This is a genomic window from Nonomuraea sp. NPDC048882 (assembly GCF_040649755.1).
Lineage (GTDB): Bacteria > Actinomycetota > Actinomycetes > Streptosporangiales > Streptosporangiaceae > Nonomuraea > Nonomuraea maheshkhaliensis.
This window is the reverse complement of the sequence record NZ_JBEZGB010000012.1, coordinates 111,901-341,082: the sequence shown is the minus strand read 5'-3', so window position 1 is coordinate 341,082 and position 229,182 is coordinate 111,901. Positions and strand designations below refer to the sequence as shown.

The following is a 229,182-nucleotide window of genomic DNA, read 5'->3' as shown; positions in this document are numbered from 1 at the left end:
GGCTGGCAGGGGTGGCTGAAGGACGACACGATCGTGTGCCGGTGCGAGGAGGTGCCGCTGGCGCGCGTACGCGAGGCGCAGCGGCTCGGCGCCACCGACGCGCGTGCGATCAAGCTCCTGGCCCGCCCCGGCATGGGCTGGTGCCAGGGCCGCGTCTGCGGCTACGCCGTCTCCTGCCTGGCCGGAGAGCGGTCCCAACAGCCGCCCCGCCGCCCCATAGCCCAGCCCGTCACCCTCGGCGCGCTCGCCACCATCGAAGCCCCCGGCCCCGACGACAACGGCGCCGAAGATCATCCCGCTCACTGAACCCCCCGCGACATGGAGGACTTCCCGATGGACAACCGCAGCAAGCCCTGGCACGGCGTCATGGTGGCCACCGCGCTGCCCCTGCGTGAGGACCTGTCGGTCGACTACGACGCCTACGCCGAGCACTGCCGCTGGCTGGTCGCCAACGGCTGTGACGGTGTCGTGCCGAACGGGTCGCTCGGCGAGTACCAGACGCTCACCCCGCAGGAGCGCGCCAAGGTGATCGAGACCGCCGTCGAAGCCGTCGGCGGGCCCGCCGTGATGGCCGGGGCGGGCGCGTACGGCGCCGCCGAGTCGCGCCGCTGGGCCGAGCAGGCGGGCGAGGCCGGGTGCGGCTCGGTGCTGCTGCTGCCCCCGAACGCCTACCGCGCCGACGAGCGCTCGGTCGTCGAGCACTACCGGGAGGTCGCCAAGGCGGGTGTGCCGGTCGTGGCCTACAACAACCCCCATGACACCAAGGTGGACCTCACCCCGGCGCTGCTGGCCAGGCTGCACGAGGAGGGGCTGATCGTGGCGGTCAAGGAGTTCACCGGGGACGTACGCCGCGCGTACGAGATCGCCGAGCTGGCCCCCGGGCTCGACCTGCTGATCGGCTCCGACGACGTGCTGCTCGAACTGGCCCTGGCCGGGGCGGTGGGCTGGATCGCCGGCTACCCCAACGCGCTGCCCGCCTCCAGCGACGCCCTCTACCGCGCCGCCGTCGCCGGCGACCTGGAGACGGCGCTGCCGCTCTACCGGGCCCTGCACCCGCTGCTGCGCTGGGACTCCAAGACCGAGTTCGTCCAGGCCATCAAGCTGTCGATGGACGTCGCCGGCCGGCACGGCGGCCCGTGCAGGCAGCCCCGGCAGCCGCTGACCGGCGAGCAGGAGGCTATCGTGCGGGCGGCGACCGAGAAGGCACTGGCAGAAGGGCTGCGATGAGGACCAAGCGCGTTTTCCACGCCGTCGACTCCCACACCGAGGGCATGCCGACCCGCGTCATCACCGGCGGCATCGGCGTGATCCCCGGCGGGAGCATGGCCGAGCGGCGCGTGTACTTCGGCGACCACCTCGATCACATCCGCACCCTGCTGATGACCGAGCCGCGCGGCCACTCGGCCATGAGCGGCGCCATCCTGCAGCCGCCGACCAGGCCGGACGCGGACTACGGCGTGCTGTTCATCGAGGTGTCGGGGCTGCTGCCGATGTGCGGCCACGGCACCATCGGCGTGGCGACCGTGCTGGTGGAGACCGGCATGGTGGAGGTCGTCGAGCCGGTCACGACCGTGCGCCTGGAGGTGCCCGCCGGGCTCGTCGAGGTGGACGTCGAGGTCGAGGACGGCATGGCCATGTCCGTGACGCTGCGCAACGTGCCCTCCTACTGCGACCGGCTGGACGCCTCGGTGAGCGTGCCGGGGTTCGGGGAGATCCCGTACGACCTCGCGTACGGCGGCAACTTCTACGCCGTCGTCGACCTGGACCGCTACGGCCTGCCGTTCGACCGCAAGGCCAAGAACGAGATCATCGCGGCCGGCCTGGCCACCATGGAGGCGATCAACGCCGCCGACGAGCCCGTCCACCGCGAGGACGACCGCATCCGCGGCTGCCACCACGTCTACTTCACCGCCCCCGGCTCCGACGCGCATCACTCGCGGCACGCCATGGCCATCCACCCCGGCTGGTTCGACCGCTCGCCCTGCGGCACCGGCACCAGCGCCCGCATGGCGCAGTTGCACGCCCGCGGCGAACTGCCGCTCGGCCGCGACTTCGTCAACGAGTCGTTCATCGGCACCCGGTTCATCGGCCGGCTGCTGGAGGAGACCGAGGTGGGCGGGCAGCCCGCCGTCCTGCCGTCGATCACCGGGCGGGCCTGGATCACCGGCACCGCCCAGTACTTCCTCGACCCGCGCGACCCGTTCCCCGCCGGGTTCGAGCTGTGAGGGGCCGGTCTTGATCACTACGGTCGACTACCACACGGCCGGTGAGCCGTTCAGGATCGTGACCGGCGGGGTGCCCGAGATCGCCGGCTCCGACGTGCTCGCGCGCCGGAGCACGGCGATGGCCGAGCTCGACGACGTGCGGCGGCTGCTGTGTCACGAGCCGCGCGGGCACGCCGACATGTACGGCTGCTTCCTGGTCCCGCCTGACGATCCGGGAGCCAGGTTCGGCGCGCTGTTCTGGCACAAGGACGGCTTCTCCACCGCCTGCGGGCACGGGACGATCGCGCTCGGCGCGTACGCCGTGCAGGAGGGCCTGGTCGAGGCCGACCCCGACGGCGTGACCGAGGTGGTCGTCGACGTGCCGTCGGGCCGGGTCAAGGCCCGGGTGCGTACGTCGGGCGGCCGGGTCACGTCCGTGACCTTCGTCAACGTGCCCTCGTACGTCATCGCCCGCGACGTGCCCGTGGCCGGGACGACCGTGGACGTCGCGTACGGCGGCGCCATCTACGCCTCGCTGCCCGCCTCGGCCGTCGGGCTGTCGGTCGAGCCCCGCCACGTGGACGCCCTCATCGGCCACGCCCGCCGGATCAAGGCGGAGCTCTCCGATCATCCGGCCGCCAGGCATCCGGACGAGCGGCTGTCCGGCGTGTACGGGGTGATCTTCCACGATGAGCTGCCCGACACGCTGCCTGACGAGCCGCCCGGCGACCTCTCCGGCGAGCCTCCCAGCAACGGTGGCGGTGGCGGCCCCGGTGGCGGCGGGGTCATACGGCAGCGGAACGTCACCGTGTTCGCCGACGGCGAGGTGGACCGGTCGCCCTGCGGCTCGGGGACCGCGGCCAGGATGGCGCTGCTGCACGACGAGGGCAGAACAGGCGAACTCCTCCATCTGAGCGTCGTGGGCAGCGTCTTCACCGCGCGCGTGGCGGAGGAGACCGATCGGGGAGTGGTCGTGGAGATCGACGGCATGGCGTACCGGACCGGGCGGCACACCTTCGAGCTCGACCCCGCCGACCCGTTCCCCACCGGGTTCACGCTGCGATGAGCGGGCTCCCGTACCTGGACGCGGCCACCCTGGAGCGGCTGGTGCCGATGGGGCGGGCCGTCACGGTCCTGGAGGAGGCGCTGCGCGCCGGCCTCGACCCCGAGGCCACGCCGCAGCGGCCGGTCGTTGACGTGCCGGCCGGGCAACTGCTGCTCATGCCCGCCGCCACCCGCCGGTACGCCGGCGTCAAGGCGGTCAGCATCGCCCCCGCGAACCCGGAGCGCGGGCTGCCCCGGATCCAGGGGACGTACCTGCTGTTCGACGGTGAGACCCTGGCGCCCCTGGCGGCCATGGACGGGATCGCGCTCACCTCGCTGCGCACGCCCGCCGTCTCCGCCCTGGCCGTCCGGCACCTGGCGGAGCCGGGGGCGCGGCGGCTGGTGGTGTTCGGCAGCGGGCCGCAGGCGTACGGGCACGTGCTGGCGCTGCGGGAGGTGCGGCCGGTCGAGGACGTCACCGTGGTCGGGCGCGACGCGGGACGCGCGGAGACGCTGGCCACCCGCTGCCGCGCCCTGGGCCTGACCGCCCGCGCCCTCACCGACGAAGGCGGCGGGCCGGACGGGCAGGTGGCGCGGGCGCTGGCGGAGGCGGATCTCGTCGCCTGCTGCACCACCGCCAGGGAACCGCTGTTCCCCGGTAAGCTCACCCGCGACGGCGCCACCGTCGTCGCGGTCGGCTCGCACGAGCCCGACGCCCGCGAGCTCGACGGCGACCTCGTCGCGCGGGCCACCGTGGTCGTCGAGGCCAGGGCGGCCGCCCTGGAGGAGGCCGGAGACGTCATCATCCCGATGCGCCGGGGTACGATCTCCTCCCGCCATCTTGCCGGAAACCTCGCCGAGCTGATCGCCGGGCAGGTGATCACCGGCCCGGGGCCGCGCGTGTTCAAGAGCACGGGCATGGCGTGGGAGGACCTCGTGGTCGCGGCTGCCGCTTACGAGGCGTGGACGTAGACGCTTTCGAAGCGTGAACAGAGAGAGGATGGGCGGATGGCTGCCGAGGACCGGCTCGACCTGCCGATGGTGGGGGAGCGGCAGAGCCTGCGTGAGCAGGTCGCGCACGCGCTGCGGGCGGCGCTGATCACGGGGGAGATGCGGCCGGGGGTCGTCTACTCGGCGCCGGTGCTGGCCGCCCAGTTCGGCGTCTCGGCGACGCCCGTCCGTGAGGCCATGCTCGACCTGGCCAAGGAGGGCCTGGTCGAGGCGGTGCGCAACAAGGGCTTCCGGGTCACCGAGCTGTCCGACCGCGACCTCGACGAGCTCACCGAGATCCGCCAGCTCATCGAGGTGCCCACGGTGGCCAGGCTGGCCGATAGCTCGCGGGCGGAGGAGTTCGAGCGGCTGCGGCCCATCGCCGAGGAGATCGTCTCGGCCAGCGAGCGCGGTGACCTGCTCGCGTACGTGGACGCCGACCTGCGCTTCCACGTCGAGCTGCTGTCGCTGTGCGGCAACGCGCACCTGGTGTCGGTGGTACGCGACCTGCGCAACAGGGCCAGGCTCTACGGCCTGTCACAGCTGTCGGAACGCGGCACGCTGGGCGGCTCGGCCAGAGAGCACCTGGAACTGCTCGACGCGCTCAGCCGCGGCGACAGCGAGGCCGTCGGCACCCTCATGGCCGAGCACATCGGCCATGTCAGGGGCATCTGGGCCGAACACTGACCACCGAGCCCGAGTGCTGACCTGGTGAGCCCGGCAGCCGGGCCGGGCGCTGACGGCCCGAGTCCGGCAGGTGAGCCGAGCACTGAGCGCCCGCGTTCGGCAACCGGGCCGAGTGCTAACCCGGTGAGTTCCGACATTCGGGGATCAGACGCTCCCCGTTGGCGGTAATCTCATTTGCGGGCCGACCGGGCAAACGCCTCAGTGCGATCGCCGTCGGTCTCGCCATCTCGTCCCCGTCGGACCGGCCACCGTGCCGCTCCGACGGTGGCACCTGCCTGGTCAAGCGGACACCCGCACTCCGCTGACCTTCGCGGGCTCGGCACACCCCGCCCACCGAGGCCGAGCCCTCCGCCGCGCGCCCGGGACCCCATCCAACGGGCGCGCGGCGGCCGGCCGCCTCCGGCGGCGACTTCCCACACCGGCCGCTTCCGGTCGCTTCCCTTCCCGCGCCGGCCGCTTCCCGCGCCGACGGCTACTTCGCGCGCCGGGCCGCCCGCGTCGAGCCGAGGCTGGCGGCCACGATGCAGATGATCGCCGCCCACTGCTGCGCGTGCAGCAGCTCGCTCAGCAGCAGCACCCCGATCAGCGCCGCCACGGCCGGTTCGAGGCTCATCAGGATGCCGAACACGTGCTTGGGCATCCGCCGCAGCGCCTGCAGCTCCAGCGAGTAGGGGATCACCGACGACAGCAGCCCCACGCCGAGCCCGATCAGCAGCAGCTCGGGCCGCAGCAGCTCGGCCCCGCCGGTCGTGGCCCCGACCGGGGCGATCACCACGGCCGAGACGATCATCGCGAACGAGAGCCCGCTCGTGCCGGGGAAGCGCCGCCCGGCGGCGGCCGACAGCAGGATGTAGGCGGCCCAGCCCAGGGCGGCCAGCATGGCGAACCCGATGCCGGCCCACTGCACCATGGCCGACTCGCCCCACGGCGCCAGCAGCGCGACCCCGGCCGCCGCCAGGCCGACCCACACCAGGTCGACCCGCCGCCGCGACGCCGCGACCGCCACGCCCAGCGGCCCGAGGAACTCGATGGCCACCGCGATCCCCATGGGCAGCCGCGACAGGGCCTCGTAGAAGGACAGGTTCATCAGAGCGAGGGTCAGGCCGAAGCCGAGCCCCACCGCCCAGTCACGCCACGACAGCCCCTTCAGCCTCGGCCTCGCGAACGCCCCCATGATGAGCGCCCCCGCCGTGATGCGCAGGAACACCACCGCGCTCGGCGGCAGCGCCGCGAACAGCTCCTTGGCGAACCCGGCGCCCAGCTGCACGGAGAAGATCGCCAGCACCACCAGCCCCGAGGGCGGGATGGAGTCGGCCGCGCTGCGCAGCAGGCTGCCCGGCCTGGGCAGGCCGGAGCCGCGGTCGTACGGGTCGTCGAGGGCGAAGGCGGTCACAGGACTCCTCTGGCGGATGCGAGGGGGACAACCGTCAGAGCTTACTCGGGCCCGGCGACATTCCCGTTTTGTGGCTGTACTACTGTTGATCGGGTCATTCTTCCAGGCCAACGAACCGCGGAGCACATGACGACCCCCGCTCCTCCCGTCAGTCTCGTCCGCCCGCCGCTGCCCTTGTCGGTGGCCTCGTTCATCAGCAGCTTCGACCGCTTCGCGGTGAGCCCCATGCTCGTGCTCATCGCCGACGATCTCGGCGTCTCCCTGTCGGCCGCGGTGGCCGCCGCCAGCGGCTACTACCTCGCGTACGGGCTGACCCAGCCGCTGTGGGGGCTGCTGTCGGACCGGCTCGGGCGGGTGCGGGTCATGCGCTGGGCGCTGTTCGGCGCCGCGGTGGCGGGCGCGGTCTCGGCGCTGATGCCCGTCCTGGGGACGCTCGTGCTGGCCAGGGTCGTGACCGGCGCCTGCTTCGGCGCGGTGATCCCGACGAGCCTGACGTACGTGGGCGACACCGTGCGTGCCGAGGTGCGCCAGCGCGCGCTCACCGATCTCATGGCCGCGGCCGCGCTCGGCACCGCCCTGGCCACGGGGCTCGGCGGGGTCGTCGCGGGTCTGGTGGACTGGCGGGTGGCCTTCACCGTGCCCGCCGTCTTCGCGCTGATCTGCGCGGTCGCGCTGCGCGTGCTGCCCGAGCCGCCCCGCCACGAGGGCGACGGCGGGGGCGTCGGCGGTTATCTGGGGGCGGTGCTGCGGCAGCGGTGGGCGCTGCTGGTGTTCGCGCTCGCCTTCACCGAAGGGGCGATCATGCTCGGCGCCATGCCCTTCCTGGCCCCCGCGCTGCAGCACACCGGGCTGGCCGCCGCCGTGGCAGGCCTGGCCATCACCGCGTACGGGCTGGGCCTGTGGGTCTTCGCCAAACTGGTCAAGCACCTGTCAGGGCGCTGGCCCGTACCGCTGCTGATGCTCGTGGGCGGCGCGCAGCTCTGCGTCGGGTTCGCGATCGTCACGGTGAACGTCAGCGTGCCGTCCGTGGCCGTCACCGCGCTGCTGCTCGGCGGCGGCTGGTCGTTCCTGCACTCCTCGCTGCAGACCTGGGCCACCTCGGTCGTGCCCGAGGCCAGGGGGACGACCATCGCGTTCTTCGCCTGTTCGCTCTTCGTGGGCAGCGCGGTCGCCTCGTGGGCGGCCGGGCCGCTGGCCGAGGACGGGCGCTACGGGCTGCTGTTCGGCCTGGCCGCGGTCGCGGCGGTGCCGCTGACCGCCGTGGCCGCGCTCAGCCGCCGCCGCTACGGCGCCCTGCGCGCCGCCCGCCCGGATCCCCAGCCGGAGTAACCGCCGCCTGCGCCACTCCCACGCGCTACTCCCAGCGGAAGGTACGGGAGACCAGCGCCAGGGACAGCACCGCCCACCCGGCCAGCACGGCCACCGAGGCCGGCGGCAGCGCCGCGCCCTGGGAGAGCACGGCACGCAGCCCGCCGGTCAGCGCGGAGATGGGCAGCGCCTCCAGGAACGGCCGCAGGCCTTCGGGGAACTTCGTCAGCGGGAACATCACCCCGCCCGCCCCCAGCAGCACCAGGTAGACCAGGTTGGCGCCGGCCAGCGTGGCCTCGGCACGCAGGGTGCCCGCCATGAGCAGCCCCAGCCCGCTGAAGGCCGCGGTGCCGAGCACGACGAGCAGCGCCGCACCCAGGAACGAGCCCTGCGGCCGCCAGCCCAGCGCCAGCCCGACGGCCACGATGACCACCGCCTGAACCACCTCGACGCCGGCGACCGCCGCCGTCTTGGCCAGCATGAGCCCGCTCCTGGACAGCGGAGTGGCGCCCAGCCGCTTGAGCACGCCGTAGCGGCGCTCGAACCCGGTCGCGATGGCCTGCCCCGTGAAGGCGGTGGACATGACCGCCAGCGCCAGCACGCCGGGGACCAGGAAGTCGACCCGCCGCCCGCCGCCGACGTCGATCAGCGGCGCCAGCGAGAAGCCGGTCAGCAGCAGCACGGGGATGACCAGGGTCAGCAGGAGCTGCTCGCCGTTGCGCAGCATCGCGCGGATCTCCGCGCCCGCCTGCGCCAGCACCATGCGCCCGAACGGCGCCGCGCCGGGCGCGGGGGTGAGATCGAGCGTGGTCATCGCAGCTCCCTGCCGGTCAGTTCGAGGAAGACGTCTTCGAGGGTGCGCCGCTCGATGCGCAGGTCGTCGGCGGTGACGCCCTCGGCCGCGCACCAGGCCGTCACCGTGGCCAGCAGCTCGGGCCCCACCTGACCCTCGATGATGTAGTGACCGGAGGGCGACTCCTTGGCCGCGCTGCCCGCGGGGAGCGCGTTGAGCAGCTCTTCCAGGCCCAGCCCCGGCCTGGCCCTGAACCGGAGCTGGCGCTCGGCCCCGGTCAGCGAGGCGGGGCTGCCCTCGGCCACCACGCGGCCCTTGTCGATGATCACCACGTGGTCGGCCAGGCGCTCGGCCTCGTCCATGTGGTGCGTGGTCAGCACCACCGACACGCCCGCCTGGCGCAGCTCGGCCACCAGCTCCCAGCAGGCGTGCCTGGCCTGCGGGTCGAGGCCCGCCGTCGGCTCGTCGAGGAAGACCAGCTCGGGCCGGCCGACGACGGCCGCGGCCAGCGAGAGCCGCTGCTGCTGTCCGCCGGACAGCCGCCGGTAGGGGGTGCGGGCGTGGTCGGTGAGGCCCAGCCGGGCCAGCAGCGCGCCGGGGTCGAGCGGGCCGGCGTAGAAGCGGGAGACCAGCCGCAGCCACTCGCCGCAGCGCATCGCCGGGGGCACGCCGCCCGCCTGCAGCATGACGCCCACCCGCGCGCGCAGCTCGGGCCGGGCAGGGGACAGGCCGAGCACCTTGACCGTGCCCGCGTCGGCCGCGCGGAAGCCCTCGCAGATCTCCACCGTGGACGTCTTGCCCGCGCCGTTGGGGCCGAGCACCGCGGTGACCGCTCCGCGCTCGGCCCGCAGCGTGAGGCCGTCGACGGCGGTGTTGCCGCCGTAGCGTTTGACCAGGTCGACGATCTCGACGGCTGGGGAGTCCATGTCACGAGTTTAGGGACTCCACCGGGCGGTCCCGGCCTCAGGTGAGCATGACCGCATGGGCGGGGCTCTCCCGCCGGGCGCGGCTTCTCCGGAAATATCTGATAACCGGGAATTAGGAGGACCGGAACGTGGTTGGATCCCTCGGCCCTCGGGGGCCACAGGTCCGCGAGGGAAAAGGGGTTCACGCATGTCCGTGGCAGAAGCCACGCCCGCAGTCATGTCCGCCGTCGTCCAGCAGGAGCACAAGCGCCGCCGCGGCCTTCTGCTGCTGATCCTCGGAGCGCTGTCGGCGATCGGGCCGCTCTCCATCGACATGTACCTCCCCGCTCTGCCGGCCATCACCTCCGAGATGCTCAGCGCGCCGGCGCAGGTGCAGCTGACGCTCACCGCGTGCCTCATCGGCGTCTCCGTGGGGCAGATCATCGCCGGCCCGCTCAGCGACGTGCGCGGGCGGCGGGTGCCGCTCATGGTGGGCGTGGCCGGGTTCATGGTCGCCTCGCTGCTGTGCGCGTTCGCGCCCTCGGTGCCGATGCTCATCGCCTTCCGCCTGCTGCAGGGCATGCTGGGCGGCGCCGCGCTGGTCATCGTGCGGGCCGTCGTGCGCGACCTGTACGACGGGGCCGCCATCGCCCGCATCTTCGCCACGCTGATGCTCGTCAGCGGCCTGGCGCCGATTCTGGCCCCGATCGCCGGGGCGCAGCTGCTGGCGTTCACCTCGTGGCGGGGCGTCTTCGTCGCGCTCAGCGTCGCGGGGATCGTGCTGCTGCTGGCCGTGCTGTCGGGCGTACGCGAGACGCTGCCCCCGGCCGCGCGGGAGAGCGGCGGGCTCAAGCACACCGCGCGCACGTTCTGGCAACTGCTGCGCGACCGCACGTTCATGGGCTACGCCCTCACCGGCGGGCTGGCGTTCGGGGCCATGTTCGGCTACATCTCGGGCTCGCCGTTCGTGCTCCAGGAGGTGTACGGCGCCACGCCCCAGCAGTACTCGCTCATCTTCGGCCTCAACGCCCTGGCCCTGACCGGCACCGCCCAGCTCGGCGGCCGCCTGTCCGGACGGGTGCCGCCCGTCCTGCTGGTCCGCGTCGGGCTCGGCATCGGCCTGACCGGCGCGGCCCTGCTGATGGCCGCCGCGCTGGCGGGCCTCGGCCTGTGGGGCATCGTGGCCGGGTTGTTCGTCATCATGCTCGGCCAGGGCCTGACCCTGCCCGGCACCGGCGCGCTGGCACTGGGCTCGCAGCCGGCGCACGTCGCGGGCAGCGCCTCGGCCCTGACGGGGGTGCTGCAGTTCGCGCTGGGCGCCGCCGCGGCCCCGCTGGTCGGACTCGCCGGATCCGGCACCGCCGTGCCCATGGCGTGTGTCATGCTCGGACTCATCCTGTGCTCGGTGCTCTCGTTCACGTTCCTGAGCCAGGCGAAGGTTAGGTAAGGCTACCCTGCGTGACAAATTCCATTCCCGCCCCTGCTCGGATCCGTTTGGAAAGCGGGAAGGAATTACGGCACACTGATGTTGTGAAAAACATGCCCACGATGGAGCCAGGCAACGAGCGCGGTACCCGTGCCCGCGTCGCCCGGCTGATTCTTGAGCATGGTCCCGTCGCGGCCGCGGCTCTCGGCGAGCGGCTCGGGCTCACGCCCGCCGCCGTCCGGCGTCACCTCGACGCGCTGCTGGCCGACGGGATGATCGAGCCTCGTACGGTACGCCCCCGCGGGCAACGCGGGCGCGGACGGCCCGCCAAGCTGTTCGCGATCACCGACGCGGGGCGGAGTGCTTTCGAGCACGCCTATGACGACCTGGCCGGGAGCGCGCTGCGTTTCCTGGCCGAGCGCATGGGAGAGCAAGCCGTGGCCGACTTCGCCCGCGAGCAGGTGTCGAGCCTGCTGGAGCGGCTGGAGCCGGTCATGCGGGCGGTGCCGGCGGATCAGCGCGTGCAGGTGCTGGCGCAGGCGCTGTCGGCGGAGGGGTATGCCGCCTCGGCCAGCAAGGCCAAGTCGGGTGGCGACCAGCTCTGCCAGCACCACTGCCCGGTGGCGCACGCGGCCGCGGAGTTCCCGCAGCTGTGTGAGGCCGAGACGGAGGCGTTCGCGCAGCTGCTCGGCACGCCGGTGCAGCGCCTGGCCACGATCGCCCACGGCGACGGGGTGTGCACGACGCACGTGTCGCCGCAGTCGTTGAGCGATTCCGCACATAGAGACAAGAGCAAGGAGACCGGAAGGTGACTGTCACCGACCGCCCGGAGCTGGAAGGCCTCGGGAATTACAAGTTCGGCTGGGCCGACCCGGATGCCGCGGGCGCGGCGGCCAAGCGAGGCCTGTCCGAGGAGGTCGTCCGCAACATCTCCGGACTCAAGAACGAGCCGGAATGGATGCTCGACCTTCGCCTGAAGGGGCTCCGCCTGTTCGACAGGAAGCCGCTGCCGACCTGGGGCTCCGACCTCACCGGCATCGACTTCGACAACATCAAGTACTTCGTGCGCTCCACTGAGAAGCAGGCCGCTTCCTGGGACGAGCTGCCCGCCGACATCAAGAACACCTACGACAAGCTCGGCATCCCCGAGGCGGAGAAGCAGCGCCTCATCGCCGGCGTCGCCGCCCAGTACGAGTCCGAGGTCGTCTACCACAAGATCCGTGAGGACCTTGAGGAGAAGGGCGTCATCTTCGTCGACACCGACACGGGCCTGAAGGAGCACGAGGAGCTCTTCAAGGAGTACTTCGGCTCGGTGATCCCGGTGGGCGACAACAAGTTCGCCGCGCTCAACACCTCCGTGTGGTCCGGTGGCTCGTTCATCTACGTGCCGCCGAACGTCGAGGTCGAGATCCCGCTGCAGGCCTACTTCCGGATCAACACCGAGAACATGGGCCAGTTCGAGCGGACTCTGATCATCGTCGACGAGAACAGCTACGTCCATTACGTCGAGGGCTGCACCGCGCCGATCTACTCCTCCGACTCGCTGCACAGCGCGGTCGTCGAGATCATCGTGAAGAAGAACGCCCGCTGCCGTTACACGACCATCCAGAACTGGTCCAACAACGTCTACAACCTGGTCACCAAGCGCGCCGTCGCCTACGAGGGCGCGACCATGGAGTGGATCGACGGCAACATCGGCTCCAAGGTCACGATGAAGTACCCGGCCGTCTACCTCATGGGCGAGCACGCCAAGGGCGAGACGCTGAGCGTCGCGTTCGCCGGCGAGGGCCAGCACCAGGACGCCGGCTCCAAGATGGTGCACCTGGCGCCCAACACCAGCTCCACCGTCATCTCCAAGTCGGTGGCGCGCGGCGGCGGCCGCACCTCCTACCGCGGTCTCGTGCAGATCGAGGAGGGCGCCCACGGCAGCGCCAGCACCGTCAAGTGCGACGCGCTGCTGGTCGACCAGATCAGCCGCTCCGACACCTACCCCTACGTCGACGTCCGCGAGGACGACGTCTCGATGGGCCACGAGGCCACGGTCTCCAAGGTCAGCGAGGACCAGCTCTTCTACCTCATGAGCCGCGGTCTCGGCGAGGACGAGGCGATGGCGATGATCGTGCGCGGCTTCGTCGAGCCGATCGCGCGCGAGCTGCCCATGGAATACGCGCTTGAGCTCAACCGGCTGATCGAGCTGCAGATGGAAGGAGCCGTCGGCTGATGGGCCTGAACGAGAAGCCCCTGTCGACCCTGCACGAGAAGGCGTCCTACGACCTGGCCGACTTCGACGTCCCGACCGGGCGCGAGGAGGCGTGGCGCTTCACGCCGCTCGCCCGCCTGAAGGGCCTGCACAACGGCAAGGCCGAGGCCGCCGGTCACGTCAGGGTCGACGTCGAGGCCGCGCCCGAGGTCACCGTGGAGACGGTCGGCCGCGACGACGCCCGCGTGGGCAAGTCGTTCATGCCGGGCGACCGGGTGAGCGCCCAGGCCTGGAACAGCTTCGAGAAGGCCACCGTGATCACGGTGCCGCGCGAGGCCGTCACCTCCAAGCCCACCGTGCTCACGCTGACCGGCTCCGGCGACGGCGCCGCCTACGGCCACATCGTGGTCAGGGTCGAGCCGATGGCCGAGGCCGTGCTCGTGCTCGACCACAAGGGCAGCGCCGTCTACGCCGACAACATCGAGTTCGTCGTCGGCGACGGCGCCAGCCTCAAGGTCGTCAGCCTGCAGGACTGGGACGACGACGCCGTCCACGTCTCCTCCCACCACGCCCAGCTGGCCAAGGACGCGACGTTCCGCAGCTTCGTGGTGACCTTCGGCGGCGACCTCGTCCGCCTGTCGCCCAGCGTCACCTACAGCGCCCCCGGCGGCGACGCCGACATGTCCGGCGTCTACTTCGTCGACGCGGGCCAGCACCTGGAGCACCGCCTCCTGGTCGACCACTCGCAGCCCAACTGCAAGAGCAACGTCGACTACCGCGGCGCCCTCCAGGGCGACCGGGCGCACGCCGTCTGGATCGGCGACGTGATCATCAGGGTCGAGGCCGAGGGCACCGACACCTACGAGCTCAACCGCAACCTCATCCTCACCGACGGCGCCCGCGCCGACTCGGTGCCCAACCTGGAGATCCTCACCGGCGAGGTCGCAGGAGCGGGGCACGCCTCCGCCTCCGGCCGGCTCGACGACGAGCACATCTTCTACCTCCAGGCCCGCGGCATCCCCTATGACGAGGCCCGCCGCCTGGTCGTGCGGGGCTTCCTCGGCCAGCTCATCGAGAAGATCGAGATCGCCGAGATCCGCGAGCGCGTCCTGAACGCCCTGGAGGCCGAGCTCAGCACCTCCGAGTCCGCCGCCGTATCCCATGCGGCCGAGTCCGCCGCTGTATCGAACGCGGCCGAGTCCGCCGCGGAGCCCGTTCGATGAGCTTCGAGAAGGTGTGCAAGGTCGAGGACATCCCCGAAGGGGGCGTCCTCGGCGTCGAGGTCGGCGCGGACGAGACGCCGGTGGCGCTGGTCCGCAAGGGCGAAGAGGTCTTCGCCCTGCACGACGTCTGCTCCCACGCCGAGGTCAAGCTCAGCGAGGGAGAGGTCTACGACGGCACCCTGGAGTGCTGGCTGCACGGCTCGTGCTTCGACATCCACACCGGCAAGCCCACAGGGCCGCCCGCGACCCAGCCCGTGACCGTCTACACAGTCAAGATCGACGGCGATGACGTGCTCGTCTCGCTCTCGAAGGAGTCCTAAGCACATGTCCACCCTAGAGATTCGTGACCTGCAGGTCGCCGTCGAGGACAAGGAAATCCTGCGCGGCGTCAACCTGACCGTTCAGGCCGGGCAGACCCACGCCATCATGGGCCCCAACGGCTCGGGCAAGTCGACGCTCGCCTACGCCATCGCCGGCCATCCGAAGTACACCGTCACCGGCGGCCAGGTGCTGCTCGACGGCGTCGACCTGCTGGAGCTGTCCGTCGACGAGCGGGCCCGCGCCGGCCTGTTCCTGGCCATGCAGTACCCCGTCGAGGTCCCCGGCGTGTCCGTGTCGAACTTCCTGCGCTCGGCCGTCACCGCCGTCCGCGGCGAGGCGCCCAAGCTGCGCGAGTTCGCCAAGGACCTCAAGGGCGGCATGGACGCCCTGTCCATCGACCCCGCCTTCGCCCAGCGCAACCTCAACGAGGGCTTCTCCGGCGGCGAGAAGAAGCGCCACGAGATCCTCCAGATGGAGCTGCTCAAGCCGAAGATCGCGGTGCTCGACGAGACCGACTCCGGCCTCGACGTCGACGCGCTGCGCGTGGTCTCCGAGGGCATCAACCGCTTCCGCGCCTCCGGTGACACCGGCGTGCTGCTGATCACCCACTACACCCGCATCCTGCGCTACGTGAAGCCCGACTTCGTCCACGTCTTCGCGGCCGGCCGGATCGTCGAGCAGGGCGGGCCCGAACTTGCCGACAAGCTCGAGGCCGAAGGCTACGAGCAGTACACGAAGGCGTCTGCATGACTTCACACAGCTTCGATGTGGAGAAGATCAGGGAAGACTTCCCGATCTTCTCCCGCGAGCTGCCCGACGGGCGTCCGCTCGTCTATCTCGACTCGGGCAACTCCTCACAGAAGCCCAACCAGGTCATCGAGACCATGCGGGAGCACCTGGCGCTGCACTACAGCAACGTCGGGCGCGCCATGCACGTGCTCGGCGCCGAGTCGACCGACGCCTTCGAGAACGCCCGCGACAAGGTCGCGGGCTTCGTCGGGGCGCCGTCGCGCGACGAGGTGATCTTCACCAAGAACGCCTCAGAGGCGCTCAACCTGCTCGCCTACTCCTTCGGCAACCCCGTCAACACCGACCCGCGCTTCACCCTCGGCCCCGGTGACGAGATCGTCATCTCCGAGATGGAGCACCACTCCAACATCGTGCCGTGGCAGCTGCTCGCGCAGCGCACCGGCGCGACGCTGAAGTGGTTCGGCGTCACCGACGACGGGCGGCTCGACTACACGCCCGAGCTCATCACCGAGCGGACGAAGATCGTCTCGATCGCCCACCAGTCCAACGTGCTGGGCACCGTCAACCCGGTGACCGAGGTGGCCGCGCGGGCCCGCGAGGTAGGCGCGCTGGTCGCGCTCGACGCCTCCCAGTCCGTGCCGCACCACCCGGTCGACGTGACCGCGCTGGGCGCCGACTTCGTGGCCTTCACCGGCCACAAGATGGTCGGCCCCTCCGGCATCGGCGTGCTGTGGGGGCGCACCGAGCTGCTGGAGGCCATGCCGCCGTTCCTGGGCGGAGGCGAGATGATCGAGGCGGTCTGGATGGACCGCTCGACGTACGCGCCGATCCCGCACAAGTTCGAGGCGGGCACGCCGCCGATCGTCGAGGCCATCGGGCTCGGCGCGGCGGTCGACTACCTCACCGAGGTCGGCATGGAGGCCGTCGAGGCGCACGAGCGCACGCTGACGGCCTACGCGCTCGACGCCCTGCGCGAGGTGCCCACCCTGCGCGTCATCGGCCCCGAGACGCTCGAAGGGCGTGGGGGCACGGTGTCGTTCACGCTGGAGGGCATCCACCCGCACGACGTCGGGCAGATCCTGGACGACCAGTTCGGGGTCGCCGTACGCGTCGGGCACCACTGCGCGCGCCCGCTGCACCTGCGTTTCGGAATACCCGCGACCACGCGGGCGTCGTTCTACCTGTACAACACCACGGGCGAGATCGACGCCCTGGTGCGCGGCCTCCATCACGTTCAGAAGGTGTTCGCATAGCCATGATCGGCGAGTCGATGTACCAGGAGCTGATCCTGGAGCACTACAAGCACCCGCAGGGGCGCGGGCTTCGTGAGCCGTACGACGCCGAGGTTCACCACGTGAACCCGACGTGCGGCGACGAGATCACGCTCAGGGTCAAGGTGGGCGACGCGGGCAAGATTCTGGACGTCTCCTACGAAGGTCAGGGCTGCTCGATCAGCCAGGCCGCCGCCTCCGTGCTGCACGAGCTGACCACCGGATCCACGGTCGACGAGACGCTCTCCGTGGTCGACGAGTTCACCCGGCTCATGCAGGGCAGGGGAAAAGTCGAGGCCGACGAGGAAGTCCTCGGTGACGCCGTCGCGTTCGCGGGCGTGGCCAAGTTCCCGGCGCGCGTTAAATGTGCGTTGCTTTCATGGATGGCGTACAAAGACGCCGTTGTGAGGAGTGCTGCCGAATGAGTAAGCCTGTGGAGACTCCGACCGGCTACGACGGTGACGCGACCGCCGAAGAGGTCATGGAGGCGCTCAAGGACGTCGTCGACCCCGAGCTCGGCATCAACGTCGTCGACCTGGGCCTGATCTACGGGCTCAACCTCGACCCGTCCGACGGCGGGCAGCCCGTGGCCACCATCGACATGACGCTGACCAGCGCGGCCTGCCCGCTGACCGACGTCATCGAGGACCAGGCCCATTCGGCGCTCGACGGCATGGTCTCCGACGTGAAGATCAACTGGGTCTGGCTGCCGCCGTGGGGCCCTGACAAGATCACCGACGAGGGGCGCGAGCAACTGCGTATGCTAGGCTTCAACGTCTGATCTTTTCCGCTGTCACGGCTGGCGTAAATCGTCAGCCGTTTCAGCGTGCCATAGCGGGTTCCGGAAAGTCCGTGCCCCCGGCCGGGGAATATCCGATAATATCCCCGGCGTTGGAAAACAGGTACACCTGACGTCTCATCGCGCGTCACGCATCGCCTGCGGCCGGTGCTCCGGTGTCCCCCCTCATTTTCATCCCGCCCTCATGGCGGGCGCCCTTGAACGTGTGCGGCCACAGGCCGCACGTCCCGGCTCGTCCTTTCGCAGAAGTGACGCGCCACTTCGACGGAAAGGCACGAATTTCGTGACCATGCTTGACGCTGTCATGCCCACGCTCGGCGAAACCTCCCCTGAGACGAACGCCGAGACCAACGCTGGGCAGCCGGGCCCGTCCGAGTTCGAGCTGCTTGGCCTGCCCAAGCCGCTCGTCAACGGACTGGCCAAGCTGGGCTTCGACAGCCCGTTCCCCATCCAGAGCGCGACGATCCCCGACGTGCTCGCCGGCCACGACGTCCTCGGGCGCGGCCAGACCGGCTCGGGCAAGACCCTCGCCTTCGGCCTGCCCACCATGGCGCGCATCGCCGGTGTGCGACCCGCCCCCGGGCGGCCGCACGCGATGATCCTCGTGCCCACCCGCGAGCTCGCCCTCCAGGTGCACGACGCCCTCGAACCCCTCGGGCGCGGCCTCGGCCTGCGCATGAAGGTCATCGTCGGCGGCATGTCCATGGGCAAGCAGATCGAGGCGCTGCGCCGCGGCGTCGACATCGTGATCGCCACCCCCGGCCGCCTGGGTGACCTCATCCGCCAGGGTGAGTGCTCGCTGGGCGACGTCGAGGTCAGTGTCCTCGACGAGGCCGACCACATGTGCGACCTCGGCTTCTTCCCCGTCGTCACCGAACTGCTCGCGCAGACCCCGGCCGACGGCCAGCGGCTGCTGTTCTCGGCCACGCTCGACGGCGACGTCGACAAGCTGGTGCACCGCTTCCTCAAGGACCCGATCACCCACTCCGTGGCTCCGGCGACCTCGCCGGTCGACACCATGGAGCACCACGTGATGCAGGTGTCGCGCGACGACAAGTTCGACGTCACGGCCGAGATCGCCAACCGCGAGGGCCGTACGATCATCTTCGTCCGCACCCAGCACGGCGTGGACCGGCTGTGCAAGCAGCTGGCCAGGGTCGGCGTCAAGGCGGGCGGCCTGCACGGCGGCAAGCGCCAGAACCAGCGCACCCGCATCCTCGCCGAGTTCCGTGAGGGCTCCGTCAACGTGCTCGTCTGCACCGACGTCGCGGCGCGCGGCATCCACGTGGACAACATCAGCCTGGTGCTGCACGTGGACCCCCCGCAGGACCACAAGAGCTACCTGCACCGGGGCGGCCGCACGGCCCGCGCCGGCGAGAAGGGCACGGTCGTCACGCTGGTGCTGCCCAACGAGCGCCGCTCGACCGACGCCCTCACCCGCCGCGCCGGGATCCACCCGTTCCGGCTCAAGGCCACGCCTGGTCACCCCCGGCTCGCCGAGGTGACCGGGGCCCGCACGCCGAGCGGCGAGGCCGTTCCCGTGTGGGAGCCCGACGTCCGCAAGCCGCTGCGCCCGCGCCGCGAGGGCGGCTCGTCCGAGCGCAGGGGCCGGGGGCGGGGCCGCCGGGATTTCGACGGTGAGCGCCGCCCGCGCCGGCACGACGACGGCGAGCGCTCGTTCGGCCCCGGCGACGACCGCCGCCCGCGGCGGCACGAGGACGGCGACCGTCCTTTCACCTCCGGTGACGACCGGCGTCCGCGCCGGCACGACGACGGTGAGCGTCCCTTCACCTCCGGCGACGACCGGCGTCCGCGCCGGCACGACACGGGTGATCGGCCGTTCGGGCGTACGCAGGAGCAGCGCCCGGTCGGCGACGACCGCCGCCGTGACAGCCGGCCCGCTCGGGGCGGCTACCGCTCCGACGACCGCCCGCTCCGGCAGGACGACCGCGGGCAGCGCGCCGGCGGCTACCGTTCCGACGACCGGGGCGGCCGTTTCGCCGCCGACCGTGGCCGGCCGTTCTCGGCCGACCGCGAGCGCGGGGTGCGCTCCGACGAGCGTGCGCCGCGTGACGGCTACCGCTCCGGCGGTGGCGGCGGGCGTCCGGACGACCGCGGCGGTAACGGTGGTTTCCGCCGCAACTCGGGGCGCCGCTTCGAGCGCTGACCACGCCTGACGCCGCGACATACGGCGACATATCACGACGCTGCCCGCCGTGCCTTCCGAGGCGCGGCGGGCAGCGCCGTCTCCGGGCGGGTGTGCGTACGCGTCGGCCCCGTCGGCCCGCGAACGTCCGGCCGCGTCGTTTCACGTCGTTGCACGTCGGCTCACGTCGGCTCACCGTCGGCTCACGTCGGGTCGCGCTGTCTTGCGTCGTCTCGCGTGGCGGACGCGGGGCGGCGCCACCCCATGACGCAGACTAGGCTTATCAGGCACGCAGCCGACCGACGAGAGAGATCATGAAGACCTTCGAAGAGCTGTTCGCCGAGCTGTCAGAGAAGGCCCGGACCCGGCCCGTGGGCTCGGGCACCGTGGCCGCGCTCGACGCCGGCGTCCATGCCATCGGCAAGAAGGTCGTCGAGGAGGCCGCCGAGAGCTGGATGGCGGCCGAGCACGAGTCAGACGACAGGGCCGCCGAGGAGATCTCGCAACTCCTCTACCACGTTCAGGTGCTCATGATCGCCAAGGGCATCGGCCTCGACCAGGTCTACAAGCATCTCTAGGGCGCCCAGGCGCCCGGCACCCGGAGATGACGGAAGCGAGACACACGTAAGGACCTGACATGCTGCGTCTGGCAGTACCCAACAAGGGCTCGCTCAGCGAGGCCGCCCAGAGCATGCTGAAAGAGGCGGGCTACCGCTCGCGCCGCGACAGCAAGGAGCTCGTCGTGGTCGACGAGGCCAACGGCTGCGAGCTGTTCTTCCTGCGCCCGCGCGACATCGCCGTCTACGTCGGCGAAGGCACCCTCGACGTGGGCATCACCGGCCGCGACATGCTGATCGACTCCGGCGCCCCGGTCGAGGAGATCATGCCGCTCGGTTTCGGCGACTCCACGTTTCGGCTGGCCACCACGGCCGGCGCGATGGCCTCGGCGGCCGACCTCAACGGCCGGCGCATCGCCACCTCCTACGCGGGACTGCTCGAGAAATACCTCTCCGACCAGGGCGTCGACGCCCGCGTCATCAAGCTTGACGGAGCCGTCGAGACCGCGATCCGGCTCGGCGTGGCTGACGCCGTGGCCGACGTGGTCGAGACCGGCACCACGCTGCGCAACGTCGGCCTGGAGGTCTTCGGCGAGCCGATCATGCGCTCGGAGGCGGTGCTGATCAAGCGGCAGGCCGTGCCCGACACCCAGGGCGTCGAGCAGCTCGTCCGCCGTTTCCAGGGCGTCGTGCACGCCCGCGACTACGTGATGATGGACTACGACATCCGGGCCGAGCGCATCGAGGAGGCCATCGCGCTCACTCCCGGCATGGAGGGGCCCACCGTCTCCCCGCTGCACCGCGAGGGCTGGGTCGCCGTGCGCGCCATGGTCCGGCGCAAGGGCCACCAGCAGGTGATGGACAAGCTCTGGGACATCGGCGCGCGCGCCATCCTGGTCACCGACATCTACGCCTGCCGCCTCTGACGCCGCTGCGGCGGGGCGGGCGTGATCCGGACCCGACGACCGGGCCGCCGGGGGCGGGTGATCTGACAAATGTCACCGTCAACGGCGGAGGGATCACACTGATGCAGGGCGCCCGCCCCGCCCTAGCGTTCGAGGTATGCGATCCTCCTCCAACGCGGTCGAGTTCGACCACGTCAGCAAGCACTACGGGGCCGTGCTCGCCGTCGACGACCTCTCGCTCACCATCGAGCCCGGCACGACGGTGGCCCTGCTGGGGCCCAACGGCGCCGGCAAGTCGACCTCCATCAACCTGCTGCTCGGCCTGCTGCTGCCCTCGTCGGGCGCGGTCCGCGTACACGGCCGTACCCCGGCCGAGGCGGTCAGGGCCGGTCAGATGGGGGCCATGCTCCAGAACGGCGCGCTCATCCCCGAGCTGACCGTCAGGGAGCTCATCGACCTCGTCCGCCGGCTCTACCCGCACCCGCTCGCCCTCGACGAGCTGCTCGGCCTCGCCGACCTGACCGAGCTGGCCGGGCGGCGGGCCGGCAAGCTGTCCGGCGGGCAGGCCCAGCGGGTCAGGTTCGCCCTGGCCGTCGCGGGCGCGCCCAGGATCCTGCTGCTCGACGAGCCCACCGCGGCCATGGACGTGGAGTCCAGGCTGCGGTTCTGGGCGAGCATGCACGACTACGCGGCCGGCGGCAGGACCGTGCTGTTCGCCACCCACCAGATGGAGGAGGCCGACGAGCACTCCGACCGGGTGATCGTCATCGCCAAGGGGCGGCTGGCCGCCGACGGCACCGCCGCCCAGATCAAAGCCGACGCGGGCGGCCACGCCGTCAGCTTCGCCCTCGGCGAGCAGCCCGCCGCCGGGCTGGACCGGCTGCCCGGCGTCACCGCCGTGGAGATCGTCGCCGGCACGGCCACGCTGCACACCTCCGACACCGACGCCACCCTCGACGGGCTCTACCGGGGCACCGCGCTCGACGTACGCGGCCTCACCCTCACCGGCGCCGACCTCGAAGCCGCCTTCCTCCAGCTCACCCGGGAGTCCCGATGATCCACTTCGCCAGGGCCGACATCGTGCGCCTGCTGCGCAACCGGCGCTACCTCATCTTCGTGATCGCCTTCCCCGTCGCGCTGTACCTGATCAACGCCAACATCTACGGCGATCAGACCGACGGCTCCGGGCTCGGCTACAACGTGATCCTCATGGTGTCGATGGCCGCCTACGGCGCGCTGGCCTCGTCCATGATGAGCTCGGCCGTGCCGCTGGCCACCGAGCGGCAGTCCGGCTGGCTGCGCCAGCTCCAGATCACCCCGCTGCCGTCCTGGGCCGTCATCGTGACCAAGCTCGGCACCGCGCTGGCGCTCGTCCTGCCCTCGCTGCTGCTGGTGAGCGTGGCGGCGGTGGTGCAGCAGGGCGTGTCGCTGCCGCCCGGCCGGTGGGCGGCGCTGCTGCTCGCCATGTGGCTGGGCACGGTTCCGTTCATCGCGCTGGGGCTCGCGCTCGGCTCGGTGCTGTCCGCCGACGTGGCCCAGCCGGCCTCGATGGTGTGCATGTTCGCCCTGGCCATCACCGGGGGCCTGTGGTTCCCGCCGGAGATCTTCGGCGCCACGATGAAGACCGTCGCGGAGCTCACGCCCTCCTTCCACTACGCGAGCCTCGGATGGAGCCTGGCCGGCGGGCACGGGGTGAACGCGGTGGACGTGCTGGTCGTGGCCGGGTGGGCGGTCGTCCTGGGCGGGGCGGCGGCCTACCTCTACCGGCGCGCTACCGTACGAGGATGAGCTTCGCCGACAGGATCACCTTCGGGCGGGCCGACGGGGGCGCCTCGCGCGGGAGGCGGCTGCTGGGCACGTCCGCCGGGATGGTCTACCTGGTCTTCCCCATCGCGGAGATCGTCACCGGCGGGCTCACCGGAGCCCGGGCCGTCTGGGCGGGCCTGCTGCTCGCCGCGTTCGTCGCCTCGTTCCTGGCCACGGTGCTCAGCTCCAAGAGCTTCCTGGAACGCAGCCGCTGGACCTACCCGCTGCTCGCGCTCACCACCGTGCTCGGGATGACCGGCGCGCTCGTCTTCGCCGGCTCCTGGCTGAGCCTGCCGGTCTACGCCGTCGTGCTGTACGGGTTCTCGCTGCCGGCCCTGTGGGCGCTCGGGGGCATGGCGCTGAGCCTGGTGACCATCCTGGTCGGGGGCCTGCTCAACGGCGGCACCGCCGAGACCCTCATCGTCCTCGGCATGCAGGTGGTGACCCTCGGCGTGCTGTTCATCAGCGTCCGCAACACCAGGACGCTGACCGTCGAGCTGCACCGGGCCCAGGACGAGGTGGCCCGGCTGGCCGCCGCCGAGGAGCGGCTGCGCATCGCCCGCGACCTGCACGACCTGCTCGGCCACAGCCTGTCGCTGATCGTGCTCAAGAGCGAGCTGGCCGGGCGGCTGGCCGAACGTTCGCCGCGGGTGCGTCAGGAGATCGGGGACATCGAGTCGGTGGCCAGGAAGGCGCTGGTGGAGGTACGCGAGGCCGTCACCGGCTACCGGCAGCGCAGCCTGGCAGAAGAGCTCGACAACGCCAGGACGGTGCTGGCGGCGGCCGGCGTACGCGCGGAGGTCCGCACCACGGGCCGGGGGATGGGCGCGTCCCCCGAACCGCTCGACGGGCTGCTCGGCTGGATCGTCCGCGAGGGCACCACCAACGTCGTCCGGCACGCGCGGGCCACCCGGTGCGAGATCAAGCTCACGTACGGTGGGGCGCACGCGACGCTGGAGATCGTGGACGACGGCAAGGACGGCAGCGGCCCCTACACGCCGGGCAGCGGCCTGAGCGGGTTGTCCGAACGGGTGACGAGCGCGGGCGGCACGGTCACAGCCGGCCCCGAACCGGCCGGCGGTCATGCGCTGCGCGTGCGGATCCCGGCCGGGGCGGGCGCGTGATCCGGGTACAGAGCCAGGCTGGGACGAGGGCGAGTACATGATCCGGGCACAGAGCCCGGCCGACGCGAAGGCGGGCGCATGATCCGGGTGCTGCTGGCCGAGGACCAGGGCATGATTCGCGGCGCGCTGGCCTCGCTCCTGGGCCTGGAGCCCGACATCGAGGTCGTCGGCGAGGCCGCGGACGGTGACGAGGCGCTGGCCGTCGCGGTCGAGGTGCGGCCCGACGTCGCGCTGCTCGACATCGAGATGCCCGGCACCGACGGGCTCACCGCCTGCGCGAAGATCACCGAACGGGTGCCGGAGTGCCGGGTGATGATCCTGACCACCTTCGGGCGGCCCGGCTACCTGCGCACCGCCATGGAGGCCGGGGCGGTGGCGTTCCTGGTCAAGGACAGCCCGGCCAGGGAGCTGGCGGCGGCCATCCGGCGGGTGCACGCGGGGGAGCGGGTGATCGATCCCGGGCTGGCCGCGGCCGCGCTCAGCGCCGGACCCAACCCGCTGTCGGGCCGCGAACGCGACGTGCTGGCCGCGGCGGCCGACGGCTCGACGATCGTCGACATCGCGGGGCGGCTGCACCTGTCGGAGGGCACGGTCCGCAACTACCTGTCGTCGGCGATCCAGAAGACCCGTGCCCGCAACCGCATCGAAGCCGTTCAACGCGCCAGAACCCAGGGCTGGCTCTGACCCGCACGATTGCCCCCTCGCTGCTCGCACGGTGCCGGCGCGGTTGGTGGTGGCTGTGGTCAGTAGCGGAGTTCGGCGAGGATGGCGTAGTGGTCGGAGCCTGGGTCCGGGCCGGCGCCCACGACCTCGCAGCGCACCGGATGCCCCGCGCCGCCGGCTCGCGGCCAGGCGCTGAGGACGTAGTCGAAGCGGCGCGGTGGATACAGGCCGGGCCGCGCAAACGGGTTGGCGTCGCACCACGTGTGTCCTGGGCCGCCGTCGCCGGCCACCTCCCACGCGTCGTAGAACACCACGCCGGGCGTCGCCGGCACGGTGCGGCCGGTCAGCATCCTGATCTCGTCGCTGTCCGGCCCGGCGTTGAAGTCACCGCACACCAGCGCGGGACGCCGCCGCGAGGCCACCTCGCCGACGAACGCGGTCAGCGCCTGTACCTGCTCCTGCCGCGCCCCCGACTCGTCCAGCCGGAACGCGCCGATGATGACGCTGAACACCTGTAACGGGCCGCGCGGCCCGGCCAGCTCGCAGAACAGGGCACTGCCGGGGTTCGCACCGCCCGGCAGGGGGCGCTCCTCTCGCCGCGCGACCGGCCAGCGGGACAGCACCGCGCACGCGGCCCCGTCAGCGGACCCAGCGCCCTCGCCGTTCCCGCCGCTCCCGCTGCCCTGCCCGCTTCCGCTGCTTCCGCCGTTCCTGCCGCCCCCGCCGTACGACGCGACGTGCTCGTAGCCCAGTGACTGGCCCGCCCACTCCTGCAGCGCGACCACGTCGAGGTCGTGCTCGCGCACCACCTTCTCGATCACCTTCGCCCGCCGCGCGTACGGGCCGGACTCGCCCCACACGTTCCAGGTCAGCACGCGTACGCGGGTGCCGATCAGCGGCCCGTACGGCTCGGCCTCGTTCACACCAGCTCCTCGACCGCCTTGATCGCCAGATCGACCTGCTCGGGCGTCGTCACGATGCTCGTGCCGAAGCGCAGCAGCGAGTGGCTGTACGGGGTCACGCTGGTGAGCACCTTCTTCGCGCGCAGCCGTTCCACCGCCTGGAGCGCCGGCATGCCGGTGATCGCGCAGCAGACCAGCCCCGCCGACAGCTCCGGCGCCTGCGGCGTGGCCAGGGTGACGTGGGAGATGCCGGCCAGCCCCGCCTTCAGCCTGGTGGCCAGCTCCTGCGTGCGCTGCTGGACGCGGTCCTTGCCGATCGAGGTCATGAACGCGAACGCCTGCGGCATCGCCCACCGGTGTTCGAACGCCTTGTAGCCGCCGGGCGTGACCAGATCCGCCGTGCTGCCCGTCGGCTCGCCGCCCATCTGCCAGGCGTTGAACGCCGCCGCGCTGAAACTGGGCACGATGGGGGCCACCGGCTCCCAGTCGCGGCCCCACACGATGCCCGTGCCGCGCGGCCCGAACAGCCACTTGTGCGTGCCGCTGGCCAGGAAGTCGCAGCCCAGGTCCGCCACACCGTCGGCCATGGCGCCGAAGCCGTGCACCCCGTCCACGCACAGCAGCACCCTGTCGTGCTCGTCGCGGCCCCGGTTCGCCTCGGCCAGCATGTCGGCGACGGCCCGTACCGGCACGCGTACGCCCGTGCTCGAATGCACCCAGGTGATCGCCACCACGCGGGTGCGGGGGCCCAGCCCCTCCTTGATCGCCGACACCATGCGGTCGGCCGAGGCGCGGGCGGGGTCGTCGTACAGCTTGACCTTGCGGATCTTCGCGCCCGTGCGCGCGGCCATCAGCCGCAGGCCCTCGTGGGTGGCCAGGAAGTCGTGCTCGGTGGTCAGCACGTCCTGGCCCTGGCGCAGGCCGAGACCGGTGTAGAGCAGGCCGAGGCCCATCGTGGTGCTGTCGGTCAGCGCGATCCCGCCCGGCTCGGCGCCCAGGTAGCGGGCGGCGGCCTCGCGCACGGTCGTGTCGGGGAATTCGCCGCCGGGCGGGGTGTACTCGGGGTCGGCGTCCAGGGCGTCGCGGTGCGTCGCGATCGCCCGCCTGACCGGGGCCGGGGCGGGGGCGAGCACGAACGCGGCGAAGTGCGCGGCGGCCGGGTCGAGGGCGAACTGGGCTCTGACGGAAGCCCAGTCGGCCGGGTCGAAGGCCGTGGCGGCCGGTTTCGGCTTGGGGGAGTCCGCCGTGCACGCCGCGACCCCGGACAACACCCCGGCGCCGAGCAGGGTCCGTCTGTTCAGCATGATTACTTCCTATCCCGGCCGCCCCGCGCTTGTCAGCCGCGGATCGCGCTCGGTCGCCCGGACCTGTCAGGTGCGGATCGCGCTCACCTGTCTGATCAGGTCCGAGACGCGGACGATGCCGAGGCAGCGGTTCAGCTCGTCGGTGACCACCAGGTCGTCGTAGACGCGGGCCGCGTCCCGGCCGGCCGCCTGCATGGCCGCGATCGCCGGGGTGGTGCGCGGCACCGTACGCGGTGGGTCGGCCAGGCGCTGAGCGGGCTTCGAGCCGTGCAGGGCGTGACCGTACCGGGCCGCGAACGACAGCAGGAACCGGCTGCGGTCCAGGCTGCCCTTGGGCCGCTGGAACTCGTCCACCAGGATCACGCTGGTGATCGTCGGCTCGTGCCCGAAGGCCGCCACCGCCTCCTCCGCCTTCGCCTCTGCCGGCAGGGTCACGGCCGGCAGCAGCATCTCCTGCACCCGGGGGCCGAGCATGATCGCCGCGGGCGACTCGTCCGCGACCGGCAGCGGCACCCGTACCTTGCCGTCGGGGCCGGGCGCGAGCAGGGGGCCGTGCGCGAGCCGTACGCCGAGGCCGCGGAGCACCGCCACCTGCGCCTCGCGGTGCACGCCGCCCGCCATCACGTGCGCGCCGACGTCGCGCGCCAGCGACGTCACCGCCCGCACCACCGCCGTCGCCCGGTGATCCGCCGGGACGCGCGCCACCACGTCGGGATCGAGGGCTAGCACGTACGGCGCCGCCTCCGCGACCAGGTCGAGCGCCGGGCCGCCCGAGCCCACGCTGGCGAAGCCGAGCAGGTAGCCGATCGTGCGCAGCCCGTCGAGCCCCACCTTGAGCAGCGGCCTGTCCTGGTCCTGGCACGTTCCGGTGAGCAGGAGGATGGCCTCGCGCGGATGCCGGCCCGCCCTCCGCAGCGCCTCGTGCAGGGGCGCCAGCGTGCCCGCGCCCGGCAGCACCGTCCGTACCGGCAGCTCGATGATCATCGGGAGGGGCGCCGCCCTGAGTGAGCCGGTGGCGTCCACGGTGGCGGGGTGCGCGATGACGGCACCGGTATCGAGGTCCACCATGGGACTGGTGAGCAGGGAGGACACGTACAGATGGTGCTCCCGTCACCGGCGCCCCAGAAGCCCCACGAGACAGAATTTACCGACATTTCGGTTAGGGTTCCCCGCTCCGCACCGGCGCCCCGGGCGTCTTCCGAAGGCGTTGGCTAATCTTCGGGGATGAGCGCGCGTCCGGCGAGGGGTGGCGGCCGGTGGGTCACGGTGCCGCCGGAGCGGTTGCATCCGTGGATCGACGGGTTCGCCGGGCGTCACGGGCCCTTCTCCGCGACCGGTGACGAGCGGGCGGTGCGGCTGGTGGCCGCCGACGGCGCGGTGGCCGAGCTGCACGTGCCGTTCCCGCCCATGACGCCGCCCGGCCCGCCGCACGTCACCCGCCTCGTCGCGCACGCCCGCGCCGAGCGGCGGGTCGGGGTGTTCCTGGTACGGCTCGGCGGCTACGCGGCGGGGGTCTTCCAGGGCGGCGCGCTGGTGGCCTCCAAGGTCGGCTCGCGACTGGTGCAGGGACGCACGGCGGCGGGCGGGTGGTCGCAGCAGCGCTTCGCCAGGCGGCGGCGCAACCAGGCCGCTCAGGCGTACGACGACGCGGTGGAGACGGCGGTACGGGTGCTGACCCCGCACCTGGGGCTGCTGGACGGGGTGATGCTCGGCGGCGACCGCAGGGCGGTGGACGCGCTGAGGCCGGATCGGCGGCTGGCGCCGCTGCTGGCGCTGGAGCGGGAGCCGTTCCTGGTGGTGCCCGATCCGCGGCTGGCGGTCCTGCGCGACACGCCCGCCCTGTTCCGCGCGGTACGCATCCACGTCGTCGACCCCGTGTGACCCAGTCGGCCTCGTGCGCGAGGTCAGGAGAAGGCGGCGGCGTGGTCGGCGAGGAAATCGGCCAGGGTGCGAGGGGGTCGCCCGGTCACGTCCCGGACCTCCGTCGTGACCGGCGCCCAGCTCCCGTCACCCGTCTGCGCCTGGAGCTCGGCCAGGTCCAGTGCGAGCTGTTGCGGAAGGCCATGACGCTCCAGACGGGCGGCCAGCTCAGGGACGGGCAGGTCTACGTACCGTGCAGAACGGCCCAGAACCCGGCCGATCTCGGCGGCGATCTCCTCGTGCGACAGGGCCTCGGGGCCGGTCAGCACGTATGCGCGGCCAGGGCCGACGGGGGAGGTCATCAGGGTGGCGGCCACGTCGGCGATGTCGCGGGCGTCGATGTAGCTGATCCGGCCGGGACCGTACGAGCCGTACATGGTGCCGCCCTCGAAGTCGCCCGGCAGGTTCTGCATGAAGCCGCTCGGCCGGAGGGCGGCCCACGGCACGCCGGACTCCCTGAGGTGGGCGTCGATCAGGCCGTGCATGCCCAGGCCGAGCCTGCCACCGGGGGCGGCGTCGCGTACCGACACCGTGACGATCTGCGCGACGCCCGCCTTGGCGGCCAGGTCGATGACGGCGCGGTGGGCGTCCACGACGCCGGGCCAGAGTGAGCTGTTGAGGAAGAGCCGGTCGCCGGGCGAGAGCAGCGCGCCGATCGTCGCGGGCTCGGCGAGGTCGGCGAGCGCGTACGGGCTGCCGAGGTCATCGACCGGACGGCGGACGGCCGCCAGCACCTCGTGGCCGCTCAGCCGCGTGACGAGCGCGCGGCCGATGGAGCCGGTCGCGCCGGTGATCACGATCATCAGGAAACCTCCCGCATAAGTGGAATCTCAGATTCCGGTTAGCTGGACGCTACACTAAGCGGAATTTGATCGTCCACTTGGAGGTCGTACGTGCGCGCGGACGCCAGGCGGAACCTGGGCAAGATCGTCGAGGCGGCGGCCGAAGTCGTGGCCGAACGCGGCGTCGGCGCGCCCATGGAGGCCATCGCCAAGCGCGCCGGTGTCGGCGTCGGCACGCTCTACCGCCGCTTCCCCGACCGCGACGCCCTGATCGCGGCGGTCGGCGACCACTACATCCACACGATGGCGGACGCCCTCGACGCCGCCGACCGCGGCTCGGCCGACGCCTGGAGCGCGATCTGGGACTTCGTCTCCTGGGTCGCCGAGCCAGGCCGCGCCGCGCTGTCCACCGCGCTGGCCGACCTGCCGGACGAGGTGATCGCGCACCGTACCGAGTTCATCCGGGCGCGGGCGCGGTGGGAGGAGCGGTTCGACGAGCTCGTACGCCGGGCGCAGGCCGAGGGGACGATGCGTGGGGACGTCGGCGTACAGGACCTCATCCACCTGCTGAACGTCTTCACCTGCCACCCCGAGGACCTGCCCGCGCCGGTGGCCGCCGACCCGGGCCGCTACCTGCGGCTGATGCTCGACGGGATGAAGGCGGGAGCGGCCACCCCCGCATCGAGTCGTTGAGACGATTCAAAAAAATCTTGAATGCCGCTATGATGAGCCGGAGTCTTGGCGGACCGCCTTCTGCGGTACGCCGCATCCAGCGTGTCTCGCCCCCTTCCGGCGCTCCTCCCGGCGTCCCGGGCGGCGGATCCCGCACTTTCAGCAGCACGGCCTCGTGAGGATCGATGGCGACCAGGAACATCAAGGAGGTCGCGCAGCTGGCGCGCGTCTCAGTGGGCACGGTGAGCAATGTGCTCAACCGCCCGGAGATCGTGTCCCCGGCCACGCGGGAACGCGTCTTCGAAGCGATCAAGAAACTCGGGTTCGTCCGCAACGAGGTGGCTCGCCACCTGCGGGTGGGCCGCAGCAGGACCGTCGGGCTCGTCGTGCTCGACGTGTCCAACCCGTTCTTCGTGGACGTGGCCCAGGGCGCCGAAGCGGTGGCCGACGACCACGACACCATGGTGGTGCTCTGCAACAGCGCCGGCGACCCCGGCCGCGAACGACGCCACCTCGACCAGCTCGAACAGCAGCGGGTGATGGGCATACTGATCACCCCGGTCGAGATGGAGACCCCCTGGCTGGAGGAGCTGATCGCCCGCGGCACCCCCGTGGTGCTGGTCGACAGCCCCGCGACTGGGCTCCAGTGCTCGGTGGCCGTGGACGACCGGCTCGGCGGGCAGATCGCCGGCGCGCACCTCATCGAACGCGGGCATCGGCGCATCATGTTCGTGGGCGGGCCGCCGTCCATCAAACAGGTGGCCGACCGGCACGCGGGCGTGATCAGCGCCGTCGCCGCCGCTGACGGCGCCGTCGAACTGCTCACCTCCACGGCGCCGGCCCTCACCGTGGCCGAGGGCCGCGCGATCGGCGAACGCGTCGCCGCCCTGCCCGCCGACGAACGGCCGACCGCCGCCTTCTGCGCCAACGACATGATGGCGCTCGGCTTCTTACAGGCGATGGCCTCCCACGGGCTGCGCGTGCCCGAGGATCTGGCCATCATCGGGTACGACGACATCGACTTCGCCGCCGCGGCCGCCGTGCCGCTGTCGTCGGTGCGCCAGCCCCGGGAACTGCTCGGGCGTACGGCCATCGACCTGCTGCTGGAGGAGGTGGCCGAGCCTGAACAGCACCGGCACCGGCAGGTCATCTTCCAGCCCGACCTGGTGATCCGAGAATCCAGCGCCTTTCGCCGCTGAGCCCGGTCGCCGTACGGGCTGGGGCGTGGACTGACCTGCGTCCAGCCGGGTCGCGCTGGGTTGCACGTTCACCCAGGCGAACGGGCGTGCCGACCGCCGTGCGCGTTGCGCCGGGCCCCTTCGTAGGCTTTCTCGCCGTCGCGGCGCGCCAGGGGCGTGCAGGAGGGTGGGCCTGCTGAGGGGGTGCCGGGAGGCGTGAAGCTGGGTGTGTTGCCCGTTCTCGGCACGTCCACCCTTTCCGTGTCTCTGGCACGTCGGCCTGTCCGGCGCGCGCACTCCCGGCACCCCCTCAGCGCACCTTGGCGCGCCGCGTCGGTGAGGAGGTGTGCGGAGGGGCCCGGCGCAACGCGTGCGGCGAGACCAGCATGCCCGTTCACCTGGGAAAACAGGCCACCCAGGCCAGTCGGACGCGAAGGATGGCCAGCCCTCCATCCGCTGCCCCAGCACGCCTTCCGTGAGAGCACAGCGAGGGCGGGTGTACTACGTTCGGCGGCAAAGTTGAACAGGAGGAGTTGACTTGGGCGAGATTTACCGTAACCCCCTGGCCACCCCCGACGACCTGGCCGGGTTCCGGATGGAGGGGGACGGTGCGATGTCGTTCCCGCAGGGCCGGATGCGGCTGGAGAGCCGGCGGGCCCCCGTCGAAGGGCAGGCGGCGAATCTGGTGTTGTGGTGTCCTGAGGAGTTTCCCGACGGCGTCCGGATCGAGTGGGAGTTCTGGCCGGTCAGGGAGCCGGGGCTGGCGATCATGTTCTTCCACGCCAGGGGCAGGAACGGCGAGGACCTGTTCGACCCGGCCCTGAGCACCCGTGACGGCCCGTACGAGCAGTACCACCACGGCGACATCGATGCCTACCACGTGTCCTATTTCCGCCGCATGTGGGCCTCCGAGCGCGCCCTGCACACCTGCAACCTGCGCAAGAGCCACGGGTTCCACCTGGTCGCCCAGGGGCCGGATCCGCTGCCGGGGGTGCTGGACGCCGACGGGCCTTACGCCGTGCGGCTGGAGGTCAAGGGGGGAGTGGTGAGCTTCGCAATCAACGATTTGGTCTCGTTCCGGTGGCGGGACGACGGCTCGATCGGCGGTTCCTCCCTGGCAGGAGGCAAGATCGGGTTCCGGCAGATGGCGCCGCTGATCGGAGAGTACGCAAATCTCCGCGTGTCCCGTCATTGACTTTGAGTCGATTCAACACTAATTTCGCACCAACCGCCGTTCACTCGCTTGTAACTGGGCAGGAACCACGGTGCAATACTCCACCCCCGTATCCGTGCACATGCCACGAGAAGGTGGTGCCGGATGAACCATCCCGCCATGTCGATCAGGTTTCAAGCTGCCTGCTCAGAGCTCATCTGGGCGGTCCGGCTGAACCTCGCCTGGCTTGCCTTCACGCTCGCGGGAGGCGTGGTTCTGGGGGTCGGGCCCGCCACTGTGGCCGGCTACACGCTGGCCCGGCGGCATGCTCGTAATGAAACGTTTCAGGTTTGGCGCGAATTCTGGACCGTCTACCGGCGGGAGTTCGCCCGGGCCTCGTTGCTGGTCCTGCCGGGGGCGCTGGCCGCCGTCGTGCTGATCGGCAACTACCTCTACTTCTCCGCCCTCGGGCCCAGCATGGGGGTGCCGAGGATCGCGACCTTCGTGGCCCTCATCGCGCTGGCCGGTGTGGGGGCGTACGTGGGGCCGCTCTACGCGCACTACGACCTGCCGCTGCGGGCCTACTGGCCCAAGGCGGCGCAGCTAGCGCTGATGCGTCCGGCTTCGTCCGTGCTGTTGCTGCTAGCGCTCTCAGCCATCGCCTTCGCGACCTCGGTGGCGCCGATCCTGGCGCCGATGATCAGCTTCGGCGCGTGGATCTATCTCAACACGTGGCTCTGCCTGCGCTTCTTCGAGGAGAACGAGGCGCGCCTGCATTCGAAAGGGAACTCATGAGCGCATCCCGTCGCCGTCGGCTTCTTGCCGGTGTGTTAACGCTAACGGCCGCTCTCACCGCCTCGGCCTGCTCGGGCGGTGGCGACGCGCCTCAATCCGATCCGAACACGATCACGTTCATGTCGAAGCTGTTCGGCACGGCCCCCGAACCGACCGGCGAGCTGCAGCAGGCCATCGAGAAGTTCATCGGCAAGAAGATCAAGGTCACCTGGGTCCCCAACGCCGAGTACACCGAGAAGCTCAACGTCACCCTGGCCTCGGACAACATCCCGCAGGTCGTGGTGGTCGACCCGCACCTGCCGGCGTTCGTCAAGTCGGCGCAGGCAGGCGCGTTCTGGGACCTGACCGACAAGCTGGACAAGTACCCGAACCTGAAGCCGGCCGACGCGCGCACGGCGCTCAACTCCTCCATCAACGGCAAGATCTACGGCCTCTACCGGATGCGACCCCTGCTGCGCTCGGCGATCGTCATCCGCAAGGACTGGCTGAAGAAGGTCGGCCTCGAGGAGCCGAAGACGATCGACGACTTCTACCAGATCGCCAAGGCGTTCACGGAGAAGGACCCCGACGGCAACGGCAAGAAGGACACCTACGGCCTCATCATCCCGAAGTGGCCGGGCAATTACGCCAGCGCCAGCCCGTACGACGTGATCGAGACCTGGTTCGGCGCCCCCAACGGCTACGGCGAGCGTGACGGCAAGGTCGTGCCCGGGTTCGACACGCCGGAGTTCATCGAGGCCAACAAGTGGCTGAAGAAGATGGTCGACGAGGGCCTGGTCAACCCCGACTTCGCCACCCTCGACTCGGCCAAGTGGAACGAGCCGTTCCACCAGGGCAAGGGCGGCATGATCATCGACGTCAACATCCGCTCCCGCCAGGTCCTCGACCTGTTCAGGGAGGAGGGTGACAAGAACTACGGCGACAAGGTCGCCATGGTCGGCAACCTGGCCAAGGCCGACGGCCAGAAGTTCTCCTACCCGTTCACCGGCTACGCCGACTCGCTGGCGATCTCCAAGCAGAGCGTGCGGACCGAGGCCGAGCTGGACAACGTGCTGAAGACGCTGGACAAGCTGGCCACCAAGGAGGGCCAGGTCCTGCTGCAGAACGGCATCGAGGGCCGCAACTTCAAGGTCGACAACGGCGACACCGCCACACTGATCAACGTGGACGACCCCGCGGTGAAGACTGTCCAGGACAACGTGGACGACGCCTTCATCCAGCTCGGCACCAAGGGCTCGGTCGACACAGGCGGCATCGCTTACCAGCGGGTTCCGCCGGAGGAGCCGTACCGGAACATGGTCGCGCTGCAGCAGAAGCTGATGGCGGAGGACCTCAAGACGGCCGTGCACAACGTGGCGCTGCCCGTGGTCGCCCCCACGCAGGTCCAGCGGGGCCCGCAGATCGACACGATCGTCTCCGACGCCCGGGTGAAGTTCCTGTCGGGCGCCATCACGGAGGAGCAGCTCAAGGGCGAGATCAAGCGCTGGTACGACGGCGGCGGCACCCAGATCGTGGCCGAGATCAACGACCTGCTCAGCAAACTGCCCAAGTAGTCACCGACCGCTCGCCTGAGGGGCCCGGGCACCCGCCGGGCCCCTCATACGAAAGGAGGCCGCTGTGGCCACCGACCTGGCGACGCCTCCCTCGAAGGCGGCGCCCAAGGCGAAGAAGCGCCGGGCCGACAAGGTCCCGCTGCGCACGGCGGTGCTGCGCTACCGCTGGCTCTACCTGATGCTCGTGCCGGGCCTGGCGTACTTCGTCGTCTTCAAGTACCTGCCGATGTACGGCGTGACCATCGCCTTCCAGGACTTCCTGCCGTTCCTCGGCTACTCGGGCAGCCCCTGGGTCGGCCTGAAGCACTTCGAAGAGCTGTTCTCCGGTCCCGACTTCGGGCGGCTGATGTTCAACACGCTCTTCCTGGCGCTGCTGCACATCCTCATCGTCTTCCCCGCGCCGATCATCGTTGCGCTGCTGCTGAACGAGCTGCGTCTCAACATCCTCAAGCGCTCGATCCAGTCGCTCATCTACATCCCGCACTTCCTGTCCTGGACGATCGTCGCGTCGCTGACGTACGTGCTGTTCGCGGCCGACTTCGGCGTGCTGTCCGGCTGGATGCGCGACATCCTGGGCGACACCGCGAAGATCGACTACATGGCGCAGGAGGAGTGGTTCCGGCCCCTGATCATCCTGCAGCAGCTGTGGAAGATGACCGGCTGGGGCACGATCATCTACCTGGCCGCGCTGGCCGGGGTCGACCCCAACCTGTACGAGGCCGCCCGCATGGACGGCGCGGGCCGCTTCCGCCAGCTCTGGCACGTGACGCTGCCCGCGATCCGCCCGACGGTCGTGGTCATGGCGATCCTGGCCTCGGGCAACCTGCTGGACACCGGCTTCGAGCAGATCTGGCTGATGACCACGTCGCTGAACCGCTCGGTGGCCGACGTGTTCGACACCTACGTCTACTACGCCGGCATCCAGAACGGCGCGATCAGCTACTCCACCGCCGTCGGCCTGTTCAAGGGCGTCGCCGGCGTCATCCTGATCTTCGGCTCCAACTGGCTGGCCAAGCGTCTCGGCCAGCGGGGACTGTTCTGAGGAGGCCGGACATGTCCACCATGACCGAGACCAAGAAGCCGGCCAAGCTCAAGGTCGACAACAACAGCTCGCTCGGCAGCCGCGTGTTCGACGCGCTCAACGTCATCGTGCTCGTCGGGCTGGCGCTGATCACGGTGCTGCCCCTGCTGTACGTGCTGGCCGGCTCGCTCGCCAACGAGGCCGAGATCTCCACCAGGCCGTTCTTCCTGTGGCCGCACAAGATCGTCACGGAGGCGTACGAGTACATCTTCGCCACCCCCACCTTCGTCCGCGCCCTGCTCACGACCGTGGTCGTGACGGCGGTCGGCATGGTGGTGCAGGTGCTGCTGACCTTCACCATGGCCTACCCCCTGGCCAAGCGGTACCTGCCGGGCCGCACGCTGGTGCTCAACCTCGTCATCTTCACGATGGTCTTCACCGGCGGCATGATCCCCACCTACCTGGTGGTGCGCGACCTCGGGCTGCTCGACAGCTACTGGGCGCTGATCCTGCCGCTGGCGATCAACCCGTTCTACCTGATCATCGTCAAGAGCTTCTTCCAGGAGCTGCCGCAGGCGCTGGAGGAGGCGGCGCGGATCGACGGCTGCAACGAGATGGGCGTCTTCTTCAAGATCGTGCTGCCGCTGTCGAAGCCGATCATCGCGACGTTCTCGCTGTTCTACGCGGTGGCGATCTGGAACGACTACATGTCACCGCTGCTCTACATCAGCGACCCGAACAAGTGGACGCTGCAGATCCTCGTCCGCCAGCTCACCAACACCGACGCCGCGGCGGCGCTGTCCCAGATGGACCGGACCTGGGTGCCGCCCGAGCAGGGCCTGAAGTTCGCGGTCGTCGTCATCGCGACGCTGCCGATCCTGTTCTTCTACCCGTTCCTGCAGAAGCACTTCGCCAAGGGCGTGCTGATCGGAGGCGTCAAGGAGTGACCGTGCTGCTGGCCGGGGACTCGACGGTCGCGTCCTGCCCGGCGCACGAGGCGCCGATGTCCGGGTGGGGCGCGCAGCTGGGAGCGTACGCCGGCGTTCCCGTGCGCAACTTCGCCAAGGGCGGCGCCACCACGGCCGGCCACCGGGCGGAGGGGCTCTGGGCGGCGCTCGTACGCGAGATCGTCCCCGGCGACGTCGTCGTGCTCCAGTTCGGGCACAACGACCAGAAGGAGCCGGAGCTGCCCTACCGCGACAACCTGCGCGCCTTCGTCGCGGAGGCGCGCGCGGCGGGCGCGCTCCCCGTCCTGTGCACGCCGGTGCAGCGGCGCAGGTTCGACGGCGCGCGGCTGGTCCCGACGCACGGCGGCTACCCCGATCAGGTGCGCGAGCTGGCCGTCGCCGAGAACGTGCCGCTGATCGACCTGACCGCCGCCACCACCGAGCTGTACGAACGGCTCGGCCCCGAGGGCTCGAAGGCCCTGTTCACCCACTTCCCGCCCGGGGCACACCCGCTCTACCCCGAGGGCGTGGCCGACGACACCCATTTCTGCTTCCGCGGCGCCGACGAGGTGGCCGCGATCGTCGCCGAAGGATTGAAGGAGATCGCATGACCGAGCTGCGCTGGCTGGACCGTCCCGGAGACCAAGGAGTGACCTGGGGCGTCCCGTGGCCGCGCGGCGCGGTCGAGCGGGGCACGCCGTTCGCGCTGTCGGACGCCGACGGGCGTCGGGTGCCCGTGCAGAGCTGGGTCACCGCCACCTGGCCCGACGGCTCGGTCAAGTGGTCCGCCCACGCCGCCGGCGCGGGAACGCGCTCCGAGCACTACCGGCTGGAGCCCGCAGCAGCGCCCGTTTCTGGGGCAGCCGCCCCGGAAGCCGGCGCCGTCACCGTGACCAGGCAGGGCGACGACCTGATCGTCGGCACCGGCGTCGTCACCTGGACGATCGGCGGCGGCACGGTCGCCCGCTCGATCTCGCGCGGGAGCCGCGAGATCGCCAGGAACGTCCGCCTGGTCAGCCTGCGCCAGAGCGAGCCCACCCCCGAGGAGGACGGCCACGCCGCCAGACAGCGGGCCGCGGGCGTCGTCGAGAGCGTCACCGTCGAGCAGGACGGCCCCCTGCGCGCCGTGGTCCGGCTGGAGGGCCGGCACGGCGACTGGCTGCCCTTCACCGTGCGGCTCTACTTCTACGCCGGCGCCGAGCAGGTGCGGATCCTGCACACCTTCGTCTGGGACGGCGACCCCGAACGCGACTTCCTGGCCGGGCTCGGCCTGAGCGCGGACGTCGTCATGCGCGACGAACCGCACGATCGGCACGTGCGCCTGGCCGGGAGCGACGGCTTCCTGACCGAGGCCGTACGCGGGCTGACCGGCCTGCGCCGCGACCCGGGCGAGGCCGCGCGCCGCGCCCAGGTGGAGGGCCGCCCGGCCGGAGAGCTGGACCCCGAGGTGGCCCGGCGGCTGCACCTCATCCCCACGTGGGGCGACTACACCCTCGACCAGAGCTCCGCCGACGGCTACACGCTGCGCAAGCGCACCAAGGAGGGCCACGGCTGGGTGACGATCCCGGCCGGCACCCGCTCGGCCGGTTACGGCTACGTCGGCGGCGTCAGCGGCGGTCTCGGCTTCGGGCTGCGCGACTTCTGGCGGCTGCACCCCACCCGCCTGGACGTCAGGAACGCCGCCGCCGACGTGGCCACCGCGACGATCTGGCTCTGGTCGCCGTCCGCCCCGGCCATGGACCTGCGCTTCTACCACGACGGCATGGGCCAGGACACCTTCGAGGAGCAGCTCGAAGGGCTGGAGATCACGTACGAGGACTACGAGCCGGGGTTCGGCGATCCGAAGGGCATCGCGCGTACGCACGAGCTGAGCCTGCGCGCCCACGACGCCACGCCCGCGGCCGACGAGCTCGCCGCGCACGCCGCCGCGATGAACGCCCCCGTGCTGCTCGCCGCGAGCCCCGAGCGGGTGCGTGAGGCGGACGTGTTCGGCGTGTGGGGCCTGCCCGACCGCTCCACGCCCGCGCACGCCGAGATCGAGGACCGGCTGGACTTCCTGTTCGACCTGTACGAACGCGAACGCGAGCAGCGCCGCTGGTACGGGTTCTGGGACTACGGCGACGTCATGCACACCTACGACCCCGACCGGCACACCTGGCGCTACGACATCGGCGGCTACGCCTGGGACAACTCGGAGCTGTCACCCGATCTGTGGCTGTGGCTGCAGTATCTGCGCACGGGACGGGCCGACGTCTTCCGCTTCGCCGAGGCCATGTGCCGTCACACCGGCGAGGTGGACGTCTATCACCTCGGCAGGTGGAAGGGCCTGGGCAGCCGGCACAACGTGCAGCACTGGGGCTGCAGCTGCAAGCAGCTGCGCATCTCCAACGCCGCCTACCGGCGCTTCTACTACTACCTGACGGCCGACGAGCGCACCGGCGACCTCATGGACGAGCTCAGCGTCCCCGAGGAGACGTTCCTGGTGATCGACCCGCAGCGCAAGGTGCGCGAGGACGTCTACACCCCGGACCGCTCGGCGCTGTCGGTCGGGCTCGGCACCGACTGGGGCTCGCTGGCGGCGGCCTGGCTGACCCGCTGGGAGCGGCACGGGGACGAGCGCGCCAGGGACCGGCTGCTCGGCACGATGGCCGACATCGGCGCGATGCCGCGCCGCTTCCTCACCGGCGAGGGGCGGATGGATCTGGACACCGGCCGGTTCGACACGAGCCGTGACCAGATCTCGATCTCGCATCTGTCGTCGCTGTTCGGGCTGCCGGAGATGTGCGCGGAGCTGATCGCGCTCGACCTGGACGTGCCCGGCTTCGAACGGGCCTGGCTGGAGTACTGCCGCCTCTACCTGGCCCCGCCGGAGCAGCAGGAGGCGGAGACGGGGCAGCGGCTCAGCGGGATCTCGCTGATCCAGGCGCACAGCAGGCTGACGGCGTACGCGGCGGCGCGTACCGAGGACGCCGAGCTGGCCGCCTGGGCGTGGCGCAAGTTCCGCCTGGGGGAGGGAGACCAGCTCAACCGCAACCCGTTGCAACATCAGGAGAACTGGGAGCTGACCCTGGTGGACGGCCCGCGGGTGCCGCACCCGGTGCACGAGGCGGCGTTCGTCAGCACCAACAGCGCCGCGCAGTACGGGCTGGCCGCCATTCACAACCTGGTGCTGATCGGCAAGCACCTCACGGCACGTTAAGGAGAGGTGGGGCCCCTTCCGGGGGCCCTACACTGATCGGTATGCATGCTCCCGATTGACCGGCGTCGCACGCCCAATCCTCGTTTCCTACCTCGGGAGTGTACCGGTCACCATGATCATTGCGAATGATATCGAACTGCGCGCGGGCGCGCGCCTGCTCATCGAGAAGGCCACCTTCCGGGTCAACCCCGGTGACAAGATCGGGCTCGTCGGCCGCAACGGCGCGGGCAAGACGACGCTCACCAAGGTGCTGGCGGGCGAGGGCCTGCCCGCCGCGGGCAGCGTCACCACCACCGGCAGCGTCGGCTACCTGCCCCAGGACCCGCGCACCGGCGACCTCCAGGTGCTGGCCCGCGACCGCATCCTGTCCGCGCGCGGGCTCGACGAGGTCATCCGCAAGCTGCGCGAGGCGGAGCTGGGCATGTCGTCCGCCGACGACCGCACCAGGGAGAAGGCCGTGCGGCGCTACGGCCGGCTCGAAGATCAGATGCACGTGCTCGGCGGCTACGCGGCCGAGTCGGAGGCGGCCTCCATCGCCTCCAGTCTCGGCCTGCCCGACCGGGTCCTCGGGCAGCCCTTGCAAACGCTTTCCGGCGGTCAGCGCAGGCGCGTGGAATTGGCGCGAATTCTTTTCAGCGGAGCGGAAACTCTCCTTCTCGACGAGCCGACAAACCACCTAGATGCGGACTCAATCGGGTGGCTTCGCGATTTTTTGCGCAGTCATCAGGGTGGCTTGGTGATCATCAGCCACGACGTCGACCTTCTTGAAGCCACGGTCAACAAGGTGCTCCACCTGGACGCCAACCGGTCGGTGATCGATCACTACAACGTCGGCTGGAACGCCTACCTCGCCCAGCGCGAGACCGACGAGAAGCGCAGGAAGCGCGAGCGCGCCAACGCCGAGAAGCAGGCGGGGGCGCTGCTGGCGCAGGCCGACAAGATGCGGGCCAAGGCGACCAAGGCCAAGGCCGCCCAGGACATGATGCGGCGCGCGCACCGGCTGCTGTCCGGCACCGAGGAGGAGCGCAAGGCCGACAAGGTGGCGCGGCTGCGCTTCCCCGACCCCCAGCCCTGCGGGCGCACCCCGCTCATGGCCGAAGGGCTGTCCAAGACCTACGGGTCGCTGGAGGTCTTCACCGACGTCGACGTGGCCATCGACCGAGGTCACAGGGTCGTCATCCTCGGGCTCAACGGCGCCGGCAAGACCACGCTGCTGCGCCTGCTGGGCGGGATCGAGCAGCCCGACACGGGAGAGCTGCGCCCCGGCCACGGCCTCAAGATCGGCTACTACGCCCAGGAGCACGAGACCCTCGACCCGGGCCGCACCCTGCTGGAGAACATGCGCTCGGCAGGCGGCGGGTTCACCGACACCGAACTGCGCAAGGTGCTCGGCTCGTTCCTGTTCACCGGCGACGACGTCGACAAGCCCGCGGGGGTGCTGTCCGGCGGCGAGAAGACCCGGCTGGCGCTGGCCATGCTGGTGCTCTCCAGCGCCAATGTGCTGCTGCTCGACGAGCCCACGAACAACCTCGACCCGGTCAGCAGGGAGCAGGTACTCAACGCTCTGAGGTCGTATTCAGGAGCAATCGTCCTAGTCACCCACGACGAGGGTGCCGTTGACGCCCTGTCACCGGATAGGGTGATCTTGCTACCTGACGGAACTGAAGACGCATGGAGCGCCGAATTTTCCGATCTTGTGGCACTTGCCTGATCTTAATTTGAGTGGGTACGGATCTTTTCCCGTGGAGTAGGTAGCCGATCCCGCTGAAATGACTGATCATGGCGGAGTAACGCTGCGGAAGTCCGGCACTACAGGAGGTACTCGTGGCCGAGACACTGAAGAAGGGCACCCGGGTCACCGGGGCCGACCGGGAAAAACTGGCCGGCGATCTCAAGAAGCGCTACGCCGCGGGCGAAAGCATCCGCGCCCTGGCCGCTTCGACCGGTCGGTCTTACGGGTTCATCCACCGCATCCTCAGCGAGTCCGGTGTGACTCTGCGCGGACGCGGCGGGGCGACCCGAGGCAAGTCCAAGCGCTGACGGCCGCCTCGGAACGTGCGACCGCAGCCGCCCGTCCCTAGTCAGCCGCCGTCGCGCCCGGGCCAGAATCATATTCTGTAAGCTCGGGCGCGACGGTCAGCACTCCGGACAAGGGAGCGGGCGATGGCGGAAGCGCAGGCGCGACAGCGCGGGGGGAAGAACGCGGACGACGGCTCTGCCTCGGCGCAGAACGGGGTCCGCTACGAGGTGGACGGTGAGATAGCGACGATCACGCTGGATCGGCCGGAAAAGCGCAACGCACAGACGTTCGCGACATGGTCGGAACTGGCTCGCATCGGCGAGAACCTGCCCGAGCAGGTACGCGTCGTCGTCGTGAAAGGTGAGGGACCGTCCTTCTCGGCAGGTATAGACCTGCGAACGTTCACTTCTGAGGGGGTGCCCGGACAGGGCTCGTTCAGTTCGGTGGCCGCAGACGGAGACACCGGCTTCGAGCAGCGCATCAGACAGGCCCAAGCGGGGTTCCTGTGGCTGCGCCGCCCGGAGATCGTTTCCATCGCCGCAGTGCAGGGGCACGCGATCGGTGCGGGATTCCAGCTCGCGCTCGCCTGTGACCTGCGGATCGTGGCCGAAGACGTCTCGTTCTGCATGAAAGAGCCCGCACTGGGCCTGGTGCCCGACCTGACGGGGACCAAGCCCCTGGTCGAGCTGGTGGGCCTGGCCAAGGCGATCGACATCTGCCTGACCGCCAGGACCGTGCACGCCGAAGAGGCCATGCGCATCGGCCTCGCGGAGAGAGTGGTCGCCGGGGGCGACCTGGATCAAGCGGTGAAGGACAAGGCCGCGCAGCTGCTGTCGACGAACCGGGACGCGGCTGTGGCGACCAAGCGGCTCCTCCAGGGGGCGCAGGCACGCACCCTGGAGGAGCAGAGTGTGGCCGAGGGGATCGAACAGGCGGCCCGCATCAAGGCACTCTTCGGCCGATCCGGCTGACAAGACTGACACGACCGATCGCGCTGATCCGCGGCTCAGCGCTCTTGGGCCGGGTCGGGGCTGATTCGCGGCTTTGAGGCTGGTTCGGTGCTTCTGGGCCGGTCGGGCTGATTCGTCACTCAGGCGCCGGCGCTGCCGGCCGGTCGTGCGGGGCTGTGACGCCCCTGGGCCGCCGGGCGGGCTCGTCGGCGGGTACGACTGACGGCGGGGCCGGAAAACGGCTCAGCGTGCCGCAGAGCGCCGCGCGGAGAAGGGAGGCTTTCCGGCGGCCGGTTTCCCGGTGGTTTCGGCGTGGGTTCCGCCCTGGGTTCCGCCTGGGTTCCGCCGGGGTTTCGCTGCGGGTTTCGCGGTGAGCTGAGCCGGGAATCCCGGGCGTCCCGGCGGCGCTGTCCGTGCGGAGGAAAGGGGGGATCTCCCGCATGGCGATGATGGGTGGGGGCTTCGGCCCGAGCGCGATGGCATCCCTGCGACGCGACGGCTCGGTCACCAAACAGCGGCTGCGGCCGGGCACGGTCCGGCGCATCGCGGGCTACGCGCGCCCGTACACGAAGCAGATAGCCGCGTTCCTCGCGCTCGTCGTGGCCGGCGCGGTGATCGTGGTCGCCAACCCGCTGCTGATGAAGGCGATCATCGACGACGGCATCCTGCCCAAGCGGCCCACCGTGATCGTCTGGCTGGCCGTGGCCATCGCCGCGCTCGCGCTGGTCGACGCCGGGCTGACGCTGGCGCAGCGCTGGTTCTCCGCCCGCATCGGTGAGGGCCTCATCTACGACCTGCGCACCGAGGTCTTCGACCACGTGCAGCGCATGCCGGTGGCCTTCTTCATGCGCGCCCAGACCGGCGCGCTGGTCAGCCGGCTCAACACCGACGTCATCGGCGCCCAGCGCGCCCTGACCAGCACGCTGTCCTCGGTCGTCGCCAACGTGGTCAGCCTGGTCCTGGTGCTCGGCGCGATGCTGGCGCTGTCGTGGCAGGTCACGCTGGTCGCGCTGGTGCTGCTGCCGATCTTCATCGTGCCCGCGAAATACGTCGGCCGCCGCATGTCGGCGCTGACCCGCGAGCAGATGCAGCTCGACGCCGAGATGAGCTCGGTCACCACCGAGCGCTTCAACGTGGCGGGCGCGACCGTCGCCAAGCTCTACGGCAGGCCCGAGGACGACGCCGCGGTCTTCGGTGCCCGCGCCGCCCGGGTGCGCGACGTGGGCGTGACCGTCGGCATGTACGGCACCGTCTTCCGCGTCGCGCTCGGCCTGATCGCGGCGCTGGCCACCGCCCTCGTCTACGGCATCGGTGGTGTCCTGTCCGTCTCCGGCGCCTTCGAGCTCGGCACCCTGGTGGCGCTGGCCGCCCTGCTCATGCGCCTCTACGGCCCGCTCACCTCGCTGTCCAACGTGCACGTGGACGTGATGACCGCGCTCGTGAGCTTCGACCGCGTCTTCGAGATCCTCGACCTCAAGCCCATGGTCGCCGAGCGGCCCGGCGCGGTGCAGGTGCCCGAGGGGCCGGTCACGATCGACTTCGACGACGTGCGCTTCCGCTACCCGGCGGCCGAGGAGGTCTCGCTGGCCTCGCTGGAGTCGGTGGCCAGACAGGACACGGGACCGTCCCATCCGGTGCTGGAGGGCGCGTCCTTCACGGCGCGGCCGGGGCAGCTCATCGCGCTGGTCGGCCACAGCGGCGCGGGCAAGACCACGATCACCTCGCTGGTGTCGCGGCTCTACGACGTCAACGAGGGCGCGGTCAGGATCAACGGGCTCGACGTGCGCGACGCCACGCTCGGCTCGCTGCGCGACACCGTCGGCGTGGTCATGCAGGACGCCCACCTCTACCACGACACGATCGCCGCCAACCTGCGCTACGCCAGGCCGGAGGCGAGCGACGAGGAGATCTGGCAGGCGCTCGACGCGGCGCAGATCGGCCCGCTCATCGCCGGCCTGCCCGACGGTCTCGAGACCGTGGTGGGCGACCGCGGCTACCGGCTGTCCGGCGGCGAGAAGCAGCGGCTGGCACTGGCCAGGCTGCTGCTGAAGGCGCCCAGGGTGGTCGTGCTCGACGAGGCCACCGCCCACCTCGACTCGGAGTCCGAGGCCGCGGTGCAGGTGGCGCTGAAGACGGCGCTGGAGGGCCGCACGTCGCTGGTCATCGCGCACCGGCTCTCGACGATCAGGGAGGCCGACGAGATCCTCGTCGTCCACGACGGCCGGATCGCCGAGCGCGGCCGGCACGAGGAACTGCTGGCGCGCGGCGGGCTCTACGCCGAGCTCTACCGCACCCAGTTCAGTTCTTCCGATAGCCCAGCCGCGTGAGCTCCTCCCTGGCCACCTTCTCCACCAGCTCCAGGTCCTCGCGGCGCAGCCGGGTGCGCCAGGCGCCGACCTTGGGCACGGCGGTGTCGTACATGACGACCTTCGACACCCGCGTCTCCAGGAACTCCGCCAGCGTCGCCACCGTGCGCGGCGGCGTGCCGACCAGGTCCTCGTAGCGCACGGTCAGCAGTTGCGGCCCGGGCAGCGTGCGGCGCAGCTCGGCGCTCATCCGCACGGCGCTGCGCCAGCGCAGCGCGCTCTTGCCCGCCGCCGGCATCGTCTTCCAGCGCTGCAGGTGCTCGTCCTTGTTGACGCCGAGGAACGCGTTGGGGAACTCGGTCTGCTCCGACAACATGGCCGGCTTGAACCAGGCCAGGCACGCCGGATCGGCCAGCATGTCGGCCACCACGTCCCTGCCGTCGCGGATGAGCTGGATGAACCGGGCGTCGGGGAAGGCCTGGAGCAGCACGGGCACGCTGTAGAGCAGGTCGGGGCTGCCGTCGGCGAAGCGGGTGACCTCGCTCGTGGCCACGCACGGGCCCGTGCCCGTGACGCCGCCCGCGTCCCGGCACGACTCGGCGCACTCGCCGCACGAGCGGGGCAGCACCTGCCACGACTCGGACAGCGCGTCGCGCATGACGCGCACGGCGCCGGACGTCCGGGCGATGGACGGCTTGCGGGCGAAGGCGTACAGCACGTGCGCCACGCTCGCGCGGCCCATCGTCACGTGGAAACCCGGAGAGCGTTTCAGGGCACGGGCCAGCAGGTCCGCGCCGGAGTGCGGCGCTCCGATCAGAAAGACCGGGCGGCGGACCTTGATGCCGTTGACCACGAGGATGTGGGGCGGAAGTCGCATACGACAGGTAAGTGTGACACCGTTTGCCAGGTGAACGAGCCAAGGACGGTGTCGGTCCTCACCGGGGCGGGCGTCTCCACCGACTCAGGGATCCCCGACTTCCGCGGCCCTCAAGGCGTGTGGACCAAGAACCCGCAGGCCGAGGCCGACGCGAGCATCGACCGCTACCTCGCCGACCCGGAGGTCAGGCGCGCCTCGTGGCGGGCCAGACTCGATCACGCCGCCTGGGACGCCAGGCCGAACGCCGCCCACCTGGCGCTGGTCGAGCTGGAGCGCGCGGGGCTGCTGCGGGCCCTCGTCACCCAGAACATCGACGAGCTGCACCAGCGCGCCGGGTCCTCGCCGGAGAAGGTCATCGAGATCCACGGCACCATGCGCCGCGCCGAGTGCCTGTCCTGCGAGCTGATCACGCCCATGGAGGACGTGCTCGCCCGGGTGCGGGCCGGCGAGGACGATCCGCCCTGCCTGAGCTGCGGCGGCATCCAGAAGGCCAACACGATCTCGTTCGGGCAGTCGCTCAGGCCCGAGGTGATGCGGGCCGCGCAGCGCGCCGCCCGCACGTGCCACGTGTTCCTGGCCGTGGGCACCTCGCTGACCGTGCATCCCGCCGCCGGGCTGTGCGGCGAGGCGCTGGACGCCGGCGCCACCCTGGTGATCGTCAACGCCCAGCCCACCCCCTACGACCCCTTCGCCGACCGGGTGATCAACGAGCCGATCGGCCAGGCACTACCCACGCTCGTCAAGGAGTTGATCGATGCGGCAAGGTGACACCGTAGCCATCGTCGCCCCCTCGGGGCCGCCCAACGCCGTCCTGCTCAGGCGGGGCGTCCGGCATCTGGAGGAGCTGGGCCTGAAGGTGGTCGTGGGCGCGCACGTCCTCGACCGTCAGGGCCTCGACTACCTCGCGGGCGACGACGCCCACCGGGCCGCCGACCTGCAGTCCGCCTGGTGCGACCCGGCCGTGACCGGGGTCTTCTGCTGCCGGGGCGGCTACGGCGCGGCGCGGCTGCTCGACCTGCTCGACTGGGACGCCATGCGCGCGGCCGGGCCCAAGGTGCTGCTCGGGTCGAGCGACATCACGGCGCTGCACAACGCGTTCGCGATCGAGCTGGGCGTGGCGACGCTGCACGGGCCGATGGCCGCCTGCGACGTCATCGCCGGCGACGAGGAGGGGCCAGAGCCGCTCACCTGGGAGAGCATGCGGCAGGCGCTCTTCGAGGCCGCGCCGCTCGTGCGGGGTGACCGGGTACTTGCTCCGGGACGCGCCGAGGGAGTGCTCCGCGGCGGTAACCTGTCGCTGCTCGCCTCGATGTGCGGCACGCGGTGGCAGCCGTCGTTCGCCGGCGGGATCGCTTTCCTCGAAGACGTGGGGGAGGAGCCGTACCGGATCGATCGCATGCTCACCCAGCTGCTGCAGGCCGGGGTCTTCGACGGTGTGCGCGGGATCGCGCTCGGGTCGTGGGTCGGCTGCGGCGACCCTTACCCGGTGCTGGAAGACCGGCTGGCCCCGCTGGGGGTGCCGGTGGTGGCCGGGTTGCCGGTGGGGCACGGGTCGCCACAGATGAGCGTGTGGCTGAATGCACTTGGTGTTATCGATACCGAATCGTGCTCGCTGACCGGTTCGATCCGGAATGGGGAGCAGGCAAGGTAGGAGGGACGAATCAGACAGAAGGGGACATGGCGCGTGAACTTGTTCAGGCGTGAGCCCTCGCGACGGCCCGTCGAAGACGTCGATCTCGACTCGTTGCTCGCACTGGTCGCGGAGTCCCTCGGATATTCCTTCGCGTTCGCCCAGGACGGCTCCTCCGTGACCTTGACGGGCGCGCGCGACGGGACACACGGCGGGACACTCGACGGGGCAGGCGGAGGGGCGGGCGGCGGCGAGATGGTCGTCCGGCTGACCGGGCTGCGGCGCGAGGCCGGGCGCAGGGCCAGGGAAGACTGGCCCATGCTGGTCTCCGAGCACCTCGGCCACGCCGTGGCCACCGCCGGCGACCGGCTCGACGTGTGCGACCTGAAGCAGGCCGGGCCCCTGCTGCGCATCCGCGTGGAGGCCGTGGACGAGGTGCCCGACCTGACGCGCGTCGTCGGCCGCCACCTCAACGCCGACGTGGTCGAGCTGCTCACCGTGGGCACGCGGGCCGTACGGCCCGAGGAGGCCGGCTGCTGGCCCGTGCCGACCGGCCGGGCGATCGAGCTGGCCGTGGCCAACGTCCGCGAGCGGGAGCGGCTGACCAGCGAGAACATCGGGCTGACGGGCACACCGGTGACCCGGCTGACCGCGCCGAGCCCGTCGGCCGCCACGCATCTGCGCTGGCTGGGCGACTACCTGCCGGTGCCGGCCGACGGGACGCTGGTGGTGCTGCCCGACCCGTACACGCTGCTGCTGCACCCCGTGGACGGGATCGGGGTCGTGCGCGCCATCGAGCGGCTGCGGGTGCACGCCGCGCGCACGGACGGGCTCAGCCCGCAGGTGTACTGGTGGCACGGGGAGCGGCTGACGCTCATCAGGGCCGACATCGTCGCCCAGGGCGGCCAGACCCGGCTGGTCGTGGCGCCCCCGCCCGACTTCGCCCGGGTGCTGGCCCGCCTGGCCGTCTGAGCGTGGATCAGCTCCTGTTGACGTAGTCGCGCAGGTGGATGGCCGTCAGCGAGGTGCCGTCGGCGATCAGCTCGGCCGGGGTTCCGGTGAAGACGACCTGGCCGCCGTCGTGACCCGCGCCGGGCCCGAGGTCCACGATCCAGTCGGCGTGGGCCATGACGGCCTGGTGGTGCTCGATCACGATGACCGAGTTGCCGTCCTCGACCAGGCGGTCGAGCAGGGACAGGAGCTGGTCGACGTCCGCCAGGTGCAGGCCCGTGGTGGGCTCGTCCAGCACGTACGTGGTGCCGTTCCTGGCCATGTTGACGGCCAGCTTGAGCCGCTGCCGCTCGCCGCCCGACAGCGTGGTGAGCGGCTGCCCGAGCCCCAGGTAACCGAGGCCGACCGCGACGAGCCGGTCGAGGATGACCCCGGCCTGGCCGGTGCGGAAGAAGTCGCGCGCCTCGGAGATCGGCATCTCCAGGATCTCGCTGATGTTCTTGCCCCGCAGCTCGTACGTCAGCACCTCAGGCGTGAACCGCTTGCCCTCGCACTGCTCGCACACCGAGGACACCCCGGCCATCATCACCAGGTCGGTGTAGATGAGCCCGATGCCCTTGCACCCCGGGCAGGCCCCTTCCGAGTTGGCGCTGAACAGGCCCGGCTTGACCCCGTTGGCTTTGGCGAAGGCCGCCCGGATCGGGTCGAGCACGCCGGTGTAGGTGGCCGGGTTGCTCCTGCGCGAGCCGCGGATCGGCGACTGGTCGGCCACCACCACGCCGTCCCGCCCGGCGACGTGCCCGTGGATCAGCGAGCTCTTGCCCGACCCCGCCACCCCGGTGACCACGGTCAGCACGCCGAGCGGCAGGTCCACGCTCACGTCACGCAGGTTGTGCAGACTCGCGTTCCTGATCGGCAGCCGGCCGGACGGGGTGCGGACCCGCTCGCGCAGCCGTACGCGGTGGTCGAGGTAGCGGCCGGTCAGCGTCTCCGAGCGGCGCAGGCCGTGCAGGTTGCCGGAGTAGCAGATCTCGCCGCCGGCCGTGCCCGCGCCGGGGCCGAGGTCCACCACGTGGTCGGCGATGGCGATGGTCTCCGGCTTGTGCTCGACCACGAGCACGGTGTTGCCCGTGTCGCACAGCGCCAGCAGCAGGCGGTTCATCCGCTGGATGTCGTGCGGGTGCAGGCCGGCCGTGGGCTCGTCGAAGACGTACGTGACGTCGGTGAGGCTGGAGTTGAGATGGCGCACCATCTTCACCCGTTGCGCCTCGCCGCCCGACAGCGTGGCGGACTCCCGGTTGAGGCTGAGGTAGCCCAGCCCGATCTCGACCAGCGAGTCGAGCGTCGAGCGCAGCCCCTCCAGCACGGGGCCGACGCTCGGGTGGTCGATGCCGCGGACGAAGTCGGCCAGGTCGTTGATCTGCATGGCCGAGCAGTCGGCGATGGTGTGGCCCTGGATCCTGGCCGACAGGGCGGCCTCGTTGAGCCGCGCGCCGCCGCAGGAGGAGCAGGTGGCCTGCGTGATGGCCCGCTCGGCGAACGCCCGCGCCGCCGACTGCATCGACTCCCTGTCCTTGCCCAGGTAGGAGCGCTTGACGCGGGGGATCAGGCCCTCGTAGGTGAAGTTGCTGTTGCCGTACTTGAGCTTGGTGGCGGGCTTGTACAGCAGGTCGTCCCACTGCTGGGCGGTGAAGTCCTTCAGCTTGACGGCCGGGTCGAACAGGCCCGAGCCGGCCACGACCTGCCATTGCCAGGTGTCGACGGCGAACCCGGGGAGCGTGATCGCGCCCTCGTTGAGCGACAGTTCCCTGTCGACGACCGCGTCCACGTCCACCTCGGACGTCTTGCCCAGCCCCTCGCAGGCGGGGCACATGCCCTCGGCCGTGTTGAAGCTGAAGGCGGAGGCGGTGCCGACGTACGGCTCGGCGGCGCGGCTGAAGATGATGCGCAGCATGGTGTGCGCGTCGGTCGCGGTGCCCACCGTGGAGCGGGCGTTGGCGCCCATGCGCTCCTGGTCCACGATGATCGCCGCGCTCAGGTTGTGCAGCGCGTCGACGTCGGGGCGCGACAGGCTCGGCATGAAGCCCTGGACGAACGCGGTGTACGTCTCGTCGATCAGCCGTCTGGACTCGGCGGCGATCGTGTCGAAGACGAGTGAGGACTTGCCGGAGCCGGACACTCCGGTGAAGACGGTGAGCCGTCGCTTCGGGATGTCGAGGGAGACGCCCTTGAGATTGTTCTCCCGGGCGCCGCGGACCTGGATGTGGTCATGGCTGTCCGCGGCGGTGTGATCGCGGGGCTGGACGGTGCTTGCCTGCTGGCTGGAGAGCACGGAACCCTTCCATCGTCGGCCGACTTTTGTGGCGTGACTGTTTATGGCGTAAGGAAATAGCCGGGACAGCTTACACCGACATCGGGCGACAAAGTGGGGTGTGGTGCGGGCGGGGGGTCCAGCCTTCCCCCGCCCGTGGTTCACGCCGAGAGCGGATTGACCGCCCGGTGGTGCACCCCGATCACGGGGATCTCGTGCAGGCTGCCCGAGTACAGGAACTGCGTCATGCCGATCAGCAGCCGCCGTACGTCGTCCTGGGGGCGTACGACCAGGCGCAGGAACTGGCTGGTGGTGCCCAGCTTGTTGCCGCACTCGCGGACGTACACGCCGTGCTCGGTCAGCAGGTGGTCGCGCAGCGGCACCCCGTCGTGCCCCGGCGGCAGCTTGACCAGCAGGAAGTTGCCCTGCGAGGCGTAGACCGACAGCCCCGGCATGGTGCTGAGCTGCTGGAACATCGCCCGCCTGTCGGCGTTGAGCCGCTTGAGGCTCTCGTCGTACTCGCCCATGAACTGGCGCATCATGAACACGACGACCTCGGCGAAGGAGTTGAGGTTCCACTTCGGCAGCGCGTCGCGTACGCGGCCGGCCAGTGCGGGGTTGGCCACCATGTAGCCGAAGCGGATGCCGTGCAGGCCGAAGTTCTTGCCGAGGCTGCGCAGCACGATCACGTTCGGCCGCACCGCCGCCTCCGCGGCCACACCCGGATAGGGCTCGGCGTCCACGAAGTCGCCGAACGACTCGTCCACGATCACCAGGTCGAGGTCGATCAGCTGGTCGAGCAGGTACAGGACCTCGTGCTTGGGCAGGTAGCCTCCGTCGGGGTTGTTCGGGTTGCAGATCACCGCCACGCGCGAGCCGCGCATGCGGACGAACGACACGAAGTCATCCACGTCGAGCGCGAAGTTGCGGCTCTCCATCAGCGGATACATGTCCACCCGCTTGCCCGTCTCCAGCGGCTGGTCGGTCCAGCGGCCGAACGTGGGGATCGGCACCGCCAGGCTCTCGCGCACCAGCAGGTGGTCGATCCAGGTGATCAGCTCCGTCGAGCCGTTGCCCATCGCGACGGTCTTGGGATGGAGCCCGAGCGTGGAGCAGAGCTCCTCGGTGATCGTGCCCGCGTCGCTGGGATAGAACTTGAGGATCGTCTCCAGATTTCTCCCGAGGTGCTCGAAGATCTCCGGTGTGGGGAAATACGGGTTGCAAGGGATGCAGAAGTCCACCGGGGCGCGCTCTCCCGTCGAGCTGCGCATAAGTGAGAAGTACGACGGGCTGTGCGCTTGTGCCCGCAAGAGACTGAGCTCCACGACACCTCCATGGACCACGTGTCCGATGTGTGTAGGTACGCGCGGGTGCACGGGTCGGTTCAGGGGGCCCTCCGGCGCTACCCGGGAGGCGGCTCCGGCCTGCGGAGCGTGAGGATGGCGATGTCGTCGCGCGGCGCGGTCCTGGTGAAATGCCGCAGATCGGCTCCGAGCACGGCCGCGAGCGCGGCGGGCGGGGACGGGGCCCACTCGCGCAGCCGCTCCTCCAGCGGGTAGAAGGCGCCGCGCGGGTCACGGGCCTCGGTGACGCCGTCGGTGCACAGCAGCATCGTCGCGCCCCTGGGGAAGGCGAACCGGGTGATGCTGCGCGGCTCGTCCGTCAGCGCCGCCACGCCGAGCGGCACGTCGGGCTCGCCCAGGTCGGCCTGCCAGACGTCGCCGTGCTGGATGACGTACGGGGCGATGTGGCCGCAGTTGACCGCCTCGACCGCCGGATCGCCGGCCTCGTGCGGGATGTCGATCACCAGCGCGGTGACCAGCCGCTCGGGCTCGCCGGTGTGGGAGGCGAAGAAGTTCTGCCTGATCACGGAGTTCTCCATGGCGGCCACGACGCCGGTGAGGGTCTCCTCGCGGTAGGCCGCCTCCCTGAACGAGCCGAGCACCGCCAGCGCCGTGCCGATCGCGGGCAGGCCCTTGCCCTGGACGTCCGCGATCAGCACCCGGGTGCCGTTCCTCGAGGGGGCGACCTCGTACATGTCGCCGCCCACCATCGTGTCCTCCTCCACCGGCTGGTAGAGGCCGTCCACCAGGACGTCCGCGGTGCGCAGCGGCAGCGGGCGGACGATCTGCCGCTGCAGCGCGGCGGCGGCGGAGCGCAGCCGGTGCACCTCCTCCTCGCGCCGTACGCGAAAGCCGCACCCGATCACGCTCACCACGCCGAACAGCGCGGTGAACCCGGCCGCGAGCGCGATGTCGTCCCACGCGCCGCGCAGGTAGGCGCCGGCGGCGACCTCCACGACGACCACCCAGACCGAGGCGACGACCGTCTGCCACACCGCGCCGAGACCCGAGACGATCGCCGGCAGGAAGATCAGCAGCGGGAACAGCCGGACCGCCGTGCCCGAGGTCAGGTCGAGCGCGACGATCACCACGGTGACGAGGATCAGCCCGATGTAGAACACCGGTGCGCGCAGGCGCCGCCCCTCCCCGCCCCGCCGCTCCGTGCGCAGCGCGTCTTCCGTCACCGGTCCCCTTCACCTCCCCGTCTCTCGTGCCGCCTCTCGCGCTCGTGTCACCTTCTATCAGCCTGTTTCGCCGTTCCTGCGCCCTGGCACGCGCGTTTGACCCCACCTTGCCCCGGCGTGAATGAGAACGCGCCGGTGCCATTTCGCATGGGGGTGCGAATAAATACCCTGCGGCCGTCACGGGAATTACGCATATTCGCCGGCGCTGAATTCATTCCGTGGTTATCCCGGTGTCCTCCTCGTGTTGATCTAGACGGATGATAGCTCTCCGTACTGCAAGGATCCGGCTCTTGGCTACAGAAGGTGAGCGGCGCTGTCCTTTATGGCGAGTCTTGTGGGGATTGAAGGTGAATTTTCTCCCGGGCTGGTGGGCTCTCATTTTCTTCTCATCGGGAAACTCATTGACAGGGAATAACGATCTTGTAAATATCTGAGTTACGGCGGGGTGCGGGAATTCGGGCCACGAAAGGGAGTTGTCTCATATGGACATCGAACACGACTGGACCCTGCTGCCGGCCGTGGTCGTCCGCAGCGCCGGGTTCCCGTGGGAGCTCGTCTCGTCCCTCGCTCATCCGAGGGCGGCGGGGGCGGCCGCGGCGGTCGTACGGCTGGAGCGCAGGGCACTCGGCCTGCTCGCCGACGCGCCCGGCGCGCGGGCCGGCGGCCACCAGGAGAGGGGCGGGCGGCTGCCGGGCGGCCTGCGCGCCCTGCGCCCGCTGCCGGCCGGCACGCCGGCGCCCGACGGCTGGGTGGCGGCGTGGAACGAGGTGACCGGCCTGCTGGAGGAGGCCAGGCACACCCTCGCCGGCCTCGCAGCGGCGGACGCGACGCTGGCCAGGACGGCCATGGCCGGGCTCATCGGCGACGAACGGTTCCTCGACGCGCTGGTGTGCGACGAGCCGGCCCTCTACCGCGACCTGCGGCGCGGGGCCAAGGGCGGCAGGACGCGCCGGCAGCTCGCCGCCCGCCTCCAGCGGCTGGCGGCCTCGTGCGAGACGATCGGCTGCTACGGGCCGATCGGCTACGGCACCGTCGAGCCCGGCGCCGCCGGCTCTTACACCTGGAAGGGGCCTCGGGAGCTCGCCCGGCGGGTGGCCTTTCCGGCCGCGCGGGTGGGCGAGGCGCTGCAGCAGCGCCTCCTGGCCGATCCCGGGCTCGTGGCCGGGCTGGTGCCACGGCGTACGACCTGGACGGGGGAGGCGCACGACGGGGCCGCCTTCGCCGGCCACTGCGACGGGCGCCGCACGCTGGCCGAGATCGCCGAGGAGACGGGCACGGGCATGGAACGGGCCTCGGCGGCGCTGGCCGTGGCGGTCCGGCGCGGCCTGCTCACCCACGACCTCTGCCCGCCCGCCACGGTCTGCGATCCCCTGGGCTGGCTACGCGACCGCCTGGCCGCCAAGGGACTGCGGCCCGACCCTGCACCCGGGCGTGGTCTGACGGTGAAGGGCGTCCGGCGCACCCTCGCCGAGGGCGCGGACGTGTGCGAATGCGGCCTGGCGGCCGGCCCGACTCCCGACCCCCGGGGTGCCACAGGGCCTGCGGGCGGCTCGGCTCCCGGCGTCCGAGGTCTCGCAGGCGGGCGGGGGGCCAACGGCGGTGACACCACGAGGTCCGCGGACGGTCCGATTTCCGGTGTCCGTGGTGCCGAGTGGCCTGGCGGCGGACGGGGGTCCGACGCTGGTGATCCGGCGGGGCCCGTGGGCGGGGTGGGGGCCGATGCTGGTGGTGCGCTCGGAGCCGGAGGTGGGGTGGCGGGGGAGGCGGGGGCTGCTCGATGTGGGCATGGGGCGGGGGAGGTGGCTGACGTGCCGCCCAATGTGACGCCGGGTGTGGTGCCGGATGTGACGGGGTCTGCGGGGGGTCGTGGCGGGGAGGGTACCGGGGCGCGGGGGGTGCGTGGGTGGGGGCGTGCAGGCGGGCCGGGTCAGGGCGGGCGGGGGTTCGTGGCGCCTGCGGGCGTACCCGTGCAGCGGGAACGGGTTCTCATCGGTGGCCGGTCAGGGAGTGAACCGCCGCTGGCGCGGCGCGTCGAGGAGATCAGCGAGCTGCTCGGGCAGTACCCGGCGGCCTCGCCGGATGTGAAGCTGGCCGTGCAGCGCCGGATCGAGGCGCTGACCGGTACCGCGCGGCGCGACGAACGGGTGATCGTGCACGAGGCCGCCGCCGGCACGCTGCGGGTCACCGCCGGCGGCGGGCTGGCGGCCGACCTGCGCGGACGGGTGCCCCGAGTGCTCGACCTGCTCGCCGAGGAGGCCGAGCTGACCAGGACGCGCACGAACCGGCTGGTTGCCGGGCGGCTCGGCGCGGGCACGTTCGAGCTGGCCGAGGCGCTGCGGGCGACCGGCGACCTGCGGATCGACCACAGCGACAGGCTCGCCCAGCGCATCGCCGCCCTCGTGCGCGACGAGCCGGCCGGGTCCCGCTCGCTCGACCTCGCCGGTCTGCTCGACGAGCCCGTCCCGCCCGCCGCCCCCGTGCTCTGCTCGGCCGACGTCATGGTCGCCGCCGCCTCGCTGGAGGCCTACGAGGAAGGGGTGACCCCGCTGGTCCTCGACCGGCTGCACGACGCGGTCCTGCTCACGCCATGGGAGACGCAGTTCCGCGAGGACGGCGCGGCCTGCCTCGCCGGGCGCGACGCGGAGATCAGGCGGGCGCTGTCCGGCTTCACCGTGCTGAACGTCATCACCCACCGCTCCGACGGCGCGCCGCCGCCGGAGCTGCCCGGCCCCGTACTGGAGCTCGGCGGGGCGACGGCCGGCCCGGGGCGGCGGCGGATCGGGCTCGACGAGCTGTACGTCCACAGCGACGGCCGGCGCGCGCTCCTGTACGCCAAGGGCACGAAGGAGCCGCTGCTGCTGCACAACGGCCAGCACGACACCGCGCTGCACACGGCCCTCGCCCTGCCCAGGATCCGGCTGCCCCGGCTCGGTGACCTGCCCCGAGTGCCCCGGCTGACCTGGGACAACGTCGTCATCTCGCGCCGGCGCTGGCAGGTGGGGCGGGCCTCGTTCGACGCGCTCGGACAGGCCGACGACGACCGCGGGCTGCTGGTGGCGGCGGCCCGGCTGCGACAGGTCCACGACCTGCCTGCCGCCTTCTACGCCCGCTCGGGCCGCGAACGCGAGCCCTTCTACGTCGACACGCGCTCGCCCGCCCTGCTCGAAGGGCTGGCCCGGCTGGCGGCGGCGGCCGACCGCGTCACGATGACGGAGGTGCTGCCGGGACCGGACGAGTGCTGGCTGCGTGACGGGGACCACCGGTTCGCGGCCGAACTGCGCTGCGTGTACCTGCGCCCGGCCGGCGACCCCGGGAATCGGCCGGTGGAGCGCATCACCGACATCTCCGCTGTGCCGGACGGGCGCGCCCCGCAGGCGGCCGGCAGCGCCAGGTCGCGGCCGGCGCACCCCTACCCGTGGCCGGGCGCGGGCGGCTGACGGACCTGCCCGTTGTTCCCCGGCGGGAAAATCGGTTGCCGGGGTCGGGAGGGGGCTGGTGTAATCCCGGGCTGAAGCAGTTCACGACCCCACAGGAGGCCCGCGATGCGGGAAGCGTTCATGTTCCCCCAGCTCAGCGAATCCTCCTATGCAAAGGGCATGACGCTTCTTGAGACCGTCCGACTCCAGGACCTCATCCTCTGACACCTCACTCCTCCGCCTGCTGCGCCCCGGACGGCGGCCCGCCGCCGCGCTGGCCGGCGCCGTGGCCGCGGCGACCGCGCTGCCGCTGGCCGCGCCGCAGATCACCCGGCGCTTCGTCGACGACGCCATCGCCGGCGCGAGCATCCGGCACCTGACGCTGATCGCGCTCGGCTACCTCGGGCTGGCCGCCGGAGGCCAGGCGGCCCGCATGCTGACCGCGTGGCTGGCCAGCCGGCTCGCCTGGGACGGCAGCAACCGCCTGCGTGAGCGGCTCACCGAGCACACGCTCGGCCTCGACCTGGCCTTCCACGGCCGGCACACCCCCGGCGAGCTGATCGAACGGGTGGACGGCGACGTCGTCGCGGTGGCCGACTTCGTCGTGGCGTTCCTGCTCGACGTCGTGGCCGGCGTGCTGCTGCTGGCCGGCGTGGTCGCCGTCGTGTTCACCGTCGACTGGCGCATCGGGGCCGTGCTGCTGGCGTACTGCCTGCTCATCGGATACGGCATGGTCAGGGCGCAGCGCCTGGCCGTCCCCCCGGCGGCCGGTTCGCGCGCCGCGAACGCCACGCTGATGGGCGTGCTCGAAGAGCGCCTCGCGGGCGCCGAGGACCTCAGGGCCAACGGCGCGGGCGAGCACACCGTACGCCGGTTCCACCAGACGAGCGCCGCGGTCCTGCGCGCCGAGTGGCACGACGCCCGCGTCGGCACCACCCTGCTGGCGGGCACCTCGGTGGCCTTCGCCGCCGGGACGGCGATCATGCTGGGGCTGGCGGCCTGGACCATGGAGACCGGGGCGCTCACGGTCGGCACCGCCGTGCTGCTCTTCCAGTACACGCTCATGGTACGGGCGCCGTTCGAACGGCTGATCGACCAGATCAGGCAGTACCAGGCGGCCCTGGCCGGGCTGTCCCGCATCGCGGGCCTGCTGGCCGAGCGCCCGTCGCTGATCCCCGGCACCCGCCCGCTGCCCGCCACCGGGCCGCTCGGCCTGCGGCTCGACGGCGTCGGGTTCTCCTACCCCGGCGACGACGAGCGGGTGCTGTCCGGGATCGACCTCACACTCGCGCCCGGGGAGACGCTCGGCCTGGTCGGGCGGACCGGCAGCGGCAAGACCACGCTGGGCCGGCTCGTCCTGCGCCTGCACGACCCGGACGAGGGCTCCGTGCTGGTGGGCGGCGTGGACCTGCGCGCGGCGGACCCGTACTCGCTGCGGGCCAGGATCGGCGTGGTCACCCAGGACGTGCAGCTCTTCGCGGCCAGCGTCAGGGACAACCTCACCCTGTTCCGGCCCTCACCAGGGGACGAACGGCTGCGCGCGGCGCTCGGCGCGGCCGGACTCGCGGAGTGGGCGGACGAGCTGCCCGACGGGCTCGACACCGAGCTGCGTACGGTGTCCGCCGGGCAGGCGCAGCTCCTCGCGTTCGCCCGCGCCTTCCTCGCCGACCCCGGGCTCGTCGTGCTGGACGAGGCGTCGAGCCGGCTCGACCCCGCCACCGAGCGCCGCATCGAGGACGGCGTCGCCCGCCTGCTGCACGGCAGGACCGGCGTGATCATCGCGCACCGCCTGTCATCCCTGGCGAAGGTGGACAAGATCGCGGTGCTCGACCACGGCAAGATCGTCGAGTACGGCCGCCGCGCCGACCTCGCCGCCGACCCGCGCAGCCGCTTCGGCCGGCTGCTGGACCTGGCGGGGGTGAGCCGATGAGGCCGGTGATGCGGGTGGCCACCCGGCTGGCCACGTTCGACCTGCGCCGGTACGTGATCGGGGCGCTGCTGTGGCTGCCGGTCCACGTGATCCCGCTGGCCGGCGGGCTCGTCCTGCGGGAGGTCTTCGACGGGATCAGCGGCCACCGGCCGGCCGCGCTGGAGGCGACGCTGTGGTGGTGCGCGGCGTTCGTGGGCGTCGAGGTCGTGCGCGGGGTGGTGATCATCGTCGCGTGGACGTACGGCGTCTACTGGTGGAACGCCGCCGCGACGCTGCTGCGCGGCAACGTCCTGCGCTCCGTCCTGACCGCGCGCGGCCCCGCCGCCGCCCGGCTGCCGCACTCCTCCGGCGAGTCCGTGGCACGTATGCGCGACGACGTGGCCGACGCGGTGGACTTCACCGACGAGAGCGTCAGCCTGGCGGGCACCACGCTGTTCGCCCTGGCCGCCGTGCCGATCATGGCCGCGGTCGATCCCGTCGTCACCTTCGTGCTGGTGCTGCCGATGATCGCGGTCGGCGTGCTGAGCCGGACGATGCGGCGCACGATCGCGCGGCTGCACCGGCGGGCCCGGCTGCTCGGCGCGGCCGTGACCGCGTACGTGGGGGAGGTCTTCGGCGGCGTACTGGCGATCAAGACCGCCGGGGCCGAGGACGCGGCGCTGGAGCGGCTGCGCGAGCACAACCGGCGGCGGCGCGACGCCGCCGTCAGGGACCGGATGGCGACCGACCTGCTCGACGCGGCGACCACCACGACCGTCGAGCTCAGCATCGGGCTCGTCCTGCTGCTCGCCGCGCCCGCCATGCGCGGCGGCGAGTTCACCGTGGGCGACCTCGCGCTGTTCACCAGCTACATCGGCTGGCTCACCGCGCTGCCCCGGTCGATCGGCACTCTGCTCTACCGGCTGCCGCAGGCCGCGGTCGCGACCGAGCGGCTCGGCGGGATGATGGCGCCGCACGAGGACGCGGACGACCTGGTCAAGGGCACCGAGGTGTGGCTGCGCCGCGACCCGCCGCCCGCCGCGACCCCGCCGCCGCACGCCGACCGGCTGCGCGTGTTCGAGGCGCGCGGGCTGAGCGTGCGCGGGGTGCTGCACGACGTCGGGCTGCGCGTCGAGCGGGGCTCGTTCACAGTCGTGACCGGGGCCGTGGGAGCGGGCAAGACCACTCTGGTACGCGCCCTGCTCGGCCTGCTGCCGCTGGACGCGGGCACGATCTCGTGGAACGGCGTGCCGATCGAGGACCCGGGCACGTTCCTCGTCCCCGGGCGGACGGCGTACGCGGGCCAGGTCCCCCGGCTCTTCTCCACCGGGCTCGGCGAGAACCTGCTGCTCGGGCGGGCCGGGGATGCCCGGCGGGCGCTGGAGCTGGCCGTGTTCGAGCAGGACCTGGCCGAGATGCCCGCCGGGCTGGACACACTCGTCGGGCCGCGCGGGATGCGGCTGTCCGGCGGGCAGGCCCAGCGCGTCAGCGCCGCCCGCGCCCTCGTACGGGAGCCGGACCTGCTGGTCGTGGACGATCTGTCGTCGGCGCTGGACGTCGAGACCGAGCGACTGCTGTGGCAGCGGATCGCCGGGAACGGCCCGGAGACCGTGCTGGTCGTCTCCCACCGGCAGGCCGCGCTCGAACGCGCCGACCAGGTGATCGTCCTGGACCGGGGGCGGGTCGCCGGGCGGGGACGGCTGACCGAGCTGCTGGAGACATGCCCGGAGATGCGGCGGCTCTGGCACGCGGAGCTGATCGCGGAGGCGGAGGAACGGACGGGCGACTGAACGAGCGGGGCCGCCGGGTGAGCGGGCGGCCTCGGCGGGCGCCCAACCCGGCCGGCCCGCGGCGCGGCCTGGCGGTGCGGCGGTGTGAGGCGGGCCGGTGAGGGGTGGTGGCCGAGGTTGTCGGTGGGAGGGGGCACCATGGATCTGTGACATCAAGCATCACGCCGAGCATGACCGGGGTCGCGGAGCTGGTCGAGCTGGTCTCCAGGGGCCGGGTGGCCGTGCTCAGCGGGGCCGGGCTGTCGACCGAGTCGGGCATTCCCGACTACCGGGGGCCGACGGGGCGGGCCAGGCGGGCCGAGCCGATGACCTACCAGCGTTTCGTGGGCAGCGCGGAGGCGCGGCGGCGCTACTGGGCGCGCAGCCACGTCGGCTGGCGGCAGATCGGCCTGGCCCGGCCCAACGACGGTCACCGGGCCGTGGCCGAGCTGGAGCGCCGCGGGCTGCTGGCCGGCATCGTCACCCAGAATGTGGACGGCCTGCACCAGGCGGCCGGCGCCCGCCGGGTGATCGAGCTGCACGGCGGGCTCGACCGCGTCGTCTGCCTGTCCTGCCGCGAGCGCACGCCGCGCGCCGAGCTGGAGCGGCGCCTGCGCGCGGCCAACCCGGAGTGGGAGGCGGCGGCCGGTCAGATCAACCCCGACGGCGACGCCGTGCTCACCGACGCCCAGGTGGCCACGTTCCGCGTGGTCGACTGCACGGGCTGCGGCGGGCTGCTCAAGCCGGACGTGGTCTTCTTCGGCGAAAACGTGCCGGGGCCGCGCGTCGACGAGTGCTTCGCGGTCGTGGGCGGGGCGCGGGCGCTGCTGGTGCTCGGGTCGTCGCTGGCGATCAGGTCGGGGCTGCGGTTCGTGAGCAGGGCGGCGGCGCTCGGCATCCCCATCGCGATCGTCAACCAGGGCCCGACCGGCGCCGACGCCGACGCCGCACTCACCGTTGACGCCCCGCTCGGCCCGACCCTGACCCACCTCACGGCCCACCTCACGACCTCTACCTGACCCACCTCACGGCCCAGCTCGCGACCTCCACCTGACCGGCCTCCCGGCACGGCTCCACTGCGGAGTTGCGGCGCGGGGGCCGGACACTTTGAGGCCGGCGGCCGGCGGCCGGCGGCACCGCTGGAGCCGGGGTGCGGTGGGGTGCTGTGGGGTGTCGGGGGCGGGGGAGAATGGGGGCATGGCTTCTCATACGTGTCCCTGCGGCCTGCCCGGCACCTACCAGGACTGCTGCGGCAGGCTGCACCGTGGTGACTCGGCCGCCGCCACCGCCGAGCAGCTCATGCGGTCGCGGTTCAGCGCGTTCGCGGTCGGGGACGAGGCCTACCTGCTGCGCACCTGGCTGCCCTCCGCCCGCCCGGCGGGTTCCGTCCTGGACCGGCGGGTGAAGTGGACGCGGCTGGAGGTGCTGGAGAGCAGCGGGGGCAGCGTCGTGCACACCGAGGGCACCGTGCGCTTCCGCGCCCACTACCTCGACCGCGGCCGGCCGGGGGAGATGGAGGAGCACAGCAGGTTCGTCCGGTACGAGGGCCGCTGGGTCTACGCGGGCGCCCTGTAACACGTCACGGCTTGCGGCCGACGGCCCCCACGAAGGTGTGGTAGGTGATGCCGGGTGCCGCGCGGTCCTCGGTGCCGGGACGCCATTCGGGCAACGGCACGAGGCCGGGCTCCACCAGCTCCAGCCCGTCGAAGTAGGCCAGGATCTCCTCGCTCGTCCGCCACCGGCCCGTGCCGAGCGTCTCGTTGAAGATCTTCTCGGCCGCGTACGCCTGCTTGGACACCTCGGGATGGGCCAGGCCGGGATTGTGGAAGCAGGAGACGGCCAGATGGCTGCCCGGCGCCAGGCGCGCCATCATGGCGCGGGTGATCCCGGCCGGATCGTCGTCGTCGGCCAGATGGTGCAGGATCGCGAACATCAGCAGCCCCACCGGCTGCTCGAAGTCGATCACCCGCCGGATCTTCGGATGGTCCAGGATCCGCTCCGCCTCGCGCACGTCGGCCTCGACGACCGTGGTGGAGTCGTTCACGGCGAGCAGGGCGCGGGCGTGGACCAGGACGGTCGGGTCGTGGTCGACGTAGACGACCCGGGTGCCCTCGGCGGCCGACTGGGCGATCTCGTGCACGTTGCCCTGTGTGGGCAGGCCGGAGCCGAGATCGACGAACTGGCGGATGCCGGCCTCGGCGGCCAGGTAGCGGACCACGCGCCCGAGGAACTCGCGGTTGGCGCGCCCGGACTCGCGGGCGTCGGGGGCGATCTCGAGCGCCTTCTGCGCCATCAGGCGGTCGGCCTCGTAGTTGTCCTTGCCGCCGAGCATGTAGTCGTAGACGCGGGAGACGTTGGGCTTGGTGGTGTCGATGCCCGCCGGGCCCCGCTCCCGTTCGTTGTCGGCCACCGTGGGCTCCTTCGGGGGACGTCAGCTCGCATGATCATAATGCCGAAAAGTGCGGAAATTTCGGGAAGTGAGCGTGGCACATTAGAGCACGAAAGTGAGGGCGCGGAAAAGGATCGCGATCACGGCGGGGAGAGATCGCGACCGCCGCTGTGGGAGGGGACCGCGATCACGGTGCGGGAGCCATCGCGATCACGGCGCGGGAAGAGAGCGCGGCCTCGGCGCGCGGGCGGTCAGGCGGACTCGCGGATCACCAGTTCGGTCGGCAGGATCACCGGCTCGACGTGCTCGGCCCCGTCGATGAGCGCCAGCAGCAGCCGCATCGTCGCCTGCGCCATCTCGGCCAGCGGCTGGCGGATCGTGGTCAGCGGCGGATGCGTCGAGACCGCCACCGAGGAGTCGTCGAAGCCGCCCACCGCCACGTCGTCCGGCACCCGCCGCCCGGCCGCGCGCAGCGCCGCCAGCGCCCCGGCGGCCATCAGGTCGGAGGCCACGAAGACGGCGTCGATGTCGGGCGTGCGCTCCAGCAGCTCCGTCATCGCCCGCTCGCCGCTGGCCTGAGTCCAGTCGCCGTGGGCGATCAGCTTCGAGGTGGCCCGGCGGCCGAGCACGTCGGTGAAGCCCTCCAGGCGCTGGATGCCGCCGGGTGTGTCCATCGGGCCGGTGATCATGGCGATGCGCCGGCGGCCGAGCCCGACGAAGTATTCGGTCATCTGGCGGGCGCCGAGGCGGTCGTCGGCGGTGGCGTACGGGATGACGGTCTCGCGGCCGATGACGGCGCCGCAGGAGACGGCGGGCGGGCCGCTCTGCAGTGCGTCGAGCAGCGGGTCGCCCGCGTGCGTGGAGACGAGCAGCACCCCGTCGGCGTGGCCGCCGCGCACGTAGCGCACCACGCGCTCGCGGTCGGCCTCGTCGCCCGCCATCATCATCACCAGCGACAGATCGTGCTCGGCCAGCATCCTGATCGCCACCCGGATCAGCGTGCTGTAGTTGGGGTCCTCGAAGAGCTTCTCGTGCGGCTCCGACATGACCATGACGACCGAGCCCGTGCGCTGGGTGACCAGGCTGCGGGCGGCGCGGTTGACCGTGTAACCGGTCTCGGAGATGGCCCGCTCGATGGCCACCCGCGCCTTCGGGCTGACGTATTTGTCGCCGTTGAGCAGGCGGGACACCGTGCCGCGGGACACGCCCGCGGCGGCGGCGACATCGTGGATGGTAGGGCGCTTCACTTGACGGCTCCGGAGGACAGATCGGTCTTCCAGTATCGCTGCATCGTGAGGAAGAGCGCGATCAACGGCACGATCGACAGGAAGGCGCCCGTCAGGATCAGGTTGTAGAGCGTGGGCTGGTTCGCCCCCGCCGCCAGCAGCGTGTAGAGGCCCACCGTGAGCGGGAACTTGCCGTCGTCGCCGAGCATGATGAACGGCAGCAGGAAGTTGTTCCAGATGGCCACGAACTGGAACAGGAAGATCGTCACCATGCCCGGCACCATGAGCGGCATGGCCACCCGCCGCAGCAGGTGCCACTCGCCGGCCCCGTCGATGCGGCCCGCCTCCAGCAGCGAGTCGGGGATCGCCGCGGCGGCGTAGATGCGGGCCAGGTAGATGCTGTACGGGTGCAGGATCTGCGGCAGCAGCACGGCCCAGTGGCTGTCGGCCAGGCCGATCTTGGAGAAGAGCAGGTACTGCGGGATCGCGAGCACGACCGCGGGCACCAGGATGCCGCCGATGAGCAGGTTGAAGATGACGTCGCGGCCGGGGAAGCGGTATTTGGCCAGCGTGTATCCGGAGACCGCCGAGACCGCGGTCGACAGCAGCGCGCCGCCGCCCGCGTAGAGCAGGGTGTTGCCGGCCCAGAGCCAGAACACCCCGTCGCGGTAGGCGAACAGCTCCCCGACGTTGTCGAAGAAGCCGGTGCCGAAGGCGAGCGTCGAGGTGCTGAACAGCTCGGCGGGCGACTTGGTCGCCGCGATCAGCACCCAGGCCACGGGGAACAGGCAGTAGAGCGCCCCGATCAGCAGCAGCGCGGTCGGCACCAGCCCGGCCGGCCCCCTGGAGCCGGAGCGGGCGCGGCGGCGTTGTGCGGTGGCGGCGGTGACCGTGGCCATCAACCCTCCCCGAAGGCGCGGTTGCGGACCACGCGCAGGAACCCGAAGGACAGGACGAGCGAGATCGCCGCGATGACGATCGAGGTGGCGGCGGCCGAGTACAGGTCGCCGGTGACGAAGGCGTCGCGGTAGACCTTCATGAGCGGGCTCCACGTGGAGCTGATCGTGTTGGTCAGCGGGCGCAGGGTGGTGGGCTCGGTGAACACCTGGATGGTCGCGATGATCGAGAACACGGTGGTCAGGATGATCGCCGGGGTCAGGATCGGGATCTTGACGCGGACGGCGATCTGGAACTCGGAGGCGCCGTCGAGGCGGGCGGCCTCGTACAGGTCGCGGGGGATCGCGCGCAGCGTGGTGTAGAGCACGAGCATGTTGAAGCCGACCCCGCCCCACACCGCCACGTTCGCCATGGAGTACGTGACGGTGGTGGCGCCCAGCAGGTCCACGTCCAGGACCTGCCGGATCGGGCTGAGCGAGGGCAGGTAGAGGAAGCCCCACAGCAGGGTGGCCGCCACGCCCGGCACCGCGTACGGCAGGAAGATCGCGATCCGCGAGAAGCGGGCCAGCCGCACCCGGGCCGAGTCCAGCAGCAGCGCGAACAGCAGCGCCAGCCCCAGCATCACGGCCAGCACCAGCGCGCCGTAGCCGAGCACCCGCAGCCAGCCCTGCCACAACTCGGCGTCGGCCAGGGCGGCGGCGAAGTTGTCGAACCCGACGAACACCTCCCTGCGCGCCCCTCTGCCCAGCCCCAGCCCGGACACCTTGGTCCTGCGCATCGCCAGGTAGACGGTGTAGCCGATCGGCACCGCGAGGAACAACGTGAACAGCACGATCGCGGGGGTCAGGAAGAGGTACGGCCAGAGCCTCCTCTGCGAGCGCTTCATGACGCGAGCTGGAAGCCGGCCTTGCGCATGTCCGCGACCGTGGCGTCCTGCATCGACTGGATGGCGGCGGAGAACGGCGTGCCGGCCTGCAGCGCCTTGTCGAAGCCGTCCTTGAAGGCGTTGTACGTCACGCCGACGTTCGGCCCGAAGGTGAACCCGCGGGCGCCTTCCGAGACGGTGGCGGCCTGCTGCCAGAAGTCGGGCTGGTTGGCGAAGTAGTCGGGGGCCGCGCCGAGCGCCGACTGGGCCTTGGTCGCGGCCGGGTAGATCGCGGCCTCCTTGACCAGCAGGTCGATGGCGGCGGAGTCGGTGTTGAGCCAGGTGGCGAACTGGGTGGCGGCGGCCTTGTTGGGCGTCTTGGCCGACACGGCCGTGGACGAGCCGCCCCAGAAGCCGCTGAAGCTCTCGCCGGCGTTCCACTGCGGCAGCGGCGCGACGGCCCACTTGCCCTTGCCCTTGGGCGCGTTGCTGGACAGCACGCCCGGCGCCCAGACGGCGGACGGCCAGGTCAGCAGCTTGCCGTCGTTGAGCGCCTTGTTCCACTCGGGGGTGAAGAACGGCATGTCGTCGATGACGCCCTCCTTCACCAGGCCGCCCCAGTAGTCGGCGACCTTCCTGGTGGGCTCGTCGGCGATGTCGACCTTCCACGACTCGCCGTTGATCGACCACCACTGCGCCCCGGCCTGCTGGGCCAGCCCTGTGAACGCTCCCGGATCCTTGCTGGAGAACGTGCCGAGATAGGCCTTCGGATCCTTCTTCCGCAGCTGCCTGGCCGCCTCGCCGTACTCCTGCCAGGTCGCCGGCACCTTGAGGCCGTGCTTGTCGAACAGGTCCTTGCGGTAGAAGAGCATCATCGGGCCGCTGTCCTGCGGGATGCCGTAGACGGCGTCGGTGCCCAGCGTCACCAGCTTCCACAGTCCCTCGGTGAACTCGCCCTTGATCGCGCCGGTCTCGGCCTTGATGTCGGCGACCGCGTCGGCGGCGATGAAGGAGGGAAGGTGCTGGTACTCGGCCTGCACCAGGTCGGGGGGATTGCCCGCCTTGGCGGCGGTGAGGTACTTGGCCGCAGCGTCGTCGCCGCCGGCCTGCTTGCTGACCGTGACCTGGATGTCCGGGTGGTCCTTGTTCCAGACGGCGGCGATCTTGTCCATGTTCGGGGCCCATGCCCAGTACGTGAGCTTCACCGGCCCCTGCGGGGCGGCCGCGGGGCTCTGCGCCGCCTCGGGGCTCTCGGCGGCGGGCTCGCCCGACCCGCAGCCGGCGAGGGCGGCCGTGAGGACGACGGCCAGGGCTGCTCCAAGGCGGTTGGCGCGCATTGCGTACCTCCAGATGGTTCTGTGAACGTGCACAGAGTGGAACAGCCCGGAAACGCCCGTCAAGGGGTTGTTACGTTCTCGTTAATGTCCTGAAGGATCGCCCTATCGCGAGTAATTTCCGCCCGCCGGTTCCCAATGCGGACGGGTGAGCCATACTGTGCACGTTCACAGAAGTTTTCCAAGGGGGATGGATGTATCCGGAGCGTCCTGCCGGAATCGCCTATGGCGGCGACTACAACCCGGAGCAGTGGCCGCGCGAGGTCCTGGAAGAGGACGTGTCCCTGATGCGCGAGGCCGGGGTCAACCTGGTCAGCCTCGGCATGTTCTCGTGGGCGCTGATGGAGCCGGAGCCGGGCCGCTTCGCGTTCGGCTGGCTGGACGAGGTCATCGACCGGCTGCACCGCGCCGGCGTGGCCGTCGACCTGGCCACCCCGACCGCGGCCCCGCCCGCCTGGCTGGTGGCCGAGCACCCCGACGTGCTGCCGGTGACCAGGGAGGGGCTGCGGATCGGGTTCGGCGGCAGGCAGAGCGCGTGCTCCAGCGCCCCCGCCTTCCTGGAGGCGACCGGGCGGTTGGTGCGGGCGCTGGGCGAGCACTACCGGGGCCATCCCGCCGTGGTCATGTGGCATGTGCACAACGAGTACGGGGCGCCGCTCGGCGAGTGCTACTGCGAGCACAGCGTGGCCGCCTGGCGCCGGTGGCTCGAAGCCGCGTACCGCGACGTCTCCGCGCTGAACGAGGCGTGGGGCGGCACGTTCTGGGGCCAGACCTACACCGACTGGTCCCAGATCGACGCGCCCCGCGCCAACCACACGACCGTCAACCCGGCCCAGCGCCTCGACTACGCCCGCTTCAGCGACGGCCAGCACCGCGCGCACTACGCGCTCCAGCGCGACATCCTGCGCGAGGTGGCCCCCGGCGTCCCGGTGACCACGAACTTCGCCGGCACCGTCAACTGCAAGTCCACCGACCTGTGGCAGTGGGCCCGCGAGCTGGACGTGATCGCCAACGACCACTACCTCCAGGCCGAGCGGCCCGACAACCACATCGACCTGGCCATGTCCGCCGACCTCGCCAGGTCGGTGGCGGGCGGCGAGCCGTGGATGCTGATGGAGCACTCGGCCGGCGCGGTCAACTGGCAGCCGCGCAACCTCGCCAAGCGGCCGGGCGAGATGCGCCGCAACAGCCTCGCGCACGTGGCGCGCGGCTCGGACAGCGTGCTGTTCTTCCAGTTCAGGGCCTCGCGGTTCGGGGCGGAGAAGTTCCACTCCGGGATGGTGCCGCACGCGGGGGCGGACTCCGAGCAGTGGCGCGAGGTGGTCCGGCTGGGCGCCGACCTGCGGCGGCTGGCCGGGGTGCGGGGGAGCCGGGTGCGGGCCGAGGTCGCGATCGTCTGGGACTGGGAGTCGTACTGGGCGCTGGAGCTGGAGTGGCGGCCGTCGGTTGACCTGAGGTTCAGGGAGCGGGTGGACGCCTTCTACGAGGCGTTGTGGCGGGAGCACGTCACGGTGGACTTCGTCCACCCTTCCGCTGATATTTCGGGGTATCGGGTGGTGGTCGCGCCCAGCTCGTACCTGCTGACCGAGGCGTCCGCCAAGAACCTGCGCCAGTACGTGGAAGCGGGCGGCAACCTGCTCGTGTCGTACTTCTCCGGCATCGTGGACGAGCACGACGCCATCCACCCCGGCGCCCACCCGGGCGCGCTGCGCGAACTGCTCGGTCTGTCGATCGAGGAGTTCCACCCTCTGCGCGCCTACGAAACGGTGCAGCTTACTGGGCAGCTCATTGGTCAGTTGACGGGGGACCTGACCGGGGAGCCGGACGATGGCGGCGCCGCCCGGATCTGGTCGGAACGGGTCCGGCCCGCGGGCGCGACGACGCTGCGCGGCTTCGCCTCGGGACCCGACGCGGGACACCCCGCCTTCACCCGCCACGACCTGGGCGCGGGCGCCGCCTGGTACCTCGCCACCGCCCCGCTCACCGGCCTGCGCGACCTGCTCGCCCAGGTGCTCGCCCACGCGGGCGTCTCCCGCCCGCACGGTCTCCCCGACACCCTCGAACTGGTGCGCAGGGGCGACCACGTCTTCCTGATCAACCACGGCGACCAGGCCGTCACGGTCGAGGGGGTGAGCGGCGTGAGCGTGTTCGACGGCGTACGGCACGACGGGCCGGTCACCGTCGCCGCCGGGGACGTCGTGGTCGTCGTGCCATCCCCCCACCCCTAGGGAGACCCGATGAAACGCATCCTGATCACCCTGCTGTTACTCATCGCCCTGGCCGTCTTCCCGGCGGCGCCCGCCTCCGCCCAGGCCGGGCACGGCCGGCTCCCGATCAGGGGCGCCGACGTCTCCAGCCTGGCCAAGTCGGAGGCGTACGGCGGCGTCTACCGCGACGCCCGCGGGCGCAGGGGCGACGCGCTGGCCATCCTGTCCAGGGCCGGGCTCACCTACCTGCGGCTCAAGGTCTGGGTGAACCCCGCCGACGGCTACAACACCAAGACCAGGGTGCTGGCCATGGCCAGGCGGATCAAGGCGCAGGGCATGCGGCTGCTCGTCGACTTCCACTACTCCGACACCTGGGCCGACCCGGGCAAGCAGTTCAAGCCCGCCGCCTGGGAGTCGCTGCCCTTCGACGGGCTCAGGCAGGCCCTGTACGACCACACCTTCGACGTGCTCGACGCGCTGCGCCGCCAGGGCACCACGGCCGACATGGTGCAGATCGGCAACGAGATCAACGGCGGCCTGCTCTGGCCCGACGGCTCCAACGCCGACTGGCCCAAGACGGCCGCCCTGCTCAACGCCGGCTACGACGCCGCCAAGCGGGTGTCCCGCTCCACCAAGGTCGTGCTGCACCTGGCCGACGGCGGCGACAACGGGCTCTACCGGTGGTGGTTCGACAACGCGCGGGCCCACGGCATCCGCCACGACGTGATCGGCATGTCCTACTACTCCTTCTGGCACGGCACGCCGGAGAGCTTCCAGGCCAACATCAACGACGTGGCCCTCCGGTACGGCAAGCCCGTGGTCGTGGTCGAGACCGCCTACCCCTTCACCACGGAGGACGACGACGGCTGGCCGAACATCATCACCGCCGCCGAGCCGTACCCCGGCCACCCGGCGACCCCGCAGGGGCAGGCGGCGATGCTGGCCAAGGTGGCCGACATCGTCCGCGCCGTGCCGAACGGCCTCGGCCTCGGCCTGTTCACCTGGGAGGCCACGTGGACCGGCGTCCAGGGCAACGGCTGGGACCCGGCCGACCCGGCGTCGGGCAACGGCTGGGAGAACCAGGCCCTGTTCGGCTACGACGACCGGGCGCTCCCCGCGATGGCGGTGCTCGGCCGCCGCTGAGCCGGGCGCGGGCGCGGCCGGTGACGGCGGCGCCCGCTACGCCAGGCGCCGAGCTGGGCATGATGAGCGCATGACGATCTCAGCAGACGAGCTGCTCACCACGACCAGAAGTGTCCGCAAGCGCCTCGACCTCACCCGCCCGGTCCCGCTGGAGCTGGTCAGGGAGTGCCTGGAGATCGCCCTCCAGGCGCCCACCGGAGGCAACTCGCAGGGCTGGCACTGGGTAGTGGTCACCGACGCGGACAAGCGCAAGGCCATCGGCGACTACTACCAGCGCTCGTGGCGCCACTACTACGAGTCGGGCACCTCGGCCCGGCGGCTGTTCGCGGACGACCCGGAACGGGTGGCGACCCAGCAGCGCGTCTCCGACAGCGCCGGCCACCTCGCCGAGCACATGGGCGAGGTGCCGGTGCTGGTGATCGGCTGCATCCGCGTGCCCGGCGGCCTGCCGCCGGGCAACCAGGCCGGGCTGTGGGGCTCGCTGCACCCGGCCGCCTGGAGCTACATGCTGGCCGCCCGCTCCCGCGGCCTGGGCACCGCGTGGACGTCGCTGCACCTGGCGTACGAGAGCGAGATCGCCGAGCTGCTCGGCATCCCCGGCGACGTCCGGCAGGGCGTGCTCATCCCCACCGCGTACTACACCGGCGAGACCTTCAGCCCCGCCAAGCGTCAGCCGCTGGAGGAGGTCCTTCACGTGGATCGCTGGTAACGGATCACCGGTAGCGGATCACTGGTAACGGCCGCGCGGGGCGGGCAGAGTAGGGGGCCTGAACCAACTGTGACGGAGGGCCCCCTGTGAATGACCCTGTGAACGCCTTGCCGCTGCTGCCGACGTCCCTGGTCGGAAGCTACGCCCAGCCCGAATGGCTGATCGACCGCGCCCGGCTGGCCGGCCGGTTCCCGCCGCGCGTGCGGGCCGCGGAGCTGTGGCGGATCCCGCCCGACCGGCTCGCCCAGGCCCAGGACGACGCCACCGAGCTGGCGATCAGGGCCCAGGAGCGGGCCGGTCTGGACATCGTCACCGACGGCGAGATCCGGCGCGAGAGCTACTCCAACCACTTCGCCACCGCCCTTGAGGGGCTCGACCTCGACAACCCGGGCACGGCGCTCGACCGCAGCGGGCATCCCAACCCCGTGCCGCGCATCGCCGGGCCGATCCGCAGGCCCCGCCCGGTCGAGGTCGACGACCTGCGGTTCCTGCGCGCCCACACCGACCACGTGGTGAAGATGACGGTGCCGGGGCCGTTCACGATGAGCCAGCAGGCGCAGAACGACCACTACCCCGACGCCGAGGCGGCCGCGATGGACTACGCGGCGGCGGTCAACGCCGAGATCCGCGACCTGTTCGCGGCCGGGGCCGACATCGTGCAGATCGACGAGCCGTACATGCAGGCCAGGCCGGAGGCGGCGCGGGCCTACGGCCTGGCGGCGCTGAACGCGGCGCTCGACGGGATCACCGGCATGACGGCGGTGCACATCTGCTTCGGCTACGCGGCGATCATCCACGAGCGGCCCGAGGCGTACTCGTTCCTGCCGGAGCTGGCCGGCTGCCCGGTGAAGCAGGTGTCGATCGAGACCGCGCAGTCGGGGCTGGACCTCGGCGTGCTGTCCGACCTGAAGGACAAGACGGTCATCCTCGGCGTGATCGACCTGTCCACGCCCGACGTGGAGCCGGTGGAGGTGGTGGCGGGACGCGTGCGCAAGGCGTTCTCGTGGACGGCTCCCGAGCGGATCGTCATCGCCACCGACTGCGGGATGAAGTACCTGCCGAGGGAGTCGGCCGAGGGCAAGATGCGCGCCATGGCGGGCGCGGCGCAGCTGCTGCGTGACGAACTGGGCGTGTCCTGAAATTTCCGGATACTTCGCGCGCGGATCGGGGCGGTCCCTTTAAGATCATGGCGCCAGCAGGATCATGGCGCCCACGCCCCGAACCGTCGCAAGGAGCTCCCCGTGCCCGAGAGCGAGCAGCAAGGCGCGCCCCGCGGGATCGACACCAGCAAGCCGAGCGTCGCCCGTGTCTACGACTACATCCTCGGAGGCAAGGACAACTACGCCAGCGACCGCCGCGTGGCGGCCGCGATGCTGGAGATCGCGCCGGACGCGCCGCAGGCGGCCGCGTCCAACCGCGGCTTCCTGCGCCGCACGGTCCGTCATCTGGCCGGTGAGGTGGGCATCCGCCAGTTCCTCGACATCGGCTCAGGGCTGCCCACGCAGGGCAACGTGCACGAGGTCGCGCAGTCCGTCGCGCCCGGGGCCCACGTCGTGTACGTCGACAACGACCCCATCGTGCTCGCCCACGGCCGGGCCCTGCTCGCCGTGGACGAGTCCACCACGATCATCGAGGCCGACGCCCGCGAGCCGGAGCGCATCCTGGACGACCCGCGCACCCGCGCGCTGATCGACTTCAGCGAGCCGGTCGGGCTGCTGCTGTTCGGCATCCTGCACCACATGTCGGACGCGGAGGACCCGGCCGGCATCGCGGCCCGCCTCATCGGCCCGCTCGCTCCCGGCAGCCACGTGGTGATCTCGCACTTCCAGAACCCGGGCCAGGCCCACCCCGAGGTGGCCGAGCAGGCCGTCAGCGCGGAGCGGGTGTTCAACGAGCACCTGGGCACGGGCCGGTGGCGCACCCGCGAGCAGATCCTCGCCTTCTTCGACGGGCTCGAACTGCTGGAGCCCGGCCTGGTGCCGCTGCCGGAGTGGCGTCCCGAGCCGGGCGAGGAACTGCCCGAACTCGGGATCACCTATCACACCTTCGCCGGAGGCGTGGCCCGCAAGCCGTAGCCCCGGGTCAGCCCCGGGAGGTCAGCCGGGCAGCTTGTTCGCGGCGACCACGTCGCGGTACCAGTGCGCGCTGTCCTTCCAGGTGCGCTCCATCGTGTCGCGGTTCACCCGGACGATGCCGAACCGCTTGGCGTACCCGTGGGCCCACTCGAAGTTGTCCATCAGCGACCACACGAAGTACCCCCGCACGTCCGCCCCGCCCGCGATGGCCTCGTTCACGGCGCTCAAGTGCCGGTGCAGGTAGTCGACGCGGTCGGCGTCGTGCACGAGCCCGTCGGCGGAGACCGGGTCGGGGAAGGCGGCGCCGTTCTCGGTGATCATCGTGGGCATGCCGGGGTAGTCGCGGTGCAGGCGCAGCAGCAGCTCGGTCAGCCCGGTCTCGTCGATGTTCCACCCCATCTCCGTGTACGGCCCCGGCTGCTGGACGAACTCGACGTCCTCGCACGCGATCCACGGCGAGGCGGCCCCGTCCTGGTGCCCGTCGGCGGTCTCCCTGGCACTGGCGCCGTCCCAGGCGCGGACCAGCGTCGGGTTGTAGTAGTTGACGCCGAGCACGTCCAGCGGCTGGCAGGCGGTGGCCTCGTCGCCGTCGCGCACGAACGACCAGTCGGTCACCGCGGCGGTGTCGGCGATCAGGTCGCGCGGGTAGGCGCCCTCCAGCATCGGGCCGAGGAAGGCCCGGTTGGCCACCGCATCCGCCCGGCGGACCGCGTCGGCGTCCCGGTCGGAGACGCCGCGCACGTGGTGCAGGTTGAGCGTGACGGACATCTGCGCGTCCTTGGCGGTGGTCGAGCGCAGCGCCTGGACGGCCAGGCCGTGGCCCAGGTTGAGGTGGTGCACGGCGGCCAGCGCGGCGGCGGGCTCGGTCCTGGCCGGGGCGTGCACGCCGGAGGCGTAACCCAGGTAGGCCGAGCACCACGGCTCGTTCAGGGTGATCCACGTCCGTACGCGGTCGCCCAGCGCCTCGCCCATGAGCCGGGCGTACTCGGCGAAGCGCGCCGCGGTGTCGCGCTCGGGCCAGCCGCCCGCGTCCTCAAGCTCCTGCGGCAGGTCCCAGTGGTAGAGCGTGGCCACGGGGGCGATGTCCCTGGCCAGCAGGCCGTCCACGAGCCGCTGGTAGAAGTCGAGGCCGGGCCGGTTCACCCCGCCCCGGCCGCCCGGCTGCACGCGCGGCCAGGAGATGGAGAAGCGGTAGGCGCCGACGCCGAGGGCGCCGAGCAGGTCGAGGTCCTCCTCCAGCCGGTGGTAGTGGTCGCAGGCCACGTCACCGGTGTCGCCACGCGCCACCAGGCCCGGCGTGTGGGAGAAGGTGTCCCAGATGGACGGCCCGCGGCCGTCCTCGTTCCAGGCCCCCTCGACCTGGTAGGCGGCGGTGGCGGTGCCCCACAGGAAGTTCTCGGGGAAGGCGGTCATGTCACTCCTTGGCGCTGAGGCTGATCTCGATGTGGTCGGTCCCGGGCGCCGCGGCGGCGTGTGTCCCGGCGTGGCGCAGGTTCCAGGGGGCGGGGGCGCCCTCGATACGGCGGGCGCGCAGGCGCGAGCCCTCTCGGGACACCTCGAACACGGCGGCCGGCCGGCCGCCCGAATCGGGGACCGTGACGGTGGTGACCTCGCCGTCGGCCGGCTCGTGAACGTTCAGGGTGACACCGTCGGCGTAGTCGTAGTCGGGCCGGTCGTCGCGGGCGCCGGTCGCGATCACCGCGCCCGGCCTGACCAGCAGCGGCAGGCTGTCGAACCCGTGCCGCTCGGTACGCCACCCAGGTCCGGTGACCCTCTCCCCGTCGAGCAGCCGCGTCCACGTGCCGGCGGGCACGTAGTAGGTGACCTCGCCGTCCGCCGACAACACCGGCGCGACCAGGAGGTCCGGGCCGAGCAGGTACTGGGCGTCCAGGTGGGCGCAGGCCGGGTCGCCGGGGAAGGCCAGCGGCATCGCCCGCATCATCGGCAGGCCCTCCCGCGCGGCCTGTACGGCGGCGCCGTACAGGTAGGGCATCAGCCGCGCCTTGAGCCGGGTGAAGGCGCGCAGCACGTCCACCGACTCCTCGTCGAACAGCCACGGCACCCGGTAGGAGCCGCTCCCGTGCAGCCGGCTGTGCGAGGACAGCAGCCCGAACGCGACCCACCGCTTGAACACGGCCGGGTCGGGACGGCCCTCGAAGCCGCCGATGTCGTGGCTCCAGAAGCCGAATCCGCCCAGGCCCAGCGACAGCCCGCCGCGCAGCGACTCGGCCATCGCCTCGAACGTGGACTCGCAGTCGCCGCCCCAGTGCACCGGCAGCCGCTGCCCGCCGACCGTGGCCGAGCGCGCGAACAGCACCGCCTCGCCCGGGCCGCGCCGCTCGGCCAGCACGTCGTGGACGGTCTGGTTGTAGATCAGGCTGTAGTAGTTGTGCATCCGCCCCGGGTCGGAGCCGTCGGCGTAGGCGACGTCGGTCGGGACGCGCTCGCCGAAGTCGGTCTTGAACGCGTCCACCCCCATGTCGAGCAGCCCTCGCAGCTTGCCCGCGTACCACTCGCGGGCGGCCGGCGAGGTGAAGTCCACCAGCGCCCGGCCCGCCTGCCAGTGATCATCCTGCCAGACCGTCCCGTCCGGCCTGCGCAGCAGGTGCCCCGCCGCTGCCCCCTCGTCGAACAGCGCCGACGCCTGCGCGATGTACGGGTTGATCCACACGCACACGCGCAGCCCGCGCTCCTTGAGCCGGCGCAGCATGCCCTCGGGATCGGGGAAGACCTCGGGGTCCCACTCGAAGTCGCACCACCGGAACCGCCGCATCCAGAAGCAGTCGAAGTGGAAGACGCTGAGCGGCAGGTCCCGCTCGGCCATCCCGTCCACGAACGACGTCACCGTGGCCTCGTCGTAGTCGGTGGTGAACGAGGTGGACAGCCACAGCCCGAACGACCAGGCGGGCGGCAGCGCGGGGCGGCCGGTCAGCGCGGTGTAGCGGCGCAGCACGTCGGCCGGCGTCGGCCCGTGGATCACGAGGTACTCCAGGTCGTGGCCCTCGACGCTGAACTGCACCCGTGACACGCTCTCCGACCCGACCTCGAACGACACCCGGCCGGGATGGTTGACGAACACCCCGTAGCCCCGGTTCGTCAGGTAGAAGGGGACGTTCTTGTAGGCGATCTCGCTGCTGGTGCCGCCGTCCTCGTTCCAGATGTCGACGGACTGGCCGTTGCGCACGAGGGGGCCGAAGCGTTCGCCGAGGCCGTACACGAGCTCGCCGGCGCTGAGGCGCAGCTGCTCGACCAGGAAGTGGCGGGAGTCCTGGTCGTTCATGATGCCGAGGCTCTTGCCCGCGCTGCGGGTCAGCTCGCGCCCGCCGGCGCTGAAGGACAGGTCCCAGGGCGCGTCCCGGCCCGCGCGGACGGTGAGGGCGCCGCTGGTCAGGCTCACCTGTCCGGCGTCCACGGAGACCTCCACCCCGGGGTGGTCGTCCCGCACCTCGAAGACGGGGGCGGCGGGCACCGATCCGGCCAGGTGCACCACGCGGACGCGGATGACGTCCGGCATCGGCGAGGACAGATCCACCCGCAGGACCGGCCCGTCGATGGTGTTGCCACGGCGGACGATCTCCCTGGTCGGGGCGAGGATCCGGACCGAACCCCGCTCGGCCGTCACGTCGTGCGCGGACGTGGCGTAGTCCGCCCGCACCCCTGGACGCATCCGCCAGTAGCCGTCTTTGAACTTCATCTCGATCCGTTCTCGTGTCAGGGCAGGCGGCGCAGCGCGGCGACCGCGCGGGGGGCCAGGGTGACGGCGTCCTGCGCGGGCGCCGCGGTCAGCAGATCCTCGGCCGCCTCCTGGAGCGGCACCCGTACGGTGGTGGCGCCGTGGTTCAGCAGGAACAGGACCTCGCCGCGGCGCACGGCCTCGACGCCGGGCGGCAGCTCGGGCACCGCCCCCTCCACGCCCGCGTCGGCCAGCACCCGCGCGGCCAGGGCGCCGAGCGCGGCGGGCTCGGGCATGGTGCCCACGTACCAGGCGACGCCTTCGCCGGGGCCTTCGCCGGGGCCTTCGCCAGGGCCGGGGCCGGCGCGGTGGCGGGTGACGGCGGGGCGGCCCGCGAGGTCGCCCTCGGTGAACTCGGCCACCACCTCGGCGCCCTCGGCGCGCAGCAGCTCGGTCCACGTGCTCGCGGTGAACTCGGCGCCGCCGCTCCACCGGCAGCGCACCGGCCGGTCGTCCGGCGCGGGCAGCCACTCCTCGCCACTGGCGCCCAGCACCTCGCGCAGCGGCGCGGGGAAGGGCCCGGTGCGCACGTGCCCGCGCGGGTCCACCACCCCCGAGAACGGCCCGACCACCAGCACGCCGCCGCCGCGCACGTACGCCGACAGCGCCTCCGCGTCCCCGTCCGCGACGAGGAACAGGTTCGGCACCACGACCAGCGCGTACGAGGACAGATCAGCCGACGGCGGCACCACGTCCACGCTCACCCCGCGCTCGAAGAACGGCACGTAGTAGGCGAGCAGCTGGTCCACGGCGTTGAGCCGGTCGCTGGGCCGCCCGCGCTCCTCCAGCGCCCACCAGTTCTCCCAGCCGAACACCATCGCCACCCGCGCCGGCACCGGCTCACCCGCCAGCGCGGCCAGCCCGCGCAGCTCCTGCCCGTGCGCGCGCACCTCGGCGTGCAGCCGCGTGTCCGCGCCCGCGTGCGGCACCATCGCGGCGTGGAAGCGCTCCGCGCCGAAGCGCGAGGCTCGCCACTGGAAGTAGCACAGCCCGTCCGCGCCGCGCGCGACCGCCTGCAGCGACTCCAGCCGGAGCTGGCCGGGCGGCTTGGGCAGGTTGTGCGGGCGCCAGTTGACGGCGCTGGTCGACTGCTCCATCAGCAGCCAGGGCCGGCCGCCCGCCAGGCCGCGCATGAGGTCGTGGGTGAGCGCCGTCCTGGCAGGGGAGAGGGGGTCGCCCGGCTCCGGGTACCAGTCGTTGGCGACGACGTCCTCCTCCGCCGCGAACGACCAGTAGTCCGCCCGCTTGAAGAAGCCCATGAAGTTCGTGGTGACCGGGACGTCGGGCGTGCGGGCCCGCAGCACGTCGCGCTCGGCGCGGAAGTGGCCGAGCAGCGCGTCCGAGCTGAAGCGCCACCAGTCGAGCCGCTGCGAGGGGTTGACGATGTACGGGGCGCGGCGTGGCGGCAGGACCTCCGCCCAGTCGCCGTATCCCTGGCTCCAGAACGTGGTGCCCCAGGCCTCGTTGAGCGTGCCGAGATCGCCGTAGCGCGCCCGCAGCCAACCGCGGAACGCCTCGGCCGACACGTCGCAGTGGCAGACCTCGCCCAGCTCGTTACCCACGTGCCACAGCGCCAGCGCCGGATGGCCGGCGTACCGGTCGGCCAGGGCGCCGGCGATGGCCAGGGCCCGCTCGCGGTAGACGGGGGAGGAGGGGCAGAACTGGTTGCGCGAGCCGTACCAGAGGCGGTGCCCGCCCTCGTCCACCGGCAGCGTCTCCGGCCACCGGTGCCCCAGCCAGGGCGGTGGGGAGGCGGTCGGGGTAGCCAGGTCGACGGCGATGCCGTTCGCGGCCATGAGGTCGAGCACCCGGTCGAGCCAGCCGAAGTCGTGCTTGCCCGGCTCGGGCTCCAGCCGGGCCCAGCTGAACACCCCGACCGTGACCAGGTTGACCCCGGCCGCCCGCATCAGCTCCGCGTCCTCGGCCCAGACCTTCTCCGGCCACTGCTCCGGGTTGTAGTCACCGCCGAACAGCAGCCCGCGCCCCTCGGTGAGCGTGTGCATGCCCAGCCGCTCCGTCATGAACCCATTCCCCCTGTCGCCTTCCGCGCCGTACTGGCCCGCGATGGCCCCTCTCGTGGCGGTCCCGAGCTGTCCCCGGGGACCAGCCGGCAGGGCACGAGCCGCCCCTGCGGCGGCGTGTCGCCCCGCAGCCGGTCGATGAGCATCCGCGCCCCCAGCCGGCCCAGCTCGGCGCTGGGCGGCTCCATCGTCGTCAGCCGGGGGTGGAACATCTCGGCGACCCTGGCCGAGGAGAGCACCAGCATCAGCGTCAGGTCCCGGGGGATGCGCCAGCCGCGCCGCGCCACCGCCGCGATCACGCCGACCGCGGCGTGGTCGTCCATCACGGCCAGCGCCGTCACGTCAGGATGCGCCTCGATCAGGCGCTCGAACGCCTGCCCGCCCTCCTCGGCCGAGCCGGGGCGGAAGTCGTCCACATACGCCAGACCGGCCGCGCGGGCGGCGGCGGCGAACTCCTCGCCCGCCCTGATCGCGGGGCCGTACTGGGCCGCGTACGTACCGGGCGAGAGGTTGAAGAAGGCCAGCTTGCGATGCCCGAGCCCGGCGAGGTGCGCCACCGCGTCCCTGGCGGTGGCGGCGAAGTCGATGTCGGCGTGGTCGATCGGGCCCGGCTCGCGGGTGCGGCCGATCATGCTGAACGGCACCCCGGCCTCCAGCAGGAATTCCACCCGCTCGTCGTCGAGGCTGACCTCCATCAGCAGCACGCCGTCCACCAGCCCGAGCCCGGTGAGGTGGCGCAGCTCCTCGATCGGGTCGCCGGTCTCGGGCGACAGCAGCAGGTGGTAGCCCAGCTCACTGGCCGCCTCGGCCGCCGCCGTGGCGAAACGCATCTCGGTCAGCCCGAAACCGCTGTGCGGGGCGGGGAACAGCAGCGCCAGGATGCGGGTGCGCTTGCTCTGCAGGCCGCGGGCCAGCAGGTTGGGGCGGTACCCGAGCTCCTCGGCCGCCTGTCGCACGCGCTGCCTCGTCGCCGCCGCCACCGGACGGGTGCCGTTGAGCGCGGCCGACGCGGTGCTGACCGCGACCTGGGCGCGCGAGGCCACGTCACGTATCGAGGGCAAGGAGACTCCGGTGGGTGGCCGATATCGGTGTCGAAACGTTTCGCATCACGCTAAAGTCCGCTTTATACGGATGTCAATGGCGTAAATATGGCTGGCCGGAAATAGGGGACATGCGGGTCCCGGGCGGACGCGACGCGCCAGGGTGCCGGAGGCTCGGGCGGACGATGGCGTCGGGGGCGTCGATAGCGTCGGGGGCGTCGGGGCTCGGGGGGCTCAGGGGGCCGTGGGGTCGGGGTGGATGATCCGGATCCGGGTATCGGCGTCGCGGCCGGCCAGCAGTGCGACGAGGTCCGCGGTGCCGCCGGGCCCGTCGCCCGGCTTGCCGTCCCAGACGACGATCGCCCGCGGCCGCTCGTCCAGCCCGTACGCCTCCTCGGCCATCCACGCGTTGACCCGGGCGAACACCTCGTCACCCACCGCCGCGCCGGCCGGCAGCACCTCCACCTCCGCCCGCGCCCGTACCTCCTCGAACCGCGCGTGCCAGTCGGTGCCCGGCAGGTCCACCGACCGGCGCGCGAACTCGGCCGGCGGCAGCGCCAGCCGCAGGCGCACCGCGGCGCCCCGGCTCAGGGCGAGCCCCGCGCCGATGAGGTCGGCGCCGCGGGCGCCGCCGCAGATCACGGTCGTTCCCGGCCCGGCCTCCCACTCGTCGAGGACCGCGCCCATCGCGGCCGTCACGGCCTCGACGCGGTGCTGCGGGAAGCGCGGCGGGACCCGATCGGGGCGGTCCACCAGGTGACCGCCCACGACCACGACTCGCCTCACTCCTGCCCCAGAGCGCGGAACGACTCCAGCACGCCGCGCAGGCCCGCCCTGACCCTGCGCCGTTTCTGCAACGACAAGCTGAGCTCCAGATCCCGGATGGTCGTCTTCAGTTGCTTGTCGGTTATGCCCCTTCTGCGGATCTGTGAGACCAGATCCCGCGCCAGTTCCACATCCCCTTGTCGAACGCCGCGCCGAGCCTGGTCGGCAGGGCCCACTCGTCCCAGGGCCGGTGTACGAGGCCGGCCTGACACGCGGCCAGGACGATCGTGGCGACCTCGGCCGCCCGCTCCTCGTCGCCCCTGCCGCCGCGCAGCCGGTAGAGCCGGGGCAGGTTGGAGGCCGGGTAGTAGTCGTTCAGGTCGAGCGTCATCCCGCGTTCGTAGGCCGTGATGGCCTGGTCCAGGTAGTCGCGCGACGTCTCGCCCGCGGACTCGTGCATGAGGTCCTTGTACCTGCCGCCGAGCAGCCCCATGCGCTCGGACGAGGGGCCCACCCGCTCGATGAGCAGTTCGAGCGCGCCGGCCGACTGCGCCGCCTTGCCGGTCCTGGCCGGCGCGAGCTGCCTGCGCTCGATCACCGGCGGATGCCGCTGCAGCGCGTCCGGCAGCGTGTCGATGTAGGCGAGCACGTCCTCCCATTCGAGGTTGTCCTCGATCAGCCTGAGCAGCTTCAGCACCACGGACTCGCGGATGACGGGCTGGGCGCCGAACCGGGCGACCAGCGCGCGCGTCTTATCCTGGCGCTGCCGCCGGCCCGAGGTCAGCTGGATCGCCCGGACGTCGGCCTGGAAGTCCGAGAGCATGTCGACCGCCGCGGTGAACGGCGTCAGCTGGGCGCCGTCGGAGATCTCCGGATAGCCGGGCAGCGCCTCGAACACCGGCTCGGCCCAGGTCGCCGCCACCAGGACGCAGCCGATCCGCTGCGCCGCGTGGCGCACCCCCACTTCGTAGTACACGTTCGAGTTCGGCAGCGAGACGTCCACCATCACGACGTCCGCCAGGGCCAGCCGTTGGATCATCTGGACAATGACCAGCGCCCCGAGGTCGCTGTCGGCCCTGATCGCCCGGTAGCCGAGCTCCGTGAGCAGCGGCTCGTGCACCCGTTCCCAGAGCGCGTCGAAGTCCACCACGGCGGGGACGCCGTCGTCCGCCCGCCCGGTGGGTTTCCTGCCGAACGGCATCACCATGAATGCCACGGAGTTGCTCATCGCCTGCCCTCCCTGCGCTTGACGCGTCATTGCGTACGGATGACCGGGGTCAGCTCGCGGTCGAGGACCTCGAAGTCGGCGGCCAGTGCGGGGTAGGCGGCCCTGCGGCCGGCCGGGATCACCGGCGCGGAGGCGGCCGGGGCACGCAGCGCGGGGAACCGCGCGAGCAGCGGCGGGGGCCTCACGAATTACCTCCCGCTACGGAGGGAGACGGCGTGATTGCAGCCGCAATGTAGGAGAAATCGACAGGCCCGACAATGGCGCCACCGATACCTGACCGCATCCGGCCGCGCACGCCACGTGCCGGCCTCCGCATCGGCGACTCCCCCCACGCCGGTGGCCGGCCCGCGCGTGCGTGCCGGCCCTTCTCCGCCGCGTGCCGGCCCCGGGGGAGGGTCCCGGGGCCGGCCTCTTGGCGGGTCAGTAGACGTACGGCCAGCCGGCCGAGTCCCAGCCGATCAGGTTCACGCCGAGCTTCGCCGTGCCGTTGTCCTGGCCGTCGTAGTAGTGGTAGACGAGCAGGTCGCCGTCCACGTCGGACATGACGCTCTGGCCGCCGGGCCCGATGTAGCGGCCGTGGGTCTCCAGCACCATCGTGCCGCCGCCGGACAACATCGGCGTGCCTGAGCGGTCGACGTACGGGCCGGTGGGGCTGGACGAGCGGCCGACCTTGATCTTGTACGTGCTGGAGGTGCCCGCGCAGCACCGGTCGTAGGAGGCGAACAGGTAGTAGTGGCTTCCGTGCCGGATGATGTCGGGCGCCTCGACGGCGTACGGCGCGTCGGGCCGGGTGGCCAGGTGGTAGAGCGTCCTGTCGGAGGAATGACGCTTGCCGGTCGAGGGTTCGAGCCGGATCATCCGGATCCCCGTCCAGTACGAGCCGAAGCTCAGCCACCACCGTCCGGAGGAGTCGACCAGGAGGTTGGGGTCGATGGCGTTGTGGTCGGCGCTCGTCGTGGTCGCGTAGACGACGCCCTGGTCGCTCCAGGAGCCGGGCTGGCCGGTCGAGCTGGTGGCCAGGCCGATGGCGGAGTGGTTGGAGCCGAAGCTGGAGACCGCGTAGTACATGAGATATCTCCCGCCCTGCTGGGAGATGTCGGGCGCCCACGGGTCGTTGCCGGAGGAGTACGTCCGCCACCACGACGGTGGCGTGCGGAAGGCCGAGCCCGCCCGGGTGAAGGCGATGCGGTCGGTGGAGGTGCGTGCCTCCAGGTAGCCGTGCGTGGAGTAGAGCACGTAGTTGGACGAGGTGCGGATCATCGTGGGGTCGTGCACGAGGACGTCGCCGGTGACCCGGCCGGGGTTGGGATAGGCGAGCCCGGCGCCCGCGAGCGAGGCGGTGAGCGCGAGCACGGTCACGGGGGCGGCGACGAGACGGGATAGGCGACGCAAGGGTCCTCCTCGTATCGGGGGGCCGCTGCACCTGCCGGACGCTGCGCCGTCGCGTCGGGGGAAATGTAGGCACGCTCTCCGCCCGCCGTCAATGCCGGCGTGGGAGGCGGCGAAAGTTGCATCGGCGGCGGATCGGGCCCGCACACGCTGAGCTGCGGCGATGTGAAGGCTTTACGGCGCGGGCTTGACAGGCCCTGTCAGCCCTCATACGTTCAGGCCGTTTCCGCATCTGATGTTAGCGCTAACATCGGCACCCGCAGGAAGCTGCGCCGCGCCACCAACACCCGGCCGGACCGCTGTCCGGCCGGTCCCCGCCATGTCGATCACCAATGGGCCGATCACCAATGGGCCGATCACCAGCAGGCCGATCACCAGCGCGTCGGTCACCAGCGGAGGGAGGTCATCTCGCGACCCGATACCAGAGATTCGTGGCGTGCGGCACGTGGCCGACGCTGAGGCGTTCCAGCCGGACCCCCGCCCCGCCAGGGCGGTCGAACAGCCGCACGCCGTCCCCGAGCAGCACCGGAGCCACGATCGTGAGGACTTCGTCCAGCACGCCCGCCTCCAGGCACTGCCGGGCGACGTCCGCGCCGAGCACGTTGACGTACTTGCCGCCGGCCGCCTCCTTGGCCGCCGTGACGGCCCGCGCCAGGTCGCCGACGAAGGTGACGCCGGGGACCGGCGCACTGGGGGCGTGGTGGGTCAGCACGAACTGGGGGCCGTCCCAGCCGCCGCCGCCGAACGCCTTGCCCTCCTTCTCGGTGCCCCGGTTCGGGTCGTCGCCGCCGAACGTGCGCCGGCCCACCAGCAGCGCGCCGACCTCGCCGATCAGCTCGTCCACCACCGGGTTCGGCCCCAGGTGCGGGGTCAGCCAGGACATGTCGCCGCCCGGCCCGGCGATGAAGCCGTCGGCCGACATGGTCACCGAGTACAGGAGTCTGCTCATGCTCCACCTTCCCTTCCTGAGTATGGACGGCGGATCACGGCGGAACTCATCGGCGCGGCGGCGCGGTGGAGCTGCGCTGGATCAGCTCGATCGGCCCGGCCAGCACCTCGGCGACCGTGTCGTCCGGCTTCAGGCTGCCCAGCAGCGTCACGCCGCGCCGGCCCAGCTCCGCCAGCGGCATCCGCACCGTGGTGAGCGCCGGATGGAGATAGCCGGCCAGCTCGAAGTCGTGCACGGCCACGATGGAGACGTCCCGGGGGATCTCCAGCCCGGCCGTGCGCACGGCCTGCATCGCCCCGATCGCCGAGGCCACGTTCGCGACGAACACCGCAGTCGGCGGCTCGGGCGCGGCCAGCAGCAGGGCCATGGCCGCCGCGCCGCCCGCGGGCGTGTAGTCGGCCGCCACGATCGGGCCCTCCGGCAGGCCCGCGTCGTCCATGGCCGCCGAGTAGCCCGCCGACCTGCGCGCCGCCGTGTCGGCCCGCGACGGGCCCGCGAGGTGGGCGATGCGGCGGTGGCCGAGGAGCACGAGATGCTCCACCGCGAGCGCGGCGGCCCGCCGGTCGTCGAGGATGACGTACCGCTTGACGCTCCTGCTGCGGTTGTTCAGCATCAGCCACGGGATCGCGGACTGGTCGAGCTGGGCGATCAGCGAGGAGTCGTCGCCCGCCCCGGCCAGCAGCAGCCCGTCGATGCGGCCCTGCCCGATCCGGTCCATGTACTCGCCCAGCCCCGCGCCGGTCGCGCTGCCGGTCACGATCACGTAGCCCTGGGCCGCCGCCTCCGCCTCCGCGCCCTTGATGATCTCGGCGTAGACGGGGTTGGCGAAGTCGGGGATGAACAGCCCGAACATGTGCGCCCGCGACGTGCGCAGGCTGCGCGCGGCCACGTTGGGCCGATACCCCAGCTCCTCGATCGCCGCCAGCACCCGCTCCCGCGTCTCCGGCCGGATGTTGAGCGTCGGGTCCTTGTTGACGACACGTGAGACGACGGCCCGATCCACCCTCGCGATGGCGGCCACGTCGGCGAGCGTCACCCGCGTGCGCATCATGCCGCCGATCCTGGCCGCCGGCTCTCGCCGCTGTCCATCGAACGGTAGAGCGCGTCGAGCAGGCGCAGCGTGCCGAGGTTGTCGGCGCCCGAGGTCTCCGGCTCGCCGCCCTCCGCGACGGCCGCGAGCAGCGACCCCATCGGCCCGGCCACCGCGTCGGGCAGCCAGCGCCGGGTCACCGGGTACGGCAGCCAGCCGTCCGTGGGCAGCACCCTGCTGCTGACCGCCAGGGTGTCGGGCCGGCCGTGCGGATAGTCGTACAGCAGGCCGAGCGTGCCCTTGATCGCGCCCTCGGTGCCGTCCACGCGGAAGGACGCCTCCTGGTCGCCGGTGCGGTTCTCGTGGTTGGCGTGCACCAGCGCGCGCACGCCGCCGGGGAAGAGCAGCGTGCTGATCGTGCGCGTCTCGCCCTTGGCGACCTGGCCCGGCGTACGGCCGCCGGCACAGAAGACGACCTCGGGGTCGCCGAGGATCGAGCGGATCGCGTCGAGGTAGTGGATGGAGTGGTAGACGATCTCCAGCCGGTCGGTGGTGACCAGCCAGTCCCACGCGCTCCAGTCGGTGAAGATGTCGACGGTGAACGTCATCGCCGTCGGCTCGCCGATCCACCCGGCGCGCACCATGGCGCGGGTGGCGGCGATGCCCTCGTCGAAGCGGAGCTGCTGGTTGACCGCGATCTTGCGGCCGGTGGCCGCGGCCAGGTCCACCAGGCCCTGGCCGGTGGCGACGTCGGGCGCGAACGGCTTCTGGCAGAGCACGTGCCGGCCGGCCGCCAGCGCCGCCCGCGCGATGGCCGGCTGCGCGTGCGGGGCCACCGCGATGTCGACGACGGCGGCCCGCTCGTCGGCCAGCAGCTCCTCCAGCGACGCGTACGTCCTGGGCACCCCATGCCGGCCGGCCACCTCCGCGGCCCGCCCGGCGTCGAGGTCGAACAGCCCGGTCACCTCCAGCCCGGCCTGCCGGTAGGCGGGCAGGTGGGCCACGTCCACGATGGCCCCCGCCCCGACCACGGCGACCGGCAGGCGGTGTGCCGGCGGGATCGTCAGGTCGGCGGCGGCCGCGATGGGGGCGAAGACGTCGATCACGGGGTCACCTCCGGCAGGCGGTAGCAACGTGTCGCGGTGCCGCCGAGCACCTGCGCCCGCTCGGCCTCGTCCAGCCCGGACAGCGCCACCTGCGTCTCCCGCCACACCCGCGCGTAGTCGCCGGCCAGCGTCGCCACCGGCCAGTCGGAGCCGAACATGAGCCGCTCCGGCCCGAACAGCTCCGCCGCGTGCTCCACGTACGGCCGCAGGTCCTCACCCGTCCAGTCCGGCGCGGCGGCGGTGTTGAGCCCCGAGACCTTCGCGTACACGCCGGGGCACTCCGCCGCGCGGGCCAGCAGCGACGCCCAGGGCTCCCAGCCCTTGTCCCTGATCGGCGGCTTGGCCAGATGGTCGATCACCATACGCAGCCCCGGCACCCGCTCGGCCAGCACCGGCACGTGCTCCAGGTGCCGGGGCAGCACCGCCACCACGTCGAACGGGAGGCCCGCGGCGGCCAGCAGCCCCAGTCCCTCGATCACCGTGTCCTGGAGCAGCCAGTCGGGGTCGGGCTCGTCGTGGATGAGATGCCTGATCCCGGCGAACCTCGGATGGCGCCGGTATCGCTCCAGCTCCCCCGCCGCCTCCTCCGGCCGCGTCAGCGGCACCCAGCCCACCACCGCGCCGACGAAGTCGTGCTCATCGGCCTGGGCGAGCATGGCGTCGGTGTCGGCGTAGGAGTCCATCGACTGCACCAGGACCGTGCGGTCCACCCCCGCCGCCGCGAGCTGGGGGATGAGCTCCGCCGGCTCGAACGTACGGAAGATCGGCCCGGACTCCGGGGTCAGCCACGGGTACGAGCCCGTCTCCAGGTTCCAGAAGTGCTGGTGGGCGTCGACGACGGCCATCCAGGTGCTCCTTCCCGAGATCAATCGATTGAGCGTCACAAGGTAGCAGGAGGCTGGACGAGTTCCAGCGTGATCTCGTCCGGATCGAGGAAGTAGCAGGCGTAGCCGCCCCTGTTCACGCCCTCGGTGATCTCGGCCGGCGCATTGACGAAGCGCACCCCGGCCGCCGCCAGCCGGGCGTGCTCGGCGCGGGCGTCCTCGACCGTCAGCGCCAGGTGGGCCGCGCCGGGCAGGTGGCGGGCCGGGTCGCGGGGCTCGCCGCGCGGGCGTACGTACTCGACCAGCTCCAGATCGTGCGTGGAGACGCCGCGCGGCTGCCCCGGCACGGCGAGCTGGGCGACGCGCAGCACGGCGTCCGGATAGCCGACGAGCCGCCGGGTGTAGGCGTTGTCCTGCACCTGGCGGTGCACCAGCGTGAAGCCGAGCAGGTCGCGGTAGAACGCCACGGACCTGTCCAGGTCGGCCACCGTGAAGGAGAAATGCCACACACCCCTCACCGCCACGCCTCCCGCCCCGCCGCTCCCTGTCCTGCCGCCTGCTGCCCGGCCCCCGCCTGCGCCGGCGGCTTCCCGACGAGAGCCCGTACCTCCTGCTCGATCCGCGCCGCGTCCGGCACCAGCGACCGGGCCAGCGACGGCGCCGCCGGCAGCCGCACGTCCGGCGTGCCGATCCGGATCGGCGGCGCGAGCAGGGGCGCCCCCGAGCCCGCGACACGCGCGACGACCTCCGCGCCGAAGCCGCCGGTCACGTTCGCCTCGTGCACGACCGCGAGCCGGCCCGTGCGCCGGACGCTGCCCAGCACCGCCTCGGTGTCGAACGGGTTGAGCCACGGCGTCTCCAGCACCTCGGCCTCGATCCCGTCGCCGGCCAGCGCACCGGCCGCCGCCAGCACCTGCCCCGTCATCGCGCCCCAGGTGACGACCGTGACGTCCGAGCCCGGGCGGCGGGTACGCGCCCCGCCCATCGGCCGCACCGGACCGCCGGTCTGGACCGGTTCCTTCGCGCTGAAGTAGAGCGTGCGGTTCTCGATCACCAGCACGGGGTCGTCGCAGTGCACGGCGGTCACCAGCAGGTCGTAGGCGTCCTGCGGCGTGCTCGGCATGCACACCCGCAGCCCCGGCACGTGCAGGAACAGCGCCTCCAGGCACTGCGAGTGCTGCGCGCACGCCCCCGGCGCGTTGCCCTGCTGGGTGCGGATCGTCAGCGGAGCGCTCAACCGGCCGCCCGACACGTACCGCACGTTGGCCGCCTGGTTGACGATCTGGTCCAGCGCGACCAGCGAGAAGTCGGCCCACATGATCTCGACGATCGGACGGCGGCCGAACATCGCCGCGCCCACCGCGCTGCCCAGGATGGCCGACTCGCTGATCGGCGTGTCGAACACCCGCTCGCCGTACCGGCCGCGCAGCCCCCGCGTCACCCCGAACACGCCGCCGGGCACGCCCACGTCCTCGCCGTAGACCAGCGTCTGCGGCAGCTCCTCCATCAGGCGGTGCAGCGCCGCGTTCACGGCCTCGCCGTAGCTCAGCTCAGGCATACAGGTGCTCCCTCGCGGTGGCGGGATCGGCGAGCGGCGCGGCCAGCGCGGCCGTGGCGGCGGCGTCCGTCTCGGCCCGCGCCCTGCGCTCGACCGCGTCGATCCCGGCGGCGGGCACGCCGTCGGCCAGCAGGCCCTCCCGCAGCCGGGCGATCGGCTCCCTGCGCCTGATCCGGTCCAGCTCGCCCGGCTCGCGGTAGGTCTCGGCGTCGCCGATGTAGTGGCCGACCAGGCGCTCGGTCATGCACTCCAGCAGCGTCGGCCCGCCGCCCTCGCGGGCGGCCTCCACCGCGTCGCGCACGTGGAAGCGCACGGCCTCGGCGTCGTTGCCGTCCACCCGGTGGCCCGGCATCCCGTACGCGGCGGCGCGGCCGGACAGGCGCGGGTCGCGCACCATGCCGGCGATCGGCGTCAGCTCCGAGTAGCGGTTGTTCTCGCAGACGAACACGACCGGCAGGCTGAACGCGGCGGCGAAGTTCATCGCCTCGTGCACCGCCCCCTGGTTCATCGCCCCGTCGCCGAACACGCTGACCGCGACCCGGTCCGAGCCGTCGTGCCGGCCGGCCAGCGCCGCCCCGCACGCGATCGGCGCGCCCGCGCCCACGATCGAGTTCTCGCCGTGGAAGCCGTACTCGGCGGCGGTGAAGTACGCCGACCCGCCCCGGCCGCCGTTCACGCCGCAGGCCCGGCCCAGCAGCTCCGCGAACAGCGGCTCCGCCGGAACGCCCCTGGCCAGCGCCCACCCGTGCCCCCGGTACGTCGCGAACAACGCGTCCCGCGGCTCCAGCGCGTCGCACGCGCCGACCGGGATCGCCTCCTGCCCGACGCACAGATGCACCGAGCCGACGATCGCGGCCTCGGCCCGCAGGTCGCGCACCTTCTCCTCGAACGCGCGGATCCGCCACATGGCCAGCAGGTCCGCCAGCCGTCTCTCACTCACGTGTCACCCCTCCAGGCGTCGAGTGCCGCGGCGCAGATCGCCTCGGCGTCGCCGATGTAGGACTCGGGCGGGATGGGCAGCGCGCCCAGGCTCCGCAACTCCTCCGGCCCGGCCACGTCGCGCAGCGCCTCCGCCAGCGCCCGCCCGTGCGCGCGGGCCTCGTGCGCGGCCCGGTAGACCAGGTCGTGCGCCCGCTCCCGGCCCAGCGCCGGAGCCAGGCGCATCATGTACGCCTCCGCCATGATCAGGCCGCCCTCCGCGTCCAGGTTGGCCCGCATCGTCTCGGGGAAGACCCGCAGCCCGGCCGCGACGTCGGCGGCCGTGGCCAGCGCGCCCGCGGCCAGCTCGGCCAGCAGCGGCACCACGTACCACTCCACCTGCCACTCGCCGGCGGCCCGCTCGTGCCCGGCCTCCATCGCGCGGAACAGGCCGGAGCTGAGCGCGCCCGCCGTGCCCGACATGCCGATCACGGCCTCGCAGCCGATCGGGTTGGCCTTCTGCGGCATGGTCGAGGAGGCGCCCCGGTGGTGGCCGCCCGCCTCGCGCACCTCGCCCACCTCGGTCCTCGACAGGTCCACGACCTCGCGGGCGAAGCGGGCCGCGGTCGCCGCCAGCGACGCGCAGGTCACGCCGAACTCGGCGACGCCGTCCCTGGCCACGTGCCAGGGCACCTCCGTGGTGCGCAGGCCGAGCAGGCCCGCCAGGCCCTCGCGCACCTCCGAGGCTCGCTCGCCCATCGCCGCCGACGTGCCGCCGGCGCCGAACAGCGACACCACGCGCACCTGCCGGGCGGCGGCCGCCGCCCGCTCCCGCTGCCGGGCCGCCTCCGCCAGCAGCACCGCCAGTTTCGCCCCGAACGTGGTGGGCACCGCCTGCTGGGCGTGGGTGCGGGCGGCGACGACCGTGCCCGCGTGCGTGGCGACCAGCCCGGCGACCGCGTCGCCGAACGCGCCGAGCAGGCCGGCCAGGTGGTCGAGCGCCTCGCCCATCTGCAGCGCCAGGCCGGTGTCCATGATGTCCTGCGTGGTCGCGCCGTAGTGGACGCGGCCGTTCGGGCCGTCGGGCAGGGCGGCCGATATCATCCGCACCAGCGGCAGGATCGGGTAGCCCACGTTCACCGCCTCCGACCACAGGCGGGGCAGGTCGATGCTGCCCGGCACGCAGGCCGCCTCGATGGCCCGCGCGTCCTCGTGGCCGATCACGCCCGCCTTCGCCTGCGCCCGCGCCAGCGCGGCCTCCGTGCGCAGCCAGGCCAGCACGGTGTGCTCGGCGGAGAAGATCTCGGCCATCCGGCCGTCGCCGAACAGCTCGGGCAGCAGCTTGAACGTCTGCCTCGTGGAGCTTCGCACGATCAGTCCATCTCCAGTCCGCCGTCGACGTTCAGCGCCTGACCCGTGACGAACGAGGCCAGGTCGCTGGCCAGGAACAGCACCGCCGCCGCGACCTCCTCGGGACGGCCCGGCCGCCCGAGCGGCGAGCGCGCGCTGACCTCCTTCAGGTAGCCGGCGCCCGCGTCGGGGCCGAAGCGGGCGTCGCGGTCGCTGATGATCTCGTCCCACATCGCGGTCAGGAACACGCCGGGGCAGACCGCGTTGACGCGTACGGGGGCCAGCGCCTCGGCGGCCGACTTCGTCAGCGACAGCAGCGCCGTCTTCGTGGCCGAGTAGTGGGCGGCGTTCGGGCGGCCGGAGCGGGCGGCGACGGAGGCGAGCGTCACGATCGAGCCGCCGCCCTGCCCGGCCATCCGCCGCCCGGCGGCCTGGGTGAGCCAGAACGTGGCGTTGAGGTTGACGTCCACGATCCGCAGCCACTCCTCGGGCTCGATGTCGAGCAGGGGAGTGGTGCGCATGATCCCGGCGCAGTTCACCAGCACGTCGATCCGGTCGAGCCCGTCCACCAGGGCCGTCACCTGGGTGCGGTCGGTGAGGTCGGCCGCCCGCGCCGTGACGCCCAGCCCCGCCGCGGCCTCGGTGAGGCGCGGGCCCTCCAGGTCGGAGAGCACGACGTCGGCTCCCGCCTCGGCCAGGGCGCGGGCACAGGCGAATCCGAGCCCGCCGGCGCCGCCCGTGACGAGCGCGGTGCGGCCCGTCAGATCGATCGTGACAGCCATCCCCGATGGTCTCCCTCCGTTGTTCAAACGATTGACTGGAATCTAACAGGCCGCTGACGAAAGGAACAAGAGGCCAGTCAATCGTTTTTATCCGGAAATATCGCCCTCGGTCGTCGCACCCTCGGCCGGGGCGCCGCCGGTCGGGTCGGCGGGGCTCGCCCCTGTGTTCGCCCCTGTGTTCGCCCCTGTGTGCGCCCCTGTGTTCGCCTCTGTGCTCGATCCCGCGGGCGCCGTCCAGCCGAGCTCGTCGTAGAAGGCGGCGCGGGCGCGGGCGAACGCCGTCCGCTCCAGCACCGCGCCCTTGTGAGGGCCTTGGGAGACCGGCTCCTCGTGCAGGCGGGCCGGCAGCTCCTCGTCCAGGCCGCCCGGCTGCTCGCGCAGGGCGTACGCGCGCATCCCGTCCAGCCGTGCCTGCCCGGCCGCCAGCAGGTCCGCGAGCGTGAACTCCGTCCCCAGCACCGCCGTGACCAGGGCGGTGAGGCGGTCGATGGTCAGCGGCCTGGTCGGCGAGGAGGCGAAGACGCAGAGGTTGAGCGCGTCGAGCCCGCTCCACAACCGCAGCAGCCGCGCGCTGCGCCGCCCCCGTTCCTCGTCCAGCTCACCGGCGGGGGCCGCGGCGGCGCCCACCTTGGCGGCCTCGGGGAAGCTGTAGTGCAGGCCGGCGACCGGATCGAAGTCGAGGTCGTGCTCCAGGGCGTCGTAGCGCGGGCCACCGGGGGCCAGCGCGTAGCCGAGGCCGATGCCGGGCTGGGGACGCGGGTCGAAGCAGGGCAGCTCGGCGCCCTTGACCGTGATCGCGTACCGTCCGGCGCGCCCGGACGTGCGCGGGCCGAGCCGCTGGGCCGCACGTGCCGAGCCCTCCGCCAGCAGGTCGCCCAGCGTGCCCGAGCGCGTGGCCACGTCCTCGATCAGCGCCGCCACCGCCGCCGCGTCGCCGAAGGCCGGGCCGTCCGGCAGCAGGCCGTGCGCGGCGCACTCCATGGCGAACGCGATCGTCCCGCCGAGGGAGACGACGTCGAGGCCGAGGTCGTTGCAGCGGGCGTTGGCCGCGAGCACGGCGTCGAGGTCGTCGATGCCGAGGTTCCACCCCAGAGACAGGAACGCCTCCTGCCCGAGGCCGCCCGTGCGCCGTTCGGGGGCCGACGGGGGCGCGTACACCTTGAGGCAGTCGTTCGGGCAGCCCGTGCAGGCTCCGGAGACGGACACCGCCCGTCCCGCGTAGTCGCTCGCCGACGGGACCCGCAGCCCCGGCGTCCCCGTCTCCGAGAAGTTGCGGACGGAGGCGTAGCCGGGGTCGAGCGGGCCGTCCGCCCACCCCGCGAACCCCGGCAGCCCCGCCTGGAGCGCCGCCAGCGGGTTCGTGGCCAGCGACTCCCGGTAGTAGGCGGCCAGCCCGGCCACCGCCACAGGGTCCGCCACAGGGTCCGCCAAAGGGTCCGCCAAAGGGTCCGCCAAAGGGTCCGCCAAAGGGTCCGCCACGTCGGCGGGCGCGTCACCGGCGCACACGATCGCCTTGAGGTTCTTGGCGCCGAAGACCGCGCCGAAGCCGTAGCGCCCGGCGGCGAAGGCGTGGTCGGTGACCACGCTCGCGTACCGGACCAGGTTCTCCCCGGCCGGCCCGATCGCCGCCACGTGGACGCGCTCGCCGTGCCTGGCCCGCAGCGCGTCGGTCGTGGCGGCCACGCCCAGCCCGCGCAGCTCGCCGGCGTCGTGCAGGGTCACCTCGCCGTCCCGGACCAGCAGGTACGACAGCCGCTCCGCCCGCCCGAGCACGGCCAGCGCCCTGGCCCCCGCCGCCCGCATCCCCGCCGCGAACGGCCCCAGCGCGTGTGCCTCCCCGGCGACCCCGGTCAACGGCGACTTGGCCAGGAACACGGCCTTGGCCAGCCCGGGGGCCGCGGTCCCGCCCAGCATGCCGGCCGCCACGTACAGGAGCGTCCCCGGATCGTACGGATCCAGCCCCGGCGCCGTCCGCTCGGTCATCAACCGCAGCCCCAGAACGGTCCCGCCATAGTGCCCCTTCTCCTGGGTGCGATCTTCCCTCTCGACGTTTCCACTGGTCAGATCCACGATGAACGGCACGGCGAAGCCTCCTGGGGCGGAAAGTGGACCGGGATCGGCACAACATCACACATCATGTAACAGACGCAACCTTCACCACCGGTGGGTGGCGGGGCTTCGGCCGCCACATATGTCCGGCCCGCATCACGGCAAGAGATCTTGACTTTTACTTCTTGTCAACATAAGTCGGCTGATATTCGAAGTAAGGTAGGCGCATGCCAAGCGGTGCCAACGGCCAGGGCGTGGGGGCGGGGGCGCTGCTGGCGATCCTGCGGGACGGGCGGGCCCGGACCCGCGGCGAGCTGGCCCGCCTGACGGGACTGTCCAGATCCACGGTCACCCAGCGGCTCGACGGCCTGATCGATCAGCGCTGGGTCGTGGCAGGCGAGGGCTCGATCTCCTCGGGAGGCCGCCCGGCCGGGGTCTTCGCCTTCAACGGCGGCGCCCGCTTCGTGCTCGCCGCCGACCTCGGCGCCACCCACGCCCGCCTGGCCGTCCTCGACCTGTCCATGAACGTGCTCGCCGAAGTGGCCACCGAACTGCCCGTCGACCGGGGGCCCGAGCGCACCCTGTGCCGGGTGGCCGACATCCTGGACGAACTGCTGGCCGCCGCAGGACGCGATCCCGCGCAGGTGTGCGGCGTCGGCGTCGGGCTCCCCGGCCCCGTCGAGCACGGCTCAGGACGCCCGGTCAACCCGCCGATCATGCCGGGCTGGGACGGTTTCGCGGTGCCCGAGTGGCTCCAGGGCCGGCTCGGCGCGCCCGTCCTGGTCGACAACGACGTGAACATCATGGCCCTGGGCGAGCACTGGGCCGCGGGACCGGCCGTGGACCCGCTGATCTACGTCAAGATCGGCACCGGCATCGGCTCGGGGATCGTCTCCGGCGGCCGGCTGCACCGGGGCGCGCAGGGCGCGGCGGGCGACGTCGGCCACATCCGCGTCGCCGGCTCACGGGCCCCGTGCAGGTGCGGCAACGCCGGCTGCCTTGAGGCGGTGGCGAGCGGCGCGTCCATGGCGGCGGCGCTGCGCGCGGCGGGCATCGAGGCGGCAGGCAGCAGGGACGTGGTGGCGCTGATGCGCGCGGGCGACCTCACGGCCACCCGGCTGGTCCGTCAGGCCGGGCGCGAGGTCGGCGCGGTGATGGCCTCGATCGTGAACTTCTTCAACCCCTCCGTCATCGTGCTCGGCGGCGACGTGGCCGAGGCGGGGGAGCAGGTGCTGGCGGGCGTACGGGAGACGATCTACAGCCGGTCGCTGCCGCTGGCCACGCAGCATCTCGCGATCAGGGCCAGCGAACTGGGCGACCGGGCGGGGATCGTCGGCGCGGCCGTCATGGTCGCCGAGCACGTCCTGGCCCCGTCCACCATCGACCGCCAGATCGCCGGCTGACCCTCGAACGGCAGACCGCCGGCTGACGGCCCCCGGCGAGATCGCCGGCTGACCGTCGCCGGCAAGATCGTCGGCTGCCCTCACCCGCCCGCCACCGCGATCGTCCGGCCCCAGCGCTTGTGGACCCCCTCCCGCGCGACCGGAGCCCCTTCCTCCACCGCATGGGCCCCGAATGGGCGGCCAGGGAGGCGTAGCCGCGAGGCGAAGTGGAAGGATGATCTATGATCTTGTGGGCAGGGTGAGCGGTGATGTCCACCCTCGACCTCCTCCTGGCCCTCGGCGGCGCCGCGGCCCTGCTCGCCGCGATCCTGCCCGAGGTGCTCGCCCGCCGCCCCCTGTCGCTGCCCCTGGTGTACCTCCTGGCAGGCCTGGCGCTGTTCGCGCTGCCCATCGGCCTGCCCGACCCCGACCCGATCGCCCACCGCACCGCGCTGGAGCACATCACCGAGCTGTGCGTCGTCATCTCCCTCATGGGCGCGGGCCTGGCCATCAATCGCCGCGCGGGACCGCGCCGCTGGTCCACTACGTGGCGGCTGCTCGGCCTGGCCATGCCGCTGACCGTGGCCGGCGTGGCGGTCGCGGCCATGGCCCTGCCCGGCTGGCCGATCGCCGCCGCGCTCCTGCTCGGGGCCGTGCTGGCCCCGACGGACCCGGTGCTCGCCTCGGACGTGCACGTGGGCGAGCCCGTGGACGCCGAGAACGCCGACGACGAGGTCCGCTTCGCCCTCACCTCCGAGGCCGGGCTCAACGACGGCTTCGCCTTCCCCATCGTGTACGCCGCCATCGCGGTCGCCGGCGCGGCGGGAGCGGGCTGGCTGGGGGAGTGGGCCCTGCTGGACGTCCTGTACCGGACCGCCGCGGGACTCGTCCTCGGGCTGCTGATCGGCCGCTTGCTCGGGCGGCTGTTCTTCCGCGCGAGCTCCGAGCGGCTGCGGCTGTCGGAGCGGCGGGACGGCTTCGTCGCGCTGGCCGCCACGCTCCTCGCGTACGGGGTGACGGAGCTCGCCCACGGGTACGGCTTCGTCGCCGTCTTCGTCACCGCGTGCGCCATCAGGGGCGCCGAGCACGGGCACGGCTACAACAACGTGCTGCACGGCTTCGTCGAGCAGATCGAACGGCTGCTCACCGCCTGGCTGCTGCTCCTGCTCGGCGGCTTCGTCGCCACCGGCGGCCTGGCCGCGCTCACCTGGCGCGGCGCCGCCGTCGGGCTCCTGCTGCTGCTGGTGATCCGGCCGCTGACCGGATGGCTGGTCCAGTGGCGCGGGCGGGCGGGGCCGAGGGAGCGGCTGGTGATCTCGTTCTTCGGCATCCGGGGGATCGGGTCGCTGTTCTATCTCGCGTACGCGCTGGGGCAGGCCGACTTCGGGGTGCCGGCCGAGGAGCTGTGGGCGGTGACCGGGTTCACCGTCATGGTCTCGGTCGTGCTGCACGGCCTCACCGCCACCCCGGTCATGAACCGCGTGGACGCCATCCGCGACGGCGCCATCCGCGACGACGCGAGCAGCGAGGACGCGAGGCGTGAGGACGCGGGCCGTGACAACGGGACCCGTGACAAGGGGAGCCGTGACGACGGGACCCAGGACGACAGGACCCATGACGACGGGAGCCGTGACGACGCCTCAGGGCCGGCCCAGGCTCCACAACCGTAAGGAGCCGTCCTCGTCGGCCCCGGCGATGACCGGCCTGCCGGCCTGCTCCGTCACGGCCAGCCGGCGGATCGCGCCGCCCTCGCCCGCGCCCAGCACGCCGATGACGTCACCGTCGCGCAGGTCCCACACGCGGACGAAGCTCTCGCCACCCGCCGGGGCGTGCGCCACGGCCGCGACCGGCACCTTGCCGGCCAGTCCGATGGCCAGGGCGGTGGCGAACCGGTCATCGGGGCTCTGGCGGCTGAACGACCACCGCTTCCTGCGCTTGCCGGTGGTCAGGTCGTACACGCGCAGGGTGGCGTCCAGGTGGGTGGACACGAGGATCGGCCTGCCGTTCAGCTCGCCGCAGGCCAGGTGCTCGACGCCGCCGATCTCGCCGGTGGTGAACGTACGCAGCATCGTCGCGGAGGACAGGCGCCACACCCGGATCCGCTCGCCGCCGTCGCCCGTGACGAGCACGTCGTCCTTGCCCGCGCGCCCGAACGCCATCCCGCGGATGCCCTGGAAGTGCGCGGTGATCGGCGCGCCGATCCGCTTGCCCGTGGAGACGTCCCAGAGGCGCACGACGCTGTACAGGTCCTTCATGCCGTCGTACTTCTGCGACACCGCGTACGCCCTGCCTGCCACCGTGACGCCGATGATCGGGTCGCTCACCCGGTGGCTCGCCAGGCTCTCGCCCGCGAGGCCCCACAGCCGCATCCTGCCGTCGTCGTGCCCCGACGCCGCGACCGTCCGGCCCTTCAGACTCCCCACGTCCACCGCCGCCACCGGCCCGCCACCGTCACCGAGCCGCACGGGAGTCGTGCCCGGGGTCCATCCGAAGACGAGCCCTTTGTCGGTGCCGCACACCACGACTCCCTCGGCGGCGGCCAGCGCGGCCGACCCACCCACGCCGCGCCCCGGCAGCGGGGTCAGGTCGGTGACCGGCGTCCCGAACGGCTCGGCGGTCACGGCCTGACTGGCCCCGGCGGTGGGAGTAGCGTCACCCGCCGCAGTGACCTCCCCGGTCGGGGACGCGCCACCACTCGGGGACACGGGCCCGCCCTCACTGGGGCTGGGCGACCCATGAGCAGGCGAGGCACCAACAGGCGTCCGCCCACCACCGACGGGCTGTTGCCGCCCACTCCCAGCCCGCAGCACAGCGAACGCCGACACCCCAAGCGCCACAGCAGCGGCACCCCCACCGATCAACACCCTCCGACTGACCGTCCGCCCACCCGGCCCCTCGTCACGCCCCACACCGCCACCGACTCCGGGCCCGCGAGCGTCACCCGGCCCGCCACCGGCTCCGGGCGCGCCGCCGACTTCCGGGCTCCGGGAGACGCCCTGCCCGTCGCTCACGGCAAGCCCGCCACCGCCATCCGGTCCGTCGGTGGCGTCCGACGCGCCGTGGGTCGCGAGCCCGGTTGCGTGGGGTGTGTTGCTGTTGACCGGTGTGCCGGGGGTGCCTGGTTCGGTGTTGAAGGTGGGGGCGCCGGCCGAGGGGATGCCGTCCACCGGCGGGATGCCGTTGCCGGGGGTGGTGGGGCCGGACTGGCGGATCAAATTTCGCAGCACGTCCGTGAGGGCGGGGCGGGCGGCGGGGTCCTTGGCCAGGCAGGACTCCACCAGGCCCGCCAGCCGCTCCGGCACCCCCCGCAGGTCCGGAGGCTCGTTCAGGATCGCGTTCATGACGACGACCATCGTGTCCCCGGCGAACGCCGCGCGCCCCGTGGCCGCGTACACCATCGAGCTCGCCCAGCTGAACAGGTCCGAGGCGGGCCCCACCCGCTCACCCCGGAACTGCTCGGGCGACATGTACGCGGGCGTTCCCAGCACCCCCGACGTGCGGGTCGTGGCGTCGAGGGCCTTGGCGATGCCGAAGTCGATGACGATCGGCCCGCCGGGCCCCATCAGGACGTTGGCCGGCTTGAAGTCACGGTGCACGATCCCGGCCTGGTGGATCGCGGCCAGCGCCGTCAGGGTCGAGATCGCCAGCCGGTCCAGCGCCCCGCCCGAACGCGGCCCGGAGGTGCGGACGAGCGTCTGCAGCGTCTCGCCGGGGACGTACTCGCTGACGATGTACGGCCGCTCGTCCAGCATCCCCACGTCCAGCACGGCCGCCGTGCAGAACGCGGCCACCCGCCGCGCCGCCTCCACCTCGCGCAGGAACCCGCGCGCCATGGTGGCGTCCTGGGCCAGATGGCTGTGCAGCAGCTTGACCGCGACCTCACGCCCGGACTCGGACACGCCCCGGTAGACGACGCCCTGCCCGCCAGAGCCGAGCACGCCGACGAGGCGGTAGGCGCCGACCCGCTCGGGGTCCGACGGCCGGAGCGGGCGCGTTCCCGTCATGCGTCTCCTCTTTCCCCCGAATTTCCGCGAATGTCCCGAACCAGGACGGACTCATACGAGCAACGCGCATGGGCACCGTTCACCGCAACTCCGGACAGTTTCTCAAAAAGTGCACCTGCCGGAGGGACGACGTGCCGTTTCGCGCCCCGGCCCGGCGGGCCCGGCCGCGCCGCCCGCGACACGTCGGCCCGCGGAAGTGCGGGACGCGGCGCCGTACCCGGTAGGTTGCCTGTCCATGGAGGCACCCCCGAAGCAACCGCGACCCCGCCGCCGCGGCCCGGCACAGCTCGCCACGGTCGCCGCACCGCTCGCCGTGCTCATCGCCACGGCGGCCTGCGGGACGCCCGCCGCGAGCGCCCCGGCGGAACGCCCGCCCGCGACGTCCCCCACCGGCTCGTCCGGGGGCGCCGCGGGCGACGCGACCTCAAGAGACGCGACCTCGGACGCGACCTCAGGCGCGACCTCAGGCGCGACCTCGGCACAGGCCGACGACCTGCCGGCGCCCGGCGCGAAGATCCCCACGAGCGCCGGGGCCCTGGCCACCGCTCTGAAGGAGACCACCGCCAAGCTGAACGACGCCATCGACGCCTGGACGAAGAGCGGCCGCACGGCCAAGGGCGGCCCGCCGCGCGACGTCGAGCTGCTCGCCCTCTACCAGCAGCGCGTCTACCGCTACGCCGCCCGCCACCCCGACCTCGCCGCCCGCGCCTTCGCCCGCCTGCCCGCCGCCCTGGCCTCCCAGGCCAAGGACAACACCGCCGCGATCCGCGAGCTGCTCGCCCTGGCCCGGCCCATCAAGCCCTCCGCCGTCTTCAAGACGCAGAAGGCCCGCCCCGCCGGCGAGCTGCTCGGCTACTTCAAGAAGGCCGAGCGCCGGTTCGGGGTGGAGTGGGAGGTGCTGGCGGCGGTCATGTTCGCGGAGACGAAGTTCGGCCGGGTCAGGTCCGACAGCTACGTGGGCGCGCAGGGGCCGATGCAGTTCATGCCCGCGACCTGGAAGGCGTACGGGCTCGGCGGAAACGTCCAGAACCCGCGCGACGCCGTCATGGGGGCGGCCAACTACCTCAAGGCCACCGGCGCCCCGCGCGACTACCGCCGGGCCCTGCACGCCTACAACCCGTCGCGCGCGTACGTGAACGCGATCCTCGCGCACTCCCGCCAGATCAAGCGCGACCCGCGCGCCTACTACGCCTACTACAGCTGGCAGGTGTTCGTGCTCACCACGGCCGGCGAACGCCGCCTGACCGGCCCCTGACACCGCCCCCGGGCCGCCCCGCCAAGGAGAGGGGCGGCCCCCAGCGTCAACGGCCTGGGCTCGTCAGAAGTCGTACTCGTCGATGTTGGACTTGTCGAACGTGAACGGCGGGCCCAGGATGATCTCCCCGTCGGCCCCGATCGTCCGCTCACCCAGCTTCCCGGCCGTGAACTTCTCGCCCTCGGCGCCGGTGATCTGCCCGGAGGCCAGCGCGGCGGCGGCGTACGCGGCCAGGTAGCCCAGGTCCTTCGGGTTCCACAGCGCGAACTTCGCCACGGTGCCGTCCTTGACGAACTTGCGCATCTGGTTCGGGGTGCCGAGACCGGTCAGCGTGACCTTGCCCTTGTACTTGGAGCTGGAGATGTAGCGGGCGGCGGCCGAGACGCCGACGGTGGTGGGCGAGATGATGCCCTTCAGGTCGGGGTAGGCCGCGAGCAGGCCCTGCGTCTGCTGGAAGGACTTCTGGTCGTCGTCGTCACCATAGGCGATCTTGACCAGCTTCATCTTGGCGTACTCGGGCTTCTTCAGCTCGTCCTGCATGAACTCGATCCAGGTGTTCTGGTTCGTGGCGTTGGCGGTCGCCGACAGGATCGCGATCTCGCCCTCGCCGCCGATCAGCTCCGACAGCAGCTGCACCTGGCTGCGGCCCACGTCCTCCGAACTGGCCTGGTTGATGAAGATGTCGCGGCACTCCTTGCTCGTGTCGGAGTCGTACGCGACGATCTTGATGCCCTTCTGGCGGGCCTGCTGGAGCGGGCCGCACACGGCGTTGGGGTCGTTGGCCGCGATGAGGATGGCGTCCTGGCCCTGCTGGGCGAGGGTGTTGATGTAGGAGACCTGCGAGGAGGCCGACGCGTCGGACGGGCCGACCTCCTTGGCCTCGCCCTTGAACTCCTTGGCCGCCTCGATGCCGGCGTCGTCGACGATGGTCTCGTACGGGTTGTTGATCTGCTTGGGCAGGAAGGCCAGCTTGAGTCCCTCCTTCAGCGGCGCGCCCGGGTTCGCGGAGGCCGGGGCGGACGCGGAGGCGGAGGCGGCGGGCGCCTGGCTGGCCACCGACTCCTTCGTGGTGCCGCCGCAGGCGGTCAGGCTGAGAGCGAGCGCGCCGGCCGTGGCCGTGAGCCAGGCGCGGGCGAATCGTGATCTTCTGCTCACTGGGGGCGAACCTTTCCGGGGGAGTGGCGGGGGACGGGAAAGCACAAGGGATCAGGCGGCCGACCTGGCCGGTCGCGCGCGGGCCCGGCGGACGATCGAGATCAGCCGGGGCGTGAGCACCGAGACGATCAGCAGCAGGCCCGTGACGACGGCCTGGATCTCGGTGGTGACGTCGTTGAGCATGAGCAGGTTGCGCAGCACCCCGATGAGCAGCACTCCGGCGATCACCCCGCCGAGCGTGCCCTTGCCGCCGTCGAAGTCCACGCCGCCGAGCAGCACGGCGGCGATGACCGTCAGTTCCAGACCGGCGCCGTTGTCGGCGCGGGCGCTGCCGTAACGCAGCGTGAACACGATCCCGGCGAACGCCGCCACCACCCCGGACAGCGTGAACAGCAGCAGCTTGATCCGCTTGACCCGGATGCCGGCGAAGAACGCCGTGTCCTCCGAGCTGCCGATGGCGAACAGCGAACGCCCGAACCCGGTCGCGTGCAGCGCCAGCCCCGTCACCACCGCCAGCACCGCGAACAGCGCCACCGGGTACGGGATCGGCGTGCCCGGCACGTTCCCGGCGAAGGCCGAGTACGACGGCGGGAACTGCGAGACCGCGCCGGTGCCGAGCACCACGTACGCCAGCCCGCGATAGAGCGTCAGCGTGCCGATGGTGACGGCCAGCGACGGCAGCCCCAGCCGGGTCACCAGCAGCCCGTTCACCAGCCCGCACGCCACGCCGGTGACCAGCACCAGCGGCACGATCGTCTCGAACGGCATCCCGGCGTCCCACAGGTAGCCCGTCATGGCGCTGGCCAGCCCGAGCACCGACGCGACCGACAGGTCGACCTGCCCGCACACCACCAGCAGCGTCATCGGCAGCGCGATCAGGGCGATCTCGCTCAGGTCGTTCAGCGCGAACGACAGGTTGTCGGCGTTGCCGAAGTTCGCGTCCGCGCCGAGGCCGCCGAAGAAGACCACGACGAGCAGGGCGGTGACGACGACGTCCCACCGGACGAACCGGCCCAGATCCCGGGTTTCACGTGGCATGGCGGGCGTTCCTCCTGCGCAGGATCCTGGTCATCCGCAGCGCGAGCAGCCGGTCCACGCTGATGGCCAGCAACAGCAGGGCGCCGATCAGCGCGTCCTGCCAGAACGAGTTGACCTTCAGCACGACCAGCACGCTGCCGATCGTGGTGAGCAGCAGCGCGCCGAGCGCGGCGCCGTACACGGTGCCGACGCCGCCCACGATGGCCACGCCGCCGACGACGACGGCGCTGACCACCTTCAGCTCCCAGCCGTGGGCGTTGTCGGCGATCACGGTCCCGAACCTGGCCAGCCAGAGCACCCCGCCGACGCCGGCGAGCAGCCCGCTCACCACGTACGCGGTCAGCACCCTGCGCCGGATCGGCACCCCCGCCAGCCGGGCGGCCTCGGGGCTTGAGCCGATCGCGTAGAACTCCCGGCCCGAGGGATAGGAGCGCAGGTAGTAGCCGACGGCCAGCATCACCAGCACCGCGATCATCGGCAGGTACGGCACGCCGAGCACGTTCCCGCTGCCGAGGTCCAGCAGCCCCTGGGGCACGTCGGCGGCGTTGATCTGCCTGCCGTGCGCGACGAAGTGGTCGATGCCCTGGATCACGTAGAGCGTGCCCAGGGTGACGACCAGCGCCGGCACTCCGCACAGGCTGACCAGCAGGCCGTTGACCAGCCCGCACGCCACGCCGATGGCCAGCCCGGCCAGGATCGCGAGCGTCATGCTGCCGCCCTGCGCCGAGACGAGGTCGCCGGTGACGAACGCGACCAGCCCGACGACCGAGCCGACCGACAGGTCGATGTTGCGGGTGATGACCACGAGCGTCTGCCCGATGGCCAGCAGCGCCAGGATCGAGGCGTTGAGGAAGATGTCCTCGACGCCCTGGACGGACAGGAACGCCGGGTTGACGGCGGTGGTGACGGCCACCAGCACGACGAGGACGCCGAGGATACTCAGCTCCCTGGCCCGCAGCACCAGGTCGAGCAGGCTCCGCTCGCGCCCCGCCTTGGTCCGCGCGGACGGCGCGGTGGTGAGCGCCGTCATGCGCGCTCCTCGGATGGTGCGGCGTCCTCGGGTGACGCGCCGGCGGGCGGGGTCATGCGGCGTCCTTTCCGCGCCGCCCGGTGGCGGCGGTCATGACCGACTCCTCGGTGGCCTCGCCCCCGGGCAGCTCGGCGGCCAGCCTGCCCTCGTGCATGACGAGGATCCGGTCGGCCATGGCCAGCACCTCGGGCAGGTCGGAGGAGATCATGAGCACGGCCAGCCCCTGCGCGGCCAGCTCCGACAGCAGCCGGTGCACCTCGGCCTTGGTGCCGACGTCGATGCCCCGGGTCGGCTCGTCCACGATCAGCACGGCCGGCTCGGTGGACAGCCACTTGGCCAGCACCAGCTTCTGCTGGTTGCCGCCCGACAGCACGCCGGCCGCGTCGTCGGTCCTGCCGTACTTGAGCTGGAAGCGCACCGCCCAGTCGCGGGCGTGCGCGCGTTCGAGCGCCCGCGAGACGAACGGGCCCCGGCGCAGCGCGCGCAGGCGGGTCAGCCCCAGGTTCCGCTCGATGGACATCTCCATGATCAGGCCCTGCTGGCGGCGGTCCTCGGGCACGAGGGCGAGCCCGGCGGCCATCGCCGCGATGGGGCTGCCGGGCCGCAGCCGCCGCCCGTCCACCACGACCTCGCCCGCGTCCGGCCGGTCGATCCCGAAGATCGCCCGCGCCACCTCGGTGCGGCCCGCGCCGACCAGCCCGGCCAGCGCGACGATCTCGCCGCGCCGCACCTCGAAGGACACGTCGGCGAACGCGCCCTCGCAGGTCAGCCGCGACACCTTCAGCACCACCTCGCCGGGGGCGACGTCCTGCTTGGGGTAGAGGTCGAGCTCGCGGCCGACCATCCGGTTGACCAGGTCGTCCGCCGTCAGTCCGGCGACCGGCTCACTGGCCACCAGCCGCCCGTCGCGCAGCGTCGTGACCCGCTGGCACAGCTCGAAGATCTCCTCCAGCCGGTGCGAGATGAACAGCAGCGCGCAGCCGTGCTCCCGCAGTGCCCTGACCACCGAGAACAGCCGCGCGGTCTCCTGCGCGGTGAGCGCGGCGGTCGGCTCGTCCATGATCAGCACCTTCGCGTCCCGCGAGATGGCCTTGGCGATCTCCACCACCTGCTGGTCGGCGATGGACAGGCCGCGGGCGGGCCGGCGCGGGTCGAGGGTGACGCCCAGCCGGGCGAACAGCTCGGCGGCCCGCGCGTGCATCGTCCTGCGATCGATCCGGCCGAGCGCGGCGCGCGGCTGCCGGCCCATGAAGATGTTCTCCGCCACCGACAGGTCGGGGAAGAGCGTCGGCTCCTGGTAGATGACCGCGATGCCGGCGTGCTGGGCGTCGGCCGGCCCGTGGAAGACGACCGGCTCGCCGTCGAGCAGGATCCGCCCCGAGTCCGGCCTGTGCACGCCCGCGAACGTCTTGACCAGGGTGGACTTGCCCGCCCCGTTCTCGCCCGCCAGGGCGTGCACCTCGCCCGCGCGCAGTTCCAGGCTCACGCCCGCGAGCGCCCGCACCGCGCCGAACGCCTTGCTCACCTCGACCAGCGCCAGGACCGGCGCCGGCTCGCTCACCTGACAGCTCCTGCTTTCATGTCTATGCCCTTCACGTAAAAAACGTTTTACGTTCCGCCGTTTGCCCGGACCGTAATTTGCTCCTGCGGGGCTCGTCAAGGTCTCGGGAAGCGGGCAATGCTCGGGCTTTGACACGTTTTAAGCAGGCTGCCGAGGGAAAGCAGGCCGACGCGGAAAGTTCCCCAGCGCGGGCAGCGCTTCAGAACGACGGCGCTTCAGAACGACGGCGCTTCAGAACGACGGCGCTTCAGAACGACGGCGCCTCAGGACGACAGCGCGCGGGCGGCGTGCACCAGGGGGACGTGGCTGAACGCCTGCGGGAAGTTGCCGACCAGGCGGTCGTAGCGCGTGTCGTACTCCTCGGCCAGCAGCCCGACGTCGTTGCGCAGCGCCAGCAGCCGCTCGAACAGCTCCTCGGCCTCCTGCTTGCGACCCTGCATCGCCATCACCTCCACCAGCCAGAAGCTGCACGCCAGGAACGCGCCCTCGCCGCCCGACAGGCCGTCGACGTTGTTGTCCTCGGCGAGCGGATAACGCAGCACGAACCCGTCGGACATCAGCTCCTTCTCGATCGCCGCCACCGTGCCCACGACGCGGGGGTCGTCGGCGGGCAGGAAGCCGACCATGGGGATCATCAGCAGCGCCGCGTCCAGCTCGGAGGAGCCGTACGACTGCGTGAAGGTGTTGCGCTCCCGGTCGAAGCCCTTGTCGCAGATCTCCGCGTGGATGACGTCACGCAGCGCGCGCCACTTGTCGACCGGGCCGCTGCGACCGAAGTTCTCGACGTACTTGACGGCCCGGTCGAGCGCCGCCCAGCACATCACCTTCGAGTGCACGAAGTGGCGCCTCGGGCCGCGCACCTCCCACAGGCCCTCGTCCGGCTCCCGCCAGTGGTCCTCCACGTAGTCGAGCAGCTGGCGCTGGATGGTCCAGCCCCGCTCGTCGGGCGACAGGCCGCTCTTGCGCGAGACGTAGAGGCAGTTCATCACCTCGCCGTAGACGTCGAGCTGCAGCTGCCTGACCGCCTCGTTGCCGATGCGCACCGGGCGCGAGTCCTCGTAGCCGTCGAGCCAGTCGAGGCGCAGCTCGGGCAGGCGGCGCTCGCCGGCGACGCCGTACATGATCTGCAGGTCCTGCGGCCGGCCGGCGATGGCGCGCAGCAGCCACGCCCGCCAGTCGGCCGCCTCCTCCAGGTAGCCGGAGCTGATCAGCGCGTCCAGCGTCAGCGTCGCGTCACGCAGCCAGCAGAAGCGGTAGTCCCAGTTGCGCACGCCGCCGATGTCTTCGGGCAGGGACGTGGTCGGCGCGGCCACGATGGCGCCCGTCGGGGCGTACGTCAGCCCCTTCAGCGTGATCAGCGACCGGACCACGGCCTCGCGGTGCGGCCCCTGGTAGGTGCATTTGGAGACCCAGTCCGTCCAGTAGGCCTCCGTGTCGGCCAGCTGGTCCTCGCAGTGGATCTGCGGCGGCATCTGCTCGTGCGAGGGGTGCCAGGTGAACACGAACGGCAACCGCTCGCCCTCGTTGACGGTGAACGTGGCCCGGTGGGCGTAGTCGCCGCCCTTGAGCGGCACGGGGGAGTGCAGCCACACCGAGTCGGGCCCGCCGATCGCCTGCAGATGCCCGTCCGTGCGGCGCACCCACGGCACGATCCGGCCGTAGTCGAAGCGCACCCGCAGCTGCGTGGAGACCTCCACGGTGCCGGAGACGCCCTCGACGATGCGCACCACGTCGGGGTTGCGGTCGCGCGGCGGCATGAAGTCGATCACGCGGACCGTGCCCGTGGGGGTGTCCCACTCGCTCTCCAGGATGAGCGTGTCAGGACGGTAGCGGCGTCTGGTGGCCGGCTTCCTGCCGGTGGGCCCGAGCCACCAGTGCCCGTTGCGTTCGCTGCCCAGCAGCGCCGCGAAACATGAGGGGGAGTCGAACCTGGGCAGGCAGAGCCAGTCGATCGAACCGTCTCTCCCCACGAGCGCGGCCGACTGCATGTCTCCGATCAGGGCGTAATCCTCGATCCGCATGCTTAGAAGCTACTCGTGCCGGGGTGATCCCGGGGCCAGGCCGGTCCTGTCGCGTCAAGTCCGGCCCGGCCACGGGATCACGTCAGAGGGAACCAGCGGGTGAACAGCTGCGTCAACGGCCCGATGGCCAGCGCGAACACCAGCGTTCCAATGCCGGCCGTGCCCCCGAGCAGCCAGCCGGCGATCAGCACGGTGACCTCGATGAGCAGGCGCGAGGTCCGTACCGACAGGCCCAGCCGCATCAGCCCCGTCATGATGCCGTCGCGGGGGCCGGGGCCGAGCCCGGCCCCGATGTAGAGGACAGTGGCCAGCGCGAGCGCGACGACCCCCACGGTCAGGTAGAACGCCTGGATCACCAGGTGCCCGGGGGCGGGCAGGACGTACATGGAGGCGTCCGCGAAGAGACCGATGAAGATCACGTTGCTGACGGTGCCGAAGCCCGGCTTCTGCCTGAGCGGGATCCACAGCAGCATGACCAGGGCGCCCACCACGATGATGGCCGTTCCGAGCGACATGCCGGTCAGCAGGCTCAGGCCCTGGTGGAAGACGCCCCACGGATTGTTCCCCAGCCCCGACTCCAGCAGCAGCGCGGTGGCCAGGCCGTACAGGGCCAGGCCGCCGTAGAGGCGGACGAGACGGACGGGCAGGGAACTCGGTACGGGGACGGTTGCTTCGCTCATGATGGACCCAGAGTGGCGCCCTCCGGCTTGCCAAAACAGAGCCAATCGCGAAAAGTGGCCTTATGAGGCACTTGTCCGCGCCGCAGGTGGCCCGGCTGGTCACCGCCGATCCGGCCGCGCGCCCCTACTACCGCGCCCTCGCCGACTCCGTCCGCGGCCTGATCATGGACGGCCAGATCCCCGTACGCGTGCGCATGCCCGCGGAACGCCACCTCGCCGAGACGCTCAAGGTCAGCCGCACCACCGTGACCTCCGCCTACGACCTGCTGCGCGCGGACGGCTACCTGGAGAGCCGCCAGGGCTCGGGCAGCTGGACCGCCCTGCCCGACCCGGCCACCACCCGCGACAACCCGTGGCTCAGCACCGGCGGCGACGGCCTGCTCCAGCTCCACACCGCCGCCCCTCCCGCCCCCACGGCCCTGGCCGGCGCCATGGCGGGCGCGGTCGAGGACCTGCCCCGCTACGGCATGGGCAACGGCTACGACCCCATGGGCCTGCCCGTGCTCAGAGAGCGCATCGCCGCCCGCTACACCGCCAGGGGCGTGGCCACCCGGCCGGAGCAGATCGTCGTCACCACCGGCTCCCAGCACGCCATCCAGCTCGTCATGGGCCTGCTGGTCGGCCCCGGTGACCCCGTGCTGGTGGAGTCGCCCACGTACCCGCACGCCGTGGACGCGGCCCGCCGGCGCGGCGCCCGCATCGTCCCGGTCGGGATCTCCCACGAGGGCTGGCCGCAGGACCTGCTGTGCGGCGCCATGCGACAGTCGGGGGCGCGGCTGGCCTACCTCATGCCCGACTTCCACAACCCGACCGGCGCCCTCATGGAGGACCCCGTCCGCGCCGCCGTCGCCGGCGCCGCCCGGCGTTCCGGCACGGTCCTGCTCGTGGACGAGACCTGGGCCGAGCTCGCCCTGGACGAGGTGCCCAGAACCTCGCCCATGGCCGCCTTCGACACCGACAGCCGGGTGATCAGCATCGGGTCGGCCTCCAAACTGTGGTGGGGCGGGCTGCGCATCGGCTGGATCCGCACCACGGCCGCGCTGGCCCGCCGCCTGGCCATGTTCCGCTCGACGGTGGACATCGCCAGCCCGGTGCTGGAGCAGCTCGTCGTGGCGCGCCTGTTCGGCCTCATGGAGGAGACCCGCGCCGAGCGCCGCCGCACGCTGCGCGCCTCACGCGACGCGCTGGTGTCGGGGCTGCGCGAGCACCTGCCGGAGTGGACGTACGAGCTGCCGCGCGGCGGCGGGACGCTCTGGGTCCGCCTGAACGGCGGCGGCTCGACCGCCCTGGCCGAGGCGGCCGCCCATCACGGCCTGCGCCTGGCGCCCGGCCCCTGGTTCGGCCTGGAGGGCACGCTGGAGGGCCACCTCCGCCTCCCCTTCACCCAGCCACCCGCCTTCCTGGCGGACGCGGTCCTCCGCCTCCGCGCCGCCCGCGACCACGGCCCCCTCGGCCCACCCCGCCCCCCGGACCCCCTGATCACGATGGTGTGAGCGGAGGCGCCGATTACGATCGCCTATTCGCCGCGGCTCTCGTGGATGGCCGAGAGGATGTCGTCGTTGGTCGGGCCGTTCTCCCGGGGACGCCGCAGTGCTCGGTCGACGACCTCCGCGACCGTGGGGCGGGCGACGGGCCTCTCGCGTGCGTCGTCATCTGCCTTCATGCGATTCTCCGTTCTCATTCTCCGTTCTCACTCTCCGAGGCCCCGGGCCAGCGGGGCGCGCCAGTTGCGGCGCATGGCGGCGATGCGCAGGCCGAAGGCGAGGACGGCGGCGGCCAGGGTCGCGGGCCAGCCGTGCAGCCCGAAACCGTACAGGCCGGCCATCCCCGCCGAGCCGAGCATGGCCGGCACCGCGTACAGCTGCCGGTCGTACAGGAGCGTGGGGATCTCGCCGGCCAGGACGTCGCGCAGCATGCCCCCGCCCACCGCCGTCGCGACCCCGAGGAGCGCCGCGTGCAGCGGGTTGAGCCCGTACTCCAGGGCCTTCTCCGTGCCGACCGCGCAGAACAGGCCGAGCCCGGCCGCGTCCAGCACCAGGATGGCCGGCATCACCCGGGCCACGTGCGGATGCCAGAAGAAGACGATCACCGTCGCGACCACCGGCACCAGCACGTAACCGAGGCTCTGGAAGGCGATGGGCCGCACGTTGAGAATGAGGTCGCGCACGACCCCGCCCCCCAGCGCGGTCATCTCGGCCAGCACCCCCATCCCGACCACGTCGAGCCGCTTGCGCACGCCCATGAGGGCCCCGGACAGGGCGAAGACGAAGATGCCCATGAGATCGAGAATTTCGGACACGGAACGAATGTCTATCGCATACCGGGCTCATGGTGCTCGGCCATCATCGCCCGCAGCCTCCGGGTGAACAGGAACAGCGCCATCCCGGCCACGACCGCCATCGCCGCCAGCACCAGGTAGTACGCCGGCTCCGACAGCACCCGGCCGAGCCGCCCCGTCTGCCCGCCGACCGCGTCGCCCACCGACACCGCGATGAACCAGACGCCCAGCATCTGCCCCTTGAACGCCTCGGGCGCGAGCTTCGCCGTCACCGACAGCCCGACCGGGCTCAGCGACAGCTCGCCGAACACCTGGACGAGGTAGACCAGCACCAGCCACCACACCGACACCCGCCCGGCCCCGGCCAGCGCCGCCGCCACGGCCATGACCACGAAGCTCAGCCCCACCATGACCAGCGCGAAGCCGAACTTCTGCGGCGTGCTCACCCGCGTGCCCAGCCGCACCCACAGCGCCGCGAACACCGGCACGAAGATCATGATGAACAGCGGGTTGAACGACTGCGTCGTGGCGGCCTGGATCGGCACGCCGAACAGCGACAGGTCGGTGTGGTCGGCGGCGAAGAAGAGCAGCTTGCTCGGCGCCAAGTCGTAGATCATCCAGAAGAGCGCCGCGGCCACGAACAGCCAGATGTAGGCCTTCATCCTGATCCGCTCGTCCGCGGTCAGGTCGTGGCTGCCCAGCATGATGTACGCGAAGTACGCGACCGGCACGACGAGGATGAGCACCGTGATCACCACGGTGAGCCGGTCGACCGTGAGCGTCCCGGTGGCCGCCCACGCCCCGAGCGCCACGAGCGCGATCACCGTCCCGAGGCCCGCGATGACGGCGAAACGGCGCCGCTCCGAGGGGGACAGGCGCACTCCGGGCCGCTCGCCGACGCCGCGCAGGTGGCGCCCGCCCCACACGTACTGGATCAGGCCGAGCGCCATCCCCACCGCCGCCGCGCCGAACCCCAGGTGCCAGCGGTCGTCGGCGGCCAGCCGGCCCACCACGAGGGGGGCGAAGAAGGCGCCCAGGTTGATCCCGAGGTAGAACAGCGAGAACCCGGCGTCCCTGCGCCCGTCGTCCCCCTCGGGGTAGAGGCGGCCGACCATGACGGAGATGTTCGGCTTGAGCAGGCCGGTGCCGGTGATGATCAGCAGCAGCCCCAGCCAGACGAACACCGGCGAGGTCACCGGCACCGCCATGCTGATGTGCCCCGACATGATGACGAGCCCGCCCCAGAACACCGACCTGCGCGCCCCGAGCACGCGGTCGGCGATCCAGCCGCCCGGCAGCGCCACCAGGTAGATGAGCGCCCCGTAGACCCCGACGACCGCCTGCGACGTCTCCTGCGACAGGCCCAGGCCCTGGTGCGCCGGCGAGGCGGCCATGAACGTGGCCAGGATCGCGCGCAGGCCGTACCACGAGAACCGCTCCCACATCTCGGTGCAGAACAGCGTGGCCAGCCCCCAGGGGTGACCGAAGAACGTCCTGCCGCCGCCGTCGCTCATGTGCGCGCCCCAGATGACCACGTCGTGCTTTCGGGCGATCACTCTACGTGAATGAAGACGGTGAACGAGGACACACATCTTTCTCCTTTAGGTCTTGCCGGTGTCCCGAGGGGTGTGGTGCGATGCATCCCAATTCATGCAAGTGAATACTGACTGGAGGCGGGTCCATGGCCGAAGTCCTCGAAGTCCGGGCCGAGATCGAGCGGCAGATCACCGGCCGTACCGTCTGCGAGCAACTGAGACAGGCGGCCGAGCAGCACCATGACGCGCCCGCCTATTCCGATCCCGAGGGCGACGGCTGGCGCACGCTGACCTACGGCCAGGCCCGTGAGCGGGTCCTGGAGATCGCGGCCGCGTTCGCCGCACTGGGTCTGGAACCCGGCGAAACCGTGGCCCTCATGATGGTCAACCGCAGCGAGCACGTCCTGGCCGACCTCGGCGCGGTGCACGCGGGCGGCGTCGGCTGCACGGTCTACTCGACGTTCGCCTCCGAGCAGATCGAGTTCGTGGCCGGCGACGTGGGCGCCCGTTACGCCGTCCTCGGCGGCCCCGCCGACCTGGCCCGCTGGGAGCCGGTGCTGGACCGGCTGGACGGCCTGCGCAAGATCATCGTGGTGGAGGACGCGCCGGAGGGCGACCGGTTCATGTCCTGGGCCGACTTCTTAGCGCTCGGCCGCGAACGGCTGGCCGCCGACCCCGGCACGGTCGAGGCGCGCTGGCGCGCGGTCACCCAGGACGACGTGGCCACCGTCCTCTACACCTCCGGAACCACCGGCACCCCCAAGGGCGTGCCGCTCACCCACCGCAACATCTTCTACGAGGTCGCCGCCACCGACCGCCTCACCTCGCTGCCCGTGCGCGGCACCCAGATCTCCTACCTCACCTACGCCCACATCGCCGAGCGCATCCTCAGCCTCTACCTGCCCCTGGTGAAGGTCTCCCACGTGCACTTCTGCACCGACCTGGCCAACCTCGGCAGCACGCTCGGGCAGGTCAGGCCGATGATGTTCTTCGGGGTGCCGCGCGTGTGGGAGAAGATGATGGCCCGCCTGCTCGCCGTGCTCGCCACCCAGCCGGAGGAGCAGCAGGCCGCCGTCCGCCAGGCCATGGCCGCCGGCGCCGCGTACGTCGAGGCCGGCCAGTACGGCAACACCGTCACCCCCGAGATCCAGGCCGCCTACGACAAGGCCGACGCCGCCCTCCTGTCCGTCATCCGCGGCATGATCGGCTTCGACCGCGCCGAGTGGACCGCCACCGGCGCCGCGCCGCTCGCGCCCGAGGTGCAGCACTTCTACGCCGGCCTCGGGCTCAAGGTCATCGACGTGTACGGCATGACGGAGACGACCGGCGCCTTCACCGGCAACAGTCCCGCCTGCTACCGCCTCGGCAGCGTCGGCAGGGCCGAGCCCGGCGTCGAGGTCCGCATCGCCGAGGACGGCGAGATCCTCACCCGCAGCCCGCTCAACACCCGCGGCTACCTCAACCGCACCGACGCCACCGCCGAGCTGGTCGACGCGGACGGCTGGCTGCACACCGGCGACATCGGCACGGTCGACGACGACGGCTTCTACCGGGTCGTGGACCGCAAGAAGGAGCTGATCATCACCGCCGGCGGCGAGAACATCTCCCCGGCCGAGATCGAGAACCACCTCAAACAGCACAGCCTCATCGGCCAGGCCCTCGCCTACGGCGACAACCGGCCCTACCCCGTGGCCGTGCTGACCCTGGACGCCGAAGTGGCGCCCGGCTGGGCCCAGGCGCGCGGCATCACCTACGACTCGCTCGCCGAACTGGCCGAGCACCCGGACGTGCTCAAGGAGGTGGAGGCGGCCGTGGAGGCGGCCAACACCAAGCTCGCCAGGGTGCAGCAAGTCAAGAAGTGGGCGCTGCTCGGCGTCGAGTGGACGGCCGAGACCGCGGAGCTCACCCCCAGCCTCAAGCTCAAGAGGCGGATCATCCACGCGAAGTACGCCGACATCATCGAAGGGCTCTATACGGGCTAGAAGCCTTAGAACGGGTTTTGCCATTCGGGGCGTGTGTTGTGGTCCTGGTCATTACCGGACGGTTCCTACCGTCTCGATCATGACCAGAAGCCTTCTTCTCGTCTCGCTCGCGGCGGGGTCGCTCACGGTGCCCGTGCCTGCTGCCTCCGCCGCGACCGAGCCCGCCATCCGATCCATCACCGTGCGTCCATCGGATCCCGTCGTGGGGGCGCACGGGTCCGTCCGGCTCGTGATCGACGTGATCGCCAAGGGAGCGCGGGGCAAGGACGGCGTCACCGTCAAGGTGGAACCCGGCGCTCCGCCCGTACGGGAGCCGCAGCCGCGCCCGGTGACGCCGCCGATCGTCTCGCAGGCTCCCGCACCCGTCCGCCCGCCCGCAGTCCCGCCCGCAGCCCCGCCGGCCCATGACCAGCTCTGGCCCCCGGCCGACGAGCAGGTGCGTCCTCCGGCTCAGGAGCCGGGCGTGCGGCCGAACCAGGACGCGGCCCCAGGGCCCGCTCACGAGTCGGTCCAGGAAGGGGCCCAGGAAGGGGTCCAGGAAGGGGCCCAGGGATCGGTCCAGGCGCCGGCTCAGGAGGCCGCCGGCGGTCACGCTCAGACGCCTGTCCGGGACGCGGCCCAGGCACCGGTGCTGGCGCCGGGCAAGATGCCGCGGGATCCCGCGCTCACGCCCGTCCACGCCGCCCGGCCGTCCCCGGTCGTGTCCCCGGGGCCGGTGCCGCCCGCGGCTCCGCTGACCGGTTCCGTTCCCTCGACCGCCGTTCCTGGTGGCACGAGCCCGAAGGAGGACGCTCAGCCCGTTCTGGTGCGCCCGCGTCCCGTTCCCATGGCACCCGTCGTCAACGGCCAGCCCGCCGTGGACGACCGTCCCGTCGCCGGCGTTCAGGCGCCCGGTGCCGCGCCTGGCGCAGCGCCCGGTACTGGGGCCAAGGTGGGCGTCACGGTGGAGGACACGTTCCCGCTGCTCCCGCCCAGGATCGTCTGGCGGCGGATCACGGCCCCGCCGGCCCGGATGGCGGACGGCTGGCAGACGTGGCGCTTCCTGCCGGACAAGAGGCTGAACCGCTACTACCCGGCGGGCACCTGGACGATCACCGCCACCGCGAAGGGCAAGGACGGGACGACCGTCACGGAGTACGCCACGTTCGAGCTCAGGCGGCAGGCCAAACTGTCCTCCGTACGGGTGGAGAAGTCGGCCCGCCCGAACGGCGTGCGCCTGCGCGGCTCGCTCACCCGCGTGGACCCGCGCGGATTGACCGACTTCGGCCCGTTCGCCAAGCAGCGGCTGGAGCTCCTGTGGCGTCCGGACGCGAACTCGCCCTGGGAGACGGTGGGGGAGACGACCACGGACGCGGCGGGCGCGTTCGCCGGCACGATCGAGGGCCGCACGGCCGGTGAATGGCGGGTGCGTTACCCCGGAACGGGGCACTACTCGGCCGACCTCTCGAAAATCCGACAAATAACTCGATAGGTCATAAAGCAGTCGCCAGGCTAAACCTCGCCGCACTCGCCGTTGCGGAATCGTGATCAGCTTTACCGCAACTTTTCCTTACCCTTACGCGTCAATGGCGTTGATGTGCCCCGGCTTGGGGTGCATTTTTCAGACGGGGAAGGAATTCCGATTTTGATGATGCGACGTCTAGCCGCCGGCCTGGCGGCAGCTGCCGTGGGCGCGACGATGGTGGCCACCGCCGCCTCGCCGGCGTTCGCGGACGACCCTGGCCGCCTGGACCCCGATGTCGCGGGCGGCGAGACCAGCCTCTCGCTCGACGTGAACCCCGAGCCCGCGTGGCGGGGCCGTCCCATCACCGTCGCGGGCAAGCTCTCCGTGCGGTGCGAAGAGGACTACATCAGCGGCTTCGTGTCGGTGCTCCACGCCGACCGCTGCAAGAAGCAGGAGACCTGGCACCGCCTGGCGTACAAGCGGATCGTCGTCCTCTTCCGGCCGAACGGCAGTGGCCGCTGGGAGCACGTGGACACGATCCGCACCAGCGGCAGCGGCTACTTCGGGATCAAGGTACGGGCCCGCTCGTCGGGCACGTGGCGCGCGATCTTCGAGGGCAGCAAGTACCTCGCCCCCTCCGAGGGCACGGACTATCTGAAGGTCTTCGGCCGCCGCCACTAGTCACGGCAGCCCACGCGACACCCGAACGCCCGGCCCACCCGGCCGGGCGTTCGCCGTCTCCACCGGATGCGCGGGTCTCAGTAGGAGACGGCGACCTGGACCCGGTGGTGTTCCGGCCGGTCGGCCTCGTCCACCAGCGCCACCGCCAGATCCGCGTACGAGAACACCGGCTCGCCCTCCGCGACCTCCGGCACCCGCCCGTCGCCGAACCGGTACCGCCCGGTCCTGGCCGCCTCGCCGTCGAGGAAGACCGGCGGCGGCGCGATCACGACCCAGTCGAGCGCCGATCCCTCCAGCACCTCAAGCTGCGCGACGTGCCCCAGCGAGAACGTCCGGGTCTCCGCAGGGAAGCCGGGCGTGTCCATGAGCCTGACCCCGGGCGCGACCTCCAGCACGCTGCCGATGCCCAGCGCCACCAGCCGGGTCACCCCCGCCCGCGCCAGCCCGTCCACCAGGGCCCGCGAGGCCGCCCCGTAGAACTCCTCCGACGGCACGTCCAGCCGCGCCGCCACCTGAACGCCCACGTCGTGCCCCGCCGCGACCTCCGCCACACTCCCGGCGTCGGTCACGTCCCCGGCCACCACCCTGACCGGCCCACCACCGGACCCCCGGTCGCCGTCCAGGTCCGGGTGGGCCGCCGGGTTCCGTACCACGGCGGTCACCTCGTGCCCGCGCCCGGCCGCCTCCGCGACCACCTTCACCCCGGCGCGCCCGCCGGCCCCGAACACCACGATCCTGCTCATGCGCGCAGCTCCGTCCGCTCTGCTCGTTCCCGATCGGCGGCCGGACCGCCCGGACGCCTTCGCAGACGGTAAAGGGGGAGATGTCGCTATCCGCAACGATAGTTACCTACGATGACGCCATGCGAGAGCCTCTGGATCCGGACATGTTCACCGGCTGCCCACCGACCGCGGGGCCGTTCCGCGTCGGCGACAAGTGGACCGCGAAGATCATCCGCTGCCTGGAGCAGGGCCCGAGGCGCTTCACCGAACTCCAGGTGCCCCTGCGCACCATCACCCCGAAGGTCCTCACGGAGTCGCTGCGCGCCATGGAACGCGACGGCCTGCTCACCCGCACCGCGTACGACGAGATCCCGCCCCGCGTCGTCTACGAGCTCACCGACCTGGGCCGCAGCCTGCTCGAACCGATGAACGCCGGCTGCGAGTGGTCGCGCAGGCACCTGGCCGAGCTGATGGACGCCCGCGACGCCTGGTACGCCTCCACAACGTGAAACCGCCCCGCCACGTGCCGCCTCCCGCGTGAGGGAAGAATCGATCTAGGGAAGAATGTGGTGAAGTGGCGGATTTTGAGGGCAGGTCGCCGCGCGCCGTAGGCTGGCCCTCTGGCGATACGAACAGGAGGTGACGCCCCATGTTGCGAGACTCGTTCGGACGGGTGGCGACGGATCTTCGGGTGTCCCTCACGGACAAGTGCAATCTGCGCTGTACGTACTGCATGCCACCGGAAGGGCTCGACTGGCTCCCGAACGCCCAGCTCCTCACCGCCGAAGAGATCGTCCGCCTGGTGACCATCGGCGTCGAGCGGCTCGGCATCACGGAGGTGCGCTACACCGGCGGCGAGCCCCTCCTGCGCCGCGAACTGGTCGACATCGTCGGCCGCACCACCGCCCTGACCCCCAGGCCGCAGGTCTCGCTCACCACCAACGGCATCGGCCTGGCCCGGCTCGCCGAGTCGCTGGCCGCCGCCGGGCTCGACCGGGTCAACGTCTCCCTCGACACGCTCGACCCGGCCACGTTCAAGCGCCTGGCCCACCGCGACCGGCACGCCGACGTGATCGCCGGCCTCGCCGCCGCCGACGGATCGGGCCTGCGGCCGGTCAAGGTCAACGCCGTCCTCATGCGCGGCGTCAACGACCACGAGGCCGCCGCGCTGCTGCGCTGGTGCATCGATCAGGGGTACGAGCTGCGCTTCATCGAGCAGATGCCGCTCGACGCCCAGCACGGCTGGAGCCGCGAGGGCATGGTGACCGCCGACGAGATCCTGCGCCTGCTGTCGAGCTCCTTCGACCTCACGCCCGACGACCTCGAAGAGCGCGGAAGCGCCCCGGCCGAACGGTTCCTGGTCGACGGCGGCCCCGCCAGGGTCGGGGTGATCGGCTCGGTGACGCGGCCGTTCTGCGGGGCCTGCGACCGGGTCAGGCTGACCGCCGACGGCCAGGTGCGCAACTGCCTGTTCGCCACCGAGGAGTCGGATCTGAAGACCCCGATGCGGGCGGGCGCGTCGGACGAGGAGCTGGCCGAGCGCTGGCTCGCGGCCGTGTCACGCAAGCGCGCGGGCCACGGCATCGACGACCCGTCGTTCCTGCAGCCCTCCAGGCCGATGTCCGCCATCGGCGGCTGACCCCGGCGACCGCCCCCCGGGATCCCTGGCGCCCTGACACGTGGGGATCGCTCACCTTTGCGACACAATGGGGGATCACCTGGAGGAGGCTCATATGCACGTGCTCAACGAATGGACCGCCCTGGCCTGCGAGGAGCTGGGCATCGACCCGGCCCGCGTGGACCGCGACCGGATCCTCGACCTGACCAAGGAGGTCGCCCACGGCGTCGCCCGCCCGGCCGCGCCGCTGACGGCGTATCTGCTCGGCCTGGCCCAGGGATCGGGCACCGCTTCCGACGACGCCGTGGCCAGATTGATCACATTGGCGAAGAACTGGGAGCGGGAGAGCGGCGCCAAGCTGACAGAAGACTGACACTCGAACGAACTCTTGAAGTCAAGCCCGGCTCCCGCCTGAAGATTTCCTGTGAATAACGAGGCGGGAGCTCGTGTAAACGATTTCGGGAAAGCAGCCCTACCCAAGAGCGGACACGGGGCGCACTGATCAAATCACTTACCGGGAAAAGGGCGACGCCGGGTGGTTACGGGGGCAAACCACCCGGCGTCGCTTCATCGGCGTTCCGACGGGGGCCCGGAACGCCGGCACCAGCACTCCGACGGGGGACCGGAGCGCTATGGCTAAAGCGTACACCTACAACCCATGGGATGCGTCAAGACTTAGTCACGACCCGATCTCGCGTCGATGCAGCGGTATCTCGCTTTGGTTAGCTTCGGGGGACTGAAAGGTAGGCGGCGGGCCTGGCTCGCCCCTCTCATTGGCCCCGATTACCGCTATGTATGGCAAAAAGACCGCCGCCCCGATGAACAGCAGCCGGTACGGCCACGGCACGGGCACCACGACCGCCAGGATCAGGCAGATCGTGCGGATCCCCATCTTGATGAGGTAGCTGATCTCGCGCTTGCGGATGTCGGCCGTGAGCGACGGCCGGGCATCCGTGACCTGGTGGACATCTGCTTTCCTGCGCCACCCCTTCATGTCTTCCACGGTATCCCCAGGGGGTCGTGCCGGGCACGGCAGCCCGGTCCCGGGCAGGGGTCATGCGATCATGGCCTTCGAGTAAGGAGGATGTGGAGATGACGGATCGTACGTACCGCGTCACCGAGATCGTCGGCACCTCGGGGGAGAGCGTCGACCAGGCCATCCGCAACGGCCTCAGGAGGGCCTCCGAGACACTGCGGCACCTCGACTGGTTCGAGGTGACGGAGATCCGGGGCCACCTGGACGGGGGAGAGGTCGCGCACTTCCAGGTCGGCATGAAGGTCGGCTTCCGCCTGGAGGACTCCTGACCCCGGCCCCCTGCTGACGGGCCGGCACAGCCCCTCCGCCGGCCCGTGAGCACTCTCGCGCCAACCGCCGCCCGCGGGCGCTCCCGAGCCGTTAGATTGACGCTCGTGAGCAGTGAGTTCCGCATCCTGCTGGTGTGCACGGCCAACATCTGCCGTTCCGCCATGGCGGAGGTGATCGCACGGGCGATGCTCCATTCGGCGTCCCTGCCCGTGGTCACGGGCAGCGCGGGGGTGCGCGCGCTCGTCGGCCATCCGATGGCGCCGCACGCCGTCGCCGCCCTCGACCGGCTCGGCCTCGACGGCCGCGCGCACCGGGCCAGGCTGCTGGAGCCCGCCCTGGTCAGCTCGTCCGACCTGCTGCTGACCATGGAGAACGCCCACCGCGCCACCGCGGTCGGCCTCGACGCGGCGGCGGCGCGCAGGACGTTCACGCTGCCGGAGTTCGCCGCGCTCGCGGCGGGGGCGAGCCAGCGCCGCTACCGCTCCGACACGGCCGAACGGGCGCGGGCGATCGTCGAGTCCGCCGCCGAGCGCCGCGACGCACGTCCCGCCCCCGAGGTGTACGACCCGTACGGCGGCCCGCCGGAGGGCTACGAGACGTGCGCCAAGACGCTCGGCGAGTCCCTCAGCCACGCCCTGGCCGCCCTCCTCGGCCCCCGCTGAACGGACCCGCCGCACGAGCGCGCCGGGGGGACTCCGGGGAGCGGGGTCAGCTGGCCTGGCTCACCGTGGACATGTTGAAGTCGGGCACCCGCACCGCCGGCATGATCGTGCGCTGGAAGTAGTCGTTCCACTCGCGCGGCAGCGTGCGCCCGCTCGCCCCCACCTCCGTCAGCCGCCCCAGCAGGTCGACCGGGCTCTCGTTGAAGCGGAAGTTGTTCACCTCGCCCACGACCTCGCCGTGCTCGACCAGGTAGACGCCGTCGCGGGTCAGCCCGGTCACCAGCAGCGTCTGCGGATCGACCTGGCGGATGTACCACAGGCAGGTGAGGAGGAGCCCGTGCCGCGTGGAGGCGATCATCTCCTCCAGCGAACGCCCGTCACCGGGCGCCGACATGATCAGATTGTCGACGCCGGGCGTCACCGGCAGGCCGCTCAGCTCGGCCGAGTAACGCGTCTGCCGCAGCGCCTCCAGCCGCCCGTCCTTGATCCAGTCGGTCGGCCCCAGCGGCAGCCCGTTGTCGAAGACCGAGCTGCCCCTGCTGGAGGCGTGCGCGGTCACGAACGGCGCGCACGCGACGCCCTCGGCCCCCGGATCGCTCGACAGCGAGACGGGCAGCGCGCCGAGCTGCTCGCCCACGCGGGTGCCCCCGCCGGGCCTGGCGAACACCGACCGTCCGTCGAGCGCGTCCCTGGCCTCCGCCGACCAGTACAGGTAGATCATCAGGTCGGCCACCGCGCTCGGCGGCAGCAGCGTCTCGTAGCGGCCCGCGGGCAGGTCCACCCGGTTCTTCGCCCACTCCAGCCGCTGCGCCAGCCCGGAGCCGAGCGCGGAGACGTCGACGTCGGTGAAGTCGGGAGTGGACACGCCGGCCCACGCGGAACGCTTGAGGTCGCCGGACTTGGCGTTGAGCTCCAGCCGCCCGGTCGGCTGGTCGTGCCGCAGCCGCACGCCCGTGGACGTGCCGAGGAACGTCGAGGTCAGCGAGTGCTCGGCGAACCCGTACAGTCTCCTGCCGCCCGACTCGGCCGCCGCGAACGCGTCACCGAGCGCGGGCGCGAACGCCTCGAACACCCCGATGTCGGTCGGCCGGACCTCCTCGTCCCAGTGCGGCGCGGCGGCGCCCGCCTCGACCAGCGGGCGGGCGTCCTCGGCCGGCCGCGCCTCGCGCGCCGCCGCGTCGGCCGCCGCCACCACGTCGGCGAGCTGCTCATCGCGTACGGCCGCCCGCGACACCACCCCCACGCCCTGCCCCGCGATCGAGATCACGGTCAGCCGGGACGTACGGGCGACGCCGTTGGTGGTCAGCGTGTTGCCCGCGAACCGAAGGTTGGCCGTGGACTCCTCGTCCACCAGCACCACGCAGCCGTCGTTGCGGGAGAGCCGCAGCGCCCCCTCCACCATCTCCTGCGGCCTCACGATGTACCTACAGCGTGGAAGCCCCGTCCTTCAGGGCGGGGAGGATACGCGGAACGGTCGGGCACTTGTTTCTCCCGCTGGTGTCGGTGTTGATCGGTAGATTGATCGGCGTGTCCCGTTACCGGCTTGAGCCCACGCCTGCGCAGGAGCGGGTGTTGCTGGAACATTGCGGGCATGCCCGGTTCGTGTGGAATCTGGCGGTGGAGCAGCACGCGCACTGGAAGCCGGGCCGTAAGGGCGCGCCGGGTTTCGCCGAGCAGTGCCGTCAGTTGACGGAGGCTCGGGCGGAGTTCGCGTGGTTGCGGGCGGGTTCCATCGTCGTCCAGCAGCAGGCGCTCAAGGACTTCGCGCAGGCGATGGCGAACTTCTTCGGCAAGACCCACAAGCGGCCGACGTGGCGCAAGCGCGGACGGAGCGAAGGGTTCCGGATCGTCGCGGTCAAGGCGGGTGTTGTGCGCCGCCTGTCCCGCAACGTCGGCGAGGTGAAGATCCCGAAGGTGGGGTGGGTCCGGTTGCGCTGGTCCCGCGCCGTCCCCGAAGGGGTGAAGTCCTACCGGGTGACCCGGGACCGAGCGGGACGCTGGCATGTCGCCTTCGCCGCGATCCCCGAACCGATCCCCGCACCGGGGAGGGGCGAGGTCGTCGGCGTGGACCGGGGGGTTGCCGTCAGCGCTGCGTTGTCCACGGGCGAGCTGCTGAAAGCTCCCGGCCTGCGTGACACGGAGAAGGCGGGTCTGTCGCGTCTCCTGCGCAGGCTGGCCAGGGCACAGCGCGGATCCAGCCGCAGGGCCAAGGTCAATGCGGCCGTCGCCCGGCTGAAGGCCCGCGAAACCGACCGCCGCAAGGGCTGGGTGGAGAAGACCTCCACCCATCTGGCCCGCCGCTTCGATGTGATCGCCGTCGAGGACCTGAAGATCGCCGGTATGACCCGTTCGGCCCGGGGCACGGTTGATGCGCCGGGCCGTAACGTGCGCCAGAAGGCCGGGCTCAACCGGGGCGTGCTGGCCGCCGGCTGGGGACGGCTCGTCGAGCGGCTGGAGCACAAGGCTCCCGGCCGCGTCCGCAAGGTCAGCCCGCGTTATACCTCGCAGACCTGCAACGCCTGCGGGCATCGCGCGGCGGAGTCGAGACAGAGCCAATCTCGATTCCGCTGCCTCGCCTGTGGGCACCAGGGCAACGCCGATGTGAACGCGGCCAGGAACATCAGGGATACGGTGGCAGGGCATGCCGTCGCCGCGCGGGGAGGCTCGCCGCTGGGCGGGCCGGTGAACCGTGAACCTCAACGCGACCTCCTCCTCATGGGGTAGTTGCCGTTGGAATCCCCGCCTTCAGGGCGGGGAGGATGTCAATTGCTGCCCTCCTGCACGGTGTTGAGGATCCGGACACCCCGGAACAGCGCCGACGGGCACCCGTGGCTGACCGGCGCGACCTGCCCCGGCTGCCCCTTGCCACAGTTGAACGCGCCGCCGAGCACGTACGTCTGCGGCCCGCCGACCGCCTCCATCGACTGCCAGAAGTCGGTGGTCGTCGCCTGGTAGGCGAAGTCCTTGAGCTGCCCGTCGAGCCGGCCGCCGGTGATCCGGTACGCCCGCTGCCCGGTGAACTGGAAGTTGTAGCGCTGCATGTCGATCGACCAGCTCTTGTCGCCGACGATGTAGATGCCCCGCTCGACCCCCGCGATCAGCTCGTCGGTCGAGGGCCCGCCGGGCGCCGCCGCCAGCGACACGTTCGCCATGCGCTGGATCGGCATGTGGCCGGGCGAGTCGGCGAACGCGCACCCGTTGGAGCGGCCGAGTTCCTTCATCCGCGCCATCCGCCGGTCGAGCTGGTAGCCCACCAGGATGCCGTCCTTGACGATGTCGAAGCTCTGCCCCTGCACGCCCTCGTCGTCGTAGCCGACCGTGGCCAGGCCGTGGGTGACGGTGCGGTCGCCGGTCACGTTCATCGCGGGCGAGCCGTAGACGAGCTCGCCGAGCTGGTCGAACGTGGCGAAGCTGGTGCCGGCGTAGGCCGCCTCGTAGCCGAGCGCCCGGTCCAGCTCGGTGGCGTGGCCGATCGACTCGTGGATCGTCAGCCACAGGTTGGACGGGTCGATCACCAGGTCGTACTCGCCCGCCTCGACCGAGGGCGCGGCCAGCTTCTCCGCCAGCAGCTCGGGCAGCCTGGCCAGCTCGCCCTGCCAGTCCCACCAGGTGCCGGTCAGGTATTCGTAGCCCCGTCCGACCGGCGGCGCGAGCGTCGACATGTCGTCGAACCCGCTCTCCGACGCCTTCATCGCGTTGAGCTCCGGATGCACCCGCACCCGCTGCTGCGTGGTGGACGTGCCGGCCGTGTCGGCGTAGAACTTCTGCTCCTTGACCTGCAGCAGCCGCGCCGAGACGTGGTCGGCGCCCTTCAGCAGCCCGGCCGACCACTCCGCCAGCAGGCTCACCTTGTCGGCCTGGGCCACCTCGAACGGATCGACGTCGTACGCCGAGACCCACACCGCGCCGGCGTGCACCGGCTCGGGTGCCAGCTCGATGGGCTCACGGTTGATCGGGGCGCTCACCTCGGCCACCCGCACCGCCTGCTCGGCCACCCCGGCGGCGGCCTCGGGCGTCAGCAGCACGCCGGCCGCGAAGCCCCACGTGCCGCCCTTGACGACCCGCACGGCGTAGCCGAGGTCGTCGGCGTCGAGCGAGCCTTCGAGGCGGGCGTCGTAGAGGCGCAGCGTCTCCGCCCTGACACGTTCGAGCCGGAAGTCGGCGTGCTCGGCGCCCAGGTCGCGAGCACGTTGCAAGGCGGCGTCCGCCAGCTGCCGCAGGGGCAGCTCCAGGAAATCGGGGTCGATCTGGCGCATGTCCACGATCCTAACCCTGCGATCTTGTCTCACCCGGACAAGCCGGTACCCGCCGGTAGGGGATAGCGTCAGATCCCATGGCACGCTCTGTACTCGTCACCGGGGGCAATCGCGGCATAGGCCTCGCGATCGCCCGTGAACTCGCCGCGGCAGGCGACGCCGTCGCGGTCACCTACCGATCGGGGGAGCCGCCCGAGGGCCTGTTCGGCGTGCGCTGCGACGTCACCAGCACCGCCGACGTCGAGGCCGCCTTCGACAAGGTCGAGGCCGAGCACGGCCCGGTCGAGGTCCTGGTCTCCAACGCCGGCATCACCAAGGACACGCTGCTGGCGATGATGAAGGAAGAGACCTTCACCGACGTCATCGACGCCAACCTGACCGGCGCCTACCGCGTCGCCAAGCGGGCGATCAGGCCCATGATGCGGCTCAAGCGCGGCCGGGTGATCCTCGTCTCCTCCGTCGTCGGCCTCAGCGGCCAGGCCGGGCAGACCAACTACGCGGCCTCCAAGGCGGGCCTCATCGGCTTCGCCCGGTCCATGGCCCGCGAATACGGCTCGCGCAACATCACGGTCAACGTCGTCTCGCCCGGCTTCGTGGCCACCGACATGACGGCCGACCTCGACACCGAGGCGATCGTGGCCAACATCCCCCTCGGCCGGCAGGCGGCCCCCGAGGAGGTGGCGCGCGTCGTGCGCTTCCTGGCCGGCGACGACGCCTCCTACATCACCGGCGCGGTCATCCCCGTCGACGGCGGACTTGGAATGGGGCACTGACATGGGACTTCTCGACGGCAAGCGGATCCTCGTGAGCGGCGTGCTGACCGACGCCTCGATCGGGTTCGCGGTGGCCAAGCTGGCCCAGGAAGAGGGCGCCACGGTCGTCCTGACCGGCTTCGGCCGGCTCAGCCTGGTCGAGCGCATCGCCAAGCGGCTGCCCGAGCCGGCGCCGGTGCTGGAGCTCGACGTCCAGAACACCGAGCACCTCGACACGCTCGCGGCCCGGGTGGGCGAGCACGTCGACGGGCTCGACGGCGTGGTCCACTCGATCGGCTTCGCGCCGCAGTCGGCGCTCGGCGGCAACTTCCTCAACACCTCGTGGGAGGACGTCGCCACCGCGCTGCAGGTCTCGACCTTCTCCTACAAGTCGCTGGCCGTGGCCTGCCTGCCGCTGATGAAGGAGGGCGGGGCGGTGGTCGGTCTCGACTTCGACGCCTCCAAGGCCTGGCCCGTCTACGACTGGATGGGCGTGGCCAAGGCGGGACTTGAGTCCTGCAACCGCTATCTGGCCCGCGACCTGGGCAAGCAGAACATCCGGGTCAACCTGGTGGCGGCGGGCCCGCTGCGGACGATGGCGGCCAAGTCGATCCCCGGCTTCCGCGAGTTCGAGGACAGCTGGCCGGAGAAGGCCCCGCTGGGCTGGGACCTCGGCGACACCGGCCCCACGGCCAGGGCGTGCGTGGCGCTGCTGTCCGACTGGTTCCCGGCGACGACGGGCGAGATCGTCCACGTCGACGGCGGCGTCCACGCCATCGGCGGCTGACCCGCCCGATCGATTCAAGCCCCGATCCACTCAAGCCCCGGCCGGTTCACGCCGCCGGGGCTTGCTTCGTGTGCCGGCCGGCTCAGGCCAGCCGGTGGCGTCCGTTCGAGCCGGCCCGCGCCGGCTCGAACGGGATCGACTCCGTGGGCTCCGTACGGTGCCGCCGCTGCTGCACGATCCGCGTGGCCAGCACCGCCGAGCCCAGCAACGCGATCGTCAGCACCGTCCCCAGCACGTCGGAGGCGGGCGGGCTGGGCCGCACGACCCGCTGATCCTGCATCGGCACCGCGAGCTCGTGCGAGAACGGGTTGGGCCACAGCAGGTCCACCCGGGGCTCTTCGGCGTGGGCCGTCACCTGCTTCGGCGTGGGCCTGGCGGTCGCCTGCGGCGGCGGGCTCTGCGGGCGGGTGACCCGCGGCTGGGCCGGGGCCGAGGCGGTCGCCGTGGCGGTGGCCGCCCCCTGGCGGGGCCGCCGCTTGTGCCCGGCCGACGGCTGAGGCGTGGGCGTGAGCCGTTCGACGCCCTGCTGGTTGGCGCAGGCCAGCACCGGCAGGCAGTCCTGCCCGGAGCCGTCGGGATCGGCCGTCCGGCCGGACCTGGGCCGCGGCGTCGAGGTCGGCGTGGCCGGCTCGTCGGGGGTGGACCGGGTGGTGGGGACAGCCTGGCCCACGCGGCCGAGCACCTCGTCGGTGGTCTTGTCCAGCCCGTCGGTGAGCGGCTGTGTCGCGCCGCCGGTGAGCGTGTCGACGGTGCCGGTGACCGCGCCCACGACGTCGCACAGCGTGTTGGTCACCCCGGCGAGCAGGCCCCCGTCGCGCGTGCAGTCCTGGGCCGCGGCAGAGGCGGCAGGCGCCGCGACCGGGACGGCCGCCAGCGCCACCGCGAGAACTCCAGCCGAGATCGCGGTCCTGCTCCCCATCCGTCCCCTCCTGCGTCGCTTCTGGAGGAAATCTTTATGGACATCGGACCTCAGACGCAGGCTTTTCGCGGGTAACGTTGCGATTCGGTACCGACTAGTGATACGCGAGAAGGTCTCTCGTTCCCCGGCGGCCGCCTGAGAGCCCTGGGGGCCCTGGGGGCACGGCCGGTCAGTCGAGGGACGACACGTCATCGAGGGCCTCTCGGATCTCTATCGGCAGCACCACGTCCTCCGCGGGGAGGATGCCTTTGAGCTGCGCGTGCGTACGGGCCCCGACGATGGCCGAGGCGATGCCCGGCTGGTCGCGTACCCAGGACAGGGCCACCGCCAGCGGTGACACGCCGAGGCCGTCGGCGGCGGTCATGACGGACTCGACGACCCGGCGCGACCGTTCGTCCAGATAGGGGCGGACGAAGTCGGCGAAGTGCGGGGTCGCGGCGCGCGAGTCGGCGGGGATGCCGGTGCGGTATTTGCCGGTCAGCACCCCGCGCCCGAGCGGCGACCAGGCCAGCACGCCGACGCCCAGGTGGGCCGCGGCGGGCAGCAGCTCGCGCTCGGGCTCGCGGGCCAGCAGCGAGTATTCGGCCTGGGCCGCGGTGATCGGGATGCGGCCGGGGATCATCTTCTGGGTGACGGAGGCGGCGGCCAGCTGCCAGCCGGCGTAGTCGCACACGCCCGCGTAGACGGCCCGGCCGGAGGAGACGATCGCGTCGAGCGCGGCCAGGGTCTCCTCCAGGGGCACCTCGGCGTCGTAGGTGTGCAGCTGCCACAGGTCGACGTAGTCGAGCCCGAGGCGGTTGAGCGAGTCGTCCACCGCGGCGATGAGATGGCGCCTGGAGGCGTCGCGCGGGCGCCGGCCGTTGGGCGTCACCACGGCCTTGGTGGAGATCACCAGCTCCGAGCGCGGCACGGAGTCGCGCAACATCCGGCCGAGCAGCCGCTCGGCGTCGCCGCCGGTGTAGACGTCGGCCGTGTCGACCAGGTTGCCGCCCGCGTCGAGGAACGTGCGGAGCTGGGCGGCGGCCTCGTCCGCGTCGGTGTCACGCCCCCAGGTCATCGTGCCGAGCCCCACCCGGGACACCGACAGGCCGCTCAGGCCGACATAGCGCTGCTCCATGATCCCGCCAGGTTACCGTCCAGGCCGATGAAACGTTGTGATCGACGCCTGCGACACTTACGTGATGACCACGCTGCTTCTGGCCCGGCACGGGCTGACGGACCTCACCGGGCCGGTGCTGGCCGGCCGTACCCCGGGGGTGCATCTGAGCGAGGCGGGAAGGGCGCAGGCCGCCGCGCTCGCCGGGCGCGTCGCGAGCGTCAGGCTCGACGCCATTGTCTCCAGCCCGCTCGAGCGCTGCCGGGAAACGGCGCAAGCGGTCGCGGAAGGACGCGGCACGGACGTCTCGATCGACGAACGTTTCATCGAGTGCGGCTACGGCACGTGGACCGGCCGGCCGCTGAAGGAACTGGCCGAGGAGCCGCTGTGGCAGGTCGTGCAGGCCCATCCGAGCGCGGCGACGTTCCCCGAGGGGGAGCCGCTGGCCGTGATGCAGCACCGGGCCGTGGCGGCGGTCAGGGAGTGGAATCAGCGCCTCGGGAGTAAGGGTGTCTACCTGGTCTGCAGCCACGGCGACGTGATCAAGGCGATCGTCGCGGACGCCCTGGGCCTCCATCTCGATCAGTTTCAGCGCATAACGGCTGATCCGGCGGCCCTCACCGTCATTCGCTACGCCCCCTTGCGCCCCTTTCTTCTCAGGCTTAACGACATGGGGGATTTGAGGCTTCCTGAGGATTCGGAGGAGAAAGACGGGGGAGAAAACATCACCGGGAGCGATGCCGCCGTCGGCGGCGGGCCCGGAACCACGTAAGGTCAGGCTATGCCGGTCTTCGACTACGACCCACCAGAGAGATTCGTCGCCGGTGCCTTGGGGCAACCAGGCGCACGGATCTTCTATCTGCAGGCCAGGGCCGAGGGCAGACTGACCACGGTGGCGCTGGAGAAACTGCAGGTGGCCGCACTCGCGGGCAGGCTGGACGAGCTGCTCGACGAGGTGCTGCGGCTCAGCGGGGGCACCGCCCAGGTGCCGGCGCTGGCCCCGGCCGACCTGGCCGACGACGCGCCTCTCGACGCGCCGCTCGCGGAGGACTTCCGCGTCGGCACCATGGCGCTGACCTGGGACGCCGAGAAGTCGCAAGTGGTGATCGAGGCGCAGGAGGCCGTCGACGAAGACGATCTCGAACGGGCCGATCCCGCGGTGCTGCGCGTGCGCATCAGCGCGGGCGCGGCGCGGGCCTTCACCCAGCGAGCCCTGCAGATCGTCGCGGCGGGCCGACCACCGTGCCCTCTGTGCGGGCAGCCGCTCGACGCCGCCGGGCACGTCTGCGTCCGTCTCAACGGCTACCGCGGGGGTGAGGCGGCTTCATGACCGCTCCGGAGAGCGAACCGGCCGTCAAGCACTCCCAGCAGCCGCAGCTGATGCGGGACGAGGAGGCGCTGACGCTGCTCCGCGACGGGAGCATCGAGGTCGCGGGCCGCCTGGTCGAGGCGACCAACATGACGCTCTACTGCTCGGTCAAGCTGGGCGCGCGCTCGGCCGCCTGCGTCTACAAGCCCGTACGCGGCGAGCGCCCCCTGTGGGACTTCCCCGACGGCACCCTCGCCGCCCGCGAGGTGGCCGCCTTCGAGGTCTCGCAGGCCACCGGCTGGCGCATCGTGCCGCCCACGGTCTACCGCGACGGGCCGTTCGGGCCGGGCATGTGCCAGCTGTGGATCGACACCGAGCGCGAGATCGACCTCATGCGGCTGGTCAAGAGCCGCAATCCGGTGGTGCGCCGGATGGCGGTGTTCGACGCGGTGGTCAACAACGCCGACCGCAAGGGGGGCCACCTGCTGCCGCTGCCCACCGGCCACGTCTACGGGGTCGACCACGGGGTCTGCTTCTCCGCGGAAGACAAACTCCGCACGGTGCTGTGGCAGTGGCGCGGCAAGCCGCTGGCCCGCGAGGCGGTGGCGGTGCTGGCCAAGCTGGAGCGCGACCTGGAGTCCGGCTCCCTGGGGCGCAGGCTGCGCGAGCTGCTGACGCTGGCCGAGGTCGAGGCCACCTGGCACCGGGTGAGGCGGCTGCTCGACACCGGCGTGCACCCCTACCCGTCGGAGGGGTGGCCGGCCATACCCTGGCCCCCCATCTGAGGTAGGTCAAACCCGTTTAATACCCTTTGACCATGTGCACGCTGATCGTGAAGACCGGGCCCCGGCTGACGCTCATGGGCGTGCGGGACGAGTTCGCCGATCGGCCGTGGGAAGGGCCGGGCGAACACTGGCCCGACTACCCGGGCGTGATCGGCGGGCGCGACCTCAAGGCGGGCGGCACCTGGCTGGCCGTGCATCCGGCGGCCCGCCGTGCGGCGGCGCTGCTCAACGGGCACGGCAAGGCGGCCGAGGAGACGACCAAGGTCTCGCGGGGCGACCTGGCGCTGAAGGCCGCGTACACCGGAGAGCTGCCAGAAGGCGACCTGACCCGCTACGACCCCTTCCACCTGGTGCTCGCCGGCCTGACCCGGGTGCGGCTGCTCAGCTGGGACGGCGAGCGGGCGGTCCGCTCCGACCTGCCCGCCGGCACCAGCATGGTCGTCAACTCGGGCCTGGACGCCGAGAGCGAGCGGGTCCGCGCCTACCTGCCCCGCTTCCGCGACAGCGACGACTGGCGCGAGCTGATCAAGGAGGAGCCGTCCGACGACCGCGGCGCGCTCATCATCCGGCACGAGCTGCCCGACGGCCGGCTCTTCGCCTCCCTGTCGGTGATGGAGGTCGCGATCGACCCCCGCGAGGTCACGTACGACTTCACCGACCTGACCGCCGATCGGGACGGATAGGCTCAAAGGCATGAGATCGTGGTCTGCCCAGAACGTTCCAAAGCTCCCAGGTGAGAGCATTCCGCTGAGTCTCTACGACACCTCCGCCAAGCAGGTGCGGCAGACCGATCCCGGTCCCACCGCCAGGATGTACGTCTGCGGCATCACCCCCTACGACGCCACCCACCTCGGCCACGCCAACACCTACCACGCCTTCGACCTCGTCGGCCGCGTCTGGCGTGATGCCGGCCACGAGGTGCACTACACGCAGAACGCCACGGACGTGGACGATCCGCTGCTGGAACGGGCGGAGCAGACCGGCATCGACTGGCAGGAATTGGCCGAGCGCGAGATCGAGCTGTTCCGCGGCGACATGGAGGCGCTGCGCATCCTGCCGCCGCGCGAATACGTCGGCGTCACCGAGGTCGTCGGCCGGGTGGCGGACCTGATCTCCCAGCTGAGCGCCAAGGGCGTCACCTACGACCTCGACGGCGACATCTACTTCAGCGTGGCCGACGCCCCCAAGTTCGGCCAGGTGTCCGGCTACGACGAGGCGGAGATGACCGCCCTGTTCGCCGAGCGCGGCGGCGACCCCGAGCGGCCCGGCAAGCGCGACCCGCTCGACTGGCTGTTGTGGCGCGCCGAGCGGCCGGGGGAGCCCGCCTGGGACTCCTCGCTGGGCCGGGGCCGCCCCGGCTGGCACATCGAGTGCACCACGATCGCCCTCGACCACCTGGGCCCCGGCTACGACGTGGCCGGCGGCGGCTCCGACCTGATCTTCCCGCACCACGAGTGCGGCGCCTCCGAGGGGCACGCCGCGACCGGCGAGTGGCCGTTCGCGAAGTTCTACACCCACGCCGGCATGGTGGCACTCGACGGCGAGAAGATGTCGAAGTCGAAGGGCAACCTCGTCTTCGTCTCCCGGCTGCGGCGCGAGCACGACCCGATGGCGATCAGGCTCGTGCTGCTGGCCCACCACTACCGCGCCGACTGGGAATACGTGCCGGAGCTGATGACCGAGGCCGAGCGCAGGCTGGCCCGGTGGCGCTCGGCCGCCGCCCTGGCGTCGGGGCCGCCGGCCGAGGAGCCGCTGGCGACGGTCCGCGCGCGGCTGGCCGACGACCTCGACTCGCCGGGCGCGCTGGCCGCGATCGACGCCTGGGCCGAGCGCGCCCTCACCGAAGGCGGCGCCGACTCCGCCGCCCCCGCCCTGGTCAAGGACCTCACCGACGCCTTGCTCGGCGTCGCACTCTGACTCATCACCCCCGCGGGGCCCGGCCGGAGACGGCCGGGCCTTTTCTTTTGGGACGGCCTTGGCGCGAGAGCCGGTTCTGCCGTGCTAGCCTGATTGTCAGCGTCACTGATGATTTGAAGGGCTGACAATGATCCTCATCACCGGAGGGCTGGGCTTCATCGGCACGGCCACCACCCGCGCCCTGCTCGACATGGGCGAGTCCTGCGTGCTCGTCCAGCGCCGCCCCGCCGAGATCCCCGCCGCCTTCGCGGCCGAGGCCGGCGAGCGGCTGTTCGTCGAGCGGGCCGACCTCCACGACGAGCGCGCGCTGCTCGCCGTCGGCGACCGCCACAAGATCACCGGCATCCTGCACCTGGCCGGCTCCATGCCCTGGCCGCCCGGCGGGCACGAGCCGCTGGAGGGGGCGGAGCGGGCGATCAAGAACCTGCTCAACGTCTACCGGGCCGCCCAGGAGTGGCAGGTGCGCCGCCTCGGCCTGGCCAGCACCATCGGCGTGTACGGCGGCGCCGGCGTCGATGAGGGCCCGCTGGCCGAGGACCAGCCGCTGGCGATGACCGCGCCCCACCCCATCCCCGGCTTCAAGAAGATCGCCGAACTGCTGGCCGACCACCTGCGCCAGGTCCTCGACCTGGAGACCGTCAGCTACCGCATCGGTGCCATCTGGGGCCCGCTCGGGCACAACCCGTCGCCGTTCTTCGCCGCGCCCCAGCTCGTCCACGCCGCCGCCCGCGGCACCGCGCCCGACCTGTCGGTGATCGGGGGCACGGCCCACGCGGACGACGGCATCGACCTGTGCTACGTCAAGGACTGCGGCCGCGCCCTCGCCCTGCTCCAGACGGCCGAGCGGCTGCGGCACCCCACCTACAACGTGGCCTCGGGCCGCCTGACCACCAACGGGGAGGTCGCCGCGGCGATCAGGAAACTCGTCCCCGGCGCCGACATCGACCTCCCCGAGGGCCGCGGCCCGGCCGGGGGCCGCACCTGGCTCGACACCACCCGGCTGCGTGCCGACACCGGGTTCGAGCCCGCGTACGACACCGAGCGCGGGGTCGCCGACTACCTCGCCTGGCTGCGCGCCGGCAACGAGCGCTAGACGACCTCGACCCGTTCCACCGGTTCGAGCCGCCGGACGGCGCCCAGCTCGCTCGCGAACCACTCGATCGTCAGCCGCAGCCCCTCGGCGGCGGGCACCTGCGCCCGCCAGCCGAGCCGCTCGGCCGCCAGCGCGGTGTCCGGCCGCCTGACCTTGGGATCGTCCACGGGCCTGTCGACGAACCTGAGCTCCGACGACGACCCCGTCAGATCCCTGATCAGCGTGGCCAGCTCCAGCATGGTCAGCTCGTCCGGGCTGCCGATGTTGACCGGACCGGCGAAGTCGCTGCGGGCCATGGCCAGGATCCCCGCGACGGTGTCCTCGACGAAGCAGATCGACCGCGTCTGCGAGCCGTCCCCGGTGATCGTGATCGGCTCGCCGGTCAGCGCCTGGCGGATGAACGTCGGGATGGCCCGGCCGTCGTACGGGCGCATGCGCGGGCCGTAGGTGTTGAAGATGCGCACGATCCCCGTGTCGGTGCCGCGCGACTGACGGTAGGCCGTGGTCAGCGACTCGGCGAAGCGCTTGGCCTCGTCGTACACGCTGCGCGGGCCGACCGGGTTGACGTTGCCCCAGTACGTCTCCTTCTGCGGGTGCTCCAGCGGGTCGCCGTACACCTCGCTGGTCGAGGCCAGCACGAACCTGGCGCCCTTCTCCCTGGCCAGCCCCAGCGCGTGCAGCGTGCCGACGCTGCCCACCCGCAGGGTCTCGATCGGATAGCGCAGATAGTCGGCCGGCGAGGCGGCCGAGGCGAAGTGCAGGACGAGGTCGAGCCGGCCGGGGACGTGCACGTACCCCGTCAGGTCGCACTCGATGAGCCGGAACTCCGGCCGTTCCAGCAGATGCTCGACGTTGCGCGGCCCGCCGGTGAGGAAGCTGTCCATGCAGACGACCTCCGCACCCTCCTCCAGCAGCCGCTCGCACAGATAGGAGCCGAGGAACCCGGCGCCTCCGGTGACCAGAGCCCTCATGACGTGACCTCCAAGGCAGCCTCGACCACTTCAGATACCTCGATCTTCAACAGGCCCGGGTCCACCCGCTCCCCGTGCGGATCACCCGTCCTGCCCGCCCACAGCGGCACATGACGCCAGCCCGGCGGCGGCCCCCACAAAGCGGGGGAGACCGGGCCGAACAGCACCACCGACGGCACGCAGAAGGCCGTCGCCAAGTGGGCCACGCCGGTGTCGCCGCAGACCACCAGCCTCGACCTGCTGACCAGGTCGATCAGGTCGGCCAGGCGGGTGCGCCCGGCCAGCATCCGCTCGGGCGGCAGCCCGGCCAGCTCGGCCACCTTCGCGGCCAGCGGCACCTCCGCCTCGTTCCCGGTGACGACCACGTCGTCCAGCGCCGCGGCCACCTCGGCGAACCGCTCGGGAGGCCAGCGCCGCGCCGGGTACGCGGCGCCCGGATGCACGATCGCGGGCCCCGTACGGTCGGAGACACCCAGCGTCAGGTCCGCCGGGTCGGCGGGGATGCCGTACCACTCCAGCAGGCCGCACCAGCGCCGCACCTCGTGCACGCCGTCCTGCCACGGCGGCCCGGTGCCGAAGCCGATCAGCCGCCCCGGATCGGTACGCCGCAGCGCCTCGATGCTCTGCGGCCCCTTCCCGTGCAGGTTGACCGCGATGTCCGGCCGCTCGAACGGCACCGGGCCGGGCCCCGACACGTCCACCTGGTCGTCCACCGCGCCGGTCAGCGGCAGCAGGGCGCCCAGCGCGCGCGGGGCGGCCAGCGTGATGCGGTGCCCGGGAAAGGCCTGGCGCAGGGCCCGCAGGGCGGGCACGGCCGTGAGCAGGTCGCCCAGGCCGAGCCCGCGCAGCGCCAGCAGCTCTAGGGCCATGACGTCTCCGTGGACGGGCAGACCACGAGCTCTCTCACCTCGCAACCCGCCGGCTGCCGCAGCGCGAACACCACGGCTTGGGCCACGTGCGCCGGATCGTTCAGCCCGGCCTCAGGACCCGGTTTGTACTGTTCAGGACGGCCGTCGAAGAAGCTCGTCCGCATGCCGCCGGGGATCAGCAGGGTCACCCCGATCTCCCCGCGCGTCTCGATGGCCAGCCCCCTGGTGAAGCCGACGACGCCGAACTTCGAGGCCGAGTACGCCGAGGCGTCGCTGAGCGGCCGCAGCCCCAGCGTCGAGGCGCAGGTGACGACCTTGCCGCGGGTGTGCTTCAGGTACGGCAGCGCCGCCCGGACGACCGCGGCCGTGCCCAGCAGGTTCACCTGGATCACCCGCTCCCAGTCGGCGGCAGGCACGTCCTCCAGCCGCCCGCACGCGTCGATGCCGGCCGCCGTCACGACGGCGTCCAGGCCGCCGGCCCGCTCGGCCAGCTCGCGCACCGCCCGCTCGGCCTGCCCGCGATCGGCCAGATCCGCCGTCACGTGCTCGAAGCGCTGGTCGGGCTCGCGCACGTCCACGACGAGCGCCTTCCAGCCCTCCTTCTCCACGGCCTCGGCCGTGGCCAGGCCGAGCCCGGACGCGCCCCCGGTGATCAATACGTTCATCGGATCTCCCTGATCAGATTGCTTGTCGAACGCCCCGGCAGCGTGCTCAGCACGACGATCTCCGCGCCGAGCCTGCCGAGGACCTCGGACTCGGGCAGCGCCTCCCCCTCGTAGTCGCCGCCCTTCACCCACACGTCGGGCCGCAACTGCTCGATGACGGCCGCGGGGGTGTCCTCGTCGAACACCGCCACGGCGTCCACGCAGCCCAGGGCCCGCAGCACCTCGACCCGGTCGTGCACGTCCACGACGGGCCTGGCCGGGCCCTTCAGCCGGCGTACGGAGTCGTCGGAGTTGACGCAGACGACGAGCGCGTCGCCCAGCGCCCTGGCCCGGCGCAGCAGGCTCACGTGACCGGCGTGCAGCAGGTCGAAGCAGCCGCCGGTGGCGATCAGCCGGCCGCCGAGTGCCCGGGTGAGCCCGGCCACCTCCAGCGCCGTGCGCGGCCGGTCGCCGAGCCGCTGCTCCCGCACCCGTACGGACGCCGCCCCGCCGCGCTCGACGAAGCGCGACGCCTCGGCCACGCCGGTCGTGACCGCCTCCTCGACGCCGGCGCCGGCCAGCAGCGCCAGCGCCACGGCGCCGGCCAGGCGGTCGCCCGCGCCGCAGGCGTCCCGGCCGCGCGCCCGCAGCGGGGACGGCACCCGGGTCGGCGCGCCGTCCCCCACGGCCAGCGCGGCACCGCGCTCGCCGGTCGTGACGGCCACCGCCCCGGCCCGCAGCTCCCGTACCAGGTGGCGGGCCGCCTGATCGGGGCCGTGGTAGCCGGACCGGCACCACGCCCTGGCCTCCGCCTCGCTCGGCGTCAGCAGCGCGCAGCCCGGCACCGGCCGCTCGCCGAGCGGATGCGGGTCCCACACCACCGGCACATCGGTGTCGCGCAGCAGCTCGCGGGCCATCCCGGCCACGCCCCTGCCGTAGTCGGAGACCAGCACCGCGCCGGCCGCCGCGATGGCCTCGGCCGCCCGCGGGGTGGGCGCACACCGCGCCGCCCTGCCGTCGCCGGTGTCCAGCCTGACCAGCGTCTGGCCGCCCGACCTGACCCTCGTCTTGCGCACGGTGCCGCCGCGCAGCGCCAGCCCGACCAGGTCGAGCTCCTGCGACAGCAGCCCGCACAGCCGGTGGCCGTCGGCGTCGTCGCCGAGCGCGGTGATCAGCACGACACCGGCGCCGTCCCTGGCGGCCAGCAGCGCCGCCAGACCGGCCCCGCCGGGACGGGCCCGCTCCGCCGACACCGCCACCACCGGCACGGGCGCGTCGGGGCACAGCCGGGCGGCATCGCCCTCGACGTCCACGTCGAGCACGGCGTCGCCGATGACGACGAGCGGCCCGTCGCTCACAGCGCCGCCTCCACCGCGTCGCACAGCAGGTGGATCAGCGCCAGGTGCACCTCCTGGACCGTGGCGGTCTCCGCGGCGGGCACGGCGACGGCCTCGTCGCACAGCTCCGACAGCGGGTTCGGCCCCGGCCCCGTCATGCCCCACGCCGTCATCCCGGCCCCCCGGGCCGCTCTGGCCGCGGCCAGCACGTTCGGGCTGCCGCCGCTGGTGGACAGGCAGATCAGCACGTCGCCGTCACGCCCGTGCGCGAGCACCTGGCGGGCGTAGACCTCGTCGGCGCCGAAGTCGTTCGCGATCGCCGTCAGCGACGAGCCGTCCGCGTGCAGCGGGATCGCCGCGTACGGGCGCCGGTCCTGCCGGAACCTGCCGACCAGCTCGGCCGTCAGGTGCTGGGCCTCGGCCGCGGAGCCGCCGTTGCCGCAGGCCAGCAGCCTGCCGCCGGCGGCCAGCACCCCGGCCAGCCGGCCACCCCAGGCCCGGACGGCGACCGCGTGGTCGTCGACCTTCTCCAGGGTGTTCCAGAGCTTCTCCAGATGGGCATCCATGCTCAACCCCCCAGGGCCGCCAGCTGGCCGACCTTGCCTTCGATGACCCGCGTGTACACGGCCTCGGTGAGTTCCGCCACCCGTGGCCAGCCGTAGCGTTCGCGGGCCCGGCGGGCCCCCGCCGCACCAAGTTCGGCCCGCCGGCCGGCGTCGCCGAGCACCTCCTGCAGCGCCCTGGCCAGGGCGCGTGGCCGGCGCGGCGGCACCAGCACGCCGGCTCCCGCGACCGTGTCGAGGTGACCGCCGACCGCCGAGGCCACGACAGGAACGCCGCACGCCATGGCCTCCACCGGCACCATGCCGAACGGCTCGTACCAGGGCACCGACACCACCACGTCGGCCGAGCGCATCAGCGCGGGCACGTGCGTGCGCGGCACGCTGCCGATGACGTGCACGCGCTCGCCCATCCCGTAGCCGTCGGCCAGCTCGCGCAGCCGGACGGACTCGTCGTCGCCGTGGCCGCCACCGGCGATCACCAGGTCGGCGCCGGGGAGCCGGCGCATCGCCCGCAGCACGGTGTCCACGCCCTTGCGCGGCACCATCCGGCCGATGCTGAGCACGAGCGGCCGTTCCGTACGCGGCGCCACCGGCCCCTCCGGGCGGAACGCCTCCAGGTCCACCCCGCACGGCACCACCGCGATCCGGTGCTCGGGGACGCCCATCGCGCACAGCTCGCGCACCTCGTCCCCGCACGTGGCCAGCACGGCGTCGGCGCACAGGCCGATCTCGCGCTCCGTCTCGATCCGGTGCGCCGGGCTCGTGTCGGCCTCGCCCTGCCAGCGGCGCTTGACCGTGCCGAGCGCGTGGAACGTCTGCACCACCGGGATCCCGCCGCCCGCCGCCCGCAGTGCCGCCTGGCCGCTCATCCAGAAGTGCGCGTGCGCCACGTCCGGCGGCCGGGCGGCCCAGCTCCTGGCCAGCCGCTCGGTGAACTCCGGCATGTACGCGGGCAGCTCGTCCTTGGGGACGGTCACCGCGGGGCCCGCCGTGACGTACTCGACCGTGACGCCCGGGGCCGGGCGCACCGAGCCCGGCTGGGACGCGGACGAGCGCCGGGTGTGGACGACGACCGTGTGCCCCCGATCCGCCAGGGCCAGCGCCAGCCCGGCGACGTGCACGTTCTGGCCGCCGGAGTCCACGCCGCCGATCGCCGCCAGCGGGTCCGCGTGCTCTGAGATGAGATCGACCTTCACCGCGTCAGCTCCCTCACTGCCTTGACCACCTGCTCACTCGTCACTTGGGACAGGCACGGGTGCCCGGGCACCGGGCAGACGCGCGCCCTGCTGCCACGGCAGGGTGCGCGCTGATCGCCCAGCAGCACCATGGGCACGCCGTACGGGGCCCACCGCGCCGCCGGGACGACGGGGGAGAACAGGCTCACGACCGGGGTGCCGACCGCCGCGGCCAGGTGCGCGGGGCCGGTGTTGCCCGCCACGAGCACGCCGGCGCGTTCGATCACGGCGGCCAGTTCCGCGAATGTGGTCACGCCGCCCAGGTCGACGGCGACGTCGCCGGCCACGAAGGCGGTGAGGTCACGTTCCGTTCCGGTCACGACGACCCGGTGCCCGTCCTCCGCCAGCTCCCGGACCGTCCGCCGGTGGCGGTCGGCGGACCAGGTCCTGGCGGGGGCCGATGTCCCCGGATGCACCACGACGTACGCGCCTTCGCCGGCCTCGGCGCCGGCTTCATGCCAATGCCCGAGAAATCGAGCTATATCCGGCAATGGCCGTTGAACAGCGAGTTTGCCGTCGTCGCCGTCGCTCAGCCGGAACCCGGCGGCCTCGGCGACCGCCAGCATCCGCTCCGCCTCCGGCACGTCCACGCTCTCGTCCACCTGGTGGCGCACGTCGAGCAGCGAGCCCGGGTAGTCGTTGCTGATCGCGCTGATCCTGGCCACCCCCGCCAGCCGGAGCAGCAGCGCCAGCGGGAGCGCCGACTGGTGGAACGAGGTGAGCAGCACCGCCTCGTCCACGCCGCCGAGCCGGGCGGTGAGCGCGCCGGCCAGCTCTGGGGTGACGGGTGGCGGGGTGTGGTCGATCCACGGGGCGTCCCAGGTGATCACCCGGTCCACGCCGGGCAGCACCTCGGCCGCGGCCCGCCCGTTCGGGCCGGCCAGGAAGACCACCTCACGGGCCCGCGTCCGCACGGCCCGCACCGCCGGCCCGGCCAGCAGCACGTCCCCGGCGTCGTCCAGCCGCGCCACCAGCACACACCCCCGATCCCGCCCCGCCCGCCCCGCCCGATCCCGCCCCGCCCGCCCCGCCCGGGCCCGGCTTCGAGCGCTCCGGCTCGGAGCGCTCGGGGTTGCGGGGCTGAGGTTCACGGTGCTTTGGGGTGCGGTGCTGCGGTTCGGGGTGCTGTCCCCTCCCGGTGGGTCAGGGGCTTTGCGCTCCGAGGCCGGGCGGCTCATCGGCGCACCTTCCATTCCCCTCGCAGCCGGTACGCGACGGCGACCGGCGGGATCAGCACACTGGTGACGGCCATCCGCAGCACCTCGCCCGGAGTCCGCGGCCCCGGGGCGATCCGCCGCCACGCGAACTCCGCCGTCAGCCCCGCCCAAACACCCCCGACCGCCACCGCCAGCACGGGCAGGATCCGGGCGGCGACGTGCGACCGCCTCCAGCGCCGGACCTGCGCCGGCGCCTCCCCGGCCGGCACCGGCCGCCGCAAGGCGCGGGCCGGCGGCGTGGCAGCGGCGGCGGTGAGGAGCAGGGCCGTCAGGGCGGCCGCCGTCGTGGCGGCGTGGGTGCGGAGCCGGCCGGGGCCGTCGCCGATGGCCGTACGCCACCCGGGGCCGTGCAGCCGCCGCATGAGCGCGTCGTCGGCGTTGCCCCGCTGGAAGCGCACGCTCGCCCAGAACCCGTCGGCCCGCACCGGATGCTCGCTCACCCGCCCGCCCCGCACCAGCCGCCACCCGGCCCGCCTCACGCGCAGCGCCAGGTCCGCGTCCTCCCGGTACGCCCGGGGAAAGCGCTCGTCGAACCCGCCCGCCGCCTCCAGTGCCGCGCGCCGGTAGGCCATGTCGGCCGTCGCCCACAGCGCCCCGGCCAGCCCGGCGGTGTTCCGCTCGGCGTCGGCAGGCCGCCGCCCGGCGGGCAGCGGCACCACGATGCGGCCCTGGCTGCCGCCCACGTCGTCGGGCAGGTCCACCAGGTCCTTCCAGGCCGCCTCGGCCCACCCTGGCCCGGGCACCACGTCGTCGTCCAGGAACACCACCCACGGCGTGCCCGCGGCCCGCCACCCGGCGTTGCGCGCCGCCGCCGGCCCCCGCCCGCCCGACCGGACGACCCGTACGGAAGGAGACAACCCGAGCGGAGCGCAAGAGCCCTTCCGGTCGTCCACCACGATCACCGGCACGCCGGGCCCCACGCCCGCCACGGTGGCGCGCAGCGTGGCCCGCCCGATGGTGGGGATCACCACGGTGATCACGCGCCGAACACCTCCCCGCGCCGCACCAGGTACGGCCCCAGGACCAGCACGTCCACCGGCGCGGAGCCGAAGCACTCCAGCGCGTCGCGCGGATCGTCCACCATGGGCCGCCCGGCCGTGTTGAGGCTCGTGTTGACCACCACCGGCAGCCCCGTCCGCGCCTCGAACTCGATCAGCACCCGCGCCATCAGCGGCTGCTCCCGAGGCGAGATCGTCTGGATGCGGGCGGTCCCGTCCACGTGCACGACCGCCGGGATGCGCTCGGCCCAGCCCGGCCGCACGTCGTGGACGAACAGCATGTACGGCGACGGCACCGGCCCCCGCCCGAAGATCTCCGCGGCCCGCGACTCCAGCACCATCGGCGCGACGGGCCGGAACTGCTCACGCCCCTTGACGTCGTTCAGCCGCTCGGTGTTGCGCGCGTGACCCGGGTGCGCCAGCAGCGAACGCTGCCCCAGCGCCCGCGGCCCGTACTCGGAGCGGCCCTGGAACCAGGCCACGATCCGGTCGGCGGCCAGCTCGGCAGCCACCGCCGCGGCCAGGTCGGCCGGGCGGGTGTGCGCCACCCGCGCCACGTCCAGCCACGCCCCGAGCTCCTCGTCGGTGAAGCCGCGTCCCAGCGCCGCGCCCGGCATGGGCCCGGCCGGCTCCCCGTACGCCTGCGCCAGGTGCAGCGCCCCGCCGAGCGCGGTGCCGGAGTCGCCGGCGGCCGGCTGCACCCACACCTCCGCGAACGGCCCCTCGTCCAGCAGTCTGGTGTTGGCCACGCAGTTGAGCGCCACCCCGCCGGCCAGGGCCAGCCGCCGCGCGCCGGTCCGCTCGTACAGCCAGCGCACCAGCTCAAGCAGCACCTCCTCCAGCCGGGCCTGCACGCCGGCGGCCAGGTCGGCGTGGTCGGAGGTCCAGGCGGCGCCCCTCGGCAGCGCCTTGGCGTAGACGTTCCAGTCGACCGGCTCGACGCGGAACCCGCCGTCCCCCGTCGTGTAGATCACCTCGCGCAGCGCCTCCAGGTGGCGGGGATCGCCGTAGGAGGCCATCGCCATGACCTTGTACTCGTCGCTGGAACGCAGGAAGCCGAGGTGCTCGGTGACGTCCTCGTACATGAGACCCAGGGAGTGCGGCAGCTCCTGCGCGGCCAGCACCTCCAGCTCGCCGCCCCGGTAGACACCCGCCAGGTGCGATACGCTCTCGCCCCGCCCGTCGCACACCAGGACCGCGCAGTCGCGCCAGGGGGAGGCCAGCCCGGCCGAGGCGGCGTGCGCCACGTGGTGCGGCACGTAGGCGACCTGGCCGGGGTCCAGCCCGGGCAGCGCCGTGGCGAGGAAGGCGGGCGCGCGGACCGCGTACCTGGTGCGCAGGTCCTCCCAGTCGTCCTCCGGCCTGCCCGTCACCAGGGACGGGTCGTAGGAGTAGGCGACGACGTCGATGTCCTCGGGGGAGAGCCCCGCCTGCCGCAGGCACCACGCGGCGGCCTGCTCCGGCAGCTCCCACGCGGAGAACGCCAGCGGCCGCTTGCCGTGCTTGCGCCGGCTGAAGCGCTCCTCCTCCGCCGCGGCGACGATCCTCCCGTCGGCCACCAGAGCGGCGGCCGGGTCGTGGAAGATCGCGTTGATGCCGAGAAATTTCATGGGTCCTCCCGCTGCCGATGCCGGGAACCGCTACCGAGAGAAGCGACCCTCAAACCTGGCCATGCCTCTGACGTGCGAAAACAGGCGCGGCCTCGGGAAATTGTCACTCTGGGTAGTTGTTTGCCGGGTCGGGGCCCGGGTAGCTGCCCGGCACGCGACGGAGGTGGATGGTGTTCGAAAAGCGACGTCCCGGCGCCGTGCTCTTCGACCGGGACGGAACCTTGATCAGGGACGTGCCGTACAACGGCGATCCGGCCCTGGTGGAGCCCATGCCGGGCGCGGCCGAGGCCCTGGGCAGGCTGCGCCGGGCCGACGTGGCGGTGGCCGTGGTCACGAACCAGTCGGGCGTCGCCAAGGGCCTGCTATCACCGGACGAGATGGACCAGGTCAACGCCAAGGTGGAGGAGCTACTGGGGCCGTTCGACGCGTGGGCGATCTGCGTGCACGACGACACCGACGGCTGCACCTGCCGCAAACCCGCCCCCGGCCTGGTCATCCGCGCCGCTGCCGTGCTGGACGTCAGCCCGCGCGACTGCGTCGTCGTGGGCGACATCGGCCGCGACATGGAGGCCGCCAAGGCCGCGGGCGCCCGGGGCATCCTGGTCCCGACCCCGCAGACGCTCGAAGCGGAGATCCTGCGGGCCGCCGAGGTCGCCGACGACCTGGCCGACGTCGTGGACCGCGTGCTGAACGACACGGACAGCCCCGTCGTGGCCGCCTCGGCGCCCTGGGCCAGGGCCATGGGCTGGAGCCGCTGGTGAGGATCCTCATCTGGCACGTGCACGGCGCGTGGACCAGTGCCTTCATCAGGGGTTCGCACGAATATCTGCTGCCGCTCGTCCCCGGTCGTGGTCCCGACGGACGGGGGCGGGCGGCCACGTACGACTGGCCGGAACGCGCCCGAGAGGTGCCCTGGGACCGGCTGCGCCACGAACCCGTGGACGTCGTCGTCTACCAGCGCCCGCACGAGATCGACCTGGCCCGCGACTGGCTGGGGCGCGACGTGCCCGGCGTCTACGTCGAGCACAACACCCCGGCCGGCGACGTGCCCCGCACCCGCCACCCGCTGGCCGGCCGCGACGACATCACGCTCGTGCACGTCACCCACTTCAACGAGCTGTACTGGGACAACGGCCGCGCGCCCACCCGCGTCATCGAGCACGGCGTCCCCGACCCCGGCCACCTCTACACCGGCGAGCTGCCCAGGGCGGGCGTCGTGGTCAACGAGCCGGTACGCCGCGCCAGGGTCGCCGGCACCGACCTGCTGCCCCGCTTCGCCGAGCGGGTGCCGCTCGACGTGTTCGGGATGAAGGTGGACGGGCTCCCGTACGAGACCCACGAGGACCTGCCCCAGCACGTCATGCACGCCGAGCTCGCCCGCAGGCGCGTCTACCTGCATCCCTACCGGTGGACCTCGCTCGGGCTGGCCCTCGTCGAGGCCATGACCCTGGGCCTGCCCGTGGTCGCACTGGCCGCCACCGAGGCGATCGAGGCCGTCCCGCCCGAGGCCGGCGTCCTGTCCACGAAGGTGCACGTGCTCGCCGACGCCCTGCACGCCTATGCGCGGGATCCGGAGAGCGCGAGCCAGGCCGGCAAGGCCGCCAGGGCCGCCGCGCTGTCACGGTACGGGCTCGGCCGGTTCCTGGCCGACTGGGATCGCCTGCTCGGCGAGGTATGACGCCCGGGGCGGTGGGTAGGCGCGAGGAGCATGATGACGATGCTCGGCTGGACCCGCAGGGCGGCCTGTCTCGACCTTGATCCCGAACTGTTCTTTCCCATCTCCATGGAAGGCCCGAGCCACTCCCAGGTGGAGCGGGCCAAGCAGGTGTGCGGGAGGTGCCCCGTGCGCGAGCCGTGCCTGGCGTACGCGCTGGAGACCAACCAGGCGTACGGCGTCTGGGGCGGCACCGACCCGGCCCAGCGGCGCGCCATGAGCCCGCAGACGCAGCCCGTCACCGGCCGGAGGCGCTGACATGACCGGCACGGCCGAGACGCACCTTTTATCCCGTCTGAGGTGTCAGACCGCGGGCAGGGCCTCGGCCAGGAACCGTTCGCGCTCAGCCGCCTCGAGATGATCGCTGAACAGCACCCCGTCGAGATGATCGGCCTCGTGCTGCAGCACCCTGGCCAGCACGCCGAGCGCCCGCACGGTCGTGGGCTTGCCGAACATGTCACGGCCACGCGCTGTGACCATGTAGGAACGTTCCAGTGGCCACCACACGCCGGGAGCCGACAGACACGCCTCATCGGCCGTCACCCGTCGCTGTGACAACTCCAGCCGCGGATTGACCAGATGGCCCGACTTGCCGTCGTAGGAGTAGACCAGCACCCGCACCGGCTCGCCGATCTGCGGAGCAGCCAGACCGGCGCGGCCTGAGCCCGCCCGCATCGTCGCCGTCAGCGACTTCACCAGCAGCCTCAGCTCCCGATCGAAATCCTGCACCGGCGCCGCCACGGAGCGGAGCACCGGATCGTCGAACACGCGAATAGGCCGGACCGTCACCCGTCACTCCCCGATCGGCGGCGTCGTCACGATGAACGTTTCCCTGCCGCGCCTCCCGCCAACCGCGAAGGTCCTGCCTTGTAGCACAGCGGTAACAGAAGAGACCCAGGTGTGAAACCACGCGAAAGGAGTATCGGAGGGTGATCTCACTTGCGTCACATGCGCCTGTGATGCCTGGCCGGGCGCTCGGGGCCCGGCCAGGCATCGACGACTACCTGGAGGTGCAGGCATGAGCGCAGCTCCTGTTGAGGGCGGCTCCTCCCCGGAGACGGCGCCCGACGCCCTGGCGGGCTTCACCGTCGGGGTGACCGCGACCAGACGCCGTGAGGAGTTCGGCGCGCTGCTCGAACGCCGCGGCGCCCGCGTGGTCAGCGCCCCCGCCATCCGCCTCGTCCCCCTGGCCGAGGACTCCGACCTGCTCGCCGCCACCCGCGAGAGCCTGCGGGCCCCGCTCGACGAGGTCGTGGTCACCACCGGCGTCGGCTTCCGCGGCTGGATGGCCGCCGCCGAGGGCTGGGGCCTGTCCGCCGACCTCAGCGAACACCTGTCCAAGGCCCGCCTGCTCACCCGCGGCCCCAAGGCCAGGGGAGCGGTGCGCGCCGCCGGGCTCAACGACCACTGGACCCCCGCCACCGAATCGTGCTCCGAGGTCAAGGAATACCTCCTGGAGCAGGACCTGCGCGGGCGCCGCATCGCGGTGCAGCAGCACGGCGAACCGCTCAAGGAGTTCGTGGACGACCTGCGGGTCGCCGGGGCCGAGGTGATCGAGATCCCGGTCTACCGCTGGCTCCCGTACCGCGACATCTCGCCCCTGCGCCGCCTCATCAGCCAGACGATCTCCGGCTCGGTCGACGCCGTCGCCTTCACCAGCGCGCCCGCCGTGCACGCCATGCTCGGCGCCGCCAGGGCGGAAGGGCTGGAGGAGGCGCTGCTGGCCGCGTTCGGCGGGCCCGTCGTGGCCGCCTGCGTGGGGCCCGTCACCGCCGACCCGCTCACCTCGCGCGGCGTGCCCACCCTGCAACCCGACCGCTCACGGCTCGGCGCGCTCGCCCGCGCCCTGGCCAGGCACCTGCCCGAGCACGGCGTCACCCGGCTCACGGCCGGCGAGCACCGGCTGGAGATCCGCGGCCACGCGGTCGTCGTGGACGGGGAGCTGCGCCCGCTGCCACCCGCGCCGATGGCGGTGCTCAAGCGCCTGGCCGACAAGCCCGGGCACGTGGTGTCGAGGGCCGATCTGCGTACGGTGCTGCCGGGCAGCGTGGCCCGCGACTCGGCCGAACACGCCGTGGAGATGGCCATCACCCGGCTCCGCCGAGCTCTCGGGCCCGGGGGGATCGTCGAGACGGTGGTCAAACGCGGGTACCGGCTCGCCTGCCTGTACGAGACGGGCCTCTGACCGCCGTCCCGGCACCCGGTCACCGTCCTCGTACGGCGGGACCGCCGTCCAGCACGTGCCGAATCACCGTCCGCGTCTCCCAGCCCCACCCCACGCGGGCCCAGATCGCCGGCCGTCCCCTTCCCACGCCAATCCGCTCCAGCCGGATCACCGGCAGTCCTCCTTCCGACACCACCTCACACGAGCCGGATCGCCGGCCGCGCTTTCCCGACACGACCACTAGGAGACCAGCATGTCCTGGGGCGCCATGTCCCCCGTCCAGCCCCTGCCACCCGCCACCGTCCTCCTCCCGGAGCACGTGGTGAGGCCCTGCCACGCCACCGGCACCGGTCCGGGAGGCGGCGACCTCGCGCAGGCCGGTGGGGTCGCGTTCGGCGGGGAGAGCCTGTGAGGCCGGCACTGGTCCTGGCCGCGCACGGGACGCGTAGCTCGGCAGGGGAGCACACCCTGTCGGCGCTGGCCGAGACCGTCCGCAGAGCCCGGCCAGGGCAGCGGGTGGAGCTCACCTACCTGGAGATCAGCTCGCCCCTGCTCGCGGAGGTGCTGCCGGTGGTCCGCGGCCCGGTGGTCGTGGTGCCGCTGCTGCTGGCCGGCGGCTACCACGTGCACATCGACCTGCCCGAGGTCATCGCCGAGCACCGCCCGGACGCGGTGGTGGCCGGCTGGCTCGGCCCGCACCGGCTGCTCACCTCGGCCCTGACCCGCAAGCTGGCCCGGGCCGGCCTGCGCGGCACGGACGCCGTCCTGCTCGGCGCCGCCGGTTCGTCGGACCCGGCCGCCCTGGCCGACGTGCGCGCCGCCGCCCACCAGCTCGCCATCCGCCTGGCCCGCCCGGTGACCGCCGCCTTCGCCTCGGCCGGGACACCCTCGATCGAGGAGGCCATGGAACGGCTCCGCTCGACCCCGGCCGCCCGCGTCGCCATCGCCTCGTACGTGCTCGCCCCCGGCTTCTTCCACGACCGGCTGGCCTCGGCGGGCGCGGAGCTGGTGAGCGATCCGCTGGGCGCGGACCCGGACGTGGCCGCGCTGATCTGGCACCGCTACGACGAGGCACTGCGCCGCGACCACGCCGCTCCCGTCCCTCGCCCGGCACGTCACGACCACCCGATCCCCGGCCCCCACGCCGTGCCCGTGCACCGCGACCACACGGCCCCAGGCCCCCAGCCCTTCCACCGGCGGCACGCCTGACACCTCACCTCAGCCGGCACGTTTGAAGCCGCACGCCTCACCTTTGCCGCCCCGCTCGCCGACAGACTTGACGCCGCACGTCTCGCCTTCGCCCCCGCGCCCCGGCCTCCCCGTCCCGCTCGCACCCGGGGAGGCCGGCCTCATACCGCGTGCATCCGGGAAGGCTGAACCCCACACCACGTGCACCCCAAGAGGCCGGCCCCACAGCACGCCCATCCAGGATGCTGACCTCACACCATGTGCACCGGGAGAAGGCGGCACGTGCCCAGGAGAGAGGGCCTTCGGGTCAGGCGCGCTGCTCGACGGCGGCGGGTTCGAGGCGCAGTTCGCGGACGATCTCGCGGGCGCTGGCCTCGCGGCTGGGCCCGGCGTCGGCGCCGACGAACATCTCGATGTAGGCGCGGTGGAAACAGCCCGCGACCAGCAGCCGCGCGCTCGCCTCCGGATCGGCGTCGGCTCGCACCCGCCCCAGCCGCTGCTCGGCCGCCAGGTACGCGGCCAGCGGCGCCGTCTCCGTACGCGGCCCGAGCCCGGTGTCGCGGATGGCCTGCCGGAAGCGGACGGTCACATTGGGCGAGGTGAAGGCGGGCAGCGCAGCACTCTGTACGTCTATGTAGTAGTCGATCCCCGCCAGCGCGACAGGAAGAAGATTGTCGGAGACAGACCCTTTCCCACTGCGATGGGAAAGATCATGAAGAATGCTCAACCAGAGCGGAAGCCGGTCCTGCAGCAGGGCGAGGAAATGATCCACCGAGCCGCCGGTGCGGTCCTCCCGGAGCGAGACGGCCATCTCGAGGATGCGCCGCCTGGTGTCCTGGCTCCTCTGGTGGGGGTCAACGTGGGATGTCGCCATGGCATGCCTAACGTGCGCGGTCGAGTTGGCAGGCAATACGTGCGAACGAGAACCTCTCGGGCTACCTGGAGCCCGACTTGATGCAACCTTCTACAGGTTCCCGATTATCACCCCAAACCACAGAGATTTGTTGGATTCAATCCCTGCAATTTAGCTGTCAGTGTCGCGATCCCTGCGCCGCAGATACCGTTCGAACTCGGCCGCGATCGCATCTCCGCTGGCCTCGGGCAGCTCGGCCGCGTCCTTGCGCTCCTCAAGCTCCTTCACGTATTCGGCCACTTCGCTGTCCTGAGAGGCGAGCTCGTCGACGCCGCGCTCCCACGCCCTGGCCTCCTCGTCGAGGTCGCCCAGCGGCATCGGGATCTCCAGCACGTCTTCCAGCCGGCGCAGCAGCGCCAGCGTGGCCTTCGGGTTGGGCGGCTGGGCGACGTAGTGGGGCACCGACGCCCACAGCGAGATCGCGTCGAGCTGCGCCTGGCCGAACGCGTGCTGCAACACCCCCACGATGCCCGTCGGGCCCTCGTAGCGGCTCAGCTCCAGATTGGTCGAACGGGCCAGCCCCGAGTTGGTGGCGCCGCCGAGGATCGGCACCGGGCGGGTGTGGGGCGAGTCGTTGAGCAGCGCGCCCAGCATCACCGCCATCTCGATGCCCAGCTCGCGGCAGATGTAGATGATGTCGGCGCAGAACGAGCGCCAGCGCATGTTGGGCTCGATGCCGCGCAGCAGCACCACATCACGGTCGAGGCCCGGGGGCCTGGCGCGCAGCAGCCGCGTCGTCGGCCAGACGATCGACTGGGTCAGCCCGTCGTTCATCTCGACCACCGGCCTGGTGACCTGGAAGTCGTAGTAGTCGTCAGGGTCGAGCGCGATGAGCGGCTCGGCCTTCCACACGGACTCGAGATGGGCGATCACACCGCTGGAGGCCTCGCCCGCGTCGTTCCACCCCTCGAACGCGGCAATGAGCACCGGGTCGACGAGCTCGGGGAGCCCTTCGAGCTCAATCACGTGTCGCCTCCTCTCCATCGTCCCGCTAAGCCTATGCGGTCAGCCGGCGTCAACGTCACCGATCTCCCCCCGAACACGGGCTTCCACGCACCCCGCGACGTCCCAGTTCGCGCGCGTTCCACCGAAGGAGCGCCGAAGGAACGGCGAAGGAGCGGCGGGGGAGCGCCCGGGCCGGCCGGCGCGGGCCCGCGCGCGGAACGGCCCCAGGCAAACCGGCCCGGCGCGTGACGGCAGGTCAAACGACTGCTGGAACGGGCCATGCCGGGCTCACGGCTTCGCGCCGAGGCATCGGACGGCCACCTCCGCCCGCCGGTTTCCGCCGGGCGCGAAACCCGAGCGCCGTTCGCGACACGCGAACTCCCGCCGGGCGCCGCACGGGCCCGCCGCCGTTCGCGACACGCGAACGCCCGTACGCTTCCCGCGAACTCCCGTACGGCAACCACCGGCTCCGGATGGTCAGCGGCCGCCGTCGGTGGTGTGGACGACGAGGACGTCGCACGCGGCCCGATGCGTCACCGCCGACGGCACCGACCCGAGCAGCCGCCCGGCCAGGCTGTTGAGCCCCCGGTTGCCCACCACGAGCAGGTCGGCGCGGTGCCGGGCGGCCGCGGCGATGAGCACGTCCACCGCGTCCCCCTGATCCGCCGTCAGCACGACGTCGGTCGCGCCCGCCGCCACGGCGTGCTCGCGGGCGGCTCGCAGGGCGTCGTCGGCGGGGGTGGACCCGGTCACCTTGTACGCCAGCTCGCCGAGCCGGTCAGCGGCGGCGACCCGTTCGCTCTCCCGCATGGGCAGGTACGCGCAGGCCAGCACAAGCGTGGCCCCGGTCGCCGCGGCCAGGGACGCGGCGGCGGAGACGGCCCTGAAGGAGGAGGCCGAGCCGTCGGTCCCGACGAGGACGGTGCGATAGGCCATGAAGCCTCCTGCCGGACGTCGCCCATAATTGACAGCACGTACAATAGCGGCCCCGATCGTGCCGCGCAGCAGCCGGAGTACGTCCGGCGGAAGGCGGGCGCGAGCGCGGCAGGCGCCCGGCGGAAGGCCGCCGCCGAGCGGGGGCGGCCTGCGGAAGGTGCGGCAGGGGCGGGGAAGCGCGGACGGCGGGAGGCCCGGCGGGGCCGGGGAGCGCGTACGGTGGGAAGCACGGCAGGGCCGGGGGAGCGGCCGCTCGCGGGCGGCTCCGGAGACGCACCCGATAAGCTCTACCTCATGAGCGCCTCCCCGTCCTTCCGAGAAGTCTTGTCCCAGCGCGTCGTCGTCGCCGACGGAGCGATGGGCACGATGCTGCAGGCCCAGGACCCCACGCTCGACGACTTCCGCGGTCACGAGGGCTGCAACGAGGTGCTCAACGTCACCCGTCCCGACATCGTGCGCGGCGTCCACGACGCCTACTTCGCCGTGGGCGTCGACTGCGTGGAGACCAACACGTTCGGCGCCAACCTGGCCGCGCTCGGCGAATACGACATCCCCGAGCGCGTGTTCGAATACTCCGAGGCGGGCGCCAGGATCGCCCGCGAGGCCGCCGACCACTGGGCCACGCCCGACCAGCCCCGCTTCGTGCTCGGCTCCATGGGGCCTGGCACCAAGCTGCCGACCCTCGGCCACCTGCCGTACGCGAGCCTGCGCGACGCCTACCGCGACAACGCGGCCGGCCTGATCGCGGGCGGTGCCGACGCGCTGATCATCGAGACCTGCCAGGACCTGCTCCAGGTCAAGGCCGCCGTCGTGGGCGCCAGGCGGGCCATCGAGGCGGCCGGCCGCGACGTGCCGATCATCGCCCAGGTGACGATCGAGACCAACGGCGCGATGCTGCTCGGCTCCGAGATCGGCGCCGCGCTGACCGCGATCGAGCCGCTCGGCGTCGACGTCGTCGGCCTCAACTGCGCGACGGGCCCGGCCGAGATGAGCGAGCACCTGCGCTACCTCGCCCGCCACTCGCGGCTCAAGCTGTCCTGCATGCCCAACGCCGGCCTGCCCGTGCTCACCGCCGACGGCGCCTACTACCCGCTCACCGCGGAAGAGCTGGCCGGCGCCCACCAGTCCTTCGCCCGCGACTACGGCCTGTCCCTGGTCGGCGGCTGCTGCGGCACCACCCCCGAGCACCTGCGCCAGGTGGTCGAGCGGGTGCGCGGCAAGGAGGTCACCCGCCGCCGCCCGCACCCCGAGCCCGGCGCCTCCTCGCTCTACCAGAGCGTCCCGTTCCGCCAGGACACCTCCTACCTGGCCATCGGCGAGCGCTGCAACACCAACGGCTCCAAGGCCTTCCGCGAGGCCATGCTGGAAGGCCGCTGGGACGACTGCGTCGAGACGGCGCGCGACCAGGCCCGCGGCGGCGCCCACATGCTCGACCTGTGCGTCGACTACGTCGGCCGCGACGGCGTCGCCGACATGAAGGAGCTGGCCTTCCGCTTCGCCACCGCCTCCACGCTGCCGATCATGCTCGACTCGACCGAGCCCGCCGTGCTGCAGGCCGGCCTCGAGATGCTGGGCGGGCGCGCCGCGGTCAACTCCGTCAACTACGAGGACGGCGCGGGCCCCGACTCCCGCTTCCAGAAGATCATGCGGCTCGTCCGCGAGCACGGCTCGGCCGTGGTCGCCCTGACCATCGACGAGGAGGGCCAGGCCCGCACCGCCGAGTGGAAGGTGCGCGTGGCCACCCGCCTGGTGGAGGACCTGACCGGCAACTGGGGCATGCGCGTCGAGGACATCATCGTCGACTGCCTCACCTTCCCCATCGCGACCGGCCAGGAGGAGACCAGGCGCGACGGCCTGGAGACCATCGAGGCCATCCGCGAGCTCAAGCGCCGCTACCCGGGCGTGCAGACGACGCTGGGCCTGTCCAACATCAGCTTCGGCCTCAACCCGGCCGCCCGCATGGTGCTCAACTCGGTGTTCCTCAACGAGTGCGTCAACGCCGGGCTCGACTCCGCCATCGTGCACGCCTCCAAGATCCTGCCGATGGCCCGCATCCCCGACGAGCAGCGCCAGGTCGCGCTCGACATGGTCTACGACCGCCGCCGAGAGGGCTACGACCCGCTGCAGCGGTTCATGGACCTGTTCGAGGGCGTCGACGCGGCCGTCATGCGCGCGGGCAAGGCCGAGGAGCTGGCCGCGCTGCCGCTGTGGGAGCGGCTCAAGCGGCGCATCGTCGACGGCGAGAAGAAGGGCCTGGAGGCCGACCTCGACACCGCGCTCGACCAGCGGCCCGCCCTGGAGATCATCAACGAGGTGCTGCTCGACGGCATGAAGACGGTCGGCGAGCTGTTCGGCTCCGGGCAGATGCAGCTGCCGTTCGTGTTGCAGTCGGCCGAGGTGATGAAGACGGCCGTCGCCTACCTGGAGCCCCACATGGACCGGGTCGAGGGCGAGACCAAGGGCCGCATCGTGCTGGCCACCGTCAAGGGCGACGTGCACGACATCGGCAAGAATCTCGTGGACATCATCCTGTCCAACAACGGCTACCAGGTCGTCAACCTCGGCATCAAGCAGCCGGTCTCGGCCATCCTGGAGGCCGCCGACGAGCAGAAGGCCGACGTCATCGGCATGTCGGGGCTGCTGGTGAAGTCGACGGTCATCATGAAGGAGAACCTGGAGGAGATGAACTCCAGGAAGCTCGCCGAGCGCTACCCCGTGCTGCTCGGCGGCGCCGCCCTGACCCGCGCCTACGTCGAGCAGGACCTCGCCGACGTGTTCCAGGGCGAGGTGCGCTACGCCCGCGACGCGTTCGAGGGGCTGCGGCTGATGGACGCGTTCATGGCCGTCAAGCGCGGCGTGGCGGGCGCGACGCTGCCGCCGCTGCGCGAGCGGCGGGTCAAGACCGGCGCGGTGCTCACCCGCACCCCCGTCGAGGCGCTGCCCGCCCGCTCCGACGTGGCCGCCGACAACCCGCTGCCGCGCGCGCCCTTCCACGGCGACCGCGTCGTCAAGGGCATCTCGCTGGCCGACTACGCCGCCTTCCTCGACGAGCGGGCGCTGTTCCTCGGCCAGTGGGGGCTCAAGCCCACCAGGGGCGGCGACGGGCCCGGCTACGAGGAACTGGTCGAGACCGAGGGCCGGCCGCGGCTGCGCATGTGGCTGGAGCGCATGCAGACCGAGGGCCTGCTGGAGGCGGCCGTCGTCTACGGCTACTTCCCGTGCGTCTCCGACGGCGACTCGCTGATCATCCTCGACGACGACGGCGGCGAGCGCACCCGCTTCACCTTCCCGCGCCAGCGCCGCGACCGGCACCTGTGCCTGTCCGACTTCTTCCGCGGCAAGGACACCGGCGAGGTCGACGTCGTCGGCTTCCAGGTGGCCACCATGGGGTCGAAGATCTCCGAGGCCACCGCCGAGCTGTTCGCCAAGGACGCCTACCGCGACTACCTGGAGCTGCACGGCCTGTCGGTGCAGCTGACCGAGGCGCTGGCCGAATACTGGCACGCCCGGGTCCGCTCGGAGTGGGGGATCGGCGGCGACGAGTCGCTCGACGACATGCTCAAGGTCAACGTCCAGGGCTGCCGCTACTCCTTCGGCTACCCGGCCTGCCCCAACCTGGAGGACCAGAAGCAGCTGTTCGAGCTGCTCGCGCCCGAGCGCATCGGGGTGACGCTGTCGGAGGAGTTCCAGCTCCACCCCGAGCAGGCGACGTCCGCGCTGGTGGTCCACCACCCCGAGGCGAAATACTTCAACGTCTGACCGCCGCGAACGGGAGGGCCCGCCCCGGCGGCCCCTCCCGTTCCGCGTGAACACGACGAGTACGTACGGGCGATCGGGGGCAGGGATGGACGCGGTCTTCTTCGACATGGACGGGCTGCTGGTCGACAGCGAGCGGGTCTGGCTGGAGATCGAGACCGGCGTCATGGCCAGGCTCGGCGGCCGATGGACGCCCGAGCACCAGACCCACCTGGTCGGCGGGTCCATGGAGAGCACGATCGCCTACATGCTGGCCGTCTCGGGGGCCGCGGTGGCGCCGGAGCTGGTCCGCGAGTGGATGGTCACCGGCATGGTGGCCCGGCTGACCGCCGGCGTGACCGTCATGCCCGGCGCCTCCGAGCTGCTCGACGCCCTGCGCGCCGAACGGGTGCCGGTGGCCCTGGTCACCTCCTCACTCGGCGAGATCACCGACGCCGTGCTCAAGAGCGTCGGCAGAGAACGTTTCGACGCCGTCGTCACCGCCGACGACGTCACCCGCACCAAGCCGGACCCCGAGCCGTACCTGACGGCCGCGAAGCTGCTCGGCGTGGAGCCGGTGCGCTGCGTGGTCCTTGAGGACTCCCCGAACGGCGTGGCCGCCGCCACGGCGGCCGGCTGCGCCGTGGTGGCCGTGCCGAGCCTGCTGCCCGTCGAGGAGGCGCCGGGACGGCTGGTCGTCTCGTCCCTGACCGAGATCAGGGTCGCGGACCTGAGAACTCTCGTGGCTCCTTGAGCGTTCCCCTAAGGGGAAAGTGGTTCTCACGGAGGAGGCGCAAGGGCCTCCGCGTGCCAGGATGGATATCCAGAGCCACGACGAAGGGGCGGCGAGATGGAGACCTTCAACGCGATCGCCTGGCTGCCACTGTGCGCCGGGGTGACCATCGCAGGGCTGGTGCTGGCCTTCCTGGCCTTCAGGCGCAGGGGAGCGGCGGCCGGCATGCGGACGACGGCGTGGGCGCTGCTGCCCGTGGCCGCCTACCTCACCGGAGCGCTGCAGACGCTCTGGACGGTCGGCAGCGCCGTGGTGGGCTTCGTGACCAGCCTGGTGTTCAACCCGACCGTGTGGATCGGCGTGGCGGTGGCGGGCCTGTCGGTGGTGCTGTTCGTGGTGTCGGGCGTGATGCGCGGCCGCAAGCTGTCCGCGGGCAGGGGCCTGGGCAGGAAGAAGAAGACGGGCGCCGACACGCCCGAGACGGAGCAGGCCGTGCGACCGGCGCAGGCCGCTCCCGCCGTGGGGCAGAAGACGACGCAGCCGCTGCCCAAGCCAGCGCCGCGCAAGGCCGCTGCCAAGGCCGACGACGACTTCTCCGACATCGAAGAACTCCTCAAACGCCGCGGTATCAGCTGAGTTCGTGCTATGTCACAGTTCCGAGACGTAACCGGGACGGGCCGTAGACATTCACATCAAGATCGATACGAATGAGTTTCGCGTCAATCACAGATCGGCCACATAGCGCCCTGAGGGACTAGTCAGCGCAGCTCAGGCCATAGATTCTGCCTCCTGAGGTCGCGACTCGCGGTCTAAAGTCAGTCAGTACGCGATAGAGAGCGTCGTCTGGGCAGCAGGGGGCAATTCGGCATGACCGCACCGCTAGACGTTTCCGGTTCCGCCGCAGAAGCGCATCCGGAGTCGGTGCTCGCGGGAGCGGGCAAGGCCATCCAGGGCCGCTCGCTCACCCGGATCGCCTGGATGCGGCTACGCCGCGACAAGGTCGCCCTCGGGGGCGGCCTCATCGTCGTGCTGCTCATCCTGGTGGCGATCTTCTCCGGGCCCATCATCGCCGCGTTCGGGCACCCGCCACTGGAGTTCCACCAGGACGCCATCGACCAGAGCACGCTCCTGCCCAAGGGCAACTTCGGGGGGATGAGCAGCGAATACCTGCTCGGCGTCGAGCCGGTCAACGGCCGCGACATCTTCAGCCGGATCGTCGCGGGCGCGTGGATCTCGCTGCTGATCGGCTTCCTGGCCACGCTGCTCTCGGTGGTCATCGGCACCACCCTCGGCGTCGTCGCCGGCTACTTCGGCGGCTGGGTCGACCAGGTCATCGGCCGCCTCATGGACGTCTTCCTGGCCTTCCCGCTGCTGGTCTTCGCCATCGCGCTCGCGGGCGTCATCCCCGACAAGGGCTTCGGCCTCGAGGGCAACGGCCTGCGCATCGCGATGCTGATCTTCATCATCGGCTTCTTCAGCTGGCCCAGCATCGGCCGCATCGTCCGCGGCCAGACCCTGTCGCTGCGCGAACGCGAATTCGTCGACGCGGCCAAGAGCCTGGGCGCCCGCCACGGCTACATCCTCTTCCGCGAGGTGCTGCCCAACCTGCTGGCGCCGATCCTGGTCTATGCCACGTTGCTCATTCCGACGAATATCCTGTTCGAGGCGGCGCTCTCGTTCCTGGGCGTCGGCATCAACCCACCCACCCCGACCTGGGGAGGGATGCTCTCCGAGGCGGTCCGCTTCTACACGCTGCCCCACTTCGTGCTCTTCCCGGGTCTGGCGATCTTCATCACCGTCCTGGCCTTCAACGTGTTCGGCGACGGGCTGAGGGACGCCTTCGACCCGCGTGCACGCTGAACTTCGCTCAATCCCCCACCTCACTAATCAAGGGGTTAGTCAATGAGAAGGAAACACGCACTGGCAGGAGCCGCGACAGCGGTTCTCGCCCTGGTGCTCTCCGCCTGTGGCGGCGGTGGCGGTACGTCCCAGCAGCCCGCCCAGACGGCCGCCGGCGGCGGCGCGCAACCCGCGTTCAACGCCGGCCTGACGCAGGTGTTCAACCCGTCGACGAAGAAGGGCGGCACGCTCAAGGCCGCCCACTCGGCCGACTGGGACAGCCTCGACCCCGGCGACACCTACTACGGCTACTCGTTCAACTTCGGCCGCTTCTACTGGCGGACGCTGACGATGTACAAGCCGGGCCCCGGCCCCGAGGGCAACACCGTCATCCCCGACCTGGCCGAAGGCCTCGGCACGCCGAGCGACGACGGCAAGACCTGGACGTACAAGCTCAAGAGCGGCCTGAAGTACGAGGACGGCACTCCCATCACGGCCAAGGACGTCGCGTACGCGGTGGCCAGGTCGTACGACAAGGAGACCTTCCCGCACGGCCCCTCCTACCTCAACGAGCTGCTCGACTGGCCGAAGGACTTCAAGGGCGTCTACAAGTCCGCCGACGCGGACTACAAGTCGGCCGTCGAGGCGACCGACGACAGCACGGTCGTCTTCCACCTGAAGAAGCCGTTCGCGTCCATGGACTACATCGTGCAGATGCCGATGACGGCGCCGGTGCCGAAGGACAAGGACACGGGCGCGAAGTACAAGGAGAAGGTCCTCTCCTCGGGCCCGTACAAGTTCGAGACGAACGAGATCGGCAAGCGCTTCACGCTCGTCCGCAACGACCAGTGGGACCCGGCGACCGACCCCAACCGCCCGGCGCTGCCGGACCGGATCGAGGTCCAGCTCAACGTCAACGCCGACGACCTGGACAATCAGCTCATCTCCGGCGACATCGACCTCGACATCCCCGGCACCGGCCTGCAGCCGGCCGCCCTGGGCAAGGTCCTGCCGGACCCGGCGCTGAAGGCCCGCACGGACAACCCGACGATCCCCAGGCTCTGGTACGTCTCGGTCATCCCGGACAACCCGCCGCTTGACAACGTCGAGTGCCGCAAGGCCGTGATGTGGGCGGCCGACCGCGTCGCCAACCAGACCGCCTACGGAGGCCCGCTGGCCGGCGGCGACATCGCCACCAACGTCATGCCGCCGCCCATCGTCGGCCAGGAGAAGTTCGACCTGTACGCCACTCCCGAGAACAAGGGTGACGTCGAGAAGGCCAAGCAGGCGCTGACCGCCTGCGGCCAGCCCAACGGCTTCTCCACCACCATGGCCTTCCGCTCCGACCGGCCGCGCGAGAAGGCGCTGGCCGAGGCGATGCAGCAGGCCCTGGCCAAGGTCAACATCAAGGTCGAGCTCAAGGGCTTCCCCGGCTCCAGCTACTTCTCCGATTACGCGGGTAACACCGACTACGTCAAGAAGAACGGCATCGGCCTGGCCGGCCACGGCTGGGGCTCCGACTGGCCCGACGGATACGGCTTCATGCAGGCCATCGTCGACAGCCGGACCATCCGCAAGGCCGGCAACTACAACCTCAGTGTCAAGAACCCCGAGGTCGACAAGCTGATCGACCAGGCTTCGTCCGAGCTTGACGAGACGGCCCGCGCCAAGCTGTGGGTCGATGTCGACAAGAAGGTCATGGAGGACGCCTCCATCCTTCCGGTCGTGTGGGCCAAGTCGCTGCTCATGCGCGGCAAGCGCGTGACCAACGTCGCCTACAACGAGGGCCAGAGCATGTACGACTACGTCTTGCTCGGCGTCGAGTGACCAGGCGAGGTTCGGGGATCTAGCGAAGGCAGGTGAAGGCAGGAGTGGCCCGCCCGCCACTGCGGGCGGGCCACTCGGCCGGTAGCGGTGGTCACATACATCATCAGGCGTCTTATCGGCGCGTTCGCCATGCTGATAGTGATCAGCATGGTCACGTTCGGCATCTTCTTCGTCGTGCCGCAATGGGCCGGGGCGACACCCGAGGCCCTCGCGTCGCGTTACGTCGGCCGGGCGGCCACACCGGAGACGGTCCACCTGGTGGCCGAGCGGCTCGGCTTCAACGACCCGGTGGTCGTCCAGTACGGCAGGTTCGTCAAGGGCCTGTTCACCGGCGCCGAGTACGACTACGGCGCGGGCGTCGAGCAGTGCCCCGCACCCTGCTTCGGCTACTCCTTCATCAGCGGGCAACCCGTCTGGCCCGACCTGGTCGACCGCCTGCCGGTGACCTTCTCCCTGGCCGTCGGGGCGGCGATCATCTGGGTGCTGGCCGGCGTCAGCGTGGGCGTGCTCTCCGCGCTGCGCAGAGGCAGCTTCTTCGACCGCCTGTCCATGGGCACGGCGCTCGCGGGCGTGTCACTGCCGATCTTCTTCACCGGCATGATCTCGCTGGTCGTCTTCAGCTACGGCCTCGGCTGGACACCACCGGGCGGCGCGTGGACCGACTTCACCGTCAACCCGGCGCAATGGGCGTTCAACCTGCTGCTGCCGTGGATCACGCTGGCGTTCCTGTTCGCCGCCGGATACGCGCGCCTGACCCGCGCCGGGATGCTGGAGACGATGGGCGAGGACTACATCCGCACCGCCAGGGCCAAGGGCCTGCGGGAGGGCCGGGTCGTGGTCAAGCACGGCCTGCGCGCCGCGCTCACCCCCATCCTGACCCTGTTCGGCATCGACTTCGGCCTGCTCATCGGCGGCGCCGTCCTCACCGAGACCACCTATACTCTGCCCGGGCTCGGCCAGTTCGCCATCCTGGCCATCAGGAACCAGGACCTGCCCCAGGTGATGGGCGTGGTGCTGGTGGCCGCCGGCTTCGTGGTCGTCGCGAGCCTGATCGTCGACCTCCTGTACGCGGTGGTCGACCCGAGGGTGAGGTTGTCGTGAGCTTTCTTGACGTCAAGGATCTGAAGATCCACTTCCCGACGGACGATGGTCTCGTCAAGTCCGTCGACGGGCTGTCGTTCGCCGTCGAACGCGGCAAGACCCTCGGCATCGTGGGCGAGTCGGGCTCCGGCAAGAGCGTGACCAGCCTCGGCGTGCTGGGCCTGCACAAGGGCGGCCGCGCCAGGATCAGCGGCGAGATCTGGCTCGACGGCGAGGAGCTCAACGGCGCCAGCGCCGAGCACGTCCGCCGGCTGCGCGGCAAGAAGATGGCGATGATCTTCCAGGATCCGCTGTCGTCGATGCACCCCTACTACACGGTCGGCCACCAGATCATGGAGGCCTACCGGATCCACAACGACGTCTCCAAGCAGGTGGCCCGCAAACACGCCATCGACATGCTCGGCCGCGTCGGCATCCCCGAGCCCGCCGGCCGGGTCGACAGCTACCCGCACGAGTTCTCCGGCGGCATGCGCCAGCGCGCCATGATCGCCATGGCGCTCTCCTGCGACCCCGAGCTGCTCATCGCCGACGAGCCGACCACCGCCCTCGACGTGACCGTGCAGGCCCAGATCCTCGATCTCATGCGCGACCTGCAGCGCGAGTTCAACTCCGCGCTGATCGTCATCACCCACGACCTCGGCGTGGTGGCCGAGCTGTCCGACGACATCCTCGTCATGTACGGCGGCAAGTGCGTCGAATACGGCACCGCCGACGACATCTTCTACCGGCCGGAGCACCCCTACACCTGGGGGTTGCTGGGCTCCATGCCCCGCCTCGACCGCGAGCCCACCGAACGGCTGCTGCCGATCAAGGGCTCACCGCCGTCCCTGATCAACGTGCCGCCCGGCTGCGCCTTCCACCCCCGCTGCCCGTACGCCGAGCACACGGGCGGCAAGGCCCTCACCGAGGTGCCCGCCCTCGCCGAGACCGAGGGAGGCCACCTGGTGCGCTGCCACATGAGCAGGAGCGAGCGGCAAGGCCTATGGGAGAACGAGATCAAGCCAGTGCTGGAGATCCAGTGAGCGAGAATGAGCCGCTTCTGTCCGTGCAGAACATGGAGAAGCACTTCCCGGTGACCAAGGGCCTGCTCAAAAGGCAGGTCGGCGCCGTCAAGGCCGTCGACGGGATCAGCTTCGAGGTGTTCAAGGGCGAGACGCTCGGCCTGGTGGGCGAGTCGGGCTGCGGCAAGTCCACCACGGGACGGCTGGTCACCAGGCTGCTCGAACCCACGGCCGGCAAGGTCGTCTTCGAGGGCCAGGACATCACGCACATGAGCCAGGGCCGGCTCCGGCCGCTCCGGCGCGACATGCAGATGATCTTCCAGGACCCCTACTCGTCGCTCAACCCCCGCCACACGGTGGGCGCCATCGTCGGCGCGCCCTTCCGCATCCAGGGCGTCAAGACCGAGCACGGTGTCAAGAAGGCCGTCCAGGACATCCTGGAGATGGTCGGGCTCAACCCCGAGCACTACAACCGCTACCCGCACGAGTTCTCCGGCGGGCAGCGGCAGCGCATCGGCATCGCCCGCACCCTCGCGCTCAAGCCCAAGCTGATCATCGCCGACGAGCCGGTCTCCGCGCTCGACGTGTCGATCCAGGCCCAGGTCGTCAACCTGCTCGAAGACCTGCAGAACGAACTGGACCTGACCTACGTCGTGATCGCCCACGACCTGTCGGTGGTGCGGCACATCAGCGACCGGGTCGCGGTCATGTACCTCGGCAAGATCGTCGAGGTCGCCGACCGCAAGCAGCTTTACACCGCGCCCATGCACCCCTACACCAACGCGCTGCTGTCGGCCGTGCCCGTGCCCGACCCGAAGGTGCGCAAGGACCGCGAGCGCATCCGGCTGACCGGCGACGTGCCCAGCCCGCTCAACCCGCCGCCCGCCTGCCGCTTCCACACCCGCTGCTGGAAGGCGCAGGAGGTCTGCAGGACGGTCGAGCCGCCGCTGGCGGAGCTGGCCAGCGGCCACCAGGTGGCCTGCCACTTCCCGGAGAACGTCACCGAGCCGGCGGCCCCCGAGGCCCCGGCCAAGGCCGGCTGACCCGCCACGTCTCACGCCGCGGCCCCACCCCCTCGGTGGTGGGGCCCGCGCGCGGGCGTGCGCGAGCGGGGCTCGCGGGCGTGATCAGGAGATGGCGTCGTCCGGCGTGATCAGGAGATGGCGCCGGGGGTGATCAGCCCCGTCTCGTACGCCAGCACCACCGCCTGCACGCGGTCCCGCAGCCCCAGCTTGGTCAGCACGTTGCCCACGTGCGTCTTCACCGTCGTCTCGCTCACCACGAGCTTGGCCGCGATCTCCGCGTTGGACATGCCCTTGGCGATCAGCCGCAGCACCTCCAGCTCCCGCTCCGTCAGCCTGTCGAGCCGCGCGGGAGCGGCCTGCTCGTACGCCGACGGCAGCCGCGCCGCGAACCGGTCCAGCAGCCGCCGGGTCACGCTCGGCGCCACGATCGCGTCACCCGCCGCCACCACCCGGATGGCCTGCACCAGCTCGTCCGGCGGCACGTCCTTCAGCAGGAACCCCGACGCGCCCGAGCGCAGCGCCTCCACGATGTACTCGTCCAGGTCGAACGTGGTCAGCACCAGCACCTTCGGCACGTGCGCCGCCGGCGCCGCCTCCCGCACGATCCGGCGGGTCGCCTCGATGCCGTCGACCCCGGGCATCCGGATGTCCATCAGCACCACGTCGGGCAGGAGCGCCCTGGTCTGCTCCTGAGCGTCCTTGCCGTCGCCCGCCTGCCCCACCACCGTGATGTCGGGCTCGGCCTCGAGGATCAGGCGGAAGCCGGTGCGCAGCAGCGGCTGGTCGTCCACCAGCAGCACTCTGATCGTCATTGTCCGTCCTTCAAGGGGAACCTCGCCCGCACCTCGAAACCGCCCCCCGGTAGCGGACCGATGCTGAGGATTCCACCATAGAGGGCAACACGCTCGCGAATGCCCACCAAACCATGCCCTGACGGCAGCGACATGTCTCTGTCCTTGCTGCTGCCGCCCTTGGGGTCGCCGCCGTTGCCGTCGTCCCGTACCTCGACGTCCAGCTCGCCCGGATCGTGGCGTACGGTCACCACCGCCTTCACCCCCGCCCCCGCGTGCCGCAGGCTGTTGGTCAGCCCCTCCTGGACCAGCCGGTAGGCGGCCAGGTCCACCCCGGCGGGCAGCGGCATCGGCTCGCCCTCCACCCGCAGCGACGTGGGCAGCCCCGCCTCCCGCATCTGCTCCACCAGCGACGGCAGATCCCGCACGCCCGGCTGCGGGCCCAGCTCCGCGCGCGCGTCCGTGCGCAGCACGCCCACGATGTTGCGCATCTCCGTCATCGCCAGCCGGCCCGTGTGCTCGATCGCCGACAGCGCCTCACGGGCCAGGTCGGGGTCGGCGGCCAGCACCCGCCGGGCCGCCGCGGCCTGCACGGTCATCACGCTGACGTGGTGGGCCACCACGTCGTGCAGCTCGCGGGCGATTCGCGAGCGCTCCTCGGCCCGCGCCGCCCTGGTGTCGGCCGCGTGCGCCCGCTCCAGCCTGGCCGCCCGGTCCTTCAGCTCCTCCAGGTACGCCCGCCGCAGCCGCAGGCTGCGGCCCGCTCCCCACACCGCCACCAGGACCACCGCGAAGACCACGTGCTCGTTCGGCCCGGACACTCTGATCGGGCCCGCCACCGCCCCGACCGCGTAGGTCGTCACCGCCAGCAGCAGCGCGCCCAGCGCCACCGCCAGCCCCCGGTGGGAGGCCACAGAATAGAGCAGCACCATGCCGGACAGCGCGGACACGCCCGTGCCGTAACCGGTCAGGTCGAGCAGCGCCTCCGGCACCAGCCCCGCGCACAGCGCCGCCAGCGGCCAGCGGCGGCGCACGGCCACCGGCGCGCACGCCAGCACCACCAGCAGTGTGCCGAACGGGTCGGGCGCGCGCACGCCGTCGGCCGGCAGCCCCTCGGCCTGGAGCCGGGCGGGCCCGTAGAGCACGAACTGCGCCACGGAGGCCGCGGCCACCACCCCGGCGAGAACCGTGTCGTGGAGCCTGCTCCGATCTATGCGCACCGCTTCACTGTAAGACCAGGTGAAAGCCCGGAACCTCCTCCCACGGGAGGATAAGCGTGATCCGTGCAGCCTGGCCCGCTGTCCGTTCGCGGGCCGTCCGGCCGTCCGTGACGGGCGGTCAGAGCTCGTCGGTCGCGGCGCGGCGGCTGCTGCGTACGGTGTCGCCCGGCTGCCGGTCGGGCACCGGCGGCGGGGTGCCGCCGAACTCCGGGCACAGCGCCTGGTGATCGCACCAGTCGCACAGCCGGCTCCTGCGCGCCCGCCACTCGCCCGACTCCAGCGCCCGCTCGATCGCCGCCCACAACGCCATCACCTTGCGCTCGGTGGCCAGCAGGTCGGCCTCGTCGGGAGCGTAGCGCAGCACCTCGCCCCGGCCGCCCAGATAGACCAGCTGCAGCAGCCGCGGGACCTGCCCGCGCAGCCGCCACAGCACCAGCGCGTAGAACTTCATCTGAAACAGCGCCTTGGCCTCGAAGTCGGGCCCGGGCGCGCTGCCCGTCTTGTAGTCGACCACACGGACCTCGCCGGTCGGCGCGACGTCGATCCGGTCGACGTAGCCGCGCAGCATCAGCCCGCCGTCGAGCACCGCCTCCACATAGAGCTCCCGCTCGGCCGGTTCCAGCCGGGTCGGATCCTCCAGCGTGAAGTAGCGCTCCAGCATGCCGCGCGCCTGATCCAGCCACTCCGCCTGCTCGGCCGCGTCGGCGAACATCTGCGCGTAGTGCGGCTCCTCGGCCAGTAAACGCTGCCACTGCGGCTCCAGCAGCTCCAGCGCCGCCGGAATCGAACGGCGGGGCGCGGGCAGGTCGTAGAGGCGCTCCAGGACCGCGTGGACCACCGTGCCACGCACTGCCGCCTGCGAGGGCTTCTCAGGCAACCGGTCGATCACCCGGAAGCGGTAGAGCAGCGGACATGTCATGAAGTCGCCCGCCCGGGACGGGGAGAGAGCTCCGATGATCACCGGTTCGGTCAACGTCATGCACCGCACTCTAGGTCAAGAGCCCGACAGAATAACGCCCGCGGGACGAGGATCACCTGATCCGGCGCGTAGCATCAAGGCAGCAACAGCATGTAAATGGACGTTCAAGGAGTGCGGTGAGCGAGCAGAGCCCGCGACAGGAGTTCTCCGGCATCCGGATGGGGAGGCCGTTCGGCATTCCGGTCTACGTCTCCTGGACGTGGTTCCTGGTGGCGGCGTTCATCACCGTCATGTTCGGGCCCCAGATGCGGCAGATGCTGCCCCACCTCGGCGAGTTCGCCGCGTACGGGGTCGCGTTCCTGTTCGCGGTGCTGCTGTACGTCTCGGTGCTGCTGCACGAGCTGGCCCACAGCGTCCTGGCCAAGTCCTACGGCCTGCCGGTCCGCCGGATCACCCTCTACCTCCTCGGCGGCGTCTCGGAGATCGAGAAGGAGCCGCCGACGCCGGGCAAGGAGTTCATGGTCGCCGCCGCCGGCCCCGCGCTCTCGCTGGGGCTGGCCGGCATCGGCCTGGCCGCCGACGTCTGGGTGATCAACGACGGGGGCATTCTCGAAGTGCTCACCTGGCAGCTGTGGTTCGCCAACCTCATCGTCGGCGTGTTCAACCTGCTGCCGGGGCTGCCGCTCGACGGCGGCAGGATGTTGCGCGCCGGCGTCTGGAAGCTCTCCGGCAACCCGGGCTCCGGCACCATCGTGGCGGCCTGGGGCGGGCGGGTGCTGGCCGCGCTGCTGGTGATCTTCCCGGTGGCGACCGCGCTGACCGGCGGGCGCGACCTGGACTTCACCGACCTGGTGTGGCCGCTGGTGCTGGCCTCGTTCATCTGGATGGGCGCGAGCCAGTCGCTGCGCGTCGCCAAGATCCGCCAGCGTATCCCGCAGGTCAACGCGCGCGCCCTGGCCCGCAGGGCCATCCCGGTGACCGCCGAGACGCCGCTGGCCGAGGCGCTGCGGCAGGCCGGCGAGCAGCGGGCGGGCGCGATCGTCGTCGTCGACCACGAGGGCAGGCCCGTGGCCATCGTCAGCGAGGCCGCCGTCCAGGCCACCCCCGAGCACCGCCGCCCGTGGGTGAACGCCGGCGCCCTGGCCAAGTCGCTGGAGCCCGCCATGATGCTCGGGGCCGGCCTGGAGGGTGAGGCGCTCATCGACGCCATGCGCGAGGCGCCGGGCAGCGAATACCTGCTCATCGAGGACGGCGGCGAGATCTTCGGCGTGCTGGCGACGGCCGATGTGAACCGGGTTTTCACGGGCGTCTGATTTGTCCCACTCGTTTCTGCGGCGACCCATGGATAGGGTCGTGTCCAGCAGTTTCGGGCTCCGGGGCCGCCTCAGGCGATTTCAGCGATGCGACGACTGGCCGATAGTGTGCTGTTTGGCCATAACTTGCACAGTTAAGAGGTTTGTTGCGGTCCACGGTTCATCGAATCGAGACGGCGGGCCCGCGACACGGCCTCGCCGTCTGGGTATGCGTATGGCTGGTGGCCGGCACGGCAGTGCGGGTGCCGTAACATCGCCGGTTTCCGGGGAGGAGAGTTGAGTGACCGAGCGCAGCGAGGGCACCGATGAGCGCAGCACGGTCGTCATGAGGAGGGGCGCATGAGCGGCCAAGGCTTCGGAGTGGTGCGTCCGCTTCCTGGAAACGGGCTGGTCGCCTACGTGGGCGGGCTGCTGCTGGTGTGCGACCCGGCCGAGCCCGCCGCCGACGACCTGCTCGAGGCGCTGCGCGAGACGGCCGCCGCCGGCGGCGACGGCCGTGCCCTGGCCCGCAGGGCCGCCCAGGTGCTCGCCGCCAACATGGCCGGCGACCCCACCACGTGCGCGGTCGCCGGGCCCGTCGGCGACGGCGTCGCCGTCCTGGTCAGCGGCTCGGCCGCGGCCACCATCGGCACCGTCGCCGGCGAGACGCGGCTGGCCGGCAGCGACTCCCTGACATGGGCCGACCGCCTCGTCACCAGCACCGTCGAACGCGTCGAGCTCAGTCTGCCCGGCGCCGGCAGCCCGCACCCCGCGGTCCGCTTCGAAGGCGGCATCGTCCACGGCGGCGGCCTCGTCGGCGACCTCACCGACCAGCCCGCGGCCCCCGCCGCCCCGGCCCCGTCCAGGCCGCTCACCAGCGAGATGCCCGCCACCGCCTTCCACCTCGAAGCCGACCTGATCCAGCCGCCGGCGCAGCAGCCCGTCGAACGGCCCCCCTACCCCCTCGCCGACCAGCCGCCGATCCAGGCCGGGCCGCCCTCAGGCCCCCAGCCCGCGTCCCCGGCCGTCGAGCAGCCCCAATATCAGCCCCCGGAGCAGCCGCCCTACTTCCCGCCGCAGGAGCCCGCCTACCAGCCTCCCGAGCAGTCGCCGTTCCAGGCACCGCACGAGCCGCTGTACCAGCAGGAGCCGGCCTTCCACCAGGAGGCCCCCTACCAGCAGGAGCAGCCGCCCCCGCTGCCCGAGCCGCAGCAGTTCCCCTCCTACGACGAGCCGCCGCCCTCCGGCAACGGCGCCGGCGACCAGCAGGTCCCGCAGCACCTCGGCCCGCCCGACCACTTCGACCAGCCCGCACCGCCCCCGCTCGGCCCGCCCGACCACTTCGACCCGGGCCCCCCGCAGCAGGAGCAGCAGCAGGCCGACCACGGCGACCGCCCGCTCGTCTACGGCGTCGACTGCAAGAACGACCACTTCAACGACCCCCGCGTCCCCTACTGCGCCGTCTGCGGCATCGCCCTCGTGCAGCGCACCCTCGTCCCCTACAAGGGCCCGCGCCCCTCGCTCGGTGTCCTCATCCTCGACGACGGCACGGCCCTGCCCCTGGAGAGCGACTACCTGCTCGGCCGCGACCCGGAGCGCGCCCCCGAGGTGGCCGGCGGCAACGCCAGGCCCGCCAAGGTGACCAGCCCCGACGGCTCGGTCTCCCGCCGCCACCTGCGGGTGGCGCTCGACGGCTGGGACGTCAACCTGGTCGACCTCGGTTCGGTGAACGGCACCCAGATCCAGCCGCCCGGCGACCCCAACTTCTACGACATCCCACCGAACGAGCCCGTCACGATCGCCCCGGGGACCACGGTGCGCGTGGGGGTGTCCCGGACACTGCGCTTCGAGGCGCATCGGGGGTAGGCGGGGGAGCCCGCTGCCTTGACGCCCGCGTACCGGATGATCGCCGGGGCGCGGGCGTTCTGCCGGAGGGCCGGTCCGGCCGCTCCGCTCCTCGGCCGGCTCCACTTCTCGACTGGCTCCGCCCTTGATCGGCCCCACCCTTGGCCGGCTCGCCCTTTGGCCGGCCTCGCCTCTTGCCCGCGCAGTTGAGCCGGGGGCGGTGTCGAGAAGAGGGTGGTGTCGAGCGGGGGCGCGCGGTCGATCAAAGGATGGCGGAGGTCGGATCGGCGGAGGGTGTCAGGAACTCACGGGCGCCACGCAGACGGGTCCCGAGCCGCCCTTGTGTCGCCGAGCAGTCCAGCCGCACCTCCACCGGCCCGGCCACCCCGGCGTTCGCCCGGCGGCCGGTCGACAGACGCGTCTCGTCAAGGCCGTCACGGCGGGCGATGAGCACCCCCATCTCATACCGGCTCACCGCATCGGAACCCGCCACGTGCTGGACGCCGGAGTATCCCCGTACCGCCAGCTCCAGGAGCGCCGCCGCCAGGTCGGAGACGTGCACCGGGCACCGTACGTCATCCGTGAACAGCACACCCGTGCGGGACCCCGAGGCCAGCGCGTGCACCAGCGCCTCGTGCGCCGACTCGCCGCGTCCGACGATCAGCGACGTCCTGGCGATGGCGGCATCCGGCAGCACGGCCCTGACGGCCGTCTCCGCCGCCGCCTTGGCCGCACCGTACGGGCTGACGGGGTCGGGGGAGCAGGACTCGTCGTACGAGAAGGCCCTGCCGGAGAAGACGGCGTCACTGGAGACGTGCACCAGCCGCCCACCCGCCGCCGCGACGGCCGCCGCCACGTGCGCGGCACCGTCGGCCGTGATCGTCCACTCGGCCTGCCGGTACGCGGCGTTGATCGTCACCTCGGGCCCGAACGCCCCCACCACGCCGGCGACGCCGGCCCGCGACCGCACGTCCACCCGCAGCCACTCGGCACCCGTTCCCGCTGCCTTCGCGCCGGTCCCGGACAGGTAGGTCGCGCCCACCTCATGACCGGCGGCGGCGCACAACCGTACGAGCTCGCGGCCCAGGAACCCGCTCCCGCCGACGATGAGCACTCTCACGAACGGCCACGCTACTCCACACGGACATGCACCCATTGATCGGACAAAGCATCCCGCCTCGCCTCGTCTCACCTTGCCCCGCCTCGTGCCAGCTCGCCCCGCCCCGGGACCGACGTCGGGACCCGCACTGAAAGGGGCACCGACACGGCGACCGGGACCGGACCCGCACCGAAAGTGGTGGCGGGACCGAGACCGGGGGAGCTTCACGTCCTGACCTGTGACCGGGCAGGGCGTTGACGTGCCACCGTTGACGAGACAAGGCGTAGACGCCTGACTCTGATCGACCTCGGTCGACTCGGCTACAAAGAAGCCCCCGCTCCCCACCCATCGCCTCCCGCGCGGGCAGGGCGCTCACGTGCTACCCGTGACCGGGGAGGGCGTAGAGGTGCTCACGCCGACCGGGGAGGGCGTAGATGTGGTCACGCTGAGCGGGCAGGGCGTAGATGTGCTGACTGACCTGATCGGATATGGCGTTCACGGTCTTACCCGCAATGGGGGCGCCACTCCGGTGCGGAGCCGGCTCGCAGTGCCTCCGCCTGTGCTCCTGCTTCGGCCGCGAAGAGCCCGAGCCCCGCGGCGGCGAAGTCGGCGGCCACCGCCGTCAGCGCATCCGCGTCACCCCTGGCCAGGGCGTGGGCGTGGCGCAGCGCCAGTCGTACCCGCAGGCCGTCGTGTGTCGCCGCGAGCGCGCCCAGCCGGGGGAGCGCGCTGGCGGGTGCGCCCAGGCGAACGGCGTCGTGCAACGCCACCGCCTCGAACGACGACGGCCCGCCATCACGGCACTCCTTCGCATGGGCCAGCGCCAGCTCCACGGCCCGCGCCCGCCATCCCGCCGCGGCCTGCGTCCACGCCTCTGCCAGGGCCACCCAGTGCTGGAGCGCGGTCCATGTGACCGGCGCCCTCGCCGCGTCCAGTGGCACACGCGCCTCCGCGCCCAACGGCGGCTGGGCCCCCGTGACGTCCAGTGACTCCTGCGCTTCTGTCGCGCCCAGGGTTGCCTGCGCGCCTATCGCGTCTACCGATGCCCGTGTTTCTGTCATGTCCAGCGACGCCCGGGCTCCCGCCGCGTCCCCGCGCAGGGCCTGTACCATCGCGTACGCCGCCCTGCGTTCGGCGGCGGCCAGTGGCGTCTCATGCCTGACCGGAGCCCGTAGGAGGAACAGCGCCGCTCCCAGCTCGCCCCTCAGCACCGCCAGCCGCCCCCGGGCCAGTACCTGCTCGCTCGTGCCCGGCCAGCCGGGTCCCATGGAGGCGATCGCCCGTTCGACGGCCATCAGGTCGCCGGCGAACCATCCGCACAGTGCCCACGTCATGTGAGCCGACGTCCACGGGGGCGCGGGATCTTCCCCGGTGAGAGCGCTGGTGGCGCGCGCAGGCACCCGCGTGTGCTGTGAAGAGCCGTGGGTGAGGCCCGGCTCCTGCGGTCTCGGCGGGTTCTGGGGCTTCTCGGCTTGCACGGCGGGCAGGACGTCACGAAGCACCGCCACCGCTTCGTTGGTCCACCCCCAGTGGCACAAGGCCAGTGCCAGCGCCAGAGACACGCGGTCGTCGGCTGGCCGGGCGATGGCCCCGGTTGTGTGGTCTCGTGCGGTCGGTTCGGTGGTCAGGCGGGTGTGATCGTCCGCTCGCGGTGCGAGGGGATCGGCGGCGGGGGAGTGGTGGTGGTTGGCGAGTGACGTGGTCGGTCCGGAGGTCTGAGGCCGACGTGCGCCCTGTGGGGGCAGGGCTTTCGCACGGGGTGGGTTCGGGTTCGACGAGATATGCTCCACGGCCCTGAGCGCCTCGTCGGGGCGCGCCGCCTCCGCCAGCAGCCTCGCCCTCTCCACGGCCAGCTCGTGCCGGAGCGCCGCACGTTCCAGGCCCGGTAGCCATCCTGGGGTCGCGCGGTCGGCCTCCGTCCCGTCTGGCGGTCCCATCTGCCGGGTGGCCGGTCGGTGGAGTGGACTGCCCGGGTCGGGGTTCGTCTCGTCAGGTAGGTCTGTCCGGTGAGAGTTCGTCTCATCAGGCACGTCTGTTCGGTCGGGTGCATCTGTCCGGTCGAAATTCGACACGTCGGGTGGTTCTGTCCGGTCGGTGGGCGGGTGGTGGGGCCTGGCTGCTCGGTCGAGGGTCGTCTCGTCTTGAGGGCGTGGTTGTTGGGTGGCCGGGACGTGACCCGGAGACGTCCTCGCTGGGTCCGTGTCGGGGGTTGGTTCCGGGTCGCGCAGTTCCTTGCGTGTGGTGGCCAGTAGGTCGAGGGCGTCGCCGAGTCGGTCGAGTCCCCAGGCCAGGGTTCGGGCTCTGGCCAGGGTCAGGCGTACCCGCTGCTGGTCATCGCCTCGTGCGTGGCACGCGTCCTCCGCTGCGGTGAGCACCGCGAGAGCCTGGTCCGGTCGTCCGGCTCCGTTCAGGGCGGTCGCCAGCCCGATCGCCGCGCCCGCGCCTCCGCCTTCGCGCATCGCGGCTCGCCCGAGCCGGATGGCCGACGCGTGATCGTGTACGGCCTCCGCCAGCTTGCACGCCCCCACCAGCGTTCCGGCGTCCGCCCGCAGCCCGCCCGCCAGCCGCCACGCCGCGACCCGGGCAGCGTCGCAGTGCCTGCGGGCTTCGGCGGCTTCCGGTGAGGCTTTGACCGGTGCACCCGATGTGGGGGCACTCAAGGTCGCCCCTGGGGTGGTGCCCGAGGTCGTCTCCTCGGTGGGCTCCGGGGTCGCTTCCGGGGTTGCCTTCAGGTTCGCCTCTGGCGCCGTCGCCAAGGTCGCTTCCGAGGCCGCCCTCATGGTGGCGCTCATCGTCGTCTCTGCGGAGGGCTCTACAGGGGTCCCAGCCGCGGCCCGTGCCGTGAACTGCCCTCTGTGCGTCACCCCGGCCCCGGTCGCGGTTTCCGCTGTGGACTTCATTTCGGACTCCACCGCGGCGACGAGGTCGGCATACCGCTGGGTACGGCGCTCTGCGGGGCATCGGTCGCGGGCCGCCTCCCCGTACAGGGGGTGAGCCGGCCGCGCCACCTCCCCGCGCCATTCGCGCGTCACCTCGATCACCCCGAACTCCAGCGCCTCCAGCACGGCCGCCTCCGAGCACAGGCCCGCCAGCGTCCCCACCTCGACGGGCTCCCCGAACGTCGCGTACTCCAGCACCGAGGCCGCGCCCTCCGGCAACGATCCCACCCGGTGGTTCACGAGGTCGGCCGCCCCGCGCGCCGGCGGCGGGTCACCGGACAACCGCCACACCCCGCCCGCGTGCTGGAGCGATCGAGAGGCTCGCATGGCGTGCATCAGTTCGCGCAGCCACAGCGCGTTCCCGCCGGTGAGCTCCGTCAGCGTGGACACGGTGGTGTTGTCGGCGGGTCCGCCGAGCGCCGTCGCCAGCACGGCCGACACGTCCGCCTTGCCGAGCGGGTCCACGTCGAACCGTCTGAGCCGTCCGTCCCGCCACAGCTCCACGACGGGGCCGCCGGCGTTCGCCTCCGAGCACACGGTCGCGATCAGGCGGATCCGGCCGGCGCGTACGAGGGCGGCCAAGACCTCGGCCGAGTGGCTGTCCAGCAGGTGGGCGTCGTCCACGAGAGTCAGGACTTCGAGGCCGGGGGAGCACCGGCACCCTCCGCACTCCCCGCCGCAATGCCCGGTTCCTCCGCCACACGCCGTTGCTCCGCCACGAGAAGTTCCCCCGCATCCGCAGGACGCGCCACCCCCGCCGCACCCCGAGCCGGTCCCGTACGCGGGCAGTGGCGAGCCGCCCGGTACGTTGCGCAGCGCCCGGGACGCCCTGACCGTGAACGCGCCCCCGAGCCGCCCCGCCAGCCGTCCCGCGAGCGCGCTCTTGCCCACCCCCGGCGGCCCCGTGACGAGCACCCCCTGAGCGGTCGGGTCGCGGGTGAGGCGGAGCAGGTGCCCGAGCTCCTGCTCCCTCCCGGCGAACGGCCAGCTGGTCCCCATAATGCGAGGTTACGCCGCCGACAAAGAAGATGATCATCTATTTCCCCGTTTATGACTCATCCGGGGATAAAGGCGACAACCTCGTTGAGCTGAGGCCCGCCGGAGCCGTCCTGTCAGGGCCTTCGTCAAGGGCCGAGGGAGGGGTGGGGGAGCGGCGGCGAAGGCGGGATCGGCGGCAGGGTAGGGGGTGCGGGCGCGGCAGGAAGCGGGATGTGAAGGTCGTATTACGCTTTCTCATGAAATATCGGAATTATCTTGGTTAACCCGGTAAATGGGGAAAATTCTTCGGAAAAGAAACGCCCCCAGCCTCGAAGGAACACCGCGAAACACACCCGATACCGGTCATCCCTATCCCCGCGATCCGGCCGTACGCAAAAAAACACCTCAGTGCTGCGCCGCCCGGAAAGCCCGCACCCCGCGCAACAACCGCACCGCCGCCTCCATCCCGCAGGCCGCCTCCATCGCCCGCCCCGCCGCCGTGGCGAACCGGCCCAGCAGGTGCTCGTCCCCGTCGCAGAACCCCCGCCCCGCGACCCACACGAACGTGTGGTCACGCGCCACCACGGGCACCGGCGTGGCCAGGAAGCCCGGCTCGCCCACCGACACGTCTCGCGCCAGCCGCAGCGCCCCCGACGACGTCGCCAGCTCCTTCATCACCCCCGACTCGGCCAGCCACCGCCGCAGCGGATCGCCGGCCGGGGCGTGCACGTGGACGCAGCTCGCCTCCTGGCGCAGGACGTCCACCCGGACGAACCCCGCGTAAGGGGTGCCGGCCACGGCCGCGGCGGCACGCGCGAGCCGGTCGATCAGGTCGCCGGCCTCCGGGCAGGAGAACGAGGTGATGAGATCACGCATGGCGACATCGAGGCGGTTGTATGGCATGGCGATGATCCCTCGGAGCGGAGGGAGGCGAGATCGCGCAGCCCGATCACGCGACGCTCACCTGCGGGTGCCCTGACTATCGCCCCCGCCGCCGCCCTTGACTACCCCCCAACAGGAAATCAGGATTTTTGCGCGTTCCGGGCGGCCGCAGGGGCCGCGCCGCAACGCCGGCACCGCCCCGTACCGGTCCACGGCCTCCCCCTGGACGGCCCCACGCTTCACCGCAGCCGCAGCCACCCGCGCCGGTCACGGGCGTCGCGCAGCAGCGCCCACTGCACGTCGTCGCCGCGCGTGCCGTCCGGCTTCGGGAACAGCTCCCTGTGCACGCCCTCCCGCACGAACCCGGCCCGCCGTAGCACCGCCTGCGAGGCCGTGTTCGCCACGTCGGTGCCGGCCACGATGCGGTGCAGCGGCGTGTTCGCGAACGCCCAGCCGGTCAGCAGCGTGACCGCCCGCGTCATGAACCCCCTGCCGCGGAAGGCGGGCAGCAGCGAGTAGCCGATCATCGCCTGCCCCAGCGGCGGCGCCACCTGCGCCAGCTGCACGTGCCCCGCGAACGCCCCCGAGGCCGCGTCCCTGATCGTCAGCTCGATCCGCTGCCCCGATGCCCACCAGTAGCGGGTGTAGCGGCAGCGGCGCTCGTCGTCCTCCAGCGACGTGGCGTGCCCCAGGGAGAAGGCCGCCACGCTCGGCTCGTTCATCATCCGGTGGTAGTCGCCGGCGTCGGCGGGCTCCACGGGGGTCAGCCGCACCACGCCGTCGCCCAGCTCGCCGCCCTCGAAGAACGGCAGGTACGGCTCCGCCCCCGCCGCCGGCTCCCCCCGCAGCCGGGCGAACAGCACGAAATCGGCGAAGCGCCCGTCACGCAGCCGCCTCGCCTCCCGCCGCACCCCCTCCTCGCGAAAGCCCGCCTTGTACGCCACCCGCAGGCTCGCCACGTTCTCCACCTCGGCCTCCAGCTCGACCCGGCGCACCCCCTGGTCGAACAGCCAGTCCGTCACCGCCCTGGCCGCCGTCGCCGCCACGTCACGGCCCCGGGCCCACGGCGCCACCAGGTAGCCGAGCCGCGCCACGCCCCACTCGTCCGGCGGGCGCACCCCGACCGCCCCGGCGAAGCGGCCGTCCAGGGTGATCGCGTACTCGGCCCCGCCGTCCGCCCACTTCGCCGGCGCGTTCTTCACGTACTCCAGCGCGTGCTGCGGCTCGTACGGGTCGGGCAGCAACGGCATGAACCTGGCCGTCACCGGATCCGAGCACATCCGCACCATCTCATCGACGTCCGCCTCCACCGGGGGACGGAGGATCAACGGGCCGGTCGAGAGCACATCACGCGGAAACATCCCCCATAGATATCGCGCGTCCTGACGCCCTCGAAAGCCCTATAACCTTGCCGCCATGGGTTTCCGCAGGCATGGGCCTTTCCAGGTGGGGGATCAGGTGCAGCTCACCGACCCCAAGAACAAGCGCCACACGATCACTCTCAAAGAGGACGGCGTCTTCCACACCCACAAGGGCGCCATCCCGCACAGCGACCTGATCGGGCAGCCCGAGGGCTCCGTCGTGCGCTCCTCGGGCGGCACGCAGTACCTCGCCTTCCGCCACCTGCTCCAGGACTACACGCTGGCCATGCCGCGCGGCGCGGCCGTGATCTACCCCAAGGACGCCTCGATGATCGTCGGCATGGCCGACGTGTTCCCCGGCGCCCGCGTCATCGAGGCCGGCGTCGGCTCCGGCGCGCTGACCTGCTTCCTGCTGCGCGCCGTCGGCCCCGAGGGCCACGTGACCTCCTACGAGCGGCGCGAGGAGTTCGCCGACGTCGCCCGCAAGAACGTGGAGAAGTTCTACGGCGGCCCCATGGACGACAACTGGCGGCTGGTCGTCGGCGACCTGGTGGCCTCCATCGACGAGGTCGACGTCGACCGCGTCATCCTCGACATGCTCGCCCCCTGGGAGTGCGTCGACGCCGCCGCGAAGGCGCTCACGCCCGGCGGCGTGATCTGCTGCTACGTGGCCACGACGACCCAGATGTCCAAGACCGTGGAGGCCATTCGCGATCACGGGTGTTTCACCGAGCCGCATGCGTGGGAGACCCTGGTTCGCGACTGGCACGTCGAAGGGCTCGCGGTAAGACCCGATCATCGGATGATCGGCCACACCGGTTTCCTCGTCGCCGCCCGCCGCATGGCCGACGGCGTGACCCCGCCGCCGCGCCGTCGACGACCGAAGGGGACGACTGAGGAACTATGACAATTTGGCCACGAGGGTGCGTTGGTGCGTGACACGGGAACAGACCGCCGTGTTCATATGCTGGGAGTATTAAACGCCCTATTGGGGATTAATCAACGAATACTGAATGTCACTCTACGAACACTGCCCGGCCAGGTTACGGAGGGGCCCGAGATAGGTAAGGTCCTTAGTAGTCGCTCTCGACTGGGAAGGAGGTGACGGGGCGTGGCAGCTCGCGATGATGCTGAGGCTCGAGCCGCGCAGCGCGAACGGGAGGTCGCTGATCTTTCAACACAGGTCTCCTTCCTCCAGGAGGAGATCACCGCGCTGAGGCGGAAGCTGGCCGAGTCACCCCGTCAGGCCAGGGTCCTCGAAGAGCGTCTCCATGAGGCACAGGCGAACCTCGCGGCCGTGACGGGCCAGAACGAACGCCTGGTGGCCACACTCAAGGAGGCCCGGGACCAAATCGTCGCTCTCAAGGAGGAGGTCGACCGGCTGGCGCAGCCGCCATCCGGCTTCGGCACCTTCCTCGAGGCCAGAGAAGACGGCACGATCGAGGTGTTCACCGGCGGCCGCAAGCTCCGTGTGAACGTCAGCCCGGCCGTCGACGTCGACTCGCTGCGGCGTGGCCAGGAGGTCATGCTCAACGAGGCGCTCAACGTGGTCGAAGCACTCGGCTACGAAGAGGTCGGCGAGATCGTGATGCTCAAAGAACTGCTCGACGAGGGCAAGCGGGCCCTGGTCATCTCGCACGCCGACGAAGAACGCGTCGTGCGACTGGCCGAGTCGCTCGTCGGCCAGCCCATCAGGGCCGGCGACTCACTCCTGCTCGAACCTCGCTCCGGCTACGTCTACGAGCGCATACCCAAGTCCGAAGTCGAAGAGCTCGTGCTCGAAGAGGTCCCCGACATCTCCTACGAGGAGATCGGCGGCCTCATGCGGCAGATCGAGCAGATCAGGGACGCCATCGAGCTGCCCTACCTGCACGCCGACCTGTTCCGCGAGCACAAACTCCGTCCGCCCAAGGGCGTGCTCCTCTACGGCCCGCCCGGCTGCGGCAAGACGCTCATCGCCAAGGCCGTCGCCAACTCCCTGGCCAAGCAGGTCGCGGAGAAGACCGGCCAGTCCGGCAAGAGCTTCTTCCTCAACATCAAGGGCCCGGAGCTGCTCAACAAGTACGTCGGTGAGACCGAGCGGCACATCCGCCTGGTCTTCCAGCGGGCCCGCGAGAAGGCATCCGAGGGCACCCCGGTGATCGTGTTCTTCGACGAGATGGACTCGATCTTCCGCACCCGAGGCTCCGGCGTGTCCTCCGACGTGGAGAACACCATCGTCCCTCAGCTGCTGTCCGAGATCGACGGCGTCGAGGGCCTGGAAAACGTCATCGTCATCGGCGCCTCCAACCGCGAGGACATGATCGACCCGGCGATCCTGCGGCCCGGCCGCCTGGACGTCAAGATCAAGATCGAGCGGCCGGACGCCGAGGCGGCCAAGGACATCTTCTCGAAATACCTCGTCTCCGACCTGCCCCTGCACCCGGACGACCTGACGGAGCACTCCGGCTCCCGTGAGGCCACCATCGTGGGCATGATCCAGAGCGTCGTCGAGCGTATGTACACCGAGAGCGAGGAAAACCGCTTCCTCGAGGTGACCTACGCCAACGGCGACAAGGAAGTCCTCTACTTCAAGGACTTCAACTCCGGCGCGATGATCCAGAACATCGTCGACCGGGGCAAGAAGATGGCCATCAAGCAGTTCCTCGAAAGCGGCCAGAAGGGCCTGCGGGTGCAGCACCTGCTCACGGCCTGCGTGGACGAGTTCTCCGAGAACGAGGACCTGCCCAACACCACCAACCCCGACGACTGGGCCCGCATCTCCGGCAAGAAGGGCGAGCGGATCGTCTACATCCGCACCCTCGTCTCCGGCAAGCAGGGCACCGAAGCCGGCCGGTCCATCGACACCGTCGCCAACACCGGTCAATACCTGTAACACCCCTGGACGGCAGGGTCGCGCGACAACCGCCGCGCGGCCCTGCCGTCTTGTGCGGGCACGTTGCCACCCGCTGCCGTTCGTCCCCTTCGCGGCGTAACACATACAAGATCCCACCAGGAACGCGCGCGACACGGCCGATACACATGCACGCCACCCCGATCAGGCGCACACTGAGCCTGTGACCACGCTCAAACGGGTGGACGTGCACGTCGAAGGCATAGTCCAAGGGGTCGGCTTCCGCCCCTTCGTCTACTCGCTCGCCAACCGGCTCGGCCTGGCGGGACGCGTCCGCAACGACGTCAACGGCGTCCACATCGAGGTCGAAGGAGCCCACGCCGGCGTCGAGGAGTTCCTCACCGCCCTCGAACGCGACGCGCCCGCCCTGTCCGAGATCGAACGCGTCACCGTCGTCAGCGCCGAACCCGCAGGACACAGCGGCTTCACCATCGCCACCAGCGATCCCTCAGGACCGCTCCGCGCCCTCGTCTCCGCCGACACCGCCACCTGCGACGACTGCCTGAGCGAACTCGCCGACCCCGCCGGCCGCCGCCACCGCTACCCGTTCATCAACTGCACCAACTGCGGCCCCCGCTTCACCATCGTGCGCGGCGTCCCCTATGACCGGCTCCGCACCACCATGGCCGGATACCGCATGTGCGACGACTGCGCCCGCGAATACCACGACCCCGGCGACCGCCGCTTCCACGCCCAGCCCACCTGCTGCCCCGCCTGCGGCCCCCGGCTCCGGCTGCGCGACGCCCGCGGCGTCGACCTGTGCGGCGACCCCGTCTCCTGCGCCGTCACCCTCCTGCGCGCCGGCCGCGTCGTCGCCGTCAAAGGACTCGGCGGCTACCACCTCGCCGTCACCGCCTCCGACGAACGCGCCGTCGCCACCCTGCGCGGCCGCAAGCACCGAGAGGAGAAACCGTTCGCCGTCATGGCCGCCGACCTCGCCCAGGCCCGCCGGCTGTGCGAGATCGACGACGCCGCGGCCGCGCTGCTCACCAGCCGCGCCCGTCCCATCGTCCTGCTGCCTCGCCGCCGGGACACCCCTGACGCTTCCGCCGCTCGGGTCGCCCCCTCCGTCGCGCCGGGCAGCCACAACCTCGGCCTCATGCTGCCGTACACGCCCCTGCACCACCTCCTCCTCGCGGAACTCGCCGAACCCATCGTCCTGACCAGCGGCAACGTCTCCGACGAACCCATCGCCTACGAGGACGCCGACGCCCTCACCCGCCTCGGTGGCGTCGCCGACGCCTTCCTCCTCCACGACCGCGCCATCCACACCCGAACCGACGACTCCGTCGTCAAACCCGCCTCCGGCGAGGTCACCGTGCTGCGCCGGGCCCGCGGCTACGCCCCGGAACCCCTCGCCCTGCGCCGGCCCGCCCCCAGACCCGTGCTCGGCTGCGGCGCCGAACTCAAGAGCACCTTCTGCCTCCTGCACGGACGCCGCGCCTTCGTCTCCCACCACCTCGGCGACCTGGAGAACTACGACACCCTGCGCGCCTTCGCCGCGAGCATCGAGCACTACTGCGGCCTGTTCGGCATCCGCCCCGAACTCATCGCCCACGACCTGCACCCCGACTACTTGTCCACCAGACACGCCCTCGAACAGACCGGCGTCGAACACGTCGGCGTCCAGCACCACCACGCCCACATCGCCTCATGCCTCGCCGACAACGGCGACCCCGGCCCCGTGATCGGCGTCGCCTTCGACGGCCTCGGCCACGGACCCGACGGCACCCTGTGGGGCGGCGAATTCCTGCGCGCCGACCTGACCGGATACCAACGCCTCGGCCACCTCGCCCAGGTCCCCATGCCCGGCGGCACCGCCGCCATCCGGCAGCCCTGGCGCATGACCGCCGCCTACCTGCGCGACGAACGCCCCGGCCTCGACGTCGCCCGCCGCAACGCCGAACGCTGGCCCGCCGTCCTCCAGCTCGCCGCCACCGGACTCAACTCGCCCCTCACCTCCAGCGCCGGCCGCCTCTTCGACGCCGTCTCGGCACTGCTCGGCATCCGCGACACGATCACGTACGAGGGGCAGGCGGCGATCGAACTCGAACAGCGCGCCGACACCTCAGAGACCGGCGTCTACACCGCCACCATCACCACTTCGGGCACCACCGGCGCCGCCAGCGGGGCCTCCGTCGACGGCCCGCTCGTCGTCGAGGGCGGTGACCTCGTCCGCGCCGCCGCCGACGACCTCGCCGCCGGAGTCGACCCCGCCGTCATCGCCGGACGCTTCCACAACGGCGTCGCCGCCGCCATCAGCCGCTCCTGCGTCGCCCTGCGCCAGGCCACCGGGCTCACCGCCGTCGCCCTGTCCGGCGGCGTCTTCCAGAACGCGCTTCTGCTCGAACGCACGGTCCAGCGGCTGCGCGCCGCCGGGTTCCGGGTGCTCAAGCACGTACGGGTGCCACCCAACGACGGCGGCATCAGCCTCGGCCAAGCCGCCGTCGCCGCCGCCCGCGACCGCGGACAGGAGGCGACCCCGGCCTAGCATGGCGATCATGGAGTACCTCAATCCCGCCCGCGCCCCCTACACCGGCCAGGACCGGGAGCTCATCGGGACCGAGCACGCCCGCCGCGCCCGCGCCCACTTCGCCCGGCGCCCCGCCTACCGGCCCACCCCCGTCCACACCATCCCCGGCCTGGCCGGGACCGCCGCCGCCCACGTCAAGGACGAGAGCGCACGCATGGGACTGGGCAGCTTCAAGGCGCTCGGCGGCGCGTACGCCGTCCACCTGCTCGCCGAACGCGACGACACCGGCACACCCGTCGTCTGCGCCAGCGCCGGCAACCACGGCATCTCCGTCGCCGCGGGCGCGGCGGAAGCCGGCCTGCCCTGCCACGTCTACCTCGCCGAGGACGTGCCCGAGACGTTCGCCACGCGGCTGCGCGACCTCGGCGCCCACGTACGGCGTGCCGGCCCCGACTACGACGCCGGCCTGCGGGCGGCCCTCAGCGCCGCCCAGGAGCACGGCTGGCGGCTCGTCGCCGACACCTCATGGGAGGGCTACACCCACGTCCCCCTGGACGTCATGCGCGGCTACACCGTCCTGTTCGACGAGCTCACCGGCCCGGCCGGCGAGCCCACACACGTGTTCGTGCAGGCCGGCGTAGGAGGACTGGCCGCCGCCGCGGCCGGATACGTACGCGACCGCTGGGGCGAGCGGCCCAAACTCGTCGTCGTCGAGCCGGAAGGCGCCCCCTGCCTCATCGAGAGCGCCCGCGCCGGCGCACCCGTACGCGTCCCCGGCGCCCCCACCACCCTCGGCAGGCTCGACTGCAAGGAACCCTCACTTCTCGCCCACCGCCTCCTGAACCACCTCGCCGACCTCTACCTGACCATCACCGACGACCAGGCCGCCGACGCCGCCCGCCACCTCGCCCGAGCCGGCGTCACCCTGTCCGCCTGCGGCGCCGCCGGAGCCGCCGGGCTGCTCGCCCTCACCCCCTCCGCCCGCCACACCCTCGGCCTCGACCACACCTCACACGTGCTGCTCGTGGGAACAGAGGGACCAGTGGAACCAAAGTGATCAGATTTACGTCAAAGATGGCGTGCATCAACCCAACCGGCCGCGACACGCACGGGGGAACGGCCGGTTGGCCGAACTCGACCTCCTGCGCTTCCTCGCCGCCCTGGCCGTCGTCGCCTTCCACTACCTGGTCGCCTACGCCTCCGTGTGGGGCGACAGGCCCGCGGAGCTCTTCCCGGCACTGGCGCCCGTCGCGGGGCTCGGCATCTTAGGCGTTGAGCTCTTCTTCATCATCAGCGGATTCGTCATCCTGATGAGCGTCTGGGGACGCGGCCTCGGCGCCTTCGCCCGCTCGCGCCTGGTCCGCCTCTACCCCGCTTACTGGCTCAGCCTGGCCGCCATCGCCGCACTCTACGGCCTCACCGGAGCCAAGGCGCTCGACCCAAAACTTTCCCCAGGTGAATACCTGGTGAACGTCACCATGTTGCAGCGGCTGTTCAAACTCACCGACGCCAGCGGCGTCTACTGGTCCCTCTGGGCCGAGCTGCGCTTCTACCTCCTGATCTCCATCCTGGTGATCGTCGGCGTCACGTACGGGCGCGTACTGATCTTCTCCGGCGTCTGGCTGGCCGCTGTGATCGGCGCCAGGATCATCGAGAACGGCACCCTCGACGAGATCGTCATGCCCGACTACGCGCCCTACTTCATCGCCGGCATGGCCCTCTACCTCATCCACAAACACGGCAGTTCCTGGCTCCCATGGCTCTACGTCGCCGCCGGGTACGGCCTGTCGATCGGCTCCGCGCTCGACCGCGTCCAGCGCCGCATCGACCTGGCCGGGTTCAAGAACATGCCCGTCACCGGCGTCAGCGTGGTCGTCACCGTCACCCTCATCTACCTCGCCACGTCCCTCGTCGCCCTCGGGCTGCTCCGCCTCAAACCGTCCAGGACGCTCACCGCGCTCGGCGGCACGACATACCCGCTTTACCTCTTCCATAGCGTCATCGCGGTGGCCCTCATCCCGCTGCTCACCGGGGACCTGCCGCCCTGGGCCGTCGCTCTGGCCACGACCCTGACCGCGATCGTGGTGTCGTATCTCGTCTACTCCTTTGCCGAACGCCCCATCCAGCGGCTCCTCAAGCCACGCAGATCCACACAAACCCCATCAGCTCCCGGCGTACAGGTTGAAAAGGCGTCGGTGCCATAACTCTGTGGCCCCGGGGCACTGTGAAGGGCATAGGCTCGGGCATATAAACGGCGGATAGACAGACCCGGACGAACAGAGGGTGTTGCATGACGGTGCGTCGGGTGATGGGCATCGAGACCGAGTACGGCATCTCCGTACCAGGTCAGCCAGGCGCCAACGCGATGGTGACCTCCTCACAGGTCGTGAACGCCTACCTGGCCGCCTCGGCGGCCCGCGCGCGCAGGGCACGATGGGACTTCGAAGAGGAAAACCCGCTGCGCGACGCGCGCGGCTTCGACCTGGCCAGAGAGGTGGCCGACCCCACCCAGCTGACCGACGAGGACCTCGGCCTGGCCAACGTCATCCTCACCAACGGCGCCAGGCTCTACGTCGACCACGCCCACCCCGAATACAGCTCGCCCGAGTGCACCAACCCCCGGGCCGCCGTCATCTGGGACAAAGCCGGCGAACGCGTCATGTACGACGCCGCCACCCGCGCGTCAGCCATCCCCTCCAATGCGCCCATCCAGCTCTACAAGAACAACACCGACGCCAAAGGCGCCTCCTACGGCTGCCACGAGAACTACCTCATGCGCCGCGCCACCCCCTTCGCCGACATCGTCAGGCACCTCACCCCCTTCTTCGTCTCCCGCCAGGTCGTCGTCGGCGCCGGCAAGGTCGGCATCGGCCAGGACTCCCGCGGCGAAGGCTTCCAGATCAGCCAGCGCGCCGACTTCTTCGAAGTCGAGGTGGGCCTCGAGACCACGCTCAAGCGGCCGATCATCAACACGCGCGACGAACCGCACGCCGACCCGGAGAAGTACCGGCGGCTGCATGTGATCATCGGCGACGCCAACATGTCGGAAATATCCACCTATCTCAAGCTCGGGTCCACCGCCCTCGTCCTCGCCATGATCGAAGAGGGCTTCCTCACCCGCGACCTCGCCGTCGAAAACCCCGTACAAGCACTCAGGGCCGTCTCCCACGACCCCACCTGCCGCTACGAAATCCCCATGCGCGACGGCCGCAAGCTCACCGCCGTCCAACTCCAGATGGAATACCTGGAACAAGCCCGCAAATACGTCGAAGAGCGCGGCACCGCCCAGGACGAGATGAACAAAGACATCCTCGACCGCTGGGAATCCATCCTCACCCGCCTCGCCGAAGACCCCATGCAACTCTCCCGCGAACTCGACTGGGTCGCCAAACTAGAACTCCTCGAGGGCTACCGCAGCCGCGACGGCCTCACCTGGTCCCACCCCCGCCTTCAGCTCGTCGACCTCCAATACTCCGACATCCGCCCCGACCGCGGCCTCTACAACCGCCTCGTCGCCCGCGGACGCATGCAACGCCTCGTCACCGAAGACGAAGTCCAGCGCGCCGTCGAACAACCACCCAGCGACACCCGCGCCTACTTCCGCGGCCGCTGCCTCAGCCAATACAGCGAATCCGTCGCCGCCGCCTCCTGGGACTCCGTCATCTTCGACATCCCCGGCCGCGAATCCCTCCAGCGCGTCCCCACCCTCGAACCACTCCGCGGCACCAAAGCCCACGTGGGCGAGCTCTTCGACCGCTGCCGCACCGCCGCCGACCTCGTCGCCGCCCTCACCGGCGGCGACTGACCACACCGCCGGCCGCCGAACATCTTCCTTTCAGGGGATCGTCACCACTCGGACGGTCCCCTGTAGTCGTACGGGCACTGTGATGCGGAGCACACCCGGCCTCCTCGGGAGCCGATCGGACATCGCGAACCTCCTGCAGGCACGGGGGTTCGCGATCGGGCAGTGCCGCTATCTGGCCAACCCGCCAAGATCGACGGCCGATCGGCGCGAAATGTCGCCCGGTTCGGGGAAGATATGCACTAGAGGCAGTCCCCCGAAGCGGAGGTAGGACATGGCGAGCAAGGACACCGGCGGCCAGAAGCAGACCGGACGCCGCGAGAACGAGGTCGAGGAGACCGAGGCCTCGGCGGCACCGGATGTGCAGGAGCGGCAGGAGAAGCTCACCGACGATGTCGACGCAATTCTGGACGAAATCGACGAAGTTCTCGAAGAGAACGCAGAGGAATTCGTGCGCTCTTACGTGCAAAAGGGCGGAGAGTAGGATAAATCGGACATCTGGTGATCGGAGAGGGGAGGAGTGGAAAAGCGCAAGCGGTGTCCGGACTGTGGGGAGGAGAAGGAGGCCTCCGAGTTCGGGCGTAACAAGCGCATGGCCGATGGGCTGGCGCGATACTGCAAGGCCTGCTTTCGGCGGAGGTCCACTCAGAGCTATCGCAAGCGCAGGGAGGAGCAGGGGAAGACCGTTGGCGAGGCGATTGAGGTGCCTGCAGGGCATAAACGGTGTCCGAGGTGCTCGGACATCAAGACGCTGAGCGACTTCGGCCGTAATCGTGCCTCGACGGATGGGCTGACCAGTTACTGCAGGCCCTGCCATGCGCGGGTGACCCTTGAGAACCGGATCAAGAATCATGGGAGCGATCGCAATTACAAGCTGAAGCTCCGTTACGGCATCACCGAGGACGACTTCGAGCGCATGCTCGCCCAGCAGGGCGGGCTCTGCGCCGTCTGCCGGGCCGTTCCCGGCGCGTTCGTCGATCACTGTCACCGGACCGGCGCGGTTCGGGGCATTCTCTGTTTCAACTGCAACAACGGGCTCGGGCACTTCGGCGACAATCTGGTGTTGCTGGAGCTGGCCGCGCTCTATCTGGACGGGGAGGTGCTCTGGCCGGAGTTCGTGGTCCTGCCGGAGCAGCGGGACGGCGGGGTGGTGCCGCCGACTCGGGAGTATCACCTGGTGCAGCGTTATCAGGTGCGGCACGAGGATGTGGAACGGATGGTCGCGGCTCAGCACGGGTTGTGCGTGGTGTGCTGGGATCGGCCGCCCGAGCATGTGGATCATTGTCATCGGACCGGTGATGTGCGGTATGCGTTGTGCCTGCCGTGCAATACCGGGATCGGGCAGTTCCGGGATGATGCCGCGGTGGTGTGGCGGGCGCTTGCCTATGTGGAGGCGGGCGCGGGGGATGTGGGGGAGGCTCTGGTCGCCGAGGCGGAGGTGTCCGATGCCGAGCTGGAGGCGCTGATACGGGCTGAGGAGGAGCTCCGGTCGGAGTTCTATCGACAGGTGACGCGGGTGGGCTGACGTCCTGCGTGCGGAGGCGCGTCTGCTGGGTGCGGCGGTCGGGCGGTGCGCGTGGGTTGTGAGGGCGAGTGACCGGGACTCGGTGGTGAGTGATCGGCCGGTCAGTACTTCACTGCCGGCGCCGTGGCACATCAACTCCTGGGCCGCTACGCCTTCACCCACGCCGAGTTCGGTGCGGGCCTGCGTTCCTTCCGCGATCTCGGTGGTGCGGAGCGCAGGTGAGCGGGCCGCCGTACGGCCCGGCGTGTGCGCATGCGGTGCGGAGGGGGTTCAGCGGGAGGCGTCGCCCGGCGGAGTGTCCTGTGCCGCGATGTCCAGGCGGCGTGGTGGGACGGCAGCCGGTGGCTCGGCGCGGTCGAACGACGACCGCCCCAGGGTGATGATCTGCTCGGCGCCGCTGTCGTCCATCGCCTGAAGCCGTTGCAGATCGGCGATCGACACCATGGCGACCACCGGCTTGCCATGGCGGCTGAGCACGATCCGCTCGCCGCCGTAGGCTACCCGTCCCATCAGGTCGGCCAGTTGGGCGCGCGCCTCGGTGAAGGGCACTGCGTCGGCATCCATGTCTGCACAGTACTGCAGTTCTGTACAACTTGAAGTTGTACATTTTTTGAAAAATGTACATAATCGCGATCATGGGTGAGCCACTGCGCCGCAACCGCGACTTCGTCCTGCTCTGGAGCGCCACCTCGGCCGCGACGCTGGGCGCCCAGGTCGCCTCCGTCGCCTACCCCCTGCTGGCACTGGAGCTGACCGGGTCGGCCGTGCACGCCGGGCTGATCGGTTCTGCCGCGATGGCCGCCGGCATCGCGCTGCGCCTGCCTGCGGGCGCCCTGGTCGATCGGTGGGATCGGCGGCGCACCATGCTCACCTGCCATCTCGTGCAAGCCGCTGTCGTCGCCGTCGTCGTCGCCGGTTCGCTGCTCGGGTTGCTCGACTGGCGGATGCTGCTGGCCGCGGCCGCGATCGGCGGCGCTTGCGGGGTGTTCTTCCACCCGGCGGAGACGGCGATGCTGCGGCGCGTGGTTCCCGCCGAACACCTGCCCCAGGCCCTCGCGCACAACGAGGCACGCCAGTACGGAGCCGCGATCGCCGGTCCTCCGCTGGGCGGCCTGCTGTTCAACCTGGGGAGAACGGTCCCCCTTGCCGGAGAGCTCCTGGCCTACGTGCTGTCCTTCGCCGCGGTCCTCGCCATCAAGTCCCCGACGCCCGCCAAGTCCCCGACGCCCGCCACCGCGGCCGCGGACCGGTCACGCACTCTCCTGCGCGACATCTCCGAGGGCCTGCGCTGGACCTGGCGACAGCGCTTCCTGCGCGTCCTGCTGGTGACGGCCGCGGGCTTCAGCCTGGTGTTCTCCGCGCTGACTCTCACCGCCATCGTCGCCGCCCGGCAGAGCGGCGCCGCACCGTCTGATATCGGGCTGATGATGGCGGTCTGCGGCGCCGGAGGCCTGCTGGGCGCGCTGGTCGCCCCCCGGTTGCGGCAGCGCAACCCGGCGTCGGTCGTCCTGGCGATGTTCTGGGTCGCCGCCGCGGCCATCCCCGCGATGGCCGTCCATCCCACCGCCTGGGCCATCGGACCGCTGCTGGCCGCGGCGTTCTTCCTGGCCCCGGCGGCCAACGCGATCCTGTACACCTACCAGATGGCCATCACGCCCGACCATCTGCAGGGCCGTGTGATCAGCAGCCTCGCCCTCATCGGCAGCGCGGTGACTCCGGTTGGGCCGCTCGCCTCGGGACTGATCCTGGACCGCTGGGGTGTGACGGCCGCCCTGCTGTCGATCGCGTCCGTCATGGCCGTCGTGGCCTTGGGCGCCACGTTGAGCCGCACCATCCGGCGGTTGCCCCCGCTGGCCGAGGCCGTGGCTGCGGGGTGAGCGCTGTCCGGCGTGCCGTCCTGGATCGGGCGGCGGTGGTGTGGCGGGCGCCTGCTCATATGGAGGCGGGTGCGGGGACGTGCGGGCCCGGGGTCATTCGGTGTCGGGCGGCATGGTGTAGTCGACGGCCACGCCGAGGAGGCGGACCGGGCGGGTGAGGTCGTGGCGGTCGAGGATGGTGAGGGCTGTTCTGGTGATGGTGGCGGGGTCGGTCGTGGGGGTGGGGAGCGTGCTTTGGCGGGTGCGGGTCAGGAACGGGGTTGTGCGGACCTTGACCGTGACCTTGGTGATCTCGCGGCCGGCTTCGACGGCGTCGTGGGTGACGTGTTCGGCCAGGGCTGTGACGTGGTGGGCGATGTCGGCGCGGTCGGTGAGGTCGTGCTGGAAGGTGGTCTCGCGGCTGTGGCCGCGGGGGATCCATGGGGTGGTGACGATTTCAGCCTCGCCTTTGCCGAGGGCGAGGTAGCGGTACCAGGGGCCGTTGGTGGGGCCGAAGCGGGCGGCGAGGTCGGCGGGGTCGGCGGCGGCGAGCTGGGCGACGGTGTGCAGGCCGAGGTCGGCGAGTTTGGCGGCGGTTCTGGCGCCGATGCCCCAGAGGGCGTGGGTGGGGCGTTCGTTCATGACGGCGGCCCAGTTGTCGCTGGTGAGGCGGTAGACGCCGGCGGGTTTGGCGAAGCCGGAGGCGAGTTTGGCCTGGTGTTTGTTGTCGCCGATGCCGATGGAGCAGTCGAGGTGGGTGCGGGTGTGCACGGCTCGCTGGAGGTCGGCGGCGAGGGCTTCCGGGTCGTCGGTGGTGGCGCCGAGGAAGGCTTCGTCCCAGCCCCAGACCTCGACGCGGACGGGGAAGTCGCGCAGGACGGCCATGACGCGTTCTGAGGCGGCTTCGTAGACGGGTGGGTCGGTGGGGAGGAAGACGGCGTCGGGGCAGCGTCTGAGGGCGGTGCGGAGCGGCATGCCGGAGTGGACGCCGTGTGCGCGGGCTTCGTAGGTGGCGGTGGCGGCGACGGTGCGGGGCTGGGTGGGGTCGCCTGAGCCGCCGACGACGACGGGTCTGCCGCGTAGTTCGGGGTGGCGCAGGAGTTCGACGGCGGCGATGAACTGGTCGAGGTCGAGGTGGAGTATCCAGTCTCGCCGGGTGGACGTGTTGTCCATGGTGTCCAGTATGGCCTGGTCGCTGTCCCGTATGGCCTGGTCGGGGAGGTGGCGGGGAGGAGCTCCGGGGTGTCGGCCGCCGATGATCTTCTCGGGTTCGCGGTGGTACGTGGTGCCGGCCTCCTCGGGTTTGCTCTGGTACGCGGTGGCGGCCTCCTCGGGGGCGTGCCGCTGATGACGGCGCTGGGGCGGGGTGGCGGGGGACGCGTGCCTGGCGGCGTTCTGTTCAGGGTGCGCGGGCGTTCCGGCCATGGCGCGGGCGGTGGCGGTCATAGAGGAACGTTCCGAACGTGGATCTTCTGCACTATTCGGGTGTTTCTGGCGATCTCGGGGGGATGGTTCGCCGTGAGCTGATCGTGGGAAGTGCAGACAGCAACCCAACATGAGTAGGGTCGCCCTAGGAACACTGAACGTTTGGAGGGAGTCGCGTGGCATCGCACAGGGATCTGCCCGCCGGCTTGGTGAACGAGCTCTTCCGAAACACCGGGAGTTCCTCGTTCACGGAATTCGTCACCTCATATGCGCCAGACTTGCTGCCGCGGCGGGACGAGGTGCTGGCCACCCCGATCGGCGACCAGGTTCCGCACGCGACCACGATCCTGGCAGCCACCTTCGCCGGTGGCGTGGTCATGGCGGGCGACCGGCGGGCGACGTCGGGCAACATCATCTCGCAGCGTGACGTGGAGAAGGTGTTCCGCGCCGACGACTATTCGTGCATGGGCATCGCGGGCACGGCCAGCACCGGCATCGAGATGGCCCGGCTCTACCGGGTGGAGCTGGAGCACTACGAGAAGCTCGAGGGCCGCACGATGTCGGTGGCGGGCAAGGCCAACCGGCTGGCGACCATGATCAGGGGCAATCTCGCCATGGCGATGCAGGGGCTGGTGGTGGTGCCCCTGTTCGCGGCCTACGATCCCGATCGCGACGAGGGGCGCATCTTCAGCTACGACGTGGCCGGCGGGCCTTACGAGCGGGAGCGGTTCGACGCGATCGGCTCGGGTTCGATCTTCGCCCGCGGGTCGCTGAAGAAGCTCTACCGCGATGGCTCCTCGGCCGACGACATGGTGATGACGCTGATCCAGGCGCTCTACGACGCCGCCGACGACGACTCGGCGACCGGTGGGCCCGACGTGACCAGGAAGATCTGGCCGATCGTGTCCGTGATCGACGCCGACGGCTTCCGCCGCCTGTCCGAGGAGGAGGTCGCGGGTTACGTGGAGCAGATGCTCGAGGCCCGCCTGATCTCGCCCGACGGTCCCATCGCCCCGCTGCGCTAACGGAGGATCACCACTGTGTCCATGCCTTTCGGATATGCGTCCCCCGAGCAGATCATGCGGGACAAGGCCGACTACGCGCGCAAGGGCATCGCGCGGGGCCGTTCCGTGGTCGTGCTGCAATACGTGGACGGGATCCTGTTCGTCGCGCCCAACCCGTCCCGGGCGCTGCACAAGATCAGTGAGATCTACGACCGGATCGGGTTCGCGGCCGTCGGCCGCTACAACGAGTTCGAGGAGCTGCGGCTCGGCGGCATCCGCTACGCCGACATCAACGGTTACACCTACGACCGTTCCGACGTGACCGGGCGCGGTCTGGCCAACCTGTACGCCTCCAACCTGGGCCGCATCTTCACCGAGTCGATCAAGTCGCTGGAGGTGGAGGTCGTCGTCGCCGAGGTGGGCGAGACCAAGGACGGCGACGCGATCTACCGGCTGACCTTCGACGGGTCGGTGTTCGACGAGCACGGCTTCGCGGCCATGGGCGGCCAGGCCGAGGCGGTGGCGGGGCGGCTGAAGGACCGTTACCGCGAGTCGATGTCGCTGGCCGACGCGCTGGAGGTGGCGCTGGCGGCGCTGACCGAGCCGGGCGGGGAGCGTCCGCCGGTGGGGCAGCTCGAGGTGGCCGTGCTCGACCGCAACCGGGAGCACCGCAAGTTCCTCCGGCTGACCGGGGCGCGGCTGGAGCGGCTGCTCGCCCAGACGACCAGCACCCCGCCGGCCGCCACCCCGCCGCCCGCGGGGGAGAAGCCCTCCTCGGACGACGCACCCACCGGCCCGCCTCCCACGGGCCCGGAGGGCGATGTGGACGACGGCTCCTCGCCGCTGTAGCGCTGTAGCCGGGCAGAGATTCCACGCACGCAGACGGGGGTTCGCTTCGGCGGGCCCCCGTTTCGTCGTTCGCGGGGCGGGTGCGGCCTTGGATTGGTGGTGCGGGTACGAGGGCTGCTGCCGTGGCGAGTGCGAACTTCGTGGTGGGTGCGAGGGCCGCTGCCGTGGCGGATGTGGACCTCGCGTGGTGGCGAGGTCCGGGCCATGGGGATGTGGGTCTCGTGGTGGTGAGAAGTGTTGGCTGTGGTGGTGGCGTGGGTCTCTGGTGGTGAGGTCCGGGTCCGCGGGGGTGTGGGTGCGTGGTGGCGAGGTCTGGGGGAGTGGTGGTCCGGGGTTGTGCGGCGAGGTGTGCGGGAGGTCGGGCGGTTCTGGGTGGTGGTCCGCAGAGGTCGGCTGTGATCTACGTTGTAAAGGCGTCGGGCCTGCGGGGTGAAGGGTGAGGGCTGAATCGGGAGGTGACCGTCCCGCGTGTGGCGTCACTCACTTGGCTGGACGAGTCGCTGACGGCGACGGTGCTGAGGGCGAAGGTGTGCACGGCGACGGTGTGCACGGCGACGGTGATGGTGGGCGGCGGTGTGCACGGCGACGGTGTGCACGGCGACGGTGTGCACGGCGACGGTGATGGTGGGCGGCGGTGGCGCGGCTGCCCGGGGGTGTGTCTGTCGCCCCTTCGGCCTGGGAGAGGGTGTGACCTGTTTCACTCGGGCTTGTCCGAACTCGCCGAGGTGATCGAGGATCTTACTGTTCGTGAACACTCCCTTGCGTGGCCTCCTGGCGGCCGGTGCCGCGGCGGCCGTGATGCTCACCTCCGGTGTGGCGGCCGAAGCGGCCACCGCCTATCCGAGGTACAAAGCGCCGAAGACCTTCGGCACCACGTTCCAGGCCGATCCGAAGCACGACTTCACCAAGCGCATCAGCCCTCGCCACAACGGCATCCTGCGCGGCTGGATCACCTACCTGCGCGGTGGCGTGGCCGAGTACGAGCCGATCAGGTGGAAGAAGGGCACGAAGACCGAGGGGCGCTTCGTGGGCCCGCCCGAGGGTGACGCGATGGCGTACCGGTCCGCCATCGCCAAGGACGTCGTCTTCCTGTCCGCGTTCGGCTGCGGGTCGACGATGTCGGATCTGACCGTCAGCCGCAGCACGGGCCTGGGCGCCAAGAGTTGCTCCAGGAGCGTGCTCCTCAAGCGGCACGCCCGTCACGGGCAGCCCGCCCTGATCACCGTTCACCAGGGGAAGATCGTCAAGGTTCAGGAGATCTACACCCCCTGACCTGCGCGGCGGTACCCGCGCCCCGTGGGGGCGGGCGCGGGACGAAGCGGGTGATAGAGGGCCGCTGGGGAAAACACCAGGGAAGATCTCTCCCGCTCGCCGATCCGTGGGCATAGTGTGAGGTGATGGATCGTCGCATCTTCGGGCTGGAGAACGAGTACGGCGTGACCTGCACGTTCAGGGGCCAGCGCAGGCTGTCCCCCGACGAGGTCGCGCGCTACCTGTTCCGGCGGGTCGTGTCCTGGGGCCGATCGAGCAACGTCTTCCTCCGCAACGGCGCACGTCTCTACCTCGACGTGGGCAGCCATCCTGAATACGCAACACCCGAGTGTGACAACGTCGTCGAGCTCGTCACCCACGACAAGGCGGGCGAGCGCATCCTTGAGGGCCTGCTCGTGGACGCCGAGAAGCGGCTGCGTGAAGAGGGCATCGCGGGTGACATCTACCTGTTCAAGAACAACACCGACTCGGCCGGCAACTCCTACGGCTGTCACGAGAACTATCTGGTGGGCCGGCACGGCGAGTTCGGGCGGCTGGCCGACGTGCTGATCCCGTTCCTGGTGACGCGGCAGATCGTGTGTGGGGCGGGCAAGGTGCTGCAGACGCCGCGTGGCGCGGTCTACTGCGTCTCGCAGCGGGCCGAGCACATCTGGGAGGGCGTCTCCAGCGCCACCACCCGGTCCCGGCCGATCATCAACACCAGGGACGAGCCCCACGCCGACGCCGAGCGGTTCCGCCGCCTGCACGTCATCGTGGGCGACTCCAACATGAGCGAGACCACCATGTTGCTCAAGGTCGGCGCCACCGACCTGGTGCTGCGCATGATCGAGTCGGGCACCGTGATGCGCGACCTGTCGCTGGAGAACCCGATCAGGGCGATCCGCGAGGTCTCCCACGACATGACGGGCCGGCGCAGGGTGCGCCTGGCCAACGGGCGTGAGGCCTCCAGCCTGGAGATCCAGCAGGAATACCTGTCGAAGGCGAAGGACTTCGTCGACCGCCGCGGCGGCGACGCCATCGCCCACCGGGTGCTGGAGCTGTGGGAGCGTACGCTCAACGCGGTCGACACCGGCAACCTCGACCTGGTCTCGCGCGAGATCGACTGGGTGACGAAATACCAGCTCATCGAGCGTTACCGCAAGAAGTACGACCTGCCGCTGTCGTCGCCCAGGGTGGCCCAGCTCGACCTGGCCTACCACGACGTGCACCGTAAGCGCGGCCTGTTCTACCTGCTGCAGAAGCGCGGCTCGGTGGAGCGGGTGGCCTCCGACCTGAAGATCTTCGAGGCCAAGTCGGTGCCGCCGCAGACGACCAGGGCGCGGCTGCGGGGCGAGTTCATCCGCAAGGCGCAGGAGAAGCGGCGCGACTTCACCGTCGACTGGGTGCATCTCAAGCTGAACGACCAGGCGCAGCGGACCGTGCTGTGCAAGGACCCGTTCCGGAGCGTGGACGAGCGGGTGGACAAGCTGATCGCCGGCATGTAATCACCCTCCGAGCCGGTACGTGGCCACCTCTCCCAGCCGGCAGGTGGTCATCCCTCCGAGTCGGCAGGTGGCCACCCCCTCCAGACAGGTGGCCACCTCTGCCGGAAGGCCGGTGCCGGGTGAAAGGTGCACGCCGGTGCGGGCCCGTCGCCGATGGCGCGGGTCCGCGGGCGCGCAGGCCGGAGGAAGGCCGGTCCCGACGAGGCCCGGAGCGCTGGCGAGCTGCCCGGGATGTGGCGGTCCGTTTACCTCGGCCCTACCGGGAAGTCGGGTAGGGTGACGCGAACCTGACGTCTTTCCGAGGGAAACCCATGCGCCGCGCTCTGGCCGTACTGGCCGCTGTGCCTATGATCATGTTCGCCGCCGCGTGCGGCTCCGACGGCGCCCCCACCGCCACCGGCCCGGCCACCGCTTCGGCGTCCCCGGGCGCGTCGTCCGGGGTCAAGGTCGCGGGGAGCGTGGGCGCCAAGCCCACCGTGACGTTCCCCTCCGGCACGCCCGCGAAGACCTCGTCGTACGAGGTGATCCAGCCGGGCGCCGGCGACGGCGTCAAGGCCGGCGACCGGGTGATCGTTAACCTGACGGTCTACAACTGGGACGGCAAGGGCAACGCGGTCCAGGGCTCCTCCTACGACACCAAGGCGCCGGAGACGATCCAGGTCAACGAGCAGTTGCCGCAGGTGCTGCGGGAGGGCTTCACCAAGGTCAAGCACGGCGGCCGGCTGCTGGCCGTGCTCGCCAACGACTCCGTCGCCCAGCAGCAGGCCACGACGCCGGCCGAGCCGACCAAGGTGTTCGTGTTCGACGTCGTCGGCACCCAGCCGCCGCCGCTGAAGGCCGCCACCGGCAAGGAGACCGGCGACAGCATCAAGGGCGTCAAGGTGAGCAACCCGGGCGGCGACAAGGCGCCCACGCTGACCACGAAGACCGGCGAGAAGCCGCCGAAGGAGCTCGTCGTCAAGACGGTCATCCAGGGCACAGGACCGAAGGTCGCCGCCACGCAGACGCTGTCCGTGCACTACACGGGCAAGATCTGGGGCACCGACAAGCAGTTCGACTCCAGCTGGGAGCGGGGCCAGGCGGCCGAGTTCCCGCTCGCCCAGGTGATCCAGGGCTGGCAGAAGGGGCTGGCGGGCGTGCCCGTCGGCAGCCGCGTGGTGATGAGCATCCCGCCGGACCTCGGCTACGGCGACCAGGAGCAGCAGGGCATCCCGGCCAAGAGCACGCTGGTGTTCGTGGTGGACGTCCTCGCCGCCTACTGACGTAGCGCGGGGCACTCGCCGGGAGTCGCTGACGGGCGATCTCCCGGCGCGGTAGCATCGCCGGGCCCGGTGGCGCAGCGCCGCCGGGCCATCCGCGCTGGGAGGACCGATGCGCCGCCGTGCCGTGCCGCTGTCCCTGCTGCCGGCGCTGCTGCCGGTGCTGCTGCTGGCCGGTTGTACGGGCGGGGCGGCGGGGCCGCTGGACCTGAAGGTGGGCGGCACGTTCGGGGCGCGGCCGACGATCGTCTTCCCCGGCGGCAAGCCCGCCGCGGGCCTCCAGGTGGACGAGCTGGCCGCCGGCGACGGCGAACGGCTGGCCGCCGACGACGTGGCGATCGTCCAGTACACCGCGCACGTGTGGAACGGCAGGGACAACCGCCTGGTCGACTCCAGCTTCAACCGCGGCACCCCGGCCGCGTTCCCGGTGGGGCAGCTGCTCCCCGGGCTGGAACGGGCGCTGAGCGGCCGCAGGGTGGGCAGCAGGGTCATCGCCGCGATCCCGCCGGGCGACGGCTTCGGCGCCAACCCGCCCAAGGGCGTCGGCGCCGGTGACGAGCTGTTCTACGTCGTCGACATCCTCGGCGCCCACCACAAGGGCGCCTCGGTCAAGGCCCCCGCCGGGGCCCTGGCGGGAGTGCGGGCCGGTGGCGGGCCCCGGCCGGGGCTGGCGGTGCCCGTCACCGCGCCGCCGGGCGGGTTCGCGGCCAGGGTGCTGGCCAGGGGTGGCGGGCCCAGGGTGCGGGCGGGGCAGCTCGTCGTCACCCAGTACGAGGCCGCCGTCTGGGCCGGGCGGCGCGTCTTCGACACCACCTGGCCGGCGGGCCGGCCCAAGGCGTTCAAGCTCGGCGACGGCACCACCATCAAGGCATGGGACAAGGCGCTGGTCGGCGTGCCCGTGGGCAGCCGCGTCCTGATGATCGTCCCGCCCGCGTACGGGTACGGCCAGGCCGGGCATCCCGCGTACGGGATCAAGGGCTCCGACACGCTCGTCTTCGTCGTGGACGTGATCGCCGCCTACTGAGGCCGAGCCCGGGCCCCGAGTCACAGGGCCACCAAAAGCCCCCAGGGCCGCTCCAGCGCCACCAGAGGGCCGCTCCGGGGCCTTTGACGAGGGCGGGTGGCGGGCGGGCTCGTAGACTCCCGCTGTGAGTAGCGACGACCTCGAGGCGCTGGCCCTCCTGCACGACCCCGTCCGGCGCAGCCTGTACGCCGCCGTCACCACCGCAGGCGGCGACGTGGGCCGCGGTGAGGCCGCGCAGGCGGCGGGCGTGTCCAGGACGCTGGCCGGGCACCACCTCGACAAACTCGTCGAGGCCGGGCTGCTGGAGAGCGGCTTCCGTCAGCAGGAGAAGAAGGGGCCGGGCAGCGGCCGGCCGGCCAAGGTGTACCGCCGGGCCAGGGGCGAGCGGTCGGTGAGCGTGCCGCCGCGCGACTACGTCACCCTCGCCTCCGTCCTGGCCGAGGCGGTGGACGCGCTCGGCGCCGAAGAGCAGGCCGAGCGGGCGGCGCGCGCCGCGGGAACGAAGATCGCCGGGCGGCACCCCGGTGAGCGGGCCGAGAGTGTGCTGGAGCGGCGCGGCTACGAGCCGTACGCGGAGGGCGGGGTGGTGCGGCTGCGCAACTGCCCGTTCCACGCCCTGTCGGTGGAGCAGCCGCTGCTCGTGTGCTCCATGAACCTGGCTTTGTGCCAGGGGCTGCTCGAAGGGCTCGGCGACGACCCCGGCCGGGCCGAGCTGGATCCACGGCCGGGGGAGTGCTGCGTCTCTCTAAAACAAATAAGCGTTGACATAGAAGGCGGCTGAATGGTGTGCTGAGCCACATGCATCTCGCCCAGCTCAACATCGCCCATCTGCGCGCGCCCATCGACAGCGAGGAGCTCGCCGAGTTCGTCGCCCTGCTCGAACCCGTCAACGCCCTGGCCGACGAGGCCCCCGGCTTCGTGTGGCGGCTCAAGGAGAGCGAGAGCGACCCCACCGCGACCGTGACCCACGACTACGGGGACCTGCTGCTGGTCAACTTCTCGGTGTGGGAGTCGCTGGAGTCGCTGTGGAACTACGTCTACCGCAGCCCTCATCTGGGCGTGCTGCGCCGGCGCAGGGAGTGGTTCCTGCGCGCCGCGGAGCCGTACATGGTGATGTGGTGGGTCCCGGAGGGCACCGTCCCCTCGCTGGCGGAGGCGATGGAACGGCTCGAACGCCTCAAGACCGAAGGGCCAGGACCCGAGGCGTTCACGTTCAAGGACTCCTACGGCAGCATCGAGGCCGCCAGCCTGCCCGCCGCCGCCGAGGCCAGGAAGTAGGCCAGGTCCTCCTCCAGCCCCCTGCCCATCGTCGACAGCTTGACCGGCGACGCGCGTAGCGCCTCGTGCAGGCCGTCCACCGGCACCGAGACCAGGCGGTGCCGTACCGCCAGCAGCTCGGCCTGGTCCCTGACCCGCTCCCCGAACTCGCCCGCCAGCTCCGGCACCGGAACCTCGGCCGGCGTCAGCGCGACCCGGCCGTAGGCGGTCAGCGAGTGGTGCGAGACGCCGTAGTGGCGCTCGCGCAGGTCTCCCTCGCTGACCCGCAGCGCCGCCACAGGCCGCCCGAGCAGCACGCCGGCCGCGTTCACCGCCTCGCCCGCCGAGACGCCGGAGAAGCCCCACCGGGTGCCGGTGCCCAGGTTGCCCGGCCCCTGCGTGACGATCGCCACGTCGGCCTCCAGCACGTGCCTGGCCGCCAGCAGCCCGGTGTGGGCGGTGACCGCCTCCACGTCGCCGCCGAACGACTGGCCCACCGTCACCACGCCGGCCAGCCAGCCGATCTCGCGCAGCCTGGCCGCCGCCATCGAGAACCACACCGGCAGCGCCCCGCCGTCCAGCATCACGTACGCCACCCGCGTGCCCTGCCGCGCCTCGTACAGGCCGCACAGGATCGGGGCCAGCGCCGAGTGCAGATCCGCCACCACCACGGGCATGCCGTCCAGCGAGTCCGCCTCGCGCAACCTGGCATGATGCGGCGAATCCTGCTCGTCGGCGCCCAGCACCGTGGCCTGCAGCGGGGTGTACCTGGCCTTCACCAGGTGCCCGGGACCGTCGGGGTCTTGCGGCAAACGGTTCGGGACGGCCACCACCATGGCGTAACCTCCCGTACCGAGACCCATCGCGAGCGCGGTCGTGTTGAGCAGCACCTCGTCACCGGGTTCCGGGCGGCCCACCAGCGGCGGATAGGCCAGTGCCCGGCACTCCCCCTCGGGGACGGAGACGTCCAGCTCCACCGCTCCCGGCCACTCGCGTCGGATCCGTACGACCTCGCCCTTGCGCCATCTGATCACGGGGGCAGGGTAGCGTCGATGAAGGAGGAGTGAGGCAGATGTCGCGCCGGAAGACAGAACGGCTGCTCAATCTCGTGATCTGCCTGCTCGCCACGCGGCGCCCGCTGTCGGCCGAGCAGATCCGCCAAGCCGTCCCCGGATACGACCGCGACGGCGACGAGGCGTTCCAGCGCATGTTCGAGCGGGACAAGAACGAGTTGCGCGAGATCGGCATCCCGATCGACGTCGTGCGCGACCCGTGGGAGGACGAGCCGGGCTACCGGATCGAGCGGCAGTCGTACGAGCTGCCGGAGATCACCCTCGAACCCGACGAGGCCGCCGTGCTGGGCCTGGCCGCCCAGGTGTGGCAGCGCGCCAGCCTGGCCGAGGCCGCCTCGGGGGCGCTGCTGAAGCTGCGCGCCGGCGGCGTCTCCACCGACCAGCCCGTCGGCACCGGGGCGCTGGAGCTGCGCGTCGACACCCGCGACCCGGCCTTCCCCGCGCTGTGGGACGCCGTGCGCGACCGGCGCGTGGTCCGCTTCGACTACCGCGGCGCCGGCAGCGAGACCGTGCGCAGCCGCACCGTCGAGCCGTGGGGCGTGGTCAGCAGGCGCGGCCGCTGGTACCTCGCCGGGTTCGACCGCGACCGGGACGCCCCGCGCGCCTTCCGGCTCAGCCGCATCACCGGGCAGGTCGCCACCGTCGGCAGGCCGGGCGCGGTCGAGGTGCCCGAGGGCGTCGACCTGAAGGCCATGGTGGGCTTCCCGGACGAGCCGATGGAGGAGCGGGTGGCGGTCGTCCGCGTGCGCCAGGGGACGTGCGAGGGGCTGCGCCAGCTGTCCAGGGCCGTGCACGCGGGCGACGACGGATGGGACGAGGCCGAGCTGATCTTCTCCGACCCCGAACGGCTGGCCGGCTGGATGGCCAGCCTGGGCGCCGACGTCGAGGTGGTGGAGCCGCCGGACGCGCGCGAGGCCGTCATCTGCCGCCTGAAGGGGGCCGTGGCGTGACAAGAGTTGCAGGGGCGGCGGAACGGCCGGTCGAAGGGGGACACGGGGCAGTGGCGGAGGAGAACTCATGAGCGGGTCGGCCGACCGGCTGCCGCGGCTGCTGGCGCTGGTGCCGTACCTGATGTCCCACCCCGGGGCGCAGGTCGGCGAGGTGGCGGCGGTGTTCGGGCTGAGCGAGAAGCAGCTCATCGACGACCTGCAGCTCGTGTGGATGTGCGGGCTGCCCGGTCACACCCCCGGCGACCTCATCGACGTCTCCTGGGACGGCGGCGAGATCATCATCGACAACGCCGACACCATCGCCAGGCCGCTGCGGCTGGGCATCGACGAGGCCAGCGCGCTGCTGGTCGCCCTGCGCATGCTGGCCGCCTCGCCCGAGCTCGCCGAGGTGCCCGGCGACGCCCTGCCGCGCGTGACGGCCAAGCTGGAGCGGGCCGCGGGCGAGGGCGCGGCCACCGTCAGCAGCCAGGTCGCCGTGGACGTGGACGCCGCCCCCGACGCCCTGCCGCGCGTGCGCGAGGGGCTCACCAAGGGGCGCAGGCTGTCGCTGCGTTACTACGTGCCGGGCCGCGACGAGGTGACGCCGCGCGAGGTGGACCCCATGCGGGTCGTGGTCGTCGACGGCCGCGCCTACCTGGAGGGCTGGTGCTACCGGGCCGAGGCGATGCGGCTGTTCCGGCTCGACCGGGTGCTCGGCGTCGAGGTGCTGGACGTGCCCGCGGACCCGCCCGCCGGGGCCGAGCCCAGGGACGTCACCGACGGCGTCTTCCGGCCCTCGCCCACCGACGAGCTGGTGGAGCTGGAGCTGAGCGCCGCCGGGCGGTGGGTCGCCGAGTACTACCCGTGCGAGCAGGTCACCGAGCTGGGGGAGGGGCGGCTGCGGGTGGCGCTGCGGGTGCGCGACGAGGACTGGATCCTGCGGCTGGCGCTGCGGTTGGGCGACACCGGCCGGGTCGTCTCGCCGCCCGGCATGGCGCGGACCGTGCGCCGCGAGGCCGAGCGCGCCCTGGCCCTGTACGCTCACCGCCCATGACGTGGATCTATCTGGGGCCGGCGCTGGGGGTCGCCGGGCTGGCCGTGGTCGGGCTCGCGGGTGCTCGCGTCGTCGTGGCGGCACGTACTCTGAGAAGGGAAATCGCCGGGGCGAAGGCGCAGCTGGAGCCTGGGCGGGCCAGATTGACGGGCCGGGGGGATGAGACCACGCCCCAGGCAGCGTACGATCGTGGCTGAAACCGGCACTCGCTAGAAAAGGGACTTTCATGCCGAACCTCGGGGTTCCTGAACTTCTCATCATCCTGCTGGTCCTCGTCCTGCTGTTCGGCGCCAAGAAGCTGCCCGACATGGCGCGGGGCATCGGCCGCTCGTTGCGGATCTTCAAGGCCGAGACCGCCAAGCTGCGCGACGACGACGAAGAGACCCACACGGTCGAGGCCCAGGCGCAGGCTCCGGCCCAGCCGCAGCCGCCCCAGCCGCAGCCCGTGCAGCCGCAGCAGATCCAGGCCGCGCCGGCTCCCGTGCCGTCGGCCGAGGAGCAGGCCCGCCAGTTGGAGGAGCAGGCCGCCAAGCTGCGCGCCTCCGCCGCCGCGCAGGCCGACAAGCGCGCCTGACCCCACCCCTCCTCGTCACCTGGACTGCTGAGATGGCGTTGCTCAAACGGTCGAGCCAGCCCGCACCTGATCCCGAGGGCCGCATGCCCCTCATGGACCATCTGCGTGAGTTGCGCAACCGGCTGCTCATCGCGATCGCCGCCATCATCGTCGGCATCATCATCGGATGGATCTTCTTCGATCCGGTGTGGGAGGCGCTCAAGGCGCCTTACTGCGAGACCGCCCAGTCGCGTCAGCTCAACGGGCAGTGCAGCCTCACCTACAGCGGCATCTTCCAGTCCTTCTTCATCACGCTGAAGGTCTCGTTGATGATCGGGCTCGTGGTGGCCTCCCCGGTCTGGCTCTACCAGATCTGGGCGTTCGTGACCCCCGCGCTCTATCGCAGCGAGAAGCGTTACTCGATCGCGTTCCTGGCGCTGGCCGTCCCGCTGTTCGTGCTCGGGGCCGCTCTGGCCTACATCATCATGGACACCAGCCTCGGCATCCTGCTGGGGTTCTCGCTCGACGGCACCGTCGCCACCATCGGCATCGACGACTACCTCGACTACGTCCTGATCATGTTGATGATCTTCGGCGTCTCCTTCGAGCTGCCGTTGCTGCTGGTCTTCCTCAACTTCATCGGCGTGCTGTCGCACGGCACGGTGAAGAAGCACCGCCGCACGGTCATCTTCGTGATGTTCGTCTTCGGCGCCGTGATCACCCCCGGTGGCGATCCGCTGACGATGATGGCGCTGGCCGCGCCGATGATCATCCTCTACTTCGTGGCCGAGCTGGTCATGTACATACGCGAGCGCCGCGCACCCGCGACCGAGAACTTCTCCCACCTGTCCGACGACGAGGCGTCCCCGCTGGCCCAGGACGATCCGGAGCCCGCGGACGATCCCACGCCGCTCGACGAGGAGCCGCCCGGCACCGACAGGCGATAGGGAGCGGCAGGGGCATATCAGCCCGCTCCGGACATATCGGCCCGCGCCGCACACGATCGGGCATTCCTGGGCGATGACGTGCGCGACAGGGCATTCCCGATTCGTGCCGCAGGCGATAGGTTCCGGACGTGTCCCCTCAACTGGCTCTGCTGGTCAACCCCGCCGCCCGCGGCGGGCGTACGCTGCGCCTGCTCGAACCCGTGGCGCGCCGGCTGCGCGCCGGAGGGGCCGAGCTGTCGGTGATCGTCGGCGACGACGCCGCCGACGCCCTGGAGCGCGCCTGCACCGCCGTGTCCGAACGCCCCGACGCGCTCGTCGCCTTCGGCGGCGACGGCCTGGTGCATCTGGCCGTCCAGGCCGTGGCCGGCACCGACGTGCCGCTCGGCATCATCCCCGCGGGCACGGGCAACGACATCGCCTCCGCGCTCGGCCTGCACCGCGCCGACCCGATCGCCGCCGCCAGGACCGTGCTGCGGATGCGGACCCGGCAGGTGGACGCCGCGCACGTCCGCGCGGGAACGGCCGAGGAACTGTTCGCCGGGGTGGTGTGCTGCGGGTTCGACTCGCGCGTCAACGAGCGGGCCAACCGGCTGACCTGGCCGCCGGGGATGGCGCGCTACCTGGTGGCGATGGCGGGGGAGCTGCGCTCGTTCCGGCCGATCCCGTTCCGGGTCACGTTCGACGGCGACGAGGTGGTCGAGCGGGAGGCCATGCTGGTCGCGGTGGCCAACACGCACTCGTACGGGGCCGGGATGCGCGTCTGCCCCGACGCGAGCCCCCACGACGGGCTGCTGGACGTGGCGATGATCGGGGCGATGTCCAAGCGGGAGTTCCTGCGCGTGTTCCCCGGCGTCTACCGGGGGACGCACGTGACCCATCCGGCCGTGTCGATCCGGCGGGTGCGCGGCGTGCGGGTGGAGGTGGACTCACCCGGCGAGGACGTGGTCGCCTACGCCGATGGCGAACGGGTGGGCGCGGTACCGCTGGAGTGTGCGGTGCGACCTGGGGCGTTGCGCGTCATCGTATGAAATCTACAATGTAAAGGCGTCGGCCGGACCGCGTTCGGACCCGGCGGGAACAGGGCGGGACGGACCGGAAAGGCGATTTCGGTAGGCTGACGGGTATGACAACGCCAGCGGAACGCTACGCGGCCTTCCGTCAGACACACGGGGACGACGGGGCCGCTCTCAGATCGTTCCGAGGTCTCTACGACTTCGCTCTGGACGACTTCCAGCTGGACGCCTGCCGGGCCCTCGAGGCGGGCGACGGAGTGCTGGTGGCCGCGCCGACGGGGTCGGGCAAGACGGTCGTCGGCGAGTTCGCCGTCCACCTCGCCCTGGAGCAGGGCCGCAAGTGCTTCTACACCACCCCCATCAAGGCGTTGTCCAACCAGAAGTACAACGACCTGGTCAAACGCTACGGCACCGGCAAGGTCGGCCTGCTGACCGGCGACAACAGCGTCAACGGCGAGGCGCCCATCGTGGTCATGACCACGGAGGTGCTGCGCAACATGCTCTACGCCGGCTCGGCGACGCTGGCCGGGCTGGGGTTCGCCGTGATGGACGAGGTCCACTACCTGGCCGACCGCTTCCGCGGCGCGGTGTGGGAAGAGGTCATCATCCACCTGCCCGAGTCGGTCCGGCTGGTGGCGCTGTCGGCGACGGTGAGCAACGCCGAGGAGTTCGGCGAGTGGATGGGCGAGGTGCGCGGCGACACGACGGTGATCGTCGACGAGCACCGGCCGGTGCCGCTGTGGCAGCACATGATGGTCGGCAACCGTATCTATGACCTGTTCGTCAGCGACGACCTGACGCCGCGGATCAACCCCACACTGATGCGGGTGACGCGTGACGCCGAGCGGCTGACGTCGGGGCGGGGCCGGCGCGGTTACGGCAGGCCGCAGCGCTCGCGCCCGCCGGACCGGGTGCAGGTGATCGAGAAGCTGGACTCCGAGGGGCTGCTGCCGGCGATCACGTTCATCTTCTCGCGGGCCGGTTGTCAGGCGGCGGTGCAGCAGTGCCTGTACGCCGGCATCCGGCTCACCACCGACCGGGAGCGGCACGAGATCAGGCAGCTCGTCGACGAGCGCACGGCTCACCTGCCGGACGAGGACCTGGCGGTGCTGGGTTATCTGGAGTGGCGCGACTGCCTGGAGCGGGGGCTGGCGGCGCACCACGCGGGCATGCTGCCGGCCTTCAAGGAGGTCGTGGAGGAGCTGTTCACGCGCGGGCTGGTCAAGGCCGTGTTCGCGACGGAGACGCTGGCGCTGGGCATCAACATGCCGGCGCGCAGCGTGGTGATCGAGAAGCTGGACAAGTGGAACGGCGAGACGCACGCCGACCTGACGCCGGGCGAGTACACCCAGCTGACCGGGCGGGCCGGGCGGCGCGGTATCGACGTCGAGGGTCACGCGGTGGTGCTGTGGCAGCCGGGCATGGATCCGCTGTCGGTGGCGGGGCTGGCGGGCACGCGTACGTATCCGTTGCGGTCGAGTTTCCAGCCGTCGTACAACATGGCGGTCAACCTCGTCGGGCAGTTCGGGCGGGAGCGGGCCAGGACGCTGCTGGAGGAGTCGTTCGCGCAGTTCCAGGCCGATCGGGCGGTCGTGGGGCTGGCCAAGCAGCTGCGCAAGCACGAGGAGGCCCTGGAGGGCTACCAGGAGGCCATGACGTGCCATCTGGGCGACTTCCCGGAATACGCGGCGCTGCGCCGCCGGCTGTCGGACCGGGAGGCGGAGCTGTCGCGTCAGCGCGGGGCGGCCCGGCGGGCCGCGGCGGTGAAGTCGCTGGAGGCGTTGCAGCCCGGTGACGTGATCCGGGTGCCGGGCGGGCGCAGGGCGGGGCTGGCGATCGTGCTCGATCCCGGCCGCAATCCGCGCGGGACCGGGCCGAGCCCGCTGGTGCTGACGATCGGCAAGCAGATCAAAAAGCTCGACCCGGCGGACTTCCCGGTGCCGGTGGAGCCGCTGGAGAAGCTGCGCATCCCGAAGAACTTCAACGGCCGCTCGCCGAAGGAGCGCGCCAACCTGGTCTCGACGCTGCTGGCCAAGCTCGGTGACCGCGACCTGGGCAAGCCGGTCAGGGCGCGTGACCACACGGTGGAGGACGACGAGGTCAACGAGCTGCGCCGGCGCATCAGGCAGCATCCGTGCCACGGGTGCGACGAGCGGGAGGACCACGCGCGCTGGGCCGAGCGCTACTACAAGCTGCTGCGTGAGACCGAGGGGCTGCGCCGCCGGGTGGAGGGCCGTTCGCACGTCATCTCCCGTACGTTCGACCGCATCTGCTCGGTGCTGGAGCAGCTCGGTTACCTGGAGGAGGAGGCGGTCACCGACGAAGGCCGCCGGCTGGGGCGCCTCTACACCGAGCTGGACCTGCTGACCGCCGAGAGCCTGCGCAACGGCCTGTGGGAGGAGCTCGACCCGGCGGAGCTGGCGGCGTGCGTGTCGGCGCTGGTGTTCGAGTCGCGGGCCTCCGACGACACCCGCCGGCCGAAGATCCCGGCGGGGCGGGCGCAGGACGCGCTGTCGGCGATGATCCGGCTGTGGGGGGAGCTGGAGGGCATCGAGTCCGACCACGGGCTGTCCACGATCAGGGAGCCGGATCTGGGGTTCGCGTGGGCGGCGTTCCGCTGGACGAAGGGTCACACGCTGGACGCGGTGCTGATGGACGGGATCAACGGCAACGAGCTGGCGGCCGGTGACTTCGTGCGCTGGGTGAAGCAGCTGATGGACCTGCTCGGGCAGCTCGGCAACGCGGCGCCTCCCGGGAGCAAGATCAAGCAGACGGCGATCAAGGCGGTGGACGCGATGCGGCGCGGCGTGGTGGCGTACTCGTCGCTGACCTGATCCGACCTGAGCTGACCTGGCGTCGGCGACGGACGCCCCTGGGAACTGTTTCCCAGGGGCGTCTTTTGCTTTTCCGTGGTGTTCGGTTGGTTCTTTTACCTGCCGGTCGCCGACTTTACGCGGGCGTCTTCAACGCCTTTCCCCTCTGATTTTACCAGTCAAGTCTTTTTGAAATCGTCGATTATCTGATGATTTATCGCAATTCGAGTGCTAGCGTCCGATTTGTCAGTGTTCCGCCAACGGGGGAGGAAACATGGCGAGCACGAAACTCTCACAGGCCGGCTTCCAGCAGGGATGGGGCTGCCGTCGGCGTCGCCGCTGTCATCGCCGGTGGAGCTGCTGCGGCCACCGCAGGTGGTGGGGGTGCTAAGTAACCCCAGCGGAGAGGGCCGGCGGCTGAGCCGCCGGCTCTCTTTGAACGCCTCCGGCCGTGAACTCGCGCCGGCGATTTCCCTTCGCCGCACATTCCGCGAGTTCTGGCCGGACACCCGCGGATTGCGCCGGCTCTTCGCGGCGGGGGTGGTGTTCGCCATCCTGGCCGCGCTCTGTGAGGTCGCCGCGATCCGCCTGTTCGGCCACATCACCGACACCGTGCTCACGACCCGGAACCTGAGCGCCTTCTGGGTGCCCGCGTTCACCTGGCTCGGGCTCGCCGCCGTCGCCGGGGCGGCCTCCTTCGCGGGGGCCTACCTCACCGCGCTGGGCGCGGAACGGTTCCTGCTGGCCCTGCGCGACCGGGTCTACGCCCACCTGCAGACGCTAGCGCCCGACTTCTCCGAGAACCGGCGCCTGGGCGACCTGATGGCACGCATGACCGACGACGTCGAGGCCATCGAGGAGCTCGTCGGGTCCGGGCTCGTCCGCGCGATCACCACGGCCGCCAGCGTCGTCTTCTTCGCGGGGGCGGCGTTCTTCATCCGCTGGGACCTCGCGCTGCTCACCATGGCGCTGATCCCGCTGTTCCTGGTGGTCTCGAAGGTGTTCGCGTCCAGGTTCAGGACGGCGGCGGCACGCGAGCGGGCCAGCAACGGGGCGATGAACAGCGTCCTGGAGGAGGGGCTGGCCAACCAGCCGCTCGTGCAGGCCTACAACCGGCAGGGCGCCGAGTCGCGGCGGCTGCACGAGGAGGGCCGCGGCTGGCTGCGCGCGAACATGACGCAGGCCTGGCTGGCCGGCCTCTACGGCCCCGCGGTCCAGCTCATCGAGACCGTCTGCCTGATCGTCATCCTTGGGTTCGGCGCGTGGGAGATCGCGGCGGGCCGGCTGACGCTCGGCGGGCTGCTGGCCTTCGCGGCCTACCTGGCCCTGCTCTACCCGGCCGTGCAGGGGCTGGGTGAGCTGGCGCTGACGGTGTCGGAGGCGGCGGCGGGCTCGGACCGGGTCATCGAGATCCTGCGTTCGCGTCCCGGCGTCAACGACGCCGCCGACGCCGAGCCGGTACGGCGCGCACGGGGCCAGGTCGCCTTCGAAGGGGTGGGCTTCGCCTATCCGGGACGGGGCCGGCCGGTGCTGCGGGACATGTCGTTCACCGCCGAGCCCGGCGAGGTCGTCGTCCTGGCCGGGCCCAGCGGCGCCGGCAAGTCCACGGTGGCCAAGTTGCTGCTGCGCTTCTACGACCCGGACGAGGGCCGCATCCTGCTGGACGGGGTCGACATCCGGCGCCTGACGCGGGAGTCGCTGCGCGAGAACGTCACGATCCTGTACCAGGAGACGATGCTGTTCTCCGGCTCCGTACGCGAGAACATCGCCTACGGCCGTCCCGACGCCTCGCTCGACGAGGTGATCAGGGCGGCGGAGGCGGCCGGCGTGCACGACTTCGTCAAGCTGCTGCCCCAGGGCTACGACACGCCGGTGGGGCAGCGGGGCAGGCTGCTGTCCGGCGGCCAGCGGCAGCGCATCGCCATCGCCAGGGCGATCCTGCGCGACACGCCGGTGCTGGTGCTGGACGAGCCCATGACCGGCCTGGACGACGCCACGGCCGCCCAGGTGATGGGGCCGCTGCGGCGGCTCATGGCCGGGCGGACCACGCTGCTGGTCACGCACGACCCCCGGCACGTGCCGGAGGGGGCGCGCGTGGTGGAGGTGGAGCCGGTGGAGCGCGAGCAGCGCCTTCGCTTCCGGCGCGCCGGCACGCGCGGGCTCGGACGCCTTCACCGGCGGTACGAGGCCGCGGAACCGCTGTCACCGGCGTGACGCGGAACCGCCGTCACCAACATGACACGGAACCTCGGTCACCGGCGTGACAGGGAACCTCGGTCATCAGCGTGACGCGGGAGCGGTCACCGGCGTGACGGGGAGTGGGGGCCTTCGCGATCGGGTTGTGCCGATCGCGGAGGCCTCCGTCATATCGGCACCCGGCGGGGGAGGAGCCGCGCCGCGAGCGGCCCGTCCACGCGCTCGCCGACGACCGGCTCAACCCTCGCATGAAGGGTCATATATCCGGATATCTCGTCGATAGAATCGGAGAGCTCTCTCCGTTTGCCGATGGAGGTCGAGGTCATTGGGCGACGATCACAGCTCCGCCAGGCCGCTGCGGGCCGACGCCCGGCGCAACCGCGAGCGGGTGCTGCAGATCGCGCAGGAGGCGCTGGCCAGCGACGGCCTGACCATCTCCTTCGACGAGATCGCCCGGCGGGCCGGGTTCGGCGTCGGGACCGTCTACCGGCACTTCCCGACCAAGGAGGCGCTGTTCGAGGCGGTGCTGCTGGGGCGGATCGAGCGGTTCGTGGCCGACGCCCGCGCGCTGGCCACCGCCGAGGACGCGGGCAAGGCGTTCTTCGCCTGGTTCGCGCGGGTGACCGAGCAGGCCGTGGCCAACCAGGCGCTGTGCGACATGCTGGAGAGCGGTTCTGTCCTGCGGCCGGGCTCCACGCTGGAGGACGACTTCACCGCCGCGCTGGGCCGCCTGCTGACGCGGGCGCAGCGGGTCGGGGCGGTGCGGGCCGACCTGACCGCCCACGACGTACGCGACCTGCTGCGCGGCTGCCTGACCGCCGAGCGCCAGGCCCGGGCCAGAGACGGCAGGCTGCGGATGACGGACGTGATCTGCGACGGGATGCGCGCCAGAACGAGCTGACCCCTCGTCAGCCGGCGAGGGGTCAGCCGGCGAGGGCGAAGCGGACCTCGCGGGTGGCCGGGTCGGCGCGGGTCAGCCGTACCGTGACGTGCTCGCCCAAGGGGAGCGTGCCGTCGCAGCGGGCGATCACGGCGGGGTCCACGAGCTGCACCTGCCCGCCGCCGCGGCGTTCGTCCACGTCGATCACCACCGCCTCGAACGCCTGCCCGACCCGCTCCCGCAGCAGGAACGCCTCCACCAGGTCCACGCACGCCCGCTCCACCGATCCCGAGCGCCGCCCCGAGGCGGACATGAGGCCGGGCAGGAGCGCCAGCCCCGCCCGCACGTCGGACGGCACCGGCTCGCCCGCCGCGACGGCCAGGCACACCTCCGTCGCGTAGCGATCGACCAGGCGCCGCAGCGGGGCCGTGACGTGCGCGTACGGGGCCGCGACCGCGGAGTGCTCGGCCAGCCGGGGCGGCGCGCCGTCGAAGGCCACGTAGCCGGCCCCGCGCAGCAGCACCTTCGACTCGTGCAGGAACGCCGCCTGCCTGCCGTTCTTCGGATCCAGGTCGTGCACCACGGCCCCGTAGCCGGCGCCCTCGGGCCACGGCACGTCCAGCGCCTGCGCCACCCTGCGCACCTTGGCCAGGTCGCCGGGCTGCGGGCGGGGCAGCACGCGCAGGATGCCGATCTCGGCGTCGAGCATCATGGCGGCCGCGGCCATGCCGGTCAGCAGCGAGATCTGGGCGTTCCACGCCTCGGCGGGCAGCGGCAGCCGGAACTCCAGCCGGTAGCCACCGTCGTCGCGCACCACCTCCTGGTCGGGGGTGGGCAGCGTGACGCCGCCGCGGTCGCGTTCGAGCGCCAGCCTGAGCCGGCCGATCTCGGCCAGCAGCTCCAGGACGCCGTCCGCGGTGCCGGTGTCGTGCACCGCCTGCACGTAGGCGTAGTCGTAGCGCTCGCGGCTGCGCACGAGGGCGCGCTGCACGTCGGCCCCGACCATCTCGCCGTCGGCGTCGAGGTCGATCCGCCACACCACGGCCGGGCGCAGCGCCCCGGGCAGCAGGCTGGCCGCGTCCTCCGACAGCACCGGCGGGTGCAGCGGCACCTTGCCCGCAGGCAGGTAGACGGTCTCGCCCCGCTCGCGGGCCTCGGCGTCGATCACGCCGCCGGGGCGCACGAACGCGCCGACGTCGGCGATGGCGTACCAGACGCGGTATCCGGCGCGGAGCCGTTCCAGGTGAACGGCCTGGTCGAGGTCCATCGAGCCGGGCGGGTCGATGGTGACGAACGGGACGTCGGACATGTCCTTCGCGTCCAGCTTCGGCACCTTGGCCACCCAGGCGGCCTCGTCGAGCACGGCGCGGGGGAAGCCGCCGGGCAGCTTCAGTTCTCGCCCGATCCGCTCGAAACCGTCCTCCAGCTTGAGGGGTATCTCATCGGGAACCTGAATCATCGGCACACGGGACAACTTACCGGCGCACATGATCGGGAGCGCCAGATCTCACGGAAAGTCACGACGAGACGGTGGAAACCGGCGGGGAGAGACGTGCCTTAGGCGGGTCAGGTCAGGTGCCGGTCGAGGCCGGTGATCCGGAGGAGGCGGCGCATGGCGGGCGGCGCGCTCGCGATGTGCATCGGAGTGTGCTGGCTCAGCGCCTGGTTCTGGACGGAGACCAGGATGCCGAGGCCGGCCGCGTCGATGAAGGACAGGCGGCTCAGCTCGATCACCAGCCGCACCTCGCGGCAGGAGCAGCGGCCGGCCTCCTGGAGCAGCTGGAGCAGGTGGCGGCGGAACTGTTCCGTCGTGGCGATGTCGAGCTCTCCGGACACGCTCACCAGCAGGATGCCGTCTTGGCGGCTGGTGGTCAGGTGCAGTGGATCCATTCCGGCTCCGCGCTGTCTCAGGGCCGGGATCATCTGTCGGTGGCGCGGATCCGCCCTTGCCTTGCGGCACAGATGTCGTGGACGTATCACATAGAGCGACTACACGCTTCCGGAATGGAGTGTACCTCTCTGTCCGCGCACGCCAGAGGGCCGAGCCGCGTCCCGGAGGAGAGAAAAGCACCCCAGGTGAACAATTCCGCTTACCAGTTGAAAAAATCACACCTTCAGCGCGGTTTCAGGCCGAGGAGGAGGAGATCGCACAGGGCGTTCAGCTCGTCCTCGACCTCGGGACGGCTCCAGGAGGCGGCGTGCGCCGGGTCGTGGAAGGCGTTCGCGGCCAGGAAGACGGTGCGGGCCGAGGCGGCGGGGTCGGCGGTGGCCAGCTCGCCCCGCGCCGCGCCCGTGGCGATGATCTCCTCCAGCTGATCGACGAGGCCGGTGATGTGCTCCTGGATGACCTCGCTCGCCTCGTTCACCAGCACCATGTACGTGGCGAACAGCTCGGGGTCGTCGAGCGCCTTGGCCCGCTTGGAGGCGGACAGCGTCGTCAGCCACTCGCGCAGCCGGACGTCGGCAGGGGCGGACGAGGCCATGACGGCGGCCAGCCCCGCGTGGGCCTCCTCGAGCCAGCGGTGCGTCACGGCCTCGCGCAGGGCCGTCTTGCTGGGGAAATGGCGGTAAACGCTGCCGTGGCTGACGCCCAGTGCCCGCGCCACGTCCACGACCGTGGCCTTGGCGGGGCCGTAGCGGCGCAGGACATCCTGGGCCGCCGTGATGATCTGCTCGGAGGTCAGGATGCCATCTGTCATATTGCCAATTCTGTCAGCCGTGACGGTGTGCGATGTCACTGGTGGTACGGCTGGTGATATTTGGGGAAATTTCCCGGTTTAAGAGCGGCGATCACACTACGCTACTAGCCCTGTCATCACGTGCGGTCATGACGAGGGGAAAACGGGAAACATCGTGTTAGTCGCAGTCGCAGTGCTGGCCGCCGCCGTGGTGGGCGCGGTGGCCTGGTGGCTCCGCCGCGATCCGGACGGCGGCGAGGGCTTCGCCGGGATGGAGACCGAGGCGAAGTGGGGCTGGGAGCTCCCGCTCGCGCAGGACGCGCGGGCCGCGTTCACGGAGGGCCTGCGGGCCTACCACGAGAGCGGCGGCGCCGTGCGGGTGGACGGGGAACGGGGGGTGCTGACGACGCACGAACCGCCGCGGCTGATCTCCCTGTACCTGTTCGCGGACGCTTTCGCGGCCCGGGGGGACGCCGCGATGCACGACCCGCAGGGCACGGTCGCCGAGCTGATGGAGCAGCTCGCCGGCTCCGAACGGCCCGGGGTGCTGCACCTGCGGCCCGGATGGCTGGAAGGTGAGGTGGACGGCCTGGACGCCGCTGCCTTCCTGGCCGCGACGGGCGAGGCGGTACGGCCGGGAGCCTGGTCGGGCGAGGCCGGTCTTGGAGCGTTGCAGGTGATCGTTCCCGCCGCGGCGGGGAAGAATGAGCCGGGACTGTCCCACGTCAACGGCACCCCGCTCAAAACCGTGACCACCGCCGCCGACCGGACCCATGAACCGGAAACGGAGACGGAAGGCGCGGTTCTCCTAGAGACGTCCAGCGTCGGCACGGAGGCCACGATCGGCCCAGGCACGGCCAACGGGAGCGGTGCGGAGGCGGACGGCGTGGCGGGTGGCGCGCCACGGGCCGAGGCGAACGCGGAGACCGGCGCTCGGGCCGGGACGGACACCGTCGCCGGCGCAGGGGTGGACGGCAGGGTTTCGCAGGGGCCGCAAGCCGTCGCCGCGAAGGTGCCCGAAGCCGGGACCGAGGCGGCGACGGCTGCCGAGGCCGGGACGAGTGCCGATGGCGAGGCGGAAGCCCAGCCGGGGGCGGAAGCCGTCCCGGGGACGGGAGCCGAGCCGGGAGTGCGGGCCGAGCCGGGGTTGAGGGCCGGTGCTGGGACCGGTGCTCGGGAGCCCAACACGATGATGGTGGACCTGGCCAGAGTGCTCGACCATTACCAGGAGGCGCGCGAGAAGCGGCCGGACGCGGCGGCGGAGGCGCTGCTGCGTGAGGTGGTGCCCCGCCTGATCGCCGACGGCGGCCCCGGCCTGACCTGGACGAGACCGCCGACCGCCGCCGAACTGCGGACCGTGCTGGGCGATTCCCGGGAGTGACACCGACCTGACCGGCGCCGGCCCCGCGACCATGGGCCGGCGCCCGGATGTCCAGGCCCTGCCCGAACGGCCGCTCAAGGGCTGGGCGGCCGTGCACGTGCCGGGCCCCGTTGGCAAGCGCGTGGTTACGACTCGTTCTCCGAGCGGCCGTTGCGCCAGTACCCCATGAAGGCCACCGCCCGCCGGTCCAGCCCCCGTTCGGCGACCAGGTGCCGCCGCAGTGCCTTGATGACGGCGGCCTCGCCGGCCAGCCAGGCGTACAGGGGGCCGTGGTCGGTGGCCTCCTGCGGCACCTCCCACAGCTCGTCGGCGTCGACGTCCACGTCGTCGAAGGTGTCGGGGACGGGCAACGGCGGCAGGAGGCGTCCGGCGGCGGTCTTGACGGCGGGGATGAGTTCGGCGCCGCGTGCGCCGCCGTTCCTGGGCAGCCAGGTGATCTTGACGGAGGCGGCCGTCTCCACCGGCAGGACGTCGTCGGAGCAGGGCACCTCCATGAACACCTCGCCCGACAGATGCGCGGGCAGCCGTTCCAGGACGGCGCAGATGGCGGGCACGGCGGTCTCGTCGCCGGCGATGAGGACGCAGCCCGTGCCGGCGGGCGGGTGGAACTCCAGGCCGCCGTGGCGCTCCTCGTAGCGGGCGTCGGGGCCGTACAGGGCGGCGACGTCGCCCGGCTGCACCTTCTCGGCCCAGCGGGCGACGGGGCCGCCGTCGGGGTGCATGACCACGTCGACGTCCACCTCGGCGGCCTCGGGGCGGACGAGCCTGGCGGTGTAGGTGCGCATCGGGTTGCGCCGGTCGTCGCCGAGCTGGCGCCAGCGGGGGTACCAGTCGGGGCCGGTCGGCAGGTGGGCCAGGCCGTGCTCGGGGAGGGGGAGGATGAGCTTGAGCCGCTGGTCGAAGCCGTTGTCGGCGAACTGGTGCAGGTCGTCGCCGGTGAAGGTCACCCGCAGGAACGACGGGCTCAGCCTTTCGAGGCGCTCCACTCGTACGTCGAACATGCGAAAAGGCTGGGTCATCCCCGGAGTCTCCCGTCTAGATTAGGTGAGGCTAACCTAAAGGATCGCGGCGATTTAGGCCAGTTGCAGCCGCTTGCCAGGCGTTACGGCATGGAAGAGCCGTTCCGGCCCTCCGAGCCCGTTTCTGGAGGGGCTCCGCCATGGCGCGGGCGAGATCGAGGGCGATAGCGTCGGAGCGCTGAAGACGTGACAGGCGCAGGCCGGCGAGCCGGCCCGCCCCAGATTGGAGCCCCTTTGTCCCCCGTGATCCTCTCCGCGGCGGGCGCCGCGCTGGTGCTCGACGACTCCGGCCCCGGCCTGCCGCGGGTGCGGCATTTCGGCGCCGCCCTCGGGCCGCTCGACGCTCCCGTGCCCGCCGCGGTGATGGCGCCCGCGTTCGCCTCGCCCGCGCCGCCGTTGCTGCCCGCCCAGGGGGACGGCTGGTACGGCCGGCCGGGCCTGTCCGGCGTCAGGGACGGCGAGCACTGGCCGGTGCGGTGGAGCGTGGAACGGCTGGAGGTGCCGGCCGAGCCGGGCCCGGGCGGCACGGTGACCGTGACGGCCGCCGACGCCAGGGCCGGGCTGAGCCTGGTGAGCGAGCTGGTCATGGACGAGAGCGGCCTGGTGCGGATGCGGCACGCGGTGACGAACACCGCACCGTCGCCGTACCGGGTGCAGGGGCTGGTGTGCGCGCTGCCGGTGCCCGCGCGGGCGGGTGAGCTGCTCGACTTCACCGGCCGGTGGGGGCTGGAGAAGGTGCCGCAGCGGCGCGAGTTCGGCTACGGGGTGTGGTCCAGGGAGAACCGGCGCGGCCGCACCGGGCACGACGCCACCGGCCTGCTGGTGGCGGGCACCGGAGGGTTCGGTTTCCGTTCCGGCGAGGTGTGGGCGGTGCACGCGGGGTGGAGCGGCGGCCACGTGCACTACGCTGAGCGGCTGCCCGAGGGCGTCGCGCTGCTGGCCGCGGGTGAGCTGCTCGAACCCGGCGAAGTGGTGCTGGCGCAAGGGGAGACCTATCGCACGCCGTGGGTGTACTTCGGCTGGTCGGGCACGGGGCTCGACGACGTGAGCGCGCGCGTGCACGATCATCTGCGCTCCCGCCCGCTGCCCGTGCGGCCGGTGACGCTGAACAACTGGGAGGCCACCTACTTCGACCACGGTCTCGACCGGCTGCTGGAGCTGGCCGACCGGGCGGCGGCGGCCGGGGTCGAGCGGTTCGTGCTGGACGACGGCTGGTTCCGCCACCGCCGCCACGACCGGGCCGGCCTCGGCGACTGGTACGTGGACGAGGACGTCTGGCCGGACGGCCTGCACCCGCTGGCCGACCGGGTGCGCAAGCTGGGCATGCAGTTCGGCCTGTGGTTCGAGCCCGAGATGGTCAACCCCGATTCCGACCTGGCCCGCGAGCACCCCGACTGGATCCTCGGCCGGCCCGAGCGCACGCCGCCGCCGCACCGCAACCAGCAGGTGCTCGACCTGGCCCGCCCGGAGGCGTACGCGTACCTGCTGGAACGCATCGACGCCCTGGTCGGCGAGTACGCGCTCGACTACATCAAGTGGGACCACAACCGCGACATCGCCGAGCCCGTGCACGACGGCGCGCCCGGCGTGCACGCGCAGACCCTGGCCACCTACCGGCTGCTGGACGAGCTGCGCGCCCGCCACCCCGGGCTGGAGATCGAGTCGTGCTCGTCCGGCGGCGCCCGGATCGACCTCGGCATCCTGGCCCGCACCGACCGGGTGTGGACCTCCGACAGCAACGACGCGCTCGACCGGCAGGCCATCCAGCGCTGGACCGGGCTGCTGGTCCCGCCGGAGCGGCTGGGCTGCCACGTGGGCGCGCCGGGCGACCACGTGACCGGCCGTTCGCTGCCGCTGGCCTTCCGTGCGGCGACCGCGTTGTTCGGGCACATGGGTGTGGAGTGGGACCTGACCTCGGCGAGCGAGGCCGAGCTGGAGGAGCTGGCGACCTGGATCGCGCTGCACAAGCGGCTGCGGCCGCTGCTGCACGCGGGCCGGGTGGTGCGCGCCGACCATCCCGACCCGTCGGCGCTGCTGCACGGGGTGGTCCTGCCCGAGCGGGCGGTGTACGCGTACGTGCAGCAGGTCTCCCGCCTGGACATGGCGCCCGCGCCGCTGCGGCTGCCCGGCCTCGACCCCGCCGCCACCTACGAGGTGCGCACGGCGGGTCCGGCGCCGGAGCGCGCGGTGCTGCCGGAGTGGGCCGCCGCCCCGGTGCGGGTGCCCGGCGCGGTGCTGGCCGAGCTGGGCCTGCCCGCCCCGGCGCTGAGCCCGGCGTCGGCGCTGATCGTCGAGCTCGAACGGGTCTGACGCGCGCCCCGCCCCCTGACCGGGGGCGGGGTTGTCATGATCGGCACAGCGTTCGCGTAGGGTCTGCCCCTAAAATGCCGGTCATGCGTCTCTCCGCCCTCGTCGCCGTTCTCCTGTGCGCGACGCTGTTACCGGCCCACACCGCGCAGGCGTCCGCGTACCCCATCCGCGACCGCGCCCTGACCGCGAACAAGCTGTACGGCAGCGGCAAACTCGAACCCACTGAGTGCCCCGAGCGGAAGATCGAACCGGACAACGTCACCCAGGCCAAGCGCTACCTGCAGGCGGTGCTCGACTGCCTCAACACCTCGTGGGGCACCCACCTGGCCCGCGCCGGCCTGCCGTTCAGCAAGGCGAAGATGGGCTTCATCACCAAGCCGCGGCGCTTCTGCAGCAGCTCGTGGGGCAGCGCGTCGGGGGCCTACTGCGCGCGGGAGAAGCGCTTCCTCATCCTGCTGGACGACGACCTGCTCGAAGTGACCTCCGACCTGTTCCTGTTCAGCCTGGCCGCGCACGAGTTCGCGCATCACCTGCAGAACGTCACCGGGATCAACCACGCGTTCGAGCAGTATCCGTACAAGGGCAAGAAGGAGCTGAACGAGCAGTTCCGCCGCAACGAGCTGCAGGCCGAGTGCCTGGGCGGCGTCTTCATCGGCAGCGTCTGGGGCTCGCTCGACCGCGACGGCGACGACTGGGAGCAGCTGCTCGACATCAACCGGCACAGCGGCGACGAGCAGTCGAAGGTGCGCGACCACGGCAAGGGCCGCAACATCGCCGCCTGGCTGGACAAGGGTTTCCGTGCGGTCTCGCCGGCGGCGTGCAACACCTGGACGGCGCCCTCCCAGAAGGTCTCCTAGCCGGCCGAGCCGGGGCGGCGGCGCCCGCCGCCCCGCAAACGCCGCCTACCGGTAGCCCTTGGCCAGCACCTCCCGCGTCTGGCGGGTGATCTGGGCGGCCTGCTCGGGCGCGAGGGCGGTGCGCGGCGGGCGGCAGGGGCCGCCCCTGCGCCCGGCCAGGTCCATCGACAGCTTGATGGACTGCACGAACACCGTCTTGGAGTCCCAGCGCAGCAGCGGGTGCAGGTCCCGGTAGAGGGGCAGCGCCTTGGCCACGTCGCCGGCCACGGCCAGCCGGTAGAGCTCGACGGTGGCGCGGGGGATCATGTTCGGATATCCGGCGATCCAGCCGACCGCGCCGGCGACGCCGAGTTCGAGCAGCACGTCGTCGGAGCCGATCAGCAGGTCGAGGCCGGGCGCGCGCTCGGCGATCTCGTACGCCCTGCGCACGTCCCCGCTGAACTCCTTGACCCCGACGATCAGCCCTTCGTGGTGCAGCTCGGCGAGCAGTTCCGGGGTCAGGTCCACCTTCGTGTCGATCGGGTTGTTGTAGGCGACGACCGGCAGCCCGGCCTTGGCCACCTCCCGGTAGTGGCCGACGACGGCCCGGCGGTCGGCGCGGTAGGCGTTCGGCGGCAGCAGCAGCACCGACGAGGCGCCCGCCTCGGCCGCCTGCTCGGCCCACCGCCGCGACTCGGCCGCGCCGTAGGCGGCCACGCCCGGCATGACGTGGAAGCCCTCGGGGGCGGCCTCGACCGCGGTGCGCACCACGCGGGCGCGCTCCTCGTCCGTCAGCGTCTGGTACTCGCCGAGCGAGCCGTTGGGGCAGACGCCGTCGCAGCCGCCCTCGGCCAGGAAGCGGACGTGCTCGGCGTAGCCGTCGTAGTCGACGGACAGGTCGTCGTGGAAGGGCAGCGCGGTCGCGACGTGCACGCCGTGCCACACGGGGCGGGTCATACGTTCTCCTTGTTCCAGTTCTCCAGCCCGGTCGCGTCGATGGGCAGCGCGGCGGACAGGTTCTCCGCGCCGTCCTCCGTCACGAGCAGGTCGTCCTCGATGCGCACGCCGATCCCGCGCAGCTCAGGCGGGACGGTCAGGTCGTGGGCGTGGAAGTACAGTCCCGGCTCCACGGTCAGCACCATGCCGGGCGCCATCCGCGCGCCCTGGTAGGCCTCGTACCGCGACGAGGCGCAGTCGTGCACGTCCAGGCCCAGGTGGTGGCCGATGCCGCAGATCAGGTAGCGGCGGTGGTGCTGGCCGTGCTCCGACAGCGCCTCGTCGACCGACACCGGCAGCAGGCCCCAGTCGTGCAGGCCGCGCGCGATGACCTCCATGGCGGCGTGGTGGAAGGCGGTGAACGGGCGGCCCGGCGCGACCTGCGCCAGCCCGGCCCGGTGCGCCCGCTCCACCAGGTCGTGCACCTGCCTTTGGGCGGGGGAGAAGGCCCCCGAGACGGGGAAGGTGCGGGTGACGTCGGCGGTGTAGTGGGCGCGGGTCTCCACGCCCATGTCGAGCAGCAGCAGCTCGTCGGGAAGGACGGGGCCGTCGCAGCGGACCCAGTGCAGGGTGGGGGCGTGCGGGCCGCTGCCGACGATGGAGGCGTAGCCGGGGCCGTTGCCGTACGTCCTGGCGTAGCGGTCGAAGGTGCCCTGCAGCCAGCGCTCGCCGCCGCCCGCGACGGCGGCGGGCACCTCGGCCAGCACGGCGGCGAAGCCCTCGACCGTGCGGTCCACGGCCTCGCGCAGCTGGGCGACCTCCCACTCGTCCTTGATCATGCGCAGCTCGGCCAGGACGCGCCGCACCTCCTGCGACGGCTCCGCCCCGCCGGCCATGAGGGTGCCGGCCACGAGGGCGCCGTCCGGCGGGCCGGCGAAGTCCGGCAGCGGCAGCACCTCGGCCCCTAAGGCGGCCGACCACTCCGCCAGGGACGGCGACGGGCCCACCCACAGCTCGCCGTAGGCGGCGTCGGCGAAGAAGCCGGTGTCGCCGGGGCGGGCCGGCGGCGGCAGGTACACGGTGGCGGCGCCGTCGCGGACCACGGCCACCGCGTTCTCGGCCACGCAGCCGGTCAGCCAGAAGAAGTCGCTGTCCACGCGGAAGTCGTAGGCGGTGTCGTTGCTGCGCACCGGGGCCCGGCCGGCGGACACGACCACGGTCGTGCCGGGCAGCGCCTCGGCCAGGCGGGCGCGGTGGGCGGCGGCCGCCCGCGCCGCGCCCGGCACCAGGCCGGGGGTGCGGGCGGGGGCGTCCCAGCCCTGCGCGATGTAGGCGGCGAACGCGGGGATCTCCGCCAGCCTGGGCAGCCTGCCGTCACTCACTGGTGATTCCTCCTCCGATGTCGCGTACGAGCGCGCTCAGCCGGGCGAAGACGCGTTCCTCGCCGATGCCGTCGTGCTCGTACTCGTTGGTGACCCAGGCCTGGGCGTTGCCGACCCTCGCGGCGGTGTCCAGTTGCAGGCCCGAGTCGACGTACATGTCGTCGTAGTAGACGGCGGCGGCCAGCGGTACCTCGTTGGCGGCCAGCCGGTCGAGGTCGTACAGGGCGGGCCAGTCGTCCCGTTCGGCGAGCAGCTCCACGGCGGGACGGAACGGGCGCAGCGCGCGGATCTCCTCGAACATCCAGGGATAGATCATCTCGCCGGTGAACAGCAGCGGCCTGGCGTCCTCGGCGAAGGCGGGGTGGCGGGCGCGCTCGCGCTGCGCCGCCCACGCGGTCGCGCCGGGCCCCGAGCCGTAGATGCTCTCCTGCAGCGCGGCGAACAGCGGGTTGTCGGCGTAGGAGGAACGGGTCAGCACCTGGTGCAGGAACGTCTCCGGCAGCCGTCCCTCGTCGTCCGGCGTGGCCTCGTCGAGCAGCCAGTGCATGCGCTCGTAGCCGGGCTTCATGCCGAAGTCGATGCCGAGCGACTGCAGCCGCCGCACGGTGAGCCGGTCGCCGTCGGGCAGCAGCACGCCGCCGCCGGCCAGCAGATCGGCCAGCTTGCCGGTCGTGTCCGCGTGGTGCGGGTAGCGGCGGTAGAAGGCGGCGTTCTTGGCCGCCACCCGCGGGTAGGTGCGCCGGTAGACCTCCTCGGCGTCCGGGTCGAGCGCCGGCAGGCCGCCGGTCACGTAGCAGGCGCTGAGCCCTTCCGGCGCGTACGACAGGTACGTCAGCGTCAGGAACCCGCCGTAGCTCTGCCCGAGCGTCGACCAGCGCCGCCCGCCGAAGACCTTCTTGCGGAAGTGCTCGGCGTCGGCCACGATCGAGTCCGCCCGGAAGAGGGCCAGGTGGTCGGCGCCCTCCTTGGCGCCGAGCGCGCTCATCACCCGCCCGTCGAGGCGGGAGCTGCGGCCGGTGCCCCGCTGGTCGAGCAGGATCACCCGGTAGCGCTCCAGCGCCTGCCCCAGCCAGCCCGCCGTGCCGACGGGCCGCGGGCCCTTGCCGCCGGGCCCGCCCTGGAGGTAGAGCAGGCACGGCAGGTCCTCGCCGTCCCTGGCGGGGTCGACGAGCTCGCGGGCGAACACCGTGATGGTCGCGCCGGGGTCCGTCCAGTCCAGCGGCACCCGCTCGACGTGGTCGCGCACCCGCATCCCGGGGATCGTGTACGTAGCGGTGATCAAGACCTCTCCTTCCTGCGGCGGTCCCACTCCGGGTCGATGCGCGGGATGGCCGCCAGCAGTGTGCGCGTGTACTCGTCCCGCGGCTCGCCGAACACCTGGGCGCTGTCGCCCAGCTCGACGATCCGCCCCTTGCTCATGACGGCCACCCGCTGGGCGATCTGCCGGACCACGGCCAGGTCATGGGCGATGAACACGTAGCTGAACCCGCTCTCGCGCTGCAGCCGCCGCAGCAGCTCGATCACCTGCGCCTGCACCGACACGTCCAGCGCCGAGACGGCCTCGTCGCAGATCACCAGCTTGGGGTTGACGGCCAGCGCGCGGGCGATGCCGATGCGCTGGGCCTGCCCGCCGGAGAACTGGGCGGGGTAGCGCAGCGAGTGGTCGGGGTCGAGCCCGACCCGCTCCATCAGCTCCTTGGCGTGCGTCCTGCGGCTCCCGTCGGGGGCGATGCCCTGGTAGTCCAGCGGCGCCATGAGGATGCGCTCCACCGTGTGGCGGGGGTTGAGCGAGGAGAACGGGTCCTGGAAGACGACCTGGACGTTGCCGCGGAAGCGGGCCAGCGCGGGCCCCTTGGCGCGGGTGACGTCCTCGCCGTCGAAGTGCAGGGAGCCCTCCGTCGGGTCCAGCAGTTTGGCGATCATGCGGGCGGTCGTCGACTTGCCGCTGCCGGACTCGCCGACCACGGCCAGCGTCTCGCCCAGCCGTACCTCGAAGCTCACCTTGTCCACCGCCGTGAACTCGGCCCTGGCGCCCAGGGGACCGCGCGCGACGAACCGTTTGGTCAGGTTCTCGGCCCGCAGCAACGGCGTCATGCGCTCACCTCATCGTCGATGCGCGGGATGCTGTCCAGCAACATCCGGGTGTAGTCGTGGCGGGGTTCGGCGAAGACCTGCTCGGCGGTGCCGTACTCGACCTGCTCGCCCCGGCGCAGCACCAGCACGCGGGTCGCGATCGAGCTGATCACGGCCAGGTCGTGGGTGATGAACACCATGCCGGTGCCGCTGCTGCGGCGCAGGTCGGCCAGCAGGCGCAGGATCTGCGCCTGCACGGTCACGTCCAGCGCCGTGGTCGGCTCGTCGGCGATGAGCAGCTTCGGCCCGCACACCAGCGCCATGGCGATCATGACGCGCTGGCGCTGGCCGCCGGAGAACTGGTGCGGGTAGTGGTCGACCCGCCGCTCCGGCTCGGGCAGGCCCACCTGGGCGAGCGCCTCGATCGCGACCTTGCGCGCGTTCCCGCGTGACTTGTCGCGGTGCGCCCGGTACATCTCCTCGATCTGCAGCCCCACCGTGTAGTACGGGTTCAGCGACGACAGCGGATCCTGGAAGATCATCGACATCTGGTCGCCGCGCAGCCGGCGCAGCTCCCGGTCGGGGCGGCCGAGCAGTTCGGCGCCGTCCAGCCGGACGCTGCCGCTGGTCCTCGCGCCCTTGGGCAGCAGCCCCATGATCGCCAGGCTGGTCATGGACTTGCCGGACCCGGACTCGCCGACGATGCCGACGGTCTCGTCCCGGCCGACCGTGAAGGACACGTCCTTGACCACGTCCACCGGGCCGCGCGTGGTCGGGAAGGTGATCGTGAGGTCCTCCACCACAAGCAGGTCGCTCATCGGGGCGTGATCCTCACTCTCGGGTCCAGCCTCGTGTAGACGAGGTCCACCACCACGTTGCCGATCACCACGAAGAACGCCGCCAGCAGCGTCACCGCCATGATGACCGGCTGGTCGTTCTTGGCGATGGAGTCGGCGGCCATCTTGCCGACCCCGTTGAGGCCGAACACCGTCTCGGTGATCAGCGCGCCGCCGAGCAGCGCGGCGAAGTCCATGCCGAAGATCGTCGCGATCGGCGTCAGCGCCGGTCGCAGCGCGTGCCTGCGCATGGTCAGGGCCGGGCTGAGGCCCTTGGACCTGGCCGTGCGCATGAAGTTCTCCGCCAGGGTGTCGATCACGTTGGCTCGGGTGAGCCGGGCGTACAGGCAGGCGTAGCCGGTGGCCAGCACGATCCACGGCATCAGGTACGACTGGAACCACAGCACCGGATCGTCGCCGAACGCCACGGCCTGCGGGAACGGCAGCACCTGCAGCTGCACGACGAGCACGTACTGCAGCGCCAGCGCCAGCACGTAGTTGGGGATGCTGGAGCCGCCGAGCGCCAGCCCCATGGCGGTGCGGTCCCACCAGGTGCCCTCCTTGACCGCGCTGAGCAGCCCGGCGAGGATCCCGAACAGCAGCCACAGCACCGCCGCGCCGATCGCTACCGTGGCGCTGACCGGCAGCCGCTCCACCACCATGTCCATCACGGACTGGTTGGTCTGGAAGCTGTAGCCCAGGCACGGCGCGGCGCAGTGCACCAGGTTCGCGCCGTGACCGTAGTCGCGCCCGGCGAAGATGCCGCCGAGGAAGCCGGTGAACTGCGTCAGGAGCGGCTGGTTCAGGCCGAGCACGTCCCTGATCTGGTCGATCCGCTCAGGCGTGCACGTCTTGCCGCAGATCATCAGCGCCGGGTCGGGCGAGAGCGTGAAGAAGATGAGGAACGTGAACAGGCACACCAGGAAGAGGATCAGCACCACCCCGGCGAGCCGTCCGGCCACGTAACGCGCCATCAGGACGCCTCCCCCGCGTCGAAGGCGGCCCGCAGCCGGTCCCCGAGCACCGTCAGCGACAGCACCGTCAGGAACAGGAACAGGCCGGGGATCGCGAAGTACATCGGATCGACGGCGTACCAGCCGACCGAGCTCGCGATCATCTGCCCCCAGGACGGCGTGGGCGGCGCCACGCCGACGCCGAGGAACGACAGGCCCGCCTCGGTGCCCACGTAACCGGGCACGGCCAGGGTGGTCATCACGATCAGGGAGCTGCGCAGGTTCGGCAGGATCTCCTTGAACACCAGCGCCCCCGTGGAGGCGCCCGAAGCCCGCGCGGCCTCCACGAACTCCCGATTGACCAGCGTCATCGTCTGCCCGCGCACGACCCGCGCCAGGTACGGCCAGCCGAACACGCTGATCACCACGACCAGCAGCACCGACCGGTCGCCCTGCGGCAGCGACGACAGGATCGCGATCATGAAGATGAGCGCGGGGAAGGCCATCAGGAAGTCCATGACCCGGCAGATCACCTGATCCGCCCAGCCCTGGTAGAAGCCGGCCAGCATGCCCAGCACCACGCCGAGCAGCGTGGTCAGCGCGGTGGCCGCGGCCGCGATGAGCAGCGAGACGCGGGCCCCGTGGGCGATGCGGGCCAGGATGTCGCGGCCGTTCTGCGGTTCGACGCCGAGCAGGTGCTCGGCGCTGATCCCGCCCAGCGACCCGCGCGGGATCCCGCCCAGGTCGGTGTTGACGGCGGCGGTGTCGAATTCGTTGGGTCCGTGGCCGGTGACCGCGCTGATCAGCGGCGCGCACACCGCCATCAGCACGATCAGCGTGAGGTACACGGTGCTGAGGACGGCCGCGCGGTCGCGGAGCAGCGCGGCGGCGACGCGCCGGCCGGAGGTGGCGGGCGCGCCCGCCACCTGCTGCGGATGAGCTGCGACGGTCATCTACTTCGTCGGCTTCGCCAGTCCGACGGAGACGAGGTCGATGCCGCCGGAGAAGGCGCTCGACAGGTACGCGCCGGCGATGTTCGACCCCGTGACCGAGACCACCTTCTCGTAGGCCAGCGGCACCATCGGCGCCTGCTCCATGATCTGCTTGTCCAGCTCGCCGTAAGCCGCGTTGGCCGCCTGCACGTCGGGCATGACCGCGATCTCGTCGATCCTGTCGTTGATCTTCTTGTCGTTGATCTGCGCGAGGTTCTGGTTGCCCTTGGCGGTGATGTTGCGGCCGTCGAACAGCGGCGGCAGGAACGTGGCGCCGGAGGCCCAGTCGGGGCACCAGCCGGTGATGGCCGCGTCGTGCTGCTGCGCGGGCGTGCCGATCACTTCGTAGAAGGTGGAGGTGTCAATGTTGTTGATCTTGACGGTGATGTTCGCCTGCTTCAGCGCCTCCTGGATCGCCACCGCGGCCGCCTGCATCTTCGGCACCGGCCGGGTGTCCAGCGTCAGCTCGAAGCCCCCGGCCAGGCCCGCCTCGGCCAGCAGCTTCTTGGCGGTCTCCACGTTGCGCGGGTACAGATCGTAGTCCGCCCGGCCGACGATCGTGGGCGGCTGGATCGAGGTGCCCTTGAGCGCGAGCTGCGAGCCGCCCAGCGCGGCGACCACGGTGTCCTTGTCGACCGCGTAGTTGATCGCCTGGCGCACCTTGACGTCGTCCAGGTTCTTCTTCGTCATGTTCAGCGACATGTACGTGGTGCAGCCGCCGAGCCCGCTCAGCGTGCGCGACTTGATCTGCGGCGCCTGCACTCTGGCCACGGTCGCGGCCTGGATGGCCGGGGTGCCCATGATGGCGTCGGCGTCGGCGCCCTGACCGGCCAGCATGCGCTCGTCGATGGTGGCCGCGTCCAGCCCGAACGTCCACTCGAAGGAGTCCGGCCTGGCCTTGCGGACGGGATCGGTCTCGGCCTTCCAGTACGGGTTGCGCACCAGCTTGAGCGAGGCGTTGCGCTGGTAGCTCTCCAGCTTGTACGGCCCGCTCGCGATCGGCTTGGTGTCGAACGCGGCCGCCGCCCCCGTGCCCTTGGGGAAGGGGATGAAGTTGGGCTGCGTCAGCGCGCTCGGGAAGTCGGGGAAGGGCTTCTTCAGGTGGAAGACGACCGTCTTGGCGTCGGGGGTCTCGATCGTGTCGAGGTCGCCGTCCTCGTACGGGCCCTTGTAGCCCTTGGGCGCGTCCAGCAGCAGCTTCCCGTACGGCGAGCCGATCCCCGCCTCCGGGTCGAACGCCCGCGAGGCCCCGAACTTGACCGCCTCGCTCGTGATCGGCGTGCCGTCCTCGAAGAACACGTTGTCCTTCAGCGTGAACGTCCACGTCTTGGCGTCGTCGGACGGTGTGCCCGTGTCGGTGGCCAGGTCGGCGACCACCTTCGTGCTCTCCTCGCCGGGACCGGCGCCGAACGTGGTCAGCCCCCGGTAGATGAGCCGGTAGAAGTTGTTCACCCCGCCGTCCCAGCCGCGGACCGGATCCAGGTGCGAGAAGTCCGCGTTGGCCAGGACGTGCACGGTGCCGCCCGTCGCGGCGGCCGACGCCGGCCCGCTCGGGCCCCCGCCGGCGGGCGCGGCGCCGCCGCCACCGCACGCCGCGAGCGCCAGCACGCCGGTCATGGTGACGCTCGCAAGCGCCGCCGATCTCCTCATGTCGCCTTCTTTCCGTCGGTGGTACGGGTCCTGACCCAGACCCGCATGGCTTCGGGGCCGCGGTTGCCCCACAGGAAGTACGGGACGAAGGTCGCCGTGACCGCCGTCTCCGTGGTCGCCGCCCGCTCCAGCGGCAGTTCGGGGTAGAGCTCTTCCGAGGGCGGGGGAGCGGCGCCGGCCGTCACGTCGAGCACGACGGCCTCCTCGCGCCGCCCTGCCTTCGCGCCGGCGACGTCGGCCACGCCGACCACCAGGTCGTCCACCGCCGCCGACGGGCTGTCCTGCTGCTCGACGCAGTAGACCAGCGGGCCGCGGGCGAGGCCGAGCGCGCCCCTGGTGGCGTCGAGATGGGGGTGCGAGCCGTGGGCGCGGACCGGCATCGGCAGCGTGAGCCGCACCTCGTCGCCGGCCGCCCAGCGCCGCTCGATCGAGAGCCAGCCATCGGCCGCCCCTTCGACGGGGGTGGGGTGCGGTTCGCCGTTGACCGTGACCGTCGCGCCGCGGGCCCAGCCCGGCACGCGCAGCACGAGCCCGTACGGCTCCTCCGGCGCCCGCCCGACGGTCAGGCGCACGTCGCCGTCCCACGGGTAGGAGGTCTCCATCGTCACGTCGAGCCGCTCGCCGGCGATCCTGGCCGAGGTGTAGCAGGCGATCAGCAGCGCGCCGTCCCGCTCGGCCGCCACATAGTCGGCCAGCTGGGCCATCCAGCGCACGATGTTCGGCGGGCAGCATGGGCAGCCGAACCAGGCGCGCCGCAGCGGCTCCCCGCCGGGCTCCGCGCCGCTGCGCTGCGCGTGGTCGGGGCGGCGTTGCAGCGGGTTGTCGTAGAAGAACGCCCTGCCGTCCGCCGACAGGCCCACGGCGTAGGCGTTGTAGAGCACGCGCTCGAACACGTCGAGGTACTTGGCGCCGCCCGTGGCCAGGAACATCCGCCAGGCCCACTGCATGACCGCGATGGCCGCGCAGGTCTCGCTGTAGGAGCGTTCGGACGGCAGCTCGTAGCGGTCGCCGACGGCCTCGTCGGAGTGGCGGCTGCCCAGCCCGCCGGTGAGGTAGAGCTTGCTCGCGACCATGTCGTCCCAGAGCCGCTCCAGCGCCGCGAACAGCGACCGGTCGCCGGTCTCCAGGAAGACGTCGGCCGCTCCGGCCGCCAGGTACGCCATCCGCACCGCGTGCCCCGTCACCGACGGCAGCTCGCGGAAGGGCACGTGGTCCTGGAAGTAGTCGCCGGGGAAGATGCTGTGCTCGATCTGGCCGGTGCCGCGGCGGTCGACGAACGTGGCGGCCAGGTCGAGGTAGGCGCGCACGCCCGTCTCCCGGTACAGCTCGACCAGCGCCATCTCCACCTCGGGATGCCCGCACAGGCCCCGCTCGGCGAAGCGCTCCACCACCAGGTCGGCGAAGCGGCGGGCCACGCGCAGCAGCCGCTCGTCGCCCATCCGGCGGGCCGCGGCGACGGCGGCCTGGATGAGGTGGCCCAGGTTGTACAGCTCGTGCCCCCAGGCCAGGTCCTCCCACGGCTTCTTGGCGGCCGCCGGGTCCTGGAAGAAGGAGTTGAGGTAGCCGCCCTCGGCCTGGACCCGCTCCAGCAGGCCGACGACCTCGTCGTAGAACTCCCGTACCGGCTCGCCCGCCCGCTCGTCGCCGAGCTCGTAGGCCAGGCCCTCCAGGGTCTTGTACAGGTCGGTGTCCAGGAAGGGGTAGCGGCCCCGGTAGGGGGCGGGGTGCTCCTCCAGGAGGCGGCTCAGGTTGGCGACGTTGCCCGCCGCGCGGAGCTGCTCGATGGTGTGCGGGACGGTGGCCGCGCTGTTGCGGGCCTGCCAGTGGTGTAACAGACCACCGGTGATGCGCGCTCCCGGCACCGGTCGTACGGCCCCGGAGGCCGTGCGTACGGCTCCGGCCAGGGCCTTGACCTGCTTAGACGTCATGAATCTTCCCAGTAATGTGTGGCATTGCACTGAACCTTAGGTGTCAGGGAGGTGTGTTGCCAAGAGTTGGAGTGCGACAGAAAACGGTCGTAACCGCCCCGGAACCTGAGGTGACGGCGGCGGAAACGGGGCGGCGGAAACCGGGCGGCGCCGGCGCCCGCCGGCTGAGTAGATTTGCGCCGTGAAACGCGTATCCGTGGTGGGCAACTCCGGTTCCGGCAAGTCGACGTTGTCCTCGGCGCTGGCCGGGCGGCTCGGCGTGCCCTGGCTCGAACTCGACTCGATCTTCCACATGTCCGGCTGGGAGCCCCGGCCGGAGGAGGAGTTCCGCGCCGAGGTCGAGCGGTTCACCGCCGCCGACGGCTGGGTGGTGGACGGCAACTACTCCGGCGTGCGGGACCTGGTGTGGTCGCGCGCCGACACCGTGGTCTGGATCGACCTCCCGAGGCCCACCGTGATGCGCCGGCTGCTGGTCAGGACCCTGCGCCGGATGGCCACCGGCGCCGAGCTGTGGAACGGCAACAAGGAGTCCTTCCGGTTCCTGCTCGACAAGGACGAGTCGATCCTGTGGTGGGCATGGCGCCAGCATGCCGTCTACCAGCAGCGTTACGCTCAGGCGAGCGCCGATCCGGCCAACGCGCACCTGAGGTTCGTCCGGGTCGCCTCCTCGGCCGAGGCGGCTCGCGTACTGGCGACTGACAGAATTTGAAATCTGTCAGTCCAACGGGCATACTTCTTGCATGAGAACTCTGGGAACCGACGGCCTGGCCGTGTCCGACCTCGGGCTCGGCTGCATGGGCATGACCGACCTCTACGGGCCGGCCGACAAAGCCGAGGCGATCGCGACCATCCACGCCGCGCTCGACGCGGGCATCACCCTGCTCGACACCGGCGACTTCTACGGCATGGGCGCCAACGAGCTGCTCATCGCCGAGGCGCTGCGCGGCCGCCCGCGCGACGCCGTGCGGATCAGCGTGAAGTTCGGCGCGCTGCGCGACCACGACGGCGCCTGGAACGGCGTCGACGGCCGGCCGGTCGCGGTGAAGAACTCCCTCGCCTACACGCTGCGCCGCCTCGGCACCGACCACGTGGACGTCTACCGGATCACCCGGGTCGATCCGGCCGTGCCCATCGAGGAGACGATCGGGGCCATCGCCGAGGAGGCCGCCAAGGGCCACGTGCGCCACATCGGGCTGTCCGAGGCCGGGGCCGACACCATCCGCCGCGCCCATGCCGTGCATCCCATCAGCGACGTCCAGATCGAGTACGGGCTG

206 protein-coding genes (2 of these 206 cut by a window edge) are annotated in these 229,182 nt (G+C 71.6%); 118 read left to right on the top strand and 88 right to left on the bottom strand.

Annotated features, from left to right (window positions below; genetic code table 11):
- The 6 genes in view from AB0C27_RS37440 to AB0C27_RS37415 are tightly spaced (at most 36 nt apart) and all read left to right on the top strand, a layout consistent with a single transcriptional unit that may run on beyond the window.
- Positions 1-306, top strand: the end of a protein-coding gene (locus AB0C27_RS37440) for an NAD(P)/FAD-dependent oxidoreductase (RefSeq protein WP_357854357.1). 1,206 nt of this gene lie to the left of the window's left edge; only the last 306 of its 1,512 coding nucleotides appear in the window; its start codon lies off the left edge, out of view; its stop codon occupies positions 304-306.
- Positions 307-333: 27 nt separating this feature from the next.
- Complete coding sequence (locus AB0C27_RS37435) at positions 334-1,227, top strand: dihydrodipicolinate synthase family protein (RefSeq protein ID WP_357854354.1); 894 nt, start codon at positions 334-336, stop codon at positions 1,225-1,227.
- Positions 1,224-2,225, top strand: coding sequence for a proline racemase family protein (locus tag AB0C27_RS37430; protein WP_357854351.1), 1,002 nt, complete (start codon positions 1,224-1,226; stop codon positions 2,223-2,225). The genes AB0C27_RS37435 and AB0C27_RS37430 overlap by 4 nt, the downstream gene beginning before the upstream one ends.
- A 10-nt stretch (positions 2,226-2,235) precedes the next feature.
- A complete protein-coding gene (locus AB0C27_RS37425; protein ID WP_357854348.1) occupies positions 2,236-3,270 on the top strand; it encodes a proline racemase family protein in 1,035 nt (344 codons plus the stop codon).
- The gene (locus AB0C27_RS37420; protein ID WP_357854345.1) at positions 3,267-4,220 is read left to right on the top strand and encodes an ornithine cyclodeaminase family protein; all 954 of its coding nucleotides are present in this window, start codon (positions 3,267-3,269) and stop codon (positions 4,218-4,220) included. Before AB0C27_RS37425 ends, AB0C27_RS37420 begins: the two co-directional genes overlap by 4 nt.
- Before the next feature lie 36 nt (positions 4,221-4,256).
- Positions 4,257-4,925 (top strand): GntR family transcriptional regulator, encoded by a 669-nt coding sequence (locus tag AB0C27_RS37415; RefSeq protein WP_346111527.1) that lies wholly within the window; start codon positions 4,257-4,259, stop codon positions 4,923-4,925.
- Between the two features lie 472 nt (positions 4,926-5,397).
- Here AB0C27_RS37415 and AB0C27_RS37410 read toward each other — a convergent pair whose 3' ends face one another.
- The gene (locus AB0C27_RS37410) at positions 5,398-6,318 is read right to left on the bottom strand and encodes an EamA family transporter (RefSeq protein WP_357854342.1); all 921 of its coding nucleotides are present in this window, start codon (positions 6,316-6,318) and stop codon (positions 5,398-5,400) included.
- A 126-nt stretch (positions 6,319-6,444) separates the two neighbouring features.
- Between AB0C27_RS37410 and AB0C27_RS37405 the strand changes: the two genes are divergently transcribed.
- Complete coding sequence (locus tag AB0C27_RS37405) at positions 6,445-7,647, top strand: MFS transporter (RefSeq protein ID WP_357854339.1); 1,203 nt, start codon at positions 6,445-6,447, stop codon at positions 7,645-7,647.
- A gap of 25 nt (positions 7,648-7,672) precedes the next feature.
- On the opposite strand, the gene AB0C27_RS37400 is transcribed toward AB0C27_RS37405, so the two are convergent.
- Positions 7,673-8,440, bottom strand: coding sequence for an ABC transporter permease (locus tag AB0C27_RS37400; RefSeq protein WP_357854336.1), 768 nt, complete (start codon positions 8,438-8,440; stop codon positions 7,673-7,675).
- Positions 8,437-9,345 carry an ABC transporter ATP-binding protein gene (locus tag AB0C27_RS37395; RefSeq protein WP_357854333.1) on the bottom strand — a complete coding sequence of 303 codons (909 nt, stop codon included), beginning with the start codon at positions 9,343-9,345 and terminating at the stop codon, positions 8,437-8,439. The genes AB0C27_RS37400 and AB0C27_RS37395 overlap by 4 nt, the downstream gene beginning before the upstream one ends.
- Positions 9,346-9,532: 187 nt before the next feature.
- Between AB0C27_RS37395 and AB0C27_RS37390 the strand changes: the two genes are divergently transcribed.
- From AB0C27_RS37390 to AB0C27_RS37315, 16 genes are all read left to right on the top strand, one after another.
- Positions 9,533-10,771 carry a multidrug effflux MFS transporter gene (locus tag AB0C27_RS37390; RefSeq protein WP_357854330.1) on the top strand — a complete coding sequence of 413 codons (1,239 nt, stop codon included), beginning with the start codon at positions 9,533-9,535 and terminating at the stop codon, positions 10,769-10,771.
- 92 nt (positions 10,772-10,863) lie between these two features.
- On the top strand, positions 10,864-11,562 hold the full coding sequence (locus AB0C27_RS37385) for a metalloregulator ArsR/SmtB family transcription factor (RefSeq protein ID WP_346111573.1): 699 nt from the start codon (positions 10,864-10,866) through the stop codon (positions 11,560-11,562).
- A complete protein-coding gene (sufB, locus tag AB0C27_RS37380; RefSeq protein ID WP_357854327.1) occupies positions 11,559-12,971 on the top strand; it encodes a Fe-S cluster assembly protein SufB in 1,413 nt (470 codons plus the stop codon). The genes AB0C27_RS37385 and sufB overlap by 4 nt, the downstream gene beginning before the upstream one ends.
- Positions 12,971-14,173 (top strand): Fe-S cluster assembly protein SufD, encoded by a 1,203-nt coding sequence (gene sufD / locus AB0C27_RS37375; RefSeq protein WP_357854324.1) that lies wholly within the window; start codon positions 12,971-12,973, stop codon positions 14,171-14,173. Before sufB ends, sufD begins: the two co-directional genes overlap by 1 nt.
- Positions 14,170-14,493, top strand: a complete 324-nt coding sequence (locus tag AB0C27_RS37370; RefSeq protein WP_357854321.1) for a non-heme iron oxygenase ferredoxin subunit — start codon at positions 14,170-14,172, stop codon at positions 14,491-14,493. Before sufD ends, AB0C27_RS37370 begins: the two co-directional genes overlap by 4 nt.
- Before the next feature lie 4 nt (positions 14,494-14,497).
- Complete coding sequence (gene sufC, locus AB0C27_RS37365; protein WP_106251463.1) at positions 14,498-15,244, top strand: Fe-S cluster assembly ATPase SufC; 747 nt, start codon at positions 14,498-14,500, stop codon at positions 15,242-15,244.
- The gene (locus AB0C27_RS37360; RefSeq protein ID WP_357854317.1) at positions 15,241-16,497 is read left to right on the top strand and encodes a cysteine desulfurase; all 1,257 of its coding nucleotides are present in this window, start codon (positions 15,241-15,243) and stop codon (positions 16,495-16,497) included. The genes sufC and AB0C27_RS37360 overlap by 4 nt, the downstream gene beginning before the upstream one ends.
- Before the next feature lie 2 nt (positions 16,498-16,499).
- The gene (gene sufU / locus AB0C27_RS37355) at positions 16,500-16,940 is read left to right on the top strand and encodes a Fe-S cluster assembly sulfur transfer protein SufU (protein ID WP_357854315.1); all 441 of its coding nucleotides are present in this window, start codon (positions 16,500-16,502) and stop codon (positions 16,938-16,940) included.
- Entirely contained in the window at positions 16,937-17,296 is a 360-nt protein-coding gene (locus AB0C27_RS37350; protein WP_106251458.1) for a metal-sulfur cluster assembly factor, read from the top strand. Before sufU ends, AB0C27_RS37350 begins: the two co-directional genes overlap by 4 nt.
- 307 nt (positions 17,297-17,603) lie before the next feature.
- Positions 17,604-19,481: a DEAD/DEAH box helicase gene (locus tag AB0C27_RS37345; protein WP_357854311.1), complete on the top strand. Its 1,878-nt coding sequence runs from the start codon at positions 17,604-17,606 to the stop codon at positions 19,479-19,481.
- Between the two features lie 293 nt (positions 19,482-19,774).
- The gene (locus AB0C27_RS37340) at positions 19,775-20,038 is read left to right on the top strand and encodes a phosphoribosyl-ATP diphosphatase (protein WP_357854308.1); all 264 of its coding nucleotides are present in this window, start codon (positions 19,775-19,777) and stop codon (positions 20,036-20,038) included.
- Between the two features lie 59 nt (positions 20,039-20,097).
- Positions 20,098-20,943: an ATP phosphoribosyltransferase gene (gene hisG / locus AB0C27_RS37335; protein ID WP_357854305.1), complete on the top strand. Its 846-nt coding sequence runs from the start codon at positions 20,098-20,100 to the stop codon at positions 20,941-20,943.
- Between the two features lie 136 nt (positions 20,944-21,079).
- Positions 21,080-21,979, top strand: coding sequence for an ABC transporter ATP-binding protein (locus tag AB0C27_RS37330; protein WP_357854303.1), 900 nt, complete (start codon positions 21,080-21,082; stop codon positions 21,977-21,979).
- A complete protein-coding gene (locus AB0C27_RS37325) occupies positions 21,976-22,710 on the top strand; it encodes an ABC transporter permease (protein WP_357854300.1) in 735 nt (244 codons plus the stop codon). Before AB0C27_RS37330 ends, AB0C27_RS37325 begins: the two co-directional genes overlap by 4 nt.
- Positions 22,707-23,852 carry a sensor histidine kinase gene (locus AB0C27_RS37320; RefSeq protein WP_357854297.1) on the top strand — a complete coding sequence of 382 codons (1,146 nt, stop codon included), beginning with the start codon at positions 22,707-22,709 and terminating at the stop codon, positions 23,850-23,852. Before AB0C27_RS37325 ends, AB0C27_RS37320 begins: the two co-directional genes overlap by 4 nt.
- 78 nt (positions 23,853-23,930) lie before the next feature.
- Positions 23,931-24,536, top strand: a complete 606-nt coding sequence (locus tag AB0C27_RS37315; protein WP_357854294.1) for a response regulator transcription factor — start codon at positions 23,931-23,933, stop codon at positions 24,534-24,536.
- 59 nt (positions 24,537-24,595) lie between these two features.
- Here AB0C27_RS37315 and AB0C27_RS37310 read toward each other — a convergent pair whose 3' ends face one another.
- The 3 genes from AB0C27_RS37310 to AB0C27_RS37300 form a co-directional block, all read right to left on the bottom strand.
- Positions 24,596-25,438 (bottom strand): endonuclease/exonuclease/phosphatase family protein, encoded by an 843-nt coding sequence (locus AB0C27_RS37310; protein ID WP_357854291.1) that lies wholly within the window; start codon positions 25,436-25,438, stop codon positions 24,596-24,598.
- The gene (locus AB0C27_RS37305) at positions 25,435-26,721 is read right to left on the bottom strand and encodes an aminotransferase class V-fold PLP-dependent enzyme (RefSeq protein ID WP_357854288.1); all 1,287 of its coding nucleotides are present in this window, start codon (positions 26,719-26,721) and stop codon (positions 25,435-25,437) included. Before AB0C27_RS37305 ends, AB0C27_RS37310 begins: the two co-directional genes overlap by 4 nt.
- 66 nt (positions 26,722-26,787) lie before the next feature.
- The gene (locus tag AB0C27_RS37300; protein WP_357854285.1) at positions 26,788-27,813 is read right to left on the bottom strand and encodes an EAL domain-containing protein; all 1,026 of its coding nucleotides are present in this window, start codon (positions 27,811-27,813) and stop codon (positions 26,788-26,790) included.
- A 132-nt stretch (positions 27,814-27,945) separates the two neighbouring features.
- Between AB0C27_RS37300 and AB0C27_RS37295 the strand changes: the two genes are divergently transcribed.
- Positions 27,946-28,602, top strand: coding sequence for an acVLRF1 family peptidyl-tRNA hydrolase (locus tag AB0C27_RS37295; RefSeq protein WP_357854283.1), 657 nt, complete (start codon positions 27,946-27,948; stop codon positions 28,600-28,602).
- 23 nt (positions 28,603-28,625) lie between these two features.
- Here AB0C27_RS37295 and AB0C27_RS37290 read toward each other — a convergent pair whose 3' ends face one another.
- On the bottom strand, positions 28,626-29,444 hold the full coding sequence (locus AB0C27_RS37290) for an NAD(P)H-binding protein (protein WP_357854280.1): 819 nt from the start codon (positions 29,442-29,444) through the stop codon (positions 28,626-28,628).
- Positions 29,445-29,534: 90 nt separating this feature from the next.
- Between AB0C27_RS37290 and AB0C27_RS37285 the strand changes: the two genes are divergently transcribed.
- The 13 genes from AB0C27_RS37285 (at position 29,535) to AB0C27_RS37225 (ending at position 45,238) form a co-directional block, all read left to right on the top strand.
- On the top strand, positions 29,535-30,116 hold the full coding sequence (locus AB0C27_RS37285) for a TetR/AcrR family transcriptional regulator (RefSeq protein WP_357854277.1): 582 nt from the start codon (positions 29,535-29,537) through the stop codon (positions 30,114-30,116).
- Positions 30,117-30,280: 164 nt separating this feature from the next.
- Complete coding sequence (locus tag AB0C27_RS37280) at positions 30,281-31,294, top strand: LacI family DNA-binding transcriptional regulator (RefSeq protein ID WP_357854274.1); 1,014 nt, start codon at positions 30,281-30,283, stop codon at positions 31,292-31,294.
- A gap of 517 nt (positions 31,295-31,811) precedes the next feature.
- Entirely contained in the window at positions 31,812-32,468 is a 657-nt protein-coding gene (locus AB0C27_RS37275) for a DUF1961 family protein (RefSeq protein ID WP_357854271.1), read from the top strand.
- A 123-nt stretch (positions 32,469-32,591) separates the two neighbouring features.
- Entirely contained in the window at positions 32,592-33,221 is a 630-nt protein-coding gene (locus tag AB0C27_RS37270) for a DUF624 domain-containing protein (protein WP_346111553.1), read from the top strand.
- 119 nt (positions 33,222-33,340) lie between these two features.
- On the top strand, positions 33,341-34,774 hold the full coding sequence (locus tag AB0C27_RS37265; RefSeq protein WP_357854267.1) for an extracellular solute-binding protein: 1,434 nt from the start codon (positions 33,341-33,343) through the stop codon (positions 34,772-34,774).
- 64 nt (positions 34,775-34,838) lie between these two features.
- Positions 34,839-35,816: an ABC transporter permease subunit gene (locus AB0C27_RS37260; protein ID WP_357854265.1), complete on the top strand. Its 978-nt coding sequence runs from the start codon at positions 34,839-34,841 to the stop codon at positions 35,814-35,816.
- Positions 35,817-35,827: 11 nt separating this feature from the next.
- Positions 35,828-36,742 carry a carbohydrate ABC transporter permease gene (locus AB0C27_RS37255; RefSeq protein ID WP_357854262.1) on the top strand — a complete coding sequence of 305 codons (915 nt, stop codon included), beginning with the start codon at positions 35,828-35,830 and terminating at the stop codon, positions 36,740-36,742.
- 2 nt (positions 36,743-36,744) lie between these two features.
- Positions 36,745-37,353 (top strand): rhamnogalacturonan acetylesterase, encoded by a 609-nt coding sequence (locus AB0C27_RS37250; RefSeq protein WP_357854259.1) that lies wholly within the window; start codon positions 36,745-36,747, stop codon positions 37,351-37,353.
- A complete protein-coding gene (locus AB0C27_RS37245) occupies positions 37,350-39,941 on the top strand; it encodes a Tat pathway signal sequence domain protein (protein ID WP_357854256.1) in 2,592 nt (863 codons plus the stop codon). The genes AB0C27_RS37250 and AB0C27_RS37245 overlap by 4 nt, the downstream gene beginning before the upstream one ends.
- A gap of 112 nt (positions 39,942-40,053) precedes the next feature.
- A complete protein-coding gene (locus tag AB0C27_RS37240) occupies positions 40,054-41,652 on the top strand; it encodes an ABC-F family ATP-binding cassette domain-containing protein (protein WP_357854254.1) in 1,599 nt (532 codons plus the stop codon).
- A gap of 113 nt (positions 41,653-41,765) precedes the next feature.
- A complete protein-coding gene (locus AB0C27_RS37235; protein WP_020547488.1) occupies positions 41,766-41,981 on the top strand; it encodes a helix-turn-helix domain-containing protein in 216 nt (71 codons plus the stop codon).
- A 123-nt stretch (positions 41,982-42,104) separates the two neighbouring features.
- Complete coding sequence (locus AB0C27_RS37230; protein ID WP_357854251.1) at positions 42,105-42,932, top strand: enoyl-CoA hydratase/isomerase family protein; 828 nt, start codon at positions 42,105-42,107, stop codon at positions 42,930-42,932.
- 419 nt (positions 42,933-43,351) lie between these two features.
- The gene (locus tag AB0C27_RS37225) at positions 43,352-45,238 is read left to right on the top strand and encodes an ABC transporter ATP-binding protein (protein WP_357854248.1); all 1,887 of its coding nucleotides are present in this window, start codon (positions 43,352-43,354) and stop codon (positions 45,236-45,238) included.
- Here AB0C27_RS37225 and AB0C27_RS37220 read toward each other — a convergent pair.
- On the bottom strand, positions 45,210-46,094 hold the full coding sequence (locus AB0C27_RS37220; RefSeq protein WP_357854245.1) for a sulfotransferase: 885 nt from the start codon (positions 46,092-46,094) through the stop codon (positions 45,210-45,212). The genes AB0C27_RS37225 and AB0C27_RS37220 overlap by 29 nt on opposite strands.
- A 30-nt stretch (positions 46,095-46,124) precedes the next feature.
- Between AB0C27_RS37220 and AB0C27_RS37215 the strand changes: the two genes are divergently transcribed.
- Genes AB0C27_RS37215 through AB0C27_RS37205 form a run of 3 tightly spaced genes read left to right on the top strand, consistent with a single transcriptional unit; the run spans position 46,125 to position 48,696 of the window.
- A complete protein-coding gene (locus tag AB0C27_RS37215; RefSeq protein ID WP_357854243.1) occupies positions 46,125-46,862 on the top strand; it encodes a Sir2 family NAD-dependent protein deacetylase in 738 nt (245 codons plus the stop codon).
- A complete protein-coding gene (locus tag AB0C27_RS37210; protein ID WP_357854240.1) occupies positions 46,849-47,745 on the top strand; it encodes an LD-carboxypeptidase in 897 nt (298 codons plus the stop codon). The genes AB0C27_RS37215 and AB0C27_RS37210 overlap by 14 nt, the downstream gene beginning before the upstream one ends.
- A gap of 33 nt (positions 47,746-47,778) precedes the next feature.
- Positions 47,779-48,696 (top strand): hypothetical protein, encoded by a 918-nt coding sequence (locus tag AB0C27_RS37205; RefSeq protein ID WP_357854237.1) that lies wholly within the window; start codon positions 47,779-47,781, stop codon positions 48,694-48,696.
- Between the two features lie 7 nt (positions 48,697-48,703).
- On the opposite strand, the gene AB0C27_RS37200 is transcribed toward AB0C27_RS37205, so the two are convergent.
- From AB0C27_RS37200 to AB0C27_RS37190, 3 genes are all read right to left on the bottom strand, one after another.
- A complete protein-coding gene (locus tag AB0C27_RS37200; RefSeq protein ID WP_357854234.1) occupies positions 48,704-51,007 on the bottom strand; it encodes an excinuclease ABC subunit UvrA in 2,304 nt (767 codons plus the stop codon).
- A 140-nt stretch (positions 51,008-51,147) separates the two neighbouring features.
- Positions 51,148-52,311 (bottom strand): histidinol-phosphate transaminase, encoded by a 1,164-nt coding sequence (locus AB0C27_RS37195; RefSeq protein ID WP_357854231.1) that lies wholly within the window; start codon positions 52,309-52,311, stop codon positions 51,148-51,150.
- 77 nt (positions 52,312-52,388) lie between these two features.
- A complete protein-coding gene (locus AB0C27_RS37190) occupies positions 52,389-53,513 on the bottom strand; it encodes a PP2C family protein-serine/threonine phosphatase (protein ID WP_357854228.1) in 1,125 nt (374 codons plus the stop codon).
- A gap of 482 nt (positions 53,514-53,995) precedes the next feature.
- Here AB0C27_RS37190 and AB0C27_RS37185 point away from each other — a divergent pair, with 482 nt between their 5' ends.
- From AB0C27_RS37185 to AB0C27_RS37165, 5 genes are all read left to right on the top strand, one after another.
- On the top strand, positions 53,996-56,950 hold the full coding sequence (locus tag AB0C27_RS37185) for a hypothetical protein (protein ID WP_357854225.1): 2,955 nt from the start codon (positions 53,996-53,998) through the stop codon (positions 56,948-56,950).
- 169 nt (positions 56,951-57,119) lie between these two features.
- On the top strand, positions 57,120-58,859 hold the full coding sequence (locus tag AB0C27_RS37180) for an ABC transporter ATP-binding protein (RefSeq protein WP_357854222.1): 1,740 nt from the start codon (positions 57,120-57,122) through the stop codon (positions 58,857-58,859).
- Positions 58,856-60,628, top strand: a complete 1,773-nt coding sequence (locus AB0C27_RS37175) for an ABC transporter ATP-binding protein (RefSeq protein ID WP_357854219.1) — start codon at positions 58,856-58,858, stop codon at positions 60,626-60,628. Before AB0C27_RS37180 ends, AB0C27_RS37175 begins: the two co-directional genes overlap by 4 nt.
- A 146-nt stretch (positions 60,629-60,774) precedes the next feature.
- Positions 60,775-61,626, top strand: a complete 852-nt coding sequence (locus tag AB0C27_RS37170; RefSeq protein WP_357854216.1) for an NAD-dependent protein deacetylase — start codon at positions 60,775-60,777, stop codon at positions 61,624-61,626.
- Positions 61,627-61,804: 178 nt separating this feature from the next.
- Positions 61,805-62,182 (top strand): YchJ family metal-binding protein, encoded by a 378-nt coding sequence (locus tag AB0C27_RS37165; protein WP_357854213.1) that lies wholly within the window; start codon positions 61,805-61,807, stop codon positions 62,180-62,182.
- Between the two features lie 4 nt (positions 62,183-62,186).
- Here AB0C27_RS37165 and AB0C27_RS37160 read toward each other — a convergent pair whose 3' ends face one another.
- From AB0C27_RS37160 to AB0C27_RS37140, 5 genes are all read right to left on the bottom strand, one after another.
- Positions 62,187-63,017 carry an SAM-dependent methyltransferase gene (locus AB0C27_RS37160; RefSeq protein WP_357854210.1) on the bottom strand — a complete coding sequence of 277 codons (831 nt, stop codon included), beginning with the start codon at positions 63,015-63,017 and terminating at the stop codon, positions 62,187-62,189.
- A 230-nt stretch (positions 63,018-63,247) separates the two neighbouring features.
- Positions 63,248-64,243, bottom strand: a complete 996-nt coding sequence (locus AB0C27_RS37155) for a LacI family DNA-binding transcriptional regulator (RefSeq protein WP_346114346.1) — start codon at positions 64,241-64,243, stop codon at positions 63,248-63,250.
- Positions 64,240-65,121 carry a carbohydrate ABC transporter permease gene (locus tag AB0C27_RS37150; RefSeq protein ID WP_357854207.1) on the bottom strand — a complete coding sequence of 294 codons (882 nt, stop codon included), beginning with the start codon at positions 65,119-65,121 and terminating at the stop codon, positions 64,240-64,242. The genes AB0C27_RS37155 and AB0C27_RS37150 overlap by 4 nt, the downstream gene beginning before the upstream one ends.
- Positions 65,121-66,005, bottom strand: coding sequence for a sugar ABC transporter permease (locus AB0C27_RS37145; protein WP_357854204.1), 885 nt, complete (start codon positions 66,003-66,005; stop codon positions 65,121-65,123). The genes AB0C27_RS37150 and AB0C27_RS37145 overlap by 1 nt, the downstream gene beginning before the upstream one ends.
- Complete coding sequence (locus AB0C27_RS37140; RefSeq protein ID WP_357854201.1) at positions 66,002-67,321, bottom strand: extracellular solute-binding protein; 1,320 nt, start codon at positions 67,319-67,321, stop codon at positions 66,002-66,004. Before AB0C27_RS37140 ends, AB0C27_RS37145 begins: the two co-directional genes overlap by 4 nt.
- A 191-nt stretch (positions 67,322-67,512) precedes the next feature.
- Here AB0C27_RS37140 and AB0C27_RS37135 point away from each other — a divergent pair, with 191 nt between their 5' ends.
- The 5 genes from AB0C27_RS37135 to AB0C27_RS37115 all read left to right on the top strand — a co-directional run bounded on the left by AB0C27_RS37135 (position 67,513) and on the right by AB0C27_RS37115 (position 73,452).
- A complete protein-coding gene (locus AB0C27_RS37135; protein ID WP_357854199.1) occupies positions 67,513-69,546 on the top strand; it encodes a beta-galactosidase in 2,034 nt (677 codons plus the stop codon).
- A 9-nt stretch (positions 69,547-69,555) separates the two neighbouring features.
- Positions 69,556-70,668, top strand: coding sequence for an arabinogalactan endo-1,4-beta-galactosidase (locus tag AB0C27_RS37130; protein ID WP_357854196.1), 1,113 nt, complete (start codon positions 69,556-69,558; stop codon positions 70,666-70,668).
- Positions 70,669-70,738: 70 nt separating this feature from the next.
- Positions 70,739-71,377 (top strand): nitroreductase family protein, encoded by a 639-nt coding sequence (locus AB0C27_RS37125; RefSeq protein WP_357854193.1) that lies wholly within the window; start codon positions 70,739-70,741, stop codon positions 71,375-71,377.
- A gap of 86 nt (positions 71,378-71,463) precedes the next feature.
- Complete coding sequence (locus AB0C27_RS37120; RefSeq protein WP_357854190.1) at positions 71,464-72,516, top strand: hypothetical protein; 1,053 nt, start codon at positions 71,464-71,466, stop codon at positions 72,514-72,516.
- 102 nt (positions 72,517-72,618) lie between these two features.
- Positions 72,619-73,452 (top strand): SAM-dependent methyltransferase, encoded by an 834-nt coding sequence (locus AB0C27_RS37115; RefSeq protein ID WP_357854187.1) that lies wholly within the window; start codon positions 72,619-72,621, stop codon positions 73,450-73,452.
- A 21-nt stretch (positions 73,453-73,473) separates the two neighbouring features.
- Here the strand turns inward: AB0C27_RS37115 and AB0C27_RS37110 are convergent, their stop codons facing one another.
- The 19 genes from AB0C27_RS37110 to AB0C27_RS37020 all read right to left on the bottom strand — a co-directional run bounded on the left by AB0C27_RS37110 (position 73,474) and on the right by AB0C27_RS37020 (position 94,227).
- Complete coding sequence (locus AB0C27_RS37110; protein WP_357854184.1) at positions 73,474-74,865, bottom strand: GH1 family beta-glucosidase; 1,392 nt, start codon at positions 74,863-74,865, stop codon at positions 73,474-73,476.
- Between the two features lies 1 nt (position 74,866).
- Positions 74,867-77,146 carry an alpha-xylosidase gene (yicI, locus tag AB0C27_RS37105; RefSeq protein WP_357854181.1) on the bottom strand — a complete coding sequence of 760 codons (2,280 nt, stop codon included), beginning with the start codon at positions 77,144-77,146 and terminating at the stop codon, positions 74,867-74,869.
- A gap of 17 nt (positions 77,147-77,163) precedes the next feature.
- Positions 77,164-79,206 carry a beta-galactosidase gene (locus tag AB0C27_RS37100; protein WP_357854178.1) on the bottom strand — a complete coding sequence of 681 codons (2,043 nt, stop codon included), beginning with the start codon at positions 79,204-79,206 and terminating at the stop codon, positions 77,164-77,166.
- Positions 79,203-80,267, bottom strand: a complete 1,065-nt coding sequence (locus AB0C27_RS37095) for a LacI family DNA-binding transcriptional regulator (protein ID WP_357854175.1) — start codon at positions 80,265-80,267, stop codon at positions 79,203-79,205. Before AB0C27_RS37095 ends, AB0C27_RS37100 begins: the two co-directional genes overlap by 4 nt.
- 213 nt (positions 80,268-80,480) lie before the next feature.
- Positions 80,481-81,032, bottom strand: a complete 552-nt coding sequence (locus AB0C27_RS37090) for a hypothetical protein (RefSeq protein WP_357854172.1) — start codon at positions 81,030-81,032, stop codon at positions 80,481-80,483.
- 121 nt (positions 81,033-81,153) lie between these two features.
- Positions 81,154-82,239: a TRAFs-binding domain-containing protein gene (locus AB0C27_RS37085; RefSeq protein WP_357854169.1), complete on the bottom strand. Its 1,086-nt coding sequence runs from the start codon at positions 82,237-82,239 to the stop codon at positions 81,154-81,156.
- 26 nt (positions 82,240-82,265) lie between these two features.
- A complete protein-coding gene (locus AB0C27_RS37080; RefSeq protein ID WP_357854166.1) occupies positions 82,266-82,424 on the bottom strand; it encodes a hypothetical protein in 159 nt (52 codons plus the stop codon).
- A gap of 235 nt (positions 82,425-82,659) precedes the next feature.
- Positions 82,660-83,631 carry an arabinan endo-1,5-alpha-L-arabinosidase gene (locus tag AB0C27_RS37075; protein ID WP_357854164.1) on the bottom strand — a complete coding sequence of 324 codons (972 nt, stop codon included), beginning with the start codon at positions 83,629-83,631 and terminating at the stop codon, positions 82,660-82,662.
- Positions 83,632-83,835: 204 nt separating this feature from the next.
- Positions 83,836-84,018: a hypothetical protein gene (locus tag AB0C27_RS37070; protein ID WP_357854161.1), complete on the bottom strand. Its 183-nt coding sequence runs from the start codon at positions 84,016-84,018 to the stop codon at positions 83,836-83,838.
- A gap of 13 nt (positions 84,019-84,031) precedes the next feature.
- Positions 84,032-84,577 (bottom strand): dihydrofolate reductase family protein, encoded by a 546-nt coding sequence (locus tag AB0C27_RS37065; RefSeq protein ID WP_357854158.1) that lies wholly within the window; start codon positions 84,575-84,577, stop codon positions 84,032-84,034.
- 46 nt (positions 84,578-84,623) lie between these two features.
- Positions 84,624-85,628 carry a LacI family DNA-binding transcriptional regulator gene (locus AB0C27_RS37060; RefSeq protein WP_357854155.1) on the bottom strand — a complete coding sequence of 335 codons (1,005 nt, stop codon included), beginning with the start codon at positions 85,626-85,628 and terminating at the stop codon, positions 84,624-84,626.
- The gene (locus AB0C27_RS37055) at positions 85,625-86,713 is read right to left on the bottom strand and encodes a Gfo/Idh/MocA family oxidoreductase (RefSeq protein ID WP_357854152.1); all 1,089 of its coding nucleotides are present in this window, start codon (positions 86,711-86,713) and stop codon (positions 85,625-85,627) included. The genes AB0C27_RS37060 and AB0C27_RS37055 overlap by 4 nt, the downstream gene beginning before the upstream one ends.
- Complete coding sequence (locus AB0C27_RS37050; RefSeq protein ID WP_357854149.1) at positions 86,710-87,558, bottom strand: amidohydrolase family protein; 849 nt, start codon at positions 87,556-87,558, stop codon at positions 86,710-86,712. The genes AB0C27_RS37055 and AB0C27_RS37050 overlap by 4 nt, the downstream gene beginning before the upstream one ends.
- Positions 87,559-87,593: 35 nt before the next feature.
- Entirely contained in the window at positions 87,594-88,055 is a 462-nt protein-coding gene (locus tag AB0C27_RS37045; protein WP_357854146.1) for a VOC family protein, read from the bottom strand.
- Positions 88,052-89,095 carry a transketolase C-terminal domain-containing protein gene (locus AB0C27_RS37040; RefSeq protein ID WP_357854143.1) on the bottom strand — a complete coding sequence of 348 codons (1,044 nt, stop codon included), beginning with the start codon at positions 89,093-89,095 and terminating at the stop codon, positions 88,052-88,054. Before AB0C27_RS37040 ends, AB0C27_RS37045 begins: the two co-directional genes overlap by 4 nt.
- Positions 89,088-90,035, bottom strand: a complete 948-nt coding sequence (locus tag AB0C27_RS37035) for a thiamine pyrophosphate-dependent dehydrogenase E1 component subunit alpha (protein WP_357854140.1) — start codon at positions 90,033-90,035, stop codon at positions 89,088-89,090. The genes AB0C27_RS37040 and AB0C27_RS37035 overlap by 8 nt, the downstream gene beginning before the upstream one ends.
- A complete protein-coding gene (locus AB0C27_RS37030; protein ID WP_357854137.1) occupies positions 90,032-91,384 on the bottom strand; it encodes a lyase family protein in 1,353 nt (450 codons plus the stop codon). Before AB0C27_RS37030 ends, AB0C27_RS37035 begins: the two co-directional genes overlap by 4 nt.
- Positions 91,385-91,386: 2 nt before the next feature.
- Positions 91,387-92,145, bottom strand: coding sequence for an SDR family NAD(P)-dependent oxidoreductase (locus AB0C27_RS37025; RefSeq protein ID WP_357854134.1), 759 nt, complete (start codon positions 92,143-92,145; stop codon positions 91,387-91,389).
- Between the two features lie 87 nt (positions 92,146-92,232).
- Complete coding sequence (locus tag AB0C27_RS37020; protein ID WP_357854131.1) at positions 92,233-94,227, bottom strand: aldehyde ferredoxin oxidoreductase C-terminal domain-containing protein; 1,995 nt, start codon at positions 94,225-94,227, stop codon at positions 92,233-92,235.
- Positions 94,228-94,421: 194 nt separating this feature from the next.
- On the opposite strand from AB0C27_RS37020, the gene AB0C27_RS37015 reads away from it, so the two are divergent.
- The gene (locus AB0C27_RS37015; protein WP_357854128.1) at positions 94,422-95,597 is read left to right on the top strand and encodes an ROK family transcriptional regulator; all 1,176 of its coding nucleotides are present in this window, start codon (positions 94,422-94,424) and stop codon (positions 95,595-95,597) included.
- Positions 95,598-95,845: 248 nt separating this feature from the next.
- Entirely contained in the window at positions 95,846-97,246 is a 1,401-nt protein-coding gene (locus tag AB0C27_RS37010; protein WP_357854125.1) for a cation:proton antiporter, read from the top strand.
- Here AB0C27_RS37010 and AB0C27_RS37005 read toward each other — a convergent pair.
- Complete coding sequence (locus AB0C27_RS37005) at positions 97,217-99,580, bottom strand: protein kinase (RefSeq protein ID WP_357854122.1); 2,364 nt, start codon at positions 99,578-99,580, stop codon at positions 97,217-97,219. The genes AB0C27_RS37010 and AB0C27_RS37005 overlap by 30 nt on opposite strands.
- A 235-nt stretch (positions 99,581-99,815) precedes the next feature.
- Here AB0C27_RS37005 and AB0C27_RS37000 point away from each other — a divergent pair, with 235 nt between their 5' ends.
- On the top strand, positions 99,816-100,835 hold the full coding sequence (locus tag AB0C27_RS37000) for a transglycosylase SLT domain-containing protein (RefSeq protein ID WP_357854119.1): 1,020 nt from the start codon (positions 99,816-99,818) through the stop codon (positions 100,833-100,835).
- A gap of 63 nt (positions 100,836-100,898) precedes the next feature.
- Here AB0C27_RS37000 and rhaS read toward each other — a convergent pair whose 3' ends face one another.
- The 6 genes from rhaS to AB0C27_RS36970 form a co-directional block, all read right to left on the bottom strand.
- Positions 100,899-101,990 (bottom strand): rhamnose ABC transporter substrate-binding protein, encoded by a 1,092-nt coding sequence (gene rhaS / locus AB0C27_RS36995; RefSeq protein WP_357854116.1) that lies wholly within the window; start codon positions 101,988-101,990, stop codon positions 100,899-100,901.
- 51 nt (positions 101,991-102,041) lie between these two features.
- Complete coding sequence (locus AB0C27_RS36990; RefSeq protein WP_357854113.1) at positions 102,042-103,028, bottom strand: ABC transporter permease; 987 nt, start codon at positions 103,026-103,028, stop codon at positions 102,042-102,044.
- Positions 103,018-104,058: an ABC transporter permease gene (locus AB0C27_RS36985; RefSeq protein ID WP_357854110.1), complete on the bottom strand. Its 1,041-nt coding sequence runs from the start codon at positions 104,056-104,058 to the stop codon at positions 103,018-103,020. The genes AB0C27_RS36990 and AB0C27_RS36985 overlap by 11 nt, the downstream gene beginning before the upstream one ends.
- A gap of 52 nt (positions 104,059-104,110) precedes the next feature.
- The gene (locus AB0C27_RS36980) at positions 104,111-105,619 is read right to left on the bottom strand and encodes a sugar ABC transporter ATP-binding protein (RefSeq protein WP_357854107.1); all 1,509 of its coding nucleotides are present in this window, start codon (positions 105,617-105,619) and stop codon (positions 104,111-104,113) included.
- Positions 105,620-105,882: 263 nt separating this feature from the next.
- Complete coding sequence (locus AB0C27_RS36975) at positions 105,883-107,640, bottom strand: glycoside hydrolase family 15 protein (protein ID WP_357854104.1); 1,758 nt, start codon at positions 107,638-107,640, stop codon at positions 105,883-105,885.
- A 77-nt stretch (positions 107,641-107,717) separates the two neighbouring features.
- Positions 107,718-108,320, bottom strand: a complete 603-nt coding sequence (locus AB0C27_RS36970) for a hypothetical protein (protein WP_357854101.1) — start codon at positions 108,318-108,320, stop codon at positions 107,718-107,720.
- 62 nt (positions 108,321-108,382) lie between these two features.
- Here AB0C27_RS36970 and AB0C27_RS36965 point away from each other — a divergent pair, with 62 nt between their 5' ends.
- The gene (locus AB0C27_RS36965; protein ID WP_357854098.1) at positions 108,383-109,813 is read left to right on the top strand and encodes a PLP-dependent aminotransferase family protein; all 1,431 of its coding nucleotides are present in this window, start codon (positions 108,383-108,385) and stop codon (positions 109,811-109,813) included.
- 23 nt (positions 109,814-109,836) lie between these two features.
- On the opposite strand, the gene AB0C27_RS36960 is transcribed toward AB0C27_RS36965, so the two are convergent.
- The 3 genes from AB0C27_RS36960 to AB0C27_RS36950 are packed head-to-tail and all read right to left on the bottom strand — an operon-like array spanning position 109,837 to position 112,154.
- Positions 109,837-109,983: a hypothetical protein gene (locus tag AB0C27_RS36960; RefSeq protein ID WP_357854095.1), complete on the bottom strand. Its 147-nt coding sequence runs from the start codon at positions 109,981-109,983 to the stop codon at positions 109,837-109,839.
- 27 nt (positions 109,984-110,010) lie between these two features.
- Positions 110,011-110,619, bottom strand: a complete 609-nt coding sequence (locus AB0C27_RS36955; RefSeq protein WP_357854092.1) for a trimeric intracellular cation channel family protein — start codon at positions 110,617-110,619, stop codon at positions 110,011-110,013.
- An 11-nt stretch (positions 110,620-110,630) separates the two neighbouring features.
- The gene (locus AB0C27_RS36950; protein ID WP_357854089.1) at positions 110,631-112,154 is read right to left on the bottom strand and encodes an oligopeptide:H+ symporter; all 1,524 of its coding nucleotides are present in this window, start codon (positions 112,152-112,154) and stop codon (positions 110,631-110,633) included.
- A 125-nt stretch (positions 112,155-112,279) separates the two neighbouring features.
- Here AB0C27_RS36950 and AB0C27_RS36945 point away from each other — a divergent pair, with 125 nt between their 5' ends.
- The 3 genes from AB0C27_RS36945 (at position 112,280) to AB0C27_RS36935 (ending at position 116,240) form a co-directional block, all read left to right on the top strand.
- The gene (locus AB0C27_RS36945) at positions 112,280-114,115 is read left to right on the top strand and encodes an AMP-dependent synthetase/ligase (RefSeq protein WP_357854086.1); all 1,836 of its coding nucleotides are present in this window, start codon (positions 112,280-112,282) and stop codon (positions 114,113-114,115) included.
- A gap of 79 nt (positions 114,116-114,194) precedes the next feature.
- Positions 114,195-115,586, top strand: coding sequence for a hypothetical protein (locus AB0C27_RS36940; RefSeq protein ID WP_357854084.1), 1,392 nt, complete (start codon positions 114,195-114,197; stop codon positions 115,584-115,586).
- Between the two features lie 156 nt (positions 115,587-115,742).
- Positions 115,743-116,240 (top strand): hypothetical protein, encoded by a 498-nt coding sequence (locus AB0C27_RS36935; RefSeq protein ID WP_357854081.1) that lies wholly within the window; start codon positions 115,743-115,745, stop codon positions 116,238-116,240.
- 77 nt (positions 116,241-116,317) lie between these two features.
- Here the strand turns inward: AB0C27_RS36935 and AB0C27_RS36930 are convergent, their stop codons facing one another.
- The gene (locus AB0C27_RS36930; protein WP_357854078.1) at positions 116,318-116,983 is read right to left on the bottom strand and encodes an NAD(P)H-binding protein; all 666 of its coding nucleotides are present in this window, start codon (positions 116,981-116,983) and stop codon (positions 116,318-116,320) included.
- A 119-nt stretch (positions 116,984-117,102) separates the two neighbouring features.
- Here AB0C27_RS36930 and AB0C27_RS36925 point away from each other — a divergent pair, with 119 nt between their 5' ends.
- The 3 genes from AB0C27_RS36925 (at position 117,103) to AB0C27_RS36915 (ending at position 118,953) form a co-directional block, all read left to right on the top strand.
- The gene (locus tag AB0C27_RS36925) at positions 117,103-117,471 is read left to right on the top strand and encodes a helix-turn-helix domain-containing protein (RefSeq protein ID WP_357854075.1); all 369 of its coding nucleotides are present in this window, start codon (positions 117,103-117,105) and stop codon (positions 117,469-117,471) included.
- 140 nt (positions 117,472-117,611) lie between these two features.
- Positions 117,612-118,601, top strand: a complete 990-nt coding sequence (moaA, locus tag AB0C27_RS36920; protein WP_357854072.1) for a GTP 3',8-cyclase MoaA — start codon at positions 117,612-117,614, stop codon at positions 118,599-118,601.
- 94 nt (positions 118,602-118,695) lie between these two features.
- Entirely contained in the window at positions 118,696-118,953 is a 258-nt protein-coding gene (locus AB0C27_RS36915; protein ID WP_357854069.1) for a DUF6457 domain-containing protein, read from the top strand.
- Between the two features lie 306 nt (positions 118,954-119,259).
- Here the strand turns inward: AB0C27_RS36915 and AB0C27_RS36910 are convergent, their stop codons facing one another.
- Positions 119,260-119,574, bottom strand: a complete 315-nt coding sequence (locus tag AB0C27_RS36910; protein WP_357854506.1) for a DUF3099 domain-containing protein — start codon at positions 119,572-119,574, stop codon at positions 119,260-119,262.
- A 98-nt stretch (positions 119,575-119,672) separates the two neighbouring features.
- On the opposite strand from AB0C27_RS36910, the gene AB0C27_RS36905 reads away from it, so the two are divergent.
- On the top strand, positions 119,673-119,885 hold the full coding sequence (locus AB0C27_RS36905) for a dodecin (protein WP_357854066.1): 213 nt from the start codon (positions 119,673-119,675) through the stop codon (positions 119,883-119,885).
- A gap of 105 nt (positions 119,886-119,990) precedes the next feature.
- Positions 119,991-120,548 (top strand): hypothetical protein, encoded by a 558-nt coding sequence (locus tag AB0C27_RS36900; RefSeq protein ID WP_346113665.1) that lies wholly within the window; start codon positions 119,991-119,993, stop codon positions 120,546-120,548.
- A 46-nt stretch (positions 120,549-120,594) separates the two neighbouring features.
- On the opposite strand, the gene AB0C27_RS36895 is transcribed toward AB0C27_RS36900, so the two are convergent.
- On the bottom strand, positions 120,595-121,965 hold the full coding sequence (locus AB0C27_RS36895; RefSeq protein WP_357854062.1) for a metallopeptidase TldD-related protein: 1,371 nt from the start codon (positions 121,963-121,965) through the stop codon (positions 120,595-120,597).
- Between the two features lie 65 nt (positions 121,966-122,030).
- On the opposite strand from AB0C27_RS36895, the gene AB0C27_RS36890 reads away from it, so the two are divergent.
- Positions 122,031-123,272: a transposase gene (locus AB0C27_RS36890; RefSeq protein WP_357854059.1), complete on the top strand. Its 1,242-nt coding sequence runs from the start codon at positions 122,031-122,033 to the stop codon at positions 123,270-123,272.
- A 38-nt stretch (positions 123,273-123,310) separates the two neighbouring features.
- Here the strand turns inward: AB0C27_RS36890 and AB0C27_RS36885 are convergent, their stop codons facing one another.
- Positions 123,311-124,804 carry a TldD/PmbA family protein gene (locus AB0C27_RS36885; protein WP_357854056.1) on the bottom strand — a complete coding sequence of 498 codons (1,494 nt, stop codon included), beginning with the start codon at positions 124,802-124,804 and terminating at the stop codon, positions 123,311-123,313.
- 77 nt (positions 124,805-124,881) lie between these two features.
- Between AB0C27_RS36885 and fabG the strand changes: the two genes are divergently transcribed.
- Together fabG and fabI are read left to right on the top strand one after the other, a co-directional pair.
- Entirely contained in the window at positions 124,882-125,577 is a 696-nt protein-coding gene (fabG, locus tag AB0C27_RS36880) for a 3-oxoacyl-ACP reductase FabG (RefSeq protein WP_346113667.1), read from the top strand.
- A 1-nt stretch (position 125,578) separates the two neighbouring features.
- Positions 125,579-126,343, top strand: a complete 765-nt coding sequence (gene fabI, locus AB0C27_RS36875) for an enoyl-ACP reductase FabI (protein WP_357854053.1) — start codon at positions 125,579-125,581, stop codon at positions 126,341-126,343.
- Positions 126,344-126,425: 82 nt separating this feature from the next.
- On the opposite strand, the gene AB0C27_RS36870 is transcribed toward fabI, so the two are convergent.
- Together AB0C27_RS36870 and AB0C27_RS36865 are read right to left on the bottom strand one after the other, a co-directional pair.
- Complete coding sequence (locus tag AB0C27_RS36870) at positions 126,426-127,262, bottom strand: hypothetical protein (protein WP_357854050.1); 837 nt, start codon at positions 127,260-127,262, stop codon at positions 126,426-126,428.
- Positions 127,263-127,431: 169 nt separating this feature from the next.
- Complete coding sequence (locus AB0C27_RS36865) at positions 127,432-128,379, bottom strand: aldo/keto reductase (protein ID WP_357854047.1); 948 nt, start codon at positions 128,377-128,379, stop codon at positions 127,432-127,434.
- A gap of 64 nt (positions 128,380-128,443) precedes the next feature.
- Between AB0C27_RS36865 and AB0C27_RS36860 the strand changes: the two genes are divergently transcribed.
- From AB0C27_RS36860 to AB0C27_RS36835, 6 genes are all read left to right on the top strand, one after another.
- Positions 128,444-129,130 (top strand): MSMEG_4193 family putative phosphomutase, encoded by a 687-nt coding sequence (locus AB0C27_RS36860; RefSeq protein WP_357854044.1) that lies wholly within the window; start codon positions 128,444-128,446, stop codon positions 129,128-129,130.
- A gap of 9 nt (positions 129,131-129,139) precedes the next feature.
- Positions 129,140-129,688, top strand: coding sequence for a DUF3090 domain-containing protein (locus AB0C27_RS36855; RefSeq protein ID WP_357854041.1), 549 nt, complete (start codon positions 129,140-129,142; stop codon positions 129,686-129,688).
- Complete coding sequence (locus AB0C27_RS36850) at positions 129,685-130,452, top strand: SCO1664 family protein (protein ID WP_346115252.1); 768 nt, start codon at positions 129,685-129,687, stop codon at positions 130,450-130,452. Before AB0C27_RS36855 ends, AB0C27_RS36850 begins: the two co-directional genes overlap by 4 nt.
- Before the next feature lie 32 nt (positions 130,453-130,484).
- Positions 130,485-131,135: an NRDE family protein gene (locus AB0C27_RS36845; RefSeq protein ID WP_357854036.1), complete on the top strand. Its 651-nt coding sequence runs from the start codon at positions 130,485-130,487 to the stop codon at positions 131,133-131,135.
- 10 nt (positions 131,136-131,145) lie between these two features.
- Positions 131,146-132,369 (top strand): cysteine--1-D-myo-inosityl 2-amino-2-deoxy-alpha-D-glucopyranoside ligase, encoded by a 1,224-nt coding sequence (mshC, locus tag AB0C27_RS36840; RefSeq protein ID WP_357854031.1) that lies wholly within the window; start codon positions 131,146-131,148, stop codon positions 132,367-132,369.
- Positions 132,370-132,496: 127 nt separating this feature from the next.
- Positions 132,497-133,462, top strand: coding sequence for an NAD(P)-dependent oxidoreductase (locus AB0C27_RS36835; protein ID WP_357854028.1), 966 nt, complete (start codon positions 132,497-132,499; stop codon positions 133,460-133,462).
- Here AB0C27_RS36835 and AB0C27_RS36830 read toward each other — a convergent pair.
- From AB0C27_RS36830 to AB0C27_RS36790, 9 genes are all read right to left on the bottom strand, one after another.
- Entirely contained in the window at positions 133,459-134,433 is a 975-nt protein-coding gene (locus AB0C27_RS36830) for a UDP-glucuronic acid decarboxylase family protein (protein ID WP_357854025.1), read from the bottom strand. The two genes, AB0C27_RS36835 and AB0C27_RS36830, sit on opposite strands and share 4 nt — an antisense overlap.
- Positions 134,430-135,302: a glycosyltransferase family 9 protein gene (locus tag AB0C27_RS36825; protein WP_357854022.1), complete on the bottom strand. Its 873-nt coding sequence runs from the start codon at positions 135,300-135,302 to the stop codon at positions 134,430-134,432. The genes AB0C27_RS36830 and AB0C27_RS36825 overlap by 4 nt, the downstream gene beginning before the upstream one ends.
- Positions 135,293-135,967 carry an SDR family oxidoreductase gene (locus AB0C27_RS36820; protein WP_357854019.1) on the bottom strand — a complete coding sequence of 225 codons (675 nt, stop codon included), beginning with the start codon at positions 135,965-135,967 and terminating at the stop codon, positions 135,293-135,295. Before AB0C27_RS36820 ends, AB0C27_RS36825 begins: the two co-directional genes overlap by 10 nt.
- Positions 135,964-137,304, bottom strand: a complete 1,341-nt coding sequence (locus AB0C27_RS36815; protein WP_357854016.1) for a PfkB family carbohydrate kinase — start codon at positions 137,302-137,304, stop codon at positions 135,964-135,966. Before AB0C27_RS36815 ends, AB0C27_RS36820 begins: the two co-directional genes overlap by 4 nt.
- Positions 137,301-137,849 carry an SIS domain-containing protein gene (locus tag AB0C27_RS36810; RefSeq protein WP_357854013.1) on the bottom strand — a complete coding sequence of 183 codons (549 nt, stop codon included), beginning with the start codon at positions 137,847-137,849 and terminating at the stop codon, positions 137,301-137,303. The genes AB0C27_RS36815 and AB0C27_RS36810 overlap by 4 nt, the downstream gene beginning before the upstream one ends.
- Positions 137,850-137,851: 2 nt before the next feature.
- Positions 137,852-139,042 carry a glycosyltransferase gene (locus tag AB0C27_RS36805; RefSeq protein ID WP_357854010.1) on the bottom strand — a complete coding sequence of 397 codons (1,191 nt, stop codon included), beginning with the start codon at positions 139,040-139,042 and terminating at the stop codon, positions 137,852-137,854.
- Entirely contained in the window at positions 139,039-140,058 is a 1,020-nt protein-coding gene (locus AB0C27_RS36800; RefSeq protein WP_357854007.1) for a glycosyltransferase family 9 protein, read from the bottom strand. The genes AB0C27_RS36805 and AB0C27_RS36800 overlap by 4 nt, the downstream gene beginning before the upstream one ends.
- A 197-nt stretch (positions 140,059-140,255) precedes the next feature.
- A complete protein-coding gene (locus AB0C27_RS36795) occupies positions 140,256-141,278 on the bottom strand; it encodes a glycosyltransferase (RefSeq protein ID WP_357854004.1) in 1,023 nt (340 codons plus the stop codon).
- The gene (locus AB0C27_RS36790) at positions 141,275-142,906 is read right to left on the bottom strand and encodes a carbamoyltransferase C-terminal domain-containing protein (protein WP_357854001.1); all 1,632 of its coding nucleotides are present in this window, start codon (positions 142,904-142,906) and stop codon (positions 141,275-141,277) included. Before AB0C27_RS36790 ends, AB0C27_RS36795 begins: the two co-directional genes overlap by 4 nt.
- A 167-nt stretch (positions 142,907-143,073) precedes the next feature.
- On the opposite strand from AB0C27_RS36790, the gene AB0C27_RS36785 reads away from it, so the two are divergent.
- Genes AB0C27_RS36785 through AB0C27_RS36775 form a run of 3 tightly spaced genes read left to right on the top strand, consistent with a single transcriptional unit; the run spans position 143,074 to position 144,878 of the window.
- Positions 143,074-143,667 (top strand): HAD family hydrolase, encoded by a 594-nt coding sequence (locus AB0C27_RS36785; RefSeq protein WP_357853998.1) that lies wholly within the window; start codon positions 143,074-143,076, stop codon positions 143,665-143,667.
- Positions 143,664-144,584 (top strand): glycosyltransferase, encoded by a 921-nt coding sequence (locus tag AB0C27_RS36780; RefSeq protein WP_357853995.1) that lies wholly within the window; start codon positions 143,664-143,666, stop codon positions 144,582-144,584. The genes AB0C27_RS36785 and AB0C27_RS36780 overlap by 4 nt, the downstream gene beginning before the upstream one ends.
- A gap of 33 nt (positions 144,585-144,617) precedes the next feature.
- Positions 144,618-144,878, top strand: coding sequence for a WhiB family transcriptional regulator (locus AB0C27_RS36775; protein ID WP_357854503.1), 261 nt, complete (start codon positions 144,618-144,620; stop codon positions 144,876-144,878).
- A 45-nt stretch (positions 144,879-144,923) separates the two neighbouring features.
- Here AB0C27_RS36775 and AB0C27_RS36770 read toward each other — a convergent pair whose 3' ends face one another.
- The gene (locus tag AB0C27_RS36770) at positions 144,924-145,409 is read right to left on the bottom strand and encodes a peptide deformylase (protein ID WP_357853992.1); all 486 of its coding nucleotides are present in this window, start codon (positions 145,407-145,409) and stop codon (positions 144,924-144,926) included.
- 229 nt (positions 145,410-145,638) lie between these two features.
- Here AB0C27_RS36770 and AB0C27_RS36765 point away from each other — a divergent pair, with 229 nt between their 5' ends.
- The 3 genes from AB0C27_RS36765 (at position 145,639) to AB0C27_RS36755 (ending at position 147,993) form a co-directional block, all read left to right on the top strand.
- On the top strand, positions 145,639-146,805 hold the full coding sequence (locus AB0C27_RS36765; RefSeq protein ID WP_357853990.1) for a uroporphyrinogen-III synthase: 1,167 nt from the start codon (positions 145,639-145,641) through the stop codon (positions 146,803-146,805).
- 232 nt (positions 146,806-147,037) lie between these two features.
- Positions 147,038-147,196 (top strand): hypothetical protein, encoded by a 159-nt coding sequence (locus tag AB0C27_RS36760; RefSeq protein WP_357853987.1) that lies wholly within the window; start codon positions 147,038-147,040, stop codon positions 147,194-147,196.
- Positions 147,193-147,993 (top strand): CbiX/SirB N-terminal domain-containing protein, encoded by an 801-nt coding sequence (locus AB0C27_RS36755; RefSeq protein WP_357853984.1) that lies wholly within the window; start codon positions 147,193-147,195, stop codon positions 147,991-147,993. The genes AB0C27_RS36760 and AB0C27_RS36755 overlap by 4 nt, the downstream gene beginning before the upstream one ends.
- Positions 147,994-148,279: 286 nt before the next feature.
- On the opposite strand, the gene AB0C27_RS36750 is transcribed toward AB0C27_RS36755, so the two are convergent.
- The 3 genes from AB0C27_RS36750 to AB0C27_RS36740 form a co-directional block, all read right to left on the bottom strand.
- Positions 148,280-148,783, bottom strand: coding sequence for a TetR/AcrR family transcriptional regulator C-terminal domain-containing protein (locus AB0C27_RS36750; protein ID WP_357853981.1), 504 nt, complete (start codon positions 148,781-148,783; stop codon positions 148,280-148,282).
- Between the two features lie 213 nt (positions 148,784-148,996).
- Positions 148,997-149,851: a PAC2 family protein gene (locus AB0C27_RS36745; protein ID WP_357853980.1), complete on the bottom strand. Its 855-nt coding sequence runs from the start codon at positions 149,849-149,851 to the stop codon at positions 148,997-148,999.
- A 456-nt stretch (positions 149,852-150,307) separates the two neighbouring features.
- Positions 150,308-150,766, bottom strand: a complete 459-nt coding sequence (locus AB0C27_RS36740) for a universal stress protein (protein WP_357853977.1) — start codon at positions 150,764-150,766, stop codon at positions 150,308-150,310.
- Between the two features lie 294 nt (positions 150,767-151,060).
- On the opposite strand from AB0C27_RS36740, the gene metH reads away from it, so the two are divergent.
- The 8 genes from metH (at position 151,061) to AB0C27_RS36700 (ending at position 162,045) form a co-directional block, all read left to right on the top strand.
- On the top strand, positions 151,061-154,525 hold the full coding sequence (gene metH / locus AB0C27_RS36735) for a methionine synthase (RefSeq protein ID WP_357853974.1): 3,465 nt from the start codon (positions 151,061-151,063) through the stop codon (positions 154,523-154,525).
- An 85-nt stretch (positions 154,526-154,610) separates the two neighbouring features.
- Positions 154,611-155,255, top strand: a complete 645-nt coding sequence (locus AB0C27_RS36730; RefSeq protein WP_357853971.1) for an HAD family phosphatase — start codon at positions 154,611-154,613, stop codon at positions 155,253-155,255.
- Between the two features lie 96 nt (positions 155,256-155,351).
- Positions 155,352-155,870, top strand: a complete 519-nt coding sequence (locus tag AB0C27_RS36725; RefSeq protein ID WP_357853969.1) for a cellulose synthase — start codon at positions 155,352-155,354, stop codon at positions 155,868-155,870.
- 231 nt (positions 155,871-156,101) lie between these two features.
- Complete coding sequence (locus tag AB0C27_RS36720; RefSeq protein WP_357853966.1) at positions 156,102-157,094, top strand: ABC transporter permease; 993 nt, start codon at positions 156,102-156,104, stop codon at positions 157,092-157,094.
- Between the two features lie 42 nt (positions 157,095-157,136).
- Complete coding sequence (locus AB0C27_RS36715) at positions 157,137-158,900, top strand: ABC transporter substrate-binding protein (RefSeq protein WP_357853963.1); 1,764 nt, start codon at positions 157,137-157,139, stop codon at positions 158,898-158,900.
- Between the two features lie 87 nt (positions 158,901-158,987).
- The gene (locus AB0C27_RS36710; RefSeq protein ID WP_357853960.1) at positions 158,988-160,001 is read left to right on the top strand and encodes an ABC transporter permease; all 1,014 of its coding nucleotides are present in this window, start codon (positions 158,988-158,990) and stop codon (positions 159,999-160,001) included.
- Positions 159,998-161,023, top strand: a complete 1,026-nt coding sequence (locus AB0C27_RS36705; protein ID WP_357853957.1) for an ABC transporter ATP-binding protein — start codon at positions 159,998-160,000, stop codon at positions 161,021-161,023. The genes AB0C27_RS36710 and AB0C27_RS36705 overlap by 4 nt, the downstream gene beginning before the upstream one ends.
- Positions 160,984-162,045: a dipeptide ABC transporter ATP-binding protein gene (locus AB0C27_RS36700; protein ID WP_357853954.1), complete on the top strand. Its 1,062-nt coding sequence runs from the start codon at positions 160,984-160,986 to the stop codon at positions 162,043-162,045. Before AB0C27_RS36705 ends, AB0C27_RS36700 begins: the two co-directional genes overlap by 40 nt.
- Before the next feature lie 110 nt (positions 162,046-162,155).
- On the opposite strand, the gene AB0C27_RS36695 is transcribed toward AB0C27_RS36700, so the two are convergent.
- From AB0C27_RS36695 to AB0C27_RS36685, 3 genes are all read right to left on the bottom strand, one after another.
- Positions 162,156-162,839: a response regulator transcription factor gene (locus tag AB0C27_RS36695; protein WP_106250117.1), complete on the bottom strand. Its 684-nt coding sequence runs from the start codon at positions 162,837-162,839 to the stop codon at positions 162,156-162,158.
- Positions 162,836-164,038, bottom strand: a complete 1,203-nt coding sequence (locus AB0C27_RS36690) for a sensor histidine kinase (RefSeq protein ID WP_357853951.1) — start codon at positions 164,036-164,038, stop codon at positions 162,836-162,838. Before AB0C27_RS36690 ends, AB0C27_RS36695 begins: the two co-directional genes overlap by 4 nt.
- Positions 164,039-164,156: 118 nt before the next feature.
- Positions 164,157-165,017: a RecB family exonuclease gene (locus AB0C27_RS36685; RefSeq protein WP_357853948.1), complete on the bottom strand. Its 861-nt coding sequence runs from the start codon at positions 165,015-165,017 to the stop codon at positions 164,157-164,159.
- 116 nt (positions 165,018-165,133) lie between these two features.
- Here AB0C27_RS36685 and AB0C27_RS36680 point away from each other — a divergent pair, with 116 nt between their 5' ends.
- Positions 165,134-166,270 carry a site-2 protease family protein gene (locus AB0C27_RS36680; protein WP_357853945.1) on the top strand — a complete coding sequence of 379 codons (1,137 nt, stop codon included), beginning with the start codon at positions 165,134-165,136 and terminating at the stop codon, positions 166,268-166,270.
- Positions 166,271-166,609: 339 nt separating this feature from the next.
- On the top strand, positions 166,610-168,115 hold the full coding sequence (locus AB0C27_RS36675; RefSeq protein WP_357853942.1) for an FHA domain-containing protein: 1,506 nt from the start codon (positions 166,610-166,612) through the stop codon (positions 168,113-168,115).
- A gap of 241 nt (positions 168,116-168,356) precedes the next feature.
- Here the strand turns inward: AB0C27_RS36675 and AB0C27_RS36670 are convergent, their stop codons facing one another.
- From AB0C27_RS36670 to AB0C27_RS36655, 4 genes are all read right to left on the bottom strand, one after another.
- The gene (locus tag AB0C27_RS36670) at positions 168,357-169,214 is read right to left on the bottom strand and encodes a sugar nucleotide-binding protein (RefSeq protein ID WP_357853939.1); all 858 of its coding nucleotides are present in this window, start codon (positions 169,212-169,214) and stop codon (positions 168,357-168,359) included.
- 482 nt (positions 169,215-169,696) lie between these two features.
- Entirely contained in the window at positions 169,697-173,131 is a 3,435-nt protein-coding gene (locus AB0C27_RS36665; RefSeq protein WP_357853936.1) for an AAA family ATPase, read from the bottom strand.
- A 384-nt stretch (positions 173,132-173,515) separates the two neighbouring features.
- Positions 173,516-174,013: a hypothetical protein gene (locus AB0C27_RS36660; protein WP_357853933.1), complete on the bottom strand. Its 498-nt coding sequence runs from the start codon at positions 174,011-174,013 to the stop codon at positions 173,516-173,518.
- A 218-nt stretch (positions 174,014-174,231) separates the two neighbouring features.
- Complete coding sequence (locus AB0C27_RS36655; protein WP_357853930.1) at positions 174,232-175,353, bottom strand: GNAT family N-acetyltransferase; 1,122 nt, start codon at positions 175,351-175,353, stop codon at positions 174,232-174,234.
- A gap of 55 nt (positions 175,354-175,408) precedes the next feature.
- On the opposite strand from AB0C27_RS36655, the gene AB0C27_RS36650 reads away from it, so the two are divergent.
- The 8 genes from AB0C27_RS36650 to AB0C27_RS36615 all read left to right on the top strand — a co-directional run bounded on the left by AB0C27_RS36650 (position 175,409) and on the right by AB0C27_RS36615 (position 186,046).
- Entirely contained in the window at positions 175,409-176,260 is an 852-nt protein-coding gene (locus tag AB0C27_RS36650) for a tRNA (adenine-N1)-methyltransferase (RefSeq protein WP_346104848.1), read from the top strand.
- A gap of 204 nt (positions 176,261-176,464) precedes the next feature.
- Complete coding sequence (gene arc / locus AB0C27_RS36645) at positions 176,465-178,228, top strand: proteasome ATPase (protein WP_106250101.1); 1,764 nt, start codon at positions 176,465-176,467, stop codon at positions 178,226-178,228.
- Positions 178,229-178,409: 181 nt separating this feature from the next.
- Positions 178,410-180,737, top strand: coding sequence for a carbamoyltransferase HypF (gene hypF / locus AB0C27_RS36640; protein WP_357853925.1), 2,328 nt, complete (start codon positions 178,410-178,412; stop codon positions 180,735-180,737).
- A 10-nt stretch (positions 180,738-180,747) separates the two neighbouring features.
- Positions 180,748-181,776, top strand: a complete 1,029-nt coding sequence (locus tag AB0C27_RS36635) for a pyridoxal-phosphate dependent enzyme (RefSeq protein ID WP_357853922.1) — start codon at positions 180,748-180,750, stop codon at positions 181,774-181,776.
- Between the two features lie 67 nt (positions 181,777-181,843).
- Positions 181,844-182,923 (top strand): acyltransferase, encoded by a 1,080-nt coding sequence (locus tag AB0C27_RS36630; protein WP_357853919.1) that lies wholly within the window; start codon positions 181,844-181,846, stop codon positions 182,921-182,923.
- An 86-nt stretch (positions 182,924-183,009) separates the two neighbouring features.
- Positions 183,010-184,524, top strand: coding sequence for a depupylase/deamidase Dop (gene dop, locus AB0C27_RS36625; protein ID WP_357853916.1), 1,515 nt, complete (start codon positions 183,010-183,012; stop codon positions 184,522-184,524).
- Positions 184,525-184,795: 271 nt separating this feature from the next.
- Positions 184,796-185,005 (top strand): ubiquitin-like protein Pup, encoded by a 210-nt coding sequence (locus AB0C27_RS36620; protein ID WP_346104859.1) that lies wholly within the window; start codon positions 184,796-184,798, stop codon positions 185,003-185,005.
- A 339-nt stretch (positions 185,006-185,344) separates the two neighbouring features.
- Complete coding sequence (locus AB0C27_RS36615) at positions 185,345-186,046, top strand: endonuclease VII domain-containing protein (protein WP_357853913.1); 702 nt, start codon at positions 185,345-185,347, stop codon at positions 186,044-186,046.
- 270 nt (positions 186,047-186,316) lie between these two features.
- Here the strand turns inward: AB0C27_RS36615 and AB0C27_RS36610 are convergent, their stop codons facing one another.
- Positions 186,317-186,610, bottom strand: coding sequence for a type II toxin-antitoxin system Phd/YefM family antitoxin (locus tag AB0C27_RS36610; RefSeq protein WP_357853910.1), 294 nt, complete (start codon positions 186,608-186,610; stop codon positions 186,317-186,319).
- Positions 186,611-186,681: 71 nt separating this feature from the next.
- Here AB0C27_RS36610 and AB0C27_RS36605 point away from each other — a divergent pair, with 71 nt between their 5' ends.
- Complete coding sequence (locus tag AB0C27_RS36605) at positions 186,682-187,923, top strand: MFS transporter (RefSeq protein ID WP_357853907.1); 1,242 nt, start codon at positions 186,682-186,684, stop codon at positions 187,921-187,923.
- 93 nt (positions 187,924-188,016) lie between these two features.
- Here the strand turns inward: AB0C27_RS36605 and AB0C27_RS36600 are convergent, their stop codons facing one another.
- Positions 188,017-189,348, bottom strand: coding sequence for a DNA polymerase IV (locus tag AB0C27_RS36600; protein WP_357853904.1), 1,332 nt, complete (start codon positions 189,346-189,348; stop codon positions 188,017-188,019).
- 155 nt (positions 189,349-189,503) lie between these two features.
- On the opposite strand from AB0C27_RS36600, the gene prcB reads away from it, so the two are divergent.
- The 8 genes from prcB (at position 189,504) to AB0C27_RS36560 (ending at position 197,497) form a co-directional block, all read left to right on the top strand.
- A complete protein-coding gene (gene prcB, locus AB0C27_RS36595; protein WP_357853901.1) occupies positions 189,504-190,352 on the top strand; it encodes a proteasome subunit beta in 849 nt (282 codons plus the stop codon).
- A gap of 21 nt (positions 190,353-190,373) precedes the next feature.
- Entirely contained in the window at positions 190,374-191,180 is an 807-nt protein-coding gene (prcA, locus tag AB0C27_RS36590) for a proteasome subunit alpha (RefSeq protein WP_357853898.1), read from the top strand.
- A 747-nt stretch (positions 191,181-191,927) separates the two neighbouring features.
- On the top strand, positions 191,928-192,452 hold the full coding sequence (locus AB0C27_RS36585; RefSeq protein ID WP_357853895.1) for a hypothetical protein: 525 nt from the start codon (positions 191,928-191,930) through the stop codon (positions 192,450-192,452).
- Positions 192,453-192,577: 125 nt separating this feature from the next.
- Positions 192,578-193,936: a Pup--protein ligase gene (pafA, locus tag AB0C27_RS36580; RefSeq protein WP_106250081.1), complete on the top strand. Its 1,359-nt coding sequence runs from the start codon at positions 192,578-192,580 to the stop codon at positions 193,934-193,936.
- 311 nt (positions 193,937-194,247) lie between these two features.
- Positions 194,248-195,198 carry an FKBP-type peptidyl-prolyl cis-trans isomerase gene (locus AB0C27_RS36575; protein ID WP_357853891.1) on the top strand — a complete coding sequence of 317 codons (951 nt, stop codon included), beginning with the start codon at positions 194,248-194,250 and terminating at the stop codon, positions 195,196-195,198.
- Between the two features lie 109 nt (positions 195,199-195,307).
- Positions 195,308-196,219, top strand: a complete 912-nt coding sequence (locus AB0C27_RS36570) for an FKBP-type peptidyl-prolyl cis-trans isomerase (RefSeq protein WP_357853889.1) — start codon at positions 195,308-195,310, stop codon at positions 196,217-196,219.
- A 124-nt stretch (positions 196,220-196,343) separates the two neighbouring features.
- Positions 196,344-197,000 carry a helix-turn-helix domain-containing protein gene (locus AB0C27_RS36565; RefSeq protein ID WP_357853885.1) on the top strand — a complete coding sequence of 219 codons (657 nt, stop codon included), beginning with the start codon at positions 196,344-196,346 and terminating at the stop codon, positions 196,998-197,000.
- A 17-nt stretch (positions 197,001-197,017) separates the two neighbouring features.
- Positions 197,018-197,497, top strand: a complete 480-nt coding sequence (locus tag AB0C27_RS36560; protein WP_357853882.1) for a DUF3291 domain-containing protein — start codon at positions 197,018-197,020, stop codon at positions 197,495-197,497.
- Here AB0C27_RS36560 and AB0C27_RS36555 read toward each other — a convergent pair.
- Positions 197,443-198,510 carry a DUF3866 family protein gene (locus AB0C27_RS36555; protein ID WP_357853879.1) on the bottom strand — a complete coding sequence of 356 codons (1,068 nt, stop codon included), beginning with the start codon at positions 198,508-198,510 and terminating at the stop codon, positions 197,443-197,445. The two genes, AB0C27_RS36560 and AB0C27_RS36555, sit on opposite strands and share 55 nt — an antisense overlap.
- Before the next feature lie 38 nt (positions 198,511-198,548).
- Here AB0C27_RS36555 and AB0C27_RS36550 point away from each other — a divergent pair, with 38 nt between their 5' ends.
- The 8 genes from AB0C27_RS36550 (at position 198,549) to AB0C27_RS36515 (ending at position 208,072) form a co-directional block, all read left to right on the top strand.
- Positions 198,549-199,499, top strand: a complete 951-nt coding sequence (locus AB0C27_RS36550) for a WYL domain-containing protein (protein ID WP_357853876.1) — start codon at positions 198,549-198,551, stop codon at positions 199,497-199,499.
- Between the two features lie 67 nt (positions 199,500-199,566).
- On the top strand, positions 199,567-200,532 hold the full coding sequence (locus AB0C27_RS36545; RefSeq protein WP_346104885.1) for a WYL domain-containing protein: 966 nt from the start codon (positions 199,567-199,569) through the stop codon (positions 200,530-200,532).
- On the top strand, positions 200,529-200,729 hold the full coding sequence (locus AB0C27_RS36540; protein WP_357853873.1) for a hypothetical protein: 201 nt from the start codon (positions 200,529-200,531) through the stop codon (positions 200,727-200,729). Before AB0C27_RS36545 ends, AB0C27_RS36540 begins: the two co-directional genes overlap by 4 nt.
- Before the next feature lie 29 nt (positions 200,730-200,758).
- Positions 200,759-201,106 (top strand): Sec-independent protein translocase subunit TatA, encoded by a 348-nt coding sequence (gene tatA, locus AB0C27_RS36535; protein WP_357853870.1) that lies wholly within the window; start codon positions 200,759-200,761, stop codon positions 201,104-201,106.
- A gap of 92 nt (positions 201,107-201,198) precedes the next feature.
- A complete protein-coding gene (gene tatC / locus AB0C27_RS36530; RefSeq protein WP_357853867.1) occupies positions 201,199-202,032 on the top strand; it encodes a twin-arginine translocase subunit TatC in 834 nt (277 codons plus the stop codon).
- Between the two features lie 128 nt (positions 202,033-202,160).
- Positions 202,161-203,060, top strand: a complete 900-nt coding sequence (locus tag AB0C27_RS36525; protein WP_357853864.1) for a YegS/Rv2252/BmrU family lipid kinase — start codon at positions 202,161-202,163, stop codon at positions 203,058-203,060.
- 95 nt (positions 203,061-203,155) lie between these two features.
- Positions 203,156-205,879: a DEAD/DEAH box helicase gene (locus tag AB0C27_RS36520; RefSeq protein ID WP_357853860.1), complete on the top strand. Its 2,724-nt coding sequence runs from the start codon at positions 203,156-203,158 to the stop codon at positions 205,877-205,879.
- A gap of 294 nt (positions 205,880-206,173) precedes the next feature.
- Positions 206,174-208,072, top strand: coding sequence for an ABC transporter ATP-binding protein (locus AB0C27_RS36515; RefSeq protein ID WP_357853857.1), 1,899 nt, complete (start codon positions 206,174-206,176; stop codon positions 208,070-208,072).
- 149 nt (positions 208,073-208,221) lie between these two features.
- Here the strand turns inward: AB0C27_RS36515 and AB0C27_RS36510 are convergent, their stop codons facing one another.
- Entirely contained in the window at positions 208,222-208,380 is a 159-nt protein-coding gene (locus tag AB0C27_RS36510; protein ID WP_357853854.1) for a hypothetical protein, read from the bottom strand.
- Here AB0C27_RS36510 and AB0C27_RS36505 point away from each other — a divergent pair.
- Positions 208,380-208,955, top strand: coding sequence for a helix-turn-helix domain-containing protein (locus AB0C27_RS36505; RefSeq protein ID WP_357853852.1), 576 nt, complete (start codon positions 208,380-208,382; stop codon positions 208,953-208,955). The two genes, AB0C27_RS36510 and AB0C27_RS36505, sit on opposite strands and share 1 nt — an antisense overlap.
- 22 nt (positions 208,956-208,977) lie before the next feature.
- On the opposite strand, the gene AB0C27_RS36500 is transcribed toward AB0C27_RS36505, so the two are convergent.
- From AB0C27_RS36500 to AB0C27_RS36490, 3 genes are all read right to left on the bottom strand, one after another.
- On the bottom strand, positions 208,978-210,393 hold the full coding sequence (locus tag AB0C27_RS36500; RefSeq protein ID WP_357854500.1) for an RNB domain-containing ribonuclease: 1,416 nt from the start codon (positions 210,391-210,393) through the stop codon (positions 208,978-208,980).
- A 107-nt stretch (positions 210,394-210,500) separates the two neighbouring features.
- Entirely contained in the window at positions 210,501-210,824 is a 324-nt protein-coding gene (locus AB0C27_RS36495; protein WP_357853850.1) for an STAS domain-containing protein, read from the bottom strand.
- A 224-nt stretch (positions 210,825-211,048) separates the two neighbouring features.
- Positions 211,049-211,633 (bottom strand): TetR family transcriptional regulator, encoded by a 585-nt coding sequence (locus tag AB0C27_RS36490; protein WP_357853848.1) that lies wholly within the window; start codon positions 211,631-211,633, stop codon positions 211,049-211,051.
- A gap of 154 nt (positions 211,634-211,787) precedes the next feature.
- On the opposite strand from AB0C27_RS36490, the gene AB0C27_RS36485 reads away from it, so the two are divergent.
- On the top strand, positions 211,788-212,993 hold the full coding sequence (locus AB0C27_RS36485; RefSeq protein ID WP_357853846.1) for a hypothetical protein: 1,206 nt from the start codon (positions 211,788-211,790) through the stop codon (positions 212,991-212,993).
- A gap of 125 nt (positions 212,994-213,118) precedes the next feature.
- On the opposite strand, the gene AB0C27_RS36480 is transcribed toward AB0C27_RS36485, so the two are convergent.
- Entirely contained in the window at positions 213,119-213,994 is an 876-nt protein-coding gene (locus AB0C27_RS36480) for a siderophore-interacting protein (RefSeq protein ID WP_357853843.1), read from the bottom strand.
- Positions 213,995-214,246: 252 nt separating this feature from the next.
- Between AB0C27_RS36480 and AB0C27_RS36475 the strand changes: the two genes are divergently transcribed.
- Both AB0C27_RS36475 and AB0C27_RS36470 read left to right on the top strand, forming a co-directional pair.
- A complete protein-coding gene (locus AB0C27_RS36475; RefSeq protein WP_357853840.1) occupies positions 214,247-216,322 on the top strand; it encodes an alpha-galactosidase in 2,076 nt (691 codons plus the stop codon).
- Positions 216,323-216,405: 83 nt separating this feature from the next.
- A complete protein-coding gene (locus tag AB0C27_RS36470) occupies positions 216,406-217,179 on the top strand; it encodes a neutral zinc metallopeptidase (RefSeq protein ID WP_357853837.1) in 774 nt (257 codons plus the stop codon).
- Between the two features lie 45 nt (positions 217,180-217,224).
- On the opposite strand, the gene AB0C27_RS36465 is transcribed toward AB0C27_RS36470, so the two are convergent.
- From AB0C27_RS36465 to AB0C27_RS36425, 9 genes are read right to left on the bottom strand one after another with little or no spacing between them, the layout of a single operon-like run.
- Positions 217,225-218,115 (bottom strand): dihydrodipicolinate synthase family protein, encoded by an 891-nt coding sequence (locus AB0C27_RS36465; RefSeq protein ID WP_357853834.1) that lies wholly within the window; start codon positions 218,113-218,115, stop codon positions 217,225-217,227.
- Complete coding sequence (locus AB0C27_RS36460) at positions 218,112-219,476, bottom strand: aminopeptidase P family protein (RefSeq protein WP_357853831.1); 1,365 nt, start codon at positions 219,474-219,476, stop codon at positions 218,112-218,114. The genes AB0C27_RS36465 and AB0C27_RS36460 overlap by 4 nt, the downstream gene beginning before the upstream one ends.
- Positions 219,469-220,758, bottom strand: a complete 1,290-nt coding sequence (locus AB0C27_RS36455; RefSeq protein WP_357853828.1) for an alpha/beta fold hydrolase — start codon at positions 220,756-220,758, stop codon at positions 219,469-219,471. Before AB0C27_RS36455 ends, AB0C27_RS36460 begins: the two co-directional genes overlap by 8 nt.
- Positions 220,755-221,570, bottom strand: coding sequence for an ATP-binding cassette domain-containing protein (locus AB0C27_RS36450; protein WP_357853825.1), 816 nt, complete (start codon positions 221,568-221,570; stop codon positions 220,755-220,757). The genes AB0C27_RS36455 and AB0C27_RS36450 overlap by 4 nt, the downstream gene beginning before the upstream one ends.
- Complete coding sequence (locus AB0C27_RS36445) at positions 221,567-222,367, bottom strand: ABC transporter ATP-binding protein (protein WP_357853823.1); 801 nt, start codon at positions 222,365-222,367, stop codon at positions 221,567-221,569. Before AB0C27_RS36445 ends, AB0C27_RS36450 begins: the two co-directional genes overlap by 4 nt.
- The gene (locus AB0C27_RS36440; RefSeq protein WP_357853820.1) at positions 222,364-223,359 is read right to left on the bottom strand and encodes an ABC transporter permease; all 996 of its coding nucleotides are present in this window, start codon (positions 223,357-223,359) and stop codon (positions 222,364-222,366) included. The genes AB0C27_RS36445 and AB0C27_RS36440 overlap by 4 nt, the downstream gene beginning before the upstream one ends.
- Positions 223,359-224,291, bottom strand: coding sequence for an ABC transporter permease (locus AB0C27_RS36435; protein ID WP_357853817.1), 933 nt, complete (start codon positions 224,289-224,291; stop codon positions 223,359-223,361). Before AB0C27_RS36435 ends, AB0C27_RS36440 begins: the two co-directional genes overlap by 1 nt.
- Positions 224,292-225,980, bottom strand: a complete 1,689-nt coding sequence (locus tag AB0C27_RS36430) for an ABC transporter substrate-binding protein (RefSeq protein WP_357853815.1) — start codon at positions 225,978-225,980, stop codon at positions 224,292-224,294.
- A complete protein-coding gene (locus tag AB0C27_RS36425; protein WP_357853812.1) occupies positions 225,977-227,908 on the bottom strand; it encodes a beta-L-arabinofuranosidase domain-containing protein in 1,932 nt (643 codons plus the stop codon). Before AB0C27_RS36425 ends, AB0C27_RS36430 begins: the two co-directional genes overlap by 4 nt.
- Positions 227,909-228,089: 181 nt before the next feature.
- Between AB0C27_RS36425 and AB0C27_RS36420 the strand changes: the two genes are divergently transcribed.
- On the top strand, positions 228,090-228,617 hold the full coding sequence (locus AB0C27_RS36420; protein WP_357853809.1) for a hypothetical protein: 528 nt from the start codon (positions 228,090-228,092) through the stop codon (positions 228,615-228,617).
- A 31-nt stretch (positions 228,618-228,648) separates the two neighbouring features.
- A protein-coding gene (locus tag AB0C27_RS36415; RefSeq protein WP_357853806.1) for an aldo/keto reductase crosses the window boundary here: on the top strand, positions 228,649-229,182 show its 5' portion. 456 nt of this gene lie beyond the right edge of the window; the window shows 534 of its 990 coding nt (coding positions 1-534); its start codon is at positions 228,649-228,651; its stop codon lies beyond the right edge, outside the window.

Coding starts and splice junctions, on each gene's coding strand:
- AB0C27_RS37435 (WP_357854354.1), top strand. CDS start 334: ATGGACAACCGCAGCAAGCCCTGGCACGGCGTCATGGTGGCCACCGCG.
- AB0C27_RS37430 (WP_357854351.1), top strand. CDS start 1,224: ATGAGGACCAAGCGCGTTTTCCACGCCGTCGACTCCCACACCGAGGGC.
- AB0C27_RS37420 (WP_357854345.1), top strand. CDS start 3,267: ATGAGCGGGCTCCCGTACCTGGACGCGGCCACCCTGGAGCGGCTGGTG.
- AB0C27_RS37415 (WP_346111527.1), top strand. CDS start 4,257: ATGGCTGCCGAGGACCGGCTCGACCTGCCGATGGTGGGGGAGCGGCAG.
- AB0C27_RS37405 (WP_357854339.1), top strand. CDS start 6,445: ATGACGACCCCCGCTCCTCCCGTCAGTCTCGTCCGCCCGCCGCTGCCC.
- AB0C27_RS37400 (WP_357854336.1), bottom strand. CDS start 8,440: ATGACCACGCTCGATCTCACCCCCGCGCCCGGCGCGGCGCCGTTCGGG.
- AB0C27_RS37395 (WP_357854333.1), bottom strand. CDS start 9,345: ATGGACTCCCCAGCCGTCGAGATCGTCGACCTGGTCAAACGCTACGGC.
- AB0C27_RS37390 (WP_357854330.1), top strand. CDS start 9,533: ATGTCCGTGGCAGAAGCCACGCCCGCAGTCATGTCCGCCGTCGTCCAG.
- AB0C27_RS37385 (WP_346111573.1), top strand. CDS start 10,864: ATGCCCACGATGGAGCCAGGCAACGAGCGCGGTACCCGTGCCCGCGTC.
- sufD (WP_357854324.1), top strand. CDS start 12,971: ATGGGCCTGAACGAGAAGCCCCTGTCGACCCTGCACGAGAAGGCGTCC.
- AB0C27_RS37370 (WP_357854321.1), top strand. CDS start 14,170: ATGAGCTTCGAGAAGGTGTGCAAGGTCGAGGACATCCCCGAAGGGGGC.
- sufC (WP_106251463.1), top strand. CDS start 14,498: ATGTCCACCCTAGAGATTCGTGACCTGCAGGTCGCCGTCGAGGACAAG.
- AB0C27_RS37360 (WP_357854317.1), top strand. CDS start 15,241: ATGACTTCACACAGCTTCGATGTGGAGAAGATCAGGGAAGACTTCCCG.
- sufU (WP_357854315.1), top strand. CDS start 16,500: ATGATCGGCGAGTCGATGTACCAGGAGCTGATCCTGGAGCACTACAAG.
- AB0C27_RS37350 (WP_106251458.1), top strand. CDS start 16,937: ATGAGTAAGCCTGTGGAGACTCCGACCGGCTACGACGGTGACGCGACC.
- AB0C27_RS37345 (WP_357854311.1), top strand. CDS start 17,604: ATGCTTGACGCTGTCATGCCCACGCTCGGCGAAACCTCCCCTGAGACG.
- AB0C27_RS37340 (WP_357854308.1), top strand. CDS start 19,775: ATGAAGACCTTCGAAGAGCTGTTCGCCGAGCTGTCAGAGAAGGCCCGG.
- hisG (WP_357854305.1), top strand. CDS start 20,098: ATGCTGCGTCTGGCAGTACCCAACAAGGGCTCGCTCAGCGAGGCCGCC.
- AB0C27_RS37330 (WP_357854303.1), top strand. CDS start 21,080: ATGCGATCCTCCTCCAACGCGGTCGAGTTCGACCACGTCAGCAAGCAC.
- AB0C27_RS37325 (WP_357854300.1), top strand. CDS start 21,976: ATGATCCACTTCGCCAGGGCCGACATCGTGCGCCTGCTGCGCAACCGG.
- AB0C27_RS37320 (WP_357854297.1), top strand. CDS start 22,707: ATGAGCTTCGCCGACAGGATCACCTTCGGGCGGGCCGACGGGGGCGCC.
- AB0C27_RS37315 (WP_357854294.1), top strand. CDS start 23,931: ATGATCCGGGTGCTGCTGGCCGAGGACCAGGGCATGATTCGCGGCGCG.
- AB0C27_RS37305 (WP_357854288.1), bottom strand. CDS start 26,721: ATGCTGAACAGACGGACCCTGCTCGGCGCCGGGGTGTTGTCCGGGGTC.
- AB0C27_RS37295 (WP_357854283.1), top strand. CDS start 27,946: ATGAGCGCGCGTCCGGCGAGGGGTGGCGGCCGGTGGGTCACGGTGCCG.
- AB0C27_RS37290 (WP_357854280.1), bottom strand. CDS start 29,444: ATGATCGTGATCACCGGCGCGACCGGCTCCATCGGCCGCGCGCTCGTC.
- AB0C27_RS37280 (WP_357854274.1), top strand. CDS start 30,281: ATGGCGACCAGGAACATCAAGGAGGTCGCGCAGCTGGCGCGCGTCTCA.
- AB0C27_RS37270 (WP_346111553.1), top strand. CDS start 32,592: ATGAACCATCCCGCCATGTCGATCAGGTTTCAAGCTGCCTGCTCAGAG.
- AB0C27_RS37265 (WP_357854267.1), top strand. CDS start 33,341: ATGTCGAAGCTGTTCGGCACGGCCCCCGAACCGACCGGCGAGCTGCAG.
- AB0C27_RS37255 (WP_357854262.1), top strand. CDS start 35,828: ATGTCCACCATGACCGAGACCAAGAAGCCGGCCAAGCTCAAGGTCGAC.
- AB0C27_RS37245 (WP_357854256.1), top strand. CDS start 37,350: ATGACCGAGCTGCGCTGGCTGGACCGTCCCGGAGACCAAGGAGTGACC.
- AB0C27_RS37240 (WP_357854254.1), top strand. CDS start 40,054: ATGATCATTGCGAATGATATCGAACTGCGCGCGGGCGCGCGCCTGCTC.
- AB0C27_RS37230 (WP_357854251.1), top strand. CDS start 42,105: ATGGCGGAAGCGCAGGCGCGACAGCGCGGGGGGAAGAACGCGGACGAC.
- AB0C27_RS37225 (WP_357854248.1), top strand. CDS start 43,352: ATGGCGATGATGGGTGGGGGCTTCGGCCCGAGCGCGATGGCATCCCTG.
- AB0C27_RS37220 (WP_357854245.1), bottom strand. CDS start 46,094: ATGCGACTTCCGCCCCACATCCTCGTGGTCAACGGCATCAAGGTCCGC.
- AB0C27_RS37210 (WP_357854240.1), top strand. CDS start 46,849: ATGCGGCAAGGTGACACCGTAGCCATCGTCGCCCCCTCGGGGCCGCCC.
- AB0C27_RS37185 (WP_357854225.1), top strand. CDS start 53,996: ATGGACATCGAACACGACTGGACCCTGCTGCCGGCCGTGGTCGTCCGC.
- AB0C27_RS37175 (WP_357854219.1), top strand. CDS start 58,856: ATGAGGCCGGTGATGCGGGTGGCCACCCGGCTGGCCACGTTCGACCTG.
- AB0C27_RS37165 (WP_357854213.1), top strand. CDS start 61,805: ATGGCTTCTCATACGTGTCCCTGCGGCCTGCCCGGCACCTACCAGGAC.
- AB0C27_RS37150 (WP_357854207.1), bottom strand. CDS start 65,121: ATGGCCACGGTCACCGCCGCCACCGCACAACGCCGCCGCGCCCGCTCC.
- AB0C27_RS37145 (WP_357854204.1), bottom strand. CDS start 66,005: ATGAAGCGCTCGCAGAGGAGGCTCTGGCCGTACCTCTTCCTGACCCCC.
- AB0C27_RS37140 (WP_357854201.1), bottom strand. CDS start 67,321: ATGCGCGCCAACCGCCTTGGAGCAGCCCTGGCCGTCGTCCTCACGGCC.
- AB0C27_RS37135 (WP_357854199.1), top strand. CDS start 67,513: ATGTATCCGGAGCGTCCTGCCGGAATCGCCTATGGCGGCGACTACAAC.
- AB0C27_RS37130 (WP_357854196.1), top strand. CDS start 69,556: ATGAAACGCATCCTGATCACCCTGCTGTTACTCATCGCCCTGGCCGTC.
- AB0C27_RS37125 (WP_357854193.1), top strand. CDS start 70,739: ATGACGATCTCAGCAGACGAGCTGCTCACCACGACCAGAAGTGTCCGC.
- AB0C27_RS37110 (WP_357854184.1), bottom strand. CDS start 74,865: ATGACCGCCTTCCCCGAGAACTTCCTGTGGGGCACCGCCACCGCCGCC.
- yicI (WP_357854181.1), bottom strand. CDS start 77,146: ATGAAGTTCAAAGACGGCTACTGGCGGATGCGTCCAGGGGTGCGGGCG.
- AB0C27_RS37100 (WP_357854178.1), bottom strand. CDS start 79,206: ATGACGGAGCGGCTGGGCATGCACACGCTCACCGAGGGGCGCGGGCTG.
- AB0C27_RS37085 (WP_357854169.1), bottom strand. CDS start 82,239: ATGAGCAACTCCGTGGCATTCATGGTGATGCCGTTCGGCAGGAAACCC.
- AB0C27_RS37065 (WP_357854158.1), bottom strand. CDS start 84,577: ATGAGCAGACTCCTGTACTCGGTGACCATGTCGGCCGACGGCTTCATC.
- AB0C27_RS37060 (WP_357854155.1), bottom strand. CDS start 85,628: ATGATGCGCACGCGGGTGACGCTCGCCGACGTGGCCGCCATCGCGAGG.
- AB0C27_RS37050 (WP_357854149.1), bottom strand. CDS start 87,558: ATGGCCGTCGTCGACGCCCACCAGCACTTCTGGAACCTGGAGACGGGC.
- AB0C27_RS37040 (WP_357854143.1), bottom strand. CDS start 89,095: ATGCCTGAGCTGAGCTACGGCGAGGCCGTGAACGCGGCGCTGCACCGC.
- AB0C27_RS37025 (WP_357854134.1), bottom strand. CDS start 92,145: ATGGCTGTCACGATCGATCTGACGGGCCGCACCGCGCTCGTCACGGGC.
- AB0C27_RS37015 (WP_357854128.1), top strand. CDS start 94,422: ATGCCAAGCGGTGCCAACGGCCAGGGCGTGGGGGCGGGGGCGCTGCTG.
- AB0C27_RS37010 (WP_357854125.1), top strand. CDS start 95,846: ATGTCCACCCTCGACCTCCTCCTGGCCCTCGGCGGCGCCGCGGCCCTG.
- AB0C27_RS37005 (WP_357854122.1), bottom strand. CDS start 99,580: ATGACGGGAACGCGCCCGCTCCGGCCGTCGGACCCCGAGCGGGTCGGC.
- AB0C27_RS37000 (WP_357854119.1), top strand. CDS start 99,816: ATGGAGGCACCCCCGAAGCAACCGCGACCCCGCCGCCGCGGCCCGGCA.
- AB0C27_RS36990 (WP_357854113.1), bottom strand. CDS start 103,028: ATGCCACGTGAAACCCGGGATCTGGGCCGGTTCGTCCGGTGGGACGTC.
- AB0C27_RS36985 (WP_357854110.1), bottom strand. CDS start 104,058: ATGACGGCGCTCACCACCGCGCCGTCCGCGCGGACCAAGGCGGGGCGC.
- AB0C27_RS36975 (WP_357854104.1), bottom strand. CDS start 107,640: ATGCGGATCGAGGATTACGCCCTGATCGGAGACATGCAGTCGGCCGCG.
- AB0C27_RS36970 (WP_357854101.1), bottom strand. CDS start 108,320: ATGAGCGAAGCAACCGTCCCCGTACCGAGTTCCCTGCCCGTCCGTCTC.
- AB0C27_RS36965 (WP_357854098.1), top strand. CDS start 108,383: ATGAGGCACTTGTCCGCGCCGCAGGTGGCCCGGCTGGTCACCGCCGAT.
- AB0C27_RS36960 (WP_357854095.1), bottom strand. CDS start 109,983: ATGAAGGCAGATGACGACGCACGCGAGAGGCCCGTCGCCCGCCCCACG.
- AB0C27_RS36945 (WP_357854086.1), top strand. CDS start 112,280: ATGGCCGAAGTCCTCGAAGTCCGGGCCGAGATCGAGCGGCAGATCACC.
- AB0C27_RS36940 (WP_357854084.1), top strand. CDS start 114,195: ATGACCAGAAGCCTTCTTCTCGTCTCGCTCGCGGCGGGGTCGCTCACG.
- AB0C27_RS36935 (WP_357854081.1), top strand. CDS start 115,743: ATGATGCGACGTCTAGCCGCCGGCCTGGCGGCAGCTGCCGTGGGCGCG.
- AB0C27_RS36930 (WP_357854078.1), bottom strand. CDS start 116,983: ATGAGCAGGATCGTGGTGTTCGGGGCCGGCGGGCGCGCCGGGGTGAAG.
- AB0C27_RS36925 (WP_357854075.1), top strand. CDS start 117,103: ATGCGAGAGCCTCTGGATCCGGACATGTTCACCGGCTGCCCACCGACC.
- moaA (WP_357854072.1), top strand. CDS start 117,612: ATGTTGCGAGACTCGTTCGGACGGGTGGCGACGGATCTTCGGGTGTCC.
- AB0C27_RS36915 (WP_357854069.1), top strand. CDS start 118,696: ATGCACGTGCTCAACGAATGGACCGCCCTGGCCTGCGAGGAGCTGGGC.
- AB0C27_RS36910 (WP_357854506.1), bottom strand. CDS start 119,574: ATGAAGGGGTGGCGCAGGAAAGCAGATGTCCACCAGGTCACGGATGCC.
- AB0C27_RS36905 (WP_357854066.1), top strand. CDS start 119,673: ATGACGGATCGTACGTACCGCGTCACCGAGATCGTCGGCACCTCGGGG.
- AB0C27_RS36885 (WP_357854056.1), bottom strand. CDS start 124,804: ATGCGCCAGATCGACCCCGATTTCCTGGAGCTGCCCCTGCGGCAGCTG.
- fabG (WP_346113667.1), top strand. CDS start 124,882: ATGGCACGCTCTGTACTCGTCACCGGGGGCAATCGCGGCATAGGCCTC.
- fabI (WP_357854053.1), top strand. CDS start 125,579: ATGGGACTTCTCGACGGCAAGCGGATCCTCGTGAGCGGCGTGCTGACC.
- AB0C27_RS36870 (WP_357854050.1), bottom strand. CDS start 127,262: ATGGGGAGCAGGACCGCGATCTCGGCTGGAGTTCTCGCGGTGGCGCTG.
- AB0C27_RS36865 (WP_357854047.1), bottom strand. CDS start 128,379: ATGGAGCAGCGCTATGTCGGCCTGAGCGGCCTGTCGGTGTCCCGGGTG.
- AB0C27_RS36860 (WP_357854044.1), top strand. CDS start 128,444: ATGACCACGCTGCTTCTGGCCCGGCACGGGCTGACGGACCTCACCGGG.
- AB0C27_RS36855 (WP_357854041.1), top strand. CDS start 129,140: ATGCCGGTCTTCGACTACGACCCACCAGAGAGATTCGTCGCCGGTGCC.
- AB0C27_RS36850 (WP_346115252.1), top strand. CDS start 129,685: ATGACCGCTCCGGAGAGCGAACCGGCCGTCAAGCACTCCCAGCAGCCG.
- AB0C27_RS36845 (WP_357854036.1), top strand. CDS start 130,485: ATGTGCACGCTGATCGTGAAGACCGGGCCCCGGCTGACGCTCATGGGC.
- mshC (WP_357854031.1), top strand. CDS start 131,146: ATGAGATCGTGGTCTGCCCAGAACGTTCCAAAGCTCCCAGGTGAGAGC.
- AB0C27_RS36835 (WP_357854028.1), top strand. CDS start 132,497: ATGATCCTCATCACCGGAGGGCTGGGCTTCATCGGCACGGCCACCACC.
- AB0C27_RS36830 (WP_357854025.1), bottom strand. CDS start 134,433: ATGAGGGCTCTGGTCACCGGAGGCGCCGGGTTCCTCGGCTCCTATCTG.
- AB0C27_RS36825 (WP_357854022.1), bottom strand. CDS start 135,302: ATGGCCCTAGAGCTGCTGGCGCTGCGCGGGCTCGGCCTGGGCGACCTG.
- AB0C27_RS36820 (WP_357854019.1), bottom strand. CDS start 135,967: ATGAACGTATTGATCACCGGGGGCGCGTCCGGGCTCGGCCTGGCCACG.
- AB0C27_RS36810 (WP_357854013.1), bottom strand. CDS start 137,849: ATGGATGCCCATCTGGAGAAGCTCTGGAACACCCTGGAGAAGGTCGAC.
- AB0C27_RS36790 (WP_357854001.1), bottom strand. CDS start 142,906: ATGAAATTTCTCGGCATCAACGCGATCTTCCACGACCCGGCCGCCGCT.
- AB0C27_RS36785 (WP_357853998.1), top strand. CDS start 143,074: ATGGTGTTCGAAAAGCGACGTCCCGGCGCCGTGCTCTTCGACCGGGAC.
- AB0C27_RS36775 (WP_357854503.1), top strand. CDS start 144,618: ATGACGATGCTCGGCTGGACCCGCAGGGCGGCCTGTCTCGACCTTGAT.
- AB0C27_RS36765 (WP_357853990.1), top strand. CDS start 145,639: ATGAGCGCAGCTCCTGTTGAGGGCGGCTCCTCCCCGGAGACGGCGCCC.
- AB0C27_RS36760 (WP_357853987.1), top strand. CDS start 147,038: ATGTCCTGGGGCGCCATGTCCCCCGTCCAGCCCCTGCCACCCGCCACC.
- AB0C27_RS36750 (WP_357853981.1), bottom strand. CDS start 148,783: ATGGCCGTCTCGCTCCGGGAGGACCGCACCGGCGGCTCGGTGGATCAT.
- AB0C27_RS36740 (WP_357853977.1), bottom strand. CDS start 150,766: ATGGCCTATCGCACCGTCCTCGTCGGGACCGACGGCTCGGCCTCCTCC.
- metH (WP_357853974.1), top strand. CDS start 151,061: ATGAGCGCCTCCCCGTCCTTCCGAGAAGTCTTGTCCCAGCGCGTCGTC.
- AB0C27_RS36730 (WP_357853971.1), top strand. CDS start 154,611: ATGGACGCGGTCTTCTTCGACATGGACGGGCTGCTGGTCGACAGCGAG.
- AB0C27_RS36725 (WP_357853969.1), top strand. CDS start 155,352: ATGGAGACCTTCAACGCGATCGCCTGGCTGCCACTGTGCGCCGGGGTG.
- AB0C27_RS36720 (WP_357853966.1), top strand. CDS start 156,102: ATGACCGCACCGCTAGACGTTTCCGGTTCCGCCGCAGAAGCGCATCCG.
- AB0C27_RS36715 (WP_357853963.1), top strand. CDS start 157,137: ATGAGAAGGAAACACGCACTGGCAGGAGCCGCGACAGCGGTTCTCGCC.
- AB0C27_RS36700 (WP_357853954.1), top strand. CDS start 160,984: ATGGGAGAACGAGATCAAGCCAGTGCTGGAGATCCAGTGAGCGAGAAT.
- AB0C27_RS36695 (WP_106250117.1), bottom strand. CDS start 162,839: ATGACGATCAGAGTGCTGCTGGTGGACGACCAGCCGCTGCTGCGCACC.
- AB0C27_RS36685 (WP_357853948.1), bottom strand. CDS start 165,017: ATGACGTTGACCGAACCGGTGATCATCGGAGCTCTCTCCCCGTCCCGG.
- AB0C27_RS36675 (WP_357853942.1), top strand. CDS start 166,610: ATGAGCGGCCAAGGCTTCGGAGTGGTGCGTCCGCTTCCTGGAAACGGG.
- AB0C27_RS36665 (WP_357853936.1), bottom strand. CDS start 173,131: ATGGGGACCAGCTGGCCGTTCGCCGGGAGGGAGCAGGAGCTCGGGCAC.
- AB0C27_RS36660 (WP_357853933.1), bottom strand. CDS start 174,013: ATGCCATACAACCGCCTCGATGTCGCCATGCGTGATCTCATCACCTCG.
- AB0C27_RS36655 (WP_357853930.1), bottom strand. CDS start 175,353: ATGTTTCCGCGTGATGTGCTCTCGACCGGCCCGTTGATCCTCCGTCCC.
- AB0C27_RS36650 (WP_346104848.1), top strand. CDS start 175,409: ATGGGTTTCCGCAGGCATGGGCCTTTCCAGGTGGGGGATCAGGTGCAG.
- AB0C27_RS36635 (WP_357853922.1), top strand. CDS start 180,748: ATGGAGTACCTCAATCCCGCCCGCGCCCCCTACACCGGCCAGGACCGG.
- dop (WP_357853916.1), top strand. CDS start 183,010: ATGACGGTGCGTCGGGTGATGGGCATCGAGACCGAGTACGGCATCTCC.
- AB0C27_RS36620 (WP_346104859.1), top strand. CDS start 184,796: ATGGCGAGCAAGGACACCGGCGGCCAGAAGCAGACCGGACGCCGCGAG.
- AB0C27_RS36610 (WP_357853910.1), bottom strand. CDS start 186,610: ATGGATGCCGACGCAGTGCCCTTCACCGAGGCGCGCGCCCAACTGGCC.
- AB0C27_RS36605 (WP_357853907.1), top strand. CDS start 186,682: ATGGGTGAGCCACTGCGCCGCAACCGCGACTTCGTCCTGCTCTGGAGC.
- AB0C27_RS36600 (WP_357853904.1), bottom strand. CDS start 189,348: ATGACCGCCACCGCCCGCGCCATGGCCGGAACGCCCGCGCACCCTGAA.
- prcA (WP_357853898.1), top strand. CDS start 190,374: ATGCCTTTCGGATATGCGTCCCCCGAGCAGATCATGCGGGACAAGGCC.
- pafA (WP_106250081.1), top strand. CDS start 192,578: ATGGATCGTCGCATCTTCGGGCTGGAGAACGAGTACGGCGTGACCTGC.
- AB0C27_RS36575 (WP_357853891.1), top strand. CDS start 194,248: ATGCGCCGCGCTCTGGCCGTACTGGCCGCTGTGCCTATGATCATGTTC.
- AB0C27_RS36570 (WP_357853889.1), top strand. CDS start 195,308: ATGCGCCGCCGTGCCGTGCCGCTGTCCCTGCTGCCGGCGCTGCTGCCG.
- AB0C27_RS36560 (WP_357853882.1), top strand. CDS start 197,018: ATGCATCTCGCCCAGCTCAACATCGCCCATCTGCGCGCGCCCATCGAC.
- AB0C27_RS36550 (WP_357853876.1), top strand. CDS start 198,549: ATGTCGCGCCGGAAGACAGAACGGCTGCTCAATCTCGTGATCTGCCTG.
- AB0C27_RS36545 (WP_346104885.1), top strand. CDS start 199,567: ATGAGCGGGTCGGCCGACCGGCTGCCGCGGCTGCTGGCGCTGGTGCCG.
- AB0C27_RS36540 (WP_357853873.1), top strand. CDS start 200,529: ATGACGTGGATCTATCTGGGGCCGGCGCTGGGGGTCGCCGGGCTGGCC.
- tatA (WP_357853870.1), top strand. CDS start 200,759: ATGCCGAACCTCGGGGTTCCTGAACTTCTCATCATCCTGCTGGTCCTC.
- tatC (WP_357853867.1), top strand. CDS start 201,199: ATGGACCATCTGCGTGAGTTGCGCAACCGGCTGCTCATCGCGATCGCC.
- AB0C27_RS36520 (WP_357853860.1), top strand. CDS start 203,156: ATGACAACGCCAGCGGAACGCTACGCGGCCTTCCGTCAGACACACGGG.
- AB0C27_RS36515 (WP_357853857.1), top strand. CDS start 206,174: ATGGGGCTGCCGTCGGCGTCGCCGCTGTCATCGCCGGTGGAGCTGCTG.
- AB0C27_RS36510 (WP_357853854.1), bottom strand. CDS start 208,380: ATGACCTCGACCTCCATCGGCAAACGGAGAGAGCTCTCCGATTCTATC.
- AB0C27_RS36500 (WP_357854500.1), bottom strand. CDS start 210,393: ATGATTCAGGTTCCCGATGAGATACCCCTCAAGCTGGAGGACGGTTTC.
- AB0C27_RS36495 (WP_357853850.1), bottom strand. CDS start 210,824: ATGGATCCACTGCACCTGACCACCAGCCGCCAAGACGGCATCCTGCTG.
- AB0C27_RS36490 (WP_357853848.1), bottom strand. CDS start 211,633: ATGACAGATGGCATCCTGACCTCCGAGCAGATCATCACGGCGGCCCAG.
- AB0C27_RS36480 (WP_357853843.1), bottom strand. CDS start 213,994: ATGTTCGACGTACGAGTGGAGCGCCTCGAAAGGCTGAGCCCGTCGTTC.
- AB0C27_RS36470 (WP_357853837.1), top strand. CDS start 216,406: ATGCGTCTCTCCGCCCTCGTCGCCGTTCTCCTGTGCGCGACGCTGTTA.
- AB0C27_RS36465 (WP_357853834.1), bottom strand. CDS start 218,115: ATGACCCGCCCCGTGTGGCACGGCGTGCACGTCGCGACCGCGCTGCCC.
- AB0C27_RS36450 (WP_357853825.1), bottom strand. CDS start 221,570: ATGACGCCGTTGCTGCGGGCCGAGAACCTGACCAAACGGTTCGTCGCG.
- AB0C27_RS36445 (WP_357853823.1), bottom strand. CDS start 222,367: ATGAGCGACCTGCTTGTGGTGGAGGACCTCACGATCACCTTCCCGACC.
- AB0C27_RS36440 (WP_357853820.1), bottom strand. CDS start 223,359: ATGGCGCGTTACGTGGCCGGACGGCTCGCCGGGGTGGTGCTGATCCTC.
- AB0C27_RS36435 (WP_357853817.1), bottom strand. CDS start 224,291: ATGACCGTCGCAGCTCATCCGCAGCAGGTGGCGGGCGCGCCCGCCACC.
- AB0C27_RS36430 (WP_357853815.1), bottom strand. CDS start 225,980: ATGAGGAGATCGGCGGCGCTTGCGAGCGTCACCATGACCGGCGTGCTG.
- AB0C27_RS36425 (WP_357853812.1), bottom strand. CDS start 227,908: ATGACGTCTAAGCAGGTCAAGGCCCTGGCCGGAGCCGTACGCACGGCC.